This window comes from Myroides sp. LJL116 (assembly GCF_054871685.1).
In genome coordinates, this window is the sequence record NZ_JBTXLR010000004.1 from 1 (window position 1) to 216,985 (window position 216,985).

Genomic DNA, 216,985 nt, shown 5'->3' on the forward strand with positions numbered 1-216,985 from the left:
TGACAACCGATTTAGGGTGGTTATTGCAGCGGGGCTCACCTCTTCCCATTTCGAACAGAGAAGTTAAGCCCGCTTGCGCAGATGGTACTGCTAACCAGTGGGAGAGTATGACACCGCCCTTCTTTTATAAAATCCTCAACATGTTTATGTTGGGGATTTTTTTTTGGAGTAAACTCAAGTAAATACACTCCATAATGAGGATTTTAGTATTACAGTGGGTAGGAGTTTTATAATCGACACTGGGATGAGTTAGAGTATTAGCAAGGATTGTAGTTTGTAATCCTTAATAGGGATAAACAAGTGCTAGCTTTATGTTTGGTACACTAGAGTAAGTATATAGATCACATCGGACTATACTTTAGCTATATAATGGCAGCTCTAAGGGGAATTAAGAACCTTATAAGATGTACTTACTATTTTCTATATAAGATAAAAAAGACGCAGCATTAAAGCTTTAATGCTGCGTCTTATAATTTGGCTAATCTTCTATTTTATAATTTTGAAGAATCTATATGTTGTATTCTAACTGAATTTAGAATCGCTATAATGGAAACACCTACATCGGCGAAAATAGCCTCCCATAAGTTAGCTTGTCCAAAAGCTCCAAGGATTAGTACTAATAGTTTAATACCAATGGCTAAAGAAATGTTTTGTATTACAATTTTTCGTGTTCTTTTAGCGATTTTAATAGATAATGGGATTCTACTAGGTTGATCGTTTTGTATTACGATATCAGCTGTTTCTATGGCTGCGTCACTTCCTAAACCTCCCATAGCAATACCCGCGTCGGAGAGTGCAATTACAGGCGCATCATTAATTCCATCTCCAGTAAAGGCGATCTTATGACCTAACTCTTTTAGCCTTTCTACGTGTCTTACTTTGTCATCCGGTAGTAAGTCTCCGAATGCTTGGTCAATTTGTAGTTCTTTTGCCACCTTATTTACAATGGAGGTTTTATCTCCACTTAGCATTACAGTGAGAATTCCCATCTCTTTTAGCTTTTGTATTGCTTGGAAAGAGTCTGGTTTTATTTTATCAGCAATAGTAATATATCCTGCGTAATTATCCTCTATGGCAACAATAACAATTGTTTCTACAATTTCATGAATTTCCTTAGGGTAGGTAATCGAAAACTTATCTAGTAATTTTGCGTTTCCTACTAATACTCTCTTTCCATTTATATTTCCTTCTAGTCCATGACCTGCTATTTCGGATATATTTTGCGCTTGTAGCTCTTTATTAGGAAAGTTTTCCTTTACATATTGGGTGATTGCGGATGCGATAGGATGGGTGGAGTGCTGTTCAATGGCCGCAGTATACAAAAGAAGATCTTCTTGAGATACCTCATTAGGCTGTATTTGTTGCACACTAAATACTCCTTGAGTTAATGTTCCTGTTTTATCCATTACTACAGTATCTACCGTTGTCATAACATCTAGGTAGTTACTTCCTTTAAATAGTACCCCATTTCTTGAAGCTAGTCCTATTCCACCAAAGTATCCTAAGGGTACAGAGATAACTAGTGCACAAGGGCAAGAAATTACCAAGAATACAAGTCCTCTATATAACCAGTCATTAAAGACATAATCAGCAAAAATAAATTTAGGGATAATTACAATCAGTGCCGCAAGTACCACCACAATAGGGGTATATATTTTAGCAAATCGTGTTATAAAAAGTTGTGTTTTAGATTTTTTAGATGTTGCATCTTGGATCATGTAAAGGATCTGGGATAGCTTGGTATCTTCAAATTTAGCAGTTACTCGTATTTCACATACCGTATTTAAATTAATCATACCCGCTAAAACACTTTGTCCTTCTTGTTTGGTATCTGGTTTACTTTCTCCCGTTAGAGCTGCAGTATTAAAAGACGCATTTTTAGTTAGTAAAATACCATCTAAAGGCACTTTTTCTCCTACTTTAACACGTATAATTTCTCCTACCTCGATTTGTTTAGGATCGATTTCAACGGCCTTTCCCTCTCGAATTACCGTTGCAATATCGGAACGAACATCTAATAGGGCTTGGATGCTTTTTTTAGCTCTATTGGCTGCAGCTTCTTGAAATAGTTCACCTACGTAGTAGAATAACATTACAGCTACACCTTCTGAATATTGGCCTATAGCAAAGGCACCGATGGTAGCGATACTCATTAAGAAGAATTCATTGAAAACCTCTCCTTTTAGAATAAAGTTGTAAGCATTCTTTAGTACACCAAAACCTACAATTAAATAAGCTACTAAATACCATGCAAATTGAAATACACCTGTAAAGAAGCTTAGTTGTAGATGTTCCATCACAACACCGGCGATAATTAGGAGTAAACATACAATAGCAACCGAAAAATCTTTTAGGGTTAAGCTATGGACTTCTTGGCTATTTAAGTCAATGGTATCATGGTCATGGTCATGTCCTGTGTGGTCTTCACTGGAATTTGCATGATCGTGTTTCACATTGCTTTTAGCATTATCTGACTGGCACATAGTATTATTATTTATGTTAATTACTCAAAGTTAAGAAAGTAAATTAGCATTTAATAGTACTTAAGTGTATTTGCAACACTGTTGCAAAGGCTAGTTATTTACATATGTTTTCTTAAATATATAGATCACTGGGAAAGTTCTTAAACACATCCAAACAGCAAAAGCTAGCCAAATACTGTACATCTGAAGCCCAAAGTAATCTGCTATAAGTAAAGTAGGTATATATCCTAAGAAAGTTGCCATCATTAGGTTATTACGCAAGAATTTGGCATCTCCTAAACCTTTGTAGACACCATCGAAAATATAGGCCAATGCGTTAATGGGCTGCATAAGTAAAACAATCCAAAAGACAGAGGTGAAAATAATGTTTACTTGTGGGTCACTATTGAAAATTAGGCCTATGTCTTGGTAGAATACCGCGCAGATTGCTACTAGAATAAGGGATATAATAATGGAGTATTTACTAATGTCTTTAATCATTTTCCACATAGCTGTAAAGTTTCTTTCTCCTAATAAACGTCCTGATATCGCATTTCCTGCACTAGCATAACCGTCGATAAAGAAAGAGAAGAAAAGCCATATGTTCATTAAAATACTTTGTGCAGCTATAAAATCTTTACCATAACCAGTGGCGTATTTACTAGCCATATAAAGAGTAATATTTAAAGTAGCAGTCCTTAGAATGAAATTAAAGCTCATGATAATTAGGGGCTTTAAGGCAGGGTTAAGTTTTTTCCTAACCTTAAGGCTAAAGGGTGTATATTTTAAGAAGTAATATAAGGCCATAGCTAACATAACCCCTTGTGCAATAACACTGGCATAGGCTGCTCCCATAATATGTAAAGCTGGGAAATAGCCTTCTATACCAAAGACAAAAATATAGTCTAAAACGATATTTAATACAGCACCTACTAAACTACATTTCATAGCCCAAATAGTATTTTGTAAACCTCTAAATACCCCGTATAACGCGAAAGTGATTAAAGTAAGTGGGAAACCCCATGCTCTAACCAAATAGTATTGTTTTGCATAGGCAAGAATCAAACCAGTTGCTTTGTAGGCAACGAATATTTCGTGTACAAAGTAGGTAGTAATTATAAATAAAAATACACTTAAGATAAAATTAAATAGGATAGCCTGTGGCACTAGAGTTTTTACGGCAAACAATCTTTTTTTACCTAAATGTTGGGATACAGTTGCTGAAATAGAAGTTTTGGTTTGGGCAACAACCCAAATAATAGCCGATAAAAAGGAACCAACAAGACCAACAGCAGCTAAAGCCTCCACGGAGTTATGCTTTAAATTACCAACCATTGCAATGTCGGTAAGTGATAGAATGGATTCAGAAATCCCTGCAAATATAGCTGGTATAGCTAGTTTATTAATGTCTTTAAAACTAATAGATTTGATCATTTTGGCCTTTTTTTTGCTGGGGCCAAAGGTCGGGCAAATAGCACATAAAAGCAAACTGCCCTAAGAAGGGCATTTTCTTAAGGCAGTTTTTTGATTTATGAGAAAAAATTAAAAGCGCATTCCTACACCAAATCCTATTAACATTGGATCTAGTTTCACTTTGGCTGGTATTGCTAATTCGCTACCAGGGGCAGCCGATGCTGGTAATAAATTTGTAGCATCTACTGTTACGTTTGTTTTTAAGAATAATTTTTTAAAGTCAACGTTGATGAAAAATTTGTCGGTAATGTCAATGTCAAAACCTAGTTGGTATCCCCATCCAAATTTATCTTCATATTTTACTTTTTGTGCAACACCATTTTTAACATCTAAGAACATAGTATAGTTAACTCCCGCTCCTACATAAGGTTTAAAAACCTTAGCAAAGGTATGGTGGTATTGGAACATTAATGTTGGAGGTAGTAAAAGTGCACTTCCAAGATCTACATTTGCAGAAGACGGACCTTCAATTGCACTTAAGTTAGAACCTAATGTTTGAACCGAGTGTCTAGATACTCCTAGGATTAATTCCGCTGCAAAATGTTCTGTGAAGAAGTAGGTAAAGTCTAGTTCAGGGATGAAATTGTTATCTGCATCTATTTGGCCTCCTATAATACCTATGTCCGCTTTATTATGGGGAAATACCCCAACACCTCTTAATCTCATTTGCCATTTGTAATCTTGCTTTTTAAAGTTTTGAGATTCTTGGGCAAATACACCTGTAGTACTTAATAATACTACTGCTAAAAATGAAAGTAGTAATTTCTTCATAGTGTTTAGTTTTTAATTTTATTTAAATTTACGAACTAAATTATCTTAATTAACTTATTTTAACTAAAGATTGTGTGTATATACCTAAATATACTGAGATAATAGTATTTTTAAGTATAATTAATTAAAAAGCCGTAAATTTAGTAGAATCAATACTAAAAAAACAAATCATGAATGTAGTAGTTATAGGAGCTTCTTTGAAACCAGAAAGATATTCCAATCAAGCAATTTGTTTACTTAAACAATATCACCATAATGTATATGCCTATGGTCCAAGATCAGGTAGTGTTTGCCAGGTTAATATAGATACAGAATTAAACAAATACAAAGACATACATACCGTTACAATGTATATTAACCCTAACGCTCAGAAGGAACTCTACCAATATATTATTTCCTTACAGCCCAAACGAGTACTCTTTAATCCTGGAACAGAAAATCCAGAATTTTATGCTTTACTTAAAGAAAATGGAATCCATTACGAAGAGGCTTGTACTTTAGTTTTGCTCAGAACTAATCAATTTTAAAGGTTTGCTTATAGCAAGTAGTAGTAAAACAGTTAGAAGAGCATTAACAATGATAAGCTCTACATCAAAGGTATAGTTTTGTAATAACCAAGAAGAGTTAGCTTGTATCCACCAAGTTAATAATGGGGTGATCATACAAATGTAAGGTACCCATTTGTCTTTTATACTTCTGTTTTTGAACAGTATGGCATAAGAGAAGAGTCCCAATAGCGGTCCATATGTATAAGTGGCAATCTTAAAAATCATACTTACAATAGAGGCGTCATTAATTTGGTTAAATACAATAATCACTATAAACATTAGGAAGCAAAAACCTAGATGAATTAATTTTCTTTGGTTGACTAATTTTTTAGTAGGCTCTTTTTTATCCATGGATAAAAAGTCAATACAAAAAGAGGTAGTTAAAGCAGTTAAAGCGGAATCTGTTGTAGCGAAAGTAGCAGCTGTTAAACCTAATAGGAAAATCACAGCTGGTACAATGGCAAAGTACTCAAAGGCAATTAAAGGAAAAAGAAGATCTGTTCGAGGCGCATTACTAATAGGATCGATAGGTATTTGTATAGAATTAGATGTTGCATAAATATATAGTAAGGCTCCTACACTTAGAAAAAGTAGGTTGATAACTAAGAAGATTGCAGTGAAGCTATACATGTTTTTCTGTGCCAGCTTTATATTAGCACAGCTTAAGTTTTTTTGCATAAGGTCTTGATCAAGTCCTACCATAGCTAAGGTTACAAATATTCCTCCTAAAAATTGCTTTAAGAAATGGAATTTGCTTGTCCAAAAATCCTCCCAGAAAAATATTTTAGAGTAATTACTTTCTTTAATACTCTCAAAGGCTTGTATTGGATTATATCCCATTTGTTTACAAATAAAGTATATAGTAAAGATTACCGAAGCAACTAAAAAGAAAGTTTGTAGAGTGTCGGTTATAATAATGGTTTTTAAACCTCCTTTATAGGTATAGGCATATATTAATAAAAGAGTCAATAAAACCGTTGCAAAAAAAGGAATGTTATAGTGATCAAATACAAACTTTTGCAATACAATTACCACTAAATATAATCGAAATGACGAACCTATTGTTCTACTTATTAAAAAGATCATAGATGCGCTTTTATAACTATAAAAGCCTAGTTTGTCTTGAATAAAAGTATAAATGGATATTAGGTTATATTTATAATATAAGGGCAAAAGAACTTTAGCAACCAGTATAAAACCTACTACGTTACCAAGCACAAATTGAAAGTATTTAAACTGTTCACCGTTTATGGAGCCCACTTCTCCAGGTACAGAAATAAAAGTCACTCCTGATAATGCAGTTCCAATCATCCCGAAGGCTACTAAATACCATTTGGAATTTTTATTGGCAATGAAAAATGCCTTATTTGAGCTATTGTTTTTACTGACTACTTGTGAAATAATTATCAAAATGGAAAAGTAAACCACCATTAGGCAAACAATAGTAAAGGGACTCATAGATAAAGGATTAAAGGGTTAATAACCAAATGTAAAGTATTAAAATAGTATTACAATTAAAAAGGGTGAAATTTTATATCTTCTTGTTAAACTCTTGGTTTTACCACGGGCTTTGTTTTTAAAAACTCTTGCATTTTAGTATATTTGCACCATGGAATTTCCTTCAAAATTATTAGAAAAAGCAGTAGACGAAATGTCGCAATTACCAGGGATTGGTAAAAGAACTGCGCTTCGATTAATGTTACATTTACTTAAGCAACCGAGTGAACAATCTCTTCGGTTAGCTCAAAGTTTGGTTAAAATGCGCACGGATTTAATTTTCTGTGAGAGCTGTCATAATATTTCTGACCAACCAAGGTGTGATATTTGTAATAATGCAAGTAGAGACCACCAAACTATTTGTGTAGTGGAGGACATTAGAGATGTTATGGCTTTAGAAAACACCCAATCCTATAAAGGAGTCTATCATGTATTAGGTGGTAAAATTTCTCCTATTGATGGCATTGGACCAAGTCAACTTAAAATAAGTAGTCTTGTGGATAAAGTAAAACAAGGACAAGTAAAGGAAATCATTTTCGCTTTAAGCTCCACTATGGAAGGGGATACGACGAACTTCTATATTTTTAAACAAATAAAGGACTTTAATATTATTACCAGCACCATAGCTAGAGGTATTTCTGTTGGAGATGAATTACAATATGCCGATGAAGTTACTCTTGGTAGAAGTTTAATTCATAGGGTCCCATTTGAAAGTGCCTTTAAAAACATATAATACTGTCTTTAAAAGATCTTATAATGCCAATATTCACAAGAGTATTGGCATTTTTTTTTAAAGAAGTAATATTTATGGCTAAATTAATTGTTAGACGCATCTAATTTTGTATTTTTGCAACTCTAAAGTGAATAATATGACCTTATTAGATTTACATAAAGGACAACAAGCTACTATTTTAGGGATAAATAAAAGTTGTCCTGTAGAAATTTTTCAGCGATTATTAGATTTGGGATTTGTCAAAGGAGCTACTATAATTATTCATAGTATTAGTCCTTTGAAGGATCCTATTGCTTATAGTATTTTTAATACTATTATTTCTCTAAGAAAACAGGATGCAAAATACATTGAAATACAAACTAAGAATTAATTTCTTTTCAAAATTTTAAATTATGGCTAAAACAGCCTGTGATATATGTGACTTAAACACTTCCTCCTCCTTAAAAAAAATGGGAGAGGATAATGTGAAAGTAGATTTTACCATTGCCTTAGCAGGAAACCCCAATACGGGAAAAAGTACTGTTTTTAATGCTTTAACTGGTTTAAAGCAACACACGGGGAATTGGCCAGGGAAGACAGTAACTAGTCAAATTGGCCATTTTAAATTCGGGGAAGATTATTTTAGCATAGTAGATTTACCTGGAACTTATTCCTTACTTTCTACCTCTGAAGACGAACAAGTGGCTAGGGATTTTATTTTATTTTCTAAGCCCGATGTAACGGTTGTTGTTGTAGATGCTAGTAGATTGGATAGACATTTATCTTTAGCTTTACAAATTAGACAAATCACCTCCAAGGTAGTTGTTTGTGTAAACCTTATGGATGAGGCTAAAAGACATGGTGTAGAAATTGACTTAAGAGGACTTTCTAAAGATTTAGGAGTTCCTGTTGTTGCTACTTCTGCTAGGAGTAAAGTAGGAATTACTGAATTACTTCAAGCCATTCAAAGTGTAGCTCACCAGAGAAATCCACAAGTGGTAAGCAATATAAAATTAGTTGAAGGAAAATCTAATGGGCCAATAGATGTTATTGGTAAGCAACTATTGGATCTAGATCCTAATTTACCTAGTGCTTCTTGGATTGCAATGCGTTTGATTCAACAAGATAAAAGTATAGAGCAAGCACTGCTTTCAAAGGAACTTTCCACAACTATAAACCAAGAGAATTTAGCTCCAATTTTACAACAAGCTAAGAAATACCATGAAGATCTAGCAATGGATTTTGCTCAAACATTAGCAGAAGGTATCTTTTCCCAAGTCAGTAAGATTGTTGGTCAAAGGGTAGATTCTCCAGATAGGGCTAGGGCTTTCAAATTCGATAGAGCCATGGATAGTATTGTTACTAGTAAGCGATTTGGTTTTCCAATTATGCTCTTAATTTTAGGAGTGGTGCTTTGGCTAACTATTATTGGATCTAATTATCCTTCTAGTGCTCTTTCTTTCTTATTGGTGGATAAAGGGTATTTTTGGTTAAAACAATTTGGAGAATTCTTACATTTACCTTGGTGGCTAAGCGGTATTCTAATTGATGGAATTTATTTATCCACTGCTTGGGTGACAGCTGTTATGTTACCACCTATGGCTATATTCTTTCCTTTATTTACTTTATTAGAGGATTTTGGGTATTTACCAAGGGTAGCATTTAACTTAGATCGTTTATTTAAAGGTTCAGGTGCCCATGGAAAACAAGCCCTAACGATGAGTATGGGATTTGGCTGTAATGCAGCAGGTGTGGTGTCAACTCGTATTATAAATTCCCCTAGGGAAAAATTAATCGCTATTATCACCAATAATTTTTCGTTGTGTAATGGTAGGTGGCCTACACAAATTTTAATGGCTACTATTTTTATAGGGGCTTTAGTTCCTACTTATCTAAGTGGAGTAATTTCCACCTTTGCTGTGGTAGGTGTAGTAGTATTGGGGATTTGTTTTACTTTTTTTAGTTCTTGGCTATTATCTAGAACACTATTAAAAGGAGAAGCTTCCTTTTTTACTTTAGAATTACCACCTTACCGTCCGCCATTGTTTTTACAAACCATTTATACTTCCTTAATTGACCGTACCTTAATTGTTTTAGGTAGAGCCCTTTTATTTGCTGCTCCAGCTGGTGCAATTATTTGGCTAATATCCAATGTGAGTATTGAGGGACAAAGTATTGCTTTACATACTATTTTTGCCTTAGAGCCAGTTGGTCTGTTACTTGGATTAAATGGAGTAATTCTATTAGCTTATATTGTTGCAATACCTGCCAACGAAATCGTAATTCCAACTATATTAATGCTAACAGCGATGGTATTAGGGGATAGTGTGGTTGCTCATCAAGCTGGTGTAATGTTCGAAACAGGGGATTCAGAAATTGCTAGTATTTTACAATTAGCAGGATGGACTACTTTAACTGGGGTGAACTTGATGCTTTTTAGCTTATTGCACAATCCATGTAGTACAACCATCTATACGATCTATAAAGAAACAAATAGTATCAAATGGACTTTTGTAGCTTCTGTTCTACCTATTGTTTTTGGAGTTATACTATGTTTGATTACAACCCAAATATGGCATTTGTTTTAAATTTATATAATAAAAAAGAGGTCTATAAGACCTCTTTTTTTTATGGAATAATTATTTTCTCTCCTAGAAACTTTGGTTTTTTTCCAAAGAATTGATCAAGTAGTACCTTTACTTTAGCCAGCTTCTCTCGAAGTATGGTCTTATAGCCAAAGGAAGAGTTAACATCTTTAGCATTATAGCCAATTGCATTTAGGCCTAAGTACTTTGCGATATATACTGCTCGTTGATTGTGAAACTCTTGACTTATAATAGTAAAAGAGCTTTGATCAAAAATAGCATTAGTACGATAAACCGAATCCAGGGTACGGAAACCTGCATAATCTAAAAATATATTTTCTTGAGGTACCCCTAGAGCTACTAAATCATTTTTCATATCCAAAGGTTCGTTATAATTGGAAACACTATTGTCTCCGCTTACAAGGATGTATTGAATTTTCTGGTGCTTAAAAAGTTCATAAGCCGCTGCTATTCGTTTAGTAAAATAAGGATTGTCCATACCATTGGATAGTTTTTTGGACGTACCTAATACAAGGCCTACTTTATTAGAAGGGATTTTATCTACATCATCGTAGATATAGTCAAAGGCATTATATGTGACGTAAAAATTTGCCAACCAAATACTAAGAAAAAGGACAGTAAAGCTTATAATTAAAAAGCGTAAGGTCTGAAAAATTCTCTTTTTTATATGTTTGCTGCATTTCATTACTATAAAGAATACTTTTTATTATTTTAAAACAGGGTTATTAATACCAACGCTTTTTATTCTTTTTAGCGTTGCTTGATTTTCTAGATTTATTTTTACTAGTTGTTTGTTGTGTAGACCCTTGTGGATTTTTAGGCTGTTTTTCCTGTTTTGGTTTTTCTACAAAAGGGTGATCTAAAATTTGTTTTGGCTGTGATCTTGTAAATTTTACAATATCTTGCCAATACGTCTTTTCCGAATTATCGCAAAAAGAGATAGCTAAACCTTCTTGGTTTGCTCTACCTGTTCTACCTATACGGTGTACAAAGGTTTCTGGTATATTAGGTAAATCAAAATTAATTACAATAGGTAAATTATCAATATCGATTCCCCTAGCGGCTATATCAGTGGCAATAAGAACCGGAATTTTCTTTTCCTTAAATAAATCCAATGCCTCTTGACGGGCACTTTGGGATTTATCTCCATGGAAGCTTACTGCTTGTACTCCTTGTTTTTCTAAATAAGTAACAAGTAGATCTGCCCCTTGCTTTGTTCTTGTAAATACAAGTACATCCTTTAATTTTTGGTTTCTAATTAAGTGATATAATAACTTCTTCTTATCGGATTTTGCTGTAAAATAAACCTGCTGTTTTACTGTTTTTGCCAAAGAAGATATTGGATCTACGCTTATATACTCTGGTTTTTGTAAAAACTCATGAGCTAATTCACGTACTTGTAAAGGCATAGTAGCCGAGAACAGTAAAGTTTGTCGGTTAGAAGGAGTCAATGCGATGATTTTTTTTACATCGTCAATAAAGCCCATATCTAACATTAAATCTGCCTCATCTAAAACTAAAAAGTGAAGGTGATCTAAATTAAGATGTTTCTGTTTATATAAATCTAATAATCTTCCAGGTGTACCAATGATAATATCTGCTCCTTTTTGAAGTTGTTCAACTTGAGGCTTAATACTCATTCCACCATAAAGTAAAATAGAAGTGATATTGGTGTATTTTGCGTACTTTTCGAAGTTATCCCCAATTTGCTGAGCTAATTCTCTAGTTGGTGTTACAATCAAAACTTTAGCGTTTTTAGATCTTTTTGTATTGCCAATTTTATGAAGATAGTGTATAATAGGCATAGCAAATGCAGCTGTCTTTCCTGTACCTGTTTGTGCACAAGCTATAACATCTTTTTCCTGTAAAATAAGAGGAATAGCTTTTTGCTGTATAGCAGTAGGCTCTTTATATCCCAGCTCTGTAACAGCTTTTAAGATGTTCTTGTTTAATTGTAAGTCTTCGAAATTCATATTATCTTCTATTTTAATACAAAGGTAGGCCTTTTTGAACAAAACACGTATAGTAATGCCTTGGTTTAAAAAAAAAACCACTCTTTTCAGGGAGTGGTTTTATTGGTATAATCTATTCGTTGTCTAATAATATTTCAAGCATCACACTAGCGGCCTCACTAATTTTAGTTCCTGGGCCAAATACTGCTACTGCACCTGCATCAAATAAAAACTGGTAATCTTGGGCTGGGATAACTCCACCAACAACTACCATAATGTCTTCTCTACCATATTTCTTTAATTCTTCAATTACTTGAGGAACTAAAGTTTTATGACCTGCAGCTAAAGAAGAAACTCCAAGAGCATGTACATCATTTTCAATGGCTTGTTTTGCTGCCTCACTTGGGGTTTGAAATAAAGGACCTATGTCCACATCAAATCCTACATCTGCATATCCTGTTGCTACAACTTTAGCTCCACGGTCATGACCGTCTTGCCCCATTTTAGCAATCATAATACGAGGTCTTCTTCCTTCTTTTTGCGCAAATTCATTTGCTAAACGACAAGCTTTTTCGAAGCTTTTATCTTGTTTTATTTCTTTGCTATACACTCCAGAGATAGATTGGATTTGTGCTTTAAAACGGCCAAACTCTGTTTGTAGCGCATCACTAATCTCCCCTAAGGTAGCTCTGTGTTGTGCTGCAACTACAGCTAGTTCTAAAAGATTTCCTTGTCCCGTTTTAGCACAAAGGGTTAATGCTTGTAGAGCTAAAGATACTGCTTTATTATCTCTTGTAGCTTTTATTTGCTCGATAGATTTAATTTGCTGGTCCCTTACTGTTTGATTATCTACCTCTAAAATATGAAGTGGATCTTCTTTTTCTAAACGGTATTTATTTACTCCAACAATAGTATCTTGACCACTGTCAATTCTTGCTTGTTTTCTAGCAGCAGCTTCTTCAATACGCAATTTTGGTATTCCAGCCTCAATAGCTTTTGTCATACCTCCTAGATCTTCTACCTCTTGGATTAAATCCCAAGCTTTTCGGGCAATGTCCTGAGTTAGGGATTCTACATAGTAACTACCTGCCCAAGGATCTACTGTCTTACAAATTTTTGTTTCTTCTTGTAAATAGATTTGAGTATTACGTGCGATTCTTGCTGAGAAGTCTGTTGGTAAAGCAATTGCCTCATCTAAGGCATTAGTATGTAAAGACTGGGTTCCTCCAAATGCTGCAGCACATGCTTCGATAGCAGTTCTAGCAACATTATTAAAAGGATCTTGCTCGGTTAAACTCCATCCAGAAGTTTGACAGTGGGTACGAAGTGCTAAGGATTTAGCATTCTTTGGTTGGAATTGTTTTAAAAGTTTAGCCCAAAGCATTCTAGCAGCTCTTAATTTAGCAACTTCCATAAAATGGTTCATTCCAATAGCCCAGAAAAAGGAAAGTCTAGGAGCAAAATCATCGATTTTCATTCCTGCATTTAATCCTGTTCTAATGTATTCTAAACCATCAGCTAAGGTATAAGCTAATTCTAAGTCTGCTGTTGCACCTGCTTCTTGCATATGGTAACCACTTATGGAAATAGAATTGAACTTAGGCATTTTCTCACTGGTATAAGAGAAAATGTCCGCTATGATTTTCATAGAAGGAGTAGGGGGATAGATATAGGTATTTCTAACCATAAACTCCTTTAAAATATCGTTTTGTATAGTTCCCGATAGGTCTTTTATATCTACGCCTTGTTCCATTGCAGCAACAATGTAAAAAGCCATAATAGGTAAAACCGCTCCATTCATTGTCATAGATACAGACATTTGATCTAATGGTATTTGATCAAATAATACTTTCATATCCTCAACACTATCAATGGCTACACCTGCTTTTCCAACATCACCAACCACACGTGGGTGATCCGAGTCGTAGCCTCGGTGAGTAGCTAGGTCAAAGGCTACAGATAATCCCTTTTGTCCAGCAGCTAAGTTACGTCTGTAAAAAGCATTACTTTCTGTTGCAGTGGAAAATCCAGCATATTGACGAATAGTCCAAGGACGTATTACATACATAGTGGAATAAGGTCCTCTAAGATTAGGAGCTATTCCTGCTGCAAAACCTATATGTTCAACATTTTCAATGTCCTCTTTAGTATAGGTAGGTTTAATATCAATTCCTTCTGCAGTAGTAAAAACACTTTGTTCTTTATTTTGTACACTCTCTAAAGGAGGTATAACTAAATTTTGTAAGTCTTTTCTTTTCATCTCCTAATTGTTTTTATTTTTCTCTAGCTCTAATCTATCCTTCTCATATTGTTGAGCTAAACGCTTTTCAATAATTGGAATAATTAGAGTTTTTCTAGGATTTTGTTTAACAAAAGGATATAACTCTAAGTCATCACTCATAAAATCATTGGCATTCGGATATTTATTACTACCTAATAAAACCTCTTTGCCTTGTTCAAATAACTCTTGCTCTTTATTGGCATTTTGAGCTATTTCTTTTTGGATAACCCCTTGAATAAGCAAAGTGATTAATCCATCATTTCTTTCCATTTTTTTAAAGTGATCTAATGCTTTTTGCGCAATTTGAGCAGTAAGGTATTCTATATAATAGGCACCTTCACATGGATTGTTTACGGCATTAAAATAACTTTCTTGTTTTAGAATTAAAAGCTGATTGCGAGCAATTCTATCGGAAAATTCATTTTCTTTATGATAAATAGCATCATAGGCAAGGTTGCTAACATAATCAGCACCTCCTAAGATTGCACTCATAGATTCTGTAGTTGTTCGAAGTAAGTTAACATTATAATCGTATAATGTTTTGTTACGCTTACTTGGAATAGCCATTATTTTAAAATCAATGGCACTATTGAATTCTTTACCCACTACATCTAAAAGCATTCTTAAAGCTCTTAGTTTAGCGATTTCAAAAAAGTAATTGGATCCTACGCTTACTTGAATGAAAATAGTAGAGCTATAGGATTTTACGCGGTGTAAATATTCGCTTACTTGTGCTAAGGCGTAACTAACTTGTTGTACAATATTAGCTCCTGCATTTTGGTGTAAAGAAGTATTTACTCCTAGGTAAATATTGTCATTAGAAGCAATAGCTTCATTTAGTTGTTCGAAATCATTAGTTAAATTAGAAAACCAGTTACCCTGCTCTTGTAATTGCTTTAAAGGATCTAAGATAATCTGGATATCGTAGTTGTTTTGCTTAGCAAACTGGGATAAATCTTTTATGTAATCTAACTCTAAGAAGTTAAAGTTAAATAAGTACTTTGCCTCTTTAGGTAAATGCTCTAAAAGGGTTTTAGCCTCAATTTGAGCATTATCAATAGTAAAATGTACTATTTCTGCACCTTTTTCAAGTACTTGTTGCGTTTTTTCAATAGTTTTAGATACATCAAAAACATAAATTTGCTGTACAATAGCAAATTCTGTACTTTGAGTTGGTATTGGAAGTGGATTATTATCTACATCATTTTGGTAAAAAGGGCGAACCTTAATATCCTCTAGGGATTCCCAAACTAAAGTTTGGTTATATTCGGCTCCTTTTAAATCAAATTGAATAAGGTTTTTCCACTCCTTTGAAGATACCTTAGGGAAATCTTCAAAAAGTTCATTATTCATAGTTTTTTGGTTGTTGGGTTATTTTTGGGGTAATGAGTCAAATTCAATGATGAATATATCTTCATTATCTCTTTTCATATAATATTTTTCTCTAGCATATTTCTCCGTTGCATCTCCACTTCTAAGGCCTTTAATAGCTTGCTTGTCTTTTCGAATTTCATTTTCGAAATAAGCTTTATTGCCCTGCAATTTTTTAATTTCCTTGTCGATATGTCTATGCTCTAGTAAGGAATAAGTATCAAAGATTAGTATCCATAGTAAGAACAAAAACAGCGATAAAATCCACAATAGGGTCCATCTGTTTTTTAAAAAACTAAACTTATTTGAAATACCGTTGTTTTGCATCTATTTTTTGTACAAAAGGATTAACTTATTTTTTCATTGATTACAGTTCGAACCACGTCAATTGCTACAGTGTTATAAGTGTCATAAGGAATAATAATATCAGCGTAGGCTTTTGATGGTTCAATGAATTGTTCATGCATTGGTTTTAAAGTGTTTTGGTAACGATCTAAAACCTCTGTCATATCTCTTCCTCTTTCGGCTATATCTCTTTTTAATCGACGAATTAGTCTTTCATCTGAGTCCGCATGTACAAAGATTTTAATATCACACATATCTCTTAACATTGGATTTGTAAGTATCAAAATACCTTCCACAATCATCACTTTTCTAGGATGAGTTAATACATAATCTTGTGTTCTATTATGCTTAACAAAAGAATAAACAGGCTGGTTAACACTATTGCCTTGTTTTAACTCTTGTAAATGTTGTACAAGAAGATCGAAATCAATTGATCTTGGATGGTCAAAATTAATTAATTGTCTTTCTTCCAAAGATAAGTTATCCGTTGCTTTATAGTAAGAGTCTTGAGATATAATTCCTACTTCTGTATGGGGTAACTCTGTCATTATTTGATGAACTACGGTAGTTTTACCACTACCAGTTCCTCCTGCGATTCCGATAATTAGCATATAGTATTTTATTTTTAGCAAAAATAAAGATTAATCTAGCATTGCTTGTTTTTTTTTTCTTAAAATACTCGTTAAACTCTACTTACTAAAGTCTTTGTCAAGTGGTTTTAAGCAAAGCTTGCAATTCTATTTTAATTAAGCAAGATAAAGATTATTTTTTGTTGTGTTCTAATAAATATGCAGGCTAAGCAAAATTGTTTGATATTGTTTTTTTAAAACACCTCTTATATTACCTACCCGTTACAAGTTAGAGGTTATATCCTTTTTCATAGGATTACTACTTGGGGTAAATAATGGGATAGGGGATTGTATACTAAGGCAAAGAGTCCTTACTATAATTCTTATTAAAAGATGGATTATCATAGCTCCTTAGAATTGATGAATTCCGCAAATTACTTTATATAAAAGTGGCTATAAATGAGGTAGGTATAATAGATGTTTATTTTCTTAGAAAAGTACTTCAGTTATTTATTAGGGGCTAATTCCTGTGTGACTATTTTAGTGCAATCACCCTGTATACAAGGAGTGCAATGATTTTCTCCTTCAGGAAGACAGCCATTGTTTTGATTGTTTTGTTTAGAAGTACAACTTATACCCTGGGTTATTAGGACTATATTTTGGGTGTCTTGTGCATATTTTGTTTGTAACCCTGTAGTTGTTACATATCCATCAGAGGTGTATGACCTTAAATAAGGAATGCCACCTATAGTAACTATTTTAGTTTCTATGTAATCCTTATGCTCTAGATTATATTTTCTGGCATGTTCGACAAACATAGTGTTTAACTGTTTTGGGGTAAATAATAATTTTACATTAAGACTAAAGTCTTTACTTAAATCTTGGGTGTCATTAAAACCTAAATACGCTATTTCAAGTCCTACAAAGGAATTGATAATAGGTAAGTCCTTTTTTAAGGTAGTATCTCTTACAAAGGCATAGCTAAAACAAAAAGATAGCAACATCAGAAGTATAATCACTTTTCTCATAAGAAGGAATGTTAAAAGTTGTTAGCTAAAAATAATATATTTTTTGATAAATAAATAATTGTAAATCAATTATTTATGTTGTTTTACCCTTCTTCTTTTTATCGTTTGTATTAAATAAAGCTACAATAGCTAAGTAAAAAGAGCAAAGTAGTCTTCTTTAGTAGTCTACTAGGGGGAGTGTTTTGCCTAAAGCTAATTAGTTGTTTTGAATAAGACTAAATAATTATAATTGCTTATATTTGTCTTTCATGACCATAAAGTAAGTAGTAATGAAAGCAAATACTAGTAGAAAGATATTCACTTTAGTAAATAGACAATATATCACTCCTCATTATATTCGATTAACCTTAACCCATCCGGAGGTAGATCAATTTAAAGAAACAACCATAGGAGTTAACAATAAAATATTTTTAGCTCCAAAGGGATGCTCCACAATAGAGTTTGGCCAGATGGATCCACAGACTAAAAAAGTAGTACACCAAGATCCTTCCAAAGCAGCTATCATGCGAACTTATACTCATAGAGGGATTGACTTAGACAAAAAAGAGATTATAATTGACTTTGTTGCTCATGGTAGTGATTCACCAGCTTCTGATTTTGCTATCAATGCTCCAATTGGTGCACCTTTAGGAGTAGCTATGGGGGTAGTAAAGAAAGAATTATATCCACAAGCAAATTGGTATGTGCTAGCAGGTGATGCAACTGCCATTCCAGTTTTAGGAGCGATTTTAGAGAGTTTACCATCTAATGTGAAAGCAGATGTTATCCTTGAGGTAGAATCTTTAGAGGATATACAGACTTTAAATCACCAATGTCAGGCAGAAATTACTTGGCTTATTAATCCTACACCAGGGGTAAATACTCAATTAATCCAAAAAGTGAAGGATATTGTTGACAATAAAAATCATCAAGAAAGTAAATTTGGCTATTTAGCAAGTGAAATGCAAAGTATAAAAGCTTTAAGGCATTATTTTAGAAAAGAAAAGGGTTGGTCAGCAAATGAGCTTTATGCATACTCTTATTGGAAATATGGTAACGCCGAAACAGATTCTGTTTTGCAACGAAGAGAAGAAAAAAATTCTATAGAATAGATTTTTCACCGATTATTATTTGTAAAAGTGTCGTTATAAAAGGTCGCTTTAGTACTTAAATATTTTAAGTATTTAGGGAAAATGGCCAAAATGGCTTTTGGTGTTTTGCTAAAAAACTGAAGTATCTTTGCTTTTATTTTGTCGAAAATCAATATTAATGGGAGTAATTGTAACAATTATACAATGGCTTGGGATTTTTAAAAATAATTTATTTTAAGAAAAGGTTTGTTTTTTAAAATAAGTAGCTATATTTGTAATCAATAATAATAAGAAAAAAACAATCATGTTTGTATCTATAATGAAGAAGGGGAAGAAGGTGAACTTACGTCAAATGTCGTGAGCAGTTTCTCTATAGATATACGAAAAATATAGTAAGGGACTTGTCATCACGACAAGTCCCTTTTTTATTACACTACTTTTTTATATAGACGCAGGAATGGTTGTAAATAAAAATTAAAAAGAAAAAATAATCAATTAATTAATTTATGAAAGTTTTAAAATTTGGAGGAACTTCCGTAGGAACCCCACAACGCATGGAGCAATTGTTAACTATTATTGAGTCGCAGCCAAGTGATGCACACTTAGTAGTATTATCCGCTGTTTCTGGAACAACGAATGCTTTGGAAGAAATTGCTCAGTTGTATTTAAATCAGCAAAAAAAACAAGCTCACCAAGCTATTGATGTTTTATATGAGAAATATAAGACTTTCATAAAGGAATTATTTACTACAGAAAATGCCTTAGCTCAAGGTCAAGCTATAATTGATAAGCATTTTAACCTATTGTATGAATTAGGTAACGATATCTTTACTAAAATAGAGCAAAGAATTACCTTAGCTCAAGGAGAGTTACTTTCTACTACTTTATTTCATTGCCATTTACAAGAAAAAAATGTAAAGTCTGTTTTATTACCAGCTTTAGACTTTATGAGAATGGATCAGGAAAACGAGCCAGATGTAGATTTTATACAAACTAATGCAAAACTAACATTAGATAAATACCCACAAGACACTCTTTTTATCACACAAGGATACATTTGTAGAAATGCTTTTGGGGAAGTAGATAACCTGCGTAGAGGAGGATCGGATTATACTGCTTCTTTATTAGGAGCTGTTTTACAAGCAGAGGAAATCCAAATCTGGACGGATATTGATGGATTCCATAACAATGACCCTAGATTTGTTCAAAATACAAAACCATTATCTCATTTGAGTTTTGATGAAGCAGCGGAGTTGGCTTATTTTGGAGCTAAAATCTTACACCCTCAAAGTGTTTTCCCAGCTAAAAGATTCAATGTACCAGTGCGTCTATTAGATACTATGGAGCTTACTGCAAAAGGAACCTTAATTTCTTCTAAAAGTCAAAGTGAGGATCAAATCGTTGCTATTGCTGCTAAAGATGGTATTACTGCTATTCGAATTAACTCTTCACGAATGTTACTAGCATACGGATTTTTAAGAAGAGTCTTTGAAGTTTTTGAACGTTATAAAACACCAATTGATATGATTACTACCTCTGAGGTGGCTGTATCTTTAACTATTGATGATACAACTAACTTAGATAAAATAATCAAAGAATTAGAGAATTTTGGAACTGTAGAATTAGATCATGACCAATCCATTGTATGTATTGTTGGGGATTTCAGAAGAAATACACATGGACATGCTACAATAGTTTCTGAGGCAGTTAAACACATTCCAATTCGTATGATCTCTTATGGAGGTAGCGAACACAACATTTCTATCTTAGTACCTACTACTTATAAAGTAGAAGCTTTAAGATCTTTACACAACCGTTTATTTTAAAAAAATGAAAAATAATTTCGATAATTTACAAAACCATTCTACTCCTTTTTACTACTATGATTTGCCTTTATTAAGACAAACAGTAGAAGAGGTAAAAAACCAAGCCGATAAATATAATTACCATGTTCATTATGCAGTTAAGGCCAATAATAATCCTGTTATTTTACAAACTATTGCTTCTTTTGGTTTAGGGGCAGATTGTGTTAGTGGTAAAGAAATTGAATTGGCCATTGAAAATGGCTTTAAAGCCGATGAGGTTGTATTTGCTGGAGTTGGTAAAACAGATAAAGAAATTACTACTGCTTTAAATAATAATATTTTAGCCTTTAACGTAGAATCCGTTGCTGAATTAAAGGTAATTGGAGAGATCGCAAGTAACTTGGGAGTTAAGGCAAATATAGCTTTGCGTATTAATCCTAACGTAGATGCTAAAACTCACCATTATATTACCACTGGGTTAGACGAAAATAAATTTGGGATTATGGCCCATGAACTAGATAATTGTTTAGATATTTTTACTAATAATTCTCAAAGTTTAAATTTTGTGGGATTACATTTTCACGTGGGATCTCAGATTACAGATTTAGATGTGTTTAGAAATTTATGTGTAAAAGTAAACCAGTGGAATGCCTTTTTTATCGATAAAGGAATTACAGTGCCTATTTTGAATTTAGGAGGAGGACTAGGTATTAATTATGCAGAACCGGATAAAGAGCCAATTGTAGACTTTTCTTCTTTCTTTGGTTTATTTAACGAGTTCTTAGAGATAGAGAAAACACAAGAGGTACACTTTGAATTAGGACGTTGTATCGTTGGGAATTGTGGAAGTCTTATCTCAAGAGTACTTTATATTAAAAATGGAGTAAATAAGAATTTCGCTATTTTAGATGCAGGTATGACAGAGCTTTTACGACCTGCTTTATATCAAGCTGTACACAAAGTAGAAAAGATAAGTACTGGTTCTGATGACAAGGAACAAGAACTAGTTCGTTATGATGTAGTTGGACCAATTTGCGAGAGTAGTGATTGTTTTGGTAAGGATATTGCTTTGCCTTTATTACACAGAGGTGATATGCTTGCTATTCGTTCAGCTGGAGCCTACGGAGAGGTAATGTCTTCTCGTTATAATCTAAGAGAGGAATTAAATTTTGTTTTTAAAGATTAAATAACCCCTAGGTAAGACAGAATTTAAAATAGTTTACTATTTTTACAGTAGCTAGTTCAACAATGGTACTAGATGTTGAAAAATAAAAAGATATAAAATGAAATTAGGAGACATTGATATTGCTGGAGAAATAATTGATTTAAATTTCCAATTACTAAGAACACAGATTCTTTTAGAAGAAGTATTAAAACACAATGCAGATACATTGAAATTACCTTCTCAAGAAGCAATGGCAGAAATTAATGAATTCGCTCTAAAGTCGATTCAAAAGAAATTTCCAAATATGAATATTGCTCGTAAAGATGATCAAATTCAAAGTGAGCCTTCTACGGATGTAAACTAAAAAATAAAACGCCAAATAGATTATCTATTTGGCGTTTTATTTTTATTGTATTTAAATGCAGTAATCTGCGCTCCATTCTTGTTGACCTCTATTTAAGCGGCACTGGTAACTTTCTTTTATCTTAGTAACCTTAAAGGCATTGTCCTTTGACTTTACAAGTTCCATGATAATTCTTTTTGCACGAATAGCTGGATGATTAACTTGATCTTCTAATAAAGAGATAGTAATGTTCTCAGGATCTAAGTTTATCTTTTTCCTTAGTACATATAAATACTCACTATTTGGAGTTTTGTCCTCTGGAGAATATTCTTGCATGATTTGAGCTTCCGAAATCAAGTTTTTCTCCTTGATTGCTTTATTCAAAGTAGCTATGCGATTAGAGCCAATTACTCTAAACTCTTTATCTTCTGCTGTCTGGTCGGTATCTAAGATAACATGATAATCTAACTTATTGTCATTTTTAGTACCGCATGAACTTACAAAGCAGCCTAGGACAAGAATAATTATCACTAAAATATTTTTCATAAATTAAAAAGTTATGTACTTGTTGCCAAAGGTACGAAAAGGGAATGTTGGTTTTTTAGTTAAATAGTGAAAGTATTATTAAATCGTAGTTAATTATATTTCGTAATTTAACGTGTAAAAGGGTTTTGGATATTAAATACCAATTTCTACTTGCATGCGGAAATACCAATTGTTTTTGGAAGGTGATGCAATATAGTCTAGTTTATCATAGGTAAGTTCTGCCTGTATTTTAAAGGCATGCTCCCAAATATATTTAGATACCCCAATGGTATATTCTGTAGTGTTTGGCAAGTTAAAATTATCTCTTAATACACTTTTCATATTTTGAGTAGAAACTCTTCCTATTAATGAATAGTGACTAGGGAACATATAACTTAATTCATAGTCTAGTCCATGTCCTGCAAAAACATAGCTATAACTAGTAGTCCCATCTTGGTTCATGATAGAAGAAATAGGATCACTTAATTCTCTATTCATGTATGCAACCATTGCCGCCCATCCATTGTACTTCAAGATAGCATCGGATAAAACAGCCGTGTAGTTTTTAGGTGTGAACAATGGACTTCCTAGTTGCCCTTGATTAAGATGAGATTGGCTTGCGTAAGAAAAAGTAGTCCCTAGCATTAATTTAGGAGTTATTTCTCTGGCTAAATCTCCCTCAAAAAAGGCTCCGTTCTTAGAGAAAGCTCCTAATGGGTATAATTCTCCACGACCTGTTAAGGTATAACTGCTGGTTTTTTGTTTAGCAACAAAGTTTCTTCCTCTACCTGTACTAATGGCAGTTTTAATAGCATAACCAAATTTGTCCTTAGGTGTTCTTACATAATAAGCTTGTAGACCAAAATCACGGTCTAAATTAAATTTAGCATTATTAATCGAACGATCCGTTAATTCCAAAGCTCCAGAAGAGTTGGTTCTTTGTCTGTTACCTGGTAGTTTTGTTTGTCCAAAAATAATACTCCAGTAATTATTGGGCTTATAGGTAACAGCTGCATCACGGATAATATTAGGGTGTTGTCCGATAGTTGGGGTTCCCATATCACCAGGAGCAAAAGATAATTGAATAGCATATAGGAATTTTGGACTTCCAACATAACCATCAAATCGCAATCTTAATCTTTTAATTTGCGCATCATACTGTGCCTTTTCATCCTGATTAAAATAGCCAGTTACTCTATTTTGCATTCTAAAGCGAATGTTTAACTTAAAGATACTGTCTTTTGATGTAATCCCTAAACCACTACCATAGCTATAATAAGGTAAATCTTCTAAATGAGTGTCTGAGATGTGATTAAAGAAAGAGTTAGTAGCCTTTTTTTGCTCATCTAGCTCTTGGGCTTGAAGCTCCATTTGCTTTTTTTGATCTTCAAATTGCTTTTGTAACTCAGTAACTTGTTTAGATAATTCCTGTAATTTGTCTTGCTGCTCTTGTAAAGAGGGCTTTTCTTGAGCAAATACCACTGTAGTGGCTAGTAGTATTAATGCCGTGTAAATATTTTTCATATAAATTAAATGTGTTGCATTGCAAAAATAGCATTAGTTTTGCAAAAAGCTATGAAGCGGCGTTTTATTTTAAAGCAAATTTTTAGTCCCTTTATTGCAGTCATTTATAAAAAAATACACACATGAAATATATAGGTTATCATTTTACAATCCAGCCAAAGGAATTAGGTAGTGAAATATTATTGGCAGAACTAGGTCAAACTGCCTTTGAAAGTTTTCAAGAAACTAGTATAGGATTAAGTGCTTATGTACAAGAGAGTTTGTGGACAAGTGATATCCTAGAGGGTATTTACATTTTAGACAATCCAGAGTTTTCTATTTCATGGGTAAAAGAAGATATTGCTCAAGTAAATTGGAATGCGGAATGGGAAAAGAACTTTGAACCAATTGATGTAGATTCTATTTGTTATGTAAGGGCTCCATTTCACGCTCCAAATAATAGTAAATACGATGTAGTTATCGAGCCAAAAATGAGTTTTGGAACGGGACACCATGAAACTACTTTTATGATGATTCGTCAGATTCTAAAAAATCCGATGCAAGATAAAGTGGTATTAGATATGGGATGTGGAACATCTATTTTGGGAATCTTAGCTAGTATGACAGGAGCAAAGAGTGTAGATGCTATTGATATTGATCCTTGGTGTTGTGAGAACTCTATTGAGAATGCACAACGCAACGGATGTAGCAATATCTTTGTTGCAGAAGGAGATGCTTCTATTTTAAGTAAGATACCAAAATACGATGCTATATTGGCTAACATTAATAGAAATATCCTATTAAATGATATGCATACCTATGTAGATTGTTTAAAGCAAAATGGAGAAATCTATTTTAGTGGATTCTATACCCAAGACATAGAAAGTATTGATCAATGTGCTAAAAGTTTAGGACTTGTTTTACAAGACCAATTAGAAAGAAATAATTGGGTATCTTTGAAGTACATTAAACAGTAATAGAAAATTAATACAAATGAGTACACAGGAGCAAATCCAGTCGGATATAAAAGTAGAGGAATTATTATCTGGTCAAAGTGAAATAATTCTTCACAATGATGATGTGAATACTTTTGATCATGTGATTGAGACTTTGATCAGAGTATGTGATCACACCCCAGAGCAAGCTGAGCAATGTGCTGTCTTAGTTCATTACAAAGGAAAGTGCACGGTTAAAACAGGAGAGTTTTCTGTTTTAAAACCTCAATGCTTACAACTCTTGGATGCTGGTTTAAGTGCAGAAATTCAATAATAACCAGGTCAACGCCTAGAAGTTATTATACTATATAGAGCCAATTCTTTTAAAGGATTGGTTTTTTTTATGGCCTTTGGTTTTTTTATGCTAGCGGATAAAGGATTAAAATAGTATTTTTATAAGAAAAATAATCTTATGAGAAACGTGTTATATGTTTTAAGTGTTTTTGTCTTCAGCCTTTTTATGCAGTCTTGTCAATTAAAAGAGGAGATAAAAGTTAATAAAAAAGGTGAAATCGATTATACTTATCTAGTAGACTTTAGTGCTATGGTGGATATGATGGGAGAAAGTGCGGTAGAGAAAATGATCAGTGAAAGCAAAGATTTTTTTAATCAACCACCAGTTTCATTAGAACAAGTGTTAGCCTCTAAGGGGGCCGATGAGAAATCCAAAGAACAATTAGATAGTATTTATAAAGTACATCCTCAATTAAAAGAATTGGCCAAAAAAGTGAAAATGAGTGCGGTAATGCAGGAAAATAACGGACAAATTTATTTTACTTTTAAAAGTGATAATTATAAACAACTTAATGAAGATATAAGAGATTTACAACAAATTTTTCAAGCCGATAATTCTGGAGATTCCCAAGGTTCAACTAATGATCAAATGTGGGTAACCACATCAAGTGAGTACTTTTATAATCAAAAGGAGTTTACTAGAAAATTACCTACCCAGGCCGATAAGCAATTGAGCCAAGAGCTTTCTACAATGGGAAATATCAATATGATGGAATACCAGATAAAGATGAGTTTTGATCAAGTCATAAAAAGTGTTTCTTATCCTCAGGCTAGAATTAGCTCTGATGGAAAGAGTTTTACCCAGAGTTTTTCTTTACAACAAGTCTTTGAAAATCCAAAAGTGTTGGAGTTTGAAGTGAAGTTTAAGTAAATAGAAAAAATAAGAGATAAAAAAAAACCGATGTATTCTTACATCGGTTTTTTTATTTAGGTTTCTTATAGTTTAACCATATTGCTTGAAAGAGCTTCTATGAATTTACTAATTGGACCTTTTACCATCATAGCCATCATAGGATTAAAGCTACCTTCAAAATCCAATTGAATCTCACAATTGTTATCGTCTAATGCATGGATATTACCAGTTAAAGTAAAGGGAAGTTTATCACTAGCTGCTCCAAGAACTACTTGAGAAAAAGGAGTCTGTGATTTTTTCTTTAATTTAATTTCAGGCATACCTTTTAAAGCAAAAATAAAGGAATCATCCGATGTAACTTCAAATTTAGCGATAGACTCAGGCATTAAAGTTTCAAAGTTTTTAATGTCGTTCAAAGCATTGAAAATCTGCTCAGCTGATTTACCTACTTTTATTTTAGGACTTTGTAAATTCATAGTAATTTGTTTTATAGGTTAATGTATTATTGGTTCCAAACCGATGGATCTTCTCTCCATTGCATTAAAGTTTGCATATCTTGATCTGCAATATAGTTTTGTTCAACCGCTGCCTTTAGTAAAGAGCTATAATTACTTAAAGTAGTTAATTCAATACCTGCATTTGCAAAGTTGTCTTTAGCAATTTGGAACTCATAAGTAAAGATAGCTGCCATTCCTAAAATAATAGCGTCATTTTCTTTTAAAGCTTCTACTGCTTGTAAAGAACTTTTTCCTGTACTAATTAAGTCTTCAATTACTACTACTTTTTTTCCTGGCTCTAAATGTCCTTCAATTTGGTTTTTTCTACCGTGCTTTTTTGGTTCTGGTCTAACGTAAACAAAAGGCAAATTAAGTGCTTCTGCTACTAATAATCCAATTCCAATTGCTCCTGTAGCAACTCCAGCAATTACTTCTACATCTGGATATTTTTGTAAAATATTTTTAGAAAACTCTTCTTGAAGGAATTTTCTAATTGCAGGAAAGGATAATGTGATACGATTATCACAGTAAATTGGCGAATTCCACCCAGAAGCCCATATAAAAGGATTTTTTGGATTTAATTTAATTGCGTTAATTTGCAAAAGCGATTCGGCCGTTTTTTGTGCTGTTTCTTTATTAAAAATCATAATACAAATGTATAAAGTTTTTGTAAACGACAAACCATTGTTCTTAACTGATAAGATCGAGAAAGAAACCGATTTTCAATTGTTTTTATTGAACAGTGTCGATATTGACAAAATTATCATTAAATATTTTCAAAATAAAATAGATAAGGCTTTTTTATACCATCCAGATGAAAAAGAGATTTTAAAACAGATAAAAGCTAAGATTCCGGTGCAAAAAGCTGGAGGTGGAGTAGTGTTTAATCCAAAAGGGGAAGTTTTATTTATTAAACGTGGAGGCAAATGGGATTTGCCAAAAGGTGGTACGGAAAAAAATGAAACCATGGAGCAAACCGCTATGCGTGAAGTAGAGGAGGAAACTGGGGTAGGAAATTTAAAAATTGTAGAAAAACTTCCTAAGACCTACCATATTTTTAAGCGCAATGGGAAATATCGTTTAAAGATTACCTCTTGGTATAAGATGACTTCGGACTTTCAAGGCGAATTAATAGCCCAAAGTGAGGAGGGAATCGAGCAAGTGAAGTGGAAGAGTGTCAAGCAAATTCATAAAGCTATGGATAATACTTATGAAAATATACGCCTGATCATTGATGGATTAGATATTTTACATGAAGAATAACTATAAAAAAAAGGCTGTTTTTAATTAAACAGCCTTTTTTTTATAGTTATATTCTTACAGAACTTGGAACTAACTTAGTATAATCTCCTTTATTTCTTATAACGTCTCTAACGATACTAGAGGAAATAAAAGAAGTACTAGCAGCAGTAAGTAAAAATACTGTCTCCATCTTGGTTAAAAAGCGGTTGGTGTGAGCAATAGCTTTTTCAAATTCGAAATCGGCTGGGTTTCTAAGCCCACGTAAAATGAATTGAGCATCTATTTTTTCACAAAAATCGGTAGTTAATCCTTCATAAGTTACTACTTCAATTTGAGGGTTACCTTTAAAGGCTTGTTCAATAAAATGCTTTCTTTGTTCTAAAGAAAACATGTATTTTTTATCGGAGTTCACTCCAATGGCAACTACAATTTTATCAAATAAAGGTAATGCTCTATTAATAATATCTACATGCCCATTGGTAATTGGGTCAAAAGAACCTGGGAAAACTGCTTTTCTAATCATTTGTTATTGGTGTTTTTCTAGGGCTAATTCAATAGCATTACTAAATAAATCTTTTAAAGATATTCCTCTTGCATTTGCTTGTTGAGGTAATATACTTCCATTGGTTAATCCAGGCACGGTATTCATCTCTAATAAAAAAGCAACATCATCTACTAAAATAAATTCACTTCTAGAGAAACCATCCATATTAAGTATCTTATAGATACGAGTAGCTTCTTCTATGATGTGTTGCTCTACTTTTTCACTTATGTTAGCTGGGGTAATTTCTTGACTTTTTCCTTCGTATTTGGCCTGGTAATCAAAAAAGTCGTTCTCAGAGATAATCTCCGTGATTGGTAATACGGTAATTTCCCCTTTATAATTGATAACACCAACAGAAAATTCTCTACCATCTAAAAAGCTTTCGATGATAATTTCATTGTCTTCTTTATATGCAAGCTCAATTGCTTTGTCTAATTCCTGGGAGCTTCTCACTTTGGAGATACCAAAGGAAGAACCAGATCGGTTAGGTTTAACAAAACAAGGAAGTCCAACTTTATGAATAATAGCCTCAGTGTCGATTACATCTCCTTGATTTAAGTAGTAAGAGATAGCTGTTTTTATACCATAGGGTTTTAAAACAGATAGCATATCTCTCTTATTCATCGTAAGAGCACCTTGGTAAGAATCACAAGAAGTACAAGGCATACCAATTAATTCAAAGTAAGCTTTCATTTTCCCATCCTCACCAGGAGTTCCATGAATTGCATTGAAAACAACATCAAATTGGATTTTTTGGCCTTTATAATTAACAGAGAAATCATTCTTGTCTATTGGAAATTCCAGACCTTGTTGATCTACATAAACCCATTTATCTTTAAATATATGAACACAATAAGGAATGTACTCTTGAGGGTCTAAGGTATCAAAGACCACTTTTCCACTAGCCAAGGAGATCTCAAATTCACTAGAATAGCCTCCCATTATAATCGCTACATGCTTCATTTGGAAATGTTTTTAAATTAAATACCAGCTAAATATATAGCCTTTGTTATTGTAAACAAATTTATAACAAAACCAAGAAACAAAAAATGTTTTCGATTTTATATCTTTGCTAAAAATCAATAACTATGAAATTATTTAAATTTTTGGTAAGCAAAGCTTTTTTTAGGTCGATTATCATTGCCGTAATATTAGCTGTGGTAAGTGTTTTTGTCTTATTAGAGTGGCTTAAGAACACCACTAATCACGATCAAAAAATTGCAGTACCTGAATTAATTCAATTAGATACCGAGCAAGCCCAAGGGGTTTTAGATAGTAGTAAATTGCAGATGGTTGTTTTAGATACTTTAGAGTATGATAAAAACTTACCTCCTTTTACTATTTTAGAGCAAGACCCTAAGGAGCATTCTTTTGTAAAACAAGGGAGAAAAATATATGTGAAGATTAATGCTGGAGGATATGGAAATATTATCCTTCCAAATTTAGAACATTTGACCTATCGTCAAGCTTTAGCAACTATTCATTCTTTGGGATTAATTCCAGGGAGTATTACCTATAAAAGTTTTATTGGGAAAGACGTTGTTTTACAAGTTTCTCAAAAGGGGCAAGTTTTAAAAGAGGGAGATAAAGTAGTTAAGAACTCCGTGATTAACTTTGTATTGGGAGATGGCCGTGCTCCTTTATCGGCTGAAGAACTGGATAGAGCACCAGGGATTGATTAATAAATCATTAGAAATAGATGCAACAACAAGATTTTGATATGTTCGAAGATTTCGAACAAAACACACCGAACTCTGAATTATTCGAACACTATAGGTTTGAAGCAGGAAAGGGACAAGCTCCACTTCGCGTGGATAAGTTTTTAATGAACTTAGTGGAGAATGCCACTAGAAATAAAATTCAACAAGCAGCGGCTAATGGCAATATTTTTGTCAATGAAGTTGCAGTAAAATCTAACCATAAGGTTAAAGCAAATGACGTTGTAAGGGTACTTATGGAGCAACCTCCATTTGAAAACCATATTATACCGGAAAATATTCCTTTGGATATTGTTTATGAAGATGACACTTTACTTGTAATAAATAAACCTGCTGGACTGGTAGTACATCCAGGACATGGAAATTATACAGGTACTTTAGTTAATGCTTTAGCATACCACTTTGAAAACCTACCGCTAAATTCAAGTGAGCGTCCAGGACTTGTACACCGTATTGATAAAGATACAAGTGGTTTATTAGTTATTGCTAAGACCGAAAGTGCTATGGCAGATTTACAAAGACAATTTGCTGAAAAAACTACAGAGAGAAAATACATTGCTATAGTATGGGGTAATGTGGAACAAGAAAATGGAACAGTGGAAAGTTACATTGGTCGTCATGTAAAAGATCGTATGCAAATGGCTGCTTTTGAAGATCCAGAAAAAGGTAAATGGGCAGTAACGCATTACCAAGTATTGGAGAGATTGGGATATGTTACTTTAGTTTCTTGTCAATTAGAAACTGGACGTACCCACCAAATTAGAGTACACATGAAGCATATTGGTCATACTTTATTTAATGATGAGAGATATGGTGGTAATATTATTTTAAAAGGAACAACTTTTACAAAATATAAACAATTTGTAGATAACTGTTTTAGTCTATTACCAAGACAAGCTTTACATGCGCAAACTTTAGGTTTCGAACACCCAGTTACAAAGGAATTCATGCGTTTTGAATCCCAGATACCTACTGAGATGACTCAAGTAATAGAAAAATGGAGAAATTATGCCCATAACTCTATTATCGAGAATGAATAATAATAAAAGCCACAAATTAAAATTGTGGTTTTTTTTTTGTTAAATTGTTTGTTTATGTGAGCTTGTAAAGCTTATTTTTACGCTTTAGTAATTTACATTTATCCATTTTTGTGGAGGTCTTTTTACAATGATCGAAGAATTTAAAAAACACCTAACAACACATTTTGCCCCACTTTTTAACGCAAAATTGCTCTTAGCTATTAGTGCGGGGGTAGATAGTGTGGCTTTATGTCATTTGTGTAAAGCCTTAAACCTTGATATTTCTTTGGCACATTGTAATTTTCATCTAAGAGATTCTTTTAGTAATGAGGACCAAAGGTTCGTAGAGGATCTAGGAAAAGACTTAAACCTAGAGGTTTTTGTTAAAGAATTCGACACAGTGGGCTATGCTAAAGAAAACAAACAATCCATTCAAATTGCCGCAAGAGAATTGCGATATACTTGGTTTGAAAGTCTTGCAAAACAGCATGGGTTTGATTTTGTTTTAACAGCACATCACTTAGATGATAGTATTGAAACTTTCTTTATTCATTTATCAAGAGGAACAGGGATCGAAGGGTTAACTGGTATTCCAAGTAGTAATAAATCCATTGTAAGGCCTTTATTAGCTTTTACAAGAGAAAACATTATGGCCTATATGTTGGCTAATAACTACCCTTGGAGAGAAGATCATACCAATGCACAAAATAAGTATTTAAGAAATAAAATACGCAATCAAATTGTCCCTCTCTTTAGAGAACTACCAGGAGATTTTACCTCTGCGTTTTCTTTGACTCAAGAAAATTTAAAACAAAGTTTTCAATTAAGTCAAGATGCCCAAAAATGGGCTTATGAAAAAGTAGTTCACAAAAAAGGGGATGGCCTTTATTTTAATATAGAGCAAATCAAGCAATTATCTAATGCAAAAGCTTATTTGTATCAGTGGTTACAACCTTATGGTTTTAGTGCTTGGTCAGATATTGTGGATTTATTAGATGCTAGAAGTGGAAAACATATTTTAGCTAAAGAATATATATTACTAAAAGACAGGGAATATTTAATTCTTAAAAAAGCGGATGAATTAAATTTCGAAGCACATAAAGAGTATAGTATTGACAACAATACGTATATTACCGACCCAATTAAATTAGAGATGAAAAGCTGTAGTAAAGATGAGGTGTCCTTTAACAATAATGTTGTTTACCTAGATGCCGATAAGCTTAGTTTACCTTTAAAAATAAGGAAAGTTCAGCCAACAGATCGGTTTATGCCATTGGGAATGAAGGGAACAAAAAAGGTGAGTAAATTTTTTAAGGATCAAAAATTAGATCTTTTTCAAAAAAAGCAAACCTGGGTTGTTACCAGTAAAGACCAAATCGTTTGGGTAATAGCTCATCGATTGGATGATAGATTTAAAGTTACAAGTTCAACACAAAACATTATTAAATTAGAATTAACAGTATGAGAAAATTTATTTTTATTTTCTTTTTAATGATTACTTCTTTGCAAGCATCTGCTCAGATGTTTGAAAATCCATCGGTATGGAAGTCTTCAATTGAAAAGAAAAGTGATACAGAGTATATTATTACTTGGAATGCCACTGTAAAGGAAGGATGGCATATCTACTCACAATACACCCCGGAAGGTGGGCCATTACCTTTAGAATTTATTTATAATAATCAAGAAGGGAATTATACCCCAATTGGAAAAGCTTCAGAGAGTGAAACTGCTACAAGTTTTAATGATATCTTTGGAGTAGATGAAACTTATTTTGTTGGAGACATCACTTTAGTTCAGACAATTTCTTTAGATCATCCAGATGTAACTACTTTACAAATTGAGGTGGCTTACCAAGTTTGTGAAGAAGTATGTATTAACCAAAGTAATTTATTTGTATACGATTTAAAGACATTAACCACCACAGAGGTTCAAAATTTCGAGGATATTGTTGCTACAGATAATACAGTTGTAAAACAAGATACTGCAGATGTTCAAGGAAATAAAACTATTAAAAAAGAGGAGCAAAAAGGATTATTTACTATCTTTTTCTTTTCTTTCTTATCTGGTTTTGCAGCCCTTTTAACTCCTTGTGTATTCCCAATGATTCCAATGACAGTTAGCTTTTTTACTAAACAAAGTAAAACTCGCGCAAAAGGAATTAAGAATGCAATTTTCTATGGACTATCTATCATATTTATTTATGTTATTTTAGGAACGATTGTAACAGCAGTTTTTGGAGCAGACTCTTTAAATGAGTTGTCTACAAGTGTAACTTTTAATATTGTTTTCTTTATTATTTTAATTGTTTTCGCAAGTTCTTTCTTAGGAGCTTTTGAAATCATGTTACCAAACTCTTGGGCAAATAAAGTAGACTCTCAAGCGGATAGAGGAGGACTTATTGGAATCCTATTCATGGCTTTAGCCTTGGCTATTGTTTCTTTCTCTTGTACAGGTCCAATTGTAGGAACTTTACTTGTAGAGGCAGCATCTAAAGGTGGAATTGCACCAATTGTAGGAATGTTTGGTTTCTCATTGGCTTTAGCTTTACCATTTATGTTATTTGCAATGTTCCCAGGTTGGTTAAACTCTATGCCACGTTCTGGAGGATGGTTAAATACAGTGAAGGTATCTTTAGGGTTTTTAGAATTAGCTCTTGCTTTCAAATTCCTATCCAATGCAGATTTAGTGTTACAAACGCATTATTTAGAAAGAGAAATATTCTTGGCAATTTGGATCGCTATCTTTGGTCTATGGGGCTTATATTTACTTGGGAAAATACGTTTACCACATGATAGCCCAACCGATAGTATATCTGTAGGTAGATTGTTCATGGCTATTTTAGTGAGTGTGTTTACCATTTATATGATACCAGGACTTTGGGGTGCCCCATTAAAACTTATCTCTGGATTCCCACCTCCTATGACTTATAGTGAGAGTCCTTATGGAGTAGGAGCTAAGGGTGGTTCAGGTGGAAGTACAACTAGTATTGGAGCATTACCTGATGGTGCTAAATTAGGAGCTCATGATATTATGGCCTTTACCGATTACCAAAAAGGAATGGATTATGCCAAGAGTGTAAACAAGCCTGTACTATTAGATTTCACTGGCTTTGCTTGTGTTAACTGTAGAAAAATGGAAGATTATGTATGGTCAGATGCTAGTGTACAAAGTATCTTGAAAAACGAAGTAGTGTTAATTTCACTATACGTTGATGATAGAAAAGAGCTTCCAGAAAATGAGCAATATATTTCTAAGACAAGTGGAAAAAAGGTAAAGACAATTGGTAATAAATGGAGTGATTTCCAAATGGAAAACTACCAAGCTAATGCTCAACCTTACTACATTATTTTAGATGAGAATGGTAAACGTTTAAGTGAGCCTGTAGGTTATATGCCTGATATTTCTGAATACCAACAATGGTTAAGAAACGGTGTAGATAAAAAATAAAACACAATAAAAGTGGGTATTTGTAACTAACAAATACCCACTTTTTATTTTACAGAATTGCAAGGCTCGAAATTAAGGGTGGTTTATATTTTAATAAAAAGGGAGTTGGTGGCTTAATAGTTTTTCTCTACTTAAAGCGCCCTCTTTTTGTAGGGGGTTTTTACAATGCTAAATAAAACATAAATGCCTTTTATACACTTTAAAGCCCAGGGAAATGAACATTGTTTTTCGTATATTTGATAGGGTAATAACCTGGGGGAAAAAGAAGCTCATTTATGGCACTTTTTTTGTATATACTTCAGGAAATATAGAACAATTTAATTTTAAGTACAGATGATACGCAATATGATGCTTTTTGGGATTTTCTTGTTAAGTATAGTTTCCCAAGCCCAAGTACTTACCCCACAAACTAGCCCTAAAGCTAAAGTGGAGCAAATAGTAGGATTAACCCAAGTGAATGTAGAATATTCTCGCCCAAACGTAAAGGATCGTTTGGTTTTTGGAGATTTAGTCTCTTATGGGAAGTTATGGAGGACAGGGGCTAATAACAATACGGTTATTACCTTTGCAGATGATGTAGAAATTCAAGGGAAGACCTTAGAAAAGGGGTCTTATGCCTTATACAGTATTCCTAAAGTAACCCAATGGGAGATTATTTTTTATAAAGATATTTCTAATTGGGGATTACCAGAGGTATGGGACCAAGACAAAGTTGCCTTATCGGTAAATGTCAAGGTAGAAAATACCCAAAGAAAACAAGAGAGTTTTACCATTGGAATTAATGAGTTATCTATCGATGGTGCCTCTTTAGAATTAATGTGGGATTATGTTGTGGTATCGGTTCCTTTTAAGGTACCAACTAATGCTATTGCTATGCGTTCTATAGAACAAACTATGGAAGGACCTTCGGTAGTAGATTACTATAGTGCTGCGGAATATTATTATGCAACCAATCAAGACCCTAATGTAGCTCTTTTGTGGATAGATAAAGCTATTGAAAAAGAACAAGGACAAACTCCTTTTTATTTTTTACGTTTAAAATCACAACTACTGTCGCGTCTTAACTTAAAACAACAAGCCGTTGAGGTAGCTACTCAGGCTTTAGAATTAGCCAAACAATTAAATAATGCCGATTATATTAAATTAAGCCAAGAGTCCATAAAACTATGGTCTACAGAGATTGGTTCTTAATTTTTTGTCGTATTCTTTTTTAAGATTTTTTTTAAAATACTATCTTTGCTAGTATAACAACACAAACTAAGTCATGCTTACAGAATTAAATGCTATTTCTCCAATTGATGGGAGATACAGAAGTAAAACAAAAAGTTTATCCAATTATTTTTCAGAAGAAGCCTTAATTAAATATAGGGTTTTAGTGGAGGTAGAATACTTTATTGCATTGTGTAATTTAGAATTACCTCAATTGAAAAATGTGGATCCTGCTGTTTTTTCCTCTTTGAGAAAATTATATGAGGACTTCACTAGCCAGGATGCAATTTGGATCAAGGACAAAGAAAGAATTACCAATCACGATGTTAAAGCCGTGGAGTATTTTGTAAAGCAAGCTTTTGATCAATTATCCTTAGAACCTTATAAAGAGTTTATCCACTTTGGATTAACTTCTCAGGATATTAATAATACGGCTATTCCACTTATGCTTAAAGGTGCCTTTTTGCAGGTATACATGCCATTATTAAATAAGTTAATTCTTAAAATAGAGGATCTAGCAAAACTTTGGCAAGATGTTCCAATGCTTGCTAGAACACATGGTCAACCAGCTTCTCCGACTCGTTTAGGAAAGGAGATAAATGTATTTGCAGTTCGTTTAAAAGAACAATTACACTTATTAGAGCAAGTGCCTTTTGCAGGTAAGTTCGGTGGTGCTACTGGGAATTTTAACGCACATAAGGTTGCTTATCCTTCTATGGATTGGAAGCAATTCGGTACTGACTTTGTAGAGTTGAACCTTGGATTAAAACACTCTTATCCAACTACGCAAATTGAGCATTACGACCATATGGCTGCTTTTTTTGATGCATTAAAACGTATTAATACAATTTTAATGGATTTAGATAGAGATATGTGGAGTTATGTTTCTATGGATTATTTCAAACAAAAGATAAAAGAAGGAGAGATTGGTTCTTCTGCTATGCCACATAAAGTTAATCCGATTGATTTTGAAAACTCAGAAGGAAATTTAGGGTTAGCTAATGCAATGTTCGAGCATTTATCGGCTAAATTACCAATATCACGTCTACAAAGAGATTTAACAGATAGTACTGTTTTAAGAAATTTAGGTGTACCAATCGGACATACTATTATTGCTTTTGAATCAAGTATTAAAGGGTTAGATAAATTACTTTTAAACGAAAGTAAATTTGAGCAAGATTTAGAAAATAACTGGGCTGTAGTTGCTGAGGCGATTCAAACTATTTTAAGAAGAGAAGCTTATCCTAATCCGTATGAAGCCTTAAAGGACTTAACTAGAACTAATCAGGTGATTAACAAAGACTCTATTCATGCTTTTATTGAAACCTTAGAGGTAGATCAAGCAATAAAAGAAGAGTTGAAAAATATTTCCCCAAGTAATTATTTAGGGATAAAATAAAAATAATTTCCAATACGTAAAGTAAGTTTACTTTTACTTATTGTTATATACATAAGGTAAATCCTATAGTGCATAGTAGCTATAGGATTTACCTTTTTTTATATCAAAAGGTTAACCGGTATAGTTATCTATTTTAGTGCAATTATAAAGGATACATACACCCATTAGCATCTTAAGGGTATATAAATAATTAACGCTTGTAGAGTGAACTATTCACTTCTAACAAGCGTTTGCTGTGCTTTTAAAGAATATGCCTTTAAAAGACTCTTGCGTTTTAATCTCTTTTTTAGATTCTGATTTTCCCTATTTGCTTTTTTTGGTTAATTCCTAAAATACCAAGTACTATTAAAAAGATAGCTGTTATGGTATTTAGCAAGTCCATTTGTTTTTTAAATAGTAGAAAATCTAGATTTTTAATGAATAAAATCACCCCAACGACCAGAATTAAAAATGATATCACTTTTAATAAACTAACGTAAGACCGACCCATAAAGATTAGTTTAAAGAATTAATAAGGGATAAATGTATGAAAATAAAAAGGTCTATCAAAACTTGATAGACCTTTTATAATTATTTAAAATACTGTATTACATGTGGATAACTTCACCGTAAGCATCTGCTACAGCTTCCATAACCGCTTCACTCATTGTTGGGTGAGGGTGAACTGCTTTTAAGATTTCATATCCTGTTGTTTCTAGTTTACGTGCTACAACTGCCTCAGCAATCATATCTGTAACTCCAGCTCCAATCATATGACATCCTAACCATTCTCCATATTTAGCATCAAAGATTACTTTTACAAATCCATCTGCTGCACCAGAAGCTTGCGCTTTTCCAGAAGCAGAGAATGGGAATTTTCCAACTTTGATATCATAACCAGCTTCTTTAGCTTTAGCCTCTGTCATACCAACAGATGCAATTTCAGGAGAAGCATAAGTACATCCAGGGATGTTTCCATAGTCTAATGGCTCTACGTGTAATCCTGCGATTTTCTCCACACATAAAATACCTTCTGCAGAAGCAACGTGTGCTAAAGCTTGTCCAGGTACTACATCTCCAATAGCATAGTATCCAGGGATATTTGTTTGGTAGAATTGATCTACAACAATTTTATCTCTATCGGTAGCAATTCCAACTTCTTCTAAACCAATGTTTTCGATGTTAGTTTTAATACCTACTGCAGATAAAACAACGTCAGCTTCTAAGATTTGTTCTCCACTGGCTGTTTTAACAAATGCTTTTACTCCTTGGTCCGTGTTTTCTACTCTTTCCACAGAAGCATTAGTCATAATTTTGATACCAGCTTTTTTCAAAGAACGCTCCATTTGCTTAGAAATATCTACGTCTTCTACTGGAACAATGTTTGGCATATATTCTACAATAGTAACATCTGTTCCCATTGAATTGTAGAAATAAGCAAACTCTACACCGATAGCTCCTGAACCTACTACAATCATCTTTTTAGGTTGCTCAGGTAAAGTTAATGCTTGACGGTATCCAATTACCTTTTTACCATCTTGTGGAAGGTTAGGTAATTCTCTAGAACGAGCTCCTGTTGCAATGATAATATGATCAGCGCTTAATTCGCTTACTTTACCATCTTTATCAGTAACTTGTACTTTATTATTTTTTAATACTTTTCCAAATCCGTTAATGATTTCGATTTTGTTCTTTTTCATTAAGAATTGAACTCCTTTACTCATACCTTGAGCAACGTTTCTAGAACGCTCTACAACAGCTTGGAAATCTTTATCCACATTTCCATCGATGGTTAAACCATAATCAGAAGCATGTTTAAGGTATTCGAATACTTGAGCAGATTTTAAAAGTGCCTTTGTTGGGATACATCCCCAGTTTAAGCAAATACCACCTAGACTCTCTTTTTCAACTACAGCTACTTTAAAACCTAATTGTGATGCTCTAATAGCAGTAACGTAACCCCCTGGGCCACTTCCTAAAACAATAATATCGAATTTCATATGTATATATTCTGTATTTAACCCTACGAAAATAATCAATTATTTCCGTTGAAAAAACTTTAGAGGTTAAAACTTGATTTTTGTGGCTTTGTATTATTTTAATTCCCCTTAAGGTTTTTTTGAAATTAATTAGAGAATAATTATAAAGGGTGGGTATATTTTGTTTAAAACCTATTATTAGTAAAAAGATTAGCGCATAATTCGTAGGATGCTTATGATTATTTAGTTTTAAAAAGATCCATACCTTAATGGCTTAAAATGATTTTAAAGGCAATAAAAAAGGAGTATATACCCTTGAAAGATGTATATACTCCTTGATTAAATATAAGAATACTTAGGTGGAATTAGGCTACTTGATTAGCATTAAATTGAGAGTCATATAGTTTTTTATAATAACCATTCTCAATGGTTAATAATTCACTATGTGTTCCTTTCTCTACAATATGTCCTTTTTCCATCACAATAATTTGATCTGCGTTTACTACTGTAGCCAAGCGATGGGCAATAATAATAGAGGTTCTATTTTTAGTTAAAGTCGCTGTCGCTTTTTGTAATAGTTCTTCCGAATGTGTATCTATAGATGAGGTTGCCTCATCTAAGATAAGTATACTAGGGTCACTTATATACGCTCTTAAAAAGGCAATTAATTGTCTTTGCCCAGAGGATAGCATAGCTCCTCTTTCTTTTACATTGTAATTGTACCCCGAAGGAAGAGTCATAATAAAATCATGTATGCCAATTTCTTTAGCAGCAGCTTGTACTTTCTCCAAGGAGATTGTGGAATTATTAAGGCGTATATTATTTAAGATACTATCGCTAAAAAGGAAAACATCTTGCAACACAACGGCAACTTGCTTTCTCAAAGATTCTAGTGTAAAGTCTTTGATATCGGTTTGATCTATTTTGATACTTCCTTTATCTATATCATAAAAGCGGTTAAGTAAGTTGATGATTGTACTTTTACCAGCTCCAGAGGAACCTACAATAGCTACGGTACTTCCAGGCTGTATATGTAAATCAATGCCTTTTAATACTGGTGTATTAGCAATATAGCTAAATTCTACCTTTTCCAGTTGTATGTCTCCTTTGAAAGGTTTGGCAATAATTTTACCTGTATCAGGCATACTATCGTCTGTTTCTAGGATTTCAAATACTCTATCAGCTGCTACAATTCCCATTTGCATCACATTGAATTTATCGGCAATTTGACGCAATGGGTTAAACAACATAGAAATTAGCATTGTATAGGCGAATAAGTCTCCAAAACTAGTAGTGTTATCCCCTTGTACAATAGACATTCCTCCGTACCATATCACAAAACCTAAAGTTAAAGAAGATACTATATCTGCTATAGGGAAGAAGATGGAGTTAAGTAGAATGTTTTTAAGCCATGCTTTATTGTGTTTTTCGTTGATTTCCACAAACTTTTGATATTCAATGTCTTCTCTGGTAAAAAGTTGTACTATTTTCATACCAGTTAATCTTTCTTGTACAAAAGTATTTAAGTTGGAAATTTGTGTCCTAACTTCATTAAAAGCTGTTTTCATTTTCTTTTGGAAAACACGCGTAGCGTAAAAGATAATTGGCATAGCTAGTAAAACAATAACGCTTAATTGCCAGTTCATATACAGCATAATACCAAAGACAACTACCATTTTCAAAAGGTCACTTACAATCATAAAAAGACCTTGTGAAAAAATACTAGCGATGGATTCTATATCTGATACAGAGCGGGTTACTAATTTTCCAACCGGTTCATTATCGAAATAACGCATTTTAAAATGCAGGATCTTCTTAAAGAGGTCTTCGCGAATGTCTTTGACTATATCTTGACCTAACCAAGAGGCCCAGAAGGTGAAAAAATACTGGGAAGCTACCTCTAAAAGTAAAACTATTCCCATAAGACCAACATAAATCAGTAAACCGGGTTTGTCTTGAGGTTGCACGTAATTATCCACTGTTTGCTTAAGCATATAAGGACGAGCGGCAGCAAAAATAGATAAAGAGATGGCAAAGACAATTACCCAATTGAATCTATTTTGATAGGCCTTTGCATATTTTAATACCTTTTTTAAGGAATTAGATTTCTTTTGTTTCATAGATAAGGATAGCTTACTTTGGTTAAGAATAGCGCTTTTCCAGGTACGGAGAATCCCGCCTTGGAACGGTCTTTACTTTCGATAATACTATGGATGTGTTCTACCGGAATTTTTCCTGTGCCCACCTCTAATAAAGTACCAACAATTGCTCTTACCATATTTCGTAAAAAGCGATTAGCTTTTATAGTAAATACAATTTTGTTGTCACTTGTTTTTTCCCAATAAGCCTTTTCAATGGTACAGTTAAAAGTGAATACATCAGAATTGGTTTTTGAAAAACATTCAAAATCTTCATAATCCAACAATAGTTGTGCGGCTTGATTCATTTTATCTATATCTAGCTTTTTATAAAAATAATAGCTAAAAGCATTACAAAATGCATCCTTATGGGTATGTATGTGATATTGGTAAGTTCTTGCTGTGGCATCAAAACGCGCATGAGCTTGGTCTTGTACTTGCGTTATAGAGTAGATTACAATGTCACTTGGTAAAAAGGAATTCATTTTGGAAATGAGTTTTTCTTTATCAAAATCCAAAGGATAATCAAAATGGGCAAACATTTGTTTTGCATGTACTCCACTATCTGTTCTACCAGCTCCCACTAGTTCAATAGGCTGCTTTAAAAGCGTTGAAATAGCATGAGTTAGTGTTTGTTGTACTGTAATAGCATTAGGTTGTATTTGCCAACCGTGGTAAGCAGTACCATCATAAGCGAATTCTAAAAAATATCTCAAAATGATTTGTATTTCTTTATAAAGAGCAAATATACTTCAAAAAGGTGACTACCTTAAAGATGTTATTATAAAATTAGCATGTGCAAGGGGTTGCAAAAGGTCTCTTTAGGGAGGATATGTGTTTCGTAAATACCCAGATAGGTCTTACTTTAACTAAAAAAGTAGGAGTACAAAGTAGGGTAAAAATGGTTTTTAAGAAATAAAACATTTACATTTACTAGCTTAATAACCTAACCAATAATTATTACTTATTTATGAAAAAAATTCTTAGCTCTATAGCCCTTTTGATAGCTATGTGCGCACAGGCGCAGAACTTTCAAGATCACTTTGAGGATAAAACATTACGCTTAGATTATGTTTTTGGAGGTAATGCACAAGGTCAACAAATCCTTCTAGATGAATTATCCTCTTTGCCAAAGTGGGCTGGAAGAACTCATAATTTATCCGAAAACCACTTACAGGGTAACGGACAAGTAAGGGTTTATGACGCTCAAAGTAAAGAGTTAATTTATACCAATAGCTTTAGTACTTTATTTCAAGAGTGGCTATCTACTGATGAGGCGAAAAACCAAACTAGAAGTTATGAAAATACATTCTTAGTACCTTTCCCTAAAAATAAAGTAGAGGTTGAATTAGTTTTATTTGGGGCTCCTGGAGAAGTAGTTACTTCTTTAACCCAACAAATTGATCCCACTGATATCTTAATCCATGCTAAAGGAGAAAAGGACGTTACCGATCATGTGTATTTACGTAAAGCAAAAGACCAATCTAAAGCCATAAATGTAGTATTTGTTGCCGAAGGATATACAAAGGATCAAATGGATAAATTTGTAGAAATGGCTAATTTATCTATAGATGCAATTTTATCTTACCAACCTTTCTCTAACTATGCAGATCGCTTTAACTTTATCGCTGTAAAGAGTCCTTCTGTAGATACTGGAGTAAGTGTTCCTAGAGAAAATAAGTGGATAAAAACTGCAGTGGAATCCAATTTCGATACCTTTTATTCCGAGCGCTATTTAACAACTAACCGCATTAAAAAATTACATGATGCTCTAGCAGGTATTGACTATGAACATATTATTATTTTAGCCAATACAGATGTGTATGGAGGAGGAGGAATCTACAATGGATATACTTTAACTACAACTGGTCATCAAGCTTTTAAACCTGTTATTGTGCATGAATTTGGACATAGTTTTGCAGGATTAGCAGATGAGTATGCTTATACCAATGATGCTTTAAGTGAATTTATTTCAGAAGATACGGAACCTTGGGAGAAAAACATTACCACTTTAAAAGACTTTGATCAAAAGTGGGGTAAATTATTAAAGCCAGGTACTCCTGTTCCAACGGATCTTAAGGATGCTGCAAAATATCCAGTAGGGGTATATGTTGGGCCTAATGAGAAAAAAATCTATAAACCTGCTGCAGATTGTAGAATGAAAACCAATACTTACCATGAGTTTTGCCCAGTATGTCAAGATGCCATAGAACAACTTATTTTATTTTATACCGAATAATAGATTTTCGTTGGCTTATTTATAGTAGGCACAAAGAAAACAAACCATAAAAACGACCCCAAAAAAGATTCCTTTTTGGGGTCGTTTTTTATAACAAAGTCTCCTAGGTTGATCACTAAAGTATAGGTATAGGCCGGGTAGTTTTGTTATTTAATGTATTTTTGTAAATCTAGTTTTTTAAAAAATACAGTATGCGTAAAATACTACTGCTTAGCGATACACATAGTCATATGGATGACTCTATTTTGAAATATGTAAAGATGGCCGATGAGGTTTGGCATGCAGGTGATATTGGAAATATGGAAGTAGCCGAGCAAATACAACAATACAAACCTTTAATTGCAGTTTATGGCAATATAGATGGTAAAGACCTTAGAATGGAATTCCCGCAGGATGTTGTTTTTACTTGTGAAGGGATGAAGGTTTTTATGACACACATTGGAGGGTATCCTGGTAAATACAATCCAAGAGTAAAAGAAATATTAAAGCAGCAAAAACCAGATATCTACATCTGTGGGCATTCCCATATCTTAAAAGTACAATATGATAAGGATCTAGGAATTCTGCATTTGAATCCTGGAGCTTGTGGAATAAGTGGTTTTCACCAAGTAAGAACCATGCTGCGATTTAGTATTGATGCAAATCAAATCAAAGATTTAGAGATTATCGAATGGCCTAAAAACAAAAAAACCGAACAATAAATGTTCGGTTTTTTTAACGCACTAATAACTAAGATGTTAGGTTTATCTTAAACGATCCACAGATTTTACGAGATCTTCATCCTTCTTAATGGCTCTGTTAGCTAAAACTAGTAACAGGATAGAAATAATCGGGAGGAACATTCCAATACCTTTCTCTGATACTTGTGAAAAAGCATCTCCAGATACAGTTAGTGTTCGATAAATTAATAATCCTAATAGTATAACGTTTGATATCATGTTCAATCTGTTTAAAACAAATTGTTTTTTTCTGTTTTTGTAATTTAAAAATGATACTGCACAAAGCGCAGCAGATAATCCAAACAACACTGGAAGAAAGTTAACCATCATAAAATAAATATCTTTATTTTCTGCATTTTTCCAAAGTGGAAAAACAAATGGTAAAACTCCCATCACTACAAATGCTAAAAACAAATATACGGATTGAATTCTTTGTAACATAATTTTAAATTATTGAATGACAAAAATAATGTTTCTTTTCGATAAAAACCTATTGTTTTACAAAATTAATTCGTAATATTGCACTAGTTCTGTCGTAAGTTCTTCATAATACGACGATTCTATTTTAATTTCTATTCTTATTTAAAGAAAAAATCAACTCAATATTTCATAATCTATAAACATTTTTATGTTTGATATTTCCGAATTACAAAAAATGAAGGTCTCAGATCTTCAGGATATTGCTAAAAAGTCCAAGATAGCAGGAACTTCTGGGTTAAAAAAAGAATTACTTATCTCTAAGATTATAGCATTTCAACAGGCAAAACCTTCTTCGGAAGAGCCTAAAGCTAGTAGTGTTAAGGCAAAAAGCAAAAGTACACCTGCTGCACCTAAAGCTACCCAAGAGCCAAGTAAAGATAAAGGGGAACATAAAGCCTCTACTTTATCTCATTCTTCTACACAAGATAAAAAGGAGAATCTTCCAAAAGAGAATTCTTCTAAGGAAAAGACTGCTAAAACAGGAGCTAAGGCTAAAGGTGAACAAGTGCAGAGTGATGCCAAACCAAACGATAGAGCAGATAAACAAAATCGCGCTCCAAGAAAAAGGTTAAATAACCCTGCAAAAGAAAACACAGCTTTAGATAAAGAGCAAGAAGTAAACCAGGAAAAAACTTTAGATACTGCATCACAAGCTGTGGAATCACAGGATAGAGATACGGTTCGATCTAATGAGGGGGGGAAAGTAAATAATAAGGATAATAATAGACGAGAGTTTAATAAGAAGAAACCCGATAACCGCAAAGAGTCCCCTAAGAAAGAACAAAGAAGTTCTTTTAATAGAAAAGATTCTGAGTCTGCTGTATCTAGTACTTCTACCATAGAACAAACTCCTTCTACTACTAGCGGTGAAACTGCTAATTCAGAGGTTGTAGCTAAAAAAGCTCCTTCTAAATCAAATACAAACAATCACTCTAATAATAACACCAATAAGAAAAATACTTTTCGTGAGCCGGATTATGAATTTGATGGTATCATAGAAAGTGAGGGTGTTCTTGAAATGATGCCAGATGGTTATGGTTTTTTACGATCTGCAGATTTCAACTACTTATCTTCTCCAGATGATATTTATTTATCTCAATCTCAAATTAGACTTTTTGGTTTAAAAACAGGGGATACAGTAAAAGGAGTGGTACGTCCTCCAAAAGAAGGAGAGAAGTTCTTCCCACTTGTAAAAGTATTGAAAATCAATGGACATGATCCTCAAGCTATTCGCGATAGAGTTGCATTTGAACATTTAACTCCTTTATTTCCAGATGAGAAATTTAATTTAGATGAGAAAAGAAGCACGATTTCTACGCGAATTATGGATATGTTTTCTCCTATAGGTAAAGGGCAAAGAGGAATGATTGTTGCTCCACCAAAAACAGGTAAAACAGTTTTATTAAAAGAAGTAGCTAATGCTATTTCTGCAAACCACCCAGAGGCTTATTTAATTGTTTTATTAATTGATGAGCGTCCAGAGGAGGTAACCGATATGCAAAGAAGTGTAAATGCAGAGGTAATTGCATCTACATTCGATGAGCCAGCGGATCGTCATGTTAAAGTAGCAAACATTGTTTTAGAAAAAGCAAAGAGACTAGTGGAATGTGGTCATGATGTAGTTATTCTACTAGATTCTATCACTCGTTTAGCTAGAGCTTATAATACTGTACAGCCTGCTTCAGGAAAAGTATTAAGTGGAGGGGTAGATGCCAATGCACTACAAAAGCCTAAGCGTTTCTTCGGAGCAGCTAGAAACATTGAGAATGGTGGGTCTTTAAGTATTATTGCAACAGCCTTAGTAGAGACAGGTTCGAAAATGGATGAGGTGATCTTCGAAGAGTTTAAGGGAACCGGTAATATGGAGTTACAATTGGATAGAAAACTTGCCAATAAGCGTATTTATCCAGCAATTGATATTACTTCTTCTTCTACAAGACGTGATGATTTATTACTATCAGCATCGGCTTTACAAAGGTTATGGGTAGTAAGAAAGTATGTGGATGATATGAACTCTGTGGAAGCAATGACTTCTATTATAGAGAACATTCGAAAGACAGATAATAATGATGATTTTTTAAAGACATTAATGAAGTAATCTACATTAGTGTTACAGGATATAAAACAATAGGGACACTTTTTTAAGTGTCCCTATATTTTTTAGTACCTTTAATCTTAAGCAAATATTTTTGTTGTTTAACTAGTACTATAACTATGGTGTACTTGTATTTATTTTTATTAGTAGTTCTAATTATTGGCTTTATAGTGGTCTTTGTTCCCTTTCCAGAAGAAAGGAATCTTTCTAATAGCAAGAAGAGCTTAAAAAAAATTAGAAAAAAGCAATTAAAGAAAAGTAAAAAGCAAAAAGAAAGACAAGAAAAAGAAATAGACGACTTTTTTGAGGAACATAATATAGATAAACAAACCTATTATTTTTTTATTACAGGAGGTGGCGCTACTTTATTGTTCATTTTCTTTGGACTCTTTAGCTCTAATCCTTTTTATTTTGTCCTTTTGATTTTTATAATTACCGCTGTTTTGTTCTTAATGGCGTTTCCGTTTAATCGATTTTAAAATTAATTATCCTTTGATATCTGCTTTTACTTCTTGTTTTGAAAAAAAAATAAAAAATTTTATTATTTTTTTTCTTGTTTAAATAACTATAAACAAGAAGGTTAAGATTTATAGCGAAAAAACCTTTGAAAAAAACCTTGCAGAAGGTTTGTATTTACAGAATATCGTTCTATATTTGCACTCGCAATGAGCAAGAGGCCACGTGGCGCAACTGAATAGCGCATCTGATTACGGCTCAGAAGGTTGCAGGTTTGAATCCTGCCGTGGTCACAAAGTTTACTTTTTAAAGTAAACTCTCATTGCAAAAAAAACAATCCAATACAGGCCACGTGGCGCAACTGAATAGCGCATCTGATTACGGCTCAGAAGGTTGCAGGTTTGAATCCTGCCGTGGTCACAAAAAAGGTATACATTAGCTGTATACCTTTTTTTATTTTATAGACCTTTTGGTTTTTATCTTAAAAAAACGCAATCTTCAAGCCCATGAATAGATGGAATAGTTATATAAAGTTTTTGTATAAATCCGGAAATCAACACGGATTACATTCTCCATTTGTATATGGATTATTAACCAAGGGGCTTTACCATAAAGAGCCTAAGTATAAAGGCAAGAAAAAAAAGAAAGTCTTTGTTAATCGTATTTTATCCTATTTGAAGGTCCAAACTTTATGTGTTTTAACCACTGAGCACATAAATGTGAAAGGCGTGGATCAAATCCAAAGTCAATTAACTCCTTTAAAGCGTTATGATGCTATTTTAATACAAAGACCCTCTAGTATTGAATCTATTACTGTAAAGGCTTTATTACAGGCCATGCATAATGATTCTGTAGTTATCTTAGACAAAACAAAAGGTAGTAAATCAAATGACTTATGGTATAGAATTAAGAAAGATCCTGGTTTTACAGCTACCATAGACTTCTATTATTTTGGATTAGCTTTTAAAAGAACAGAACAATTAAAACAACATTTCATCCTTAGAATGTAATTTTGCAAACTCCATAATAGGAATAATTTCATTTATCCCAGAAGGGTTTCTTGTATTTATAGCTTTATAATCTTATTTTAGTGTAACAATATTGCTTATTTGTCTACCAATAAGTACTTATGTAATTAATCTACCTTAAGCTATGAAGAATTTAATCATTGATATAAAAGATATAAAGCGAGACTTTAAGTTGGGCTCAGAAACCGTACGTGTTTTAAAAGGAGTGAATTTAGAGATTAAAAAGGGGGATTATGTTGCTTTAATGGGTCCATCAGGTTCAGGTAAGAGTACTTTGATGAATATCCTAGGATGTTTAGATACCCCTAGTTCGGGCTCTTATTTTTTAAATGGGAAGGATGTCAGTGTGTTAAAGCAAGACGACCTTGCTCACATTCGAAATAAGCAAATCGGATTTGTTTTTCAAACCTTTAATTTAATGCCTCGCACCACAGCTTTAGACAATGTGGCTCTACCAATGGTTTATGCCGGTAAAAGTAAGGCCGAAAGAGTTCTAAGGGCTACAGAAGTTCTGACTCAAGTAGGTTTACAAGATAGGATGGACCATCAACCTAATCAATTATCCGGGGGACAAAGGCAAAGAGTTGCCGTAGCTAGAGCTTTAGTAAATAAGCCTTCGATGATTCTTGCTGATGAACCAACTGGAAACCTTGATTCTAAGACTTCAGTAGAAATTATGGCCTTATTTGATGCTATCCATCAGGAGGGGAATACAGTTGTTTTAGTTACCCATGAAGAAGATATTGCAGCTCATGCACATCGAATTATACGTCTAAGAGATGGAGTTATTGAGAGTGATCTACGTATAAAATAAGCCCAAACACAAATACAATACATTATTTTGTTGTACTTTGGTTGTTTAATATTTAAACCAATCATGAAAGTATATACAAAAACGGGAGATAAAGGAACTACTGCTTTATTTGGCGGAACACGCGTTTTAAAGCACCATATTAGAATAGATAGTTATGGAACTGTAGATGAATTAAACGCCTATATAGGTTTAATTCGCGATCAAGATATCAATACTCTTTACAAAGAGGTATTGATTAAAATTCAACATGATTTATTTACAGTAGGTGCTATACTAGCTACTCCACAAGATAAAGAAATATTGAAAAATGGAAAAAGGAGATTAAATATTCCTTTGATTACTCCAGAGGATATTGCCTTTTTAGAAGAGCAAATAGATCAAATGGATGCTTTCCTACCTGCAATGACACATTTTGTTTTACCAGGGGGACACACAACGGTGTCATATTGTCATATAGCGCGTTGTGTTTGTCGTAGAGCAGAGCGTTTAAGCGTAGAGTTAAACCAAAGTGAACCTATTGACCCTAGTACAATTCAGTATTTAAACCGACTTTCTGACTACTTATTTGTCTTGGCACGAAAATTGTCTTTTGACTTACAAGCGCAGGAAGTGAAATGGATTCCGCGTAAAGAAGAATAAGGTAATAAAGTTATCTTTTCCAAAAAAGGTCTTGTTTTAAGACTACGTTCTTCGAATAGTGTGAAATAAAATAAAAAATGCTTGTTAATTTCATAATAAAAATTATTTTTGCATTAATATTAAAAAAAAGAAAGAGATGTATTGGACATTAGAATTAGCATCTTATTTAAGTGATGCGCCGTGGCCTGCTACTAAGGATGAACTTATTGATTATGCAATTAGAACAGGTGCTCCACTAGAGGTGGTTGAAAACCTTCAATCCATCGAAGATGAGGGAGAAATCTACGAATCAATGGAGGAGATTTGGCCTGACTATCCAACCGACGAAGATTATCTTTGGAACGAGGATGAGTACTAAGAAATAAGAAATGAAAAAAAAGCCTCACGTAAGGCTTTTTTTTTGTTTACATTTGAAAGGTAAATAACAAAAAAACGCAAAATATATAATTTATGAGTCTTATAAATAATATATTAAAGGTATTTGTAGGAGATAAATCGGAAAGAGATATCAAAGCTATTAAGCCTTTAATAGAGAAAATTAGATCTCACGAGAGTTCATTAAGTAGCTTGTCTAATGATGAACTTAGAGCTAAGACGATTTATTTCAAGGAAATAATTCAACAATCCAGAGCAGACCAGGATCAAAAAATTGCTTCTTTCCGCTCGGAAATAGAAACAACTCAAGATATTGATGCAAGAGAGAACATCTATGCTAATATCGATTCTTTAGAGAAACAAGCATACGATAACACAGAAAAAGTATTATTAGATATTCTTCCTGAAGCTTTTGCAGTAGTAAAAGAGACAGCTCGTCGTTTTAAAGAAAACCCAATTGTAGAAGTAACTGCAACACCTCAAGATATTGCATTTGCGCAAAATAAGGAATACGTTACTATCCAAGGTGATAAAGCTCTATGGGCTAATACTTGGAATGCTGCAGGTAAGCAAGTGACTTGGGATATGATCCATTACGATGTACAGCTTATTGGTGGGGTAGTATTACACCAAGGTAAGATTGCTGAGATGCATACAGGGGAAGGTAAGACATTAGTGGCTACGGCTCCATTGTATTTAAATGCCTTAACTGGTAAAGGGGTTCACCTTGTAACGGTGAACGACTACTTAGCAAAAAGGGATAGTCAGTGGAAAGCTCCTATTTTTGAGTTCCACGGTATGTTAGTAGACTGTATTGATAATCACCAACCAAACTCAGAGGGAAGACGTGCTGCTTATGCTGCAGATATTACTTATGGAACAAATAACGAATTTGGTTTCGATTATTTGCGTGATAATATGGCTCATACACCTGAGGAGTTAGTACAAAGAGTACATAACTATGCTATTGTGGATGAGGTGGATTCTGTATTAATTGATGATGCAAGAACCCCACTTATTATTTCAGGTCCAGTTCCTCAAGGAGAAAGACATGAGTTCAATGAGTTAAAACCAAAAGTTGCAAACTTAGTAGAGATTCAAAGAAAATTAGCAAATGGATTTTTATCAGATGCTAAAAAATTAATCCGCGAAGGAAACACAAAAGACGGTGGTTTCTTATTATTAAGAGCTTATCGTAGTTTACCTCGAAATAAGGCATTAATCAAATTCTTAAGTGAAGAAGGAGTAAAACAATTACTTCAGAAAACAGAGAATATGTATATGCAAGATAACAATAGAGAAATGCATAAAGTGGATGAAGCTTTATACTTTGTTATCGAGGAGAAAAATAACCAAGTACAATTAACCGATAATGGAATTAAGTTTTTATCTTCTGATACAGACGAAAACTTCTTCGTATTACCAGATATTGGAACGGAAATTACAAAAATTGAAGAGCGTCATTTAGATAAAGATGAGCAAGCAGAAGCCAAAGAGAGATTATTCCAAGATTTCGGGGTGAAAAGCGAGCGTATTCATACCTTAACTCAATTGCTAAAAGCATATACTGTATTTGAAAAAGATACAGAATATGTAGTAATGGATAATAAGATCATGATTGTGGATGAGCAAACAGGTCGTATTATGGATGGTCGTCGTTACTCAGATGGGTTACACCAAGCTCTAGAGGCAAAAGAAAACGTAAAAATTGAAGCTGCAACTCAAACCTTTGCTACTATTACATTACAGAACTATTTCCGTATGTATAAAAAGCTAGGAGGGATGACAGGTACTGCTATTACAGAGGCAGGGGAATTCTTACAGATTTATAAATTAGACGTAGTTGAGATCCCAACCAATAGAGGTATTGCTCGTAAGGATAAAGAGGATAAGATTTATCGTTCTGTTCGTGAGAAATTTAGAGCAGTAATCGAAGATGTTGTAGAATTATCTGAACAAGGAAGACCAGTGTTAATTGGTACAACTTCTGTAGAGATTTCTGAATTATTGAGTAGATCTTTAAAGATGCGTGGAATTAAGCATAATGTTTTAAATGCTAAATTACACAAACAAGAAGCTCAAATTGTAGAGGAAGCTGGTAAACCAGGTATTGTGACTATTGCTACAAACATGGCAGGTCGTGGTACGGATATTAAGTTATCTCAAGAAGTGAAAGATCGTGGAGGTTTAGCCATTATTGGTACAGAAAGACATGATTCTAGACGTGTTGACCGTCAGTTACGTGGACGTGCAGGTCGTCAAGGTGATCCAGGAAGTTCTCAATTCTATGTTTCTTTAGAGGATAACTTAATGCGTTTATTCGGTTCGGATAGAGTAGCTAAGATCATGGACAGAATGGGGCTTGAGGATGGAGAGGTAATCCAACACTCGATGATGACAAAGTCTATTGAGAGAGCTCAGAAGAAAGTAGAAGAGAATAACTTTGGTATTCGTAAGCGTCTTTTAGAATATGACGATGTAATGAATGCGCAACGTGAGGTTATTTATAAGAGAAGAAAACACGCATTATTTGGAGAACGCTTAAAGGTGGATATTGCCAATATGATGTTTGATTTATGTGAGCGTATTATTAACAATCACAAAATGACTCAAGATTACGATAGCCTGAAAATGGATATTATTCGTTATTTCGGTAATGATGCAGTAGTTTCTCAAGATGACTTCGTTAAATTAGATCCTACTACTTTAGCAAATAAACAATACGAAATTATCTTCCAAGGTTACCAAGAGAAATGTAGACGTAGTGCTGCAGAAGCCTTTAAAGTAATTAAGAATGTATATGAGAATAATTCTGGTCAATTTGAACGCATTGTAGTTCCTTTTACAGATGGAATTAAAACCATTAACATTGTTACTAATTTAGAGAAAGCTTACCAAAGTCAAGGAGCAACATTGATTGAAGATTTCGAAAAGAATATTACTTTAACCATTTTAGATGAGGCTTGGAAAAAGCACTTAAGAAAAATGGATGAATTAAAGCAATCGGTTCAATTAGCAGTACACGAGCAAAAAGATCCTTTATTGATCTATAAGTTCGAAGCTTTTGAATTATTCCAAAGATCGTTAGCGGAAATTGATCAAGAAGTAACCGCATTTTTAACAAAAGGAGATATTCCAGTTCCAGCGGAAAATGAGCAAAAAGCTTAAGGAATACCTTTGTTAATGATTAACATAGAAAAAGTGCATAACGTAATAGTTATGCACTTTTTTGCTTTATAATAAGATGAGCTTGTTTTAAGTTATTTGCTGAGGTTTGTAATTTAATTCGTATAGAAGTAGCTAATTAGATAGATATCTCTTTAAAAGGTGTTTATAGGTGATTTTAACTAGATGTAGGTAGGGTAAAACAAAATAGGCCAGGTATAAATGAAAAATGCCCCAAAAGCAAAACTTGCTCTTGGGGCATTTTATTTTCTATTTTGTTAGATTAGTTAGCCTCTACTAGTTCTAATTCAAAAACTAAGTCTGTGTTTGGTGGAATTGGTCCAACACCTGCTTGTCCATAAGCTAAATGTGAAGGAATGAAAATTGTTGCTTTATCTCCCATTTTCATTTGCTCAATACCTTCAATAAACCCAGGGATTAATCCTGTTTTAGCGCCATATTTGAATGGAATTGGTCTATATTGATTGTAATCAGCTCTTCTTTGATCAAACATGTCATATTCTTTAGTGATTTCAGGTATGTTAGAATCAAATAAAAGACCGTTTTCAAAGTAGCCTGCATAATTAACACCTATTGTTTGTCCTATATTAGGAGTTTGGTTGTCCTTTTGTGTTTCTGTAATTACATAAGAAAGACCAGAGGCAGTTGTAGTTGCTTTACTCTTTAAGTCTTTAAAGTCTTGAGCTTTGTTTTGTTTTACTTTATCAAGAGCCTTTGCTTGTTGTTCTTTCTCTTTATTTTGTTGTTCTTTTAGTTTGGCTTGCTCTACCATAGCATTTTTGAACACTTTAGCAGCATTGAATTTTTTAGCTTCTTTACCAACTCTAATGATTTTAATCTCTTTTATAAAATCTGTTCCTTCACTAATTTTATTTACCACATCCATTCCCTTGATTACATAACCAAATACACTATGCATATCATCTAAATGCGGAGTTTCTCTATGGGTGATGAAGAATTGGCTTCCATTAGTATAAGGACCACTATTAGCCATAGAAAGAGTACCTGCTTTATCATGTCTTAATTCAGGAGAAAACTCATCCATAAAAACATAACCTGGACCACCTGCCCCAGTTGCCGTTGGATCTCCAGCTTGAATTACAAAGTTTGGAACAACTCGGTGAAACTTCACATTGTCAAAATATTTTTTCCCCTTGTATTTTTCATCCACATAAGGATTTTCTCCCTCTGCTAAACTTACAAAGTTAGCTACAGTAACTGGAGCTTTTTGGTATTCTAAGTCTGCAAGAATTACTCCTTGGTTAGTTATTATTTCCGCATATAGACCATCGGGAAGGTCTGTCTTTTGTGTAGAAGTACATGCCGTAAATAGGGCTATTATACTAAATAGTAAACCTGTCATTTTTTTCATTTTTAATTAGTTTTGAATTGATTGTAATACTATGGTGAATAATAAAGGTTGATTCTTGCTAATCTTATTGGTATCTCCTAGGTAGGAATAAGCCAATTCGGAAGGTACTAAAACTTTGATGACTTCTTTTTGTTTCATCAGTTTTAGACTCTGGCGTAGAACAGGTAGGATTTCTTCTTTATCCATGATATAGTAGCGTGATCCTATTTCATCAAATGAGTAAATAATACTGTCTTTTAAGTCGCTAACTTGGTAGGAAAATAGAATTCTATCTCCTGGTTTAGCTACTATAGAGTCCTTTATGTGTCTTTGAAGGTAAGTATAATAAAACCCTTTTTGATTATGATTATATTGTTCTTTGCTATGTTTTTGGATATAGTTTAGAAATAGCTCTTGTTGTTCTTGGGTTAAATCGGCATTTCTTTGCATAGATTCGGCTAAGATATGACCCGAGTTTTGTGCAATAATAGGCCTAGGCTGTTGTTTTTCTTTACAACTCGCCAAGGATAACACCCCTAAGAATAATAAACAGTATTTAAACAAACTATCCATAAAATTCATTTTTATGTTTACTTACTACTTCTTTAAAGTAAGCAATTGTGTCTTCTAAAGAGCGAAGGGATTTACCACCTGCTGCATTAATATGTCCTCCTCCTTCAAAGTATGCTCTTGCAAATCTATTCACATCAAAGCTTCCCTGAGATCGAAAAGAAATTTTAATTATTCCCTCTTCTTTTCTTTCAATAAAAAAGGCAGTTAGGTCAATCCCTTTGATAGACAACCCGTAGTTTACAAAGCCATCTGTATCTCCTTTTTGATGCTCAAAAGTACGTAGGTCTTGATCGCTTAAATATAAATAAGAAGTGTGATCTTGTGGTAAAAGAGTTAGGTTTTGTAAAGCTCTTCCCATTAATTGTAAACGGTTATAAGAGCTATTATCAAATAAAGCATTATGAATAGCTGGATTTTCAATATCCCATTTAATTAATTCACCTACTACACGGTGGGTATTTGCAGTGGTTTTAGGAAAACGGAAAGAACCAGAATCTGTTACAATACCTGTGTAGATACAGGTTGCTGCTTGTTTGTCTAAGTAAGAAAGTAGATTTAATTTCTCTAAGATGGTATAAACTAGTTCACAAGTAGATCCATATTGTGGATTAGAAAACATTATTTGTGCATAATCATCTGGCATTTGATGATGATCAATCATGACAAAAGGTTTGTCTAATTCACTTAGGAAGCTACCCATTTGATCCCCTGTTCTATGTAGAACATTAAAGTCTAAAGTGAAGATATAATCACAGTCCAATATAGCTTGGCTGGATTGTTTTCTATTTGTTTCAAAAATTAAAATATCTTCGCTTTGTGGCATCCATGCAAGGAAGTTTGGAAAATCATTAGGAGAAACCACTACAGGATGGTGTCCCATATTTTTTAAAACATGGTAAAGTCCTAAAGTTGAACCAATTGCATCTCCGTCTGGATTACGGTGCGGTATAAGTGCTATTTTTTTGGGCGTCTGTAAAATCTGCTGTAGCGCCTCTAAGCTATTTTCATTTATCATAATGCGAAAATAAGATATTTTATGATTTAAAATAAATCTTACTAGCAATTATGGTTAAAATAAATAGAGTATAATTAAATAGCTAAACTTTTTAAATGTTCTTTATCTAATAGAGTGATTTTCTTACCAGAAATAGCAATTAGTTTCTCTTTTTTAAGTTCAGAAAGTAAACGAATACAACTCTCAGTAGCTGTTCCAACCATACTAGCGATATCTTCTCTAGATAGCTGTAAGTTTAAATGACCATGGTCAGGATCTGTTCCACCGATTTCTTCTAGTTTTAATAAAACTATAGCAAGTCTTTCTTTTACTGTTTTATGAGTATGGTCAGCAATGTCCTTATCTGCATCCTTTAAGTGGTTGCAAATATCACGGGTAATTAGTAAAGAGAATTTATTGTTGTCTGTAAAGTACTCTAAGATTTCTCTTTTAGGAATAAAGCACACATTCATATCCTCCAAAGCAGTAGCTGTTAGGTTAGAGTTCTCTTCATTAATTAAAGAGCGTTGACCTAATAATTCTCCTCTTTTGGCTAATTTAATTACGGTGTCTTTTCCGTTAGAGTTTAATTTAGTTAGTTTACAATAGCCATCCTTAATACAAAAAACACCATTAAGATTATCTCCTTCAGCAAACAAAACATCACCTTTTTTAACGATAAAATGTGTTTTTGTTTCTGTAATATTTTGAAGCTCATCTCTACTTAGTGCTTTAAGTGAACTAAATTCTCGAATAACGCACTGCTCGCATCTGCTCATAAAAACTGTTGTAATTGTTAAAATTCTTGCTCAAAGATAAGGTTTTTTTTATGATAATTATCATATCTTACATGGTAATAATCAGGCAATTTTGTAAAAAACGAAAAAAAGAGCAATATGGAGGCAAAAGGATGTTATCATTGTGGTACTGAGATAACAACTTTTAATAGAATTAAATTCGATTCAAAGGAGTTTTGTTGTAATGGTTGTAAAACGGTATATGAAATTTTTAGTAGTAATGACTTAGAGGATTACTATCAATTACAGTCCCAAGCAGGGGCAAAAGTTTCTGAACTAAAAGGAAAATATGAATTTTTAGATAACCAAGATATTGTAGATAAGTTATTGGACTTTCAAGAGGGGAATACTGCACTAGTGAGCTTGTATGTTCCTCATATTCATTGTAGTTCCTGTATTTGGATCCTAGAGAATTTAAATAAACTTAGCACAGATGTAAACAAAGTAGTGGTGAATTTTCCAAAAAAACAGGCAACCATTACTTTTAACCCTAAGGAGCTATCTTTAAAGGAATTAGTCACCTTATTGCATTCCATCGGATACGAACCTTATATTTCTTTAGAAAATTATGAGAAAAAACCTCCAAGTATTGATAGGAGTTTGATTTATCGTATTGGTGTGGCTTTCTTTGCTTTTGGAAATGTGATGATGCTTTCTTTTCCAGAATATTTCAACATCGATGATATTTGGATGCAGCAGTATAAGGACTTTTTTCGCTGGTTAATCCTTATTATTTCCCTTCCGGTGTTTTTTTATTGTGCCTATCCTTATCATAAGGCTGCTTTAACGGGTATAAAAACGGGGAACTATACCATTGATATCCCTATGTCTTTAGGTATTGTGGTTATGTTTATTCGCAGTACAATTGATATAGTCTTTGATCTAGGTCCTGGATTTTTTGACAGTATGACTATGTTGGTTTTCTTTATGCTACTAGGTAAGTTATTCCAGCAAAGGAGTTATAACTTTTTATCTTTTGAAAGAGATTATAAGTCCTATTTTCCTATTGCTATCACTAAGGTGGATCAAAATATGCAGGAAGAGCCCATTCAAGTTTATCAAATTAAAAAAGGGGATCGCCTTATTATTCGCAACCAAGAATTAATTCCAGTGGATGCAATCTTACTAAGTCCAAGGGCTTTTTTAGATTATAGCTTTGTTAGCGGTGAAGCGATGGCTGTGGAAAAAGTAAGTGGAGATAAATTATTTGCAGGAGGTAGACAAAAAGGGGACTTAATTGAAATACAGGCCATCAATACTGTGTCACAAAGTTATTTAACCCAATTGTGGAGTAATGATGTATTTCAAAAGAAAGTAGATTTTAAATACAGAACAATTACCGATCGTATAAGTCACTTTTTTACGCCAGCATTGCTATTAATCTCCTTGCTAGCTTTAATAGGATGGGCTTTTGTAAGTTGGAGTATCGCCTTTAATGTAGTTACAGCTATTTTAATTGTAGCATGTCCTTGTGCCTTAGCGTTAAGTGCGCCTTTTACTTTGGGAAATGCAATTCGCATATACGGTCGAAACAAATTATACTTAAAAAATGCCACCGTTGTAGAACAAATGGCAAAAGTCGATACTGTAGTTTTTGATAAAACAGGGACTATCACCACTGGAGCCAATAGTGTGATTTCTTATCATGGCCAGGAGTTAAATCAGCAGGAAATTGCAGATATAAAAAGTATTATACGCGGATCTAATCATCCTTTATCTCGAAAGCTGTATACTTTTTTACAAAGTGATGTATTAGAAAAACCACAAGAATTTCAAGAATTAGAAGGAAAAGGTTTAATTGGGGTAATAAACGGACATCGTTACACTATTGGATCAAAAGCCTTATTAACGGATGAAAAAGTACTTTCTACCTCCCAAACTTTAGTGCACATTGAAAAAGATGGACACTATAAAGGGCACTTTATTTTTGAGAATCACTACAGAAAAGGTCTCGTTGAATTATTCCATTCATTAGATAAAAAAGGATATCGTTTGGTGGTCTTATCTGGTGATAATGACGGTGAGTATCAGGTTCTTAGTCAGATGCTTCCCTCGAGCGTTCAATTGATTTTTAACCAGCAACCAGAGCAAAAATTGGAGTTTGTTAAAAAATTGAAAGAACATAAATGTAATGTAATGATGGTGGGAGATGGGTTAAATGATGCTGGTGCCTTGGCAATGAGTGATGTAGGTGTTTCTGTGTCAGAAGATGTTAATGTTTTTACTCCTGCTAGTGATGCGATTTTAGACTCTGTTAACTTTAGTTATTTGGAAAAATATCTTAATTATTCAAAAATTTCTGTTAAAATTATAAAATTTAGTTATATATTAGCTTTAAGCTACAATGTAATAGGGATTACAGTGTCTATCTGTAATAAAATGTCTCCATTAGTGGCTGCTATCTTAATGCCTATAAGTACAGTGACTATCATTAGTTGCGTGAGTATTTTGACTAATTATTACGCAAAAAAAATAATTAGAACAAAGTAAAGATAAATATAGCAAAACTGACGATTATCATGTTTTAGGCCATTATACTGTGTTAATTTTGGACCATAAAGTTTTAGACATGAGTGTTATATATTTCTTAATTTGTATCAGTGTTGTTGTTGCAGGGGTTTTCTTATATCTATTTATAAGGTCTGTAAAGGGTGGGCAGTTCGATGATTCTTATACCCCATCAGTCAGAATGTTGTTTGATGATGAATTAAGGAAAGAAAAACCTTTAGAGTCGAAAAAAAAGGACATTAGTAAAATAGAAATTAAAAAAGAAAATCAAATATAAACAACTATGGAAGTGCAACAATTTTATTATGACAACAAAATTGTAAAGAAATTTATCTATGCTTCGATCCTTTTTGGAGCTGTAGGTATGCTAGTGGGATTAGTGTTAGCAGTCATGTTTATCTTTCCCAATATAACCGATGGAATTCCTTGGTTAAGTTTCGGTAGACTTAGACCTTTACACACCAACGCGGTGATATTCGCCTTTGTTGGAAATGCTATTTTCGCCGGAATTTACTATTCTTTACAACGCTTATGTAAAGCGAGAATGTATAGCGATTTTTTAACTAAACTACATTTCTACGGATGGCAGTTAATTATAGTTGCTGCTGTAATTACCCTTCCTTTAGGTATTACTACTTCAAAGGAGTATGCGGAGTTAGAGTGGCCAATTGACATTGCTATTGCAGTTATTTGGGTTGCTTTTGGAGTTAATATGGTCATGACCATATTAAAGAGAAGAGAGCGCCATATATATGTAGCTATTTGGTTTTACTTAGCAACTTTTGTAACAGTTGGTGTTTTACATATTGTTAACTCATTAGAACTTCCTGTTAGTACTTTCAAATCTTATTCGGTATATGCTGGGGTACAAGATGCTTTAGTACAGTGGTGGTATGGACATAATGCCGTAGCCTTTTTCTTAACTACGCCATTCTTAGGATTGATGTATTACTTCTTACCTAAAGCAGCCAACCGTCCTATTTATTCTTACCGATTATCTATTATTCACTTCTGGTCTTTGATCTTTTTATACATCTGGGCAGGACCTCACCACTTATTATATACTGCTTTACCTGAATGGGCTCAAAACCTAGGAGTTGTATTCTCTGTAATGTTAATTGCACCATCTTGGGGAGGTATGATTAATGGTCTTTTAACCTTGAGAGGAGCTTGGGATAAAGTACGTGTAGATCCAGTGTTGAAGTTTTTCGTAGTAGCAATTACTGGATATGGTATGGCTACATTTGAAGGACCAATGTTATCTTTAAAAAACGTAAACGCTATTGCACACTATACGGACTGGATTATTGCTCACGTTCACGTTGGGGCTTTAGCTTGGAACGGATTCTTTACCTTCGGTATGATATATTGGTTAATCCCTAGAATGGCCAAAACAAAATTATATTCTACTGCAATGGCTAACTTCCATTTCTGGATTGGTACTTTAGGAATTGTTTTATACTGTATTCCAATGTATGTAGCTGGATTCTCTCAACACTTAATGTGGAAAGAGTTCAACCCAGATGGAACCTTAACTTATGGAAACTTCTTAGATACTGTAACTGCAATTATGCCGATGTTCATAATGCGTGCTATTGGGGGAAGTTTGTATTTAATTGGAGTGTTAGCTCTTGTTTACAACATTTATAAAACTATTCGTCAAGGACAAACTATTGAAGATGAACTAGCTGAAGCACCAGCGCTTCAAACCATTTCTGCAGGACGCTTAAAAGGAGAGGCTTGGCACTCTTGGTTGGAAAGACGACCAGTTCAATTTACTGTACTTACTACTATAGCTATTTTAATAGGTGGTGCCATTGAAATACTACCTACCATATTTGTAAAAGGAAACATTCCTACTATAGCTAGTGTTAAACCATATACTCCTTTAGAATTAGAAGGAAGGGATTTATACATTCGAGAAGGATGTGTTGGGTGTCACTCTCAGATGATCCGTCCATTTAGATCTGAAGTAGAGCGTTATGGTGAATATTCTAAGAGCGGTGAGTTTGTATACGACCATCCATTCTTATGGGGATCTAAACGTACAGGACCAGATTTACAACGCGTAGGAGGAAAGTATTCAGACAACTGGCATTACAACCATATGTTTGATCCACAAAGTACTTCTCCTAAGTCTATTATGCCTGGTTACAAATGGTTATTCGCAAATAAAAATGCAGATTACTCCACTATTCAAAAGAAAATGGAAGTAATGAGATCTCTAGGGGTTCCTTATAGCGATCAAGACATTGAAAATGCTTACGAATCAATTAGAGTTCAAAGTGAGCAAATCGCTACTAACTTAGAGAAAGATCCTGAATATGTGAAAAGTATCGAAGCTAGTGAGCAGCGTGCTTTAGCTAATAATCAAGAGTTTGTGCCAATGAGCCAAAGAGAGATTGTTGCTATGATTGCTTATCTACAGCGTTTAGGAACGGATATTAAAGAAAGAGTTGAAGAATAATTTAATAAATGAATCGATATGCTAAAGTTTATTAAACACAATATGGAGACCATTGAAGGAATTGAAATATATCCAATTATTTCTTTAATCATCTTCTTCACTTTTTTTGTAGGTCTTTTTATTTGGGTTGCAACCTATAAAAAGGAAACCATAGAGGAATTGAGTAATATACCTTTAATGGATGATGAAAAATGTAATGTTGATTCTAATTCACCAAAATCATGAAAAAGTATTTTCCAGTATATGTAAGAGTACCCTTATTGTTTGCTATATTTTTTATAGGAATCAATTGGATTATAAAGTCACCTGATGGTAGGCCTGCTTTTATGGCCTATCCTTCAGTACTACTATTAATTGGTTTGTTTGCCTTTGCTCAAATTACCTTTGAGATAGTAAATGCAGCTACCAATAAAGTATTAGATCGCTTGATGACTCCTGAGGAATTAGCTCAAAGAGAAAAGCAACAACAAAAGTCCTTTTTTGACTTGCCATGGGTTAAGAAGTTTATGGTTAAATTAACAGGGGATAAAACTCCTGAGCAAGAAAAGAGTTTGCTTTTAGATCATGATTACGATGGGATTAAAGAGTTGGATAATGACTTACCACCTTGGTGGGTTGGGCTTTTTTATGCCACAGTAATTTTTGCAGTGATTTACCTATTGCGATTTGAGGTTTTTGGAGGAGACAACCAAATAACGGAGTTTGACAAAGAAATGGCAAAAGCAAAAGAGCAAATAGATATTTACAATAGTACAGCAGGGGATAGATTGTCTTGGGATACAGCAGTGTATTTAATGGATGAATCTAATCTAGCTCAAGGTAAAAAACTCTTTGATCAAAATTGTATTGTTTGTCATAAAGCTGACGGAGGTGGGTCTATTGGACCTAACTTAACAGATGATCATTGGATTATAGGTGGAGGAGTGAAAACGATCTTCCATACTATATCAGAAGGGGGAAGGCCTAATATGGGAATGATTCCTTGGAAAACAATGCTTAAACCTACACAAATCGAGCAGTTAACTTCTTATGTTATTAGCTTAAATGGTACTAATCCACCAGATGCAAAAGAAGCAGAAGGAAATATTATTTGGTCTGCTAAAGATTTATTTATCGAGGAGCAAGCTGGAGACTTACCAGAAGAGGTAGATCATCAAGATATAGAACAAGTAATAGAAGATGCTGAACAGGCGCCGCAGGCTGCCAATTAAGGCTATTTGAATGTAAATGATTTGGCTAAAGCGGCAAGTATAAAGGCTGGCTTTAGCTATCAAAAATAAAGGTTAGGTTTTAAGGTTAGTACAAAAAAAGCTATTTTATCTTTTAAAGAGAGGTAGTTTATCTATGAAAAAGAAAAGGACAAACAGTAGAATAAGGTGGCTTATTCTACTGTTTTACTAACCGAAAATCTTTTACTCTTTAGATTTTATAACAACATTACACAGGCTTTCTAAGGGCTATTTAATGTAAAAAAATATAAAGTATGCTACCACACAATGATGAAAGTTTTAGGGATTCTATCCATACTATTGGTGAGGATGGAAAGCGCGTTTGGATCTTTCCAAAAAAGCCATCAGGATGGTTTTATAATAAAAGGAAGATTGTAAGTTATGTACTTATTACTTTGCTTTTTATTTCTCCATTCATTAAAATTAACGGTAATCAACTATTTTTATTCAATGTAATTGATCGTAAGTTTTACATTTTTGGATTTCCATTCTGGCCACAAGACTTTTATTTAGTAGTAATATCCCTTATAATTTGTGTGGTTTTCGTAACCCTATTTACCGTCTCCTTTGGACGGTTGTTCTGTGGCTGGGTTTGTCCACAAACCATTTTTATGGAGATGGTTTTTAGACGAATTGAGTATTGGATAGACGGAGATAGAGGAGCTCAAATTCGATTAGAAAAACAACCATGGAATGCAGAGAAAATAAAGAAGCGACTTTTTAAATGGTTCATCTTTTTTGTTATTTCCTTTTTAATTGCAAATGTTTTTTTAGCCTATATCATTGGGAGTGATGTCATTTTACAAATGATACAAGAGGGCCCAGCTAATCATCTAGGACGCTTTATAGGTTTGCTAATCTTTACTTTAGTATTCTATTTTGTCTTTACTTGGTTTAGAGAACAAGTATGTGTAATAGCATGTCCTTATGGGAGATTACAAGGAGTACTTTTGGATAATAAATCTACCGTAGTGGCTTATGATTATGTAAGAGGAGAGGCAGAAAACGGTAGAGCTAAATTTAAAAAGAATCAAGATAGAACTGCAGAAGGACTAGGAGACTGTATCAATTGTTTTCAATGTGTGAATGTCTGTCCTACAGGAATTGATATTAGAAATGGAACTCAGTTAGAATGCATTAACTGTACAGCGTGTATAGATGAGTGTGATCATATGATGGAGGCAGTAAACTTGCCAAAAGGATTAATTAGATATGCCTCTGAGGATGAGATTTCCAAAGGGGAGAAGTTCAAAATTACTTTAAGACAAAAAGGATATATTGCTATCTTAAGTATTTTGATTGGATTAATGATTGGTATTTTATTTTTAAGAACCGATTTAGAGGCTACTGTTCTAAGGGTTGCTGGACAAGGCTTTACCCATGAAAGAGATTCTATTGGAAATATGTACAGCTTTAAGATTGTAAATAAAACCAATAAAGATTTTAATAATTTACATTTTAATCTAGTGATCCCATCCCAAGGTAAAGTGGAGGTAATTGGAAGTAACACTATTACTGTAGATAAGGATGAGTTTGCTCAAGGAGTATTACTTATTAAAATTCCTCAAGCTTTGATACAAAGCCATAACACCAAAATACGTTTGGATTTATATCAAAACGATACTTTAATACAAAGGACAAAAACGAACTTTTTAGGTCCTAGAGTAATGGATTAATACAATTTAAAAAACAATACAATGAAATTTAATTTTGGTACAGGATTAGTTATTGCAATGGGCCTATTTATGGTTTTTATTTTGCAATATGTTATACGAGTTCAATTTGACTCTAAATATGACAACGAATTAGTAACCAAAGATTACTATCAACAGGAGTTAGAAATCGATGGTAAAGCCCTAAGAGAAACTAAAGCATTAGCTTTACAACATCCTTTAGTAATCAAGCAAGATCCACAGGGGATCACTTTAGATTTTCCTATTGAATTTCAACCAGAACAAGTAAAAGGTAAAATATACTTTTACAGACCATCTAATGAAAAATTAGATTTTAATAGGGACATTGTCGTACTTCCAGATGCTAGTATGCATATTGGTGAACAGGATTTACTTCAAGGTAGATGGGATTTAGTGGTGGAATGGAACTACCAAGGAAACGAGTATAGGAGTGTAGAGAAAATTAATTGGAAACCTTTTTAAAATTGTAAATATTGCTTATTTCTGCCTTACTTCTCGGCCTAATTAGTTCTTTACATTGTATAGGGATGTGTGGGCCAATTGTAATGGTTTTGCCAATCCATACAAACAATCATACCACTAGAGTCTTACAACTTTGTACCTATCATTTAGGTAGGCTTTTAAGTTATAGCTTGATGGGACTTGTTTTTGGATTATTGGGTAAAGGATTTTTCCTAGCTGGTCTGCAACAGCAATTATCTATTCTTGTTGGAATAATGATGATTGTATATGTTTTAGTTCCAGTCCAAAAATTGGGTAAGTTAGGTTTTTTAAAACCAGTATTTCGCCTTGTGCAATACTTAAAAATGAAGTTAGGTGCTCAGTTCAAAAAAAAGAGTTACCGCTCTTTGTTTACCATAGGCTTTTTTAATGGTTTTTTACCTTGCGCAATGGTTTATGTAGCCTTGTTTGGAGCTTTAGCAATGCAGAATCTCTGGCTAGGTGGACTTTATATGTTTGTATATGGTTTGGGAACTATTCCTTTATTGAGTACTATCCTTATTGCAAGGGATTTATTTACTCCTAAACTTAGAAATGCTATTTTAAAGTATTACCCTATTTTAATTGTTCTATTTGGAATGTTGTTTATTGTAAGGGGATTAGGGTTAGATATTAGTTTTTTATCTCCAAAAACAATGAGTTTGTTTGTTCAAGAGAACCCGGTATGTTAATCAAGTCAATTATTTTTATTTTTCTATAAATTCCTTGCTCTACTTTAGGGGTTGTGTTAGAGGCATCTTGCTTAAAAAAAACAGCTTTATATAAAAGTAGATCAAACGTAAAGAAATCAGCTTTAGCCTTTGGGTTTGTAAGCTGATTTTTTTTTAAAAGAATAAATGTGACCTTTTCTACTTTTGTTGTCTAAAGAATAGCAATGAATCCAAAGGTAACCTAGTTTGAGTCAGTGGTAACCTTTGGAAGGTAAATGTTTTTTTTGTTTGTTGGACAATCTTACTTCATTGCTGTAAAGAAAATGATGCCGAGGCATGTTTGTTGGCCGAGGATTTACACTCTTTTTAATTTGGGTCTAGTAAACACTAGACTCATTTTTATTTTAGATATTATTTGGATAGATATCAAAAAAAATAGCACCTTAAAAAATTAAGGTGCTATTTTTTTATATTTAAAAGTCTTATAAAGTCTGATTTTTTAAATATTCAGTAGCTTGTCTAGCTTGGTTAAAAAGTAAATCTAAAATACTTAAATTGTTTAAAAAACCATACTTTTCTTGGAAGACTTGGCTATAACTTTCTAAGGTTGTAGTGTCTTTTTTTCCATCTGCTAAATAGCGAAAATCTTGGATGTTATCCTGTACTTGACTATGGTACTCTAAGGTTTTCTCATAATCTAGATTAACCCCTAAGCAATCACATACAATTTGATGTGTATCTAAGTTTAGATCCAACATATATTTGTATGGTTTGTCAAATACTTGACGAATATCATCTTCAAAATATTCAAAGAAAGGAGAAGTGCGGTAAGCAGCTTCTAATGTCTTAAAGTGCTGTTTCTGCCATCCAAAACTATGTTCGATTTGAGTGTCTTTAAAGGATCTACTTTCCTTAAGGTGTCTTACAGGAATATTAAGCATTTGTAGGCCATTGGCACTATAGATATACATTCTATTACGATTGGTCTGCTTTTGAAAATTATCGTGATTTTCAAAGTAGATTTTATCGGCTTGCATCATGGCTACATAATTGCTAATTGGAGCAAAATAGCACGGTTGAATAAGGATGTTATTCATGGTATTGTTAATCTCTATTGTTTGGTGTTATTTTTATCTTTTCTTTTCTTATAGGTAGTATATCCGAAATATCCTGCTAATAGAAGTAGAAAGTAAGGGAAATATGAAACTTGCTCTCCATTGCCATTAACGGTAGTGAATAAGCGGTTCCAACGTATTTTATCTAAAGGTTTAGACCATGGAACATTATGATCTAGGCTCATCCAAATAAACACTGGCTTGCCTACAATATGATCCTCTGGCACAAAGCCCCATATTCTACTGTCTTCAGAATTATCTCTATTGTCTCCCATCATAAAATAGTAGTCTTGTAAAAAGGTATAACTATTTGCTGGTTGATCATTGATATAAATTTGACCATCTTTTACCTGTAAAGTATTATTTTCATATACTTCTATTACGCGTTTGTAAGTTGGTAAATTTTCTAAGTTAAGAGCAATAGTTTCTCCCTTTGCAGGAATGTGTAAAGGCCCCATATTATTTGCAGTCCAAGTAGTAGAGTTATGTGGGAAAACATAACCAGGGTAAACTTGTTCTGGCAATCTTTGGATATTTTGTACTGCGCTAAATGTCTTTAAGTAATCAACATCCTCTTGGGTCAATGCTCTAAATCCAATTTTAGTTTTATCTGCACTGATATATCCATAAGGATCTGTTATATTAAGCTTTTTAGCTACTGCATTTAAGTCAAAGTTATCCCCGTTGGTGGTAATAAGGTAGCTAAACTGTATTTTGGCTCTATCGTTTAATTCTAATTTTTCTCCATTGATATAAACATAACCATCTTTTACGCTAATATCTTCTCCAGGTAAACCAACTGCTCTTTTTACGTAATTGGTTTTCTTATCAATAGGTTTGATAACTCCTGGTCTTGGATCATAGGTTTGCAATTTATACACCGTATCGGTAGGCCAGTTAAAAACTACAATATCGTTTTTCTGTATCTTTTGAAATCCAGGGATTCTAAAATAAGGTAAAGATGGGCTTTTTAAATAGGAAGGCTTTTGAGTAAATGGCATAGTATCGTGTACCATTGGCAAAGCTACCGTTGTCATTGGGGTTCTAGGACCGTAATGAAACTTACTTACAAATAAGAAATCTCCCACTAATAATGTTTTTTCTAAAGAGGAAGAAGGAATAGTGTAAGGCTGCATTACATAGGTATGTATAATAGTTGCAACAATAACTGCAAAAAGAATAGAACTAACTGTTTCTCCAGTAGATGTTCTAGGTTTTAAGTCTCTGTTTACTACATATTTTACATCCTGTGTGTAATTGATATAATAGATATACAATCCAAGAGTGGCTACTACTAAAACAGTATCTAAAGTAGTATTCTTCCCAAAACTTCTAATTGTTTCCACCCAAATAACTGGGAACATAATTAAATTAACAACAGGAATAAATAGTAGAATAACCCACCACCATGGACGGTTTATTATACGCATTAAAATAACAGCATTATATACTGGAATTAATGCCTGCCAAGGCTTAAAACCAGCTTTCTGATATAATTTCCAAACTCCTAAAAAGTGTATAACTTGCACCAATAGGAAAAATAAAAACCATTGTGTTATAGTCATGATAATAAGGTTTTTAAGAGTTATTTTTGTATGTTAAGCACATCGCTCATTGTGAAAACACCTTTTTTCTGGTAAATCCATTCCGCAGCAACCACAGCTCCTAGGGCAAAACCCTCTCTATTGTGAGCGGTATGTTTGATTTGAATTTGATCAATTTCAGAGTTATAATCCACTATGTGGGTACCTGGAACATTACCTTCTCTAATACTTGTAATAGAGATTTCTCTATCTAAAGGCTCTTGCATTGTCCAATTGTTATATTTGGTATTTGCTATAATTCCCTCTGCTATGGTAATGGCTGTTCCACTTGGTGCATCTAGTTTTTTAGTATGGTGAATTTCTTGTAGATCAACGTTGTATTGGTCTAAATGATCCATCATTTTAGCCAAGTATTGGTTTAATTCGAAAAATATATTTACTCCAATGCTAAAGTTAGAAGCATAGATAAATGCTCCGTTTTTTTGCTCTACATATGCAATAATTTCTTGGTAATGATCTAGCCATCCTGTTGTTCCACATATCACAGGAACGTTGTAATCAAGGGCTGTTTTAATGTTTTCAACCGCTACTTGTGGTAAGCTAAAATCAATGGCTACATCGGCATCTTCTAAACCTTCAAAGGAATTTTTACTGTGTTTTTTAAGCACAATTTGATGACCTCTTTCCAGGGCAATTCTTTCAATAATTTGGCCCATTCTTCCGTAGCCTAATAAAGCAATTTTCATAATAATAGTGGTTAGTTTTTAGAATTTATAGGATATGTTTACAGCATATTGCATTTGATGAACCGGATCAAATTTATTGTTTAATTCAAAAACCGGTTTGATGGTAAGGTTTTCATTGACGTTAAACTGGGATAAATGCGCATCCACATTGGCATCCACAATACTTAGAATATAAAAACCTACGGTAATTACAACAGAGAGGTCTCTGTTTCTTCGATAAAATTTTTGAGCATCTAATAATCTTTGGTTATCTAGCTCTCCAAAAATAGGATCATCTTTATCTACTATACCCTGCAAACGTCGTTTGTACTCGTTGCGGTAAGAGGTATATTGTTTTTGATTATCTGCCCAAAAGTAGGCTGGGATTCCAATACCGGCATAAACTAGTGGAACTTTCCAATAACTTTTGTTGTAAATTTGACCTAGGCCGGGTACAACACTGGTAAGAAAAGCCGCTCTTGCCGGGGCTAAAGCATCAATTTCTTGGCTATCTAATTCTTGTTTTTTTTCTTTTTTACTTTGTCCAAAAGTGTTTAAAGACAATAGAGTACAAAAGAATAAACATATAATAAATCTACTTTTCACTAGTTTCTAAAAGTTTGATGATACGATTTAAATCTTCTTCAGAGCGGAAAGGTATTGAAATTTTTCCTTTTCCATCATTGGAAACCTTGATATCTACTTTAGTACCGAAAAAATTATCAAAAGATTTACAATAATGACTATTAAGGTTAAAAGCATTAGCACTTTGTTTGGTTTTTTCTAAGGAATTTGTTGGATTACTTTGGTAAGATTTAACCAGTTGCTCTGTTTGTCGAACCGATAGATTTTCCTTGATAATTTTATGGTAGATTTGACTTTGAATGTCGGTGTCTTCTATGTTAATAAGCGCTCTCCCATGTCCCATAGAAATGAAACCATCTCTCATACCAGTTTGAATAATTGGATCTAAACGAAGTAAGCGTAAGTAGTTGGCTATGGTAGATCTTTTTTTACCTACTTTTAAACTTACTTGCTCTTGGGTTAAATCAATCTCACTCATCAAACGTTGGTAGGATAAAGCAATTTCAATAGGATCTAAATCATGGCGTTGAATATTTTCTACCAAAGCCATTGTTAATGAATCATTATCATTAGCAATGCGTATATAGGCAGGGATTTTCTCTAAACCAATTAAAGTAGATGCTCTAAGACGTCTTTCTCCAGCAATTAATTGGTATTTATTAAAATCGATTTTTCTAACCGTAATAGGCTGAATAAGACCTAATTCTTTAATACTAGTAGCTAATTCCTGTAGAGACTCTTCGTTGAAGTTTGTTCTTGGTTGAAAAGGATTTACCTCAATAGAAGTTATATCCAATTCAATAATATTGGCCACAACTTTATCCGATCCAAAATCACTTACAGATTTTATATCGTTGTCAGGGTCTTTTAATAGTGCCGATAAACCTCTTCCTAAAGCCTGTTTTTTAAATGCTTTTGCCATAATTAATTTATTTGCCGACTTTTATATTAATGATTCTTTCGTATAACTTCATGAGCTAAGTTAATATAATTAGTTGCCCCTTTACTAGTTGCATCATAATTTATAATACTTTCTCCAAAACTTGGCGCTTCACTTAGTTTGACATTTCTTTGAATAATAGTTTGGAATACCATATCGTGAAAATGTTTTTGAACCTCTTCTACCACTTGGTTAGAGAGTCTTAAACGAGAATCATACATAGTTAATAGCAATCCTTCAATATCTAAATGAGGATTATGTATTTTTTGAACACTTTTTATAGTGTTGAGTAATTTTCCTAATCCTTCTAAAGCAAAGTACTCACACTGAATAGGTATAATAACAGAATCTGCAGCAGTTAATGCATTTAAAGTAAGTAGACCCAAAGATGGAGCGCAATCGATAATAATATAATCGTATTGGTCTTTTATAGATTGTAAAGCTTGTTTAAGCATATACTCTCTATTCTCTCTATCTACTAATTCTATTTCGATGGCTACTAAATCAATATGAGCTGGTATCAAGCTTACATTTGGTGCTGTACATGGTACAACAGCTTGCATTGGAGTATAACTATGGTCTAATACTCCATAGGTTCCAATTTCTACTGTATCTACATCAACTCCTAGTCCAGAGGTTGCATTTGCTTGAGGGTCAGCATCTATAAGTAGAACTTTTTTCTCTAACGCTCCCAAAGATGCTGCAAGATTTACAGAGGTAGTTGTTTTTCCAACTCCACCTTTTTGATTTGCAACGGCAATGATTTTCCCCATTTTATTTAAATGAATTATATAAGTGGTAAAAATACGATTTTTTATGACTTGATAAAATCTTATTTATCAACACTTTGGGTAAAGTATTAACAAGTAGAAGGTTAAGAAAAAAAAATGTCATTTTAAGTAAAATGACATTTTAAGATAAGTATTGTTTTTTTATTTTTTTCGAATAGCCATTTCTAAGGCATCCCACATAGGCTCAGGGATTTGCTCTAACATATTGAACTCTCCAGCACCTTGAAGCCATTCTCCTCCATCTATAGTAACTACTTCACCATTGATGAAACTTGAGAAATCAGAAACAAGATATGCAGCTAAATTGGCTAATTCTTGGTGGTCTCCAACTCTTCTTAGAGGTACTTTTTGGGTTAAGTCAAATTTATCCTTTAAATCTCCTGGTAATAATCTATCCCAAGCACCCTTAGTAGGGAAAGGCCCTGGAGCAATTGCATTGGTTCTAATGCCATATTTTGCCCACTCTACGGCAAGACTTCTAGTTAGGGCTAAAACCCCTGCTTTAGCACAAGCCGATGGTACTACATAACCTGAACCTGTCCAAGCATAAGTGGTGGTGATGTTTAAAACTACATTGTTTTTTTGTTTGGTTTCTATCCAGTGTTTTCCAAAGGCAAGGGTACAGTTTTTACTTCCTTTTAAAACAATGTCAATAATTGTGTCAAAGGCATTAGCGCTAAGTCTCTCTGTTGGGGAGATAAAGTTACCCGCGGCATTATTGACAAGCACGTTTACCTTTCCAAATTTCTCTATTGTCTTTTCTAACATATCACTTACTTGGTCGTAGTGACGTACATCACAAGCAATAGGGTAGCATTGGCCTTTTGTGGCTTGACTTAATTCTTGTGCTGTTGCTTTTAATTTATCTAGATCTCTGGAGGTAATAACTACTTTTGCTCCTAATTCTAAAAAATAAGTAGCCATAGACTTACCTAGACCACTTCCTCCGCCTGTTACTACAATGACTTTGTCTTGTAAAGCGTCTTGTTGAAGCATTTTTTGGGTGAAACTCATAAAAGATTATTTTTGGTTAGACATCTAATATATGCAAAAAAAAAGATATATGCATGCATATATCTTTTATGGTATTTATAAAATAATTAGATCAAAATTGTGGTCTAAAGGATCTAGCTTTTCTATTAATTCTTGAACAAGATTTGGACCGTATTCTATGTAAAAACTACTGAAATTACTGTTTCTCTCTTGCAATGAGCCAGAGGGGAATAGTTCATTTTGAATGCTAGCAATACGCTGTAGTTTATCCTTTTGGGCTTTTTTATCCGCTTTTAAAAGGCGTTTTTGTAAGTTATCTAAACCTTTAAGTTGCTTTTTTTCTTGTGCTAAAACAGCTCCTTTAAAAGATTTATCCGTTTTATCGCATAGGAGTAATAAATCTTGGAATTGTTTTTCTAAAAGTTGCTTTTGCGACTCGAAGTTAAAATCCACATTAGAGTACTCTTTTGCTTTTAAATTAATAAGAGCCTCTTGCTTTAAAAAGATATCTTTCCAATCTAAGTTTAATCGGTCTAATTTTTCTACTTGCTTTTTAGAGGCAATTAATGCAGAGTTTCTTAAACATAAAATAGGGAAGGTTACTTTATTTAAATCAAACACTGGTTTTAATTCTAACCAATAAGCAAGCTCTCCACCACCTCCAATATAACATAGGTTAGGTAAAATTACCTCTTGGTATAAAGGACGCATTATAGCATTTGGACTAAAGTTTTGCGGGTGGGTCTTTAAATGTTCTAATAGCTGTTCTTTTGTAAAAACAATATCGGTATTATTAACATGGTAAACACCATCTTGAAGGATAATACGCTCTCTTAGGTCATCTAAAATATAGAATAAATTGATATCTCTAGGGTTAACCTGTATTTGGTAATCCTTTAAAATAGCAAAAGTAGTTTCTACCTGGGATTTGGTTGTTTGCTCTAAAAGCTCTCTTTCTACATAAGGAGCGAAAAGCTGTTTCAGCTCTGCATCATCCCCATCTACAATAACAAGGCCTTGGTCAGTGAACAATTCATTGGCTAGGTATCTAGTTGCCTGTGCTAAATTCTCATGGTTTAAATATGCATCTTGAAATAAGTCCTTTATTTTTTTCGCATTGTTTCCTAGAGGAAGGTGAGCCGAGAAAACCTCCAAAACCTTGTCTAGTCCCTCTGTAGATAATCTTCCCACAGGACCTGTGCTTGACCTTTGCCAATTGATTTTCTTATCCTGGAAAAAGAAGTGGTTGATTTCATCAAAATCATGGTCTTCTGTAGCCATCCAATAAATGGGCACAAAATTATATTGGGGATATTTTTTCTTTAAAGTGGTACATAGATTTATAACCGAAATAATCTTATACAAAAAATACAAAGGGCCAGTGAATAAATTCAGCTGATGTCCAGTGGTAATTGTAAAGGTATTCTCGTGTTGTAATAAATTTATATTTTCTTGGGTTTTTAAGCCACAAGATACTGTGGAGTATTGTTTTTGTAATGCACTAAAAAGTTGAGCTCTATTTTTAGAAGAGTAATTCTCTTGCTTTTCTAGGATCTGAGCGTGGAAATTCTCTAAGCTTACAGCCCTATTATAAAGAGGTTCTAAAGTGCTTTTCTGGTTAAGGTAATCTACCATTAACTTAGAAAAGTAGCCTGAGTTTTGAAAAGTAATCGTATCGTTAGGCATAAGTATAGTCTATTTTTGTGCTAAATTAAAGAATTAAATCTGCCTACGGCTAGCTTTAACGTTGGGTTAATATATTTTATTGTCAGTTACAATATACTACCTTTGTAGCAAAATTCGAAATTAAAGTGAATACAACAATTACTCTTATTACTCCGGCCTTTACCCAATTAAATACTCCTTATCCTGCTACGGCTTATATAAAGGGGTTTTTAAATACCTTGGACATACCTAGTTATCAAGCCGATTTAGGTATTGAGGTGATCCTAGCGATTTTCTCAAAAAAGGGATTGACAAGGCTTTTTGACTATGTTCATCAAAATACAGAGGAAGTATCTTTAAATGTACATCGAATTTTAGCCTTTGAACAAGATTACATTGAGTCCATCGATGCGGTTATAGCTTTTTTACAAGGAAAAAACCCAACTCTTGCTCATGGTATCGTTCAAGGGGACTTTCTACCTAGAGCCTCAAGATTCGATCAGTTAGAAGACTTGCACTGGGCCTTTGGTGATATGGGAATTCAAGATAAGGCCAAACACCTAGCCACTTTATATTTAGAAGATTTATCGGATTTAATTCAAAGTAGTGTGGATACTAATTTTGGATTTAGCCGTTATGCAGAGCGACTTGGTCGTTCAGCACATAGCTTTGATGAGCTTTATGCATCTTTAGGGGAGCCGCTATCTTATGTGGATCAAATAGCCATAGAGATTTTAGAGCAGATTATTCAAAAGACCTCTCCTAAAATCATTGGTTTCTCTATTCCATTCCCAGGTAACTTATATAGTGGATTTAGATGTGCCCAATACATAAAGGCAAACTATCCTGATATTGCCATTACCATGGGAGGAGGATTTCCCAATACGGAATTAAGGGATTTAAAAGATGTTCGTGTATTTGAGTTTTTTGATTTTATAACCCTAGACGATGGAGAGGCTCCACTTGAGAATCTTATTGCATATGTAGAAGGTAAAATAGAGCTAAATGAGCTAAAAAGAACCTTAGTTTGTGTGGATAATAAAGTACAGTACATTAACAATCCACTTAAACACGATTATAAACAAAATCAGATTGGTACTCCAGATTATAGTGATTTACCTTTAAAAGAATATATCTCTGTTATAGAGATCGTAAATCCAATGCACCGTATGTGGAGCGATGGAAGATGGAATAAATTAACTATGGCACATGGTTGCTATTGGGGTAAATGTACTTTCTGCGATATTAGTTTAGATTATATACGCCTTTATGAACCGGTAACTGCCAAGTTAATTGTGGATCGTATGCAAGAATTAGTGGAACAAACCAGTGAAACTGGGTTTCACTTTGTAGACGAAGCTGCTCCACCTGCCTTAATGCGAGAGGTTGCTTTGGAGATTATTCGAAGAAAATTACACGTGACTTGGTGGACTAATATTCGCTTTGAAAAAAGCTTTACCCAAGATCTTTGTTATTTATTAAAGGCCTCTGGATGTATTGCCGTTTCTGGTGGTTTAGAGGTTGCCTCGGATCGCTTATTGAAATTAATCGACAAAGGAGTTACGGTGGAGCAAGTAGCCAAGGTAAATCGCAACTTTACTCAAGCAGGTATTTTAGTACACGCTTATTTAATGTACGGTTTCCCAACTCAAAGCTCGCAAGAGACCATTGACTCTTTAGAGATGGTTAGACAAATGTTTGAAAACGGGGTAATGCAAAGTGGATTCTGGCATCAATTTGCCATGACTGCTCACTCTCCTGTTGGTATGGATCCTAAGGCATATAAAGTAGAATCTTTATTAGCCAAAGAAGGAACCTTTGCCAATAATGATGTACCACATAGAGAACTTAATGGAAATGAGCATGAGAAATTCTCCTTTGGACTAAGAAAGTCTCTTTATAATTTTATGCACCATATGTGCTTAGATTGGCCTTTACAAGATTGGTTCGATTTCAAAGTTCCTAGAACTTCTATTGCACCAAATTTTATAGAGAACTGTTTAAATGAGCAGACCCTGCCAAACTATAAGCCTAATCAGAAAGTGTTTTATTTAGGAAGCCTGCCTTTTATAGAGGCTTTTGAGAAAAAGAAAAAAGGAAGGGTGTTTGAAATGGCTCATATGGTTTTACATACTAAAAAGAAAACCCTTGGTATAGATATGAACTTAAATCATGCCAATTGGTTCTTACATTTTGTACAGCAATTAGATCAAAGTCCAACTAGAACCTTAACCTATGCTCAAATGAAAGCTAGTTTTGAGGAGTTTACACAGGAGGATTTTGAACCGTTTTTATACAGTAAACCTTTTCAAAATATCAAAGAATTAGGATTGTTAATTCTTTAAAAAGTATGCAATAGAAAACCGATGAGGTTTTCTATTGTTGTTTAAAAGAGTCTTGGTTTTTAATGGGATAATAAATCAAGGCATAGGCCCGAAGAATTTAGGCTAAATCAAAGGGTAATTAGACTTTGTTTTTCTACATTTGTTTTTTTACTTCTTATGGAAATAGATATTTTATTGTATTTGTGTCTGATTGCATTTTGCGCAGGATTTGTAGATGCAATTGCCGGAGGTGGTGGATTAATTCAAACCCCTTTAACTTTAGCTATAATGCCTAATATACCTGTTGCAAGTCTTATTGGGACTCTAAAAATCCCGGCTTTCTCTGGAACTGCTATAGCCGTAAGGCAATACCTAAAGACAACTTCCATTAATTGGGTTTACTTCGGTGTTTTAGCAAGTATTTCTTTTTGTAGTGCATTTTTGGGATCCTTTGTGTTAACCAAAGTGAACAATGAATTTATTAAACCATTATTACTTATCATATTGGTCTTACTGTGGTTTTTTACTTATTTAAGAAAGGATTTTGCCCGTAAAACAATAGTAGCCTTAACCCAAAGAAGACAATACACTTATGGTATTTTAATTTCTATTATAGTTGGATTCTATGACGGTTTTATAGGACCTGCCACTGGAACCTTTTTTATCATGGGATTTGTATTTCTAGTGGGCTTTGATTTTTTCAAGGCTTCGGCTTATGCAAAGATGATTAATCTAGCTACCAACTTTGGTAGTATATGTCTGTTTTTATTAAAAGGCCAAATTATATGGAAAATAGCCTTACCTATGGCTTTATGTAATGGGATAGGGGGGTATTTTGGAGCCAAATTAGCTATTTTAAAAGGACAGGTGTGGGTAAGATATGTTTTTTTATTTATTATGTTTTTGGCTATTTGTAGATTTGGTTACGAGGTGGTAGATTTTGATTTTTTAACCAACTAAGACTTATAAGAGAATTTATTTTTTCCCTATATAAAACAAAAGTCACCTTCTAAAAGGTGACTTTTTTATGTTCTAAACCCAAAGGGGGTAGTGTGTTTTAATAATAGCTCTCTTGCTCACAAAGAGCTTGGTGCTGCTCAAAGTCTACAAATAATTGGCAAGGCGTTATTTGGTTTATTCCTAAGACATTACTCTTTGGATCCTCACGGCGAATTTTAGCCTCTAGGTGATAAAGCAAGGAATTATCGCTTTGAGTAAAGATGCGAAGATCCACTTTGTTTTTATTTTTATTCCATAGATAATACTTAGGTTCTTGCTCCTGAGAAAAAGAATCAAAATCGTATATGTCTTCTACTTTTTTAGAAAGTAGTTTAATTTCTCCTTGTACTAAGGATCCTTTGTTAAAGGTTACCGTTTTCTTAGGTTTACCGTCTTCAAAAAAGACAACATCTCCCTGTAAGAGATCATCTTGCACTTGGTAAGACAATAATTTGTCTTGTTCTTTATACCATGTTCTAGTGAAATGGTTTTCGGATTGAAAAACATCTTGAGCACTAATTTGCGGATCGGAATATGAATCAAATAGGTAGGATTTAGTTGTGATCCTTCCATTTTTATAGTTTGTTGTAACGGTGTAATAATAAAGTGATTCTTGTAAAAAACCATCATAAGGCTCTCCTTGTTTATATTCTATTTCAGAGATAAGAGTAGGTTCAAACAACACATTATAAGAGGTATATAGACCATCTTTTAATCCGTTTTTATAATGGATTTGTTCTTGTAGTTCTCCTTCAAAAAACACTTCTTCTTTAATCAGTTCCCCGTCTTGGTAGTACTCTTGGGAAAGTATACTAATAAAATCTGACACAGATAATTGTTGTTTTTTACCGTGTACTAGACCTTTTTGATATGGGATTTTAGTGAAATTATAAGAATCCATTAACCATACTTCCCCATTATAAGGTAAGCGATTTTTGTATTCTACCACACTAGAGCTTTGGTTGTGATAATCGTAAAATACCCCTTTTTTATTAAAGTCTATTTCCTTTTGTAGGAAGTAAGAATCAGGCGTTTTTTCTATGTCCTCACTCCAGTAATTATTCTCTTTCAAAGCGTAACTTTTTTGATGGGTCAATTGCCCATTTTCATACTCACTAAAGGAAATAGGAATGTTTTCTTTTGAAAATTCGATGATTGTTCCTTGGCCTTTTTCCCCTTCAAACTGTCCCATTAATGTATTGTTTGGGTGATAGTATTTAGCATTAGCTAAACTATCTTGGTAGTTAAAGTTGGTGTAATTGCTAAGCTCTCTAATTACTCCATTTGGATAGAAATAGGTTTTTGTACTTTGTCCCAATGCACTTATAACTTTTGAGGCAGGACGTAATTTTTGTGTAAAATCTTGGTTTGGGTAAAAAGTTATTACTTGGGTGATGTGTCCGTTTTTATAAGTGTCTTGTTGGGTTATACCAGTGGTTTCTAAAGAGAAATATTGTCCGTTATAGGGCTCTAAATAGCTAATGTTTTGAGGATTATATTCCAATGTTCCAATACTATTTTGCTGGAAATCATAGTAAGTACTCTTATGATCTTGGTAGTATTCAAACAGGACTTTAGTGTTTGGGTAATAGGTAGTTTGCTCTACAATTCTTGCATCTTTGTAGGTAGTTATTTGATCTGTATCGTATTTAGTACCATTAAGGGGGCTATAATCCTTATAAGTTAGGGTAGAGCGTAACTTTTGATTTGCGTCAAAATACTGTATAGAATCAAGTTGGCTGTTCGCATCGTAGAAAGAGGTTTCTAAAATAGGATTGAACTCTGAAGTGGTATCGTAATAACTTACACTATATAATTGATCGTCTTTATACTCCATGGTAGAGGCAATTCTATCTTGTGTACCGTTTTGATAGTCAAAACTATAATCTTTTCCATCTTTATAGTAAGAGTTATTGTTTATAAAATATTCTCCCATTATGTCCCCATTTTTATCAAAATAGATACTCTTGGTATATTCTGGTGAAGTAGTGGTAGTATATTTTTTAGCGCCATTGCTATAAAAACCTTCTATATTAACTTGTTGTGCCTTTTCATAGGTAGTTACAAAGTCTATGTCTAAACTTTGGTTAAAGGTCTGAGCTACTGTTCCACTATAGGGAGTACCATCTTGGTAAGTACAAGAATATAGTAAATCACCTTTTTTATTAAAGTAGTTGTTTTGGGTTTGTAGTGAATTTTCGTACTGGAATTCTTGGCGATTTAAAGGGTTTTCTAAATCGCTATATTGTATTAGTTTATACTCGCCTTTGTCTATTTCAATATATATGATTAGTCCCTGTTCTACGGTACTAATTTTACCATCTGTCATATATCCATTTTCAAATGCAACAGTAAACTTTTCCTTTGTAATGGGGTGATAGGAATCTACTTTATCGTATTGACCATCTTGATCAAAGAAAAAAACATTGGTAAGTAAATTTCCATTGTAAAAAGAATTTACTTCTCCAACCCAAACAAAAGTTTGATTATCCTCTATCATGGCTTTTCCCTGTAAGATCATCTGCTGGCTAGATAGATCATAAATACTATAGTAGGATGGAGTAGTTCCATGGTCGTTCTGTATCGCGTACTGGGTAGCATTTACTTTGTCGGTTATTTCTTTAGAAGCATTTAAATAGATGGTGTCCTTACTGACTTGTGCATAGGTAGCGCTGCAAAAAAGGATAAGTGGTAAGATTTTCTTATACATACTCATGGGATTTAATGCAGCTAAATTAGCACCAATAGACTTGGTTAATTTTTAAATTAACATTTTATTAAGGGTGAATCACTGAAAACCATGAGAGGATTATATATAAAAAAAGCTCCTTTTTTAAAAAAGGAGCTCTTTGAAAAATAAGTAAGTAATTTCAAAAAGGAAAGACCAAGGTTGTAAAGCCATCTTTCCTTTATTATTTTAGTTACTGCACTTTTTTTGAACCTAGTAAAATAGAAGAGTTCATTAAAAAGATAGCAGCTAGAATTAACAGTATTCCTACCCATTGCAGCCAAATCACTTGTTCTTGTAGTACAAAGTAAGCTACACTTACCGATACGGGTAATTCTAAAGAAGAAATAATACTTCCAAGACCTACTCCTGTATAAGGAAATCCCATGTTTAAAAATATAGGTGGTAGTATAGTTCCAAATAAAGCCAACAAAATTCCCCAAGAATAAAAGATAGACCAATTGAAATCGTGAATCGAAGTAGTATTGTCGGAGAAATAACCATAAAAATCTTGCATAAAAGAAAAGTTATTAGGTCCTATTTGAGTTATAAATGCGAACAATGAAACGATAATAGTAGCCCCGCAAAGCATAAACAAACTCCTTTTAGGAGCAGCTAACTCATTGGCAATTAAATTCGAACAAAGCATTGTTGTAGCAAAAGATAAAGCAGCTAAAAGTCCAAAAATGACTCCTCTTACATCTAGTTCAATATGGCTCTGCATTACATTAGTGGCTAAGACTGTGCCAAATAAAACCATAAAAACAGCTATTATTTTGGTTAGACTTGGAAATCGTTTAGTTAGAATACTTTCCATAACAACACCAATCCAAACACTTTGCATTAGTAAAACCACAGCAATAGAAGCATTGATATAACTAACCGATAAGTAGTATAAAACCGAGGTAAACCCCATAGAAGTTCCTCCAAGTATTAAATTTCTAATTTCTTTAGAAGTAGCTTTTTTTTCCGCAGTAGCTTTTTTTCTAAAAAAGTTAATCAAAAACACTCCAAGTAATCCCAGTAAAACTTGGGATAAAGTTACTTCAGGAGTAGTATAACCATGTTCATAGGCAAGTTTCACAAAAGAACCTAACATTCCAAAGCTAGATGCTCCTAGTGCAACTAGAAAAACGCCCTTTATTGTATTTTTTTGATCCATATTTAAGTCTTATAAAGTGCCGCAAAATTATCCTTTGCACCGCTATTTAAGAAGGACAAATGTCTTTTTGAAAATAATTTAATTTAAATAATACACTCCTTTGTGCAAAGTAGGGGGAAAGTGTCTTTTTTTGAGCTTATCTAAGGTAGATAAAAAAAACAGGAAAATAAAAAAAGCCTGCAAAACATTGCAGGCTAGGTATTTTACTTAAAATAGAGACTATTTTAAGTTGTTGAAGTTTCTTTTAATAAAAGCAGTTAATTCTTCTCCTTTTAATAGACCTTGAGATAATTTAGCAAGATCTAAAGCTTGGTTGATTTGAACTGTTCTAGCAGCTTCATCTGTATTATTGATAATAGCACTAGCTAAGTCCGAGTTGGTATTTACACTGATGTTGTAAATTTCAGGGAAGTTCCCCATACCAAACATACCACCGCCACCATTTTGGCTCATTTCTTTCATACGACGCATGAACTCTGGTTGAGTGATAATAAACGGCTCATCTTGGCTATCTAAAGACTCTAATTTTACTGTATATCTTTCTTTAGGAACAATTGCCTCTACAATATTCTTTAATGAATCTTGCTCATCTTGAGATAATCTTGAGATTTCTTGCTCGTCCTTTTTAATTAAGTTACTAATGTGATCAGAATCTACACGAGTAAAAGTTAGATCTTGGTTCTCGCTTTCCAATTTTTGGATTAAGTGAGAAACAATTGGTGAATCAAGTAATAAAACTTGGTAACCTTTGTTTTGAGCAGCTGAAATATAGCTGTGTTGTGTTTCTTTGTTAGAAGCATATAAGATAACTAATTTACCATCTTTATCGGTTTGGTTATCTTTAATTTTTTCTTTTAACTCTTCAATTGTGAAGTAAGTATCCTCTACAGTTGGGTACAACATAAAGCCTTTTGCTCTATCGTAGAATTTATCTTCTGAAAGTACTCCATACTCTAAAACAACTTTGATGTCGTTCCATTTTTTCTCGAAATCTTCTCTGTTTTCAGTAAATAATGATTTTAATTTATCAGCTACTTTACGAGTAATATAGCTAGATATTTTTTTCACATTACCGTCAGCTTGTAGGTAAGATCTAGAAACGTTTAAAGGAATATCTGGAGAATCAATTACTCCTTTTAACATCGTTAAGAAATCCGGTACAATCCCCTCTACGTTATCTGTAACGAATACTTGGTTTTGGTAAAGTTGGATTTTGTCCTTTTGCATTTGCATATCTGCATTTAACTTAGGGAAGTATAAAATACCAGTTAAGTTAAAAGGATAGTCCACATTTAAGTGAATATGGAATAACGGATCTTCGAATTGAGTTGGGTATAACTCTTTATAAAACGCTGTATAATCAGCATCTGTTAATTCAGAAGGCTGTTTTGTCCAAGCTGGGTGTGGGTTATTGATGATGTTGTCTTTTATGATTTCAACATCTCCTTCTTTTTCAGTAATAGTACCAAATTTAATTGGCACAGGCATAAACTTATTGTATTTCACTAATAACTCTTCGATCTTAGCATCCTCTAAGAATTCTAAAGAATCTTCCGCTATATGCAATACAATTTCTGTACCTCTATCTGTTTTATCACACTCTTCTAAAGTATAAGTTGGGCTTCCATCACATGTCCAATGTGCAGCAGGCTCATCTTTGAAAGATTTTGTGAATATTTCTACTTTATCAGCAACCATAAAAGCAGAATAGAAACCTAAACCAAAGTGACCAATGATTCCAGTGTCTTTTGCGCTGTCTTTGTATTTTTCTAAGAACTCTTCAGCTCCTGAGAAAGCAACTTGGTTGATATATTTTTCAACTTCCTCTTTTGTCATTCCAAGACCTTGGTCTTTTATGGTAAGAGTTTTATTTTCTTTATCTATTTTAACTTCGATAATTGGATCACCGTACTGTGTGTCTGTTTCTCCAATACTAGTTAGATGTTTTAATTTCAAAGTCGCATCCGTTGCGTTGGAAATTAATTCTCTTAAGAAAATTTCATGGTCGCTATATAAGAACTTTTTGATTAATGGAAAGATATTTTCCACCGTAACGTTAATTTTTCCAGATGTCATAAGAATGATTTTATTTATTTGACAATTAATTTACTAAATTTACAGTAATGAGGTCAAAAAAGGTGCCGAATCAATTTTGGCTGTCATTTTGGCATAGTTTTAGTAAGCAAGGTTACATAATTCGGAAATTATTACATATTTAAAAAATAAGCGGATGAAAAAATTATTTTATTTTGGTGCAATTGCACTATTTGTAGTCTCTTGTAAGCCTACTATGGATACAAAAAGCCAGGTAGGGTTAAAGGGAAGTTGGACTTTAACTAAAGTATCTCATATAGGAGGGGAATTTGTAAAGGTAAATTCTTTCAATATAGCAGATGCAAGTTGTTTTCAAGGTAGTCAGTGGAAGTTTGTTTCAAACAATAATACTGGTTCTTTAGCTTTAAATCAGGGTGGGGACTGTCCTAATTTTGATAGTAACTTTATGTGGAGCATTACTCCAAATGGTCTGTTCGAATTTAAATTTGTAGACCAAGGGGAAAAAGCAAAAAATGTTACTACAGGTTATTCCTTACAACTAACTAATCAAACAGGTTCTAGTTTTGATTTAGTAGACCAATTTTATTCAGGCGGACAAAGTTATAATGTAACCTATCACTTTGTTAGAAATTAATCTATATTAAATAGTAAAGATGAGAAAATTAGCGACAGTAGTATTGGCTTCAACTTTAATGGTAACAAGTGTTAGTTTTACAGGTTGTGAGTCTGTTAAAAATACAAATAAAACCCAACGTGGTGCTGCAATTGGAGCAGCCGGAGGAGCAATTATAGGAGGGATTCTAGGAAACAACCTTGGCAAGGGTGGGAATGGAGCCTTAGGAGCTATTCTTGGTGGAGTAGTCGGTGGAACTGCTGGTGGAATTATCGGTAATAAAATGGATAAACAAGCTCGTGAAATCGAGCAAACCATTCCAGGGGCTCAAGTGGAACGTGTTGGAGAGGGAATCAAATTAGTTTTAGGGGAAAACTCTGTGAACTTTGATTTAAATAAGTCCTCTTTAACTCCAAAGGCCAAAGAGAACTTAGATAAGCTAGCTGCTGTATTCAAACAAGAACCTAATACAGATATAAGTATCTATGGTTATACAGACAATACAGGTAGAGAGGAATATAACTTAAGTCTATCTAAACAAAGGGCTGCTTCTGTGAAACAATATTTAGTTCAACAAGGGGTTGCAGCTAACCGTATGACTACGGATGGTCTTGGTATTGCTGATCCGATTGCATCAAATGATACAGAGGCTGGACGTGCAAAAAACAGAAGAGTAGAGTTTGCTATTCGCGCAAACCAACAAATGATTCAAGATGCTCAAAACCAAGCAGGAGCACAATAATTTAAGAAATAAAACAAATTAAAAGCCGCTTTACTAATTCCTTAATGGGAAAGTAAAGCGGCTTTTTTAATTGACTTGCTTTTTACTTAGTTAATAGCAATAAGTTCATTGTCTTTATTTAAGGTATATCTCTTACCTATTTTGGCATCAGGCAATCCAAGGGCATTAGAAAGTTCTTGTGTCATCTGCACCGTTTTGTCCTGTGGTAGGTAAAGGGTATAATCTAAGATGATATCCTCTCGATCTACTGTGGGTAGAATATCCTTGAAGGCCGATGCTGCTAAAAATAAGGTATCTCCATTTTGCTTGATTACTTTCCAGTCTTTTTGCCAAAGTGAGCTTTTGAAGGCATCTCTTTTTTGCTTCACAATTGCTTTGATATAGATTTGGTCTTGCATAGTTGGACTAATGGAAATAGTAAAACTTTGCAATGGATTTTGTTCTATGGAAGTAGAATCTTCTAAAAAAGAAGGACTCTTAAAGCCAATTATAACATGGTCTGTGTTTGGTAATTCTTGGGTGTAGAAATTACTTTTTTGCTCCTGATTTGTTGTTATTCTATAGCCATAGCCAACTTGCATATTATTAATCCTATAGCTTTTACTATTTATTGTGAAATTAGTGATATTGGCTGCAAGGGGAAGAGAAAAGTAAAAAATACTACCTATCCATAATAGGAATAATAAAAGTATAGTCCAACCTACATATTTTAAATTACTATATATTAGTCGAAGACCTAAGATAAACAATCCAATAATTGGTAAAGCAAAGAAAAAGAAGACCCCAAGAGTAAGTTGATGCATAGATTCAGGCATCAAGCCAAGTTTTTGAGATAGAATTTGACTAGGAATAAAATCATCTTGTAAAAGGGCTAGGGATAGAACTAAAAGGATTGGGATAAACATTAAAGTACTGATTATAATAAAAACAATACCAAAAAATTTACTTAACCACTTACCCGAACTTTCTCCAACTCCTCTAACTCTTTCTTTTATAGGGTCCATATCTAAAGAATCCATTTTTTTTTGGAATTCATCCATGTTTTTCTTCACACTGTTTTGTATAGTGTCAATATTGATGGGTTGACCTTCCATTTGTAGAATTTGAGCTGTAGTTCTAGCTGGTGGAATAATAATCCACAAGATGAAATACAAAAGAACACCAGTTCCAAAAAATAAAACTAGCACCACAAATATAATACGCAGCCATACTGGATCAATTTGGAAATAATGTCCAAGTCCACTTAGTACCCCACCAAATACTTTGTTTTGAGTATCTCTATATAGTCTTCTAGGTGCAGTATAGGTATAATCCTGAGATTGTTCCTTTGGTTCATCTTCTAAGGAGTAATCTCCAGGATTTCCCATTATTTGAATAACCTTTTCTACTTCTTTTAAAGTAATAACTTGATTGCTAGGGGTTAGAAAATCAAAAAATAATTCAGCCACCCTAATTTCAATATCGTGTATAATCTCATCTCTTTCTTCTAAAGGAAAAGTGGATTTTATTGCTTTTAGATAATCATCTAACTTTATATAAGCGTTTTCTTCTATATGAAATACACTTCCTGCAATATTTATGGTTAGCGTTTTATTCATTGGAATTAGTTTTAGAGGTTATTTTTTCAACTGCCATGGATAATTCATTCCAGGTCTTAGCTAATTCACCTAAGAATAATTCTCCTCTTTGCGTTAATTTATAATACTTACGCGGTGGTCCTGAAATAGATTCTTCCCATCTATACGATAAGTAATCATCGTTTTTTAATCTAGTTAATAGAGGATAAACAGTTCCTTCTACTACCACGAGTTTTACGGCTTTTAATTCATCGAGAATCTCTGAGGTATAGCAATCTTTATCCTGTAAAATACTTAAGATACAGAACTCTAATATGCCCTTTCTCATCTGAGCCTTAGTGTTTTCAATATTCATTTGTACTAGATTTATTGTGTAATGCAAATATATAGCTAAAAGAAGGTACTTTGTATTGCATAGTACTCAATATTAACATAATTTTAACCAATATAGATTGGTATGCTATCTTTGATTTTTATTGTATATTTAGTAAAAATACTCGTATTATGAACTTTACTGTCCCAAATGTTAATCGTTTTTTATTTTTCAAGTTACCATCGGCTTATTGGTCTGGGGTACGACTTCGTTTTCTATCTAATGAAAATGCCACTACTAGTGTTCGCTTTAAATGGTTTAATCAAAATCCCTTTAAATCCATGTATTTTGCGGTACAAGCCATGGCAGCAGAATTGTCTACTGGAGTTTTAGTTATGCAAAAGATCCAACAAAGTGATCATAAAATATCTATGTTGGTTTTAAGTAATAAAAGTTCCTTTACCAAAAAGGCTGTAGGTGTAATTACCTTTAAGTGCAACGATGGCTTAAAAGTAGATAAGGCTATTAAACAAGCTATAGAAAGCCAAGAGGCAGTAACCTTTTGGATGCAAAGTATAGGTAGAGATCAAAGTGGGGAACAGGTTAGTCAAATGGAATTTGAATGGACCGTTAAAGTAAAACCAAAGAGAATATGATGGTTTTAATTACTGGAGCTACTGGTTTAATTGGCAAGGCTTTAGTACAGAGTTTATTAGACTTGGATTATAAGGTTAATTATCTAACCACCGATGCCAATAAAGTTAGTGGGGTTTTTACCGATGCCATAGGATACCTTTGGAATCCATATAAGGGTGAAATTGACCTGAAGGCTTTAGATCAAGTAGAAGTAATAATCCATCTTAGTGGTAGTAATATTGCAGGTCCCTGGTCTAAAAGAGGAAAGAAACATATTATGGACTCTAGGGTGATTCCCGGTGAGTTCTTACAAAAGACCTTGGATAGTGTACCCAATAAGGTAAGGCAAGTTATTTGTGCTTCTGCCATTGGAATATATCCAGATACTAAAGATTGGCAAACGGAGGTAACCCAAATCTATGGCCAAGATTTTCTAGCTGAGGTTGTTCAAAAATGGGAAGAGCAAAATTGGAAATTTCAAAAGGATAATAGGATAGTAACTATTTTGCGAATAGGACTTTTTCTAGATAAAAAGGGTGGGGCTCTGCCCAAGATGGCCCAGCCAATCAAAATGGGCGCAGGTGCAATTCTAGGTAGTGGTAACCAAGAGTATAGTTGGATACATCACCAAGATTTAATTCGTCTGTTTATTTTTGTACTTGAGCACAATTGCCAGGGAGTGTATAATGCAGTGTCTCCAAATGTGGTGACAAATATGCAGTTCACTCGCACTTTGGCAGAAGTTCTAAAAAGGCCATTATTGCCTTTTAAAATACCAGCATTTGCAATAAAGCTATTATTGAAACAAAAGTCCATTTTAGTTTTACAAGGCCAAAAGGTAAGTTGCCAAAAGGTTTTAGAGAGTGGATTTGAATTTAAGTATCCTGACTTAAAAATGGCTTTAGAGCAAATATATTACAAGTAATTACCAGTTTTGTCTGTTTTTTTATGCCAAAATTAGAATTAATCCGATACTTTAAAGTGTCATTATGACAGCGCACCTACCTTGGCAAAGGATTTGCTATTAAACAAAGTGATGAAACTTTTAAAATAATTATTCTATAGATATGGATTCTAAAAAAGATATACACACAGAGCAAGATGCTTCTACGAACAATTCTCAAGAGGTGAATAATCAAGAAGTGAATAACCAAGAAGTTAATCCTCAAGAGGAAAATACTGCAACACAAGAAGCAGAAATTGCACAAGAAACAGAATTAACTCCTGAAGAGCAATTAACTGCGAAGTTGACAGAGGAAAAGGATAGATACTTACGTTTGTTTGCTGAGTTTGAAAACTTCAAAAGAAGAACTTCAAAAGAGCGTATTGAGTTATTTAAAACGGCAGGACAAGATGTTATTCAAACCCTATTACCAGTTTTAGATGATTTCGATCGTGCTATTGTTGAGCTTGAAAAAGAAGGAGATAGTGAGCATTTAACTGGTGTTAAATTAATTTCTACTAAACTTAAAGATACTTTATCTACTAAAGGTCTTGAAGAAGTGGAAATTAAAAGTGGAGACGTATTCAATGTAGATATTGCTGAGGCAGTTACACAAATTCCAGCAGGGGATGAGTTAAAAGGAAAAGTTGTGGATGTAATTGAAAGAGGATACAAATTAGGTGATAAGATTATTCGTTTCCCTAAAGTAGTAATTGGACAATAGTTTTCGAAGAAAATAAATTAATAGATCTACAAGATGAAAAAGGATTATTACGAGATACTTGGTGTTGATAAAAGTGCTGATGCGGGAGCTATTAAAAAAGCTTATCGAAAAAAAGCAATTCAATTCCACCCTGATAAGAACCCAGGAGATAAAGAAGCAGAAGAAAAATTCAAAGAAGCAGCTGAAGCCTATGAGGTTTTAAGTGATGCAGATAAAAAAGCTAAGTACGACCAATACGGACATGCTGCTTTCGATGGAAGTGGTGGTTTTGGAGGATTCGGCGGACAAGGCGGACACATGAACATGGACGATATATTCTCTCAATTTGGGGATATTTTCGGAAGTGCTTTCGGTGGTGGAGGCTTCGGTGGTTTTGGTGGACAAAGCCAAGGAAAAAGAGCCGTTAAAGGAACTAGTCTTCGTATAAAAGTAAAATTAACTTTAGAAGACATTGCAACGGGAGTTGAGAAAAAAATAAAGGTAAAACGCAAGGTGCAAGCACCAGGAGTTACCTATAAAACTTGTCCTACTTGTAATGGTACAGGACAAGTGGTAAAAGTAATGAATACTATGCTTGGTAGAATGCAAACAGCTGCTACATGTGATACATGTGGTGGAAGCGGTTCTGTAATCGACCATAAACCTCAAGGAGCTGATAAAGAAGGTATGATTCTTCAAGAAGAAACCGTATCAATCAAAATCCCTGCAGGTGTAGCAGATGGTATGCAATTAAAAGTAAGTGGTAAAGGTAACGAAGCGCCAAGTAAGAACAGTGTACCAGGAGATTTATTGGTTGTAATTGAAGAATTAGACCATGATACTCTAAAAAGAGAAGGAGAAAATATTCACCTTGATCTTTATATTAGTTTTGCTGAAGCAGCTTTAGGAGGATCTAAAGAGATAGAGACAGTTACTGGAAAAGTACGTATTAAATTAGAGGAAGGAATTCAATCTGGAAAAATTTTACGTCTTAAAGGTAAAGGAATTCCAAGCCTAAACGGATATGGAACAGGAGATCTTTTAGTACATGTTAATGTATGGACTCCTAAGAAGTTAACTAAAGAGCAACGTGAGTTCTTCCAAAAGAATTTAGAGGATGCCAACTTCAAACCAGCTCCGTCAAAAAGTGACAAATCTTTTTTTGAAAAAGTAAAAGAAATGTTTTCTTAATTGGAAAATTAGTCCTACTTTTGGCCTACACTTATTAAACAGTGGATTTTCTTTTTCATAGCAATTTTTCCCAACCTTATTTTTAATAAGGTTGGGTTTTTTTATGGCTATTGTGAAAGCTGTAAAAATGTTCTATTTTTGATAGAATTATTCAACTTTATCAATAAATTAATTCGTTATTTATTTATGCAACCCATATTAGAAGTAAAAGACGTTGTTAAAAAATATGCCGATAAAACAGCTTTAGATCATGTATCCTTAACTGTTCCAAAAGGCAGCATTTATGGTTTGCTAGGGCCTAATGGTGCAGGGAAAACTTCCCTTATTCGTATTATAAATCAAATTACATATCCCGATAGTGGCCAGATTATTTTAGATGGTCAAGCTCTTAGTCCTTTTCATATTAAGGATATTGGTTATATGCCTGAAGAAAGAGGGTTATATAAGAGTATGAAAGTAGGGGAGCAGGCCATGTACTTAGCCCAACTAAAGGGAATGAGTAAACAGGATGCTAAAAAGCAATTAACCTATTGGTTTGATAAATTGGAAATCGGACACTGGTGGGATAAAAAAATACAAGAGTTATCTAAAGGGATGGCTCAAAAGATACAGTTCGTAGTAACGGTATTACACGATCCTAAACTACTTATTTTAGATGAGCCTTTTTCAGGTTTTGACCCAGTGAATGCCAATCTTATTAAAGATGAAATTATTGAGTTAAAGAAAAAAGGAACTACTATTATATTCTCTACTCACCGTATGGAAAGTGTAGAGGAGATGTGTGATGACATTGCACTTATCAACAATAGTCATAAACTAATAGAAGGGAAATTAGTAGAGGTGAAAAAGCAATTTAGAACTAACCTTTATCAAGTAGGGCTTTTAACCAAGGATGTTCAAAAAGTAATGCTTGCTTTAAGTCAAGAGTACAACATTGAACCAACTAGCTTTAAAACATTAAACCAAGAATTACAGTTATTAGTAGATTTAAAAGGAAAACTACCTAATGATTTATTGGCTTTATTATTTGAGCATGGACAAGTAACCCACTTCCAAGAACAATTACCGAGTGTAAATGATATTTTTATCCAAAGTGTAAGTAAATAGTTTATGAGCGTTTTATCCTTAATTATAAAAAGAGAATTTATTGCCAAGGTGCGCAATAAAGCTTTTATCGTGATGACCTTTTTGGGTCCTGTATTTTTTATTTTGCTTTCGGGTCTTATTGCTTATTTAAGTAGTATGAATGCAAATGTCAAACAAATTGCCATTTATGATCCAAGCGGTATATTTATAGAGGAATTTGAAAGTAATAAAGAATATAATTATTCTGATGTGTCCTTGATAGATGTGGATATTTTAAAAGAAAATGTACAACAAGAAAAGTACGATGGTCTTTTATATATCCCTTTACAAGATTCCATTGCTAATTACCAAAATACTATTGCCTATATTTCTAATGATAGCCCTAGTTTAAGCTTTGTAAGTAAAGTGGAGTTACTTTTAAACAACAAAATAACCCATATTAACTTAGAGAATAGCGGTTTAGATATACAGAAAATAGATGCTGCAAAGGCGGATGTGAATCTGATTTTGCAAAAAAGCTCTGGTGAGCAAACCATTAAAGGTTTAAATGAAATCAAAGTGATTATAGGTGGGCTTTTTGGCTACTTTATCATGATGTTTATTATCATTTACGGAAATATGGTAATGCGCTCGGTTATTGAAGAGAAAACCAATCGTATTATAGAAATTATTATTTCTTCTGTGAAACCATTCCAATTGATGATGGGGAAAATTGTAGGTACTTCTTTAGCGGGTATATTACAATTTGCTATATGGGGAGTGTTAGCTGTTGGTTTTACTTTTTTAGCTAGTGCTTTATTTGGAATCAATACCATGGGGTCTACCCAAACAATAGGGGATTTGCAAGATGTAGGACAAGGGGTAAACCCAGCTTTAGCCTTAGAATTGCAAAGTTATATCAGTGAAATACTATCTCTGCCTTTATTCTCATTGGCCTTTTATTTTATACTATATTTCATAGGAGGCTACTTCCTTTATAGCTCTTTATATGCAGCAATTGGGGCGGCAGTAGATAATGAAACAGATTCTCAGCAATTTTTATTGCCTATTTTATTACCTTTGATGCTTGGGGTGTATATCGGCTTTTTTACCGTAATGAATGACCCTCATGGAAGTGTTGCTACTATATTTTCAATGATTCCTTTTACCTCACCAATTGTAATGCTAATGCGTATACCATTTGGTGTGCCTGTTTGGCAAGTAATTTTGTCCTTAGCTATTTTGTTTGGTACATTCTTACTAGTGGTTTGGATGGCGGCAAAGATTTACCGCATTGGAATCTTAATGTATGGAAAGAAACCTTCTTGGAAACAATTGTATAAATGGTTACGCCACTAAGGAAATACATGAATCTGTAAAAGATTAATTCCTTATTTTGTAAGTAGAGTGCAAAGGTATTTGCTTCTAAAGAAATGGCTTAAAATAATAGAGTATGAAATTAAAAAAAATAAACCAGCAGTTAATGGAAAACTTAGCAAATCAAGGATTTACTGAGCCAACATTAATGCAAAAGAAAACTTTTGGTAGAATTAAAAGTGGGCAAGACTTTGTTATTTATGCTCCTTCTGACCAAGGTAAAACAATGGCTTTAGCTATTGCGGCTTTACAATGTACCGAAGAGCCAGTACATGATATGTTATCTACTCGTGTTTTAATTGTAGTAAAAGACAGAGCTGAGGTACAACATTTACTAGACGAATTTGAGCGTTTTAGCTATAGAATGGATGTTTCTGTTTATGGTGTGCATGATCACTCGGATTTAGATGAAGATAAAAACCAATTGTCTTTAGGTAATGATATCCTAATTGGTACAGCAAACCGTTTGAATGAAATGTTCTCTTCAGCAGGTTTTGATGTAAATCGATTAAAGATGTATATCATTGATGATTTAGATGTTCAATTAAGAAATCGTCTTGAGCCACGTTTGTTCCGCTTATCAGAAAGTATTGGTAAAACACAACGTGTTTACTTTACAACAACAGATACAGAAAATCTTGAATACTTTGTAGATAAAACAATGAGTGAAGATGTAGAGTTCTTAGACTTCTATCCAGAGGAGGAAGAAGAGCAAGAATTAGATCAATAAGAAATAGAATATATACTATTATAATATAAAAGGTAGCCTACTAATATAGTAAGCTACCTTTTTTAGTTTAAAGCCATTAAAAGCCCTACAATGATATACATAATAAGAATGGATATAAAAGTAGCTGTTCTTTTTTGTAATGCGATTTTAAAGGGGATTTTACGAACCATTGTATCTCTTATGAAGCGGATAAATACAATTAAAAAAGCCACTAAAAAGCAGTATTGCACAATAGTTTCTAAAGACTCTATACTACCTAAAGGAGTATTTTGTGCGATAGAGGAGCTTAAAGATAAAAATGGTATAGACATGCCTTTGGGTTAGTTTTGATTTTTGTTGTATTAAAGTTATTAAATATAAATGGTTTATTCAAAACCAAGTTAACGCAAAGTAAGATACTTTTTGTTTTTATAATTGCAGTAGCTGCTTTTGCTGTATTGCTTTACTATGGAAGTGTTTTGTGTTTTAAAGAGCTGTGCGGCTTTCTAAATTATATATACCAACCTTCTATCGGATTTAATAAAATAGGTTTTATACTCCTCTTTCTTATAAAAAAGATTAGTCTGGAAGTATTTGTAAGAATAGATTGCCTAATAATAGCTATTAGCTTAAGGTTTAATGCAATAGATGGAGATTTTTTTAGAAATAGCTGATTAGGGAAAAATGGCCTGTTTTACTGGGGTTGGCTTATGTATTTTATACCTAAAACTACTAAAAAGTAAGAATATAGTAATCGTATTGTTTTTTAATAGGTATAGGTGTATTTATTGCTTTAAAAATTAACTGATTTTATATTAATTTAACAAGATGTATGGTATTTTGTGATGCATATTCTTTATATCTTTGCTACTCACTTTATTAGAATAATATATATGAAAAAAATCGGATTATTAATTGCTCTTTTTTCTTTAGTAACTTTAAATAGTTTAATGGCTCAAGGTGGAGATACTAAGACAGCTAGTCATACTATTTCAGTAGGTATCCCTTCTGTTTCTTTAGTAGATATTGAAGGCGAAACAGGGGGAGGCATTACACTAGCTTTAACTGCACCTACAGAAGCCGGAGAAGCTTTAGGGAATTCTCTGGAAGATAAGGAGCTATGGCTTAACTATTCCTTCATTCCCACTGCAGCTGACAAACAAGCTACAATAACTGTATCTGCTACAGATATAAGTGCCGGTATGATTTTAACTGTTTCAGCTGGGATGGCTGCACAAGGTGCTGGAGGAGGAAAATTAGGTACAGCTGTTCCTACAGCGATTACTTTGGGTGGTATGGATTCTAGTGATATAATTACTGAAATAGGAGCTTCATATACAGGGAATGGACCTAGTAATGGGCATAACTTAACTTATTCTCTAAAGTATGATACTGATAATTATAGTCAATTAGTAGAAAGTGCGTCAACTGTGACTGTTACTTACACAATTAATGAGGAATAATTCTTAAATTACAATAACTTTAATAGTGTCTTCTTTACTAATAAGGGAGGCACTATTTTATTTTGGAATATATTTAAAGTACAATAAATGAATAAATTTGTCTATTACGTTTTAGCTTTACTGTTGTTTTTTGGGCCAAGCACAATGCTAGCGAGTATAATTGTAACCAATGGTCTTTCTCATGAGTTCAATGTGCTAGAAGGGGTTACCTATAAAGGGGTTATAGAGATACAAAATACAGCCTCTACTACTAAGAATGTTCGTATCTATCAACAGGATTATAGTTATAATTCTCAAGGTACTTCCTTTTATACCGATTTTGGTTCTAATCCTAGAAGTAATATGCCTTGGGTAAAAGTTAGTTCAGATTTAGTTGCAATAGGGCCACAGACAACTATACAGGTTGCTTATGAGATAAATGTTCCTTCAAATATTCCAGCAGGAAGTACTTGGAGTACTATTTTGGTAGAGCCAGCTTTGGAAATTGAACCAGAAGCCGTTCAAGGTGGTATTCAAGTGAGAAGTATTATGCGTTATAGTATTCAAATTATTACAAATAATAGTAAGAATATGGGACAAAATACCCTTGAATTTGAAGGCTTCTCTTTGCAAAAAGATCCAGAAAATCAAGATAGTATTTTGCAAGTAGCATTAGCAAATACAGGAGATGTGTTTGATACGGTGGAGGTTTCCGTAGAATTAATTGACAATAAAACAGGGGAGTCGGCAGGAACTTTTTATGGATCAAAAATTGGGTTATTGCCAGATAACTCCAAGAGTACTTCCGTTGTGTTAAGTGGTGTCCCTGCCTCTAGTTATTCCGCTGTAGTTTTAGCAAGTACAGATAATGAGGAAATTTTTGGGATAAATATAGAACTCGATACTGCCAATGAATAAAATAGTATTATTACTATTCTACTTTATTCCCATGGTTTTCTATGGACAAGAAATTTCTGTTGAATTATTAAATGATTCTACTTTATTAGAACCTGGGAAAGCGCAAACGTTGGTCTTTAGAATCACCAACAGCACTTCTATGCCTTATAGTGTAATTCCTTCTTTGGTATTGCCAAAAGAATGGGGGCTTATTACAAAATCTACCCAAATGGAAATTAAAGGTGGGCAGGCTCAACTTTATATTACGACTCTATATCTTCCTAGTCAAGTACAAGCTAAAGGACATACCATAGAGATTGTTTTAAAATCTCCTATTGGAGAGCTTGTTTTACAGAAAGAATTTCTAGTTAATGTAAAGAAGAAACCATCTATTGCTCTGCAATTAATTACTTCAGAGAATTACGTGAAATCAGGTGATACGATACGCAACAGTTATCTCTTAAAAAACAACGGAAACATTACGGAGCAAATACAGCTTGAACTATCCAATGGAGCCTTTTTAGAGCAAGATAGCATACAAGAGGTTTTACCAGGACAAAGTGTAGAGTTATCTGCTTATCAACTTACTAATCCTTTACAGGGACAAGTGTCAAGAAGCTGGATAAGATTAGGCGCGAAAAGCCTTCAAGATAGCTTACCGGTAGTATATGCAACTAATTCAATAGAGGTTATTCCTTTAATGCCTAGTGAGCTGGATGCTTATCACCGTGTACCTATTCGAATAGCTACCACTTTTTTAAGTAGTGAGCAACAAGGAAGATTTAAAAGTGCTCTTCAAGGGGAGCTTTATATCGAAGGAAGTTTAGATCCACAGCAAAAACGAAGAATACAAATTAAGGCTCTTGGGCCAAAAGCTGTTGGGCTACCCTCTTTTTCGCAGTACCCAGAATATTATGCCAACTATAAAACAGATGATTTTTATGCCCATGTAGGAGATAAAACTTTCTCTTCTTCAATCTTAACGGAATATGCCCGCTATGGAACAGGAGTTGAGGTAGAGAAAAAATTTATCGAAAAGATTTTAGTCAGGGGATTTTACAATAAACCAAGATATTTTACTGGAATAAAACAAGAGGTGAATATATATGGGCAGTATAATTGGAGTAATTCTAAAGAGGTTGGATTTGGATACTTACAAAAATTAGAGCATAAAGATGGCATCGTTAGTAATTTATACTACTTAAGAGCAAAAAGTAATTTATCTAAAAATATTAATCTTCAAGGGGAGTATTCTATTAGTGAGAGAGCCTCTTTAAAAGGCTGGGCCTATTATTTACAAGGTCAGGCTCAATTTACTAAATGGAACTTTTCCACCACTTATTTAAAAGCTTCTAAAGATTATGCAGGGTATTATACCAATACTTCTGTTCTTGTTTCTAATTTGTCGTACCGTATACTACCAAAGCTTCAATTCAATGTAAATTATCAAAAGGATGCCAAAAATCAGAAGCAAGATACTTTGTTTTACGCCGCTCCTTATAGAGAAATAACCAACGCATCTTTGCGTTATACCTATAAGCAAAATACCAATGTTACTTTGTATGTGGGAGAACAAATCTATGAAGATAGAATGCAGGTTAAGCAATTTGATTATAAAGAAAGGTTCTTACAATTGGATATACAAAGGCGCTTATTTGCTTTTAATATAGGAGTGCAAGGGAGATGGGGAGAAACTACCAACTACTTACTTGGAATAAAAGGAAATTCTTATAATTACTCTACCAATATTAGCTATCAATACAAAGGGGCTTATTTTAATGTATTTTCCAGCTATGGAGAGACTAGTCGATACTTGCAGGCAAGGACTGCTCAGTTTGTAATTGGAGCAAATGCAAATGTAGTTTTAAGTAATAGGTGGAATGCTAGATTTTTTTACCAAAACTACCATATAATAGAGGAGTATTTTCAAGATAGAAACCTTTTGGAATTGGGGGTTAATTACAGATTAAATACTATTTCTCAATTAGAGTTGATTTCTAGATACTCTATAGGGCAAGGGCAATTGATGGACAGGGAGTTGAATATGGCCTTACGTTATAGTGTAAATATACTAGCTCCTATAAAGAAAGTGGTAGATTATGGTACTTTAAAAGGAAGCGTGAGTCATGAAGATTTAAGTAAGGTAGAAGGAATTAGGATGTACTTAGGTCAAGATATTGCTATTGTGGATGCTAATGGAAATTTTGAATTTAAAAATATAGTTCCAAGTAGTTATTTTCTGCAAGTAGATAAAGAGTCCTTAGGAGTCAATGATATCACCAATATACCTTTTCCAATGCGACTTGATGTACATCCCAATGAAAATTTCATTAATTTTGAAATAACTAAGGCTTCCAGTGTAAAGGGAAGTTTTAGTATAGAAGATAAAGCTCTTTTGAATCAAGATATAAGTTTTATCGTAGAACTTAAAAACAAAGAGTATACTTTTCGAAAAATATGTTCTCTAGAGGATGGGTTTGACTTTAGTTATCTTCTTCCAGGGGAATGGGACTTAAAAGTCTATAAAAATACAATGAGTAATAAAGTGGATATAGATATGGATCACCAAAGTATTATTCTAGAACCAAACCAAACTTTAGATGTAGAAATAGGAGTCCGCTCTATAAAAAAGAAGGTACAGTATTTACAAAAATCTATGAAAGTAAGTTTTAATAAAGGAAAAAAGTAAACCATGGCAAAATCCACTTTGAAATATATTAGCGTTATTTTTTTCTTTTTTAGCCCTATGGTTATTTGGGGGCAAAATATTGCACAAAACCCCCTAAGTTTTACTCTGAATAGAGTAACCTTATTTGGTTTAGTACCTGAAAATTCTAATATAAAATTAAGCTTTAATCCAGCTTTAGAAGCTGGAAATGCTATAGTTTCTGGTACAGTAGATTCAAGTATTTGGATAAATTATAGTATTGCAGTTTCAAAAGAAGATCCGTTAAAAAATATAAGCGTATCATTGGATAGATTAATACCTGGAGTAGATATAATCTTGGAAGCTCAAAAGGCAAGTGGAGGTGCCAAAGGTGCCTTAGGAAGTCCTGTGTCTAATGTGGCGATAGGAATAACTCCTGTTGTTGTAATCACTGGAATAGGTGGGTCTTCTACAGGAATAAAAGTAAATAATGGCCATCGTTTAGATTATTCATTGAAGGTGAATGATTATTCTAAATTAGTTAAATCCACTAATGAAATAGTTACAGTAACCTATACTATAAGTAATTAAAATAATGAGGAAGTATATAATTTTTAAAATAGCTTTAAGTGGTTTATTAACTTTTTTATTTACCGAGCTCACTTATAGTCAGATCATAAATGGAGCTGGATCTCCTTGGAGCTTTTCTATACCTACTATAGTGACAGCAGGGGCAGACTATCCAAAAGAAATAGAGTCTACCAATTCAAACTTTATACTTTCAGGAGATGTTCCAGGTGGCCTTTTACAACTATTAAGTGGGAAAGCTATACAGATAAAAATGTCTTATAAATATACTGAGCCTTGGGATCCTAATTTTAAATTATTTGCTAAACGTACAGGAGGTAATAAGCCAACGTTTGTTGGTCTATGTCTAGTATGTTCTGCTAAATATGATTCTAACCAAAATTATATTGAAATCCCCAATGTAGGTGAAGCTACTTTATTTACCATAGAGTACAGCATACCTGTTGGGCTATTTCCAACTATTAAGTTTAGCGGTGTAAGCGTAGGAACTAAACTAGAAGGTATTTCTGTTGCTACACCAGTAGATAACTACGCTGCAACAGTATATTTTACTATAGAATCAAAATAATGTCAACTACTTTTTTGGAGGAAGCATAGGTATCTTTACTCCAAATTATACTACTAAGATGAAAGCTTATCAAACAGTTTTAAGAGGTGTAAACTTGATATAAGTTTCTTATTTACATGGAAAAATGAAGTAAAAAAAAAGACCTAAATCTTTTGATTTAAGTCTTTTTACTTGTAGCGAAGACGGGAGTTGAACCCGTGACCTCAGGGTTATGAATCCTGCGCTCTAACCGACTGAGCTACCTCGCCAAGGCATTGCAAAGACAGCTTATTGCTGTATTGCGAGTGCAAATATAGGGCTATTTGTAAGGTTTACAAATCTTTTTTAGAGTATTTTTCAATTAAAATCAATGTATCTATGTAAGTGGTTTTTTATGAGAGACTTACGGCAGGTGTTTTTTTAAAAATAGAAGGATCTTCTTGAAGGATAGAAAGAGTAGTTTTACAGCAAAGGGTAAAATATTTTTGCCTAGGTCTTTTATAGGTATAAAAAAAAAGACTCAAATCAAAAGATTTAAGTCTTTTTACTCGTAGCGAAGACGGGAGTTGAACCCGTGACCTCAGGGTTATGAATCCTGCGCTCTAACCGACTGAGCTACCTCGCCAAGGCATTGCAAAGACAGCTTATTGCTGTATTGCGAGTGCAAATATAAAGCTATTTGTAAGGTTTACAAATATTATTTCGAGTATTTTTTAAAACAAACGTGTTTTTAGTATTAAGTCATTTATTTTGAATTGTTTACTATTTACGTTTTTTTGCATTCTTTTTTATGAAAATACAGATAGTTGCTTTTTCTCTAAAGACAGGCCTTGTGTTTAAATGGTTAAACTAAGTTGCCTTTTCTAGTATAAAGCTAAGGGGGTAAATGTTAAATGTTTGATTAGGCGTCAGTTAAATTCTTCTATTTCAAGTAAAGTTATTATATTAGGGAAACAAACCTAAAACTTTAAAATCAATGGAAAAGACTATCAAATTCCCGGAATTTAAAAAAAAATATGACAACTATATAGGTGGAGAGTTCGTTGCCCCAGTTAAAGGTAAGTACTTCGAATCGATTACTCCAATTACAGGTAAGGCTTTTGCTGAGGTTGCTCACTCTTCTGAAGAGGATTTAACTCTAGCGGTTGATGCAGCTGAAAAAGCATTTGAGACATGGAGTAAAACTTCTGCTGCAGAACGTAGTGCTGTTTTAAATAAGATTGCAGACCGCATGCAAGAGCATTTAGAATATATCGCTACGGTAGAAACTATCGATAATGGAAAGCCAATTAGAGAGACTTTAAATGCGGATATTCCACTAGCTATTGATCACTTTAGATATTTTGCAAGTGTTATTCGCGCTGAAGAAGGATCTTTATCTGAGTTAGATAAAAATACCGTTTCTTTAATTGTATACGAACCAATTGGAGTAGTAGCTCAGATTATTCCATGGAACTTCCCAATTTTGATGGCTGTTTGGAAATTAGCTCCAGCTTTAGCTGCAGGAAATGCAGTGGTTTTAAAGCCAGCTGAAAGTACTCCGGTATCTATTATGATATTAATGGAGTTAATTGCAGATATTGTTCCTAAAGGAGTAATTAACGTTGTAAATGGTTTCGGAAGTGAATTAGGACAAGCACTTGTAACTAATCCTAAAGTTAGAAAAGCCGCTTTTACAGGAAGTACGCCAACAGGAAGATTAGTGATGCAATATGCTACAGAAAATATCATTCCAGTAACATTAGAATTAGGAGGTAAATCACCAAATATCTTCTTTGAATCTGTGATGGATCAAGATGATGCGTTCTTAGATAAGGCAATTGAGGGAGCTGTACTTTTTGCTTTCAACCAAGGAGAGATTTGTACTTGCCCTTCTAGATTATTAATCCAGGAGAGTATTTACGATAAGTTTATCGCTAAGGTGATTGAAAGAGTCAAGGCAATTAAGTTTGGTAACCCACTAGACCCAACTACAATGATGGGGGCTCAGGCTTCTAAGATGCAGTATGATAAGATTTCTTCTTATTTAAAATTAGGTAAAGAAGAAGGAGCAGAGGTTCTAGTAGGAGGTAACGTAAATAAACTTCCTGGAGAACTTGCCGAGGGGTATTATATCGAGCCAACATTATTTAAAGGAAATAATAAGATGAGAATCTTCCAAGAAGAGATTTTCGGACCTGTATTGGCAGTAACTACCTTTAAAGATGAAGCAGAGGCAATTGAAATTGCCAATGATACTTTATATGGTTTAGGAGCTGGAGTATGGACAAGAGATGCTCATCAGCTTTATCAAGTACCTAGAGCTATTCAAGCTGGACGTGTTTGGGTAAACAATTACCATGCTTATCCTGCTGGAGCTCCTTTTGGAGGATATAAGCAATCGGGAATCGGAAGAGAGAACCATAAAATGATGTTAGATTATTATAGACAAGCTAAAAATATGCTTATCTCTTACGACAAAAATAAATTAGGATTTTTTTAAAAGGTAATTCTCTATGAAAAAGGTAAGCCGAATAGATGTAACTCAAAAAGCAAAGGATTTAATTCAAGAGCTAGCCCAAGAGCATGGAGAACTTATGTTTTACCAAGCAGGAGGGTGTTGTGAGGGTACTCAGCCCATGTGTTTCAAAAAAGGAGGGTACTATCTAAGGAGAAAGGATGTGAAAATAGGAAGTATTATGGGATATGATTTTTGGGTAGACAGAGATCTATTTGAATACTGGAAACATGCCCATTTTACCATTGATGTATTTGATGGCTTTGGAACTGGAGGATTTTCTTTAGAAATCCCAAAGGGAAAAACCTTTAAAGTTATTTATCGATTATTCACTCCTGAGGAATTAGAAAATCTAGAGGATCTTGTTATTAATCCTTAAAAAGGCGAAATTTTTTTCAAAGAATATATCTTAAAATAGAAAAGAGCTATTGTATTTAAAATACGATAGCTCTTTTTTTGTAGCGAAGACGGGAGTTGAACCCGTGACCTCAGGGTTATGAATCCTGCGCTCTAACCGACTGAGCTACCTCGCCAAAGGAATGCATTGAGTTGTTCAATGCGGGTGCAAAAGTAATAAAATGTTTTTTAAAAACAAAGGCTTATTGTGGTGAAAAACATTTTTTTATTTGAAATAAATGTCTATATTCGAAAAACTAAAACACAAAAGCTATGAAAGAAAAGTACGAGCTAGAATTTTCTATTAACGCTTCACCGCAATTATTGTATCAATATGTATCGGACCCTTCGGGTTTAAGCGAATGGTTTGCTGATAATGTTAATTCTAGGGGTGAGCTATATTCTTTTGCTTGGGGAGACTCTGTAGAAAAGGCTAAACTAGTGACTAGAAAAACGGATGAACGCGTTCGTTACAGATGGTTAGACGAGGAAGATAACGAAACAGAATACTACTTTGAGATCCGCATCTCTAAAGATGAATTAACCAAAGATGTTACTTTGACTGTAACGGATTTTGCAGAAGAGGATGAGGTTTCCGAGAGTAAGCAATTATGGGAAAATCAAATCAGTGATTTAAAACAAGTATTAGGTTCAGCTTAATATTTAGATAAATAAAACATATATTTGCCGTTAATAGTAATCAGAAAAAAACACTATGATTAATGTTAACGGCAAACTTGTTTCTACAGCAGACATTTCTTTAGAAACCAATAGAGGTTTTTTATATGGGGATGCTGTATTTGAAACAATTAAAGTACTGGATAATAAAGTACTTTTTTTAGAGGACCATTATTTTCGTTTAATGTCTTCTATGCGTATTTTACGTATGTCTATTCCAATGGAGTTCACCATGGAATATTTCCAAGATCAAATTATCGCATTAACTAGCACTTTGGATAAAGAGGTAAAAAGCTATAGAGTGCGTTTTACTTGCTATAGACAACCAGGTGGAACCTATTTGCCTACAACAAGACAAATAGGGTATATCGTTACTGCAGCGCCTTTACAAGACCCTTTATATACCATTGATGAAAAGCGTTACGAGGTAGAATTATATAAAGATTTTTATGTGAGTAAAAACCTTCTTTCTACTTTGAAAACTACTAATCGCTTGATTAACGTAACAGGTAGTATTTTTGCAAGTGAAAACGATTACCAAAACTGTTTATTGCTAAACGAGGAGAAAAGCGTCATTGAAGCTTTAAATGGTAACTTATTTGTGGTGAAAGACAAGGTGGTTAAAACTCCAGATTTAACTCAAGGTTGTATCAAAGGAGTAATGCGTAAGCAAATCATTGAACTATTAGAAAAACACCCAGATTATACTTTAGTGGAAGAGCCTATTTCTGCCTTTGAATTACAAAAGGCCGATGAGATGTTCCTTACAAATGCTATTGTAGGTATTCAGCCTATTACGCAATACCGTAAGAAGACATATGGTAATACACTTAGTAAAGACTTAGTAAATAGATTAAATGCAAAAATCCGACTTCTTTAATTGAAGTTCGGATTTTGTGGTGCATTTTGCCATACATCGTATTTTGAACCAAGAGCTTGAATAGTCTTTTTCCAAAAATCTTTACTGTTTTGATGGAATAGTTCTTCTGGATTGGTGATGTTGGATTTTATCCAAAAGTTATCTTCGAGCTCATTATTTAATTGCTCACAGTCCCAACCAGTGTAGCCAAGGAAGAAACGAAGGTTTTCTTTTGTTATTAATCCTTGGTTTAACAAAGAAAATATTTGTTCATAATCTCCTCCCCAATATAATTGGTCTTGGATTAATTGACTATCGTGGATAAGTTCAGGTACGTTATGGATGCAAAATATTTTATCTTGTTCCACTGGTCCTCCGTCATATACTGTAAAGCTAGCTTGCGCACTTGGAATTAATTGGTCTAAGGTTAAGTCCATTGGTTTATTTAAAATAAAACCAATAGAACCTTCGCTATTTTGATCAGCTATAAGAATAACTGTTCTAGAAAATGGCGCATCTAAAGGATTAGAAGAAGGCAGAGATACAATGATGTCTCCTTTGGTTAATGAGCTTGAAACAGACATAATAACGATATTAAGAATTGATAGCTTAATTAAATATAACAAAAAAGCCTCATTAAACAAATAATGAGGCTTTTAATATTTTATAAAATATGCTTAAGTGTAAGCAATCGTCAATAAAAAATATTATTTATTAACAGCTGATTCTAATTCTGAACCTGCTTTGAATTTTACTACTTTTTTAGCTGCAATTTCGATTGTTTTTCCTGTTTGTGGATTTCTTCCCTCTCTAGCTGCTCTTTCTGAAATAGACCATGATCCAAATCCTACTAAAGAAATCTTATCTCCTTTAGCTAAAGTTGTTTCAATATTCTTTAAAAAAGATTCTAATGCTTTTTTTGCTGCTACTTTGCTTATTTCTGCATCTTTTGCGATTGCATCAATTAATTCTGTTTTGTTCATAATAATTTTTTTAAAAGGTTGATTTCTAAACGTCCTTATTACAAATTTAGGGTTATTCTGTTATAAAGCAAGCTTTTGGCTAAAAAAAAACGTTAAAGTTAGCTTTTCTTTAAAGGGTTAAATTACAATAATGTAATAAAATACAATAAAGTGTTGATTTATAGTTTATTAAAGTGCTTTTGCGTTAGAACTTAACGTAAAGCCATTTAGTAACTCCTTGGTTTCCATTGGTTTTTTACCAGGTAATTGTAAACGTAAAATTTCTAAGAAACCATTGCGAACTGCGATTTTTAATTCTTTCTTAGTAGTGATAATTTGACCTATAGTAAAGGTGTGGTTTTCTTCTATAAAACGAGACTCATAGATTTTTACGCTCCATAATTGGTCTTGGTCTTGGAATTCACACCATGCACTTGGATAAGGAGATAACCCTCTAATGTGATTGAAGATATCCTCACCTGACTTTTGAAAATCTATTTTACAATTATCCTTATTTAATTTATAAGCTGTTTTTGTATCCTCACTTGGTTGCGTAGTTAACTCTACTTTATCTTCTTGAATTAATTCTAAAGTATCTAAAACTGTATCGGCTCCTAATAGCATTAATCTATCGTGTAAAAGACCTGCGCTTTCTAAAGGCATAATAGGAGTTTCCTTTTTAAGGATGATAGCTCCGGTGTCAATTTTTTCATCGATAAAGAAAGTTGTAACTCCTGTTTTTTTCTCTCCATTGATAATCGCCCAGTTAATTGGGGCAGCTCCTCTATAATCAGGTAGAAGGGAAGCGTGTAAGTTAAATGTTCCATACTCTGGCATTTTCCACACCACCTCAGGAAGCATACGAAAAGCAACTACCACTTGTAGGTTTGCCTGGTAAGATTTCAATTCTTCTAAAAAGGCTGGGTCTTTTAAGTTTGTTGGCTGAAGTATTGGAAGATCATGCTCTAAAGCATACTCTTTTACTGCAGAATACTTGATTTTTTGCCCTCTTCCAGCTGGTCTGTCTGGAGCTGTTATTACTCCAACAATGTTGTAGTTGTTTTGGTATATAGCATCTAGGATACCCACTGCAAAATCAGGGGTTCCCATAAATAGAATTCTTAGATCTCTCATGTGTTTATTAGTTTATAACTATAAGTTACAAGTATACATTTTGAATGTGGGTGGATCTTGTAGGTCTTATAGGTGTTTTATTTGTTTTTATTTTTAATACAACTACTACAGATTTGACAATCCTCCATAGTGGGTTGATCAAAATATTCTAAGAGTAGATTGTTTTTACATTTAGTATCGTCTTGTATGTATTTTAAAACCCATTGAAATTGTGCGGTTTTTAAAGCATTGTATTTCTCTAGATAACCAAAAGTACGATATAGGGTTCTTTCTTGCTCATAAGTTTCATTAAAAAGAATAGATAAATCATTATTCACAGGAGTGTAATTCACTAATTCTTCTTGATGCCAAGTTTGTAAAAACTGATTTATTTGCTCTGGGGTTATTTGATTTTCTAGGGCTAATGCTTCAATAGCTATTTCCTGTTCTTGATCATAAACACCAGGATAAGTACTTAGTATCTGTAAAAGGATTTGTTCCTCAATAGGGTCTTGTTGTACAAGGTCAAATAACTCAGCTGTAGAGCCCGTCAGCTGTAGCCTTGGATTTTGGATAAAGTTTTGGGTGAATTTGATAATTCCTTGACGATCTAAAAACTGTAAGGCATTGAATGCTTGTAGGGTGTTGAATTTATTTCGTTTACAAAATGTATTGAAATTAAAACTATAGCGCTGGTTGTATCCTTCTCCGTAAGCAATGTTTAAAAAGTTGTTTAGCTTTTTGTAAATCAACTTTAAAAATTCTTTATCAAACAATGTAGAATCAAAAAATCCTTGGCTGGTTTGTATTTCTTCTTGCTCCACTAAAATGCTACAAAAAGCTCTATTGCCATCTCTTCCTGCTCTTCCTGCTTCTTGGTAATAGTTTTCTAGGTTCTCAGGAAATTGTACGTGAATTACGTTTTTGACATTCTCCTTGTCAATACCCATACCAAAGGCATTCGTAGCCACTATAATTGGTGTGGTTTGATCTAGCCACTGTTTTAAAACTTTTTTCTTTTGTGTTGCTCCTAAACCTCCATGGTAAAAACTGGTCTTAAAACCTAGGCTATTTAGCGCCTGGGCATAGTTTTGGGTTTCTTTCCTATTTCTTACATAGATAATAGTAGGGGCATAATTCTTTTGTAGTATTTTTTGTATGATTTCTACTTTGTCCTTTACCTTATATACCCCATAAATTAAGTTTTCTCTATAGAAACTTTGCTCAAATATATTGGGATTATCCAATTGAAGAATTTGACATATATCCTCTATAACCCTTTTATTGGCCGAACCTGTAAGGGCAATAATAGGGGTGTTTTCAAAATGTGTTTTCAGATTTGTTAGCTTTAAGTAAGCTGGACGGAAATCATGACCCCACTGAGAAATACAGTGCGCCTCATCAATGGCAATAGTTTGAATAGAGAGCTTTTTTAAACGCTCTAAGATCCAATCTTGTTCCAATCGCTCTGGAGAAATATAGATGAATTTGTAGTTGCCATATTGGCAATTATCAAATACTGCATCTATTTCATGCATAGGCATTCCTCCAATTATGGCAGTTGCTTTAATCTGCTTTTGGTTCAAATTTTGAATTTGATCTTGTATCAAAGCAATTAATGGACTTACCACAAGACAAATACCTGGTTGCATTAAAGCAGGAATTTGAAAACAAATACTCTTACCGCCTCCTGTGGGTAGTAGAGCAAAAGTATCTTTTTTGTCCAATACCGATGCAATAATTTGCTCTTGTAGTGGTCTGAAACTTTGGTGTTTCCAATATTTTTTTAAGACATCTAAGGCATTTGCTAGCATAGTAGAATAACAAAAAAAGGGAATAAATATAATTGTAAAAATACGAAATTTTTGACATACTTAAAAAGGCTTATAGTCAGATACTATAAGCCTTTATGTTAAAATATAAATATTTTTTATTATATTCGGTCAATGATAAATTTCATTCGGTTTTCCACCGTGTCTTTAGGTACTTCAATTAAGTCGTAACCATAGGTTTTATAAGTGGAAACTAAATGCTGGTGTATCTGTGATGCTTGGTCAAAGTTTTCATATCTTTGTTCATCACTCACATATATTCCCTCCCAAGGTGGAAGTAAGAATATTTGATGGTATACATGTTTTTTACACGCAGAATCAAAGCTCTCTGGGTAGGAATCTCCTTTGTAATGCATATAAGCTAATACATCTGGAATTCCACGATCGATAAAAACAACCTCTGCCTGCTCTTGGCATGCATCTTGATGTTGTTTGATTCTTCCCTCTAGTAGTAGTTTACTAAAAAGTAATGGTTCAGTAAGAAATAGATTATCAATACCTTGTTCTTGCGCTTGCTTGGTAACGGCCCTAGAAATTTCTGGGAAGCATATATAGCCATGTTTAGATAGCTCGTCAATAAGCGTAGTTTTCCCTGAACCTGGGCCTCCTATTATTAAGATGATTTTTTTATTCATTTCTGCGGTAAATATCAAAGGTGCAAAAGTACAAAATATACTTATTAACGAAAGAGTTTTAACTACATCTTTTGAAAAAACTAACATTAAAATTGATTATATTTGCGTAATAAATACATTATGGACGAAAAAACAAAAGACTTCTACAAGCGTCTACAAGATGAGCTTGAGAAAGATATGACCTGGCCAGGAGCTTATTTATTTAAATTTATTGTACCTGGTGATCCAAAAAACCTTGCATTAATTGAGGAGGTTTTTGATAATACAGATGCTCAAATACAAACCCGTAATTCAAGCAATGGTAAATTTACCAGTGTTTCTATAAAGGTTACTATGGACAGTTCTCAGCAAATTATTGATAAATATATTGCTGTATCTCCTATAGAGGGTTTGATTTCTTTGTAAAATAAGGTACTTACCAATGGATAGATACTCTGTTCATTGGTAAGTGTTTTACCACTCCTTTTGCTTTAAACCCTTTTTGAAATTAACTACCCATGAAATTCAAGTCTCAAGACGCTATCCAAGAACTTAACTATAATACTTTACGAGAACAATTGGTTATTCCCGAATATGGAAGACATATTCAAAGTATGATTAACCATATTTGTACTATTGAAGATAGAGAACAAAGAAATAAAGCTGCACAATATGCCATTGATGTAATGGGAAGCATGAATCCCCATTTGAGAGATGTGCCGGATTTTCAGCATAAACTTTGGGATCAATTATTTATTATCGCTAAGTTCCAATTAGATGTAGATAGTCCCTTTCCTATAGCTACAAAGGAAACAACTACTAATAAACCAGAGTTGTTACCTTATCCTCAAAACCACCCTAAGTATAGGTTTTACGGTAATAATATTACCTACATGATTAATGAGGCCTTGAAGTTTGAGGAGGGTGAAATGAAAGATGCTTTGATTATGGTTATTGCCAATCACATGAAAAAGAGTTTTTTGTCATGGAATAAGGATACAGTAACCGATGAGGTAATTTTCGATCATCTATACGAGTTAAGTAAAGGAAAGATTAATCTGTCTAAAAAAGAGGAGGAGCTTTCTTCTACTAATAATTTGATGCAGGTTAATAAGAAGCAATCCAATAAAATGAATTATGGAACTACTAACCAAAGAAGTAATTCCAATAATAAGAAATACAAAAACAACAATAATAATCACCAGTTTAAAGGTAAAAAATAATGGGTACATTTAAAATTGAGGGAGGATTTCAATTAAAAGGAGAAATTCATGCTCAAGGAGCCAAAAATGAGGCTTTACAAATACTATGTGCTGTTTTGTTAACTCCAGAAAAGGTTGTTATTTCTAACATACCTAATATTATAGACGTTAATAAATTAATTGATTTATTAGAAAAACTAGGGGTTAAGATAGAGCGTTTATCACCAAATAAAATGTCTTTTCAAGCCGATGAGCTAGATTTAGACTTTTTGAGTTCTCAAGAGTTTAAAGATGGAGGTAGATCTATTAGAGGTTCCATTATGATGGTAGGACCTTTATTAGCAAGATTTGGAAAAGGATATATTCCAAAACCAGGAGGAGATAAAATTGGTCGCCGCCGTTTGGACACCCACTTTGAAGGTTTTATAAAATTAGGAGCTACCTTTAGATACAATAAAGAAGAGTATTTTTATGGGGTAGAGGCCAAGGAGTTAATAGGAACAGATATGCTTTTAGATGAAGCATCTGTAACTGGAACGGCCAATATATTAATGGCTAGTGTACTAGCTAAAGGCATAACAACGATTTATAATGCAGCTTGTGAACCATATATTCAACAACTTTGTAAGATGTTAAATAATATGGGGGCAAAAATTAGCGGTATAGGATCAAATCTTTTAACCATTGAAGGAGTTAAGTCTCTACATGGATGTGAGCATAGAATGCTTCCGGATATGATTGAAATCGGTTCTTGGATAGGACTAGCTGCCATGACAAAGAGTGAGATTACCATTAAAAACGTAGGATGGGAGCATTTAGGGGTAATTCCAAGTGTTTTTGCTCGTTTGGGTATTACCATAGAAAAACGTGGAGATGATATTTTTATCCCAGAACACAAAGATGGATATGAAATCCAAAGCTTTATAGATGGATCGATTTTAACTATATCGGACGCTCCATGGCCAGGGTTAACTCCAGACTTACTAAGTGTTATCTTAGTTGTAGCTACTCAGGCAAGAGGAGAGGTTTTAATCCATCAAAAGATGTTTGAAAGCAGATTGTTCTTTGTGGATAAATTAATCGATATGGGAGCAAAGATTATCTTATGTGATCCCCATAGAGCTGTAGTGATTGGACATGATTTTAAGAGCCAATTAAAAGCTACTAATATGAGTTCTCCAGATATTAGAGCTGGTGTTTCATTGTTGATTGCTTCTTTATCTGCTAAAGGAGTAAGTGTTATTCAGAATATTGATCAAATCGATAGAGGATACGAATCAATTGATGAACGTCTACGTGCTATTGGAGCAAAAATTGAAAGAATCTAACCTTACGGGGTATAAGAATACTAAAAAAGCTACTATGTAAATAGTAGCTTTTTTTATTTTTGGATCATATCTAAGATTTTAATACCCAGCACAAATCCATGCTTTTTTGGAGCATCTGGAGAAATAGAGGTAAAGTAATCTATTCTAAATGGGCGAAACTTCTTAATGCCTATATTATTAAACCCTACACTGAATTCTTGGTAAACATCCTTCTCAGGGACTTCTAAAAGGTGAAAACCTACCACGAAAGAAAAGCCAGTTTTATTTAGTAAGGGAATTTTATTTATAAGATATCCTCTAAAGTCGTGTTCCATATGGAATTCTACATAGGAAATATTAGTACTATAGCTATAATAAGGCAAAAGGTTAAACTGTTTATTGTACACAGGAGTACTTCCAATAAAAGTTTGGTTACCATTAAAGTGCTTATAATCGGTAAAGGAAATAGGGTTTTGCTCTAAGTATCGACCTAGGGACAGACCAATAAATAAATCTCCATATATACCAATGTTGTTATTAAAAGTTGTACTAAGGCTTACAAAAGTATAGTTATAGTCCGAAGTAGTGGAGTTTAATGCTTTTCTTAAGTTTAAAGAAATAACAGGATAAGCAGAAACAGGTAAGTATTGCTTTTGATCTGGGTAACTGATAATCTTTTGATCAAAAACTACATCTAGTTGCATATCTAAACTAAAGGCCTTGTTGTTAATAAAAGGCTTGCTTTGGAAATCCTCCGGATCCAAAGGGTTGTTAGACTCAAAACTAAGATGAGGAACAAAGGGTGGATGCTCTAGGTGATTACTAAGAGTTCTTCGATTAGCATACTCTAAATAACCTTTGAACTTTAATCCTGTAAATACATATTGTTCATACTGAAGTTGTATAAAGTCTTTTTGGAAATACTTTGCGTAGTTCTTCCCAAACCAAGCACTAGCAAAGGAGTTGATAGGAGTTTTAATAGGGTCATCCCAATTGAATTGTGAAATACTTGACCCTCCTGAAATAGATATTTTATTGTAATTAATCTCATTGAGTAAATGGGAAGCATAACCAGAGAAGCGGGTTTTGTTCTCCGATACCCCATAATTTAGAATAGCTCCAGCACTTGTTTTGGCTCCACTTTGGTATATTTTAGAAAAGTCAAGACCAGTTGTTACGTTAAAGCCTTGTACTGCGTTAAAAGCAAAAGTGGATAAAAGACCCCTATAGGAATAGGTGGTGCTTTTATTAGAATTGATATAACGGTAGCCTTTAAGGAATTTAAAAAGAGTGATGTTGTTGTTCCTTTTATCAATGGAGTCCAACATAACAATGGTTTGCTCTTTATTTAATATTTTCCTAGCTTGAAAATTTTGGATTTCTTTTTTGGGTAATGCATAAGGACGGATTGTATCCCAAAATTCTTCCGAATTTTGTTTAAAGTTCTCTTGGTAGCTTATCAGTTCATTAGAAAAATCTTTTTTCCCTAATAAATGGTCTCTCTTATAGTTGTAGAAAAACGAATTAAACTGACCTGTGAAATCAAAGACAATAAATTTTCCATCGATATAAAGGTTTTGTTGTTGCTTTATATATCTATTCATCGCCTTATCGTATTGGAAATACTGTGCTACTACTAATTGCTTAGCCAAAGGTAATCCTACGTTGGCTCCTTGCATACTGGCGTAAATACTAGTTAGTTGCCATAAGTGATCACTTATAGTCATTTCCCCTGTTAACACAGGTTCTCTTTCCCTTTTTGGAGTAAAAGAGATGGTGTAAATGGTATAACCTTCTAAATCCTTTTGTATATTAATTACTTTAAAGTTATAGTAGTTTCTAGCATAAGAAACCAAAGGGGAGATTATTCTAAGTTGGTTCGATACCTTTGGAGCATAAAAGTCTAGGTGAGAATCTATACCACTTTGCAGAAATATATCTCTTGAATCACCAGTTTCTCTTTGTGCAATTACTTGTTCATGCACATAGTTTTGGTTTAATACAGTTATATCCGAAATGAATTCTCCTGCATATAAATAAGCATTGGGTAAGGAAAGATCTAGGCGAATGTCTAGGTCTTTACGGTGTTGTCCTAAAAAGGTTTGTCTATCTCCTGCTAATTGGATGTTACCTTTGGAATAATAACCTACTGTGTATTTAGTAGGAGGTTTGTTTTTACCTACTAAGTCTAGTAAGAATAAAGCATAATCATCCTGAGGGTTTTTAAAACTAAATAAACCTTTATTATAGGTATTAAGGGTAAAGTCTTGTTTAAGTTGTTCTTTCTCTTTTAGGTTATACTCCATTTGTCTACTTAAATAACCAGTAGCTTGTACCTGTATAGTACCTCTTTGAGGAATTTGAGTAAAGTAGTAATACCCCAGGGAGTCTGTGGTTGTTTGTAATGCAGTATCTCTAAAAAATACTTTTGCATTTTTTAGAGCAACTTTATCCTCATTGATTACCCGTCCTTTTGCCGTGAAATTTTGGCTAAAGCTGGGTAATTGCCAAGAGAGTAAAAAATAAAGGCAACATAAAAAGGATATAGGTAAGCGCATTGGCAATTACATGGTAAAGTAACTAAGGGCTAAATTATAGCTCTTAAGGCCAAAGCCAACTATAACCCCTTGACAAACTTTAGAAAGATAAGAATGGTGTCTAAATTCTTCCCTAGCAAAAGTATTAGAAATATGTACCTCGATTACTTTTGTAGTAATACCAGAGATTGCATCAGCTAGTGCGATCGAAGTATGGGTGTATGCTCCTGCGTTAAGAATAATACCATCATAAGAAAAACCAACTTGATGGATTTTATCAATAAGTTCGCCTTCAATATTACTTTGGTAATACTCAATATCTAGAGTAGGGAAACTAGCCTTTAGTTGCTCTAAGTAATCTTCAAAACTCAAGCTTCCGTAGATATGAGGCTCTCTTTTACCTAAGAGGTTTAAGTTAGGACCGTTTATAATGATTATTTTCATAGTAATATTAGCGTGGTTTATATAGGCAAAGATAATTATTAATTCATTGTTTAATATAATAAGTTCAACTAATTATGCAGGGCAAAGCCATTTAAAAAAGGTTTTGTATAAATAAGCACACTAAAAAAGTTCTATTATTCACACTTGTTTAACCAAAGTAGCTTTAGTTGAAAAGCTAATTCTTTTTGTACCTTAGCTAAAAAAATGCACAGTAAATATTGGCAGAGTAATATTCGCATGTTTTCTACTTACTTAAAATTAGAAAGAGGGTTGTCGGATAACTCTATACAAAGTTATGTTCTAGATGTACAAAAGTTTATAGGTTTTTTAGAATCCTATCCAGAGGTGGTACAAATAGGGGATATAACCGATGAAATTGTCCAGGAATTTATTTATCAAATACATGATTTTGTTGCACCTACTACCCAAAGTAGGATCATTTCTGGGTTAAAAAGCTTTTTTAATTACTTTGTATTAGAAGGTTATATAGAGCGTTCTCCAGTAGAACATATCGCTAGTCCTAAGCAAGGAAGAAAGCTTCCAATTGTATTAAGTTTAGATCAAATCGATGCCTTAATCGCAGCAATAGATCAAAGTAGCGATCTAGGATATAGAAATAAAGTTATTTTAGAAACGCTGTATAGCTGTGGATTAAGGGTAAGTGAATTAACGCATTTAAAAATATCCGATTTATTTTTCAATGAAGGTTTTATACGAGTAATCGGGAAAGGATCTAAGCACCGTTTTGTGCCTATTGATCCCAATACCATGCAATATATAACCACTTATATAAAGACCATTAGAAGTAAGGTAGAGGTGCAAAAAACAAGTAGTGATATTTTGTTTTTAAATCGAAGAGGCGCTCAATTAACTCGTGCAATGATCTTTACCATTATAAAAGATTTAGTTAGAGAATTAGACTTTAATAAGGAGGTTTCTCCCCATACCTTTCGTCATTCCTTTGCGACTCATTTATTAGATAACGGAGCAGATATTCGTATTATTCAATTGCTTTTAGGTCATGAGAGTATTACAACAACACAGATCTATACCCATGTGTCTTCTCAGAGGTTAAAAGATGTGTTATTGCGCTTTCATCCAAGGGCAAGTAAAGAAGAGTTATAAGGTAAATACAAGCCATAAAAAAAACGTCTAAGAAAGTTCTTAGACGTTTTTTTATAGTATATAAGTAGTAGATTATTTAGCAATGTTAATTGCTCTAGTTTCTCTAATTACTGTAATTTTCACTTGACCTGGATAAGTCATTTCTGTTTGAATTTTCTGTGAAATATCGAAAGACAATGTACTTGCCATTTCATCACTTACTTTTTCACTCTCAACAATAACTCTTAATTCTCTACCAGCTTGAATTGCGTAAGAATTTTTAACTCCATTAAAGTCATTAGCTATGCTTTCTAAGTCTTTCAGACGTTGGATGTAAGAGTCTAATACTTGACGTCTTGCTCCTGGTCTTGCTCCAGAGATAGCATCACATACTTGAACTAAAGGAGAAATAAGTGAAGTCATTTCTATTTCATCGTGGTGAGCTCCAATGGCGTTGCAAACCTCTGGTTTCTCTCCGTATTTCTCTGCCCATTGCATTCCTAAGATTGCGTGAGGTAGTTCACTTTCTGTTTCAGGCACTTTACCAATATCGTGTAGTAATCCTGCTCTTTTTGCTAGTTTAACGTTAAGTCCTAATTCTGCAGCCATTAAACCACATAATTTAGCAACTTCTCTAGAGTGTTGTAATAGGTTTTGACCATAAGAAGAACGGTACTTCATTCTACCAACAACTTTGATTAATTCAGGGTGTAATCCGTGAATACCTAAGTCAATAACAGTTCTTTTACCTATTTCAATGATTTCTTCATCAATTTGTTTAGTTGTTTTAGCAACCACCTCTTCAATTCTTGCAGGGTGGATACGACCATCGGTTACTAAACGGTGTAAAGAAAGACGAGCAATTTCTCTTCTAACTGGATCAAAACAAGATAAAATAATAGCCTCTGGGGTATCATCTACAATTATTTCTACTCCTGTGGCAGCTTCAATGGCGCGGATATTACGTCCTTCACGACCAATAATTCTACCCTTTACATCATCCGATTCAATATTAAATACAGATACACAGTTTTCTACTGCTTCTTCTGTTCCTACTCTTTGAATGGTTTGAATTACAATTTTCTTAGCCTCTTGTTGAGCAGTTAATTTTGCTTCTTCAATAGAGTCTTGTATATAAGCCATTGCATCTGCTTTAGCCTCATTTTTCAAACTCTCAATGATTTGGTTTTTAGCCTCCTCAGCTGTTAATCCCGAAATAGCTTCTAATTGCTCCACTGAAGTGCGGTGTAATTTGTCTATTTCTTCTTGTTTCTTACTGATTACTTCTAATTTGTTATTGTAGTCAGTGATTACTTTTTCGCTCTCTTCTGCCGCTTTTTTGGCCTTAGCTAGCTCACTTGATATCTGAGACTCTTTATCTCTTGTTCTTTTTTCAGCTTCAGCAATTTTTTTATCTCTAGATAAAATAACCTGCTCATGTTCTGACTTAAGCTCAATAAACTTTTCTTTAGCTTGTAATATCTTCTCTTTTTTGATGGCTTCTCCCTCCGTTTTTGCTTCTCGCAATATCGTCTTAGCTTCACCTTGTGTTCTCTGTAGTATAGAAGAAGCGTGATTCTTTTCTAAGTACTTCGCTATGGCAAAGCCTATACCAGCACCTAGTACAACTCCTCCGACGATGAATAATATTCCCATAAATGTTTCAAAATTATATATAAAAAAAGCCCACATTAGTAGAGTTGCATAAACTCTTAAAAAGACAAGTTTTGAGTTAACTTGCTGTTCAAGGATCTGCGCAAGGCAGCATGCTTTAGTAGCAAAGATTCACTCATTTTAATTTGTTAGTGTTGAGTTTATCAAACGGGTTCTAATGTGGGCAGTATCTTTTGTTTAAGAACGTCTTTTGTTATTTTTTCGATAAAATACCTTCTAGTACTTGATCTAATTTAATTAATCGGTCTACCGATTTGTTGTATGACTCTGTAGTGTCTATGGTCTTTTGCTCGCTTTGCGAGGCCAATTGCAAGGCACACATTGCCAAAACATCTTGTTTATCTCTCACAGCATAATTTTGTTCAAACTGATGAATCATCGTTTCGATTTTCTTTGAAGCTGTTCGCAAAGCTTCCTCTTGAGCATAACTAACTGTTAATGGATATACTCTATCTGCTATCGAAATTTTAATTCTTAACTGTTCATCTTTACGCATAAACTAATTATTTAGTGAGCTGAGCGATACATTGATCGATCTCTTTTATTAATGAATTTATCTTGAGTTTTGTCTCTCTTTTTGTTTCTTCACTGCCCAATAAGGAATTCGCAAGTTGCAGGGATTCATACCTCTGGTAAATCTCATCTAATCGCTTTTCATTTTGATGAATTTCCAACTTAGCTTGGTTAAGATTTTCCTTTAACTGATCGTTCTCAGCTTGTAAAACATTCAACCGTTGTACAAGTTTTGCAAACTTAACTTCTAAAGAACTTATTATATCCGTTAGTTCACTCATTATACCTTTTGTTAATCCTTATACTACAAAGTTACAACTTAGTATTTAAATTTAAAAAAGATTTAGCATAAAAAAAAGTCTTTTTCTATAAATAGTATTTTACCTTGTTTTACTAGGGTTGGTTTTGTGGTTAGAATTTAAAAAATAGCTAGACATTATGTATTTTAGCACAAAACAAATATACGATGAAATATAGATTTTTTTGCACTTTGCTGGCAATGAGTGTTTTTGGACTTGGTAATGCCTTGGCCCAAGAGAATTTACAACCTCCTCTAGAAATTCCTTTGCATGCTTCAGGTAATTTTGGAGAATTAAGAGGCACGCATTTTCATGCGGGTCTAGATATTAAAACCCAGCAAAGAACAGGAATAAATGTTTATAGTACACAAAGCGGATATGTCTCACGCATAAAAGTGTCCACTTGGGGGTATGGAAAGGTTATCTACATCACCCATCCCAATGGTCAGACAAGTGTGTATGCTCACTTAGATAAATTTCAAGGAGATATAGCGGATTATGTGTTAAAGAACCATTACGCAAAAAAGGCTTTCGAAATAGAAATGTTTCCCGCTAAAGGAGAATTACCTGTTGAAAAGGGGCAATTAATCGCATTAAGTGGTAATACAGGTGGAAGCGGGGGACCTCATTTGCACTATGAGGTAAGAGATACTAGAACCCAAGAAGTTTTAAATCCTTTTTCCACAGGTTTGGACCAAAGATTAACCGATACAAAGGCTCCTACTGTCAATAGTATTCGCGTGTATCCTTTGCAGGATAAAGCAGCTGTTCAAGGAAAGAGTACTGCCTTTGACCTTGGTTTTAAAGCCAAAGATGCCAACACCATTATTGTGGATACTGTTTTTGCTAAAGGACCAATTAGCTTCGGTATTGATACTCATGATACAGCTGATTTTAATGCCAACAAAAATGGGGTGTACAAACTAAGAGCATATGCAAAGGATCAACTGGTTTTTGGGTATACTTTTGATCGTTTTTCCTTTAGTGAGACCAATTTAGTAAACGCCTTGGTAGATTATCCTTTATATGTAAATAATAGTAGAAGAGTGCAGCGTTTATTTCATCCAAAAGGCTATAATCTGTCGGTTTTAACCAAAGGTCTTGGAAGTGGTATGGTAGAGGTGAAGCCTCAAGATAACTTTGAGTATGTAATTGAATTATGTGACTATCATGGCAATGAACAAAAGGTAATTATTCCTGTTGTTTACAAGGAGCAGACTATTGTCTTGCAAGAGCCTGTAAAAAAGGATTTAAAACCGATTCAAACTCAAAAAGCCTATACTTTCTCTAGTGACTTTGCTACTGTGAATTTAAGGGAAAACTCCTTTTTCGAAGATTTTGATTTGGATTTATCTACTAAAGATGGGGTTCTTTACTTTCACAATCCACAAGTGTATAGTAAGAAAAACATGACAGTGGTTTTTGACACAAGTCAGATGAATATAGAAGATCCTTCTAAAGCCTTTATTGGATTGGTAGGTAAAAACGGTAGTAAATCCTACTATGCAACAACTAAAAAAGGAAGTCAATATTCTATTGAAACAAAGAATTTTGGTCAATATCAAATCATGTATGATACGGTAGCTCCTAGTATTTACGCAGCGAGTTTTAAACCAGGAGATTGGTTGAGTAATGCCACTAAAATTAGCTTTAAAGTGAGTGATGATTTATCGGGGATTTCCTCTATACAGGGCTATATTAATGATAAATGGATTTTATTGGATTACGATTATAAAACAAAGACAATAACCCATTATTTTAGTGATGGTATTGTTGGTTCTTCAAGACAAGATGTTACTATTATAGTAAAGGATAATGTAGGGAATACCAAAGAGTTAAATACTCATTTCTTCAGAAAGTAATCCAGGATTTTTAGCCCTTTAACTAAAGAGTTTATTCCTTTAATAACATAGAGAAATAGAAAACAATAAAGGTATCTAAGAGGTAGAACACTCTTGGGTACCTTTGTTGTTTTAGGTGTTTTTAGAGGGGAATTTTATCTAAAGAATTATAGAAAAATAATGTATCTTTGAGGTAGTAATTTTTTTGAAAAAAATATGAAAAAGGGATACGCCTTATTACTTCTTGCTTTATCTATGGTTGCCTTAGGATGTAAACAAGAACAAACGCCTAAAGTTATCTATAGCGATAAAGTAGTGGAGAAAGAATTAGATCCAAATCAAACAGAGGCCAATGAGGAGGTCAAAGCAGATTTTTTAATCGCTGATTTACCTATTAGTTTCGCTGATTCTAATTATTTAATTCATCCCGTTGGACAGGTAAGAACTTATGGAACAGGCTCCAAATATTCTTCAAAAAAACAATCCTATTCCTTCACTATTTCTAGTTATGTTCCCTTTCAATTAACGGGTAGTTTAGATAACCTAATGTTTCAACATGTGGATTCATTATCCATTTATCCTTTAACCAATGAAGTAGTTAAGATAGAAACAGTAAATTATTTAAAAGAGTTAGCTGATAAGACAAAAAAACATATTTTAGTATATACTCTTAGTGATCAGGATACTAATTTAGATGGTCAAATTGATCGATCGGATATTAAAAGCTTATATATAAGCGATAATCAAGGTAAAAATTTTACTAAACTAAATCCAGAATTACAAGAAGTGTTAGATTGGAGCTTAGTGATTCAAAACAACCGTCTGTACTTTAGATGTATACAAGATGTCAATAAAAATGGGGCTTTTGATAAAATGGATACCATACATTACTACTATGTAGATTTACTAAAAACTCCTTGGGTAACGGTGAGTTATACTCCATTTCAAGATAAACAAAAACAAGAAGAGGTAGAAAATTAATTGTTTCATACCTTCTTTTATCATAAATAACAAAGGGACTATCTAGAAAAGATAGTCCCTTTGTTATTTATATACTCTTTTAGTAGTAGTGAATAAACTACTCTTCAAGAAGTTCTTTATCTAATTGCTTTCTTTCTTGGATGAATTCTGCTAATTGAACTCCATATTTAGAAGCAGCTACTTTTTGATCTAGTGAATTGTAAATGGTGTCTAAAAACTTAGTGTTAGCATCATATAAGTCACTTAAAGCAATATAAGGTGCTACCTCAGAATTTTTATGGTTTAAAGCAAAGTTTACCGCATTTAAGTATTTACGTACCGTTAAGCGCTCACTAACTTTGATTAAAGAGTCTCTTTTAATTGGTTCGTTTAGTTTATCGGCTTGAAAAATATCAATTACCAATTCATTTTGACGGTCGCTTATAATGGAGCGTGTCTTTAAATAATTCTCGTAAACCTCTTGGGTGCTAGATCCTGTAATTTTAGCATCTGCATAAAATTTCTTCAAAGTAGTGTTTATTTGAATTTCCCCAGGCTCTACAAATAAAGGGATTTGATTGTCGGAAGAATTGGTATAACCTCTATCTAGGGTTATATAAAACATCTCAGGAGAATCTACATTGGTAGAGAAAAGGAAGTCAGAATTTCCATCCACTATCAAAGAGTCGATTGCCACAAGGGTAGTATCTTGGACTTTGGCAAGATAAAGTTTTCCTTGTTTGAATCCTTTAACTGTTCCCTTTATAGTTACATTGTTATTTGTGTTTTGGTTATTTTGACAAGAGACAAAGATAACTCCACAGGCAATTAATGCAGTATAAAAAAATTTTCTCATAGTTTACTAAAATAATCTTTAGGCTTAGTATTGGTTATTTTGCTTTTAACCTTGCTCTTTTACTAAAAGCAGATGGAGTACAACCCCTTATAGGGTTAGATTTTAAAGCCCTGCAAATATATATAATAGAAGTTAATAACAATGCTTTATTTCTTAGGATTTCACGGTATTATGTTAAAGTGTTAAAGGCAAACTTTATTTTCTACTGTGTTTGGCTGTATTGCTTTTTGTAGTGTATGAAAACTAGGTGAAGTCTAGCTAAGGCATATCTTTTAATTTGATAAATAGTCTGTTAGGTAAGAATAAATAATGGATTATATCTTTTTTGAAAACAGAGTAGTCATGTATATCTTAAAAAAACACAAGGTGATTTTTTTTGCAAAAGTTAAATTTCAATAGAATAACTTGTATATTAGAGTATTGCAAAATATAATAAAAAACAAATATGAATTATACGGTTTTTTGTGGATCAGGTTCAGGAAGCAGAGCTTCCTTCAAGTCAGAGGCATTTTTATTGGGAACTTTACTAGCTGCTCGAAATATCAACTTAGTTTACGGAGGTTGTAAAGTAGGTTTGATGGGAGCCTTAGCCGATGGAGTTTTATCCAAAAATGGTCATGTAATAGGTGTCTTTCCAGAGTTCCTGGAGAATAGAGAACTTATACATCCTAATCTAAGTGAGTTAATCTTGGTTAAAGATATGGCAGAGAGAAAACGACAATTGCTGGATTTAAGCCAAGGATTCATTGCCTTACCAGGTGGCTTTGGGACTTTAGAGGAGTTTTTCGAAGTTGTTACTTTTGCTCAACTTGGTCTGTTTGAAAAGCCTATTGGCCTTTTGAATTTAGAAGGATTTTACAATCCACTGTTAGATATGATGCAACATATGGTAAAACAAGGTTTTGTGCAAAAAGATACCTTAGATTTGTTTGTAGTTGCTGATAATGTGGTAGACTTATTAGAGAAGTTAAAACATTATAGCCCTTCGTATAGTTCAAAATGGAATCATCTAAATGTTTAAAAAGCCTTTTAAATAGAAAGGATAGAAACAAGAATAGATAGCAAACAAGAAGATGCATCTTTGTTGACCTTCTTGTTTGTTACATCCTTTATATAGGGGGTATCTATTTAAACATGTCCATTCCTGGAATGTTTGGCATACCATCTTTAGCTGCTGCAGCTAATTCTGCTTCGTTGATTTTATCTGCCTGAGAAATAGCGCGATTTAAAACAGTAATTAAGTAATCTTCTAATTGCTCTTTGTCTTGTAATAATTCTTCATTTATATCAAGGCTGCGAATTTCTCTATTAGCAGTAACCGTTACTTTTAATAGTTCATCTGAACTTTGTTGGTCAATTAAAACGGTATCTAATCTCTTTTTAGTTTGCTCTATTTTTTCTTGGGTCTCTTTTAATTTACCCATCATTCCCATTAAGTCTCCGAACATAGTCGTATGTTTTATTTGTTAATAGAGCAAAAATATTAAAAACTTTTGAAGTTTTACTCCACCTTTATGTATCGTGAAAAACTTCTTTTTAATTCCTGTGTTTTCCGAGATTATTATACTTTATGTAGAATAATATTTATCTAATTAAATAGGAAGATTTGTTATAATTTCGTAATTTTAATACATAGGTTTTAGAATTCTTTCTTTTAAGTAAGCAATAATAAGAGCTTTATTAAAAGAATTGTATTTGGAGTTGCAAGGAGTTTTAAATTAATTTAAAAATGGATTAAAGATGAAAAAGATTATCGGATTTGCAGCAAGTACTTCCTCAAAGAGTATTAATAAGTCTCTAGTGAAGTATACACTATCCTTATTAGAGGATGATTTTCAAGTGAAGCTTTTGGATTTAAATGATTTTCCATGTGAGCTTTTCTCAGAAGATCAAGAAAAAATATCTTACCCCGAGGGAGCTTTGCGTTTTTTAGAAGAGATTGCTCAATGTGATGCTATTGTTTGCTCAATGGCTGAGCATAATCGCAACTGGACAGCGGCCTTTAAAAACCTCTTTGATTGGTGTTCAAGAAAAGAATTAAAAGTATTTCAAGATAAAGATATGCTTTTACTTAGTACTTCTGAGGGAAGAAGAGGTGGGCAAAATGCTATGGATGTTTCTCTAAGGGTATTTCCTGAATTTGGCGCTGTTATTTTACAGCATTATAGTCTAGGACAATACAGCGAGAATTTTGATGTAGAAAAAGGTATGACCAATGAGGTGATAAAACATGATTTTTTGACCATAGTAGATCGTTTTAGACAGGAGGTTTTAAAATAATTTTTTTTTTATTCTCCCTTTTTTGTGGCTTAGTACAAGGATAATAATTGAATTAAGCCAATCTTAAAAGGTTTGTTTGACAAACAAAAAGCGTATTTTTGCAGCTTTAATACTACATCATGCAAAAAGATATAAAGGCGCCTTTGGCTAAGAAGATTCCTGTGGAATTGAAAGCTCATAAGGACATTAGAATAGATAATTACTATTGGTTAAACGATAGAGAGAATCCAGAGGTAATAGACTATTTAGAACAAGAAAATCGCTATTACCAAGAGCAAACCAAAGATACTCTTGGTTTTCAAGAAAGCTTGTTTGAAGAGATGAAAAGTCGCATTAAGGAACAAGACAGTTCGGTTCCTTATTTTTATAATGGCTATTATTATATTACCCGCTTTGAACAAGGGCAAGATTACCCTATTTATTCTCGTAAAAAAGGAAGTTTGCAAAGTGAAGAAGAAATTCTTTTCGACTGTAATGAAATGGCTCAGGGGCATGCCTATTTTAATTTAAAAGGTATCAACGTTTCTGAGGATAATAATTGGGTAGCCTTTGCCATAGATACTGTTTCTAGAAGAGAGTACAGTTTGCATATTAAGAATTTACAAACCAATGAAGTTTTAGATTATTGTATTTCTAATACAACAGGAAACTCTACTTGGGCTTCAGATAACAAAACTTTATTTTATTCTAGAAAAGATCCAGAAACTCTAAGAGCAGATAAGATCTTTAAACATAAATTGTCTAGTGATATTACAAAGGATACTTTAGTGTATCATGAAACGGATGATACTTTCGATACTTTTATCGGTAAAGAAAAGTCGCATCGTTTTTTAGTTATTGGAAGTCATAGTACCCTAACTACGGAATACCAAATTTTAGAGGCGGATAATCCCGATGGAGAATTTAGAGTATTTCAAGAAAGAACACATGGATTAGAATATAGTATTTCGCATTTTGGCGAGCATTTCTATATTCTTACCAACTATGATCACGCAGAGAACTTTCAATTAATGAGAACTCCTATTGAACAGACTACTTTAGAGAACTGGACAACTGTTATTGCTCATAGAGAAGATGTTTTGTTAGAAGGTATAGAGTTATTTAAGAAATACTTGGTGGTAAGCGAGCGTTTTGATGGGTTACCTCAAATTAAGATACAACCATGGGATGCTAACCTACCTAGTTATTATTTGCCTTTTGAGAGTCAAACTTATGATGCTTATACAGGGGTGAATATTGATTTTGATACTACTATTCTACGATATGGTTACCAAAGTTTAGCCACACCTGCTTCGATAATTGATTTTGATATGGATACTAAAGAAAAAACCATACAAAAAGAGCAAGAGGTAATAGGGGATTTTGATAAAGATAATTATATAGAGGAGCGCCTTTGGGCTACGGCTAAAGATGGGGTAAAAGTACCTATCTCATTAGTATATAGAAAAGGCATGCAAAGACAAGGAGATAATCCTACTTTATTATATGCTTATGGATCTTATGGATATTCTATGGAACCATATTTCTCTACTACTCGTTTGAGTCTTTTAGATAGAGGATTTATTTATGCTATTGCTCATGTTAGAGGAGGAGAAGAAATGGGTAGAGCTTGGTATGAAGATGGTAAGTTGTTACACAAGAAAAATACTTTTAATGATTTTATTGCTTGTTCAGAGTTTCTAATCGATCAAAAATATACTAATCCAGAGAAATTATATGCTCAAGGAGGTTCTGCTGGAGGTATGTTAATGGGAGTAATAGCAAATCAGGCGGGAAGTTTATATCGTGGGATTATAGCTCAAGTGCCTTTTGTGGATGTAGTAACTACTATGTTAGATGACACTATTCCATTAACTACAGGAGAGTATGATGAATGGGGGAATCCAAACAATAAAGAGTATTATGATTATATGCTTAGTTATTCTCCTTATGACAATGTTACTTGTCAGGATTATCCTCATATGTATGTATCAACGGGATTACACGATTCTCAAGTGCAATACTGGGAGCCTGCAAAGTGGGTGGCAAAATTAAGAGAATTAAAAACCAACGATAAGCAGTTGTTCTTAGATACTAATATGCAAGCAGGTCATGGAGGAGCTTCGGGAAGATTTGAGGCTTTAAAGGAAGTTGCTAAGGAATTTGCATTTATGTTTGCTTTAGAGGGAATAACAAAATAATAAATTTTGTAAATTTGCTAGTAAATAATAAGAGTTTTATAAACTCTGATAAATAATACCATATATATGAAAAAGGAAATCCAAGCTTTTGATAATATATTATCATTAGTAGGAAACACACCGCTTGTTAAATTAGATAGAGTAACACAAAACCTAGAAGGGAACTTCTTTGCAAAAGTGGAGGCGTTTAATGCAGGACATTCGGCTAAGGATAGAATTGCTTTACACATTATTGAAGCAGCTGAGAAAAAAGGTATTTTAAAACCAGGTGACACTATTGTGGAAACTACTTCAGGTAACACTGGATTTAGTATTGCTATGGTAAGTGCAATCAAAGGGTATAAATGTGTTTTATCGGTAAGTGATAAGTCCTCTCCAGATAAGATAGATATGTTACGCGCTATGGGGGCAACTGTATATGTTTGTCCTGCTAATGTAGCTGCAGATGATCCAAGATCTTATTATGAAGTAGCTAAAAGAGTACATAAAGAGTTGCCAGGTTCGATTTATATTAATCAATATTTTAATGAATTAAACACAGCAGCTCATTATAATTCAACTGGACCAGAAATTTGGGAGCAAACAGGTGGTAAGATTACTCATTTTGTTTGTTGTTCAGGTACAGGTGGTACTATCTCAGGTACAGCACAATACTTAAAGGAAATGAATCCAGCTATTCAAATCTTAGGAGTAGATGCTTACGGATCTGTTTTAAAGAAGTATCATGAAACAGGGGAAGTGGATCCAAATGAAATTCACCCTTATAAAATCGAAGGTCTAGGTAAGAATTTAATTCCTACGGCAACTGATTTTACTGTGATTGATAAGTTTATTAAAGTAACGGATAAAGATGCAGCCTTAGCCGCTAGAGAATTAGCTGCTAAAGAAGGATTATTCTTAGGGTATACCTCAGGGGCAGCTTTACAAGCTACTAGACAATATGCTGAGCAAGGAGAGTTTGATAAAGACAGTGTAGTAGTGGTATTGTTCCCAGATCACGGATCTCGTTATATGAGTAAAATTTATAGCGAACAATGGATGAATGAACAAGGATTTTTAGAAGGTCAAGAATCTGCTAATCCAATTCACTATATTAAGTAAGAAATACGTTTTGTACTTTAGTATGAATAAAAAAAGCTATTGAGAAGTCAATAGCTTTTTTTGTATCCTATATTTTAAAGGCAAAAAAAAGAGATTACAATATTTATTGTAATCTCTTTTCTTATTTCTCAGAGAAAGTGAATTATCTTCTTCTTTCTTTGATTTTAGCTTTTTTACCTGTAAGTTCTCTGAAGTAGAAAATACGAGCTCTACGAACTTTACCTCTTTGGTTAACTTCGATTTTCTCTAAAGCTGGCATGTTAACTGGGAAGATACGCTCTACTCCAACGTTACCTGACATTTTACGGATAGTAAAAGTTTCTGTAGATCCAGAACCTCTTCTTTGGATAACTACTCCTTTGAAGAACTGAGTTCTCTTTTTCTCACCCTCTTTAATTTCGTAGTACACAGTGATAGTGTCTCCAGCTCCAAACTCAGGAAAGTCTTTCTTAGCAACTAATTCCTCTTGAACGAATTTTAATAAATCTGCCATTTTTATAATGTATAAATTGTTTTTGTCTAGGGTAACATACACGGACCTCGCCAGAGGTTAGCCCAAATCAGGTGCAAAGATAAAAAATTAAATATAAATACAAACCATAAAAATGAAATACAAAAGAATATTTTTGTGTATTTAACTTGTTGTAAGGTAGTTTGTTAGGGTGTTGCTTAGTCAGGTAATAATAGAAAATAAAGGCAAGTAAAAGCTATTTAACTGCATTTTATTACTATAAGAGGATAGGAAAGCCTATTTTTGCTTGACGGGATTTAAGGGTCGAAAAGTGCTATTTTATAGGTTTTTTTTAAGTGCTTTATTTTCAGGGTTGAATTGTTGTGTAACTATTGTAATTAAAAGGGTTAGCTAACTTTTAGATGAGGTTTTTAATAAAAAAATAAGAAAACTTTATTCTTTTAAATTAGGGTAATTTTATTTTTTTAAGTAATTTAATACTTGCTAATCAATCTATTAGCTAAAAGTGATTCTAGAAGGTATACAAAATAGTAGGTCTAAGCGGATTTTATGGTATATTAGTCAAGATTTGTACTATTTTTGCGTTTGCCTAGATGGTAGTTTTGTCCTGTGTTAAGCCCCCTTTTAAAGGGTGATATATTACACTGCTTTTCAAAAGGCAAAATTCCTTGATACAATAAACACTTTAAAAGCAATACATAGGGTATTAGTAGCCATGTAGTTATCCTCCAGAAAAGTGTGGAAGGTATGCAATATCAAAAAATAAGTTATCCTAAAAATACAAAACTCTTCTTTGTAGTCCACAAAAGATAGAGGTTTTTGGGGCTTTAAATCAAAAATAAAACAGTAAAATAACTAGATAATCCTATTTGTTATGCACGAATTATCCATAGTAAAAGATATTTTTACCACTTTAGAACAGAACTATCAGGCAAAGGTGGAGGATATCGTAAAAATTGAAATCACAGCAGGCTTACTTTCCAATGTTCAGCCTATTTTAATTCAAAATGCTTTTAATGCTTTCTTACAAGACAATGCGCAAAAGTATAAGGAAATGGATTTAGAGGTGGTAGTGCAAGATATTGTGGCCCATTGTCAGGTATGTCAAAAAGATTTTAAAGTGGAGTATCACCGTTTTGTTTGTCCTTGTGGAGAGCCTAGCTCTACTATTGTACAAGGGGACGAACTATTTATATCAAAAGTAATTTTCAAACAATCTTAAATAATTATAACAATGTCAAATCCTAAAAGTCTTGGAAACCGTGTAGGTTCGTTACAGTGTGATAACACTACTTTACATTTATTAAAAGCCAATGATTTTGTGGCTAACGCTATTCGCGAAAAATTAAAGGGAATATGTGTGATTAACGTATGTTCTTCTCCAGGATCTGGGAAAACTACTTTAATGCAAGAAACAGGTAAACGCCTAGGAAAAGAACTAAACATTAGTGTTTTAGTAGGGGATCCTGAAACCGATAGAGACGCTGTGCGTATGAAAGAGGTTGGTCTTAACGCCTTACAGATTGTTACAGGTGGTATGTGTCACATTGAAGCTCAAATGATTTTACAAGCTTTAGATCATATGGACTTAAGTAATATTGACTTATTATTTATTGAAAACGTTGGTAACCTTTTATGTCCTTCTGCTTTTGATTTAGGAGAAGACTATAGAGTTACTTTATTGGCTAGTACAGAAGGAGACGATAAGCCGAAGAAATATCCAAGAATGTTTTTAACTAGTGAATTAATGCTAGTTTCTAAGTCAGACCTTTTACCTTATGTTCCTTTTTCAGTAGAAGCTGTAACTAAAGATGCAAGAGAGGTAAATCCTAATATTGAAGTAATCACTATTAGTACTTTAAAAGGTGAAGGTATGGACCAGTGGTGTGATTGGTTAAAAGAAAGAGTTGCCCTTAAAAAGGAGCAAAGCCAAAACCTATAATATGTCTGGTTTACCTATAAGTATAGATCATATAAACCCTAGCACGTCTAGGGTTTTAGATCCTAGTATTGCAGTATTGCCCATTGAATGGTTTGAGAGTCAAAAAAGCTTTTTTCTTAGAGACGCTTCTAATGGAAGTAGTATCAAATTAGAGAAGAACTTTAAAGGACACTGGCAAAACGGTGATTTGTTATATAGTGGTAATCAATTGATTGCTCAAATTGCTATTCAGCCTTGTTTAACTATTTGTTTTAGTGGGTATACCCCTAGAGAATTAGTGGATTTTTCTTACTATATTGGCAATAGGCATTTGCCCTTGTTTACCAATGCAGCAAAGGATTGTTTATTAGTGGGATATGATGGGAATTTATTTGAACAATTACAAAATAAATTTTCAGATAAAATTACCTTAGTACAAGAGATATTACATCCCCATGCACTTTTGCAAAAGCAATTAAAATAAAATATATGTATAGGAGTATCGTATTGTGTTTGTGTATTGTTGCAACTATGATAAATTATAGTTGTAAGGATAAAGCAAAGGAGTCCCCTTTAGAGATAAAAAACCAGTATAGTGTTATAGATGCTAGTGGCCAAAGGGTTACTTTAGATACAGTAGCTATGCGTGTTGTGGTGCTTTTTGATTCTGTTGTCGATCATGTTTATATGTTAGGGGCACAGGATAAATTAGTAGGTATTCCCTCTACGGTATATCAATACACGGATAAGTTTATGTTTCTATCCTCTATAGATACTCGTATAAAGAATAAAACCATAGCTACCCCTACCTTTAATGGGAGAAGTAGTGATATGGAAATGATTTTAGCCTTAGAGCCAGATCTTGTGGTTTGCTTCAAAGATGATACCCAAAGTATTGAGCAATTAGAGACTCTTGGAGTACCAATTTATAGAGTTTCGTCTCAAAATAAAGAAGATATTCTAGATCAAATTACCGGTCTTGGTGTGTTATTAGGTAAACAACAACGTGCTAAAGAAGTTACCAATTATGTAGAAGCTTCTTTAAAAAATATGCAGGAGTATTCTTCTGATGTAAAGAAAAAGGTGTATTACGCTTGGAGTAATAACAGAGTGTTGTCTACCTCGGGAAAAGGTACCTTAATTGATATGGTTATTGAATTAGCCGGAGCAACTAATGCTTGTCCTTTAGAATTAGAAGCGCCAAATATTGGAGCAGAATCTTTGTATTTATGGAATCCAGATCTTATTGTAGTTTGGAATACTTTACCAAGTGATGTGTATTCTATGAAGGAATTAGCGTCTTTGCCTTGTGTAGAAAATAAACAAGTTTATTCCCTTGAACCTTCCTTTACCTATGATCCTCATACGGTGAAATTTTTATTATTTGCCAAACAGCTTAAACAGTGGTGTTACCAAGTGTGGCAACAAGATGACTTTGACAAGCAGATTAAAGAAGATATGGATTTTTTCTATTTAAAATAAAAGAGTAGATGAAGAAAATACTCCAATACAATGCCTTGTGGATAGTACCACTTGCTATTATGTTTATTTCCATCCTACTTGGATCTACTAAGAACACTACCATTGTAGAGTTTATACATTACACTAAAGAATTATTATTTAGCTCGTCTTCTAAAGCGATGAGCCCAGCAGAAACAATTTTATGGAATGTTCGATTACCAAGGGTGATACTTACTTTTCTAGTAGGAGCTTCTTTGGCTAGTGCTGGAGGAGTTTTACAAGCTATTTTTCGCAATCCTATTGTAGATCCTTTTACATTGGGTATTTCTTCAGGAGCAGCCTTTGGAGCCGCTCTTGCTATGTTATTTCCAATTATTAGTTTGAATATTTCCGCTTTTGTCTTTGGAGTAATCGCTGTGGTGTTAACCTATAGTATTTCTTACGTTGGACAAAAAGCCTCTATTGTAGGTGTGGTTTTATCGGGTATTATCATCTCAGGTATTTTTACTGCCCTATTAACTTTATTGCAGTATATCAGTGATCCTTATAAATTACAGGCCATTATTCAGTGGACAATGGGGAATTTACATACTGCCTCTTGGTCAAAGGTGCAACAATCTATTTTGCCTATTGCATTAGGATTAGGTTGTATTGTAGGGCTAGGGGCAAGATTAAACTTACTTTCTTTGGGAGATCAAGAAGCTAAAGCAGTGGGTATAAATCCTTTTTATTTGAAAATAGCCTTGGTATCAGCAGCTACTTTAATTACAGCAGCTAGTGTTGCCGCAGTTGGAGTAATTAGTCTTTTTGGATTAATTGTACCACATATTTCTAGAATGATTTATGGACCTGATAATCGAGTTGGTGTATGGGCAAATATCTCTATAGGTGGATGCTTTTTACTTGTTATTGACTTATTCTCTCGTACAGTGATGCCTTTTGAATTACCTGTTGGTGTGTTTACCATGATAATCGGGGCACCTATTTTTATTTATTTGATGAAAAAAAGCTTTAATAACTTACAGCAATGATTAATTCGGCGATTATACAACTTTCCAATGTAGAGTTTTCTTATGGAAAGGAACCTATCTTAAAACAAGTAAGTGGCTCTTTTCGTAAAGGAGCTTTTAGCGTTATACTGGGTAGAAATGGCTCAGGTAAGTCTACTTTGTTTAGCGTATTAACTGGTTTGCAAAACAAGTATAAAGGCGATGTTTTTATTGATAATATACAAAGAAGAGATTTGAAAATTGGAGATAAAACCAAAGTTCGCATTGGATTTTTAAACCAATTTCACCAAGCTACCTTTCCTTTTAAAGTGAAAGATGTTCTTCTAACAGGTCGTAGTTCTTTTTTTAAATTCTCTCCCCAAAAAGAGGATTTAGATATGGTAGATCGTATTTTAAAACAGTTCGACTTATATCATTTAAAAGATAAGCCATATACCCAGCTCTCAGGAGGGCAAAGACAATTGGTTCTATTGTGTAGGGTTTTGGTACAACAACCAGATATTTTGCTTTTAGATGAGCCAACTAATCACTTGGATTTAAACTACCAAGTCAAAGTTTTACAAGTTCTAAGAACCCTTGCAGACCAAGGTACAACTGTACTTTGTGTAATGCATGATCCTAATTTAGCTCTGATGTATGGAGATGATTTTTTTGTGATGAGAAAAGGGAATTTAGTGGATTTATCCATTTTAGATCCCCAAGAAATTCATCAGGAATTAGAAAAAACATATAAGATAAAGCTTGATTGTATCCAAAATAAAGAGCATTTACTATACTTCCCTTCTAGATAAGATGATGCAAATGACTAAAATTAATATCCAAAGAGTAGACAATAAGGATTTACCCGCTATTTTGGAGTATGTAAAGCATTTCAGGGCTATTTTATTTCCTATGCTTGATCCATTAATAGTTCCTTTTGATTTAAAAGAATTTAGTAAATATTATGTAGAGTCTACAACAGGAGCTTTTTTGAAAGCTACCTTAGAGGATAATACTATTATAGGTACAATTGGTATGATGCCTTATAAGGATAGGTTTGCTTATTTGGATTATAAAGGTAGAATATGTGTGGAAGTGGCACGGTTATTTATAGAACCTGAATATAGGAGAAACCACTTTGCACAAGAATTGGTTCAATCCCTGATAAAGCTTGCTAAAGAAAAGGGGATAGAAGTACTTTATTTACATACACATCCCTTTTTACCAGGGGCTGTAGAATTCTGGCATAAACAAGGCTTTACTACTATAAAAAAGACCCAAGAAGGAAATTTTACTACTATTCATATGGAGCTAGAATTGTGAATAAGTGTAAATAAAAACCTTTAAAATTGCCAATTTGTTCCTTTAATATACTTTTTTTAAAAGAAAATGTAGTCCTTTTTATTCCTTGTGTAGTAGGGTATTTATTCTTATTATATTGATTTTAAATAAGATATGTCTTTTAAATGCTTGTTTTTTTTAAAATTGCATAATGCGAAAAATAGAAATGGGTTTTTATGCTATTCTAGTCAAGATTTGTGCTAGATTGCACAGTCTTTTATGGCCTATATTTGCCAAAGAAAATAAAACAGAAATAATACAAAATTAATGACACCAAATACTTTTTTAATATCGCCAAAAGCTAAGCTTGTAGACAGTTTGTTTACTGGGGCTTTATCTCAGGTGATGGTGTGTTTAGTATTATTTTTGGAACAAAAATTCCAAAAGCAAAGGCCTTTTAGGGCTTTAAAGCTTTGGAGTTTTGTATCTCTATATAGCAATCTTCGCATATATAGATTAAGGGTGAGCTGTATCACAGATCGCCTAAATTACAAACAGGGGCTTCTTTACTTTAGAGTTCTATCTAGTTTGGTCTAATTGTTTTTTTGCATTTTATAGCCAAGAAAGGATCCTTGGGACTATTTACTTAAAAAATAAATAAATATCTCAGTATCAATTTTTTGCATTTAAATGACAAAAGATGTAAATTAGATGGACAAAAACTGTCCTTTTTTTAAGAACAAAAATTATTTTTTTATTATACAAGAGATACACTCTTCGAAAAGTTCGTGTGATGTTATTTCTTATTGTTTAACTATATTTAAACTATTTCGGTATGCACTTATTACCAAGAGAAACGGAAAAACTTATGTTGCATTTGGCGGGAGAGTTAGCCAAAAAGCGTAGAGCTAGAGGATTAAAATTAAACTATCCTGAATGTATTGCCCTTATTAGTAGTGAATTATTAGAAGGAGCAAGAGACGGAAGATCTGTTGCAGAGCTAATGCAATATGGTGCTACTATTCTAACACGTGAAGACGTTATGGAAGGAGTACCAGAGATGATTCACGATGTGCAAGTAGAGGCTACATTTCCTGATGGAACTAAACTTGTAACAGTACATAATCCAATTAGATAATTAAAAAAAAATCAAAATTATGGTTCCAGGAGAGTACATTTTGAAACAGGAAGATGTGATTTGTAACGAAGGTAGAGAGGTAACTACAATTACTGTAGTAAACACTGGAGATAGACCTATTCAAGTAGGATCTCATTACCACTTTTTCGAAGTTAACAAACAAATGGAGTTTGATAGAGCGAAAGCTTTTGGAAAACGCTTAAATATCATTGCAAGTACTGCGGTTCGTTTCGAACCAGGGGAAGAATTGGTTGTAAACTTAGTTCCTTTTGCAGGTGAGCGTAAAATCTACGGTCACAATGATTTAGTAAATGGAGAAACAATTTCTGAACAAGCTAAAGTAGAGGCTTTGAAAAAAGCTGAGAAAAACTATTTTAAAAATAAGAACGTATGAGTTTAAAGGTTAATAGAGCAAATTATAGTGCGATTTTCGGTCCTACAGTTGGGGATCGCGTTCGCCTTGGAGATACAGAAGTAATCATTGAAATAGAAAAAGATTTCTTAAGCTATGGAGATGAGTGTAAATTCGGTGGTGGAAAGACTATTCGTGACGGTATGTTACAGTCTTCTACAGCTTTAGATGGACCTGAGGTTTTAGATATGGTTATCACTGGAGCAATTATCTTAGATCACTGGGGTATTGTAAAAGGAGATATCGGAATTAAAGATGGTAAAATCGTTGGAGTAGGAAGAGCTGGTAACCCAGATACTATGGATGGTGTTAGTCCTAATATGATTATTGGTGCTGCAACAGAGGTTCATGGAGCTGCTGGAATGATTGTTACTCCTGGAGGAATTGATACCCACATTCACTATATCAGCCCAACTCAAATTGAAACAGCTTTATATAGTGGTTTAACTACTATGATTGGTGGAGGTTCAGGACCTGCTGATGGAAGTTTAGCTACAACAGTTACTTCAGGTAAGTGGAATTTAAAACGTATGTTCCAAGCTACAGATCATTTACCTATGAACTTCGGTTTCTTTGGTAAAGGTAATATTGGTACAGAAGAACCTATCATTGAATCTATTAAAGCAGGTGCTTTAGGAGTTAAAATTCACGAAGACTGGGGTGCAACTCCATCTACTATTGATAGAGCTTTATCTGTTGCAGATAAATATGATGTACAAGTAGCTATTCACTCGGATACATTAAACGAGGCAGGATTCTTAGAAGATACTATGCAAGCTATTAATGGACGTGTAATCCATACTTTCCACACAGAAGGTGCTGGAGGTGGTCACGCTCCTGATATTATTAAGTCTGCTATGTACCCTAACGTACTTCCAGCTTCAACAAACCCAACTCGTCCGTTTACAAAAAACACAATTGACGAGCACTTAGATATGTTAATGGTATGTCACCACTTAAGTAAAGACATTCCTGAGGATGTTGCTTTTGCTGATTCTCGTATTCGTCCAGAAACTATTGCAGCGGAGGATATTTTACAAGATCGCGGAGTATTTAGTATTATGAGCTCGGATTCACAGGCAATGGGCCGCGTGGGTGAGGTTATTACTAGAACTTGGCAGACAGCCGATAAAATGAAAAAACAATTAGGTTTCTTACCAGAGGATAAAGAAAACCAAAATGATAACTTTAGAGCTAAACGCTATGTAGCTAAATACTCTATCAACCCAGCTATTGCTCACGGTATTTCTAACTATGTTGGATCAATTGAGCCTGGAAAGATTGCAGATTTAGTTATTTGGAAACCAGCTTTATTTGGAGTTAAACCAGAGATGATCTTAAAAGGTGGTATGATTGCTGCTTCTAAGATGGGAGACGCTAACGGATCTATTCCTACGCCTCAACCAATCATCTTACGTTCTATGTACGCTACCTTAGGTAAAGCAGCTACTAAAACTAGCTTTACTTTCGTATCTAAAGTTTCTTTAGAAAACGGAATCAAAGATGAATACGGAGTAGACAGAACATTATTACCTGTAGAGAACTGTAGAAATATTTCTAAAAATGATATGGTTCACAATAATGCAACACCAGAGATTATCGTTAATCCAGAAAACTACCAAGTAAGTGTAGATGGAGAGGTATTAACATGTGCTCCTATTGATGAGGTTTCTTTAGGACAAAGATATTTCTTGTTTTAATAAAAAAATAAAGGCCCTGGTGCAGTACTACTGCACCTTGGTTTTTTAAACCAAACCCAAGGTAATTATGATCATTTCCAAAGCACTTTATAACGCACCTGAAAAACTAAACGATCCAAAGGCGGATATTTTAGCTATTGAGTGGTTTTGTGCCAATAAAAGGATTCAACGCTTAATTACACAAAGTGGCAAAGAAGTAGCAATTCGTTTTTTTGGTAAAGGACAAGAGTTAAAACATGGTGATGTTTTAATAGATACTCCAGATTCTCTAGTAGTAGTACAGGTGTTACCTTGTGAAACTATTGTGGTAGAATTAGAAAACTTAATGGATTTAAGCTATGTTGCCTATCAAGTTGGCAATAAACATTTACCTTTGTTTGTTAAAGGCAATGTTTTGTTTATGCCCTATGAAAGACCAATTAATAAGTGGTTATTAGAAAATGGTTTTCAACCAAAGTTAAAGGAGTGTGTCTTAGAAGATAAACTCAATGCTAATGTGGATCCAAGTCATAATAAACGTTTTACTTTTAAAATGAATAAAACTATTATGTCTATTAAACAATCAAACAATGAATAATAAATTTTTAGGACGATTACTACATTTAGCGGATCCTACCTTACCAATTGGTGGATATACCCATTCCAATGGTTTGGAGACTTATGTACAAAATGGATTAGTTAAGGATAAGGATTCTGCCCAAGAATATATCAGTAACAATCTTTGGTACAACATTAAGTACAATGACGCAGCCCTTATGAAATTAGCCTACCAAGCTTGTGAAAAGGGAGATTTTCAAGCACTTTTAGATTTGGATGATGAATGCAATGCATTAAAAGGTCCGATGGAAGTTAGAGTAGGAAGTCAAAAACTGGGATTGCGTTTATTTAAAATATTTTCCCGTTACCAAGAACATGAATTGGTGAAACAATGGGCAGAACAAATTAAACAGAAAAATGTATTTAGCAATTATTGTATAATGTTTGGTATGTTTGCTTGTATAATGGAATTGCCTTTAGTGGAAGCAATGCATGCTTATTATTACAATGCTGCCATTGGTATGGTTACCAATGCGGTTAAATTAGTTCCTCTTGGACAATTAGATGGTCAAGATATTTTGTACGATCTACACGAGGAATTATGGACCTTAGCCAAAGAGTCTTTGGAATTAGATCCAAGTTTAATTGGAATGAGTAATATTGGTTTTGATATACGTTGTATGCAACATGAGCATTTGTATTCAAGATTATACTTATCGTAAAAAAAAAATAAGAAATGGAAGATAGAAAATACGTTAAAATTGGAGTTGGAGGACCTGTTGGTTCTGGAAAAACAGCTTTATTAGAGGCTTTAAGCCGCCGATTATTAAATGAATATGATTTAGCAGTAATCACTAATGATATCTATACAAAAGAGGATGCTAAATACATGGCAAAAAACTCTTTATTACCAGAGGATCGCATCATTGGTGTGGAAACAGGTGGATGTCCACACACTGCTATTCGCGAAGACGCTAGTATGAATTTAGAGGCAGTTGACGAATTAGCTAGTAGATTTCCAAATTTAGAATTGATATTAATTGAAAGTGGAGGAGACAACCTTTCATCAACATATAGTCCTGATTTAGCAGATGTAACTATCTTTGTTATTGATGTTGCAGAAGGAGAAAAAATTCCGCGTAAAGGTGGACCAGCTATTACAAGAAGTGACTTATTGTTAATCAATAAAATTGACTTAGCTCCTTATGTAGGTGCTTCTTTAGAAGTAATGGAAAACGACGCAAGAGCAATGCGTAAAGGTGCTCCTTTTATTTTCTCTAATTTAAAAACTGGAGAAGGTTTAGAGAACATCGTGGGATGGATCAAAAAATATGCTCTTTTAGAGGATATCGAGGAACCAAATTTAGTAAGATAAGGATGGTTTGTTCTTTAGAAATAAAAATTGAAAAACGAATTGGTGGAAGATCCTATATGAAGGATACTTATGTAACTCCACCATTTCGTATTGTTCCTGTTGGACAATATAAAAGGGATGACGCAGCTTATTTAATGATCATGAGTACTTCTCCTGGTTTATTAGACGGGGATGATCATCAGATTAAAATTGATATAGCCAAGGATGCTACATTACAGCTTCAAACCCAGTCTTACCAAAGACTCTTCCAAATGAAAGACAAAGGAACCCAGGTTACCCGCGTTAATATGGAAGAAGGAGCTAATTTTAGTTATGTACCCCATCCGGTTGTTCCTCAAAATTTGTCTACCTTTATAAGCGAAAACATCATTCATATGAGCAAAGGATCTCACTTTTTATTAAGTGATATCATCACATGTGGAAGAAAGGGTTCAGGGGAGGTTTTTGAATACAATCATTTTCAAAACCTTACTAGAATTTATGTGGATGGCAAAATGGTTGTAAAAGACAATATTTTGCTTCAACCAAAACAAATGCCTATTTCAAGCATTGGACTTTTGGAAGGATTCACACACCAAGGTACTTTATTATACTATAATACCAAAGAAGTTGACGTTCTTGCTTATCTAGATTATTTTCATCAGTGTTATAAAGACCTTGAAAATATTGAATTTGGAATAAGCCAATTACAAGGAGATGGATTTATTATTCGTATATTAGGTAATGGTGCTGAGGTATTATTTAGCATTTTCAAGGAAGTTCAACAAAAATTATGGGAGGAGCAATTCTTGTTACCACAGGAGTAAGCTCTTTTTGTATCTACACGCTAAACATAGCATTATGAAACAGTACGTGATACACATTTATAAATCTTTGTTCAAGGGATTTGGGCAAATTATGCTTCAAGCAAATATCTTTACAGGATTATTGTTTTTCGCAGCCATTTTATACGATTCCACCATTATGGCCTTAGGAGGAGTAATAGCCAATTTAGTGGCTATTATGACAGCTAAGATTCTAGGCTATCACAAGCATAATATAGAACAAGGCTTATATGGATTTAACGCTAGTTTAATTGGTATCTCTACTTTGTTTTATTTCGAACCAAGTCCAGGGGTCTGGTTCGTTATAGTTTTTGCATCGATTTTATCCACCCTAATGATGCGGTATTCTTTGGAGAGGGATTTGCCCGCATATACCTTCCCATTTGTACTTGCTAGTTGGGGAATTATATTTTTCTTAAGTATTCCTGCCTTTGGTTTTAAAGCGGTTCCGACTCACTTTGAACAAGTAAAGGAAATGGATGACATTTTAGTTCAAGGCCATGCCTTTGGAAAAGTAGTTTTTAATGGTAGCCCCATGGCCGGACTAATTTTCTTTGTGGGGGTGTTTATTTCTAGCCCAATCAAAGCTTTATATGCCTTTGCAGCCGTAGTTATCAGTATTTATATTTCTCATAGCTTGGATGCTCCAGAGGAGTTAATACAACAAGGTGTATTTAGCTTCAATGCCGTTTTATGTGGTATTGCAATGGGAGGGGATAATATTCGCGATGGAATTTATGTGTTAATTTCCATTTTTATCGCCACAGTAGTAGATATTTATTTAATTGATTGGGGAGTAACTACTCTAACCTTTCCTTTTGTATTATCTATGTGGTTTATGTTTCCGATTAAAAGGATTGATAATTGGTTCGCCAAAACAATTAGATTGTTTACCTAATATTAATCTATTGTATACTATTTGCTCTAGGTTGTATTTACCATGTATCTTTACCCATAAATACAATCTAGTAGTAACTAGGTTAAATTAAGCATACAATGTCAAAGAATTCGATTCAGATTTTAAATAATTTTCAATATAAAAAGATGTTTTTACCTGGAGTAGACAAAGCTACTTTGGACAATAAAAGCATCATACAAATTTATCGTTTAGAAGATTATCTACAAGGTATTGTTATGCCTGTTGTGCCTTATCGTACTACTTTTAACTTCATGATTCTTTTGACAAAAGGAAACATGACCCAGTATTTAGATAGTGGAGCTTATAATTTGAAAGCTGGAGAGGTGATAAACGTTAGAAGTGGTAATATAACTGCCACTTTATCTATTTCTAGTGATATCGAAGGCTTTTTCATTGCTTATGAAAATGAGGTTATTACTGATATTGCCTTAGCTAGTAATGATATAAAATTCTTTACCATGAATCCTTATATCGTTTTAAGTAGTGCAAATGCTAAGTGGATCAAGAAGCTTTTACTTTTATTTGAGCAAGAACTACATAGCGCTCAAAAGGACATTGAGGTATGTATTTCCTTAATGCATACTATTTTATTAAAAATTATTCGTGTGGATATTGAATTAAAAACTCCTATGACAAGGCAATTAGATATTGCTTTTCGCTTTAGAGAGTTTGTTCAACGTTTTCACATCGATCATAAGAATGTTTTGTTCTATGCCAACCTTTTACACATTAGTGAAAACTACTTAAATAAATGTGTGAAAGAGGCTACTAATAAGCCTCCGAAACAGTGGATCAATGAGATTAGTATTTTACATTCTCAAATTCTTTTACAAGATAAAAGTAGAGACATTGCAGGTATTGCTTTTGAACTTAACTATAATTCGGCTTCTTATTTTACGCGTTTGTTTAAAAAAGTAACCGGATATTCTCCAAGTGATTATAGGAAAAATAAATTTTTATCCTAAAACAGTTTATTTTCTTTTTCGTAACTAGTTAATTGTGCTGTCTATTGCTTGTCAATAGGCAGTTTTTTTGTGTCCCCTAACACAAAAGCAATCAAAAAATGCCCCTTAGAATCAATTATTGAGTCTAAGGGGCATTTTATTTCATTACCTACTAGGTTTTATTTATGACGTTCCAATAAATCTGGTCGTCTATCTTGTGTATGGTCGTAAGCTTTTTGCTCTCTCCATTTTTCAATCTCAGGAAAGTTTCCACTTAAAAGTATCTCTGGTACATCCCAACCTTTATAACTAGCAGGTCTAGTATAAATAGGAGGAGCTAGTAAATCATCTTGGAAAGAATCTGTTAGTGCAGAAGTTTCATTGCTTAATACTCCTGGGATTAAACGGATAATAGCATCACAAAGTATTGCAGCCCCTAATTCTCCTCCAGATAATACATAATCTCCTACAGAAATCTCTTTGGTTATAAAATGATCTCTTACTCTTTGGTCTACTCCTTTGTAATGACCACAAAGTATAATGATATTTTTCAGCAAAGACATGCTATTGGCCATTTGCTGGTTTAAGGTTTCTCCATCAGGACTCATGTAAATAACATGGTCGTATTCTCTTTGGGATTTTAAATGGGTAATACAGCGGTCAATTGGCTCTATACTCATTACCATTCCAGCACCTCCACCAAATTGGTAATCATCTACGTTTTTATGTTTATTAGTACTATAATCACGTAAGTTATGGAAGTGTACTTCTACTAAATCCTTAGCAATAGCTCTTTTTAAAATAGAAGCTTCAAAGGGACTACGGATTAACTCAGGTACAACTGAAATGATATCTATGCGCATATTGTTTATTATTTTTACAAAGGTACAATGCTATTTTTTAATGTGCAAAAAAGCCTTGTTTTACTCTAAGGCTTTAGTCTAAAATATTTAAAAGGAGCGACAGATAAAAATTACCTAAAATGGAAGATTTTTCCAAAATAAATACACTTTGTTTTCTTGTCTAGTTTTTATAGAAGCCCTAGGTTTGTACTATGAGTTTAAGTAAGAGTAATGTTTTATTTATGGCCTGTGTAACAGGTCTTATTGTTGCCAATCTATACTATTGTCAACCCCTTGTTCCGCTGATCGCTGAAGAATTTGGTATCTCTCAAGCAAGGGCTGGATCCTTAACCTATCTAACCCAAGGGGGATATGCATTGGGAATTTTATTAATGATTCCTTTAGGAGATAAATTAGAACGAAAAAGCCAAATCAGTATTACTGCCATTTTAGCAGCTATTTGTTTATTTCTAAGCGCTTTTGTGTCTGATTTTTTAGTCTTGCAAATTGTTAGTTTCGCCCTTGGAATGTTTTCTATTGTACCTCAGTTGCTTTTGCCTATGGCAGCTAGTTTATCTAATGAACAGCAAAGGGGCAAGGTCATAGGTACAGTAGTTTCTGGACTTTTAATAGGGATTTTATTTTCTAGAACCTTAAGTGGATTTATAGGTCAATGGATTGGTTATAGGGGAATGTTTTTCACAGCTGGTTGTATAGGTGTAGTTTTAGTGGTTTTTATCGCACTTTTATTACCAAAAGATAGACCGGATTTCAAAGGAAATATTTCCTCTTTATATACTTCTTTATATACTTTGATAAAACAAGAACCAGTTCTTAGACATGCTACAATAATTTCTAGTTTAGCTTTTGCTCAATTTGGGGCATTTTGGACTACTATGGTTTTACTATTAGCCAATAGTCCTTTTAATTATGATTCTGCCATTATTGGTTCCTTTGGACTAATTGGTGCCGTTGGTGCTTTTGCTGCTCCTTTAGTTGGAAAGATTGGTCATAGTGGCTCAGCTAGTACTTTAATTCAATACGGTATTGTATTAACCCTTTTGAGTTTTATCGTTTTTTCCTTGTCTTCTAGTAGTTTATGGGGGGTGATTATAGGTATTATTCTTATTGACTTGGGACTTCAAACGGTGCATGTGTCTAATCAAACTAGAATTTATGCTTTGTCTGCTATGGCACGTAATAGAATTAATACTGTCTATATGTCATTTAGTTTCCTTGGAACAGCTTTTGGCTCAGCTTTTGGATTAGGGTTATATAATCATTTTGGATGGATAGGATTGTGTATGGGAGGGATTAGCTTATCGCTAATTTCTTATATATTCTTTCTATATTCCAAAAAGAATAATTAAATTTAAATAAAATTAAAGAAGTAAAAATTTAAAATAGATAATAATGGAAAACGGTATTTACGCAAAATTTAATACATCTAAAGGAGAAGTTTTAGTAAAACTTACAGAGGATAAAACCCCTGGAACAGTAGGAAACTTTGTTGCTTTAGCAGAAGGAAACTTAGAGAATACAGCTCGTAAACAAGGAGAACCTTACTATGATGGATTAAAATTCCACCGTGTGATTCCTGACTTTATGATCCAAGGAGGTTGTCCTCAAGGAAGTGGTTCAGGTGGTCCTGGATACAACTTTGATGATGAATTTCACCCAGAATTAACGCATGATGGTCCTGGAGTTTTATCTATGGCTAATGCTGGACCTGGAACAAACGGATCTCAATTCTTCATCACTCACGTTGCTACACCTTGGTTAGATGGTAAACACACTGTATTTGGTAAAGTAGTAGAAGGACAAGATATTGTAGATGCAATTGCACAAGGAGATTCTATTGAGTCTATCGAGATTGTAAGAGTTGGAGAAGAAGCTCAAAACTGGAATGCAGTAGAGGCTTTTCGTAACTTTGAAGGAGATAGAGCTAAGAGATTAGAGGGAGCAAGAAAAGAAGCAGATGCAGCTGTAGATGCAATTGCTGAAGGTTTCCAAAAAACACCAAGTGGATTACGTTACCAAATGATCGTAGAGGGAACTGGTAAGGCTGCTGAAAAAGGAAAAACAGTTTCTGTACACTATAAAGGTGCTTTAGCTGATGGAACAGAGTTTGACAATTCTTACTCAAGAAAAAAACCAATTGAATTCCCATTAGGACAAGGATATGTGATTGAAGGATGGGATGAAGGTATCTCTTTATTAAGAGTAGGAGATAAAGCTAGATTTGTAATTCCTTCTTATTTAGGATATGGAGAAAACGGAGCTGGAGGAGTTATTCCACCAAATGCAACTTTAGTTTTCGACGTAGAATTAATGGATGTAAAATAAACTACAAATAATAGAAACTCTCAACTTTTAGTTGGGAGTTTTTTTTAGAATATTATTATCTATGAGACAAGAATTAGAGCGGGTTTATGCCCAAATCGCTCCTTATATTCATCATACTCCGATTATGGAGAGTGGTCATATTGAAAATTTTCTAGGAAATGATTTGTATTTTAAATGTGAAAATTTTCAAAGAGCAGGTTCTGTTAAACTAAGAGGTGCTATTAATGCTCTATTGCAATTAAGTGAAGAGCAAAGGAAAAAAGGGGTAGTAACACATTCTTCGGGTAACTTTGCCCAAGCTTTGGCTTTAGCATCTAAGGTGCTAAATATAGAGTGTTCTCTTGTTATGCCTTCTGAGGCTCCTTTAGTTAAACGCAATGCTGTTTTAATGTACGGTGGTAAGATTATAGATTCTTTAGCCACAATGGAATCTAGAGAGAGAATTTGCAATAGTATTATCGCAGAAACAGGCGCAACCTTTATAGACCCAGCCAATAATAAGGATGTTGTCTTAGGAGAAAGCTCTGCTACTGCTGAATTATTAGCTATGCATCCTGATCTAGATGCTATTATAGTTCCTGTGGGAGGTGGAAGCCTACTTTCTAGTGCTATTTTAGCGTGTAAAGCTTTTGGTAAGGAGTCTATTGAGGTTTATGGAGGTGAACCCCAAGAAGTAGACGATGCATATCGTTCTTTACAAATGGGCTGTATCCAAAGTAACTTAACGATAGATACCATGGCTGATGCTCTGTGTGGTGAATTAGGTGAGTTGACTTTTGATATTATCAAAGATGGAGTGAAAGAAATTATTTGTATTCGAGAGAATGAAATAATTTCCTCTATGCGCCTGATTTGGGAACGCATGAAAATTATTGTTGAGCCAAGTAGTGCTGTAGCTCTAGCAGCCTTAATAAAGGAAAGGCCAATGTTTCAAGGAAAAAAAATAGGCATTATTCTCTCTGGAGGAAATGTTGATTTAGATAATTTACCTTTCGAAGATCAGTAAATATCTTGGTAATAGGTATAGAAAAACCCCTGTAGATAAATAATTTACAGGGGTTTTTATGTTTAATCCTATAAGGAGGTTATTTTGATTTTTTAAAGGATATTTTCTTTTCTCCAAAGTATAATCCAGCGATAATAAGTATTGCTCCTACAATTTGTATAGCCCCTAGTATTTCTCCATCAAATATTCCCCATATAAAAGCTACTAAAGGCATTAATAAAGAAACAGAAGAGGCAAAGGTTGCATTGGTTTGATGAATTAATTTATAATAGAAAATATTGGCTAATGCACTACCAAAAAATGCCAGTAGAAATACATATCCTACTCCTTGAAGAGCATCAGGCTGGGTGAATAAAGTTTGGAAAAAGCCTGTGGATATAAGTACAATTAAGCCAGGTATTAAAAGGATTAATTCAATAAATGCAGTCCAAAGAATAGGGGAGATATTTCCCATATACTTTTGAGTTAATAAGCCGCTATAAGCATACATTAAAGTTGCTATAATAAGTAAAAGGTAGTACAACCATTCATTTGGGACAGCATGATGAGATCCCGGACTTTGCAAAAGTAAAATTACCCCAATAAAGGACAATACTACTCCAATTATATGACCTGTTTGGGTTTTATATCTGAAAAATATTGCCCCCAAAATAATAACAAAGATACTCATTAGAGCATTTAATATCCCAGCAATAGAACTATGTAAATGGGTCTCGGCTATTGGAAATAAAAACATTGGTATAAAGCTTCCTGTGACAGCCGTTAAGACTAACCAACCAAAGTTCTTTCTAGGAAGTGACTTTACCTTTGGAAGGGAAATGGGAAGCAAGAAAATTCCAGCTAAAGTTATACGTAATGCTCCCACTTGTAAAGGAGTGAAATAATCTAAGCCTCTTTTTATTAATATAAATGAGGACCCCCAGATAATGGATAAGAAAATAAGGGTAAACCAGTGTTTTGCTTTAATTGGCACGTTGTATAAAAAGTAAAGGTTAATACTAGAAGGTAAGTTGCAAGTATACTAAAAAATGGACTTCAAATAAAGAAGTTTTTCAGGTCAATATTGTATTATATAACAAATTTTATAAAGTCTTACTCTTGTGTAAGAGGGCTTTACTAATTTAAAAGTTATTGTTTAAAAGTTATACTTCAAAAAAAAGGCCGTACTATAAAAATAGACGGCCTTTATTATGTGTAAAGATAGTTTAGTTATCTTTTTTTCTTGTATCTAATTCTCCGAAGTACATTTCTTGGAAACTTTTGTTCACACCGTGATCTACTCGTTTATGGAAAGTTTTTGGATCAATTTGGGATGGTTTTTCATAACCACAAGCACTAATAAATTCTCCTAATGCTTTCATTGTATTACCGTGGAAAGCAGCAACACGTTTTCTTTTATCTGTAACATCAATTGCTTTGTATAATGACTCATCTTGAGTAGCAATTCCTACAGGACAGTGTCCACTATCACATTGTAATGCTTGAATACAACCTAATGCAAACATCATTCCACGAGCACTATAACAAGCATCTGCACCTAAAGAAAGTGTTTTTGCGATATCGAAAGCAGAAATAATACGACCAGAAGCAAGAATCTTCACTTTGTCTCTTAATCCGTTTTCAATTAATGTTTTATTAGCAAATACTAAAGCATCGTTTAAAGCCATACCCATGTAGTCGATAAACTCTAATGGTGCAGCTCCAGTTCCACCTTCAGCTCCATCAATAGTGATAAAGTCAGGGTAGATTCCTGTTTCTACCATAGCTGTAATAATGCTGATGAATTCATCTTTTCTACCAATACAGATTTTAAATCCAACTGGTTTACCATCAGAAAGCTCACGTAATTTTGCAATAAAGTGAACCAATTCAGTTGGGTTAGAAAACGCAGAGTGACCCGATGGAGAGTGTACTGTTGTATGAGGTACAATACTTCTAATCTTAGCAATCTCTACAGTATTCTTTTCCGCTGGTAATAAACCTCCGTGACCAGGTTTGGCACCTTGAGATAATTTCAGCTCAATCATTTTAACCTCTGGGTATAATGCACGTTCTCTGAATAACTCCCCGTCAAATTGACCTTGTTCGTTACGACAACCAAAATATCCAGTACCAATTTGCCAGATTAAATCTCCTCCAGAACGGTGGTATGAACTAATTCCACCTTCTCCTGTGTTATGAGCAAATCCTCCGATTTTAGCACCTTCGTTTAAAGCAGTAATAGCTCTTTTACTTAAGGCACCATAACTCATTGCACTAATATTGTAGATACTAGCACTATATGGTTGAGAACATAAATCACTTCCAATAGTTGTTCTAAAGTTAGTGTCTTTTACTGTTTTAGGGTAAACAGAGTGAGAAGCCCATTCGTATCCAATACGGTTAGCATCATCTTGCATACCAAAAGAAACAGTTTGTTTCTCATTTTTAGCTCTTTGATAAACAATAGAACGCTCGCGTCTATTGAATGGTTTTCCATCTAATTCACCTTCCCAGAAATACTGTCTCATCTCAGGACGAATTGCTTCGAACATATATCTGAAACGTGCAAATAGGGGGTAGTTTTTACGGATTGTATGCTTTGTTTGGCCTAAATCTTGTAGGATTAGGATCATAATAAATCCTGAGATTACTAGGTTTACAATACTTGCTATAGATTGGTATAATACCAAAGAAGTAATAGAGTAAACTAAGTATACTACAGATAAAGCAATAGTTACTTGTCCAAAGGTAAATCGATTAAGAAATTTTTTGTGAAACATAAAATAAAATTTAATGTAATCTTTTGTTGTTTGTTGTAATTTTTTACAATTTTTTTTCGACTTGATTTTCCCCCTTGCACCCCTTGAAACACAAATTAATTCATCTGTTATTGAAAGGCCGGTTCTTAGGGCTAAAATCGAGGCAAAGGTAGTAAACATTTTGAATTTACCCAGTTTTTGTAGCTAATATTTTGGTCTATATTAGTTGGGTTATTGAGGAATTGTTAATTTTAATAAAATAAAACGCTAAATATTTGAAAATATGGCTTTTATGTTGCCATATTTATTTTTTTATGCTATTTTATTGTAGCATTTTCAAGATCAAATTGTTGATTTTTATAAATGCTATGTCTGCCAGAAACTATAAATGCTATACTACAGCCTAAAGCAATGTATAAAGCATTATGCCAGCCAAATAATTCTATTCCCATAGCAATACACGCAAGAGGGGTTTTGGTACAGGCGCAAAACACAGCAACAAAGCCTATACTAGCTATAGCATCAAGAGGTAAGCCTAGGTGATAAGCCAAGGCGCTTCCAAGAGTAGCTCCAATAAAAAATAAAGGTGTAACCTCTCCGCCTTTAAAACCACTAGATAGGACTAAGGCAGTAAGAAGTAATTTTATAGCAAAAACCCATAAGGGCATTGGACTTAAAAAGGCCTCTTGTATGGTTTTAATCCCTAAACCATTATAGATATCGGTTTGTAAAACAACAATAATAAGCACAAAAAGGGCTCCTCCTACAAATGGACGCCAGTAACTTATGGTTATATATTTAGTAAATAAACCACTTAAGAACTCACTTAATTTAACAAAGGCAATACCTGTTAGTCCGAAGGCTATAGCACAAAGACTAATAAGGAGGATGTTTTTTGGATTAAAGCCTACTTCAGAAAAGCTTTGGTAATGGCTATGTGGTATTTTTAATGCAGCTACTACCCAATTGGCGATAAAACTAGATAGTATAATTGGATATAATTGTTTGTATTGCAGTTTTCCCACCACCATTATTTCAAGGGCAAATAAACTAGCGGCAAAGGGGGTGCCAAATACTCCGGAGAATCCAGCGCTAATCCCTATTAAAATTAGGGTTCTCTTTTCAGTAGTGGTAAAAGTAAAAAAACGTTGTAATTGGCTTGATAACGATGCTCCCATTTGTAAGGCTGTACCCTCTCTTCCTACTGAGGCCCCAAAAAGATGGGAGACTAATGTACCAAATAATACCATGACACTCATTCGAAAAGGAATCATCTGAGTAGGCTTATGGTATTGTTCTATTAAAAGGTTGTTTCCTTTATTGGCTTGCTTTGCCCAGTAATGATATATTACCCCTACTAATAGACCAGCTAAGGGTAAAAAGAAAATAAGCCAAGGGGTGTATTCTCGTAATTGGGTAGCTTTATCTAAGTAGAATAAAAAAAATGCACAGGCCAGACCTACCACTACTCCAACAATACTACTAAAGGCAGTCCATTGTAGGATATATTGTAATAGACCAGACTGTTTTTGTTTCATAACCTAGATATTTTGTTAAGGACTTTTTGTCCCATCGCAATATACAAAAAAGTAAAGTTCCGTAAACTTAAACAATCGTTCAAAAAAGATACCGATGCAAAATTTGAGCAGTGGAAAATTATGGAATTGTCAAAATAAAAAGAATCATTTTATAAGTAACAATCTTATTTATAAGTACATTTACCTAGTAACAAAAACAAAATGAAGCTAGATAATATTATTACAGATCGTCTTTATCTTTTTCCTTTGACAATAGAATTGTGTGAAGAGTTACTCCATGGGGATTCTAGCTTATTGGAAAAAAATAGTTTAAAAAGGTCTTTTAATTGGCCTGACGCAGATATGTTAGAAACATTAGAGCGAATCATTATTAATTTACAAAAGGTAGTACAGCCAAGTGGTTTCGAATCTTGGTTAATTGTAAAAAAAGACACTTCTACTATAATTGGAGATATTGGTTTTAAAGGTCAGCCTAATAAAAAAGGTGAAATAGATATAGGATATGGCATTACAAAGCAAGAACGACAAAAGGGTTATGCAAGTGAAGCTGCTCGTGGATTAATTCAATGGGCTTTTTCTAAGGACTCTGTAAAAGTGATTACAGCCAAAACCCTAATTAGTAATCTAGCCTCTGCAAGAACTTTAGAAAGTCTTGGATTTAAAGAAAATGGAGTACAAGATGATTTTATTCTGTGGAGCTTGGAAAGAAAATAATAAAAGATGTAAAATGAAAAAGAGACTGTCTTTTAAAAACAGTCTCTCTTTTTGTATGTTTTAATTAAATATCATCAAAACTAATGTCTGTAAATGAATTTAATTCCTCTTTTGGATATTCTTTTTTGAAATCTTTTTGATGTCTTTCAGAAATTACTTCTTCTCCTTTATTGTCTACAACAAAATTTGTCATCTCGTCTAGAATTTCTCTAAAGGCTGTAAAGTCTTCTTTGTATAAATAGATTTTATGCTTTTTGAAATGAAATGACCCGTCGTCTTCTGTAAATTTTTTGCTCTCTGTAATGGTAATGTAATAGTCATCTGCTTTGGTTGATCTCACATCAAAGAAATACGTTCTTCTACCAGCTCTCAATACTTTAGAAAAAATCTCCTCTTTTTCTAACATTTCGTTATCTCTCATAATTCCTTCTTATCAATTAATTGATTCGTTCATATAGCTTTCAAAATTCTAAAAAAAAACTTAATAAACCAACTTTTTACACTAATTCTTTTTCAGTGAGTTGTTTTTGATATAAATCACTATAATAGCCTTTTGTGCCCATTAGTTCTTGGTGTGTACCTCTTTGAATAATCTGTCCTTGATCCAAAACTAAGATGTAATCCGCATTTTTAGCAGACGATACTCTATGGGTTACAATTAAGGTTGTAATACCTTGGCTATGGGTTTTTAAACTCTGTAAGATGTTCTCTTCTGTTTGTGTATCTACTGCAGATAAAGAGTCATCTAAAATCAAAATAGGCGCATCTTTAATAAGGGCTCTAGCAATGGACACCCTTTGCTTTTGACCACCAGATAAAGTTAATCCTCTTTCTCCTAAAATAGTTTGGTATCCTTTCTCAAAGGCTTCAATATTATGGTGTACAGATGCCTTTTTAGCCACTTCAATGATTTGTTCTTGAGTAGCATCATGTTTTCCAAATTTGATATTATTGGCAATAGTGTCACTAAATAAAAACGAATCTTGTGGTACAAAGGCTATTGACTCTCTAAGATTACTTAGATTTAAATCCTCAATAGGGGTGTTGTCAATATAGATTTGTCCACTAGTGGCATCATGAAGACGAGATATTAAAGACAATAAGGTACTTTTACCTGAACCAGTTTTACCTAGAATTGCTAAAGTTTTACCTTTTTCAAGGGAAAAGCTAATTTGATTAAGAGCTGTTATTCCTGTATCGGGGTAGGTATAACTCACTTTATCAAAGCGTATACTTCCTTGAATTGGAATCACAGGTGCGTTGTTGTTAATTATCTCTGGTTTTATGTCTAAAAATTCGTTGATTCTTTTTTGAGAAGCCTCCGCTTCTTGTACCATCATAGCCACCCATCCTAAAGAGGCAATTGGCCAGGTAAGCATGTTGATGTATAAAATAAACTGAGCGATAATCCCGATATCTGGAATACTCCCGTTAAAATACATTAAAGAACCTACTAGAATAACCACTAAGTTACTTAGTCCAATTAAGAAAATTAGTACAGGACCTAGTAAGGCATTGGTTTTAGCTAATGCTAAATTTTTAGTTTTACTTTCCTTGGTTAAATCTGCAAAGTCCGCTTCTTTTTCTTTTTCTAAAGAATATGCCTTTAAAACACGAATTCCGGAGAACATCTCTTGGGTGAAAGAAGATAGGTGAGATAAGTTTTCTTGGAAAGCTTTACTACGGTGATTGATCTGAATACTTAATTTAAAAATAAAGTATCCTAGAAAAGGTACTGGTAGTAGGGAGTAAAAGGTTAGTTCAGGCGATATGATATACATCTGGGTTAAAACTACAGCAAAGCGTATCACAGTATTAATGGAGTACATTAAAGCTGGACCTGCATATTGCCTTACTTTACCAACATCTTCACTAATGCGGTTCATTAAGTCTCCTGTTCTAAAGCGTTTGAAAAAGCTTTGCGTTAGGACTTGATAGTGAGCATAAATCTCATTTTTTAAATCAAACTCTATATGACGTGACATTACAATTAAGGTCTGTCTCATAATAAAGGTTAGAAAACCTGCTATTAGGGTAGTAATTAAGATATAGAAAATATTTTGGGTTAAAATTCCAATTACTTTATCATGATCCTCTGGAGTTAAGCCCTCTAAAGTACGAATAGAGTCCCCAACTAACTTAGGGGTGAAAAGGGTAAATATCTGAGCAATTATGGTAATAAGAACCCCAACTATAAAGCGGGTTTTATATTTATAGAAATATTTATTTAAATGACTAAGTGCACTCATAATCAAATTTGACGGACAATAGGGTTAAATAAAATACAAACCATTTTGGGTGTATTTGCTACAAAGATACTCTATTCTAGGTAGAACGGAATTTTGTAGAGTTTAATTATTTACTAAAAATATCGTTAAAAAAGATTGGATTACTATTTTTTGTCTTTGTTTAAAATTATATTTTCTTACCTTTGCCCCGTTATATAAACGTCAATCATTTATCTAAAAAGTTCTTAAGTAGCATGTTAAACAGAAGACACATTCGTATAAAAGTTATGCAAACTCTTTATATGATGCAACAAAGTAACTCTGACAATATCCAAACCGGAGAGAAGTTTCTAATTCATAGTCTTGAAAATCTACAGGATTTATACCTGTTGGTAATCAGTACATTGACTGAAATTAGAAAGAAAGAAGAGGAGTTAATTACCCTAAGCCAGAAAAAACATTTAGCTACAGATCAAGAACGAAATCCCAATAATAGATTTATCCACAATAAGGTATTGAAGGTTTTAGAAGAATCCGTTTCTATTGAATCTAAAGTACAAGAAAGCAAATTAAACCATTGGCAGGTAAACTACACTTATATTCAATTGCTTTTAGAGCAAATCAAACAAAGTGAGTACTACCAAACCTATATGGCTTTAGAGCAGTGCGATTTTGAGCAAGATCGTCAATTTGTAGTAGATATCTTTACCCATATTATTGCACCGGATGAAAAAATTTATTCGTTTTTCGAAGATTCTCAACTAACATGGTTAGATGACCTACCTGTGGTAAATACCATTATCCAGAAGCAGTTAAAACAAATCAAAGAGCACGATAGTCAAATTTTTGTTCCTCGATTATATAAAGACAGTACCGATAGAGAATTCGCTATTGATTTATATAGAAAAACAATCTTGAACTACCAGGAATTAACAAAAGAGTTTGAAGACAAGACTCCAAACTGGGATCCAGAGCGTATCGCTGAATTAGATACCATTATTTTAAGAATGGCTATCTGTGAAATGCTTCGTTTTAGTTCTATTCCTGTAAAAGTTACAATAAATGAATATTTAGAGGTAGCAAAAGAGTATTCTACGCCAAAAAGTAGTATTTTTATCAACGGAGTTTTAGATAATATTTCTAAAGCATACTCTCAAGATGGAAAAATTACAAAAATTGGTAAAGGATTACTTTAATTAATTATGAAGAAAAGTTTATTAGTAGGTTGTTTATTTACAATGGCTTTGGTTTCCTGTAAGGACAATCAAGGAGCATCTAGTAAAATAGACCTAGACAATGCAAAGAAGGTAGAACAGGAATCCACTCAAGCTAGAAAATATCCAAAGATTTCTTTTGATAGATCTATGCATGATTTTGGAAATGTTGCCAATAATGAAGCTGTTTTTACAGAATTTGTACTAACCAATACAGGAGATAGTGAGCTTATCATTATAGGAGCTACTGCTTCTTGTGGTTGTACAGTACCAGAATACCAAAAGACACCAATCCTACCAGGAGAGTCTTCTGTGTTAAAAGTACGTTTTCAACAGGCCCAACAAGGGATGCAACAAAAAACCGTTAATTTAACAACAAATACAGAAAAAGGGGAGGAGATATTAGTGATCAAAGCTAATGTACTTCCTAGAAACAATTAAAACTAAAATAATTTCAATATGGAAGGTTTACAACAATTTTTACCAATTATTTTAATGTTTGCGGTTATTTATTTCTTAATGATCCGCCCGCAACAAAAAAGAGCTAAAAAAGAAAAAGAGTTTGAAGCGAATATCGCAGTTGGTGATCGTATTATCACTAAAAGTGGTCTTCACGGAAGAATTGCTGAATTAAATGATACAACTATCGTTTTAGAGACAATGGCTGGAAAACTTTTAATGGAGCGTTCTGCAGTTTCTATGGAAATGAGCCAGAAATTAAACGAAAAGAAATAATTAATTTTTCTTTAGGGAAAATTAATCCATAAAAAAAGGATACCATTTAAAATGGTATCCTTTTTTTATTTTATAAAAGTCGAAACTAATTATCTTTAGCTATTGTGTTGAAATATAAAATCAAATCAATAATACGGTTGGAATAGCCAATTTCATTGTCATACCAACCAACTACTTTTACCATTTTATCTAAAACCGAAGTAAGTTGTGAATCAAATAAACAAGATGCAGGATTCCCAAGTACATCTACAGATACAATTGGGTCTGTGGTATAGCTTAAGATGCCCTTTAACTCACCTTGAGAGGCTTTTTGAAAAGCTTCATTAATTTGTTCTATACTAACTTGTTTTTTTACATAAGCGGTTATATCTGTTAAAGAACCGTCCGGTACTGGAACACGTATACCACCTCCACCTAATTTTCCTTCGTATTGAGGAAATATCTTAGTTAGTGCTTTAGCCGCACCTGTTGTTGTGGGTACAATACTTTGGGCAGCTCCTCTAGCTCTTCTTAAGTCTTTGTGGGGTTGATCATGTAAACTTTGATCGGTAGTATAGGAGTGTACTGTGGTGATGTAAGCCTGTTCAATACCACATAACTCTTGGATTACTTTAATCATTGGAGCGGCATTGTTTGTGGTGCAGCTTGCATTAGAAATAATGGTTTCTTCTCCTGTTAAAGTATCTTCATTTACACCTAAGACAATGGTTTTGATTTCTGTATCCTCTGGAGGAACAGATAGGATAACTCTTTTGGCACCATTTTGTAAATGGGGTTGTAAAGCAGTGAAGGTTTTTCTTTTACCTGTGCATTCTATTACGTAATCTACCTGTAAAGCTTTCCAGTCTAATTGCTGTATGTCACTTTCTCTAGTAAAAGGTATCTTATGATTATCTACTATTAAATGATCAATAGTAGAGTCAACAGGATAGTTTAAAATTCCGTGAATACTATCGTATTTTAATAAGTGAGCCATAGTTTTGGCATCTGCCAAATCGTTTATAGCTACTACCTCTATACTTGGATGGTTAATTAATAGTTTGAAAAGATTTCGGCCAATCCTACCAAACCCGTTAATAGCAACGCGTGTTTTTTTCATAAGCTTATCCAAAAAAGAAATTCGCCAGATTTACTGGCGAAATATATACTACAATAAATGTTTTTGTGCTCTATAAGAGGAACGAACTAAGGCTCCACTTTCCACATGTCTAAAACCAAGTTCTAGACCTAATTTTTCATATTTTTCAAATTGTTCCGGTGTGATAAACTCCTTTACCGGTAAATGTTTTTTACTTGGTTGTAGGTATTGTCCTATGGTTAGAACATCTAAATTAACCTCTCTTAAATCGTGCATGGTTTGGATAACTTCAGCTTCTGTTTCTCCTAAACCTAACATAATACCCGATTTTGTACGGTTAATACCTTGCTCTTTTAGGTACCTTAACACCTCTAGACTTCTTTCGTATTTTGCTTGAATTCTAACCTCTCTAGTTAATCGTTTAACTGTTTCCATATTGTGGGAAACAATCTCTGGTTTAACTTCAATGATACGGTCGATATTTCTAGTCATCCCTTGAAAGTCTGGTATCAATGTTTCCATGGTTGTTCCAGGACTAATACGGCGAACAGCTTGAACTGTTTCTGCCCATATAATGGAACCACCATCTTTTAAATCATCTCTATCTACACTGGTAATTACAGCATGTTTAATCTGCATTAGCTTAATAGATCGAGCAACTTTCTCTGGTTCGTCCCAATCCACAGTTTCTGGTCTTCCGGTTTTTACACCACAAAACCCACATGAGCGGGTACAGATATTACCTAAGATCATAAAGGTTGCTGTACCTTCTCCCCAACATTCTCCCATATTAGGACAACTTCCTGAGGTACAAATAGTGTGAAGTTTGTATTTATCTACTAAACCTCTTAATTCGGTGTATTTCTTTCCTGTAGGAAGCTTTACCCTTAACCACTTTGGTTTTGCAAGTGGCTTTATATTTGAGTCTAAAACAGTATCCATATTTTTGATTTTCAAAATACAAATATACTTATTCTATTAACTTATCGCCCTTTTTTGAAAACAATTACTTTAAAGCCTTGGCTTAAAGAAGGTTTGTCGTGGTTTTTCAGCTTGCATTAGTTTAAAGGCTTTATTCCCTTTTTATAATCCTAAAGTATAAATATAAAAAAAAAATGCTTTGTTATAACCTTTATGAAAATAAGTTTTTTTAATAAATAATTGGTGCTTTTGTCAAATATCATTGGGTATTATGGTTCTTTTTTGCTAAAATTCCTTAAATAAGGCGACGTATCTTTGAATACTTGTTATACAAAAATTTGTCTAAAAGCCCTAGAAAAGCTATATTCGCCTCAAATTTATTTTTACGATGGAAAACAAAATTAAACTAACTATTGCCGATAAGTGGATTGCTGATCCTGCAAAAAGGTTCATGGATAACTCTACTTCTGGAGGAATAGTTTTATTTATTGCAGCTATGGTGGCTATTTTTATGGCTAATTCACCTTGGGCAGAGCAATACATGAATTTTTGGGATAATAATTCAATTGGATTTTCTTTCAATGACTTTACTTTAAATCACTCTTTTAAACATTGGGTGAATGATGGTTTAATGGCTATCTTCTTTTTTGTGGTAGGTCTTGAATTAAAAAGAGAATTAACTACTGGGGAATTGTCTTCACCTAAAAAAGCTATGTTGCCAATTATTGCCGCTATTGGTGGTATGGTGGTACCAGCTAGTGTGTTTTTATTTTTCAATGGAGGAACAGATGCATCTCATGGATGGGGTATTCCAATGGCAACAGATATTGCTTTTGCTTTAGGAGTGTTATATTTATTAGGGGATAGAATTCCACTTTCTTTGAAAGTATTCTTAACCGCTTTAGCTATTACAGATGACTTAGGTGCTGTAATTGTGATTGCTTTATTCTATACCAATGATCTTTCAATGATGAACTTAGGTCTAGGATTTGGATTCTTTGGAGTTTTACTTTTCAGTAACTTTATTGGAATTAGAAATACAATTTACTACGCAATTATTGGTATTGGAGGGATTTGGTTCTTCTTCTTACTTTCTGGGGTTCACGCAACTATAGCAGCGGTTTTAGCAGCTTTTGCTATTCCTTCTACAATGCGCGTACCAGGGGCTTACTTTAGCTCTAAAATGAGTAAGTATTTAGATCGTTTCAAATCTGGAAAACCAGAGGATAACTCTCAAATATTAACTGACCCACAAATGCAAAGCGTGGAGAAAATGAGAAATCTTGCTACAGATGCTTTACCGCCATCAGTGCGTTTAGAGAATAGTATGCATGGTTTTGTAGCTTTCTTTGTAATGCCTGTGTTTGCTTTGGCTAATGCTGCTATTCCATTTACAATGGGAGGTGCTGAAGGAGTTAGTGATGTTACTCTAGGGGTTGCTTTAGGATTATTAGTAGGTAAAGTAATTGGAGTTTCTGGAATTACTGCTTTATTAATTAAATTAAAAGTAGCATCTATGCCTCAAGGAATGACCTATACTAATTTATTTGGATTAGGATTCTTAGCAGCTATCGGGTTTACAATGTCTTTATTTGTAACGGAACTTGCTTTTGATGTACAGGCTCACCCTGAGTTCCCTGGTCAAGCAAAAATCGGTATTTTAATAGCATCAGGAGTTGGAGGATTAATCGGATTTTTAATTCTTCGTTTTTCCAAAGCTAAAAAGTAAGCTGTTCAGTTTACGTTAATATATGGCATAAAGGGCTGTCTTATCTAGTTAAGACAGCCCTTTGTTTTTTATAGCACATTTGTTTTTTAGCTAGTAAATATTTTTTGTTTTCCCCTAGTTTTTACTCTTGAACCAATACAAAGTAATAGTATATTTGCAGGGTTAATATTGAAAACAAAATATATGATTACAGTTAATGATATTTCTGTGCAATTTGGTGGAACTACACTGTTTAGTGGGGTGAACTTTTCGATCAACGAAAATGACAAAATTGCCTTAATGGGTAAAAATGGAGCAGGTAAATCTACCTTGCTTAAAATTGTGGCAGGGGAAAATAAACCTAGTACAGGGAGCATCTCTGCACCTAAGGATGCTGTTATAGCTTATCTTCCACAGCATTTACTTACTCATGATGATTGTACTGTTATGCAAGAGGCTAGTAAAAGTTTTGCTAGTGTGTTTTCAATGAAAGAAGAAATAGACCAAATCAACGAACAGCTTACTATACGTACAGATTACGAAAGTGACGAGTATATGAAGCTTATTGAGCGTGTTTCTGAATTAAGTGAGAAGTACTATGCTATTGAGGAGGTTAACTATGAAGCAGAGGTAGAAAAAATATTAAAAGGTTTAGGTTTTTCTCGAGAGGATTTCTCCCGTAAGACATCTGAGTTCTCTGGAGGATGGAGAATGCGTATTGAGCTTGCCAAAATCTTATTGCAAAAGCCAGATTTGATTCTACTTGATGAGCCTACTAACCATATGGATATTGAGAGTATCGAATGGTTAGAAGACTTTTTATTAAATCAAGCAAAAGCGGTAATGGTTATTTCCCATGATAGAGCCTTTGTAGATAATATTACCAATCGTACTATTGAGGTAACGATGGGGAAAATTTACGATTATAAGGCTAAGTATTCGGATTACTTAGTACTTCGTGCAGATCGTCGTGAGCATCAATTAAAAGCCTACCAAGAGCAGCAAAAGATGATTGCTGAAAACATGGAGTTTATTGAAAGGTTTAAAGGAACTTATTCTAAGACTCTTCAAGTACAGTCTAGAGTAAAGATGTTAGAGAAATTAGATATCATCCAAGTAGATGAAGTAGATAATTCAGCCCTTCGATTGAAGTTTCCCCCTGCACCTCGTTCAGGGCAATATCCTGTAGTTGTAAAAGAGCTTACTAAAACCTATGGGGATCACACGGTTTTTAACAAGGCAGATATTGTTGTAGAAAGAGGACAGAAGGTTGCTTTTGTTGGAAAAAATGGACAAGGTAAATCTACTATGATCAAGGCTATTATGTCTGAGATTGATTTCCAAGGTGACCTTGAAATTGGTCATAATATTCAAATTGGATACTTTGCTCAAAACCAAGCTTCTTTACTAGATGAGAACTTAACTATTTTTGATACAGTAGATCGCATTGCCCAAGGAGATATCCGTACACAGATTAAAAATATTCTAGGAGCTTTTATGTTCCAAGGAGATGATATCCAAAAGAAAGTAAAAGTTCTTTCAGGAGGTGAAAAGACAAGATTAGCTATGGTTAAGCTTTTATTAGAGCCTTATAACCTACTTATTTTGGATGAGCCGACTAACCACTTAGATATGAAAACGAAGGATATTATTAAAGCAGCCTTAAAAGAATTTGAGGGTACTATTATCTTAGTTTCTCACGATAGGGATTTCTTAGATGGGTTAGCAGAAAAGGTATTTGAATTTTCTAACAAAAGAGTAATCGAGCATTTCGAAGATATTAAAGGCTTTTTAGCTACCAAGAAAATGGAAAGCTTAAAAGAAATCGAAAAATAAATATCCTTCTTAAGGTATATGTAAAGTAAAAGCTTACATGGATAGTTGCTATTCATGTAAGCTTTTTTGTTTTTATAGCTTTTTGTAGGGATAGGTTATTTTATTTTAAAAAAGTTTCTTGTTACTTTTTTTACAAGTCTTATTTTCTTAAATTGTAGTGTAGCAACTATTTAAGTTTGTATAGTATGAAATTAGACCAAAAATACAAAGTAGAACAGCCGATTGTTTTAGATCAAATACCTACTCAAAGTACCTATAACTATTCATCCTCTAAGGCAGAGCGTAAACTAAAGAAAGTAGCCAGGAAATTGGCCAAATTTCAAGATACTATGTATGCCCATGGGAAGTATAGCGTTCTGATTTGTATTCAAGGTATGGATACTGCAGGAAAGGATAGTTTAATTAGAGAAGTTTTTAAAACTTTTAATGCCAGAGGGGTAGTAGTGCAAAGCTTTAAAAAGCCTACTTCTTCTGAATTAGAACACGATTACCTATGGAGACATTATATTGCTTTACCTGAAAGAGGAAAGTTTAGTGTGTTTAATCGCAGTCACTATGAAAATGTTTTAGTAGCTAGGGTTCATCCACAGATTGTTCTAAAGGAAAATCTTCCTCATTTACAATCCGAGGATCAGATTACTTCTTCACTTTGGGAAGAACGTTATAGCGATATAGCCAGTTTTGAAAAGCACCTATCTAATAATGGAACAATTATTTTGAAGTTTTTCCTCCATTTAAGTAGAGGGGAGCAGAAAAAAAGGATCTTACGTAGATTAGAGAATATAAAACACCAATGGAAGTTTGCCCCAGAGGATGTTAAAGAAAGACAGTATTGGTCCGAGTATCAAAAATACTACCAGATAGCTATTAATAAAACCTCTAAGCCTTGGGCTCCATGGTTTATTATTCCGGCCGATAACAAAGAAATTTGTAGATTAATTTTCGCTCAAATTCTCTTAGAGGAGTTGCAAAAGTATACTGATGTACAATTGCCTGTTCTCTCTAGTGAATTACAAGAACAATTAGCCCAGTATAGAGAGGTTTTACTACAAGAATCTTAAATTTTTGTTCAAAGATCCAAACAAGGAAACTTTCCACAGATTCTTGTCTATCATTATAAGGTGTTTTGTAAACAAGGGTGTATATTTGCACCAAAATGAATGAAAAATGAATCTTTCGATCTACTTTAAAGAGTTTAGGTATAATATACAATTGGCTTATCCCATTATTTTGGCTATGCTTGGCCATACCATAGTTGGGGTAATTGATAATATCATGGTTGGGAAAATAGGGGCAACTGAATTAGCCGCTGCTTCTTTGGCCAATAGTTTTGTGTTTATTGCTATCGCTTTAGGAGTGGGGTTTTCAACGGCAATAACCCCTTTGACAGCTCATAGTGATGCCGAGAAAAACGTAGAAGAGGGTAGGCGTATTTTTATCAATGGTCTATTCTTATGTTGTGTTTTAGGCTTGTTTTTGTTTGGAGTTATTTTCTTTGCTAAGCCTTTGCTAATTTATATGAAACAACCCCAAGAGGTGATTGTTCTGGCAAAACCCTTTTTGGATATTGTAGCCCTTAGCTTAGTGCCTTTGATTATATACCAAGCTTACAAACAGTTTTCTGATGGTAAAAGTCGTACTAAAAATTCCATGTATGCAACCATTATCTCTAACGTAACTAACGTTTTCTTTAACTATGTACTGATTTATGGTGTTTGGTTTTTTCCAGAAATGGGAATGATTGGAGCGGCCTATGGTACCCTTATTTCAAGGATAGTTATGCTAGTATATATGCACTTTTCTTTACATAGCCAAGAGGACTTTAAACCATTTTTAAAGAATATTTCTTTTAGAGAAATTAAAAAAGAGATGAGTTTAAAGATTAGTAAGATTGGTTTGCCTTCAGGCTTAATGAGCTTCTTTGAAGTTGCGTTATTTGTTGGGGCGGTATGGCTTTCAGGAATGATCGATATTGTTTCTCAGGCAGCCAATCAAATCGCTTTAAGTATGACCTCTATGACCTTTATGCTTGCTAGCGGATTAGGAGTAGCTGCTATGATACGCGTTGGAAATCAAAGAGGATTAAAAGATTATGTCAAGTTAAGAGTAGTGGCTTCTTCCATTGTTTTAATGGGAATTATCACCTATACTATACTTGCTCTTATCTTTGTTTTATTAAGAAACTATATCCCAATGTTATTTGTGGATAATCACGATATAGCTGCGGCACAAATCAATCACGAGGTAATTAAAATCGGTGGACAGTTACTTTTAGTAGCTGCTATCTTCCAGATTTCAGATGCTATCCAAGTTATTATTCTTGGAGCTTTAAGGGGATTACAAGATGTAAACGTACCTATGGTACTTACCTTTATTTCTTATTGGTTGATTGGGTTTCCCGTTTCGATTTACTTAGGTTTATATACCGATTTAAAAGCAGTGGGTATATGGATAGGACTTTTAGCTGGACTCACCACAGCTGCTATTTGTTTATCCATTCGATTCCATGTGCTTTCTAAAAAATTAATAGAAAACAATTAAATACCATATTATTATGCAATTACCTAAATTCGTTTTAGCAGACAATAGTGATAACCCAGAGGCTATCTATATTGTGCACTTAGAATTCCCTCGCTTTATCATTGATTTAAATGAAGAAGACATGGAGTTTTTGGAAACTATAGAAGAATCCGAAGAAGCTGAAGTAGAAGCAGAAATCGAAGATTTAATCGCTCAAGCTGGTGAATTCTATGAAAGAGAAATGGAACGTTATGTAGAAGATGAGGATTTAGAGGATTAATTCTTTTTTTCTATATTTTGAAAATACATATCTAATATTTGTTGAGCAGCTGCAAAAGGGGAAACTTCACTTTTTTGCACTGCTTCTTTGTTTATACCAATTTGTTGTTGGACTCTTGGCGAATCAAAAAAGTGCTGTAAAAGCTGTTCTTGAATAGTTTCCATCATCCAATACTGATTTTGTTGGGCTCTTCTTTGCTCAAAGTAGCCATTTTCATTAGTAAGTTGGTAATACTCTAAAATATAATCCCATATTCTTTGAATACCTGTATGTTCTAAAGCACTACAAGTACGCACCTTTGGCGTCCAGCCTGATGGTTTTTTTGGGAATAAATGCAAGGCTCTATTATATTGTAATTTAGCAATTCTAGCCCTATCGATGTTTTGTCCATCGGATTTGTTAATCACCACCATATCGGCCATTTCCATAATACCTCTTTTTATACCTTGAAGTTCGTCTCCGGCCCCAGGTAAGTTTAAAAGTAAAAAGAAATCTACCATACTTTGTACTGCAGTTTCACTTTGACCTACTCCAACGGTCTCCACTAAAATAGTATCAAAGCCACTAGCTTCACATAGAATAATACTTTCTCTAGTCTTTTTTGCTACTCCGCCTAGGGAATCTCCAGAGGCAGAAGGTCGAATAAAAGCGTTGGGATCTTTTACTAATTCTTCCATTCTAGTTTTATCCCCAAGTATGCTTCCTTTAGTTATACTACTACTAGGGTCAATGGCTAACACCGCTACTTTTCTTCCCAATTTGGTAAGTAAACTACCAAAAGCCTCAATAAAGGTACTTTTACCCACTCCAGGTACTCCTGTAATTCCAATTCGTATGGATTTATTACTATAAGGTAATACAGCTTTAATTACTTCTTGGGCCTTTAATTGATGCTCAGCATTACTACTCTCAATTAATGTAATTCCCTGGCTTAAAAAAACTTTATCCCTAGCTAAGATTCCCTCTATGATCGTTGCCGTAGAAGGTATTTGCTTACGCTTAGCTCTTAGTTTAGCGATAGCTAAAGCATTGGTGGTATTGGGCTGTTCTATGCCTTTGTTTTCTTTCAAAGCTGATTTATGTTCATTTAAGGAGTGGTGCTTTTCCAAAGTATTTGTTTTTGATAGTAAAAAGTAAATGTACTAAAAAAGCATATAGATAAAAATTTTGAGCTTTAATTTAATGCTCAACAGGGTATTAACCCTTATATTTGTTGCTTCAATATAATTATCTATTATGACCAAAGTATTTTCTTTTGCCCAGCGTTTAAAAAGCAAGGTGCAAGAGCAAACCAGTGCACAAACCACCGTTTATCCTATTTTATTATTGATTAGTATTGGGCATTTGTTCAACGACTTTATTCAAGCAATTGTACCGGCAATCTATCCTTTATTGAAAGATAATTACGGATTGGATTTTGCTCAAATCGGTATGATTACCTTTTGTTTTCAGATTTCCTCCTCTTTACTTCAACCAATTGTTGGAAATTATACCGATGCTAATCCTAAACCTTATTCCCAAATCTATGGGATGATTTGTTCTATTATAGGGATTATTATCTTAGCCTACGCACCTAGTTATGCTTGGATTTTGGTGGCTGTTGTTTTAATAGGTATTGGATCTTCCATCTTTCACCCAGAATCCTCTAGAGTATCCTTTGTTGCCTCAGGAGGGAAGCGCTCATTGGCTCAAAGTATCTTCCAAATTGGAGGAAATACAGGTACAGCCTTAGCTCCGCTACTTGTGGCCTGGATAGTTTTACCTCGTTCTCAAGTATATCTTTTATGGTTTTTAGTAATTGGGGTAGTAGCTCAAATTGTGTATTACTACATTGGAACCTGGTATAAAGGAATTTTAGCGCATAAGACGGCTAAAAAACACAAAGAGATTTATATGCCAGTTTTAAGTAAATTAAAAATAAACACTTCTATAGTAATACTTTTAGTATTGATTTTCTCTAAGTATTTTTACGTAGCGAGTATTTCAAGTTACTTTCAATTCTACGTAATGGATAAATTCTCCATTACTTATACCCATGCTCAGATTTATCTATTTTTGTTCCTTCTAGCTACTGCATTAGGTACTTTAATTGGTGGTTTTTTTGGAGATAAATTCGGAAGAAAGTACATTATTTGGTTCTCGGTTTTAGGAGTTGCTCCTTTAACTTTATTACTGCCTTATGTAGGTCTTTTTTGGACAGGGGTGTTAATTGTATTAATTGGACTAATTATCTCCTCTGCTTTCCCTTCTATATTGGTATACGCTCAGGAATTATTACCTAAGAAAATCGGTATGGTATCTGGACTATTTTATGGATTTGCCTTCGGTATGGGTGGAGTAGGTTCAGCTGTACTTGGATGGTTAGCCGATAAAACTTCTATAGAATATATTTATCACCTATGCGCCTTTTTACCTCTTTTAGGGATCGTTGCATGGTTTTTACCAGACATGAAAAAAGTGAAATTCATTTTAGAAAAATAGATGCTATAATCTAGAAACGACATATAAAAAAAAGCACATAAAGTAAATTTATGTGCTTTTTTTGTATTTCAAATTTTAAGGTATCTTAAAGAAGCTTTCCACTTAAAAGTAAGGCAGCAATACTAAAGTAGATTATAAGTCCGGAAACGTCCACTAAAGTGGCTACAAATGGAGCTGAGGCTGTTGCAGGGTCCAATCCAAACTTTCTTAGTACAAAGGGAATTAAAGATCCTGATAAGGTTCCCCAAAGTACAATTACCACTAGGGATATAGATACGCTTAATCCCACGTATAGCCAGTGTTCTCCATAATCGTAAATACCAGCTTGTTGCCAAATAAGAATTCGGATAAATCCAATAACTCCTAATAGACCTCCTAGCATTACTCCAGAGGCAATTTCTTTTCTCATTACATACCACCAGTCTGTAAGCTTTAATTCCCCTAAAGCCATTGCTCTAATGATTAAAGAAGCAGCCTGGCTACCAGAGTTTCCTCCACTGGAAATGATAAGGGGAACAAATAAGGCTAATACAACTGCCTTTTCGATTTCTCCATCAAAATAACCCATGGCAGAGGCAGTTAACATTTCCCCTAAAAACAGGATAATTAGCCAACCAGCTCTTTTGCGTACTAATTCAAAAAGCGGGGTATGAGTATAGGAAAGATCTAACTCTTCCATCCCCCCGAACTTTTGAATATCTTCTGTATCTCTTTCTTTTATTTTGTCTAATATATCATCGAAAGTTACAATACCTACTAAAACACCTTTCTCTGTGGTAATAGGTAGGGCAGATCTGTCGTATTTTTCAAAGATGTCAAAGGCATCTTCCATTTTTGTAGTAGTGGTAATAGACACAAAATTGTGGTCGATTAACTGAGAAATTAAAGTATCCTCATCGGCTAGGAGTAATTGCCCAATTTTTAAGTCATCTATTAAGCAGTTATGACTATCAACTACATAGATATAGTTTAGGGTTTCTGCTTTTTTACCATATTTTTTAATATGTTGTAGTACTTGCTTTACTGTTTTGTCTTTTTTAGTTTGTATATATAAAGGGGTCATTAAGCGCGCAATGCTATCCTCTTTATAACCAATTAAATTCAAAGCAATTTGCTTTTCTACATCATTGAGTAGATTGATGGAATACTTGATTAATTCATCAGGGAAATTCTCTAGTATTTCCGTTCTATCATCGGGTTCTAAGTTATTAAGTACCTCGGCATAGTCTTCTTGTGTCATACTACGCACGATTTCTTCTTGTACATTTATTTCCAAAAAAGAAAAGACCTCGACCTTTACATCCGCAGGTAATTTTAGAAATTCAAGATTTCTGTCTTTTCTTTTCATTGTGGATAGTAATTCTGCTATATCAGCAGGGTGTATGTCTTTAAATATCATAAAACAAGAGTTATTGCACAGGTGGTTATGCCTGTATTTTCTTTAGTAAATGTACTGCTTCTTGTTTGAATAAAAAAAAGCTTGGAAAACTTGATTCCGTTAAAATTAATCCTCCTTGTCTTGGGTATCTATGAAATTTTGGGATTGTAAACTTTTTTTGGCTTTTGCTCCCATGTCTTTCAATTTTTGCACCGAAGTAATTAAGTTCCCTTTCCCTAAGCTGAGTTTGTTATAGGCTTGCTCTTGGGCTTGTTTGGCTTCGTTTAATTTAGTGGTTACTTTGTCTAAATCCTGTACAAAACCAACAAATTTATCATATAGTAGACCAGCGCTTTTTGCTATCTCAAAGGCATTTTGAGTTTGTTTCCTTTGGCTCCACATGGACTCAATAGTACGAAGTGTAGCTAGTAGAGTAGAAGGGGTAACAATGACAATGTTTTTTTCAAAGGCTTTAGTGTATAGATGTGGATCCTTTGCGATGGCACAAGAAAAAGCTGTTTCAATAGGAATAAACAATAGAACGAAATCCGGTGAGCTTCCCTTATAAAGTTCGTGATAGTTTTTAGAGCAAAGCGAATCTATATGGCGTTGTATAGAAATAAGATGGTGGGTTAAAAACTTTTCTTTGTCTGCTTGGTCATCGGTATTTACAAGTTGCTCATAGGCCACTAAAGAAACTTTAGAGTCAATAACCATATGTCTGTCTCCTGGTAGTTTTACCACCACATCTGGACGAAGCTGCTTGCCTTTATCATCCGTATAGCTTTGTTGGGTAAAGTACTCTCTATCTTTTTCCAGACCAGATTTCTCTAAGACATTTTCCAAAATCATCTCCCCCCAATTCCCTTGCATTTTATTATCCCCTTTTAAAGCTTTGGTTAAATTAAGGGTCTGTTCACTCATGGTTGAGTTGATTTGCTGAAGTCCAAAAATTTGTTGGCGCAGCGCAGCATGATGATCAATACTTTCTTTATGAGTTTGTTCTACTTTATGCTCAAAGTTTTTTATTTTCTCTTGTAAAGGAAGTAAGATGCGCTCGATGTTTTGGTTGTTTACCTGAGTAAATTGCTCGCTTTTTTGATGTAGTATCTTATTGGCTAATAATTCAAATTCTTGAGCAAACTTTTCTTGGTATTGGCCACTTTGGTGTTTTTCCTGATTAAGGAGCTCCTGCAAATGTTGGATTTGGATTTGCATTTTAGCATTAGTGGCTATTAGGTCTTGATTGTCTATTCGCTGTATTTGTTCGTTTTCTAATAGGTGGCTTTTCTGATTTTGTAAATCAGTGATTTGTTCTTGTAAATAAGTGTTATTAGCCCTAAGAGTGAATACCTCTTGTGGGGTGTTATTTTTTTTTGAAAATAACTTAACCAAAAGAAATAATATAATTGCTGCTAGGGTACACAGAATTATGGTGAATTGCATAGTCATAGAAAAGAATTTACTACTGTTTTTTATTTACTCAAAAATAGAAAAAATAAGTAGACTTAAGGAGTTATTCTTGCTAGGGTTTATAGCAAAAAAAAGAGGTTAGCTAAAAAGCTAACCTCTTTTGGTGTTTATTCTAAGATAAATGCTTATTTACTTAAATACATTTTTCTACGTGCGTAAATGTCATAGAAAGTATCGTCTTTTAAGCTATCGATAAACAAGATGCTTTCTCCTGTTGATTTCATCTCTGGGCCTAAAGCTTTGTTTACATTCTTGAATTTGTTAAAAGAGAATACTGGTGTTTTGATAGCATACCCGTTTAAGTGTGGATTGAAATTGAAATCCGTTACTTTATTGTGTCCTAACATAACTTTTGTAGCATAGTTTACATATGGTTCACCATAAGCTTTTGCTATAAAAGGAACTGTTCTAGATGCTCTTGGGTTAGCTTCAATAATATATACAATATCGTCTTTGATTGCGAATTGGATATTGATTAGTCCAACTGTTTTTAAAGCTACTGCAATTTTCTTAGTGTGGTCTTTAATTTGTTGTAAAACAAACTCACCTAAGTTAAATGGAGGTAACATAGCGTGGCTATCTCCTGAGTGTACTCCACATGGCTCTATGTGTTCCATAATACCAATGATGTGTACATTTTCTCCATCACAAATTGCATCTGCTTCTGCTTCGATAGCTCCATCTAAATAATGGTCTAATAAAAGCGTGTTTCCTGGAATAGAATTTAAAAGTTCAATTACATGCTCTTCTAATTCTTTTTTATTGATTACAATTTTCATTCCCTGACCTCCTAATACATAAGAAGGACGAACTAATAATGGGAAGTCTAATTCATCTGCAAGTTCTAGTGCTTTTTCAGCTGTTTTTGCTACTCCAAAACGAGGGAAAGGAATTTCCAATTCTTCTAATAAAGTAGAGAAACGTCCACGATCTTCCGCAAGGTCTAATGCATCATAGCTAGTTCCGATGATTTTAATACCATGACGGTCTAATTTTTCAGCAAGTTTTAAAGCAGTTTGTCCTCCTAATTGAACAATAACTCCTTCTGGTTTTTCGTGTTGAATAATATCGTAGATATGCTCCCAGAATACTGGTTCGAAATATAATTTATTTGCTGTATCAAAGTCTGTTGAAACAGTCTCTGGGTTACAGTTAATCATAATTGTTTCATAACCACACTCTTCTGCAGCCATAACTCCGTGCACACAAGAGTAGTCAAATTCGATTCCTTGACCAATACGGTTAGGTCCTGAACCTAAAACAATGATTTTCTTTTTGTCCGATACAATGCTTTCGTTTGCTACATAAGTAGTTCCATCTGCATTTTGTATTTCTGGTTCAAAAGTAGAGTAGTAGTAAGGTGTTTTAGCTTCAAATTCAGCCGCACACGTATCTACTAATTTAAATACACGTTGTATATTTAACTCCTCACGTTTTTTGTATACTTTACTCTCTAAAGTATTAAGCATGTGAGCGATTTGTCTATCTGCAAATCCTTTTTGCTTAGCCTCTAAAAGTAAATCTTTTGGAAGTGTGTCAATTTCATAAGTAGAAATCTCTTTCTCTAACATTGCAAGTTCTTCGTATTGTTTTAAGAACCACATGTCGATTTTAGTGATTTCATGAATTCTGCTTAATGGAATACCATGTTGAATAGCATCATAAATGGTAAATACTCTATCCCAAGATGCATTGGTTAATTTTTCAATGATTTGGTCATAGTTAGTATACCCTTTTCCATCAGCACCTAATCCATTTCGTTTAATCTCTAAGGATTGGGTAGCTTTATGTAAAGCTTCTTGGAAAGAACGTCCAATTCCCATTACCTCACCTACAGATTTCATTTGTAATCCTAAAGTACGGTCTGCACCTTGGAATTTATCAAAGTCCCAACGAGGTATTTTTACAATTACATAGTCTAAAGTAGGCTCGAATAAAGCTGAAGTATTCTTAGTAATTTGGTTTTGTAATTCATCTAATGTGTATCCTAAAGCCAATTTTGTAGCTACTTTAGCAATAGGGTATCCTGTCGCTTTAGATGCTAAGGCAGAAGAACGAGAAACACGAGGGTTGATTTCAATTGCAACGATATCTTCTTTTTCATCTGGTGAAACTGCAAACTGAACGTTACATCCACCTGCGAAGTTACCAATAGCGCGAATCATACGGATAGATAAGTCACGCATTTTTTGGAAAGTAGTATCTGATAAAGTCATAGCTGGTGCTACTGTGATACTATCTCCTGTGTGAATACCCATTGGGTCCATATTTTCGATAGTACAGACAACAACAACATTGTCATTCTTATCGCGAATAATTTCTAATTCATATTCTTTCCATCCAAGTAAAGCCTTGTCAATAAGTACTTCATGGATTGGAGAAGCTTCTAAACCATAAGTTAATAGGTCATCAAATTCCTCCTCTGTGTGTACAAAAGCTGCTCCTGTACCTCCTAAAGTAAAGGATGGACGGATTACTAGCGGGAAACCAAATTCCTGTGCAATTTCTTTTCCTTCTAAGAAAGAAGTAGCTGTTTTTGCTGGTGCAACAGGAACGTCAATTTTTTGAAGTAATTGTTTGAATTGCTCACGGTCTTCGGTAACATTAATGGCATTAATGTCAACTCCGATTAGGCGTACTCCAAAATCAGACCAGATTCCTTTTTCATCACACTCTAAACATAAATTTAAAGCTGTTTGTCCTCCCATAGTAGGTAAAACGGCATCAATTTCTGGATGTGCAACTAGGATTTCAATGATTGATCTTGCAGTTAATGGTTTTAAGTAGATATGATCTGCCATGGAAGGGTCAGTCATAATGGTAGCAGGGTTAGAGTTAATTAAAATAACTTTTACTCCCTCTTCTTTTAATGATCTAGCTGATTGTGATCCTGAATAATCGAATTCACATGCTTGTCCAATAACAATTGGTCCTGAACCAATAATTAAAACCGTTTTAATAGAGTTGTCTTTAGGCATCTTGTGTTGTTGTTATGTTAAATACTTTTTTTAGGAAAAAAAGTAAGTTTAGTGCTGTGTTTGTGGTCTTTTGTTGTGTTTTTGTTGTTAATCCTTTTGGATTGAGTATAAAAAAAGGCGTTACCCATTAATAGTAACACCTTTAGCCATGTTTTATAAAAACATTATTTTTTATGTCTAGTTTCACAAGAAACAGTTAATTTGTGTCTTCCTTTAGCTCTTCTTGCTGCTAATACTTTTCTACCGTTAGGTGTAGACATTCTGTCCATGAAACCGTGTTTGTTTCTTCTTTTTCTATTCGATGGTTGAAACGTTCTCTTGCTCATTGCTTTTATCTTTAAATCTTAAATTTTACTTCTTCTACTCAGCTTTGAAATGTCAGGCTTCAAAACCGAGTGCAAATATATAAAGTCTTTTTTCTCTTACAAAACCTTTTTGAAAAATATTTTCAGTTTTATTGAATTTTATTGTTTCTCGGGTTTAAGTAGCATTTACATTTACCTAAGGTATTGTTTAAAAAAAATAGAATTTACTTGTTGCAAGATACAAAAAAAAATGGATTAATAGCTATAAGAAGAATTGATTACATAATTTTCAATTTAATTGGCTTAGAAGAGAAGATAAAAGAGTGATGCATTCCTTTATGCTTTTTTTCTATTAAAGGGCTTTTCCCCTTAAAATTGATGAAAAGCTCTACTTATTTGCTTGTAAAACTTTTTTTTACCCCAAGCCCGAGAATATTTTATGTAAGGTTTTTTGGGTATTGTATACAATAGTAAAATAGTCCTTATCTAAAAGAAACGCAAAAATGATCTTTATACCTTTGGTATATCTAATTAATTACTATCTTGGCCTTATGTTAAAAGGAGATTCCGTTGGGATCTTAATCAATGAATAAGAAAAAAATGGGGAATCGTGTGTAAATCACGAACTGTCGCGCAACTGTAAGTGCTATATCACTTTGTAAATAAAGTAAACTAGTATAAGTCAGAACACCTTTTTCTAATTCAAAAGATATTGCTTTCGCGTATAAAAGGCCAATTATCTAACAACTACACTACCACTACTAATGAAATGTACTATTGCTACTTTAAGCAAGAGGATATTTATCTTTTAGGTATACTTGTTTTAGAATACACTTTTTCGCCCTTAAGCTAATTTATTTTATTGCATTTTTAAATAAGATGAGGTTTCATTTATCCTCTTCTTAGGTATACATTAATAGGCTATGCTCTTCTTGGAGACAGGCCATCGGATAAATCTTGTAAGTAATTTACATTATTTAGTTTTTTGGTAGGGGGATGTTTTTTAAAAAAGTATCCCCTTTTTTGTACTATGGACTTACTTTTTTGTCAAAAGATAGTAGATGACATAAAACCAGCCAAAGAAAAAATGTAAGATAGCCCAAAGGACCGAATGATTTCTTTGCCAAGATAAATATACCGCTAAAAGTGAACCAATTGTAATCCCTCCCCCATATAAGGAAATGGAAGGTCCTCCTGCATAAATGGCTGAACTAGATAAAAGTGCAGCAAAGGCTAATAGTGTGTTTTCCTTTTTCATCTTTATTGATTTTTACTTGGGTTGTTTTGTCTAATAAAGATAATGAAAAATTGGCAATAAATTGATTTTTAATAGGGTAGGGTATTATTTGTAAGTGAATTTTTAGCTCCTTTTACCAAAAAAAACAAGTGTATAAAAAAAGGAGAAGAACTTTGGCTTAGTCAAGTAAGGAGCCAAAAAAAGCGATACCTTATGGATATCGCCTCTATTTTTAGTGATTATGTAAAAACGCTTGTCTATCTAGAAGTGTTTTTTCATCCTCTACATGATTGTCATCCGGTACACAACAGTCTACTGGACAAACTGCAGCACATTGAGGCTCATCGTGGAAACCTTTACATTCTGTACATTTAGAAGGTACAATATAATAGAATTCATCTGAAACAGGTTCTTGAGCTGCATCAGCTTCTACTTCTGTGCCATCGGATAAAACAACTGTACCTGTTAAAGCAGTACCGTCTTTATATCTCCAGTCATCTGCACCTTCATATATAGCTGTATTAGGGCATTCTGGTTCGCAAGCTCCACAATTAATGCATTCGTCTGTTATAATGATTGCCATAGCTTATATTTTTATATTATATGTATTAACTTTGCTACAAATTTACACCCAAAACAATTCACAAACAAATCAATATGGATTTAGATGTTAAAAAAAATGCTTTTGTTAAATTAGGAAGTTTTTTGAGCCAATTTACCCATGAGCAGCCAATTATAGATACTCAAAGCCCACAAGAGCAAGAGTTATTTCACCAATTCAAGGAGTTAATTAATACGGCAGTACACCACAATGGATGGTTTACTAAAGAACAAGTGTTAATTTGTGTGGAATCTTGGGCGAGTGCACTGACCCAAGAAAATTTGGATTTGTGGTGTTCAGCCTATGATTTCTCTAAGGAACCTTTAAAGAAAGTAGGATTGATTCTAGCAGGTAATATTCCACTTGTTGGTTTTCATGATGTAATTTGTGTATTATTATCTGGGAATATAGCTATGGTTAAACTTTCTAGTAACGATAAGAAGTTTTTACCTTTTATTGCTCATTTCTTAGAATTACAAGCTCCGGAGTTTAAACAGCGCATCGTTTTTGTAGAGGATAAATTAGATGGCTTTGATGCAGTTATTGCAACAGGAAGTGATAATACAGCACGTTATTTTGAGTATTACTTCTCTAAAGTACCTAATATTATTCGCAAGAACAGAAATTCTGTAGCAGTATTAAATCAACAAGAAACTCCAGAAGAGCTGATCGCTTTAGGAAAAGATATCTTTACTTATTTTGGTTTAGGTTGTCGTAACGTTTCTAAATTATACCTTCCAAAAGGATATGATTTTGATTTGTTTTTCCAAGGAATGTACCCTTATAATGAAGTAATCAATTACGATAGATATGCCAATAACTATGATTACAATAAAGCGGTGTTTTTAATGAGTGAATTTAAACTTCTAGACAATGGATTTTTAACCATAAAAGAAGATACAGCTTATAGTTCTCCTATTTCTAGTGTGTTTTATGAGTATTATGATTCCTTAGAGCAATTGCAAGAACAGTTCAAAGAAGATGAGCAAAAAATACAATGCATTGTCTCTAATGATTTAATTCCTGGAAGTATAGGTTTTGGACAAACTCAAATGCCTCAGCTTTGGGATTATGCGGATAATGTTGATACTTTGAAGTTTTTATTGAATCTTTAAAATTATATCCCAATGACAACTAAGGTACATAATTTTAGTGCGGGGCCTTGTTTGTTGCCTCAAAGCGTTTATCAAAAAAGTGCTCAAGCAATTTTGGATTACAACCATACAGGAGTTTCTATTTTATCGATGTCTCATCGAAGCAAGGAGTTTATTGCGATTTTAGAAGAGGCTCAAAGTCTTGCTTTGTCTTTGTTGGGACTTAGTGATAAGAAGTACTCTGTATTGTTTTTGCAAGGAGGCGCAAGCATGGAATTCTTACGTGTACCTTATAATTTTCTAAAAACAAAGGCATGTTACTTAGATACTGGAGTATGGGCTAATAAAGCCATGCAACAAGCTAAGTTATTTGGCCAAGTAGACATTGGACTAGATGGGAAACAAAGCCAGTATACTTCTATACCTTCTAAGGTTTATGTGGATCAACAGGTAGACTATGTGCACTGGACTTCTAATAATACTATTTATGGAACCCAATTTAAGGCTCCTCCAATAATAAAAGGGGATATTCCAAGTATTTGCGATATGAGTTCGGATATTTACTCTAGGGAATTCCCTTACCAAGAAATTGATTTAATTTATGCTGGTGCTCAGAAAAATATAGGACCTGCTGGAGTCAGTGTAGTTATTATTTCCAAGGATTTAATGCAAAGAGCCAAAAGTGATATACCTGCAATGCTTGATTATGCAGCCCATATCGAGCATAAAAGCTTATATCATACTGCTAATGTGTTTGGAATTTATACCTGTTTGTTAAACTTGCAATGGCTAGAAAGTCAAAATGGAGTAAAACAAATGCATAAACGAAACCTTTTAAAGTCGGATCTTTTATATAACACTATAGACGAGCTAGATTTCTTGCAAGGTATTGCTCAAAAAGATTCTCGCTCTATGATGAATGTTACATGGAAGTTTGCCAATGCAAAGCAAGAGGAGTTATTTGATCAATTAGCCAAAGAAAATAGTATTGTAAATATTAAAGGACACCGTGCCTTAGGTGGGTATCGAGCTTCTTTATACAATGCTTTAGATATAGAAAGTGTAGAGGTATTAACCCAAGTTTTATACCATATGAAAACATTGGTCTAATATTGCTTAAGATTAAAATAAGAACTATTTTTATACATAGTAACGAGAAAAAAACGAGTATTTCTATGAAGATATTACTAAATGATGGCACTAGCCAGCAAGTGATTGAGCACTTAACCCAAATGGGTTTTGAGCTTTTACAGGTGAGAGTAGCCTTAGAACAATTACCTACTTACACCAAAAACAAAGAAGTAGACGTTTTATGGGTGGAAAATGGTACTTATTTGGATAAACAAACCCTAGATGAGCTAGGACATATAAAGGCCATAGTGTGGGCTACAACTAATATTGATTTAGAGCTTGTGGATTATGCTAAAAGCAATGGGATTAAGGTAATATGGCCAGAGGAGTCCTTGAGTAATGCGACAGCTGAAATGGTGTTTGCTCATCTTTTTAGTGGCGCAAGGCTTTTGCAAGAATCCAATAGAAATATGCCTTTAGAGGGAGATACAAGTTTTAAGTTTTTACACGACTCCTATAAAAATGGTTTTGAATTAGCAGGTAAAACTTTAGGAATTATTGGTATGAATAGTGCAGGGGAGTTAGTAGCTCAAAAGGCTTTAGCCCTTGGAATGCATGTGGTATACCACGACCCTCAAGTAAGTACACTTTTCAATGAGTATATACTTCCTAATTCTGTACATTTTAAAGTAGAACTAGAGTCTATGACAAAGAAAGAGGTTTTACAACAGAGTCATTTCATTAGTGTACACCCCCGTTTTTACCAGCACTATCTTGTAGATACAGAGGATTTCCAAGAATGTGAGAACTTATTGGGTATTGTTAATTGTGCTTATCCTACAGCCATTAATGAAGTTGCTTTAGTAGATTTGGTAAACGAAGAAAAGGTATTTTTCGCTGGTTTGGATCGCTTTGAAGAGGAACCTAAACCTGCAATCACTGTATTGATGCAGCCTAATTTTAGCTTATCTGCCAATACTAATTCCTCTACAGATTCAAGTGAGGCTTTATTTATGGAAGAAGTACTAGAGAAAGTAAAGGGATTACTTCCTTAAAAAAGAAATTTTATCCATTAAAGTAAAGGGGAAATCACCTGTAAAAAAGACAAATATTACTGTGTTTTTAGGACTTCGGTCTTTATAAAAGCAGTATCTTTGGTGTAAAACTCTATAATACTATGAATAATATTCACTGGCATACCAAGTCTTTTGAAGAATTAACCAATGAGGAACTTTACGGTATATTACAACTAAGAAGTGATGTGTTTATCGTAGAGCAGCAATGTCCTTACCCGGATTTAGATGCAAAAGATTTACGTTGTTTACACGTGTTTGCTACCTTCGGCCCAAAGATTATTGCATGTTCACGTATAGTCCCTCCAGGCTTGAGTTATCCTCAAATGTCCATTGGAAGAGTGGCTGTTTGTAAAGAATTTAGGCAAAAGAAACTAGGTAAAGTTTTAATGGATTTTACCCTTGAGAAAATAGATCAGGAATTTGGCGCTCAAGATATTCAAATTGGTGCCCAGGTTTATTTGAAGAAATTTTATGGAAGCTTTGGTTTTGAACCTGTTTCCTTAGATTATGATGAAGATGGTATCATGCATGTTGATATGCTTAGAAAACTAAACTGTACTATATAGTAACTATATATAATATACCTTATACAAGACTCCTTTAATAGCTATTATTTTAGGGGTCTTTTTTTATATCTTTGCCTAATGTTAGAGATTCTTTATCAAGACCAGTATATAGTAGCAATCAATAAACCTAGAGATTTATTGGTACACAAGAGTTTTATTGCCAGTGATATTAAAGAATTTGCAGTGCAAATTCTAAGAGATCAAATAGGACAGAAGGTATATCCAGTACATCGTTTGGATAGGAAAACTTCCGGGGTTCTTTTGTTTGCTTTGGATAAAGAGACTTTAAAAATAGTAAATGAGAACTTTGCCACTAGAGAGGTGAACAAGACTTATTTGGCTATTGTTAGAGGGTTTACTCCAAAAGAGGGAGAAATCGATTATGCACTAACTAATGATAGTGGTAAAAAACAAGATGCTCTAACAACTTTTACTACCTTACAGCAAGTAGAGATACCCTTAGAGAGTAAAACCCATCCTACCTCTCGTTATTCTTTGGTACAAGCTCATCCCATTACAGGAAGGCAACACCAACTACGCAAACATTTTAAGCATATTTTTCATCCTATTTTAGGTAGTAGACCACATGGATGTAATAAGCAAAACAAACTTTGGTTAGATACCTATGGACTAAAAAGCATGTTTCTTCATGGATTGGAATTAGAATTTACCCATCCTTATTCCAAAGAAAGAATTTTATTAAGAGCGCCATTGGATCAAGAGTATACCAAGTTTAATGCTATTTTAGGCTTTGATTTATCTGCTTATTACTAAGGGAGTTATTCGTAACGTAAAGCTTCTACAGGATCTAACTTAGATGCTTTTAAAGCTGGGTATAATCCAGAGATAATCGCTACAATAAAAGTTGTGATAAAGGCCGCGATGATGGCTTGGTAAGGCACAGTAAAGGAGAAAGACATTACTTTTGCTAGTCCTAAAGCAGTTAGTATTCCAAGAGCTGTTCCTAATATACCTCCTAATTGACCAATGATAATAGTCTCTGTAAAGAATTGCCAAGCAATTACTCTTCTTGTTGCTCCTAAGGCTTTTCTAATACCTATTTCTTTGGTTCTTTCCGTTACAGATACCAACATTATATTCATAAGGGCAATAGAGGAGCCTAAGATGGTAATTAGGCCAATTAGCCATGCAGCCATATTTAAAGTTTCGGTTCCCTTTAACATAGAGCGCATCATATCGTCACTTCTTTCAATACCAAAATTATCTTCTACACTTGGGGAAAGACCTCTAATATTCCTAAATTCAGCTAAAGCACTATCCTCAGCGAGGTTTAAGAAACCGTCTTTAGCCACAGAAATTTTAATAGTATAGTTGATATCTCCACGGTTAAAAACAGATCTAGCAATGCCAAGAGGAATGTATATCTGTTGGTCCTCATTATTGCCAAAGGAGTTACCTTGAGGTTTCAATACTCCAATGATTTTGAATTTATATCCTCTTACGGAAATGGTTTTATCCAAAGGATTTTGGTTTTTAAATAAACCAGTGGCAAAGTCAGCTCCAACAACACATACATAGTGATTGGAGGAAATATCGGTATAACTAAATGCCCTTCCTTCTTGTACTATTAATCCACTATTGGAAAGATAATTCTCATCCACTCCGGTAACGCCAACTTGGGGATCTGTTTTATCCGTTAAGCTTTTTACCTCCAAATTGGATCCAGCATTAAAAGATAAAGACACTAAAGAGGACATAAAGTGATAATTTTTTTTGAAATCCATCGCTTGTTGATAGCTGATAATGGGATTAATTACCTTTTTAGTATCATTATTTCTCATTCTCTGCTTGGCACTGTATTGTTCTATGGTTAAGGTATTGGCTCCCATAGAGGAATAATCCTCTATCAAAGTGTTTTTTAAAGCACTAACCATAGCTAGAATTCCAACTAATGCCCATATACCAATGGCTATAATAAATACAGTGATTAAGGTTCGCGTTAATTGTCCGCGAATACTACCTAGGGCGATGTTAATATTTTCAAATGCAATTTTCCACATACTTATATGTAGTTGTTTTTATAAAAAAGTTACACCTAAATGTAAGGAAATTATTCAATTATATTAAAAAGAGTATTTGTCCTTTTGTTATAAGTAGCCTCTATGGTGCATTTATCTGTATATAGGAGCAGTGGGGTTATAAAAAAAAGGTGTATTTTTGCCAAAAGAATCAATAATTTAAGGATATAAAAATGGCAAAAAAACCTGGGATTCCAAAAGGAACAAGAGACTTTTCTCCAACGGAAGTGGCAAAAAGACAATACATTATGCAAACTATTCGACATGGATTTGAGAAATTTGGTTTCCATCCCATTGAAACTCCTTCCTTTGAGAACTTAGATACCCTTTTAGGTAAGTATGGGGAAGAAGGTGATCGTTTGATTTTTAAAATTCTAAATTCAGGTGATTACCTATCTAAAGCAGATACAGAATATTTAGAGCAAAAAAACAGTGCTAAACTAACTAATCAAATTAGTGAGAAAGCATTGCGTTATGATTTAACGGTGCCTTTTGCACGTTACGTTGTAATGCACCAAAATGAAATTGACTTTCCTTTTAAGCGTTATCAGATCCAACCTGTTTGGAGAGCAGATAGACCTCAAAAAGGTAGATATAGAGAGTTTTTCCAATGTGATGCTGATGTAATTGGTAGTACTTCACTTTGGCAAGAAGTTGAATTTGTTAGTCTTTACGATAGAGTTTTTACAAGCTTAGGAGTAAAAGGAGTAACAATCAAATTAAATAACCGTAAAATCCTATCTGGAATTGCTGAGGTAATTGGTGCAAGTGATAAATTAATTGACTTCACTGTAGCTTTAGATAAATTAGATAAGATAGGTCAAGACGGAGTGAAAAAGGAAATGATTGAAAAGGGAATTGATCCAAATGCAATCGAAAAAGTACAAGTTTTATTCCATTTCACAGGAAGTTTTGAACAAAAAATAGAACAATTAAAAGAGCTTTTAAGCACTTCAGAAATAGGATTAAAAGGAGTGGAAGAATTGGAATTTGTAGGTAAACAAATCCAACAAATTGGACTTCAAAGTGCTATTTTAAACTTAGATGTTACTCTAGCTAGAGGTTTAAATTACTATACTGGAGCCATTTATGAAGTACAAGCACCTGAGGGAGTGAAATTAGGATCTATCGGTGGTGGTGGACGTTATGACGACTTAACAGGTATTTTTGGTTTAAAAGATATGAGTGGGGTTGGAATTTCTTTTGGTCTAGACCGTATTTACTTAGTAATGGAGGAATTAGGTCTTTTCCCTGAGCAAGTTAGCGCTTCAAGTAAAGTTCTTTTCTTAAACATGGGAGAACAAGAGATGAGTTATGCCATGAAAGCTGCAATGGCTTTAAGAGATAAAGGAATTAAAGTAGAACTTTACCCTGATAAAGCAAAAGTTGGGAAGCAGTTCCAATTTGCTGATAAAAAAGGAATTGGCTTTGCTGTTTTAGTGGGAAGCCAAGAAATGCAACAAAACACCTATACATTGAAAAACTTAGCTACTTCAGAACAAGTAGAACTAGATTTAGAAGGTTTGATTGCACACCTTGAGTAAAAAAGCATTTACATAGAATAAAAAAAAAACAGTTGTTTAATACAACTGTTTTTTTTTCTATTCTTTCTTTTTCAGATATTTACTATTTATAAGTAAAGTATATCTACTTATTTTGAACCTTATATATTGCCACACCTTACAACAACTATGTCTATACCTAGAGCCAATCTTCAAGAGTTTATCCACAATTACAATACCCAAGATGCGCCTTATTTGGACTTAGATTGGAATGGGAAGTTTGGATCGAAATTTAAGGATACCAATTTGTTTTTCCGCATGCAAATTGCCGAACAAGTCTACTTTGAGATCCAAAGTGTTGACTTAGAATTGTTGAAGGATTTATTTATAGCCTTGGGTAGGACTACACAACTTAACTTTAAAGTACATCCTTATTTCCATCTTTTTATTCAAGAGCTCTTACAAAGAGGAGGTAAGCAATATTTATTTGAATACATCTGTGCAGCACATATTTCCTATGATACCTTTGTGGCCACCTCTAGTGTTAATTTGAGTAAGGATAGGAAAATAGAGCTTTTAGAATATTTCGATTACCTAAAGGCTACTCAACCCAATGTGAGTAAATTGTTTATTCAAGCCATCAGAGACCGCTTTTTGGTATAGTAAACTCCTTTAGGTTTAAAGAATAAGAGTAGTTATAATAAAGATAAGTAATCCCACTAGTCCTCCGACTAATGTTCCATTGATTCGGATAAATTGTAGGTCTTTACCCACTTCTAACTCTAATTTATCACTAAGTTCTCTACCATCCCATTTATCTACTGTATTTCGAATTAATTCACCTACTTCTTTGGTGTTTTTCAAAGCAAGACGATACACCGTTTGTTGTACCCATGCATTAATTTTAGTTTGTAATTCTACTTGGTTTTGTAAATCTAAGGCTACTTTATTTAAGCTAGTTTTGATATAGGTACGCAAAGCCCCATTTTTATTGTCTAATTGTTTTAAAATTAAATCTTTGGCAGAATAATAAAAGTCTTGTATATAGCCGTCTAAAGTAGCTGGGGAGATAAATTGAGCAACAATTTGATCTAGTTTATCCTTCCATTTCTCACTAGTTTCTATTTCGTGGGCTAAAAGCTCTAGTCGCAAAGTTATTTCTTGGCGAATTTTATGCTCTGGTGTGTCTTTTACATCTTGCAAGAAAGTTATGATTCCCTCAATAAGTTGATTAGTCACAGCTTTTCCTCCAATTAAGCCTAGTATAGGTTTTCTTTGAATTACAGCTTGGTAGATTTGATCTCTATTTTGTTGTACATATACCTGTACTTTAGGTAAAATAACATCTAAAAGACGGTCGTGCTCTTGGTTTTCTATGGCATAAAGCAAGCCCTGGCTAAGCATAGATTGAAAATCAATCTTTTCAAGGGCATTTTGGGCCTTTACATATAAAAAGTCTGTAACTTTTTGCTTGTCTAGATCTATTACAATCTTACGTGCTAATAGGCACATCTCCTTTTCTACTAAGTCTTGGTTTTTTTCTACAGCTAGCCAATTTCCAATCAAACTTGCTAGGTCTATTTTTTTAATATAGGGACGTATATTTTCCGAGGTCAAAAAGTTATCCGTCACAAAGTCCCCAAGATTATCACCAATGGTATTTTTACTGTTCTCAATTAAATTAGTATGTGGTATTTTAAGGCCCATTGGGTGTTTAAAAAGAGCAGTAACTGCAAACCAGTCTGCTAATGCTCCTACCATGGCCGCTTCTGCAAATGCTTTCACATAGCCCATCCATGGAGAAGGGGCATACTTAATAGAAAATACCATAGCTAGGTAGACTATTGCCATGGCAATAAACAGTCCTGTTGCAATTCTTTTATGTTTGGATAGTTGTCTTTTCTTATCGGGCATAATGGGGGATTTTGAGTTAAAGTTACAAAAATTAGCTTTAAAAATCTTCTTCTATCTCAAAGCTTACTACTTCTTTGGTAGTTGGGTGTATAAAAGTAATCTTTTTTGCGTGTAGATAAAGTCTATTATCTTTGGTTCCATATAAGTCATCACCAACTATAGGACAGTTTAATCCTAAGGGATGACTAGCATGCATTCTCAATTGATGAGTTCTACCTGTGATAGGGTAAAATAACACCTTTGTATTGGTTGGGTTTTTTGCCACTATTTCCCATTTTGTAAGACTTGGCTTTCCATGGGTATAACATACTTTTTGTCGGGGTCTATCCTCTATGTCTAAAATTAATGGTAAGTCTATAAGAGATTCTTGGTAAGTTGGATGACCTTCCACAAGAGCAACATAGGTTTTTTCTACTGTTTTTTCTAAAAATTGTTTTTGTAAAGCTTTATGGGCTTTCTTGGTTTTGGCAATAATTAAAATACCAGAAGTTGCCATATCCAAGCGATGTACAATAAGGGGACTATCGGTTTTTCCAAATAGCTTTTGCATACGTGTAAAAACAGAATCCTTTATATAGATACCAGGGACAGATAAGAATTCATGAGGTTTATTTACTATGGCAATATCCTGATCTTGGTAAACAATCTCTAATTCAGCCTCTATATTGGCTACCTCTAGTAAAGGATTATCCTCTACACTTAATCCCTGTAGCATATGGTTTAAGATAGGTTCGCATTTTCCTTTGCAAGCAGGATAGTAATTAAGGTGTTTTCTAATCTCGCTCTTAGGAGATTCTCCCCACCAAAATTCCGCCATAGCAATGGGGTGCATTTGATGAGCATAGGCGTATTGTAAAAGGCGTGGTGCTGCGCAATCTCCCGCTGCTGCTGGAGGTTTTTTAAAAGCAGTATCCTTAAAGATATCCAAGAGATCTTTAGTTTGTCCTAAATTATTTAAAAATTGGTATTGTTTGAATAATTTTTGTTGAAGGGCATTGGATTTGTTTTTTCTTGACTCCTTTAAGGCTTCAATAGGTGCTTTTTGCTGTGCAATTATCGCCTCTAAATCTTGTATTTGCTTTTGACAATCTTGGGTTAAAACTCTTAATTGATGTTTATCTCTAAGGCTTTGTTTCACTAAATCCTCTTCTAAATAGGCAAATTGTTCCTGTGTTAAAAGCGGTCTTTGTGAAAGGCGTAGTTGCTTTCTTTGTTGTTTTAATTGCTTTAATTCCTGTTTTTTATCTTCTATTATTCTAGCGTTTTTTTCCACAGAAAGCTGTAGCTCTTGTTCTAAGGTGTCTAAATTAGATTGTTTCTCAAGTAAGCTAATTTGCTGGTTGATTTGATTTAATACAAGTTCTTCTTGAAGGAAGAACCCTTCCTTATTATAGAGATCAAAAATACTCGGTACAAAACCTTCTACGTGAGTAAAAGGACCTAGTTTACCAGAAAACCCTGCTAGGTAGCCAATTTTTCCTTGAGGGTCTTTTACCACTAATATTCCAAACATTTTTCCACAAGGCAAAGCCTTTGCAGACTCTGGGTCGAACAAAGCATTTATTTGTGGATCGTTTTTTAATTCCTGCATTAGCTCTTGGCTAGCTAAAACACTTATTGGATCAGGTTGGTAAAAGAAGGGATAAGTAAACTTTTCAGGTAGTTCAAAACTAGAAATATCGGCTTTGAAAGACCTAAATAGGGGTAAAGTACAAGACATATTTACATGAATTAAAGGGCAAAAATACACAATTAATAAAAAGCATTAGGCTTTTTGTATTCCATATAAGCGCAATTAAGATATTACTAAGGGGGTTTAGCTTTAAGATAATGGACAGAAAAACCCTCTTTTTACTACATATTAGTCCTAGGAAAACACCTAAAAAGAATAATTCTTGTAAAAAAGTTTATTTTGTTGGCTAGGCTCTTTGTGTCTTATCTACTTATATAGTATCTTTGGCCTTTTGAAAAGTATTAAATCAATACCGATATGTTTGATAATTTAAGTGATAAATTAGATAAAGCCTTTCATATCCTTAAGGGACATGGTAAAATTACAGAAGTTAACGTAGCTGATACTCTTAAAGAGGTAAGAAGAGCACTATTAGATGCCGATGTTAACTTTAAAATTGCCAAAGAATTTACCAACAGGGTAAAAGAGAAAGCCTTAGGACAGGATGTTTTAACCACTTTGCAACCAGGACAATTGATGATTAAGATCGTTAAAGACGAATTAACTCAATTAATGGGGGGTGAAGTTGCAGGTATTAACCTATCGGGGACTCCTTCTATTATATTAATGTCTGGATTACAAGGATCTGGTAAAACTACTTTTTCCGGAAAACTTGCTAATTTTTTAAAGACTAAGAAGAATAAAAAACCTTTATTAGTAGCATGTGACGTTTACCGTCCTGCAGCTATTGATCAGTTACACGTAGTGGGAGATCAATTAGGTATAGAGGTTTACTCAGAAAAGGATAATAATGATCCTGTAGCAATTGCAAACAACGCTATCTCTTACGCTAAAAGCAATGGGTTTAACGTAGTTATTGTGGATACTGCTGGGCGTTTAGCCGTAGATGAGCAAATGATGACCGAGATTGCAAATATTCACGCAAGCATTAAACCACACGAAACTTTATTTGTGGTGGATTCTATGACAGGACAAGATGCTGTGAATACTGCTAAAGCTTTTAACGATAGATTAAACTTTGACGGGGTTATCTTAACCAAATTAGATGGAGATACTCGTGGAGGTGCTGCTATTTCTATTAAATCTGTTGTAAATAAACCAATTAAATTTATTGGTACAGGAGAGAAAATGGATGCTATTGATTTGTTCTATCCAGAACGTATGGCAGACCGTATCTTAGGAATGGGAGACGTTATTTCCTTAGTAGAACGTGCTCAGGCGCAATACGACGAGGAAGAAGCGCGTAAAATCCAAAAGAAGATTGCTAAAAACGAATTTGGTTTCGACGATTTCTTATCCCAAATCCAACAGGTTAAGAAAATGGGAAGCATGAAAGACTTAGTAGGTATGTTACCTGGAGTTGGAAAAGCTTTGAAAGATGTAGAAATTGAAGACGATGCCTTCAAACATATAGAGGCAATCATCCACTCGATGACACCTAGTGAAAGAAGCAAGCCTTCTATTTTAGATGCAAAACGTAAATCCCGTATTGCTAAAGGATCCGGAACGGACATTCAGCAAGTGAATCAATTGCTTAAGCAATTTGATCAAATGAGCAAAATGATGAAAATGATGCAGGGATCAAAGGGTAAAAACTTAATGAGAATGATGGGCAACCTTAAGGGGATGCAATAAAAATACCAGTGGGAAGGTTTAAAATTCGAAGGAAATTTAAACCTTTTCGCTTTTATACCTTTTAAAGGTAATAAATAACCGTACATATACACACTTAACATACACACACTAATTATTATTCACATGCAACTACTAGATGGTAAAAAGGTATCCTCGGATATTAAAGAAGAAATTGCACACGAGGTTCAACAAATGAAGCAAAGAGGAGAAAAAGTTCCTCATTTAGCTGCTGTTATTGTTGGTAATGATGGGGCAAGTCTTACTTATGTTGGAAGTAAAGTTAAATCTTGTCAACAAATTGGTTTTGAATCTACTTTAGTGGCTTTAGACAAAGATATTACCCAAGAGGAATTAATGGCTAAAATCCAAGAATTGAACCAAGACCCAAATATTGACGGATATATTGTTCAGTTACCTTTACCAAAACATCTTTGTGAACAGGAAGTTTTAATGGCTATTGACCCAGATAAAGATGTAGATGGATTCCATCCAACTAACTTTGGAAAGATGGCTTTAGATATGGAAACTTTCCTTCCTGCGACTCCTTATGGAATCATGGAGCTTTTAAAAAGGTATAATGTACCTACAAGCGGAAAAAATGTAGTTGTTATTGGTCGTAGCCATATTGTTGGACGTCCAATTAGTATCCTTTTATCTGGAAAAGGAAATCCTGGAGATGCAACTGTTACTCTAACGCATAGTCGTACAGAGAACTTAGCAAGTATCACTAAAGAAGCTGATATTATTGTATCTGCTTTAGGTGTTCCTAATTTCTTAAAGGCAGATATGGTAAAAGAAGGAGTAACTGTTGTTGATGTAGGAATCACTAGAGTTGCTGACCCAAGCCTTCCAAAGGGATATGCTATTGTTGGAGATGTAGATTTTGAAGCAGTGAGCAAAAAAGCATCGTTTATTACACCAGTTCCTGGTGGAGTAGGACCAATGACTATTGCTATGCTACTTAAAAATACTCTTTTAGCAAGAGAAAGAAAAGCAGCTTTGGCAAAATAAATTATGCCAACTGGTTAAAAAAGCGGTAATACAGAAGTAAACTTTTGTATTACCGCTTTTTTTTTACTTTATGTTTACCATAACGATACTTAAAGCTCCCTTTTTATAATAAAATAGTTTACCCTTTTTAGCTTTGTTTTGTTTTTAGGTTATATTTGTTAGAGCTTATGTACTTATATAAGTGCTAATACCAAAAAATATTATGGGAATTTATAGTAAGAATATTGAATTATTTGAAAAAAAATACGATAAAATACGAAAGAAATATAAAGTTGTAGCTAGTTGCCGTTTAGTGGTTTTTCTTGCTATACTTTATTTCTTCTATTTAGCCCTGGCTAGAGAAGACTTCTATTATATGTACTTTAGTCTTGGTTTTATAGTAGTTTTTGTCGTTTTTCTAAAGCTCCATCTTCAATACAAATGGAAAATGCAGTACGCCCATGCTCTTTTACAAGTCAATCAAAAGGAATTAGATTTTGTAAAAAATGGAATAGCTGATTTTGATGATGGTAAAGAGTTTATAGATCCTAGCCATGCCTTTAGTTACGACTTAGATCTATTTGGCTCTAAGAGCTTGTTTGAGTACCTCAATAGAACGGCTTCTTATATTGGTAAGGTAGAATTAAGCAAGCTGCTTAAAAATGGAGTAGCTGCTAAAGAAATTGAACAAAATCAAAAAGCCATTAAAGAACTAAGTCAAAAAATTGAATGGAGACAGCAAATCAATGCCTTTAGCTCCATGTGTGATTTAGATCAAAATGCCTATGAGAAGATTGTAAAATGGAAAAATATTCCAGTTGTACTACAAAATAAGACTACTATGGCTCTAGCCTATATATGTCCTATTTTATTATGGTCTTGTATAGGGATATACTTTTTTGTAGAATCTATAGCCCTAGGGTATATCATATCTACTTTATTTAGTATAAACTTATTACTTTCTATATCTAAGACTAGGGAAATTCAAAAACAATTAGGAGGAAGTGATGACTTATCTAAAACCATTAATAGTTATAGTGCTATTTTGGATTTAGTGGAAAGACAATCCTTCACCACCCCAAAAATGCAAGGCTATTTACAAGAATTCACCAAAGGAGGTAGTAAGGCCAGTAAAAAGATTAAAACCCTTTATCATTTGTTTGAACGCTTAGAAACGGTAAATAATTTGTTTGTAATGGTGCTCTTTAATGGATTTGGGCAATACCATATACACGTATTACAAAAGTTGTTACATTTCAAAAAGGATAATGCGGATATTTTATTATCTAGTATAAATAGTGTGGGGCAAATTGAAGCCTTAAACTCTTTGGCTAACTTCTCTTATAATAATAGGGATTTTTGTTTTCCTACTTTAAGTAAAGACAAACAGATGTTTTTTACTGATTTGGGCCATCCACTATTAAATCCTTCAAAAAGGGTTTGTAACGATATTAGTTTTGATAAAGAGCGTTTTGTAATCTTAACTGGTAGTAATATGTCGGGTAAGAGTACTTTTTTACGTACCATTGGTGTGAACTTAGTATTGGCTAAAATGGGAGCTCCAATTTGTGCTAGTTCTGCTAGTTTTATGGATCTGCCTTTATATGTATCTATGGGGGTAAGCGATTCTTTAAAAGATAGTGAATCCTATTTTTATGCTGAGGTAAAACGCCTAGAATTAATCATCAAAGCTTGTCAAAAGCAGCCAACTTTTGTTTTACTGGATGAAATTTTAAGAGGTACCAATTCCGAGGATAAGCAAAGCGGGACGATTGGGGTTATTTTAAAGCTAATTTCCCAAAAGACCTACGGTATTATAGCTACCCATGATTTAGAGGTATGTAATATAACTTACAACTACCCGCAGATTCTTACTAATAAATGTTTTGAGGTAGAGATAAAACAGGAAGATTTGTTTTTCGATTACAAAATTCGAGAAGGAGTTTGCCAAAATAAGAATGCTACCTTTATCATGAAAAAAATGCAAATTATCGATTAGTATTTTACTAAACAGTCTTTACAGTTAAGGCTCTGTAGATATAAGGTATATAAAAAAGTGGCTATAGGAAATCATTTGATTTTCTATAGCCACTTTTGGTTTTATAACTAAGCTTTATAAACTTATTTGTTTAAATAGCAGATACTAATTCTGTAATTAATTTACGAGCAATTGGCTCTGCTGCCTGTACGGCTTTTAATACCTCTTCATGGTTTACATCTGCTATTCCTTCTTCGTCTCCCATATCAGAGATTACAGAAATACCAAATACATCCATAGACATATGTCTAGCAACAATTACCTCTGGTACAGTTGACATTCCTACACAGTCTGCACCAACGGCTTTCACCATTTTGTATTCTGCTAAAGTTTCAAAGGTAGGTCCTTGTAAACCGTAGTAAATACCTTGTTTCAAATCTATGTTTAACTCTGAGGCAATATCTTTGGCTTTATCAATTAAATAAGGAGTATACACTTGGTTCATGTTTACAAAACGAGGTCCAAAGCGCTCATCATTTGCTCCTCTTAAAGGATGTTCAGGGAAGGCGTTAATATGATCGGTAATAATCATAATATCTCCAATTTTGAAAGAAGGATTAACACCTCCTGAAGCATTAGAAACAATTAAAGTTTGTACTCCTAAAAACTTCATCACTCGAATTGGAAATACAGTTGTTTTAATATCATATCCTTCATAATAATGAAAGCGTCCTTGCATTGCAACTACTTTTTTATCTCCAATGGTTCCAAAGATTAAAGCTCCTTTATGTCCTTCAACAGTAGAAACTGGGAAATTTGGAATTTGTTCATATGGAATTTCATGCTCGATTTTAATATCAGCAGTTAAATTTCCTAATCCAGACCCTAGGACAATTCCTATTTCAGGTTGAAAATTTGTTCTTTCACTTAAATACTTAACCGTTTGTTGTACTTGTTCCCACATAGTTTAAAATGGATTTGTCAAAGTCTTGTTGCTGGGCAATAAAAGAACTTTGAATTGGTAAATAATACAATTGCTCACAGGGAATTAAATCCTTTAATCGGACATAATCCTTCTCTGTGGTGATAATCTTTTTATCTTTTGCTTGATGTAAAATTTGCTCAATGTCTTTTGGAGTAAAATTATGGTGATCGGCAAAACTCATACAAATAGTATTTTGATCTTTTAAGTGATCAAAGAAACTTTTGGGCTTTGCAATACCTGCAACCATAATAAAGTCTGATTTTTTAAATTCCTCCAGGGAAATTGAACCTCTTTTATTCTTTGCAATTTTACTAAATTCAATATACGTAAAAAAAGACAATTGTCCCGGAAGCAAGTTTAATTTTTTTCGGATATGTCTCTGATTCTCTTGACTTAAATCTTTTGGACATTTTGTTACCACAATAATATCTGCTCTTTTATATCCGTTTCTTACCTCCCTTAATTTACCACAGGGAAGAATATGATCGTCATAGAAAAAATCATTATACTGGGTAAGCATAATATATAACCCAGCCTTTAGGGCTAAATGTTGAAAAGCATCATCTAGTACAACTACTTGGGTAGAGGGTTGGAGTTTTAAAATATTTTGGATCCCTTCTACTCGCTTATTGTCTACTGCAACAAAGATATCTTTGAACTTTTGGTGGTATTGAAAAGGCTCATCGCCAATTTGCTCCATGGTGGTATGCTCATTGGCAAGTACAAAACCTTTACTTTTTCGTTTATACCCTCTAGATAGTGTAGCTACCTTATAATGGTCCTTCAAAAGTTGAATTAAATATTCCACCATAGGAGTCTTACCTGTACCTCCTACACTTAAGTTGCCCACCACAATAGTTGGAACCTTAAAGCTATGTCGTTTAAAAACACCTTTTTGATATAAGAAAGTACGCAAAGAAGTAATCAAAGCGTAAATAAGGGCAAATGGGAAAAGTAATTTTAATAAAAAAGACATAGAGTTAATATTTTTAAACTGTAATACATACTAAGGCTAAGCTATACTTAAAAGGGTTTGCTTATATATTTAAGCTACCCCGTCATGGATAAAGTAGACTGCTAAATCAAATGCAAATATAGAGTTGTTTTAGCGATTTTTTGATGTGTACTACTTAGTTTTCCCTACTTAAATTCCCTAATGCTTTAAGACTGACCACTTCTAAGATAAGGTTAAAGTAGATGTAAGAAAGTTCTAGTTTTGTTTTTAAACTAGGCTTATAAAGTAGATTATAAAAAAGTTTTTACTTATTTTAGTACATACAAATCCTATAATACAAAGCAATCAATCTAGATTTGAAAATAGGTTGTTTTTAAAACAAGTAGGCAAAAGAGCTAGTTTTGTAATTTTAAGGCTGCTTTATTTTTAGCTACCTTTGTAGGTGATTTGATTAACACAAATAAGATTTATATTTTTTTACCATGAAGATTCAAGAGTTTATTGGTGTCTTAGAAGAATTAGCGCCTTTAGGTTATGCAGAAGGTTTTGATAATGTAGGGCTTTTAGTAGGGGATTACGATCAAGAAATCACTTCTGTTTTAGTGGCGCATGATGCCTTAGAAACAGTGGTAGAGGAAGCTATAGAAAAGGGATGTAACCTTATTGTATGCTTTCACCCTATTTGGTTCTCTAGTATAAAGAAGCTAACTGGAAAGGATTATGTGCAAAGAGCACTAATAAAGGCTATAAAAAACGATATTGCTATCTATGCTATTCATACAGCCTTAGATAATCACCACCTTGGAGTAAATAAAGTTTTATGTGATGTTTTAGGGGTTAAAAACACTCGTATTTTATTACCTAAGCAAAATTATATCAAAAAATTAGTTACCTACGTTCCCTTAAAGGATATCGATAAAGTAAGACAGGCACTCTTTGATAAAGGTGCAGGTAATATAGATGGATATGAAAGTTGTAGTTTTACCTCTCAAGGTATGGGCAGCTTTTTACCTAAACAAGGAAGTAATCCAACAATAGGAACAGTAGGGGTACTACAGCAAGAACAAGAAGTTAAATTAGAGGTTGTTTTTGAAAAACATTTACAAAGCGCTATTTTAAAGGCTTTATTTACCACCCATAGTTATGAACAAGTAGCCTATGAGTTGTATACTTTAGAGAATTCTCTTCAAAATGTAGGAATGGGAATGATTGGAGAGTTAGACCAACCTGTAGATGAAATGGCTTTTTTAGAATTAGTCAAACAAGAATTAACCTGCGGTGGTATACGCTATAGCAAGCTTTTAAATAAGCCAATTAAAACAGTAGCTGTACTTGGCGGCTCGGGAAGTTTTGCAATAAAGGATGCCATTGGGCAAAATGCCGATATATTTATTACTGCAGATTTAAAATATCACGATTATTATCAGGCTGATAACCAGCTTGTTTTAGCGGATATAGGTCATTTTGAGAGTGAAAGGTTTACAAAAAATTATATAGTTGAATATCTTTCAAAAAAAATCACTACTTTTGCAGTTATTTTATCAACAGTAAATACGAATCCAGTTAACTACTTATAAGATGACAAAGAAAAAAGAATTAACCGTTGAAGAGAAATTAAGAGCTCTATATGATTTGCAATTAATTGACTCTAGAATTGACGAAATTAGAAATATGAGAGGAGAATTGCCTCTTGAAGTGGAAGATTTACAAGATGAAGTTGCTGGACTAAACAAACGCTTAGAAAAGTTAAACACTGATTTAAGTGGAATTGAAACAGGAATCAAAGAGAAAAAAGGTTCTATCGAAGAGTTCAAAGAAGCCATTAAGAAATATACTGAGCAACAAAATCAAGTAAAGAACAATAGAGAGTTTAATTCTTTAGAAAAAGAAATTGAATTCCAAAATCTTGAAATTGAACTAGCAGAAAAGCACATTAAAGAAATGAAAGCTAGCATTGAGTTCAAAAAAAGTAATATTTCTGAAACACAAACTCGTTTATCTGCTAGAGAAGAGCACTTATCACATAAACAAAAAGAGTTAAGTGATATTATGGCTGAGACAGAACGCGAAGAGAATTTGCTTTTGCAAAAATCAGAAGAGTTCAAATTAGACGTAGAAGAGCGTTTACTTGTAGCTTATAATAGAATTAGAAATGGTGTTAAAAATGGTTTAGCAGTTGTTTCTGTTGAGCGTGGTGCATCTGTAGGATCGTACTTTACTATCCCTCCACAAACACAAGTGGAAATTGCAGCACGTAAAAAAATCATTACCGATGAGCACAGTGGACGTATTTTAGTAGACAGTGCATTAGCGGAAGAAGAAAAAGAAAAAATCGATGCGATTATTGCAAGTATATAATAAATTAAAAAGCCTCTACTTAAAGAGGCTTTTTTTACTTTGTAACCTATGAAGAAGCTAATTGGTACTTTGTTAAATATATGCAGTGTATTTAATAGTAAGGCAAGTATAAAGATAGCTTATAGATTATTTTCAACTCCTTTAAAGGGACAATTGCAAGGGGAATTACCCGATTTTTTACAAAGGGCAACTTTGCAAAATATTACCTTTGATAAGCTATCCATCCAATGTTATATTTGGGATATCACAAAAAAGCCTATTCATACTATTGTCTTAATCCACGGTTGGCAAAGTAATTCTAGTAGGTGGGAAGCTTTGGTAAATTATTTGCCTAATAATTATAGAATTATTGCCATAGATGCTATGGGGCAAGGAAAAAGTGAAGGTAAAGAATTATCCGTATACCAGTATTCCCAATTAATTTCACAGGTTCTAACACAATACAATCCAAGTGCAGTAGTTTCTCATTCTTTGGGGTCTTTTGCTTTATTGGAGGCATTATCTAGCACTAGTAATCCAGCTTTGAAAAAAGTGGTAATTATGGGGTGTTTGGATAATTTTAAAGATATTGTGGATAATTATTATCAGATGATGGGCTATAGCATTAGTTTTCAAAAAGACTTTACTGCTTATTTAGAAAACATCATAGGTAGAAATATGTCTCAATATGCAGGCCATGTATTTGCACAGAGCATTACCCAAGATACCCTTATTATTCACGATAAGGAAGATGAAGTAATTCCCTTGGAATCTTGTAAAGCATTACATGAAACATTAGAGCAAAATAAGGCAAAGCTTATTTATACAAAAAACTTAGACCATTCTTTACAAGATCCTAAAGTATACCAAAGTATAAAGGAATTTATTGTAGTATCTTAAGAGAATCATTTTGGTTAACTAAAATAGTATTTTTACTATGGAAAACAAAGACAACGAAAAAACTAGATTGAACAAATACTTATCCGAAGTAGGATATTGTTCAAGAAGAGAAGCAGATCGCTTGATAGAACAAGGCCTAATCACTGTTAATGGGGAATTACCTGTTATGGGATTAAAGGTAAGTGAACAAGACCAGATTCATGTTAGAGGAGAGCTTATTCAAAATAGTGGAGAAGAACCTGTTTATTTAGCCTTTAATAAACCAAGAGGTATTGAATGTACCACTAACCAAAGTGTTAGAGATAATATTGTAGATTATATCAATTATCCAAAACGTATATTTCCAATTGGTCGATTAGACAAAGACAGTGAAGGATTGATTTTGATGACTAATGATGGGGATATAGTAAACAAGATTTTACGTCAGAAAAACAATCATGAAAAGGAATATATTGTAACGGTTAACCGCGCTATTACAGATCGTTTCTTAGAGGGAATGCGTGGGGGTGTTCCTATTTTAGATACCATTACTAAGCCTTGTCGTGTTGAGCCTATTAGTAAATTTGTATTTCGTTTATTCCTAACTCAAGGATTAAACCGTCAAATTAGAAGAATGTGTGAGTATTTTGACTATGATGTTATTGCTTTAAAGAGAATTAGAATTATCAATATTTCTTTAGATGTAAACGTAGGAGAATACAGAGATTTAACTAAGGCAGAATTAGAGGAATTAAATAAATTAATTGCTCCTAGTTTAAAAACCCAAGAAGCAAGTGTGGATCTGCAGGATTCCCAAGAAGATATGCCAGTTTCAAGAAGAAGTGTTACTAGTTCTAAAGCTGTTGGTAGAATCGGTAGAGACGGTAAGATGAATTTCGAACGTGAGAAAAAGTCTAGCCAAACTAAAGCTACACCACTTCGCAATGAGCGTTTAACTACGCGTAGAAGAAGAGAACAATAAGATACTTATCAAAGTATTTTAAGTGAGGAAATAAAAAAAACAGGACTGTAAAAATACAGTCCTGTTTTTTTATATAACTATTTTAAAAATAGTTGTTCTATTGCTGATCTGGTGCGCTAGTTAATACACTAAATTCAGCTCCTGAACCATAGTCTTGTCCGTTTTGAGAACTAAGAGCTGTAAAGCGAATATATTTGGCTTTTTTAGCGGAGTCAAAAAACACTTTTTGTAATTTTTTACTGTTTTCAAACTCTGACTTTATAATTGGTTGGGACCAATTGTCTAAATCATCACTTAGTTGAATTTGATAAGCTTTCACATCACCTGTTACTCCTTCTTGACGAGGTAAATAAGTAAAACCAGTGATTGGTTTATCTTCTAAGATTTCAAATACAATCCAGTGTGGAAATTGAGCAACTGTTACCGAATACATAGAATGCCAAATCGTCGATGGGTCATTGTCTAGTAAATTGATAGGATCTCCATAACCTTGTTCTACACTTGAACTAGCCACTACCTCTAGAGCAATATGGTCGATAGCTGGGAATTCAGCCGTATTGACAATTTTTTTGTTGTCTTTATACCACGTCTTTACCTTTGCTTTATTCTTTAGCTCAAACTCTTTGGTATACAAAAATGGTTTAGCATCATCGATTTGAACCATCATAGGGGCGTAGGAGGCATTAAATAAATTTACCATCCCTTTGTTGTCCCTTTGTATTAAAATTGGACTAGCTCCTTTTAAATCCACTTTAGTTTTACTTTGTTGGTCATTGTGGTAAACAGGACGAATCATAAAACCAAATAATTGTGCATCAGCCTTTACTCTGTGCCAAGCCAGTGGTGGACCTTGTCCACAACTATTGCCTCCTAATCCAGTAGAGGAATGTAATAGATGTACATGAGTTAGGTGGCTTTTTGGAAGCTCATAACTATGGGCAGCTAAGGTAAGTTCTAATTCACTGAACTCTAAAGCAGAAGCGCTAAAGCCATCTTTACTTATAAAGACAATACCATCTCCATTGTCATTCGTTAAGGAAGACCATCTAACTTGTTCTCTATTACCAGTAGATTGTGGCTTTGCCCAAGGTACATATAAGTCTTTTACCTTACTGTTATATAGTCCAATATTGGCAGCACTTTGTCTGTCAACATAGTTGTTAAAAGGACCTTTTCCATAGTAGGTATAGTTATCTAACAAAGGCGATACCCCAAGAGAGAAACCAAGATGAGGTAAAGGTAGATTAGCATTATTGGAATGCATACTACTTTGTAATTCTATAGAGCCATCTGGGTAAATGGTGTAGATGTAGCTACTATTGAAATGGAAATCTTCTTGGGTGAATTTCTGGTCTTCTAGGTCTTTTATTTTGTATTTTCCAGAAGAACCACCTGTGATTTCACTTGGAAAATCTGCTTGGGAAATTACTTGGAATATTAATACAATTTCTCCTTTATCTGTGTTATAGTGCTCGCTAGAAACTACCTTGTGTTTTAATTGATGTAATCCATTGCTGAACCACTGTTTATAGGCCCAGTTGTCATTGTCCATTGGAGCTCTAAAGGCATCTAATACAGGACCATTTCCAGGGGCTATTACTTGATTTTTACCATAATCTAAGGAGTAGATACTTCCTGTTTTTTGGTCAAAACTTACCTTAAATAGGTTGTTTTGTATCGTAGTGAAATTCCCCTGTTGCTGTAAATGTAGTTTGTTTGCTTTGTCTGTTGCTATTGCAATAGGCGCTTTGTTAGCTTGTTTTAATGCAAGTTGTTCTTGCATTTGAACAAATCCTTTTTTTGCCCAAAAACTATCGTTTTTAGTAATAAACTCAATATCAACAAAGTACTCACTTTGATTTTCTAAAGTTTTATTATCAATAGGTAACTGTAAGACTGTACGTTGTCTTGGGCCTAAGTTTTCCATAGAACCTTTAAAGTTATATCCCGAGTCAATAGCTACTCCATCTTTTATAAGTAGCCACTTTAGACGGTAATCATCTAGGGTTGTAAAGTAGTTTTTATTGAAAATTTCAATTTCCCCCTTTTCCATATTCACTGGGGTAACACCTACATTTTGATACACTTTCTTTACTTCGTAATATTGAGGTTTTGGAGTTAAATCCCCAAATAGTAAACCATTCATAACAAACATTCCGTCATTTGGAGTATCTCCAAAATCTCCTCCATAGGCTAAGTATTTTTCATTGGTATCTTTGTCATAACTATAAATGGACTGATCTACCCAATCCCAAATAGCTCCTCCAATAAAGAAGTTAGTAGATTCTATAGCATTCCAATAATCAATAAGATTTCCGGCTGCATTACCCATCGAGTGAGCATATTCAGAGATATGGAAAGGGTATTTAATAGGGTAATCTCCTTTAACTGCCTCTTGTACCCATGCAATAGAAGGGTATTGGTTAGAACCAATATCTACAATTGAATTGTTTCTTTCGTATTGTACAGGACGAGAAGTATCTAATTGTTTAATTGCTTTATAAGCCTGTACGAAGTTATCTCCAGGACCAGCCTCATTACCAAGTGACCAAATTACAATACTTGGGTGGTTAATGGTTGCTTGTACCATTTCAATATTTCGTGCCACATGTGCATCTTCCCATTCTTTAGGGTGAGATAGAGAAGCTTTTCCATAGTAGTATTGATGGCTTTCTATATTGGCTTCATCCTCTAGGTAGATACCATACTTATCACATAGATAATACCAATATGGATCATCTGGATAATGTGCATTTCTTACGTGATTGATATTGGCTTGTTTTAAAAGTACAATCTCTTTCTCCATTTGCTCTTTACTTAACACGTGACCTGTGTTAGGGTTTGTCTCATGGCGGTTAACTCCTTTTAATTTTACTGGTTTTCCATTGATGTAAAAATAGTTTCCTGCCAAATTGAATTCATCCTCACTAGCTGGAGTTTGTTTTAATTCAATCTTTCTAAAACCAGTATAAGTAGAAACTATTTCTACCACTTTATTGTTTTTGTCTACTAAAGAAGTCACTAATGTATAGCGGTATGGGGTCTCTGCATTCCAAAGTTTAGGATGCATTACCTCAATGTCTTCTTGGGCGTAATAGGTAGTATTTGGTGCAATACTAGGCAAGTCAGTAGTTTTTTCTACATTCTTTACCACTGTACTATTATCGCTATATAGCTCATTTAAGTATAGGTCATACTTTAATTTAAAACCTTTTTTAGCTTTTTTATCCAAGTTCTGTATCTCGGAGCTCACCTTTAAACTTCCATTGGTGTAATTTTGGTCTAAATCTGGTACAGCTACTAGATTTCTGATTTGTAATTTTGGTTTTGCTACCAAAGAAACTTCTCTGAAAATTCCTGGTAAACGAAACATATCTTGGGCTTCTAAAAAGGAAGCATCTGAGTTTCTATATACCTCTACACTAACAGTGTTGGCTTTATCGGTATGTAGGTAATCGGTGATATTAAAGCTTGCTTGATTTCGGGAGTTTTTAGAAAATCCAACATAATGCCCATTGATCCATAGGTAAAAAAAGGAATCTACTCCATCGAATTGTATATACACCTCCTTAGCCTGCCAATTAGAAGGAATGCTAAACTCTCTTTTATAAGAGCCCACCTCATTTCTGTCTTGGTAAGTAGTCCAATGCTCTGGAGGAGTACGCATTACTCCGCCTTTATAGTCATCTACTTGAACACTATGCTGAAAGATAACTGGTTGGTTGACATAAATAGGTTTTCCATACTTTAGTTTACCAAAGTCTTGTATACCTGCCACGTTCCAGTTCATAGGTACCTGAACAACATCCCAAATGGAGGTGTCAAAATCATCCTTATAAAAGTCTACGGGCCTTTTATCGGGGTGATTTACCCAATTAAATTGCCAACTACCATTAAGGCTTAAATAGTTGTCAGAATACTCTTTGTGTACTTTTAATGCTTGATTTAAATTATCAAAAGAGAATTGGTAGGCCTTTGGGAGTTCTTTGTTTAAAGCAATTTCCTGCGGTGATTCCCATGTTTTTTTAACTTCTCTTGGATGTTTTTCATAGGCATAGCCTGGCACTTTTTCTACAAAAGGCAATTGTTGAGCAAAACTTATTTTACCAAAGCTTAGTAAGCTTAAAAGTAGTAGTAGTTTTGTGTTAAACGTACTATTCATTGTTAAGGTTGGTTTTAGTGTAAAGCAAAAATAGAATTATATACATTAAAACAAAATCTATTGCCTTTTTAAAAAGTGTTTTTTCTTAAAATTAACCAAATATTTATTTGTGTTAATTGGATAAAAACATCCTTTTGTTCGCTTGTTTTTTTCTACCTTTATAGGAGTAAAGGTTTATTACAGGTTTAGAGGGTTATTTACCACTGTTTTTTTTACCCTAGTAAATAACTTTTTTTCTATTGTTATAGCATAAAGTGTTTTATGTAAGAAAAATGGTGTTTTGTGCTAATATGTGTTGTTTTAAATGATTTAATTTGCTTTTAAAAATTAAAACTATGGGTTTTTTTAGAAAAATAGTAAAAGTGTTTTTAGTTATTACACTTTTTATCAGTGGTGCCGCCATGGCACAAGGTTTATCTGGAAAAGAGCTTCCAGATGAGAATAACTCCTTAGAAGAGTTACAGCAAGAACCATTAGTAAAAGACCAAGAAAAACCACTTCCTCCTAAGGTTTTACACGCAGAGCCATTGTTTTTCGATTTAATGCGTGATTTAGGTGCCCATAAAGGAGAAAAAGAGTGGAATGCTGGTTTTGGTGTAGCCGATCATAGAAATTACAACGAATATTTTGGTTTTATTGAGTATGAATTTGCTATTGCAAATAGATTAGGTTTAGAGGTAGAGATTCCTTTTTCTTTTAATAAAGAAACTGGTATTGGTAATGCAAGTATTCCCAATAACCGTATAGAGGGGATTAAATTAGCCTCTCAATATACTTTTTATGTAAACGAGAGAACCCAAACTTCTTTAGCCGTGGCATATATCCACGAGTTTGAGATGAATTATTTCAAAAAGCTAGATGGGAATGGACCATTTTTTACAGGAATGAGAATGAATCCTGTTTTGATCGCTGCCCAGAATTTTGGAAATTTTAATACGATGATTTTTGGAGGACCGGTAATTGAGAATCACTTTTCTGATGGTAGAACAAAGGTTTTAGGAACCATAAACTATAGTGCATTTTATGTACTACCTGGTACTAGAAACTTCATTGGTTTAGAGAATAACTTAGATTTTGATAAGGAAAAATTTCATTATATGTTGCGTCCGCAAATAAAAGTAGCTTTATTACATAACCTAGCAGTAGGTTTTGTAACAGGTATTCCTATATCGGCAAATGAAGACGTGAAAATGGACTTTATGACTCGTATTATTTGGGAGCCATAAAATAAGTTAGTATTAATTCTTAATAAAACAGCCAAGATGATTCATTTTGGCTGTTTTTTGTTTGTAAAACAATGTATTTTATATGTAAAATGAGGTTGTAATAAGTAGTAAGGTTTAAAATTTGCAAACTATGTATTTTTTTGTGTTAATGTATAAAGAAAATATTAACAAAATTTATACTTTTGTACTGTTATATTTCCCTACATATGTTACGCTTATTTTCCCCTCTCTTTTGTATGCTCTTCTTTGTCTTTGGTTGTGTTATAACTCTAAGGGCACAAAGCGTGGATAAGGAAAGTCTTTTTGAACAGATTCACACATTAAATACCGATGGGCAATACGAAGATTCTATTATAATCTTAGAAGAAATAATTTCTTCTCCTACTAGTGATTACTATGATAAGTATTTAAGCTATTACCTTAAGTACTTAACCTATAAGAGGCTTTATAGCTATGATAAGGCTGCACTTAATCTTGACCTTGCTCTTGAAAATGGCCTTAAAAGCCCACAGTATGCTCAAGAGATTGCATCTCAAATAAAGTTTGAGAAAGTTTTTGTTGCCTTTGATCTACTACAATTTCATACCGTAAGAGAGCTTATTAGCCATATTCAAGATAAGGATTTTGCTTTTATTCCCGATTATACCCATGCTATGTACCTCTCTGTTGTTGGTACCCTTTATAGTAAAGAAGGGGATAACCAAAAGGCAATTGATTATTTAGATCAAGGAATTGAAATTCTTGAAAAAGGGACTCAGGTAGATTTACCGTTACTTTATAGGAAGAAAATCGATCTTTATCGTCAGATGGGATTATACGACAAGGCCATTGAAAGCTTTGAAAAGGGGATGTATTATGCTAAAAAGTATAATATGGATATGTATATAGCCAATCTTTATATGGATATTACCTACTACTACAATCAAATCCAAGATTTTGAAAAAGCAGCAATTGCCCAGCAAATCACCAATGAGTTAACCTATAAATACGATGAGAAAGGTGCTTTAGGTAGGCTAAATGTTTTAGAAAGTAGTTTACAAAAGAAAATGTATGAACAAAAGTCTAAACAAAACCAATATATTCTTCTTGGTCTTAGTGGTGTTTTTATTCTTTTAGTAATGGTTAGTATACTAATCTATTTTAAAAATAAAAAGTCTAAACGTGTAGCTTTAGAAGTCTTAGAAAAGAATCAAATTTTAGGGGAAAACTTATCTTTGTTAAAGACCTATGTTAGTGGGCGTTCCTTTACAAAGGAACAGATGAGTTTATTGAATCCCAGACAAATGGAAATTGTGCAATTAGTCAAAAAGGGAAAATCCAACAAAGAAATTGCTGAACTATTGTTTGTCACCGAGAATACGATAAAATATCACTTAAAAAATATTTATAGGATATTAGATATTTCCACAAGAGAAGAACTTTAATTTGTAGTATGAAAAAGTATAGATCTATGCGTAAGCTGTATTTTTTTTTATGTTTATTATGCGTTAGTGTATGTTTTTCCAAAGATATGGATTTTGATATTTTATCTACTAAAATTCAGGAAAACAACAAAAATGGAGAGTATAAACAGTCCATATTATCCTTATACGAAATCATCTATAGCCCTAAAGCTACCTATAGGGATAAGAGTAATGCTTATTTTTTAAAAGCTAAGATGTTACGTCAATTGGGGATATATCCTGAGGCTATTGCCAATATGGAATTAGCTTATGAAAAAGCAGTTAAAACCAAAGAAACCCAGAATTTAGATAAAGTATTTCTCTTTGAAATAGCCATGATACATTGCGAACAAGCTAAGTATGACAAAGCAGTAGAACTATTTAACCAAGTAGATGCTAATGCTAGTAATTTGCCTGTGGACAGTAGAGCTAATGCTATTTGGTTGTATTTAAAGGGAATTGTGGCTAGTGAATCTAACGAGCATGAAAAGGCTATAGAGTATTTAAACCAGGCTATCGGAATTTTTGAAAAAGCCGAGCCTATGTACTTAGTAGTGGCTTATAAAGAATTATTGCGCAATTATATTGCATTGGGGCAAAGTGAGCAAATACTGAAGACATACGATAAGACCATAGAGCTAGCTACTTTTTATCATTGGAAAAGTGAAATATTACAGACCCATCGTATTATGGCTGTTTACTATACAGATATAGGAGAATATGAAAAAAGTTCAGCCCTTAGTAAGGTAGTGTTAACTAAAGCTACTGCGTTTAATACGGTAAATATTAGCAGTAATTTAAACCTATTAGAAAAGCAGTTACTACAAGCCCAAGCCCAAGTTCAGCGGACAAAGGAGATTCGTTTATTAGTCTTTGCCTTAGTGGCTCTTATAGGAATAGTTATAATGGTTTATTTTTTACTTAAAGGTAAAAGGAAAAATACAGCCAATAAAAATTACTTAGTAGAAAAGAATATAGCCTTAAAAACTACACTAGATCAATTAAAACAAAAAAATATACAAGATAGTATTACTCCTACTAAGCTTAGTGTGCGTCAAAAATCGATAATAGATTTAGTGAAAAAAGGCAAAACAAATAAAGAGATAGCTCAGAAATTAAATATCTCCGAAAATACCGTTAAGTATCATCTAAAGACCATTTATGGAATATTGGGGATTAAAAACCGAAGGGAGATATAAGTACTTTTGGGTATTGAATTTTATAGGTTAACAATGTGAAATAGTCTTGGAATGGCTAGGATTTAGCCTTTATATTGTTAAAAATAGTTATAATTGAGATACATCTACGTTAATTAAGGTTGAATTTTTGGGTATAGACACAATAAGTAGTAGTTTGAAACAAATAAAATTTCAATGCTATGAAAAAATATGTATTTATTATTGCTCTTTTTGCCGGCCTTAGCGCAATGGCTCAGAGTAAAGATTACCAAGAGAATCCAGTAGAAATAGATGAATTAGTAGAAAAAAGTGCCTACTATGGATTGAGCGATCAGCAAAGAGAGAAATTAATCCAGAGAAAACGAAGCATAGGAAGAGAATATGCAGCTATTGGAAAGGATAGAAGTTTATCCGGTTACGAAAAAGGAGTTAGAAAAAGGGAATTATCTATACAAATAGACAAAGATATTCGCTTAATATTAGGGGATACCCAATATAATAATTGGAGGGGAAAATCTAAAGGCTACCACAAAGATTACTATGAAGATCGTCGCGATTACTATGAAGATCGTAAGGATCGTTATAAAGATAGAATTGAGGATGAGATTGATCGTTTAGAGGATCAGTATGAAAGAGATATTGATCGTATTGAAAGAAAATACAAATACGACAAATCTGCTATGAAAAGAGAAAAAGAAGTTCGAAAAGCTATTTATAAAAGAGATAAAGAAGCTCTAAAGAGAATGAAAAAGAGATACTAAAATTCAAATGAATTTCATTAAAAACAAAGAAAACCACCTTATATCAGGTGGTTTTTTTATTTGGAATTCATTCTCCTCAGGCATTTGTGGGAGTTATTGGTCCTTTAGTGGAGGTTCCAGTACTAATTTTATTGGTAAGAGTTAGCCTTTGGTTAAAAACTAAATACGCAGTTAAGAAGTAGAATTTTTAAGCTAATCTATTCATAACAATAGTTTTATTGCTTATTTTAGTAGCATTAAAATGCTCTTGGAATGAAAAGTGGTATTGTATTGGTGACTTTATTTTTCTTTCTGTGTTTTTCAGTAAAAAGTTTTGCTGACAAGCCCCTGATTTCTTTGAAAGTTAAAAAGCAGAATAATTCTTTATCTTATAAAAGTAATCTAGATAGTCTGGGGTTTAAATCACTTACAAATAAAGTAGATAGTTTAGCAAAAAACACTTTAGAACAAGGAAATATTAATTCATTAGCCATTGCTATTTATAGTGATGGGTTTGTTTATCAGCAATATTACCCTGTAATAGATATGGATAATAAAACCTTGGCAACCAAGAGTCCTTTGTATGAAATAGCTTCTATTTCTAAAGTGTTTTTAGGTTCCTTAACGGCTAAAGCTGTTTTGGAGGGTAAAATCAAATTGAGTGATGATATTACTACCTATCTATCAGGGCAATACACTAATTTAGTCTTTCAAGGCAAACCAGTTACTATAGAAAATTTAGTAACCCATAGTATGGGAATGGACAGTAAGGCGCCTAAGAAATTAGCTCAAATATACCAAGATGTAGCACAAGGTTATTACCAAGATAAAGCCTTTGATTATTCTATGGAGGATTTTCTACAAGAGCTTAAAGATATAAAGCTAGATAAACCACCTGGTGAAGTTTATCAGTATAATTCTGTAGGACCTGAAGTAATGGCATATATCCTAGAAAAGGTATACGATAAACCTTATAGAGAATTGTTAGAAGAATTCTTAATCCAGTTGGATTTAAAGCAGACTTTTTTATTAGACGATAACTACCATCAAAAACCAATAGCAGTGAGCTTTGATTCTAGTGGTAACATAGCTTCCTTACTTAGAAACCCCTTACTTGGAGGTTCATATGGTATGATTTCTACTTTAGAGGATCTTACTAAATTTATGGTATTTCAATTACAAGCCAACCCTTTATGGATCAAAGAATCCTCCCGCTTACTTTTTGTGGACCAAGAACATGGAGATGATAAAGGATATTTTTGGGATGTAGGATATGGTAAAACAGAAGGAGCTTATTATGGTAAGACAGGAACCTCTAATGGGGTACAAAGTGGTATCTTGATTTGTCCAGACTCTCATTACGGTATGATTATAATTATGAATAATACCAGTGAAATTGCTCAAGACAACTGGGAGGAGTTATATAATAAAGTGGAGACAGAGCTGATAAGGTATAGTCTAAACTTATAAGGAATGGAAGTAGATTTTATGATTTGTATAAAACAGGAATAATACTTAACAAAAGCAGTATATTATAATACATTAAGCAAATAGATTAATAATCAAAAAAGCATGAAATTGGAGGATTGATCTGGCATAGCAATGTAATTAAGAATCGGAGAAGTGAAAATGATTTATACCAAAATAAAGGATACTAATAGAGATATTATTTAATTTATAAGAAACAATATGGCATTATTAGAGGATGAAAAATATGAGTTAGTCCTTATAGAGGCTCGACAAGCAATGACAGCTGTAAAGCAAGAAAGAATAAAGGATTATTTAAATTTAGCAGAATTGGGCTGGAGTAAATTTCCTGAACCAAAACAGAAGTGGATTCAAGGATATAATTATGCTAAAAATTTCTTTAACTGGAGTTTAAAACTCAATGATTTAGAACAAGCCAACAAATGGTTGGAAAGGATGATTGCCAATAATGAGCATTTAGCTCATTCAGATGAGGAAGTATTATTTAATAAAGCAAAGTATTTATTCGAGGTAGATCAGCATGATCAAGCATTGCAATGCTGGAAAGAAGTAGTCAAAGAAGCAGGTTATAGGTACTTCGAAAGAGAGGATTCTAAATATTTAAACTTTTACTTGAGCCAGACTAAATAAAAGAATTATCCACTACTAAAAGAGATGCTTGTTTAGGATAGTGAGTTTAAAAGCAAGAGGACCTCTAAAGTAAAGCTGCTATTTAAATTGGCTTACTACGAATCTTTCAGAGATATATTAAAAATAAAAAACCCGCAAACTCAATGAATTTACGGGTTTATCATTTCACTTAGTTGAAGTGTTGTCGGGGTGGCAGGATTCGAATAGATTATTGTAAGTATCTTTAAAACAATCAGTTGTCTTGTGTGTAAAAAACTAACTCACCTGATAGCTCACGTCTTAGAAAGGTGAGTAAGTCAAAAGTAGTAAAATTGTTTATATTAATAGTAATAAGAAAGGTTAGCGAATTGCTAACCTTTCTTTATGTGGTGAGCCCCGGTATCGAACCAGGTTTCCTATTTTACTCTTTAAATATATTCATCCTTTCAGATTATTTCGGTCAACTCACCTTCGATACCGAAACTCAATGAAACTAGTAGATTTCCTAAAAGACTCAGCATATAACCTATTGATAGGTTAGTTATAATTGATTTTATTGTTTCCATACATTGTAGTTTTTTATTATTCAACCATCTGTCGATGACAATTACCAAGATATCTTTTAGATGAATCATACCAAAGAACGCAATAAGAATTTCCAGCTTTTCATATTTTGAGATTAAATATTTCGAACTATTCTTTACTAAATTACATTAAATATATTTAATTTAGGTGTATTATCGTATGATGGTGTGACAATTTTTTGTTTTTATAAATCCTAAATCGATATTTTGTTTTTTGTAAATGGTTGATTAGTAGTGTTTTTTCTTTTTAATAGTGATGTTTTTTTTAAAAAAAGTGACGCTTGATTTTAAGTAATTTTATTAAATGGAAAGTTTTGAAAAAATAAATTATAAAGTATGAAAAATATTTTGTCAGTTTAAATAATCATCGTAATATTGCGATATGTATTTAAGTATAAAACAATGGGAGTAACAAAATCAGAATTATTTAGTGATAAGAAGAATAAGTTATCAGTTATGTTTAAGGTTTTAGGGCATCCAGCCAGACTCGCAATTCTTCAGTATATTATCAATCAAGATGCTTGTATTTGTAATGATTTGGTAGAAGAACTTGGATTGGCTCAAGCTACTATTTCGCAGCACTTAAAAGAGCTTAAGAATAGTGGACTTATAAAAGGAACAATTGATGGTAAGTCAGTTTGTTATTGTATTGACGATGCAGTTTGGAATGAGTTTTTTGAGGAATTTAAAATGTTTTTCACTCAAAGAATACTTTCAGAGGGGTGCTGTTAATATTTTTTATTCAAAATCATCGTAATATTACGATTATAATAAAACAAAATGGAAATATAATATGAAATTATCAGAAGTAAAAGCAGTCTTAGGAAATTTAGATCGAGTAGATTTTCAATTTGAAGATGGAACGTTTGTGGCAGAACACTTCCATGTAACAGAAGTAGGTCAAGTAATCAGAAAGTTTATTGATTGTGGAGGAACAATAAGAGAAGAGGTTAAAGTAAGCTTTCAATTGTGGAATGCGGATGATTATGAGCATCGTTTAAAAGCAGGTAAATTGCTTAATATTATTCAATTGTCAGAAACAAAATTAGGTATTGGTGACGCAGAGATTGAAGTAGAGGTTCAAGGTAAAGAAACAATAGGAAAATATTTCTTAGAATTTAATGGAACTCATTTTCTATTAAAAAACACATTGACTGCTTGTTTAGCTGAAGATGCTTGTGGGATTACACCAAGTAATCAGGTAGCTCCAACTAGTTGTTGCGATCCTAACTCTGGATGTTGTTAATCTTAAAAAAGTAAAAGATGTATAAAACATTATCAACTACAATTAGCACTATACTTGAATCACAAATGATAAGTGATAGTAGAAAAGAAGTTTTGGCTCCTTTGGTGGCTTATATTCAATCTAAGGTTGATTCGAAATCTCCAATTCGAATCAATTTTATCTGTACACATAATTCAAGAAGAAGTCATTTGACTCAGATTTGGATGCAAGTAGCGGCTAGTTACTATGGCATTGCAAATGTTACTTGTTATTCAGGAGGAACCGAGCAAACAGCTATGTATCCAATGGTTGCTACAGTTCTGAAAGAACAAGGACTTGATGTATTTAAAATTGCAGAAGGAGAGAATCCTATTTATGCTATAAAGTATGGTGATAATGAAGTTCCTATTATTGGTTTTTCTAAGAAGTACGATGCTGCTTTTAATCCAAGTGGTGATTTTGCAGCGGTAATGACTTGTTCACAGGCTGATGGAGGTTGTCCTTTTATAGCAGGTGCTGAGCGAAGAATCCCTATTACATTCGAGGATCCTAAGGCATTTGATGGAACAGCAAATCAACAAACAGGATATTTTAATCGAAGTATTGAAATTGCAAGTGAAATGTTTTACATCGTATCACAAATTAAAAAGTAAGTTATGCAAGTTAGAATGAAATTTTTAGATAGATACTTAACCCTTTGGATATTCTTGGCTATGGGGATTGGTGTTTTGATAGGAAATGTATTTCCAAGTGTTTCTAATATAATGGATAAACTATCTATTGGAGCTACCAATATTCCGCTGGCTATAGGGCTAATCATCATGATGTATCCTCCACTGGCTAAGGTTGATTATAATCTATTACCAATGGCTTTTAAGGATAAGAAAGTACTAAGCTTATCTCTTTTCTTAAACTGGATTGTAGGACCTGTTTTAATGTTTGTGTTAGCTATTATTTTCATGCGTGATGAACCAGATTATATGGTAGGTTTGATCCTCATTGGTTTAGCAAGATGTATCGCTATGGTGATTGTATGGAATGATTTAGCAAAAGGAAATAGAGAATATGCTGCCTTACTGATCGCATTAAACAGTGTGTTCCAAGTGCTGTTTTATAGCTTTTTTGTATGGCTTTTTATCAACGTATTACCTTCTTATTTTGGATTTGCGGATTATGCTATTTCTATTAAGATGAGTGATGTTGTACAGAGTGTACTTATTTATTTAGGTATTCCATTTTTAGCTGGATTTTTAAGCCATAAGTATTTAATTAAAGTAAAAGGAGAAGATTGGTTTAAGCGTAAGTTTATCCCTTTTATTTCACCCTTTACTTTATATGCTTTACTGTTTACTATTGTGCTTATGTTTAGTTTAAAAGGAGAACAAATTGTTCAGTTACCTATGCAGGTAGTTAAGGTGGCTATTCCACTTGTTATCTATTTTGTATTAATGTTCTTTGTTAGTTTTTTCGTAAATAAGTCAATGAATGTGGATTATGATAAAAATGCTGCTATTTCTTTTACTGCATCAGGTAATAATTTTGAATTAGCGATTGCGGTGGCGATTGCTGTATTTGGGATACATTCTCCTCAAGCTTTTGTTGGGGTTATCGGGCCTTTAGTAGAAGTTCCTGTATTGATTTTACTGGTTCGTGTGAGTTTATGGATGAAAAAGAAATATTATACAAAGTAAAATATAGCCTTTATGAGAAGTTTTGTAAATGATAATAAAGTTGATCAAAATGATTATGATTTAATCATTATTGGTGGTGGTCAAAGTGCTTTGGCTTGTGGGTTCTATTTAAGAAGAACACAAATAAAGTATTTGATTTTAGATCAGCAATCTCAACCAGGAGGAGCTTGGATTCACGGATGGGATTCATTGTCTTTGTTTTCTCCTGCTGAGTATAGCTCTTTACCAGGCTTTCTGTTTCCTAAATCAGAAAACTATTATCCTGTTCGAGATGAGGTTATTTCCTATATGGAAGATTATCAGTCTAAATATGAACTACCTGTAAAAAGATCTGTTCAGGTTACAGCAGTTTTAAAGCAAGAGGGAGGATTTACTTTAAAAACTTCGATTGGCGATTTCAAAGCAAAAGCAGTAATATCTGCTACAGGAACATGGGCTAGTCCTTTTGTTCCTGTATTTAAAGGTTTAGATCAGTTTAAAAATGAACAATTACATTCTGCTTATTATAAAAATGCTTCAGATTTTATAGAAAAAAAAGTATTGGTCATTGGTGGAGGTAACTCTGGAGCACAAATTTTAGCAGAAGTTTCAAAGTATACGGCTGTTACTTGGTCAACAATAGGAGCACCAGCTTTTTTGCCTGATGATGTTGATGGTAGAGTTCTTTTCGATGTAGCAACGCAAAAATATAATGAGCAAAAGGCGGGCAATGATCAGGTACAAGCAAAATATAATGTAAGAAGTATTGTTATGGTTCCTCCTGTTGTGGATGCTAGAGGTAGAGGTGTGTTAAATAGCAAAGGAGAGATCGAACGTTTTACTGAAACTGGTGTTGTCTGGAAAAGTGGAGAAGAAGAAAACTTTGACGTTGTAATTTGGTGCACAGGATTTAAACCAGCATTAAAGCATTTAGAACCTTTAGGAATACTTCAACCAGATGGCAGAGTGAATACCAATGGTAACAGCAAAGTTGAAGGAATTAATGGTTTGTGGCTTGTAGGCTATGGTGATTGGACTGGTTTTGCTTCTGCAACATTGATAGGAGTTGGTAGGTCTGCTAGGAGTACAGTGGAAGAAGTTGGAGATTTTTTAAAGTTGTAAGAAGAACTTTAGATAAATTGTTCGTATATTTACGAACAGATTAATTTGATAAGTGATAAGGGTATGTTGAAAAGAGACTTAACAGAAAAACAAATAGAGATAGCAAGAATAACGAAGGCTTTATCTCATCCTATACGAGTTGCCATTTTAGAAATGCTTGCTTCTCAGGAGTGTTGTTTTCATGGAGATATGTCAGAGGTATTACCTGTAGCAAAAAGTACATTGTCTCAACATTTAAAAGAATTAAGAGAAGCTGGCTTGATTCAAGGAACGATTAATTTACCTACAGTAAAGTATTGTATTAATAAGGAGAATTGGCGAATTGCTAAGCAACTATTAAATGAGTTTTTTGAAGATATTAAAAAGCCTTCTGAGTGCTCATAAAAAAAAATTACTTTCAATGTTCGTAGTTTTACGAATTACGAACATTAACAATTAGTGAAACTAAAAATTTAATAACATCAAAATTATTACTTATGAAAATAACTTTTTTAAGCCTTATCTGTATGTTGGCTTTAGTTACTAGTTCATGTTCAGACAAGAAAAAAACACAAGAACATGATGCGTTAGTCGAGTCGAGTATAGAAGCATTAGATCAAGAGCAGACTATACAAGAGAAATCGGATAACACGATGGTTTATGTTTATTATTTCCATGGAAAGCAACGTTGTAAAACTTGTTTAGCAGTTGGAGACTTAACTAAGAAAACTGTAGAAGGGCCTTTTGCTAGTAATGAGTTAGTGAAGTTTATAGAAGTAGATACAAGTGAAAAGCAGTATAGTGATTTAGTAGAGAAATATGAGGTGACTTGGAATGCACTTATTATTGCAAAGGGAGATGATTCAATTAATCTAACAGAAGATGCTTTTGCAACAGCACTAACAACACCAAAGGTATTAGAAGAGCTTATAGTTGAACAAGTAAACAAAAAACTTTAATGTTAGATGGAATTACTACAACAATTAGTAGACAGTTCTGATATTCCAATAGTAACTGCGTTTTTGTTGGGACTGATGACTGCTATTAGTCCTTGTCCTTTAGCTACTAACATTACAGCTACAGCTTATTTAAGTAAAGATATTACAGTTAAGCGTAAAGTACTATTTAATGGACTGTTTTACACCTTAGGTCGTGCATTTACTTATACTGTATTAGGTGTTATTTTCTATTTTGGAGCAAGTAAGTTTCAAGTAGCAAAACTATTGCAAAATGTAAGTGGTGTTTATTTAGGAATTGGATTAATCCTTATCGGTATTTTAATGCTCGATATTATTAAATTAAATATACCAGGAGTAGGATCACTAAGTCAGAAGGTAAATCAAAAGAACTTTAAGAAGAATTACTTCAATGCTTTTTTACTTGGTGTTTTATTTGCTTTAGCGTTTTGTCCTTACAGTGGAGTATTGTTTTTTGGAGTGATGATTCCTTTAATTATGGCGAGTACTTCAGGATTATTATTAGCACCAGTTTTTGCATTAGCAACGGGGTTACCTGTTATCATCATAGCTATTTTACTTGCTTATAGTATATCTAATGTAGGGCATTTTTACAATAAGATGAAGAGTTTTGAAATATGGTTCAGACGTATTATATCTGTTGTTTTTATTGTTGTAGGTGTTTATTATATATATGTGAATTTATAAAAAAATAGATATGGAAATAATAGTTTTAGGTACAGGTTGTGCCAAGTGTAAAGTAACCTTAGAAACCGTAGAATCTGTAGTAAAAGAATTAGGTTCTGACATCAAAGTTACAAAGCAGGATGATATTATAGAGATTGTAAAATATAACATTATGTCTTTACCTGCTTTGGTTATTAATGGAGAAGTTACTGTTAAGGGGTATGTTCCATCAAAAGAAGAGGTAAAGGAATTAATTAAAAAACATCAGATATGAAAAATGAAGTAAAGATTTACGATCCAGCTTTATGTTGTCCAACAGGGCTTTGTGGGGTTAATATTGATCCTGAATTAATGCGTATTGCTGTTGTAATAGAAAGCCTAAAGAAAAAAGGCATTTTAGTTGAGCGATTTAACTTACGTGACAATCCTCAAGTTTATGTAGACACTAAAGTAGTTAATGACTTTATCCAAAAAGAGTCTATCGATAATTTTCCTATTACTACCTTAAATGGTGTAATTGTTCTTACCAAATCATATCCAAGTAATAAGCAAATTTCAGAATGGCTTGAAGTGTCAGAATTTGATTTGATTGTTACAAAATAACCTAACCAATTTTCAATTTCAATTTAGTTCGACATACCTAAATGTATGTCGAACAGGAATTGTATTGAATAAAAAAAATAGTAGTTATGAGTAATTTTAAACTATATAATCCCTCTAATGAAGGGTTTACAAAATATATTTTCTTTACAGGTAAAGGAGGAGTAGGAAAAACATCAATTGCATGTGCTACTTCTTTAAACTTAGCAGACAGTGGGAAAAATGTATTACTTATTAGTACAGACCCTGCATCAAATTTGCAAGATGTATTTGATATACCTTTGAGTAATAAGGTAACTAAGTTAAAAGATATTCCCAATCTTTCTATTTTGAATTTAAACCCAGAGCAAGCAGCTTTAGAATATAAAGAATCCATAATAGGACCTTATCGAGGAAAGTTACCTGAGGCTGTTTTATTTAATATGGAAGAGCAACTATCAGGATCATGTACAGTGGAGATTGCTTCTTTCAATGAATTTGCAGATGTAATTACCAATAAAGAGAAACACGATTTATATGACCATATTGTTTTTGATACTGCACCAACAGGACATACACTTAGAATGTTACAACTACCAGCAGCATGGAATACATTCATTGATGAAAATACAACAGGTGTTTCTTGTCTTGGGCAATTGTCTGGATTAGGTGATCGTAAAGAGGTATATGAGCAGGCAGTAAAAACATTGAGTGATAAAAATAATACAACTTTATTTTTGGTGAGTCGTCCAGATGAAACACCGTTAAAAGAAGTGGAGCGTTCATATAAGGAGTTACTTGAGTTAGATATACAATCTCAGCGTTTAATTATCAATGGAGTGCTAGAGAATTTTGATCAGGATGATTCTATTTCAAGTAAGTTGTATAAATGCCAGCAAAGTGCCTTAGAAAATAGAAGTAAAAGGCTTCTTGATATTCCAACCTATTATGTTCCATTAAGATCGTATAATATGACTGGAATTGATAATATTAGAAATATGCTTATTTCTAATACAAGTGCAATTTTGACTGAGAATAGCTTAGACAAAAGCGAGTTACAAGATATTGATATATTAATAGAAGACCTTTTCATTTCTAAGAAAAAAGTGATTTTCACGATGGGTAAAGGAGGTGTAGGGAAAACAACAATAGCTGCTCGAATCGCTAGAGGACTGGTTAAAAAAGGAGTTAAGGTTCACCTAAGTACAACAGATCCAGCCAATCACTTAGAGTATGTAAATACAAAGGTAGAAGGACTTACTGTTAGTCATATTGATGAGAAGAAGGTGTTAGAAGCTTATAAGGAGAAAGTTTTAACTAAGGCAAGACTAACTATGGGAAACAGTGATTTAAGTTATATTGAGGAAGATTTACGCTCTCCTTGTACACAGGAAATAGCTGTTTTTAATGCTTTTGCTGAGATTGTAGCTATAGCAGATCATGAAGTAATTGTTATCGATACAGCACCAACAGGTCATACTTTATTGTTATTAGATTCAACTCAAAGCTATCACAAAGAAGTAGAGCGTACACAAGGAGATATTAGTGAGGCTGTTCAGAATTTATTACCACGTTTAAGAAATGAACAAGAAACAGAAGTAGTCATTGTTACGTTACCAGAAACAACGCCTGTATTTGAAGCACAACGCTTACAAGAAGATCTTGTAAGAGCAGGTATACACAATAAATGGTGGGTAATAAACTCAAGTTTATATCTCACAGATACAACAAGTACTTTCCTGAAGGATAAAGCAAAAACAGAAGTACAATGGATTAATAAAGTCAATGAACTTTCTAAAGGTAATTTTGTTGTAATACCTTGGATGGCAAATGTTTATTAAGTGATTGAAATGAAAAGATATCTATACTCTAGAATAAAATCGATTGTGAAAATCTATAAGTCAATTGATTAATAAAAAAAAGTTAATTCTTTTCTAAGCACAGTATATTTATTTTTATTATCGTAATATTGCGATGTTATTTGTCGGTAATAATTAATTTGACTCAAGATAAAAATTGATTATTACAAATATCTCTTCTTATCCATCGTAATATTGCGATACATAAGAAAGGGTTAAATTTTTTTATATTAATTAAAAAATAAGAATTATATGAATACAATGTTAAAAACTATTGAATATTTTATTTTAATTTCAGTAGAGTTATTAGTGCTTTTTCTAATAATTAGTATGATAGTAGAATTATTGTTAATGTATATTCCAGCTGAAAAGCTTCAAAAAAAGCTTTCAGGAAAGGGCATAAAGGGAAATATTATAGGTGCCTTTTTTGGTTCAATAACACCGTTTTGTGCATGTTCTACTATTCCAATGACTCTTGGTTTTTTAAATGCAAGAGTACCTTTTGGGTCAACAATGTCTTTCCTTATTGCTTCTCCTTTATTAAATCCTATTATAATAGGTATGTTGGGAGTAATGGTGGGTATTAAGGCTGCTCTTTTATATTTTATAGTAGCGTTTACTTGTGCAGTATTATTTGGCTATGTTTTAGAAAAGTCAGGTGGTATAAAATATCTTAAGAATGTCAGTTTTAAGGATAAAGAAAATAATTTTAGTCAAGAACAATTGCTAAAGGAATTGTCTTTTTGGCAAAAAGTAAAACTATCTTTTTTAAACTCTTGGAATGGAATGAAACCAATACTAATTTATCTTTTTATAGGAGTTGGGATAGGAGCTCTTATCTACGGTTATCTTCCTGAAAGTTTTATTATGAGTGTTGCTGGACCAGATACTTATTTATCAATTCCTATAGCTGCTCTAGTAGGTGTTCCTTTATATATCAGAGCAGAAACAGCAATTCCTATTGGAATGGCTTTGATGGATAAGGGGATGAGTTTAGGAACAGTAGTAGCTTTAATTATAGGTGGAGCTGGAATGGCTATTCCAGAAATGTCAATGTTAGCAGCAATATTTAAAAGAAAAATGGTAGTAATGATAGTAACAGTTATTTTTTTAACAGCTATAATATCAGGTTATGTATTTAATTTATTAATTTAAAAATGAAAACAATGAAAACAAATCAAAAAAAGAATATTCTCCGCAATCTATTTAATTTTAAAAACAAAAAATGCGATTGTGCAATTGAAATTATAGAAAATACTAATATAGAAAGTTCTGAAGAAAGTATAGAAGTTTGTGAAAAGAGCAAGTCAATCGATAATTCAGAGAAAACGACATCTTCATGTTGTAAGTAAACAAAGAACTATTAATAGGCTTCCGGTTTTTGGTACACCTCTAAATTTGAAGAAGAGGACACTTACCATAAACTGTGTAAGTATAAAAATCTGCTTGGGTAACTAAGTAGATTTTTTTATATTTAGACATCTAGGGATACAAAGAAGATTTTCTCCAATGAAGTTTTCAAGCAGTTAAAAGCTTAAGAAGACTTAATTAGATATTCTGCTCTATTCTATACTGAATCCTAAAAATGTCTAACTTTTAGGATTCAGTATAGAATCTTTAACCAACTTTTGTTGGAATGTCTACTTAACTTCCTTTTTTATAGAATTATAAAAACTTGTAATCGAAAGTATATTAGAAGGAGAGTTAAACACTTCTCATAGACAATGAAAGACATGGGCGTAGAAAGGATCAAAACGTAAATAATGGTTATACTAGAAAGCCCATAAAAAAGTAATTTTGCAGAAGATATAATTAAAGTACCACATGATAAAGATGTTACTTTTAATTCAATGATTGTTTCTAAAAGAAAGAACAAGATAGACGAATTGGAGAAGATAATCATTTCTTTATATACTAATAAGAGGGGAAGAAGTAGGGGGCCAAATGCATTAAAAAACCTTGACTATTATCGTTTTCTTTTTTATTCCACAATTTTACTAGTTACTTCCATATTCATAATTTTCAATTACAAATAAAGTGGTTCTGTCAATGTCAAAGATATATATAATGAAAGAATGTAATAGTTCAATATCTGTTTGATTCGAATCATGTTGTCACTTTTTATTTTGATCCAATTTGAAGAAAGCAAAGAAGTTTTTAATTATTAAAAAAACTTCTTTGAGTTGGAATTCATACTGATTCTTATGTAAATAAGAGGTGGGATTATGATTGAATTAAAAAACAGAATAAAGGATATTCCGAATTCATATTATTTGAATATATCTATTTTTATGTTAATTCAACTTTTTGCATACTCACTAAGTTTGTACTTAAGCTATTATTATGATTTGAAATGAAAATTAAAAACCCGCAAACTCAATGAATTTGCGGGTTTATCATTATATTAGCCCCTAAATAAGCTGGAGTGAAATTAATAAATTAATTACATAACTTTGGACTTATGAAATATAAGAAATGGAGCTTATCTGATAAGCTATCAATTTTACAGGAAGCAGAAGAATACGGGGCAATAGAAACTTGTCGTAAACACAGTTTAAGTACAGGTACTTTCTACTCATGGAAGAAGAAATTCGATTCTCAGGGAGAATCGGGATTAAAGCCTGCTGTATCTGATAAATCAAAAGAACTTA

General features: G+C 33.5%; 199 protein-coding genes, 5 tRNA genes, 1 rRNA gene, 1 other RNA gene, 1 pseudogene and 1 riboswitch. Of the genes and pseudogenes, 130 read left to right on the forward strand and 77 right to left on the reverse strand.

Annotated features, from left to right (window positions below):
- Nucleotides 1-12 precede the first annotated feature (12 nt).
- Nucleotides 13-122: ribosomal RNA gene (gene rrf, locus ACYSNM_RS04565) — 5S ribosomal RNA — on the forward strand.
- A 369-nt stretch (nt 123-491) separates the two neighbouring features.
- Here the strand turns inward: rrf and ACYSNM_RS04570 are convergent.
- The 3 genes from ACYSNM_RS04570 to ACYSNM_RS04580 all read right to left on the reverse strand — a co-directional run bounded on the left by ACYSNM_RS04570 (nt 492) and on the right by ACYSNM_RS04580 (nt 4,706).
- Entirely contained in the window at nt 492-2,483 is a 1,992-nt protein-coding gene (locus tag ACYSNM_RS04570) for a heavy metal translocating P-type ATPase (RefSeq protein WP_461755817.1), read from the reverse strand.
- A 90-nt stretch (nt 2,484-2,573) separates the two neighbouring features.
- Complete coding sequence (locus tag ACYSNM_RS04575) at nt 2,574-3,896, reverse strand: MATE family efflux transporter (RefSeq protein WP_461755818.1); 1,323 nt, start codon at nt 3,894-3,896, stop codon at nt 2,574-2,576.
- A 108-nt stretch (nt 3,897-4,004) separates the two neighbouring features.
- Nucleotides 4,005-4,706 (reverse strand): OmpW/AlkL family protein, encoded by a 702-nt coding sequence (locus ACYSNM_RS04580; protein ID WP_461755819.1) that lies wholly within the window; start codon nt 4,704-4,706, stop codon nt 4,005-4,007.
- Nucleotides 4,707-4,876: 170 nt separating this feature from the next.
- Between ACYSNM_RS04580 and ACYSNM_RS04585 the strand changes: the two genes are divergently transcribed.
- On the forward strand, nt 4,877-5,233 hold the full coding sequence (locus ACYSNM_RS04585; RefSeq protein WP_461755820.1) for a CoA-binding protein: 357 nt from the start codon (nt 4,877-4,879) through the stop codon (nt 5,231-5,233).
- Here the strand turns inward: ACYSNM_RS04585 and ACYSNM_RS04590 are convergent.
- Complete coding sequence (locus ACYSNM_RS04590; RefSeq protein ID WP_461755821.1) at nt 5,204-6,712, reverse strand: sodium:solute symporter; 1,509 nt, start codon at nt 6,710-6,712, stop codon at nt 5,204-5,206. The genes ACYSNM_RS04585 and ACYSNM_RS04590 overlap by 30 nt on opposite strands.
- A gap of 151 nt (nt 6,713-6,863) precedes the next feature.
- On the opposite strand from ACYSNM_RS04590, the gene recR reads away from it, so the two are divergent.
- The 3 genes from recR to feoB all read left to right on the forward strand — a co-directional run bounded on the left by recR (nt 6,864) and on the right by feoB (nt 10,051).
- On the forward strand, nt 6,864-7,484 hold the full coding sequence (gene recR / locus ACYSNM_RS04595; protein WP_461755822.1) for a recombination mediator RecR: 621 nt from the start codon (nt 6,864-6,866) through the stop codon (nt 7,482-7,484).
- Nucleotides 7,485-7,620: 136 nt separating this feature from the next.
- Nucleotides 7,621-7,854 carry a FeoA family protein gene (locus ACYSNM_RS04600; RefSeq protein ID WP_461755823.1) on the forward strand — a complete coding sequence of 78 codons (234 nt, stop codon included), beginning with the start codon at nt 7,621-7,623 and terminating at the stop codon, nt 7,852-7,854.
- A gap of 22 nt (nt 7,855-7,876) precedes the next feature.
- The gene (feoB, locus tag ACYSNM_RS04605; RefSeq protein WP_461755824.1) at nt 7,877-10,051 is read left to right on the forward strand and encodes a ferrous iron transport protein B; all 2,175 of its coding nucleotides are present in this window, start codon (nt 7,877-7,879) and stop codon (nt 10,049-10,051) included.
- Between the two features lie 40 nt (nt 10,052-10,091).
- Here feoB and ACYSNM_RS04610 read toward each other — a convergent pair whose 3' ends face one another.
- From ACYSNM_RS04610 to ACYSNM_RS04640, 7 genes are all read right to left on the reverse strand, one after another.
- A complete protein-coding gene (locus ACYSNM_RS04610; RefSeq protein ID WP_461755825.1) occupies nt 10,092-10,754 on the reverse strand; it encodes a SanA/YdcF family protein in 663 nt (220 codons plus the stop codon).
- Nucleotides 10,755-10,794: 40 nt separating this feature from the next.
- The gene (locus tag ACYSNM_RS04615; protein WP_461755826.1) at nt 10,795-12,042 is read right to left on the reverse strand and encodes a DEAD/DEAH box helicase; all 1,248 of its coding nucleotides are present in this window, start codon (nt 12,040-12,042) and stop codon (nt 10,795-10,797) included.
- Nucleotides 12,043-12,154: 112 nt separating this feature from the next.
- Entirely contained in the window at nt 12,155-14,281 is a 2,127-nt protein-coding gene (scpA, locus tag ACYSNM_RS04620; RefSeq protein WP_461755827.1) for a methylmalonyl-CoA mutase, read from the reverse strand.
- 3 nt (nt 14,282-14,284) lie between these two features.
- Nucleotides 14,285-15,655 (reverse strand): methylmalonyl-CoA mutase subunit beta, encoded by a 1,371-nt coding sequence (locus ACYSNM_RS04625; protein WP_461755828.1) that lies wholly within the window; start codon nt 15,653-15,655, stop codon nt 14,285-14,287.
- Nucleotides 15,656-15,673: 18 nt separating this feature from the next.
- Nucleotides 15,674-16,000, reverse strand: coding sequence for an FtsB family cell division protein (locus tag ACYSNM_RS04630; RefSeq protein WP_461754053.1), 327 nt, complete (start codon nt 15,998-16,000; stop codon nt 15,674-15,676).
- A gap of 20 nt (nt 16,001-16,020) precedes the next feature.
- Nucleotides 16,021-16,629 carry a uridine kinase gene (udk, locus tag ACYSNM_RS04635; protein WP_461754054.1) on the reverse strand — a complete coding sequence of 203 codons (609 nt, stop codon included), beginning with the start codon at nt 16,627-16,629 and terminating at the stop codon, nt 16,021-16,023.
- 464 nt (nt 16,630-17,093) lie between these two features.
- Complete coding sequence (locus ACYSNM_RS04640; protein ID WP_461755829.1) at nt 17,094-17,615, reverse strand: hypothetical protein; 522 nt, start codon at nt 17,613-17,615, stop codon at nt 17,094-17,096.
- 269 nt (nt 17,616-17,884) lie between these two features.
- Here ACYSNM_RS04640 and ACYSNM_RS04645 point away from each other — a divergent pair, with 269 nt between their 5' ends.
- The 4 genes from ACYSNM_RS04645 to ACYSNM_RS04660 all read left to right on the forward strand — a co-directional run bounded on the left by ACYSNM_RS04645 (nt 17,885) and on the right by ACYSNM_RS04660 (nt 22,019).
- Nucleotides 17,885-18,706: a siderophore-interacting protein gene (locus ACYSNM_RS04645; RefSeq protein ID WP_461755830.1), complete on the forward strand. Its 822-nt coding sequence runs from the start codon at nt 17,885-17,887 to the stop codon at nt 18,704-18,706.
- A gap of 485 nt (nt 18,707-19,191) precedes the next feature.
- The gene (locus ACYSNM_RS04650; RefSeq protein ID WP_461755831.1) at nt 19,192-20,511 is read left to right on the forward strand and encodes an aspartate kinase; all 1,320 of its coding nucleotides are present in this window, start codon (nt 19,192-19,194) and stop codon (nt 20,509-20,511) included.
- 4 nt (nt 20,512-20,515) lie between these two features.
- Nucleotides 20,516-21,676 carry a diaminopimelate decarboxylase gene (gene lysA / locus ACYSNM_RS04655; RefSeq protein WP_461755832.1) on the forward strand — a complete coding sequence of 387 codons (1,161 nt, stop codon included), beginning with the start codon at nt 20,516-20,518 and terminating at the stop codon, nt 21,674-21,676.
- 97 nt (nt 21,677-21,773) lie between these two features.
- Nucleotides 21,774-22,019, forward strand: a complete 246-nt coding sequence (locus ACYSNM_RS04660; RefSeq protein WP_461754059.1) for a hypothetical protein — start codon at nt 21,774-21,776, stop codon at nt 22,017-22,019.
- Between the two features lie 51 nt (nt 22,020-22,070).
- Here the strand turns inward: ACYSNM_RS04660 and ACYSNM_RS04665 are convergent, their stop codons facing one another.
- Both ACYSNM_RS04665 and ACYSNM_RS04670 read right to left on the reverse strand, forming a co-directional pair.
- Entirely contained in the window at nt 22,071-22,544 is a 474-nt protein-coding gene (locus ACYSNM_RS04665) for a hypothetical protein (protein WP_461755833.1), read from the reverse strand.
- A 132-nt stretch (nt 22,545-22,676) separates the two neighbouring features.
- Nucleotides 22,677-24,047, reverse strand: a complete 1,371-nt coding sequence (locus ACYSNM_RS04670) for a porin (protein WP_461755834.1) — start codon at nt 24,045-24,047, stop codon at nt 22,677-22,679.
- Nucleotides 24,048-24,169: 122 nt separating this feature from the next.
- On the opposite strand from ACYSNM_RS04670, the gene prmA reads away from it, so the two are divergent.
- From prmA to ACYSNM_RS04685, 3 genes are all read left to right on the forward strand, one after another.
- Complete coding sequence (gene prmA / locus ACYSNM_RS04675; RefSeq protein WP_461755835.1) at nt 24,170-25,003, forward strand: 50S ribosomal protein L11 methyltransferase; 834 nt, start codon at nt 24,170-24,172, stop codon at nt 25,001-25,003.
- Nucleotides 25,004-25,019: 16 nt separating this feature from the next.
- Nucleotides 25,020-25,295, forward strand: a complete 276-nt coding sequence (locus ACYSNM_RS04680; RefSeq protein WP_461755836.1) for an ATP-dependent Clp protease adaptor ClpS — start codon at nt 25,020-25,022, stop codon at nt 25,293-25,295.
- Between the two features lie 138 nt (nt 25,296-25,433).
- On the forward strand, nt 25,434-26,186 hold the full coding sequence (locus ACYSNM_RS04685) for a hypothetical protein (protein WP_461755837.1): 753 nt from the start codon (nt 25,434-25,436) through the stop codon (nt 26,184-26,186).
- 65 nt (nt 26,187-26,251) lie between these two features.
- Here the strand turns inward: ACYSNM_RS04685 and ACYSNM_RS04690 are convergent, their stop codons facing one another.
- Together ACYSNM_RS04690 and pyrE are read right to left on the reverse strand one after the other, a co-directional pair.
- The gene (locus ACYSNM_RS04690) at nt 26,252-26,644 is read right to left on the reverse strand and encodes an SRPBCC family protein (RefSeq protein WP_461754065.1); all 393 of its coding nucleotides are present in this window, start codon (nt 26,642-26,644) and stop codon (nt 26,252-26,254) included.
- A 26-nt stretch (nt 26,645-26,670) separates the two neighbouring features.
- The gene (gene pyrE / locus ACYSNM_RS04695; RefSeq protein WP_461755838.1) at nt 26,671-27,312 is read right to left on the reverse strand and encodes an orotate phosphoribosyltransferase; all 642 of its coding nucleotides are present in this window, start codon (nt 27,310-27,312) and stop codon (nt 26,671-26,673) included.
- A gap of 7 nt (nt 27,313-27,319) precedes the next feature.
- On the opposite strand from pyrE, the gene ACYSNM_RS04700 reads away from it, so the two are divergent.
- Nucleotides 27,320-27,928, forward strand: a complete 609-nt coding sequence (locus ACYSNM_RS04700; RefSeq protein WP_461755839.1) for an NUDIX hydrolase — start codon at nt 27,320-27,322, stop codon at nt 27,926-27,928.
- Nucleotides 27,929-27,974: 46 nt separating this feature from the next.
- On the opposite strand, the gene coaD is transcribed toward ACYSNM_RS04700, so the two are convergent.
- Entirely contained in the window at nt 27,975-28,427 is a 453-nt protein-coding gene (coaD, locus tag ACYSNM_RS04705; RefSeq protein WP_461754078.1) for a pantetheine-phosphate adenylyltransferase, read from the reverse strand.
- Between the two features lie 6 nt (nt 28,428-28,433).
- Nucleotides 28,434-29,414, reverse strand: a complete 981-nt coding sequence (locus ACYSNM_RS04710) for a D-alanine--D-alanine ligase (protein WP_461755840.1) — start codon at nt 29,412-29,414, stop codon at nt 28,434-28,436.
- A gap of 125 nt (nt 29,415-29,539) precedes the next feature.
- On the opposite strand from ACYSNM_RS04710, the gene ACYSNM_RS04715 reads away from it, so the two are divergent.
- The 6 genes from ACYSNM_RS04715 (at nt 29,540) to purB (ending at nt 37,243) form a co-directional block, all read left to right on the forward strand.
- On the forward strand, nt 29,540-30,133 hold the full coding sequence (locus ACYSNM_RS04715; RefSeq protein ID WP_461755841.1) for a PASTA domain-containing protein: 594 nt from the start codon (nt 29,540-29,542) through the stop codon (nt 30,131-30,133).
- Nucleotides 30,134-30,150: 17 nt separating this feature from the next.
- Nucleotides 30,151-31,209 (forward strand): RluA family pseudouridine synthase, encoded by a 1,059-nt coding sequence (locus ACYSNM_RS04720; protein WP_461755842.1) that lies wholly within the window; start codon nt 30,151-30,153, stop codon nt 31,207-31,209.
- A 127-nt stretch (nt 31,210-31,336) separates the two neighbouring features.
- The gene (gene tilS, locus ACYSNM_RS04725) at nt 31,337-32,653 is read left to right on the forward strand and encodes a tRNA lysidine(34) synthetase TilS (RefSeq protein WP_461755843.1); all 1,317 of its coding nucleotides are present in this window, start codon (nt 31,337-31,339) and stop codon (nt 32,651-32,653) included.
- A gap of 26 nt (nt 32,654-32,679) precedes the next feature.
- Complete coding sequence (locus ACYSNM_RS04730) at nt 32,680-34,635, forward strand: protein-disulfide reductase DsbD family protein (protein WP_461755985.1); 1,956 nt, start codon at nt 32,680-32,682, stop codon at nt 34,633-34,635.
- 333 nt (nt 34,636-34,968) lie between these two features.
- Nucleotides 34,969-35,826 carry a DUF2911 domain-containing protein gene (locus ACYSNM_RS04735; protein ID WP_461755844.1) on the forward strand — a complete coding sequence of 286 codons (858 nt, stop codon included), beginning with the start codon at nt 34,969-34,971 and terminating at the stop codon, nt 35,824-35,826.
- A 73-nt stretch (nt 35,827-35,899) separates the two neighbouring features.
- Nucleotides 35,900-37,243 carry an adenylosuccinate lyase gene (gene purB / locus ACYSNM_RS04740; protein ID WP_461755845.1) on the forward strand — a complete coding sequence of 448 codons (1,344 nt, stop codon included), beginning with the start codon at nt 35,900-35,902 and terminating at the stop codon, nt 37,241-37,243.
- 587 nt (nt 37,244-37,830) lie between these two features.
- Here purB and lpdA read toward each other — a convergent pair.
- The 3 genes from lpdA to truA form a co-directional block, all read right to left on the reverse strand.
- Entirely contained in the window at nt 37,831-39,222 is a 1,392-nt protein-coding gene (lpdA, locus tag ACYSNM_RS04745; protein WP_461755846.1) for a dihydrolipoyl dehydrogenase, read from the reverse strand.
- 344 nt (nt 39,223-39,566) lie between these two features.
- Entirely contained in the window at nt 39,567-41,321 is a 1,755-nt protein-coding gene (locus ACYSNM_RS04750; protein WP_461755847.1) for an ABC transporter ATP-binding protein, read from the reverse strand.
- Entirely contained in the window at nt 41,318-42,055 is a 738-nt protein-coding gene (truA, locus tag ACYSNM_RS04755; protein WP_461755848.1) for a tRNA pseudouridine(38-40) synthase TruA, read from the reverse strand. The genes ACYSNM_RS04750 and truA overlap by 4 nt, the downstream gene beginning before the upstream one ends.
- A 254-nt stretch (nt 42,056-42,309) precedes the next feature.
- Between truA and ACYSNM_RS04760 the strand changes: the two genes are divergently transcribed.
- A complete protein-coding gene (locus tag ACYSNM_RS04760; RefSeq protein WP_461755849.1) occupies nt 42,310-43,578 on the forward strand; it encodes a M64 family metallopeptidase in 1,269 nt (422 codons plus the stop codon).
- 191 nt (nt 43,579-43,769) lie between these two features.
- Nucleotides 43,770-44,279, forward strand: a complete 510-nt coding sequence (locus tag ACYSNM_RS04765; RefSeq protein WP_461755850.1) for a metallophosphoesterase family protein — start codon at nt 43,770-43,772, stop codon at nt 44,277-44,279.
- A 42-nt stretch (nt 44,280-44,321) separates the two neighbouring features.
- Here ACYSNM_RS04765 and ACYSNM_RS04770 read toward each other — a convergent pair whose 3' ends face one another.
- The gene (locus ACYSNM_RS04770) at nt 44,322-44,738 is read right to left on the reverse strand and encodes a DUF4293 domain-containing protein (protein ID WP_461755851.1); all 417 of its coding nucleotides are present in this window, start codon (nt 44,736-44,738) and stop codon (nt 44,322-44,324) included.
- Between the two features lie 187 nt (nt 44,739-44,925).
- On the opposite strand from ACYSNM_RS04770, the gene rho reads away from it, so the two are divergent.
- The 8 genes from rho to secA all read left to right on the forward strand — a co-directional run bounded on the left by rho (nt 44,926) and on the right by secA (nt 53,352).
- Nucleotides 44,926-46,875 carry a transcription termination factor Rho gene (gene rho / locus ACYSNM_RS04775; protein ID WP_461755852.1) on the forward strand — a complete coding sequence of 650 codons (1,950 nt, stop codon included), beginning with the start codon at nt 44,926-44,928 and terminating at the stop codon, nt 46,873-46,875.
- 672 nt (nt 46,876-47,547) lie between these two features.
- Nucleotides 47,548-47,621 (forward strand) — tRNA-Arg (locus ACYSNM_RS04780).
- A gap of 53 nt (nt 47,622-47,674) precedes the next feature.
- A tRNA-Arg gene (locus ACYSNM_RS04785) sits at nt 47,675-47,748 on the forward strand.
- A gap of 86 nt (nt 47,749-47,834) precedes the next feature.
- Nucleotides 47,835-48,338 (forward strand): hypothetical protein, encoded by a 504-nt coding sequence (locus tag ACYSNM_RS04790; protein WP_461755853.1) that lies wholly within the window; start codon nt 47,835-47,837, stop codon nt 48,336-48,338.
- Nucleotides 48,339-48,480: 142 nt separating this feature from the next.
- On the forward strand, nt 48,481-49,170 hold the full coding sequence (locus tag ACYSNM_RS04795; RefSeq protein ID WP_461755854.1) for an ABC transporter ATP-binding protein: 690 nt from the start codon (nt 48,481-48,483) through the stop codon (nt 49,168-49,170).
- Nucleotides 49,171-49,233: 63 nt separating this feature from the next.
- A complete protein-coding gene (locus ACYSNM_RS04800) occupies nt 49,234-49,809 on the forward strand; it encodes a cob(I)yrinic acid a,c-diamide adenosyltransferase (RefSeq protein ID WP_461755855.1) in 576 nt (191 codons plus the stop codon).
- A gap of 136 nt (nt 49,810-49,945) precedes the next feature.
- Nucleotides 49,946-50,167 carry a DUF2795 domain-containing protein gene (locus ACYSNM_RS04805; protein ID WP_002986941.1) on the forward strand — a complete coding sequence of 74 codons (222 nt, stop codon included), beginning with the start codon at nt 49,946-49,948 and terminating at the stop codon, nt 50,165-50,167.
- A gap of 92 nt (nt 50,168-50,259) precedes the next feature.
- A complete protein-coding gene (gene secA, locus ACYSNM_RS04810) occupies nt 50,260-53,352 on the forward strand; it encodes a preprotein translocase subunit SecA (protein ID WP_461755856.1) in 3,093 nt (1,030 codons plus the stop codon).
- A gap of 280 nt (nt 53,353-53,632) precedes the next feature.
- Here the strand turns inward: secA and ACYSNM_RS04815 are convergent, their stop codons facing one another.
- The 4 genes from ACYSNM_RS04815 to ACYSNM_RS04830 all read right to left on the reverse strand — a co-directional run bounded on the left by ACYSNM_RS04815 (nt 53,633) and on the right by ACYSNM_RS04830 (nt 57,067).
- Nucleotides 53,633-54,742, reverse strand: a complete 1,110-nt coding sequence (locus tag ACYSNM_RS04815; RefSeq protein WP_461755857.1) for a peptidylprolyl isomerase — start codon at nt 54,740-54,742, stop codon at nt 53,633-53,635.
- A gap of 6 nt (nt 54,743-54,748) precedes the next feature.
- On the reverse strand, nt 54,749-55,294 hold the full coding sequence (locus tag ACYSNM_RS04820) for an FKBP-type peptidyl-prolyl cis-trans isomerase (RefSeq protein ID WP_461755858.1): 546 nt from the start codon (nt 55,292-55,294) through the stop codon (nt 54,749-54,751).
- Complete coding sequence (locus ACYSNM_RS04825; protein WP_461755859.1) at nt 55,287-56,309, reverse strand: DHH family phosphoesterase; 1,023 nt, start codon at nt 56,307-56,309, stop codon at nt 55,287-55,289. Before ACYSNM_RS04825 ends, ACYSNM_RS04820 begins: the two co-directional genes overlap by 8 nt.
- 74 nt (nt 56,310-56,383) lie before the next feature.
- A complete protein-coding gene (locus ACYSNM_RS04830) occupies nt 56,384-57,067 on the reverse strand; it encodes a Crp/Fnr family transcriptional regulator (protein ID WP_461755860.1) in 684 nt (227 codons plus the stop codon).
- Between the two features lie 117 nt (nt 57,068-57,184).
- Here ACYSNM_RS04830 and ACYSNM_RS04835 point away from each other — a divergent pair, with 117 nt between their 5' ends.
- From ACYSNM_RS04835 to ACYSNM_RS04870, 8 genes are all read left to right on the forward strand, one after another.
- Complete coding sequence (locus ACYSNM_RS04835; RefSeq protein WP_461755861.1) at nt 57,185-59,575, forward strand: heavy metal translocating P-type ATPase; 2,391 nt, start codon at nt 57,185-57,187, stop codon at nt 59,573-59,575.
- A gap of 79 nt (nt 59,576-59,654) precedes the next feature.
- Nucleotides 59,655-59,870, forward strand: coding sequence for a cbb3-type cytochrome oxidase assembly protein CcoS (gene ccoS / locus ACYSNM_RS04840; RefSeq protein WP_461755862.1), 216 nt, complete (start codon nt 59,655-59,657; stop codon nt 59,868-59,870).
- Nucleotides 59,871-59,876: 6 nt separating this feature from the next.
- A complete protein-coding gene (gene ccoN / locus ACYSNM_RS04845) occupies nt 59,877-62,060 on the forward strand; it encodes a cytochrome-c oxidase, cbb3-type subunit I (RefSeq protein WP_461755863.1) in 2,184 nt (727 codons plus the stop codon).
- An 18-nt stretch (nt 62,061-62,078) separates the two neighbouring features.
- Nucleotides 62,079-62,285 (forward strand): CcoQ/FixQ family Cbb3-type cytochrome c oxidase assembly chaperone, encoded by a 207-nt coding sequence (locus tag ACYSNM_RS04850; RefSeq protein ID WP_461754714.1) that lies wholly within the window; start codon nt 62,079-62,081, stop codon nt 62,283-62,285.
- A complete protein-coding gene (locus ACYSNM_RS04855) occupies nt 62,282-63,271 on the forward strand; it encodes a cbb3-type cytochrome c oxidase N-terminal domain-containing protein (protein ID WP_461755864.1) in 990 nt (329 codons plus the stop codon). The genes ACYSNM_RS04850 and ACYSNM_RS04855 overlap by 4 nt, the downstream gene beginning before the upstream one ends.
- 272 nt (nt 63,272-63,543) lie before the next feature.
- On the forward strand, nt 63,544-64,965 hold the full coding sequence (gene ccoG, locus ACYSNM_RS04860; RefSeq protein ID WP_461755865.1) for a cytochrome c oxidase accessory protein CcoG: 1,422 nt from the start codon (nt 63,544-63,546) through the stop codon (nt 64,963-64,965).
- 21 nt (nt 64,966-64,986) lie between these two features.
- A complete protein-coding gene (locus tag ACYSNM_RS04865; protein WP_461755866.1) occupies nt 64,987-65,445 on the forward strand; it encodes a FixH family protein in 459 nt (152 codons plus the stop codon).
- A gap of 11 nt (nt 65,446-65,456) precedes the next feature.
- Nucleotides 65,457-66,155 carry a sulfite exporter TauE/SafE family protein gene (locus tag ACYSNM_RS04870; protein ID WP_461755867.1) on the forward strand — a complete coding sequence of 233 codons (699 nt, stop codon included), beginning with the start codon at nt 65,457-65,459 and terminating at the stop codon, nt 66,153-66,155.
- A 461-nt stretch (nt 66,156-66,616) separates the two neighbouring features.
- Here the strand turns inward: ACYSNM_RS04870 and ACYSNM_RS04875 are convergent, their stop codons facing one another.
- From ACYSNM_RS04875 to bshC, 8 genes are all read right to left on the reverse strand, one after another.
- The gene (locus ACYSNM_RS04875; RefSeq protein ID WP_461755868.1) at nt 66,617-67,231 is read right to left on the reverse strand and encodes a WbqC family protein; all 615 of its coding nucleotides are present in this window, start codon (nt 67,229-67,231) and stop codon (nt 66,617-66,619) included.
- Between the two features lie 14 nt (nt 67,232-67,245).
- The gene (lepB, locus tag ACYSNM_RS04880; protein WP_461755869.1) at nt 67,246-68,814 is read right to left on the reverse strand and encodes a signal peptidase I; all 1,569 of its coding nucleotides are present in this window, start codon (nt 68,812-68,814) and stop codon (nt 67,246-67,248) included.
- Nucleotides 68,815-68,834: 20 nt separating this feature from the next.
- Nucleotides 68,835-69,539 carry a 4-hydroxy-tetrahydrodipicolinate reductase gene (gene dapB / locus ACYSNM_RS04885; RefSeq protein WP_461755870.1) on the reverse strand — a complete coding sequence of 235 codons (705 nt, stop codon included), beginning with the start codon at nt 69,537-69,539 and terminating at the stop codon, nt 68,835-68,837.
- Nucleotides 69,540-69,557: 18 nt separating this feature from the next.
- Nucleotides 69,558-70,124, reverse strand: coding sequence for a DUF5683 domain-containing protein (locus ACYSNM_RS04890; protein ID WP_461755871.1), 567 nt, complete (start codon nt 70,122-70,124; stop codon nt 69,558-69,560).
- Nucleotides 70,114-71,025, reverse strand: a complete 912-nt coding sequence (locus ACYSNM_RS04895; protein WP_461755872.1) for a ParB/RepB/Spo0J family partition protein — start codon at nt 71,023-71,025, stop codon at nt 70,114-70,116. The genes ACYSNM_RS04890 and ACYSNM_RS04895 overlap by 11 nt, the downstream gene beginning before the upstream one ends.
- A 26-nt stretch (nt 71,026-71,051) precedes the next feature.
- Nucleotides 71,052-71,816 (reverse strand): ParA family protein, encoded by a 765-nt coding sequence (locus ACYSNM_RS04900; protein ID WP_461753523.1) that lies wholly within the window; start codon nt 71,814-71,816, stop codon nt 71,052-71,054.
- A gap of 159 nt (nt 71,817-71,975) precedes the next feature.
- The gene (locus ACYSNM_RS04905) at nt 71,976-72,848 is read right to left on the reverse strand and encodes an SDR family oxidoreductase (RefSeq protein ID WP_461753524.1); all 873 of its coding nucleotides are present in this window, start codon (nt 72,846-72,848) and stop codon (nt 71,976-71,978) included.
- Between the two features lie 75 nt (nt 72,849-72,923).
- Entirely contained in the window at nt 72,924-74,513 is a 1,590-nt protein-coding gene (bshC, locus tag ACYSNM_RS04910) for a bacillithiol biosynthesis cysteine-adding enzyme BshC (protein ID WP_461755873.1), read from the reverse strand.
- A 125-nt stretch (nt 74,514-74,638) separates the two neighbouring features.
- Here bshC and ACYSNM_RS04915 point away from each other — a divergent pair, with 125 nt between their 5' ends.
- Nucleotides 74,639-76,837 (forward strand): B12-binding domain-containing radical SAM protein, encoded by a 2,199-nt coding sequence (locus ACYSNM_RS04915; protein ID WP_461755874.1) that lies wholly within the window; start codon nt 74,639-74,641, stop codon nt 76,835-76,837.
- A gap of 156 nt (nt 76,838-76,993) precedes the next feature.
- Nucleotides 76,994-77,776, forward strand: a complete 783-nt coding sequence (locus ACYSNM_RS04920; protein WP_461755875.1) for a sulfite exporter TauE/SafE family protein — start codon at nt 76,994-76,996, stop codon at nt 77,774-77,776.
- Nucleotides 77,777-77,873: 97 nt separating this feature from the next.
- Here ACYSNM_RS04920 and ACYSNM_RS04925 read toward each other — a convergent pair whose 3' ends face one another.
- The 3 genes from ACYSNM_RS04925 to htpG form a co-directional block, all read right to left on the reverse strand.
- A complete protein-coding gene (locus ACYSNM_RS04925) occupies nt 77,874-80,525 on the reverse strand; it encodes a hypothetical protein (RefSeq protein WP_461755876.1) in 2,652 nt (883 codons plus the stop codon).
- Nucleotides 80,526-80,736: 211 nt separating this feature from the next.
- On the reverse strand, nt 80,737-81,705 hold the full coding sequence (locus tag ACYSNM_RS04930; RefSeq protein WP_461755877.1) for an EamA family transporter: 969 nt from the start codon (nt 81,703-81,705) through the stop codon (nt 80,737-80,739).
- Between the two features lie 219 nt (nt 81,706-81,924).
- Nucleotides 81,925-83,781 carry a molecular chaperone HtpG gene (gene htpG, locus ACYSNM_RS04935; RefSeq protein WP_461755878.1) on the reverse strand — a complete coding sequence of 619 codons (1,857 nt, stop codon included), beginning with the start codon at nt 83,779-83,781 and terminating at the stop codon, nt 81,925-81,927.
- A gap of 154 nt (nt 83,782-83,935) precedes the next feature.
- On the opposite strand from htpG, the gene ACYSNM_RS04940 reads away from it, so the two are divergent.
- Both ACYSNM_RS04940 and ACYSNM_RS04945 read left to right on the forward strand, forming a co-directional pair.
- A complete protein-coding gene (locus ACYSNM_RS04940) occupies nt 83,936-84,394 on the forward strand; it encodes a lipocalin family protein (protein ID WP_461753531.1) in 459 nt (152 codons plus the stop codon).
- 19 nt (nt 84,395-84,413) lie between these two features.
- Nucleotides 84,414-85,115 (forward strand): OmpA family protein, encoded by a 702-nt coding sequence (locus tag ACYSNM_RS04945; RefSeq protein ID WP_461755879.1) that lies wholly within the window; start codon nt 84,414-84,416, stop codon nt 85,113-85,115.
- A gap of 86 nt (nt 85,116-85,201) precedes the next feature.
- Here the strand turns inward: ACYSNM_RS04945 and ACYSNM_RS04950 are convergent, their stop codons facing one another.
- Nucleotides 85,202-86,713, reverse strand: coding sequence for a PspC domain-containing protein (locus tag ACYSNM_RS04950; RefSeq protein WP_461755880.1), 1,512 nt, complete (start codon nt 86,711-86,713; stop codon nt 85,202-85,204).
- On the reverse strand, nt 86,706-87,047 hold the full coding sequence (locus ACYSNM_RS04955; RefSeq protein WP_461753534.1) for a PadR family transcriptional regulator: 342 nt from the start codon (nt 87,045-87,047) through the stop codon (nt 86,706-86,708). The genes ACYSNM_RS04950 and ACYSNM_RS04955 overlap by 8 nt, the downstream gene beginning before the upstream one ends.
- Before the next feature lie 149 nt (nt 87,048-87,196).
- On the opposite strand from ACYSNM_RS04955, the gene ACYSNM_RS04960 reads away from it, so the two are divergent.
- From ACYSNM_RS04960 to ACYSNM_RS04990, 7 genes are all read left to right on the forward strand, one after another.
- Nucleotides 87,197-87,661: a DUF4442 domain-containing protein gene (locus ACYSNM_RS04960; protein ID WP_461755881.1), complete on the forward strand. Its 465-nt coding sequence runs from the start codon at nt 87,197-87,199 to the stop codon at nt 87,659-87,661.
- Nucleotides 87,658-88,566 (forward strand): TIGR01777 family oxidoreductase, encoded by a 909-nt coding sequence (locus tag ACYSNM_RS04965; RefSeq protein ID WP_461755882.1) that lies wholly within the window; start codon nt 87,658-87,660, stop codon nt 88,564-88,566. The genes ACYSNM_RS04960 and ACYSNM_RS04965 overlap by 4 nt, the downstream gene beginning before the upstream one ends.
- Before the next feature lie 142 nt (nt 88,567-88,708).
- Complete coding sequence (locus tag ACYSNM_RS04970; RefSeq protein ID WP_461755883.1) at nt 88,709-89,308, forward strand: nucleotide exchange factor GrpE; 600 nt, start codon at nt 88,709-88,711, stop codon at nt 89,306-89,308.
- A gap of 33 nt (nt 89,309-89,341) precedes the next feature.
- Complete coding sequence (gene dnaJ, locus ACYSNM_RS04975) at nt 89,342-90,478, forward strand: molecular chaperone DnaJ (RefSeq protein WP_461755884.1); 1,137 nt, start codon at nt 89,342-89,344, stop codon at nt 90,476-90,478.
- 186 nt (nt 90,479-90,664) lie between these two features.
- On the forward strand, nt 90,665-91,585 hold the full coding sequence (locus tag ACYSNM_RS04980) for an ABC transporter ATP-binding protein (protein ID WP_461755986.1): 921 nt from the start codon (nt 90,665-90,667) through the stop codon (nt 91,583-91,585).
- Nucleotides 91,586-91,588: 3 nt separating this feature from the next.
- Entirely contained in the window at nt 91,589-92,902 is a 1,314-nt protein-coding gene (locus tag ACYSNM_RS04985) for an ABC transporter permease (RefSeq protein WP_461755885.1), read from the forward strand.
- Between the two features lie 94 nt (nt 92,903-92,996).
- The gene (locus ACYSNM_RS04990) at nt 92,997-93,650 is read left to right on the forward strand and encodes a DEAD/DEAH box helicase (protein WP_461755886.1); all 654 of its coding nucleotides are present in this window, start codon (nt 92,997-92,999) and stop codon (nt 93,648-93,650) included.
- 62 nt (nt 93,651-93,712) lie between these two features.
- Here ACYSNM_RS04990 and ACYSNM_RS04995 read toward each other — a convergent pair whose 3' ends face one another.
- On the reverse strand, nt 93,713-93,961 hold the full coding sequence (locus ACYSNM_RS04995; protein WP_461755887.1) for a hypothetical protein: 249 nt from the start codon (nt 93,959-93,961) through the stop codon (nt 93,713-93,715).
- A gap of 561 nt (nt 93,962-94,522) precedes the next feature.
- On the opposite strand from ACYSNM_RS04995, the gene ACYSNM_RS05000 reads away from it, so the two are divergent.
- The 5 genes from ACYSNM_RS05000 to ACYSNM_RS05020 all read left to right on the forward strand — a co-directional run bounded on the left by ACYSNM_RS05000 (nt 94,523) and on the right by ACYSNM_RS05020 (nt 99,771).
- On the forward strand, nt 94,523-95,092 hold the full coding sequence (locus ACYSNM_RS05000) for a hypothetical protein (protein ID WP_461755888.1): 570 nt from the start codon (nt 94,523-94,525) through the stop codon (nt 95,090-95,092).
- Nucleotides 95,093-95,179: 87 nt separating this feature from the next.
- Entirely contained in the window at nt 95,180-95,989 is an 810-nt protein-coding gene (locus tag ACYSNM_RS05005; protein WP_461755889.1) for a hypothetical protein, read from the forward strand.
- On the forward strand, nt 95,982-98,657 hold the full coding sequence (locus ACYSNM_RS05010; protein WP_461755890.1) for a COG1470 family protein: 2,676 nt from the start codon (nt 95,982-95,984) through the stop codon (nt 98,655-98,657). Before ACYSNM_RS05005 ends, ACYSNM_RS05010 begins: the two co-directional genes overlap by 8 nt.
- A gap of 3 nt (nt 98,658-98,660) precedes the next feature.
- Nucleotides 98,661-99,206 (forward strand): hypothetical protein, encoded by a 546-nt coding sequence (locus tag ACYSNM_RS05015; protein WP_461755891.1) that lies wholly within the window; start codon nt 98,661-98,663, stop codon nt 99,204-99,206.
- A 4-nt stretch (nt 99,207-99,210) separates the two neighbouring features.
- Nucleotides 99,211-99,771: a hypothetical protein gene (locus ACYSNM_RS05020; protein WP_461755892.1), complete on the forward strand. Its 561-nt coding sequence runs from the start codon at nt 99,211-99,213 to the stop codon at nt 99,769-99,771.
- Nucleotides 99,772-99,945: 174 nt separating this feature from the next.
- On the opposite strand, the gene ACYSNM_RS05025 is transcribed toward ACYSNM_RS05020, so the two are convergent.
- A tRNA-Met gene (locus ACYSNM_RS05025) sits at nt 99,946-100,019 on the reverse strand.
- Nucleotides 100,020-100,301: 282 nt separating this feature from the next.
- A tRNA-Met gene (locus tag ACYSNM_RS05030) sits at nt 100,302-100,375 on the reverse strand.
- Between the two features lie 351 nt (nt 100,376-100,726).
- On the opposite strand from ACYSNM_RS05030, the gene ACYSNM_RS05035 reads away from it, so the two are divergent.
- Nucleotides 100,727-102,232, forward strand: coding sequence for an aldehyde dehydrogenase family protein (locus ACYSNM_RS05035; protein ID WP_461755893.1), 1,506 nt, complete (start codon nt 100,727-100,729; stop codon nt 102,230-102,232).
- A 13-nt stretch (nt 102,233-102,245) separates the two neighbouring features.
- A complete protein-coding gene (locus ACYSNM_RS05040) occupies nt 102,246-102,626 on the forward strand; it encodes a DUF779 domain-containing protein (RefSeq protein WP_461755894.1) in 381 nt (126 codons plus the stop codon).
- An 80-nt stretch (nt 102,627-102,706) separates the two neighbouring features.
- On the opposite strand, the gene ACYSNM_RS05045 is transcribed toward ACYSNM_RS05040, so the two are convergent.
- Nucleotides 102,707-102,780 (reverse strand) — tRNA-Met (locus ACYSNM_RS05045).
- A 136-nt stretch (nt 102,781-102,916) separates the two neighbouring features.
- Here ACYSNM_RS05045 and ACYSNM_RS05050 point away from each other — a divergent pair.
- Both ACYSNM_RS05050 and ACYSNM_RS05055 read left to right on the forward strand, forming a co-directional pair.
- Nucleotides 102,917-103,303 carry an START-like domain-containing protein gene (locus tag ACYSNM_RS05050; protein WP_461755895.1) on the forward strand — a complete coding sequence of 129 codons (387 nt, stop codon included), beginning with the start codon at nt 102,917-102,919 and terminating at the stop codon, nt 103,301-103,303.
- A gap of 55 nt (nt 103,304-103,358) precedes the next feature.
- Nucleotides 103,359-104,201 carry an aminotransferase class IV gene (locus ACYSNM_RS05055; RefSeq protein WP_461755896.1) on the forward strand — a complete coding sequence of 281 codons (843 nt, stop codon included), beginning with the start codon at nt 103,359-103,361 and terminating at the stop codon, nt 104,199-104,201.
- Here the strand turns inward: ACYSNM_RS05055 and ACYSNM_RS05060 are convergent.
- The 5 genes from ACYSNM_RS05060 to ACYSNM_RS05080 all read right to left on the reverse strand — a co-directional run bounded on the left by ACYSNM_RS05060 (nt 104,198) and on the right by ACYSNM_RS05080 (nt 108,722).
- Nucleotides 104,198-104,764: a YqgE/AlgH family protein gene (locus tag ACYSNM_RS05060; protein WP_461755897.1), complete on the reverse strand. Its 567-nt coding sequence runs from the start codon at nt 104,762-104,764 to the stop codon at nt 104,198-104,200. The two genes, ACYSNM_RS05055 and ACYSNM_RS05060, sit on opposite strands and share 4 nt — an antisense overlap.
- A 123-nt stretch (nt 104,765-104,887) precedes the next feature.
- Nucleotides 104,888-105,202: an HU family DNA-binding protein gene (locus ACYSNM_RS05065; RefSeq protein WP_461755987.1), complete on the reverse strand. Its 315-nt coding sequence runs from the start codon at nt 105,200-105,202 to the stop codon at nt 104,888-104,890.
- A gap of 129 nt (nt 105,203-105,331) precedes the next feature.
- Nucleotides 105,332-106,276: a methionyl-tRNA formyltransferase gene (gene fmt / locus ACYSNM_RS05070; protein ID WP_461755898.1), complete on the reverse strand. Its 945-nt coding sequence runs from the start codon at nt 106,274-106,276 to the stop codon at nt 105,332-105,334.
- Between the two features lie 77 nt (nt 106,277-106,353).
- Nucleotides 106,354-108,069, reverse strand: coding sequence for a RecQ family ATP-dependent DNA helicase (locus ACYSNM_RS05075; protein ID WP_461755899.1), 1,716 nt, complete (start codon nt 108,067-108,069; stop codon nt 106,354-106,356).
- 119 nt (nt 108,070-108,188) lie between these two features.
- Nucleotides 108,189-108,722 (reverse strand): AAA family ATPase, encoded by a 534-nt coding sequence (locus ACYSNM_RS05080; RefSeq protein ID WP_461755900.1) that lies wholly within the window; start codon nt 108,720-108,722, stop codon nt 108,189-108,191.
- Nucleotides 108,723-108,842: 120 nt separating this feature from the next.
- Between ACYSNM_RS05080 and ACYSNM_RS05085 the strand changes: the two genes are divergently transcribed.
- From ACYSNM_RS05085 to murA, 3 genes are all read left to right on the forward strand, one after another.
- Nucleotides 108,843-109,127: a DUF493 family protein gene (locus tag ACYSNM_RS05085; RefSeq protein WP_461753550.1), complete on the forward strand. Its 285-nt coding sequence runs from the start codon at nt 108,843-108,845 to the stop codon at nt 109,125-109,127.
- 92 nt (nt 109,128-109,219) lie between these two features.
- A complete protein-coding gene (locus ACYSNM_RS05090) occupies nt 109,220-109,924 on the forward strand; it encodes a DUF4290 domain-containing protein (RefSeq protein ID WP_461755901.1) in 705 nt (234 codons plus the stop codon).
- Entirely contained in the window at nt 109,924-111,231 is a 1,308-nt protein-coding gene (gene murA / locus ACYSNM_RS05095) for a UDP-N-acetylglucosamine 1-carboxyvinyltransferase (protein WP_461755902.1), read from the forward strand. Before ACYSNM_RS05090 ends, murA begins: the two co-directional genes overlap by 1 nt.
- 53 nt (nt 111,232-111,284) lie before the next feature.
- Here murA and ACYSNM_RS05100 read toward each other — a convergent pair whose 3' ends face one another.
- Nucleotides 111,285-113,768: a DUF5686 family protein gene (locus ACYSNM_RS05100; protein WP_461755903.1), complete on the reverse strand. Its 2,484-nt coding sequence runs from the start codon at nt 113,766-113,768 to the stop codon at nt 111,285-111,287.
- Between the two features lie 6 nt (nt 113,769-113,774).
- Entirely contained in the window at nt 113,775-114,191 is a 417-nt protein-coding gene (aroQ, locus tag ACYSNM_RS05105) for a type II 3-dehydroquinate dehydratase (RefSeq protein ID WP_461755904.1), read from the reverse strand.
- 204 nt (nt 114,192-114,395) lie between these two features.
- On the opposite strand from aroQ, the gene xerA reads away from it, so the two are divergent.
- The gene (gene xerA / locus ACYSNM_RS05110) at nt 114,396-115,316 is read left to right on the forward strand and encodes a site-specific tyrosine recombinase/integron integrase (protein WP_461755905.1); all 921 of its coding nucleotides are present in this window, start codon (nt 114,396-114,398) and stop codon (nt 115,314-115,316) included.
- Nucleotides 115,317-115,388: 72 nt separating this feature from the next.
- Here xerA and rny read toward each other — a convergent pair whose 3' ends face one another.
- From rny to ACYSNM_RS05130, 4 genes are all read right to left on the reverse strand, one after another.
- Nucleotides 115,389-116,951: a ribonuclease Y gene (gene rny, locus ACYSNM_RS05115; RefSeq protein WP_461753556.1), complete on the reverse strand. Its 1,563-nt coding sequence runs from the start codon at nt 116,949-116,951 to the stop codon at nt 115,389-115,391.
- Nucleotides 116,952-117,001: 50 nt separating this feature from the next.
- A non-coding RNA gene (gene ssrS / locus ACYSNM_RS05120) (6S RNA) lies at nt 117,002-117,109 on the reverse strand.
- A 53-nt stretch (nt 117,110-117,162) separates the two neighbouring features.
- On the reverse strand, nt 117,163-117,465 hold the full coding sequence (locus tag ACYSNM_RS05125; protein WP_461755906.1) for a cell division protein ZapA: 303 nt from the start codon (nt 117,463-117,465) through the stop codon (nt 117,163-117,165).
- Between the two features lie 7 nt (nt 117,466-117,472).
- Nucleotides 117,473-117,763: a hypothetical protein gene (locus ACYSNM_RS05130; protein ID WP_461753558.1), complete on the reverse strand. Its 291-nt coding sequence runs from the start codon at nt 117,761-117,763 to the stop codon at nt 117,473-117,475.
- Nucleotides 117,764-117,948: 185 nt separating this feature from the next.
- Between ACYSNM_RS05130 and ACYSNM_RS05135 the strand changes: the two genes are divergently transcribed.
- Both ACYSNM_RS05135 and ACYSNM_RS05140 read left to right on the forward strand, forming a co-directional pair.
- The gene (locus ACYSNM_RS05135) at nt 117,949-119,643 is read left to right on the forward strand and encodes a M23 family metallopeptidase (protein WP_461755907.1); all 1,695 of its coding nucleotides are present in this window, start codon (nt 117,949-117,951) and stop codon (nt 119,641-119,643) included.
- A gap of 195 nt (nt 119,644-119,838) precedes the next feature.
- Nucleotides 119,839-120,603 (forward strand): hypothetical protein, encoded by a 765-nt coding sequence (locus ACYSNM_RS05140; protein ID WP_461755908.1) that lies wholly within the window; start codon nt 119,839-119,841, stop codon nt 120,601-120,603.
- 97 nt (nt 120,604-120,700) lie between these two features.
- On the opposite strand, the gene ACYSNM_RS05145 is transcribed toward ACYSNM_RS05140, so the two are convergent.
- Nucleotides 120,701-121,438 (reverse strand): DUF4369 domain-containing protein, encoded by a 738-nt coding sequence (locus ACYSNM_RS05145; RefSeq protein WP_461755909.1) that lies wholly within the window; start codon nt 121,436-121,438, stop codon nt 120,701-120,703.
- Nucleotides 121,439-121,883: 445 nt separating this feature from the next.
- On the opposite strand from ACYSNM_RS05145, the gene ACYSNM_RS05150 reads away from it, so the two are divergent.
- Nucleotides 121,884-122,459 (forward strand): LOG family protein, encoded by a 576-nt coding sequence (locus ACYSNM_RS05150; protein WP_461755910.1) that lies wholly within the window; start codon nt 121,884-121,886, stop codon nt 122,457-122,459.
- Nucleotides 122,460-122,562: 103 nt separating this feature from the next.
- Here the strand turns inward: ACYSNM_RS05150 and ACYSNM_RS05155 are convergent, their stop codons facing one another.
- Nucleotides 122,563-122,886, reverse strand: a complete 324-nt coding sequence (locus ACYSNM_RS05155; RefSeq protein WP_461755911.1) for a YbaB/EbfC family nucleoid-associated protein — start codon at nt 122,884-122,886, stop codon at nt 122,563-122,565.
- Between the two features lie 292 nt (nt 122,887-123,178).
- Here ACYSNM_RS05155 and ACYSNM_RS05160 point away from each other — a divergent pair, with 292 nt between their 5' ends.
- The 3 genes from ACYSNM_RS05160 (at nt 123,179) to ACYSNM_RS05170 (ending at nt 126,999) form a co-directional block, all read left to right on the forward strand.
- The gene (locus ACYSNM_RS05160) at nt 123,179-123,718 is read left to right on the forward strand and encodes an NADPH-dependent FMN reductase (protein ID WP_461755912.1); all 540 of its coding nucleotides are present in this window, start codon (nt 123,179-123,181) and stop codon (nt 123,716-123,718) included.
- 119 nt (nt 123,719-123,837) lie between these two features.
- A complete protein-coding gene (locus tag ACYSNM_RS05165) occupies nt 123,838-125,898 on the forward strand; it encodes a S9 family peptidase (protein ID WP_461755913.1) in 2,061 nt (686 codons plus the stop codon).
- A 66-nt stretch (nt 125,899-125,964) separates the two neighbouring features.
- Nucleotides 125,965-126,999 carry a PLP-dependent cysteine synthase family protein gene (locus ACYSNM_RS05170; protein ID WP_461753571.1) on the forward strand — a complete coding sequence of 345 codons (1,035 nt, stop codon included), beginning with the start codon at nt 125,965-125,967 and terminating at the stop codon, nt 126,997-126,999.
- 142 nt (nt 127,000-127,141) lie between these two features.
- Here ACYSNM_RS05170 and rplS read toward each other — a convergent pair whose 3' ends face one another.
- A complete protein-coding gene (gene rplS, locus ACYSNM_RS05175; protein ID WP_461755914.1) occupies nt 127,142-127,492 on the reverse strand; it encodes a 50S ribosomal protein L19 in 351 nt (116 codons plus the stop codon).
- Between the two features lie 853 nt (nt 127,493-128,345).
- Here rplS and ACYSNM_RS05180 point away from each other — a divergent pair.
- The 16 genes from ACYSNM_RS05180 to ACYSNM_RS05255 all read left to right on the forward strand — a co-directional run bounded on the left by ACYSNM_RS05180 (nt 128,346) and on the right by ACYSNM_RS05255 (nt 140,993).
- On the forward strand, nt 128,346-128,693 hold the full coding sequence (locus tag ACYSNM_RS05180; protein ID WP_461755915.1) for a hydrogenase maturation nickel metallochaperone HypA/HybF: 348 nt from the start codon (nt 128,346-128,348) through the stop codon (nt 128,691-128,693).
- 12 nt (nt 128,694-128,705) lie between these two features.
- Entirely contained in the window at nt 128,706-129,413 is a 708-nt protein-coding gene (gene hypB / locus ACYSNM_RS05185; protein WP_461755916.1) for a hydrogenase nickel incorporation protein HypB, read from the forward strand.
- Nucleotide 129,414: 1 nt separating this feature from the next.
- Nucleotides 129,415-129,876: an urease accessory protein UreE gene (locus ACYSNM_RS05190; RefSeq protein WP_461755917.1), complete on the forward strand. Its 462-nt coding sequence runs from the start codon at nt 129,415-129,417 to the stop codon at nt 129,874-129,876.
- 47 nt (nt 129,877-129,923) lie between these two features.
- Nucleotides 129,924-130,874, forward strand: coding sequence for an ABC transporter substrate-binding protein (locus ACYSNM_RS05195; RefSeq protein ID WP_461755918.1), 951 nt, complete (start codon nt 129,924-129,926; stop codon nt 130,872-130,874).
- An 8-nt stretch (nt 130,875-130,882) separates the two neighbouring features.
- Nucleotides 130,883-131,884 (forward strand): FecCD family ABC transporter permease, encoded by a 1,002-nt coding sequence (locus tag ACYSNM_RS05200; protein WP_461755919.1) that lies wholly within the window; start codon nt 130,883-130,885, stop codon nt 131,882-131,884.
- Nucleotides 131,881-132,654, forward strand: coding sequence for an ABC transporter ATP-binding protein (locus ACYSNM_RS05205; protein ID WP_461755920.1), 774 nt, complete (start codon nt 131,881-131,883; stop codon nt 132,652-132,654). Before ACYSNM_RS05200 ends, ACYSNM_RS05205 begins: the two co-directional genes overlap by 4 nt.
- 10 nt (nt 132,655-132,664) lie before the next feature.
- Complete coding sequence (locus tag ACYSNM_RS05210) at nt 132,665-133,165, forward strand: GNAT family N-acetyltransferase (protein WP_461755921.1); 501 nt, start codon at nt 132,665-132,667, stop codon at nt 133,163-133,165.
- A gap of 793 nt (nt 133,166-133,958) precedes the next feature.
- The gene (gene ureA, locus ACYSNM_RS05215) at nt 133,959-134,261 is read left to right on the forward strand and encodes an urease subunit gamma (RefSeq protein ID WP_461753583.1); all 303 of its coding nucleotides are present in this window, start codon (nt 133,959-133,961) and stop codon (nt 134,259-134,261) included.
- Between the two features lie 19 nt (nt 134,262-134,280).
- Entirely contained in the window at nt 134,281-134,655 is a 375-nt protein-coding gene (locus tag ACYSNM_RS05220) for an urease subunit beta (RefSeq protein ID WP_461755922.1), read from the forward strand.
- Nucleotides 134,652-136,373, forward strand: a complete 1,722-nt coding sequence (ureC, locus tag ACYSNM_RS05225; protein WP_461755923.1) for an urease subunit alpha — start codon at nt 134,652-134,654, stop codon at nt 136,371-136,373. Before ACYSNM_RS05220 ends, ureC begins: the two co-directional genes overlap by 4 nt.
- A gap of 67 nt (nt 136,374-136,440) precedes the next feature.
- Nucleotides 136,441-136,950, forward strand: coding sequence for an urease accessory protein UreE (locus ACYSNM_RS05230; RefSeq protein ID WP_461755924.1), 510 nt, complete (start codon nt 136,441-136,443; stop codon nt 136,948-136,950).
- Nucleotides 136,943-137,632, forward strand: a complete 690-nt coding sequence (locus ACYSNM_RS05235; protein WP_461755925.1) for an urease accessory protein UreF — start codon at nt 136,943-136,945, stop codon at nt 137,630-137,632. Before ACYSNM_RS05230 ends, ACYSNM_RS05235 begins: the two co-directional genes overlap by 8 nt.
- Nucleotides 137,633-137,646: 14 nt before the next feature.
- A complete protein-coding gene (gene ureG / locus ACYSNM_RS05240; RefSeq protein ID WP_461755926.1) occupies nt 137,647-138,285 on the forward strand; it encodes an urease accessory protein UreG in 639 nt (212 codons plus the stop codon).
- 2 nt (nt 138,286-138,287) lie between these two features.
- Nucleotides 138,288-139,091 carry an urease accessory protein UreD gene (locus ACYSNM_RS05245; RefSeq protein WP_461755927.1) on the forward strand — a complete coding sequence of 268 codons (804 nt, stop codon included), beginning with the start codon at nt 138,288-138,290 and terminating at the stop codon, nt 139,089-139,091.
- A gap of 34 nt (nt 139,092-139,125) precedes the next feature.
- Nucleotides 139,126-140,007 carry an urea transporter gene (locus tag ACYSNM_RS05250; RefSeq protein ID WP_461755928.1) on the forward strand — a complete coding sequence of 294 codons (882 nt, stop codon included), beginning with the start codon at nt 139,126-139,128 and terminating at the stop codon, nt 140,005-140,007.
- Between the two features lie 98 nt (nt 140,008-140,105).
- Nucleotides 140,106-140,993, forward strand: coding sequence for a helix-turn-helix domain-containing protein (locus tag ACYSNM_RS05255; RefSeq protein WP_461755929.1), 888 nt, complete (start codon nt 140,106-140,108; stop codon nt 140,991-140,993).
- Between the two features lie 158 nt (nt 140,994-141,151).
- Here ACYSNM_RS05255 and trmD read toward each other — a convergent pair whose 3' ends face one another.
- Nucleotides 141,152-141,835 carry a tRNA (guanosine(37)-N1)-methyltransferase TrmD gene (gene trmD, locus ACYSNM_RS05260; RefSeq protein ID WP_461755930.1) on the reverse strand — a complete coding sequence of 228 codons (684 nt, stop codon included), beginning with the start codon at nt 141,833-141,835 and terminating at the stop codon, nt 141,152-141,154.
- A 191-nt stretch (nt 141,836-142,026) separates the two neighbouring features.
- Between trmD and ACYSNM_RS05265 the strand changes: the two genes are divergently transcribed.
- The 3 genes from ACYSNM_RS05265 (at nt 142,027) to ACYSNM_RS05275 (ending at nt 145,166) form a co-directional block, all read left to right on the forward strand.
- Nucleotides 142,027-143,184, forward strand: coding sequence for an MFS transporter (locus ACYSNM_RS05265; protein ID WP_461755931.1), 1,158 nt, complete (start codon nt 142,027-142,029; stop codon nt 143,182-143,184).
- A gap of 43 nt (nt 143,185-143,227) precedes the next feature.
- Nucleotides 143,228-144,160 (forward strand): peptidylprolyl isomerase, encoded by a 933-nt coding sequence (locus ACYSNM_RS05270; protein ID WP_461755932.1) that lies wholly within the window; start codon nt 143,228-143,230, stop codon nt 144,158-144,160.
- Between the two features lie 61 nt (nt 144,161-144,221).
- Nucleotides 144,222-145,166: a pyridoxal-phosphate dependent enzyme gene (locus ACYSNM_RS05275; RefSeq protein ID WP_461755933.1), complete on the forward strand. Its 945-nt coding sequence runs from the start codon at nt 144,222-144,224 to the stop codon at nt 145,164-145,166.
- A gap of 79 nt (nt 145,167-145,245) precedes the next feature.
- On the opposite strand, the gene ACYSNM_RS05280 is transcribed toward ACYSNM_RS05275, so the two are convergent.
- From ACYSNM_RS05280 to ACYSNM_RS05290, 3 genes are all read right to left on the reverse strand, one after another.
- Nucleotides 145,246-146,139 (reverse strand): DMT family transporter, encoded by an 894-nt coding sequence (locus tag ACYSNM_RS05280; protein ID WP_461755934.1) that lies wholly within the window; start codon nt 146,137-146,139, stop codon nt 145,246-145,248.
- Between the two features lie 232 nt (nt 146,140-146,371).
- Nucleotides 146,372-147,928 (reverse strand): FMN-binding glutamate synthase family protein, encoded by a 1,557-nt coding sequence (locus ACYSNM_RS05285; RefSeq protein ID WP_461755935.1) that lies wholly within the window; start codon nt 147,926-147,928, stop codon nt 146,372-146,374.
- A gap of 296 nt (nt 147,929-148,224) precedes the next feature.
- Nucleotides 148,225-149,445: a chloride channel protein gene (locus ACYSNM_RS05290; RefSeq protein ID WP_461755936.1), complete on the reverse strand. Its 1,221-nt coding sequence runs from the start codon at nt 149,443-149,445 to the stop codon at nt 148,225-148,227.
- Nucleotides 149,446-149,646: 201 nt separating this feature from the next.
- On the opposite strand from ACYSNM_RS05290, the gene ACYSNM_RS05295 reads away from it, so the two are divergent.
- Complete coding sequence (locus ACYSNM_RS05295) at nt 149,647-150,159, forward strand: GNAT family N-acetyltransferase (RefSeq protein ID WP_461755937.1); 513 nt, start codon at nt 149,647-149,649, stop codon at nt 150,157-150,159.
- 64 nt (nt 150,160-150,223) lie between these two features.
- Here ACYSNM_RS05295 and ACYSNM_RS05300 read toward each other — a convergent pair whose 3' ends face one another.
- Complete coding sequence (locus ACYSNM_RS05300) at nt 150,224-150,580, reverse strand: PUR family DNA/RNA-binding protein (protein WP_461753600.1); 357 nt, start codon at nt 150,578-150,580, stop codon at nt 150,224-150,226.
- A 76-nt stretch (nt 150,581-150,656) separates the two neighbouring features.
- Nucleotides 150,657-152,408 (reverse strand): ABC transporter ATP-binding protein, encoded by a 1,752-nt coding sequence (locus tag ACYSNM_RS05305; RefSeq protein WP_461755938.1) that lies wholly within the window; start codon nt 152,406-152,408, stop codon nt 150,657-150,659.
- A gap of 233 nt (nt 152,409-152,641) precedes the next feature.
- On the opposite strand from ACYSNM_RS05305, the gene nusB reads away from it, so the two are divergent.
- The 3 genes from nusB to yajC are packed head-to-tail and all read left to right on the forward strand — an operon-like array spanning nt 152,642 to nt 154,336.
- Nucleotides 152,642-153,583 (forward strand): transcription antitermination factor NusB, encoded by a 942-nt coding sequence (nusB, locus tag ACYSNM_RS05310; protein WP_461755939.1) that lies wholly within the window; start codon nt 152,642-152,644, stop codon nt 153,581-153,583.
- A 6-nt stretch (nt 153,584-153,589) separates the two neighbouring features.
- A complete protein-coding gene (locus ACYSNM_RS05315; protein ID WP_461753603.1) occupies nt 153,590-154,042 on the forward strand; it encodes a DUF1573 domain-containing protein in 453 nt (150 codons plus the stop codon).
- 18 nt (nt 154,043-154,060) lie between these two features.
- Nucleotides 154,061-154,336 carry a preprotein translocase subunit YajC gene (gene yajC / locus ACYSNM_RS05320; protein ID WP_461753604.1) on the forward strand — a complete coding sequence of 92 codons (276 nt, stop codon included), beginning with the start codon at nt 154,061-154,063 and terminating at the stop codon, nt 154,334-154,336.
- An 85-nt stretch (nt 154,337-154,421) separates the two neighbouring features.
- On the opposite strand, the gene gap is transcribed toward yajC, so the two are convergent.
- Both gap and lipA read right to left on the reverse strand, forming a co-directional pair.
- A complete protein-coding gene (gap, locus tag ACYSNM_RS05325; protein WP_461755940.1) occupies nt 154,422-155,435 on the reverse strand; it encodes a type I glyceraldehyde-3-phosphate dehydrogenase in 1,014 nt (337 codons plus the stop codon).
- Nucleotides 155,436-155,483: 48 nt separating this feature from the next.
- Nucleotides 155,484-156,356: a lipoyl synthase gene (gene lipA / locus ACYSNM_RS05330; protein WP_461753606.1), complete on the reverse strand. Its 873-nt coding sequence runs from the start codon at nt 156,354-156,356 to the stop codon at nt 155,484-155,486.
- A gap of 367 nt (nt 156,357-156,723) precedes the next feature.
- Here lipA and nhaA point away from each other — a divergent pair, with 367 nt between their 5' ends.
- The 5 genes from nhaA to ACYSNM_RS05355 all read left to right on the forward strand — a co-directional run bounded on the left by nhaA (nt 156,724) and on the right by ACYSNM_RS05355 (nt 162,679).
- Entirely contained in the window at nt 156,724-158,064 is a 1,341-nt protein-coding gene (gene nhaA / locus ACYSNM_RS05335) for a Na+/H+ antiporter NhaA (protein WP_461755941.1), read from the forward strand.
- A gap of 183 nt (nt 158,065-158,247) precedes the next feature.
- Nucleotides 158,248-159,879 carry an ABC-F family ATP-binding cassette domain-containing protein gene (locus ACYSNM_RS05340; protein ID WP_461755942.1) on the forward strand — a complete coding sequence of 544 codons (1,632 nt, stop codon included), beginning with the start codon at nt 158,248-158,250 and terminating at the stop codon, nt 159,877-159,879.
- Nucleotides 159,880-160,064: 185 nt separating this feature from the next.
- Nucleotides 160,065-160,940 carry a PPK2 family polyphosphate kinase gene (locus ACYSNM_RS05345; RefSeq protein ID WP_461755943.1) on the forward strand — a complete coding sequence of 292 codons (876 nt, stop codon included), beginning with the start codon at nt 160,065-160,067 and terminating at the stop codon, nt 160,938-160,940.
- A 106-nt stretch (nt 160,941-161,046) separates the two neighbouring features.
- Nucleotides 161,047-162,420 carry an MATE family efflux transporter gene (locus ACYSNM_RS05350; protein ID WP_461755944.1) on the forward strand — a complete coding sequence of 458 codons (1,374 nt, stop codon included), beginning with the start codon at nt 161,047-161,049 and terminating at the stop codon, nt 162,418-162,420.
- A 13-nt stretch (nt 162,421-162,433) separates the two neighbouring features.
- Nucleotides 162,434-162,679, forward strand: a complete 246-nt coding sequence (locus ACYSNM_RS05355) for a hypothetical protein (RefSeq protein WP_461753611.1) — start codon at nt 162,434-162,436, stop codon at nt 162,677-162,679.
- Here the strand turns inward: ACYSNM_RS05355 and meaB are convergent.
- Nucleotides 162,676-163,788: a methylmalonyl Co-A mutase-associated GTPase MeaB gene (meaB, locus tag ACYSNM_RS05360; protein ID WP_461755945.1), complete on the reverse strand. Its 1,113-nt coding sequence runs from the start codon at nt 163,786-163,788 to the stop codon at nt 162,676-162,678. The two genes, ACYSNM_RS05355 and meaB, sit on opposite strands and share 4 nt — an antisense overlap.
- Nucleotides 163,789-163,915: 127 nt before the next feature.
- Between meaB and ACYSNM_RS05365 the strand changes: the two genes are divergently transcribed.
- Nucleotides 163,916-165,160 (forward strand): MFS transporter, encoded by a 1,245-nt coding sequence (locus ACYSNM_RS05365; RefSeq protein WP_461755946.1) that lies wholly within the window; start codon nt 163,916-163,918, stop codon nt 165,158-165,160.
- Between the two features lie 85 nt (nt 165,161-165,245).
- On the opposite strand, the gene mgtE is transcribed toward ACYSNM_RS05365, so the two are convergent.
- The 6 genes from mgtE to ACYSNM_RS05395 all read right to left on the reverse strand — a co-directional run bounded on the left by mgtE (nt 165,246) and on the right by ACYSNM_RS05395 (nt 173,114).
- Complete coding sequence (gene mgtE / locus ACYSNM_RS05370) at nt 165,246-166,559, reverse strand: magnesium transporter (RefSeq protein ID WP_461755947.1); 1,314 nt, start codon at nt 166,557-166,559, stop codon at nt 165,246-165,248.
- Nucleotides 166,560-166,664: 105 nt separating this feature from the next.
- A complete protein-coding gene (locus ACYSNM_RS05375; protein WP_461755948.1) occupies nt 166,665-167,990 on the reverse strand; it encodes a DNA recombination protein RmuC in 1,326 nt (441 codons plus the stop codon).
- 146 nt (nt 167,991-168,136) lie between these two features.
- On the reverse strand, nt 168,137-170,989 hold the full coding sequence (gene carB, locus ACYSNM_RS05380; RefSeq protein WP_461755949.1) for a carbamoyl-phosphate synthase large subunit: 2,853 nt from the start codon (nt 170,987-170,989) through the stop codon (nt 168,137-168,139).
- A gap of 164 nt (nt 170,990-171,153) precedes the next feature.
- Nucleotides 171,154-171,315 (reverse strand): 50S ribosomal protein L34, encoded by a 162-nt coding sequence (gene rpmH, locus ACYSNM_RS05385; protein WP_006256972.1) that lies wholly within the window; start codon nt 171,313-171,315, stop codon nt 171,154-171,156.
- A gap of 541 nt (nt 171,316-171,856) precedes the next feature.
- Nucleotides 171,857-172,007, forward strand: a riboswitch (cobalamin riboswitch).
- A 323-nt stretch (nt 172,008-172,330) separates the two neighbouring features.
- A complete protein-coding gene (locus tag ACYSNM_RS05390; RefSeq protein ID WP_461753617.1) occupies nt 172,331-172,552 on the reverse strand; it encodes a hypothetical protein in 222 nt (73 codons plus the stop codon).
- Nucleotides 172,553-172,763: 211 nt separating this feature from the next.
- Nucleotides 172,764-173,114 (reverse strand): 4Fe-4S dicluster domain-containing protein, encoded by a 351-nt coding sequence (locus ACYSNM_RS05395; RefSeq protein ID WP_461753618.1) that lies wholly within the window; start codon nt 173,112-173,114, stop codon nt 172,764-172,766.
- Between the two features lie 74 nt (nt 173,115-173,188).
- Here ACYSNM_RS05395 and ACYSNM_RS05400 point away from each other — a divergent pair, with 74 nt between their 5' ends.
- The 5 genes from ACYSNM_RS05400 to ACYSNM_RS05420 all read left to right on the forward strand — a co-directional run bounded on the left by ACYSNM_RS05400 (nt 173,189) and on the right by ACYSNM_RS05420 (nt 177,713).
- Nucleotides 173,189-174,247: an acyl-CoA reductase gene (locus ACYSNM_RS05400; protein WP_461755950.1), complete on the forward strand. Its 1,059-nt coding sequence runs from the start codon at nt 173,189-173,191 to the stop codon at nt 174,245-174,247.
- 12 nt (nt 174,248-174,259) lie between these two features.
- The gene (gene serC, locus ACYSNM_RS05405) at nt 174,260-175,336 is read left to right on the forward strand and encodes a 3-phosphoserine/phosphohydroxythreonine transaminase (protein WP_461755951.1); all 1,077 of its coding nucleotides are present in this window, start codon (nt 174,260-174,262) and stop codon (nt 175,334-175,336) included.
- Nucleotides 175,337-175,401: 65 nt separating this feature from the next.
- The gene (locus ACYSNM_RS05410) at nt 175,402-176,352 is read left to right on the forward strand and encodes an NAD(P)-dependent oxidoreductase (RefSeq protein WP_461755952.1); all 951 of its coding nucleotides are present in this window, start codon (nt 175,402-175,404) and stop codon (nt 176,350-176,352) included.
- Nucleotides 176,353-176,474: 122 nt separating this feature from the next.
- Nucleotides 176,475-176,939, forward strand: a complete 465-nt coding sequence (locus ACYSNM_RS05415; RefSeq protein ID WP_461755953.1) for a GNAT family N-acetyltransferase — start codon at nt 176,475-176,477, stop codon at nt 176,937-176,939.
- Nucleotides 176,940-177,017: 78 nt separating this feature from the next.
- Nucleotides 177,018-177,713, forward strand: a complete 696-nt coding sequence (locus ACYSNM_RS05420) for a pseudouridine synthase (RefSeq protein ID WP_461755954.1) — start codon at nt 177,018-177,020, stop codon at nt 177,711-177,713.
- Between the two features lie 5 nt (nt 177,714-177,718).
- Here ACYSNM_RS05420 and ACYSNM_RS05425 read toward each other — a convergent pair whose 3' ends face one another.
- On the reverse strand, nt 177,719-178,960 hold the full coding sequence (locus ACYSNM_RS05425; protein ID WP_461755955.1) for an ABC transporter permease: 1,242 nt from the start codon (nt 178,958-178,960) through the stop codon (nt 177,719-177,721).
- Nucleotides 178,961-179,151: 191 nt separating this feature from the next.
- Between ACYSNM_RS05425 and hisS the strand changes: the two genes are divergently transcribed.
- Nucleotides 179,152-180,522 carry a histidine--tRNA ligase gene (gene hisS, locus ACYSNM_RS05430; protein ID WP_461755956.1) on the forward strand — a complete coding sequence of 457 codons (1,371 nt, stop codon included), beginning with the start codon at nt 179,152-179,154 and terminating at the stop codon, nt 180,520-180,522.
- Nucleotides 180,523-180,669: 147 nt separating this feature from the next.
- Entirely contained in the window at nt 180,670-181,143 is a 474-nt protein-coding gene (locus tag ACYSNM_RS05435; protein ID WP_461755957.1) for a hypothetical protein, read from the forward strand.
- 15 nt (nt 181,144-181,158) lie between these two features.
- Here the strand turns inward: ACYSNM_RS05435 and ACYSNM_RS05440 are convergent, their stop codons facing one another.
- Together ACYSNM_RS05440 and ACYSNM_RS05445 are read right to left on the reverse strand one after the other, a co-directional pair.
- Nucleotides 181,159-182,394 (reverse strand): DUF445 domain-containing protein, encoded by a 1,236-nt coding sequence (locus tag ACYSNM_RS05440; protein ID WP_461755958.1) that lies wholly within the window; start codon nt 182,392-182,394, stop codon nt 181,159-181,161.
- A gap of 37 nt (nt 182,395-182,431) precedes the next feature.
- On the reverse strand, nt 182,432-184,114 hold the full coding sequence (locus ACYSNM_RS05445; protein ID WP_461755959.1) for an RluA family pseudouridine synthase: 1,683 nt from the start codon (nt 184,112-184,114) through the stop codon (nt 182,432-182,434).
- A 270-nt stretch (nt 184,115-184,384) separates the two neighbouring features.
- Between ACYSNM_RS05445 and ffh the strand changes: the two genes are divergently transcribed.
- The 3 genes from ffh to ACYSNM_RS05460 all read left to right on the forward strand — a co-directional run bounded on the left by ffh (nt 184,385) and on the right by ACYSNM_RS05460 (nt 188,711).
- Nucleotides 184,385-185,722, forward strand: coding sequence for a signal recognition particle protein (gene ffh, locus ACYSNM_RS05450; RefSeq protein ID WP_461753629.1), 1,338 nt, complete (start codon nt 184,385-184,387; stop codon nt 185,720-185,722).
- Nucleotides 185,723-185,845: 123 nt separating this feature from the next.
- On the forward strand, nt 185,846-186,733 hold the full coding sequence (locus ACYSNM_RS05455) for a bifunctional 5,10-methylenetetrahydrofolate dehydrogenase/5,10-methenyltetrahydrofolate cyclohydrolase (protein WP_461753630.1): 888 nt from the start codon (nt 185,846-185,848) through the stop codon (nt 186,731-186,733).
- A gap of 202 nt (nt 186,734-186,935) precedes the next feature.
- The gene (locus ACYSNM_RS05460) at nt 186,936-188,711 is read left to right on the forward strand and encodes a MutS-related protein (RefSeq protein WP_461755960.1); all 1,776 of its coding nucleotides are present in this window, start codon (nt 186,936-186,938) and stop codon (nt 188,709-188,711) included.
- A 130-nt stretch (nt 188,712-188,841) separates the two neighbouring features.
- Here the strand turns inward: ACYSNM_RS05460 and ACYSNM_RS05465 are convergent, their stop codons facing one another.
- Nucleotides 188,842-189,654 (reverse strand): purine-nucleoside phosphorylase, encoded by an 813-nt coding sequence (locus ACYSNM_RS05465; RefSeq protein ID WP_461755961.1) that lies wholly within the window; start codon nt 189,652-189,654, stop codon nt 188,842-188,844.
- Nucleotides 189,626-190,651, reverse strand: a complete 1,026-nt coding sequence (gene lpxK / locus ACYSNM_RS05470; RefSeq protein ID WP_461755962.1) for a tetraacyldisaccharide 4'-kinase — start codon at nt 190,649-190,651, stop codon at nt 189,626-189,628. Before lpxK ends, ACYSNM_RS05465 begins: the two co-directional genes overlap by 29 nt.
- A gap of 461 nt (nt 190,652-191,112) precedes the next feature.
- On the opposite strand from lpxK, the gene ACYSNM_RS05475 reads away from it, so the two are divergent.
- The 4 genes from ACYSNM_RS05475 to rluF are packed head-to-tail and all read left to right on the forward strand — an operon-like array spanning nt 191,113 to nt 194,828.
- Complete coding sequence (locus ACYSNM_RS05475) at nt 191,113-192,207, forward strand: Nif3-like dinuclear metal center hexameric protein (RefSeq protein ID WP_461755963.1); 1,095 nt, start codon at nt 191,113-191,115, stop codon at nt 192,205-192,207.
- Between the two features lies 1 nt (nt 192,208).
- Complete coding sequence (locus ACYSNM_RS05480; RefSeq protein ID WP_461755964.1) at nt 192,209-192,988, forward strand: zinc ribbon domain-containing protein; 780 nt, start codon at nt 192,209-192,211, stop codon at nt 192,986-192,988.
- Nucleotides 192,989-193,036: 48 nt separating this feature from the next.
- Entirely contained in the window at nt 193,037-193,867 is an 831-nt protein-coding gene (locus tag ACYSNM_RS05485) for an alpha/beta fold hydrolase (RefSeq protein WP_461755965.1), read from the forward strand.
- Nucleotides 193,868-193,904: 37 nt separating this feature from the next.
- On the forward strand, nt 193,905-194,828 hold the full coding sequence (gene rluF, locus ACYSNM_RS05490; RefSeq protein WP_461755966.1) for a 23S rRNA pseudouridine(2604) synthase RluF: 924 nt from the start codon (nt 193,905-193,907) through the stop codon (nt 194,826-194,828).
- Between the two features lie 97 nt (nt 194,829-194,925).
- Here rluF and ACYSNM_RS05495 read toward each other — a convergent pair whose 3' ends face one another.
- Nucleotides 194,926-198,990, reverse strand: a complete 4,065-nt coding sequence (locus ACYSNM_RS05495; RefSeq protein ID WP_461755967.1) for a glycoside hydrolase family 2 TIM barrel-domain containing protein — start codon at nt 198,988-198,990, stop codon at nt 194,926-194,928.
- A gap of 335 nt (nt 198,991-199,325) precedes the next feature.
- Here ACYSNM_RS05495 and ACYSNM_RS05500 point away from each other — a divergent pair, with 335 nt between their 5' ends.
- The 20 genes and pseudogenes from ACYSNM_RS05500 to ACYSNM_RS05595 all read left to right on the forward strand — a co-directional run.
- Entirely contained in the window at nt 199,326-200,216 is an 891-nt protein-coding gene (locus ACYSNM_RS05500) for an HAEPLYID family protein (RefSeq protein ID WP_461755968.1), read from the forward strand.
- Nucleotides 200,217-200,500: 284 nt separating this feature from the next.
- Nucleotides 200,501-201,640, forward strand: a complete 1,140-nt coding sequence (locus ACYSNM_RS05505; protein ID WP_461755969.1) for a LuxR C-terminal-related transcriptional regulator — start codon at nt 200,501-200,503, stop codon at nt 201,638-201,640.
- 86 nt (nt 201,641-201,726) lie between these two features.
- Complete coding sequence (locus tag ACYSNM_RS05510) at nt 201,727-202,857, forward strand: tetratricopeptide repeat protein (protein WP_461755970.1); 1,131 nt, start codon at nt 201,727-201,729, stop codon at nt 202,855-202,857.
- A 179-nt stretch (nt 202,858-203,036) separates the two neighbouring features.
- Nucleotides 203,037-203,597, forward strand: coding sequence for a hypothetical protein (locus tag ACYSNM_RS05515; RefSeq protein ID WP_461755971.1), 561 nt, complete (start codon nt 203,037-203,039; stop codon nt 203,595-203,597).
- 50 nt (nt 203,598-203,647) lie between these two features.
- A pseudogene (locus ACYSNM_RS05520) lies at nt 203,648-203,779 on the forward strand (arsenical-resistance protein); the annotation flags it as partial.
- A gap of 70 nt (nt 203,780-203,849) precedes the next feature.
- Nucleotides 203,850-205,046, forward strand: a complete 1,197-nt coding sequence (locus ACYSNM_RS05525; protein ID WP_461755972.1) for a serine hydrolase domain-containing protein — start codon at nt 203,850-203,852, stop codon at nt 205,044-205,046.
- Nucleotides 205,047-205,265: 219 nt separating this feature from the next.
- Nucleotides 205,266-205,694, forward strand: a complete 429-nt coding sequence (locus tag ACYSNM_RS05530) for a hypothetical protein (RefSeq protein ID WP_461755973.1) — start codon at nt 205,266-205,268, stop codon at nt 205,692-205,694.
- 965 nt (nt 205,695-206,659) lie between these two features.
- On the forward strand, nt 206,660-206,989 hold the full coding sequence (locus ACYSNM_RS05535) for an ArsR/SmtB family transcription factor (RefSeq protein ID WP_461755988.1): 330 nt from the start codon (nt 206,660-206,662) through the stop codon (nt 206,987-206,989).
- A 61-nt stretch (nt 206,990-207,050) separates the two neighbouring features.
- On the forward strand, nt 207,051-207,503 hold the full coding sequence (locus ACYSNM_RS05540; RefSeq protein ID WP_461755974.1) for a DUF6428 family protein: 453 nt from the start codon (nt 207,051-207,053) through the stop codon (nt 207,501-207,503).
- A gap of 17 nt (nt 207,504-207,520) precedes the next feature.
- A complete protein-coding gene (locus ACYSNM_RS05545; protein WP_461755975.1) occupies nt 207,521-208,135 on the forward strand; it encodes an arsenate-mycothiol transferase ArsC in 615 nt (204 codons plus the stop codon).
- A 3-nt stretch (nt 208,136-208,138) separates the two neighbouring features.
- Complete coding sequence (gene arsB / locus ACYSNM_RS05550) at nt 208,139-209,173, forward strand: ACR3 family arsenite efflux transporter (RefSeq protein WP_461755976.1); 1,035 nt, start codon at nt 208,139-208,141, stop codon at nt 209,171-209,173.
- Nucleotides 209,174-209,185: 12 nt separating this feature from the next.
- Entirely contained in the window at nt 209,186-210,274 is a 1,089-nt protein-coding gene (locus tag ACYSNM_RS05555) for an ArsO family NAD(P)H-dependent flavin-containing monooxygenase (protein ID WP_461755977.1), read from the forward strand.
- A 63-nt stretch (nt 210,275-210,337) separates the two neighbouring features.
- Nucleotides 210,338-210,658, forward strand: a complete 321-nt coding sequence (locus ACYSNM_RS05560; RefSeq protein WP_461755978.1) for an ArsR/SmtB family transcription factor — start codon at nt 210,338-210,340, stop codon at nt 210,656-210,658.
- Between the two features lie 92 nt (nt 210,659-210,750).
- Nucleotides 210,751-211,212, forward strand: a complete 462-nt coding sequence (locus ACYSNM_RS05565; protein WP_461755979.1) for a nitrophenyl compound nitroreductase subunit ArsF family protein — start codon at nt 210,751-210,753, stop codon at nt 211,210-211,212.
- A 6-nt stretch (nt 211,213-211,218) separates the two neighbouring features.
- Entirely contained in the window at nt 211,219-211,917 is a 699-nt protein-coding gene (locus tag ACYSNM_RS05570) for an aromatic aminobenezylarsenical efflux permease ArsG family transporter (RefSeq protein WP_461755980.1), read from the forward strand.
- Between the two features lie 10 nt (nt 211,918-211,927).
- Nucleotides 211,928-212,170, forward strand: a complete 243-nt coding sequence (locus ACYSNM_RS05575; protein ID WP_006260102.1) for a thioredoxin family protein — start codon at nt 211,928-211,930, stop codon at nt 212,168-212,170.
- The gene (arsD, locus tag ACYSNM_RS05580; protein ID WP_461755981.1) at nt 212,167-212,499 is read left to right on the forward strand and encodes an arsenite efflux transporter metallochaperone ArsD; all 333 of its coding nucleotides are present in this window, start codon (nt 212,167-212,169) and stop codon (nt 212,497-212,499) included. Before ACYSNM_RS05575 ends, arsD begins: the two co-directional genes overlap by 4 nt.
- Nucleotides 212,500-212,585: 86 nt before the next feature.
- Nucleotides 212,586-214,316, forward strand: coding sequence for an arsenical pump-driving ATPase (gene arsA / locus ACYSNM_RS05585; RefSeq protein WP_461755982.1), 1,731 nt, complete (start codon nt 212,586-212,588; stop codon nt 214,314-214,316).
- Nucleotides 214,317-214,586: 270 nt separating this feature from the next.
- Nucleotides 214,587-215,489 carry a permease gene (locus ACYSNM_RS05590; protein ID WP_461755983.1) on the forward strand — a complete coding sequence of 301 codons (903 nt, stop codon included), beginning with the start codon at nt 214,587-214,589 and terminating at the stop codon, nt 215,487-215,489.
- A gap of 1,306 nt (nt 215,490-216,795) precedes the next feature.
- A partial coding sequence (locus ACYSNM_RS05595; protein WP_461755984.1) for a transposase occupies nt 216,796-216,985 on the forward strand: 190 nt, incomplete at its 3' end.

Bases quoted from the DNA above. Each gene is read 5' to 3' on its own strand.
- ACYSNM_RS04570 (WP_461755817.1), bottom strand. From the start codon at position 2,483: ATGTGCCAGTCAGATAATGCTAAAAGCAATGTGAAACACGATCATGCA.
- ACYSNM_RS04575 (WP_461755818.1), bottom strand. From the start codon at position 3,896: ATGATCAAATCTATTAGTTTTAAAGACATTAATAAACTAGCTATACCA.
- ACYSNM_RS04580 (WP_461755819.1), bottom strand. From the start codon at position 4,706: ATGAAGAAATTACTACTTTCATTTTTAGCAGTAGTATTATTAAGTACT.
- ACYSNM_RS04585 (WP_461755820.1), top strand. From the start codon at position 4,877: ATGAATGTAGTAGTTATAGGAGCTTCTTTGAAACCAGAAAGATATTCC.
- ACYSNM_RS04590 (WP_461755821.1), bottom strand. From the start codon at position 6,712: ATGAGTCCCTTTACTATTGTTTGCCTAATGGTGGTTTACTTTTCCATT.
- recR (WP_461755822.1), top strand. From the start codon at position 6,864: ATGGAATTTCCTTCAAAATTATTAGAAAAAGCAGTAGACGAAATGTCG.
- ACYSNM_RS04600 (WP_461755823.1), top strand. From the start codon at position 7,621: ATGACCTTATTAGATTTACATAAAGGACAACAAGCTACTATTTTAGGG.
- feoB (WP_461755824.1), top strand. From the start codon at position 7,877: ATGGCTAAAACAGCCTGTGATATATGTGACTTAAACACTTCCTCCTCC.
- ACYSNM_RS04610 (WP_461755825.1), bottom strand. From the start codon at position 10,754: ATGAAATGCAGCAAACATATAAAAAAGAGAATTTTTCAGACCTTACGC.
- ACYSNM_RS04615 (WP_461755826.1), bottom strand. From the start codon at position 12,042: ATGAATTTCGAAGACTTACAATTAAACAAGAACATCTTAAAAGCTGTT.
- scpA (WP_461755827.1), bottom strand. From the start codon at position 14,281: ATGAAAAGAAAAGACTTACAAAATTTAGTTATACCTCCTTTAGAGAGT.
- ACYSNM_RS04625 (WP_461755828.1), bottom strand. From the start codon at position 15,655: ATGAATAATGAACTTTTTGAAGATTTCCCTAAGGTATCTTCAAAGGAG.
- ACYSNM_RS04630 (WP_461754053.1), bottom strand. From the start codon at position 16,000: ATGCAAAACAACGGTATTTCAAATAAGTTTAGTTTTTTAAAAAACAGA.
- udk (WP_461754054.1), bottom strand. From the start codon at position 16,629: ATGCTAATTATCGGAATCGCAGGAGGAACTGGTAGTGGTAAAACTACC.
- ACYSNM_RS04640 (WP_461755829.1), bottom strand. From the start codon at position 17,615: ATGAGAAAAGTGATTATACTTCTGATGTTGCTATCTTTTTGTTTTAGC.
- ACYSNM_RS04645 (WP_461755830.1), top strand. From the start codon at position 17,885: ATGAAAGCAAATACTAGTAGAAAGATATTCACTTTAGTAAATAGACAA.
- ACYSNM_RS04650 (WP_461755831.1), top strand. From the start codon at position 19,192: ATGAAAGTTTTAAAATTTGGAGGAACTTCCGTAGGAACCCCACAACGC.
- lysA (WP_461755832.1), top strand. From the start codon at position 20,516: ATGAAAAATAATTTCGATAATTTACAAAACCATTCTACTCCTTTTTAC.
- ACYSNM_RS04660 (WP_461754059.1), top strand. From the start codon at position 21,774: ATGAAATTAGGAGACATTGATATTGCTGGAGAAATAATTGATTTAAAT.
- ACYSNM_RS04665 (WP_461755833.1), bottom strand. From the start codon at position 22,544: ATGAAAAATATTTTAGTGATAATTATTCTTGTCCTAGGCTGCTTTGTA.
- ACYSNM_RS04670 (WP_461755834.1), bottom strand. From the start codon at position 24,047: ATGAAAAATATTTACACGGCATTAATACTACTAGCCACTACAGTGGTA.
- prmA (WP_461755835.1), top strand. From the start codon at position 24,170: ATGAAATATATAGGTTATCATTTTACAATCCAGCCAAAGGAATTAGGT.
- ACYSNM_RS04680 (WP_461755836.1), top strand. From the start codon at position 25,020: ATGAGTACACAGGAGCAAATCCAGTCGGATATAAAAGTAGAGGAATTA.
- ACYSNM_RS04685 (WP_461755837.1), top strand. From the start codon at position 25,434: ATGAGAAACGTGTTATATGTTTTAAGTGTTTTTGTCTTCAGCCTTTTT.
- ACYSNM_RS04690 (WP_461754065.1), bottom strand. From the start codon at position 26,644: ATGAATTTACAAAGTCCTAAAATAAAAGTAGGTAAATCAGCTGAGCAG.
- pyrE (WP_461755838.1), bottom strand. From the start codon at position 27,312: ATGATTTTTAATAAAGAAACAGCACAAAAAACGGCCGAATCGCTTTTG.
- ACYSNM_RS04700 (WP_461755839.1), top strand. From the start codon at position 27,320: ATGTATAAAGTTTTTGTAAACGACAAACCATTGTTCTTAACTGATAAG.
- ACYSNM_RS04710 (WP_461755840.1), bottom strand. From the start codon at position 29,414: ATGAAGCATGTAGCGATTATAATGGGAGGCTATTCTAGTGAATTTGAG.
- ACYSNM_RS04715 (WP_461755841.1), top strand. From the start codon at position 29,540: ATGAAATTATTTAAATTTTTGGTAAGCAAAGCTTTTTTTAGGTCGATT.
- ACYSNM_RS04720 (WP_461755842.1), top strand. From the start codon at position 30,151: ATGCAACAACAAGATTTTGATATGTTCGAAGATTTCGAACAAAACACA.
- tilS (WP_461755843.1), top strand. From the start codon at position 31,337: ATGATCGAAGAATTTAAAAAACACCTAACAACACATTTTGCCCCACTT.
- ACYSNM_RS04730 (WP_461755985.1), top strand. From the start codon at position 32,680: ATGATTACTTCTTTGCAAGCATCTGCTCAGATGTTTGAAAATCCATCG.
- ACYSNM_RS04735 (WP_461755844.1), top strand. From the start codon at position 34,969: ATGATACGCAATATGATGCTTTTTGGGATTTTCTTGTTAAGTATAGTT.
- purB (WP_461755845.1), top strand. From the start codon at position 35,900: ATGCTTACAGAATTAAATGCTATTTCTCCAATTGATGGGAGATACAGA.
- lpdA (WP_461755846.1), bottom strand. From the start codon at position 39,222: ATGAAATTCGATATTATTGTTTTAGGAAGTGGCCCAGGGGGTTACGTT.
- ACYSNM_RS04750 (WP_461755847.1), bottom strand. From the start codon at position 41,321: ATGAAACAAAAGAAATCTAATTCCTTAAAAAAGGTATTAAAATATGCA.
- ACYSNM_RS04760 (WP_461755849.1), top strand. From the start codon at position 42,310: ATGAAAAAAATTCTTAGCTCTATAGCCCTTTTGATAGCTATGTGCGCA.
- ACYSNM_RS04765 (WP_461755850.1), top strand. From the start codon at position 43,770: ATGCGTAAAATACTACTGCTTAGCGATACACATAGTCATATGGATGAC.
- ACYSNM_RS04770 (WP_461755851.1), bottom strand. From the start codon at position 44,738: ATGTTACAAAGAATTCAATCCGTATATTTGTTTTTAGCATTTGTAGTG.
- rho (WP_461755852.1), top strand. From the start codon at position 44,926: ATGTTTGATATTTCCGAATTACAAAAAATGAAGGTCTCAGATCTTCAG.
- ACYSNM_RS04790 (WP_461755853.1), top strand. From the start codon at position 47,835: ATGAATAGATGGAATAGTTATATAAAGTTTTTGTATAAATCCGGAAAT.
- ACYSNM_RS04795 (WP_461755854.1), top strand. From the start codon at position 48,481: ATGAAGAATTTAATCATTGATATAAAAGATATAAAGCGAGACTTTAAG.
- ACYSNM_RS04800 (WP_461755855.1), top strand. From the start codon at position 49,234: ATGAAAGTATATACAAAAACGGGAGATAAAGGAACTACTGCTTTATTT.
- ACYSNM_RS04805 (WP_002986941.1), top strand. From the start codon at position 49,946: ATGTATTGGACATTAGAATTAGCATCTTATTTAAGTGATGCGCCGTGG.
- secA (WP_461755856.1), top strand. From the start codon at position 50,260: ATGAGTCTTATAAATAATATATTAAAGGTATTTGTAGGAGATAAATCG.
- ACYSNM_RS04815 (WP_461755857.1), bottom strand. From the start codon at position 54,742: ATGAAAAAAATGACAGGTTTACTATTTAGTATAATAGCCCTATTTACG.
- ACYSNM_RS04820 (WP_461755858.1), bottom strand. From the start codon at position 55,294: ATGGATAGTTTGTTTAAATACTGTTTATTATTCTTAGGGGTGTTATCC.
- ACYSNM_RS04825 (WP_461755859.1), bottom strand. From the start codon at position 56,309: ATGATAAATGAAAATAGCTTAGAGGCGCTACAGCAGATTTTACAGACG.
- ACYSNM_RS04830 (WP_461755860.1), bottom strand. From the start codon at position 57,067: ATGAGCAGATGCGAGCAGTGCGTTATTCGAGAATTTAGTTCACTTAAA.
- ACYSNM_RS04835 (WP_461755861.1), top strand. From the start codon at position 57,185: ATGGAGGCAAAAGGATGTTATCATTGTGGTACTGAGATAACAACTTTT.
- ccoS (WP_461755862.1), top strand. From the start codon at position 59,655: ATGAGTGTTATATATTTCTTAATTTGTATCAGTGTTGTTGTTGCAGGG.
- ccoN (WP_461755863.1), top strand. From the start codon at position 59,877: ATGGAAGTGCAACAATTTTATTATGACAACAAAATTGTAAAGAAATTT.
- ACYSNM_RS04850 (WP_461754714.1), top strand. From the start codon at position 62,079: ATGCTAAAGTTTATTAAACACAATATGGAGACCATTGAAGGAATTGAA.
- ACYSNM_RS04855 (WP_461755864.1), top strand. From the start codon at position 62,282: ATGAAAAAGTATTTTCCAGTATATGTAAGAGTACCCTTATTGTTTGCT.
- ccoG (WP_461755865.1), top strand. From the start codon at position 63,544: ATGCTACCACACAATGATGAAAGTTTTAGGGATTCTATCCATACTATT.
- ACYSNM_RS04865 (WP_461755866.1), top strand. From the start codon at position 64,987: ATGAAATTTAATTTTGGTACAGGATTAGTTATTGCAATGGGCCTATTT.
- ACYSNM_RS04875 (WP_461755868.1), bottom strand. From the start codon at position 67,231: ATGAATAACATCCTTATTCAACCGTGCTATTTTGCTCCAATTAGCAAT.
- lepB (WP_461755869.1), bottom strand. From the start codon at position 68,814: ATGACTATAACACAATGGTTTTTATTTTTCCTATTGGTGCAAGTTATA.
- dapB (WP_461755870.1), bottom strand. From the start codon at position 69,539: ATGAAAATTGCTTTATTAGGCTACGGAAGAATGGGCCAAATTATTGAA.
- ACYSNM_RS04895 (WP_461755872.1), bottom strand. From the start codon at position 71,025: ATGGCAAAAGCATTTAAAAAACAGGCTTTAGGAAGAGGTTTATCGGCA.
- ACYSNM_RS04900 (WP_461753523.1), bottom strand. From the start codon at position 71,816: ATGGGGAAAATCATTGCCGTTGCAAATCAAAAAGGTGGAGTTGGAAAA.
- ACYSNM_RS04905 (WP_461753524.1), bottom strand. From the start codon at position 72,848: ATGAGTTTCACCCAAAAAATGCTTCAACAAGACGCTTTACAAGACAAA.
- bshC (WP_461755873.1), bottom strand. From the start codon at position 74,513: ATGCCTAACGATACGATTACTTTTCAAAACTCAGGCTACTTTTCTAAG.
- ACYSNM_RS04920 (WP_461755875.1), top strand. From the start codon at position 76,994: ATGGAAATAGATATTTTATTGTATTTGTGTCTGATTGCATTTTGCGCA.
- ACYSNM_RS04925 (WP_461755876.1), bottom strand. From the start codon at position 80,525: ATGTATAAGAAAATCTTACCACTTATCCTTTTTTGCAGCGCTACCTAT.
- ACYSNM_RS04930 (WP_461755877.1), bottom strand. From the start codon at position 81,705: ATGGATCAAAAAAATACAATAAAGGGCGTTTTTCTAGTTGCACTAGGA.
- htpG (WP_461755878.1), bottom strand. From the start codon at position 83,781: ATGACATCTGGAAAAATTAACGTTACGGTGGAAAATATCTTTCCATTA.
- ACYSNM_RS04940 (WP_461753531.1), top strand. From the start codon at position 83,936: ATGAAAAAATTATTTTATTTTGGTGCAATTGCACTATTTGTAGTCTCT.
- ACYSNM_RS04945 (WP_461755879.1), top strand. From the start codon at position 84,414: ATGAGAAAATTAGCGACAGTAGTATTGGCTTCAACTTTAATGGTAACA.
- ACYSNM_RS04950 (WP_461755880.1), bottom strand. From the start codon at position 86,713: ATGAATAAAACGCTAACCATAAATATTGCAGGAAGTGTATTTCATATA.
- ACYSNM_RS04955 (WP_461753534.1), bottom strand. From the start codon at position 87,047: ATGAATATTGAAAACACTAAGGCTCAGATGAGAAAGGGCATATTAGAG.
- ACYSNM_RS04960 (WP_461755881.1), top strand. From the start codon at position 87,197: ATGAACTTTACTGTCCCAAATGTTAATCGTTTTTTATTTTTCAAGTTA.
- ACYSNM_RS04965 (WP_461755882.1), top strand. From the start codon at position 87,658: ATGATGGTTTTAATTACTGGAGCTACTGGTTTAATTGGCAAGGCTTTA.
- ACYSNM_RS04970 (WP_461755883.1), top strand. From the start codon at position 88,709: ATGGATTCTAAAAAAGATATACACACAGAGCAAGATGCTTCTACGAAC.
- dnaJ (WP_461755884.1), top strand. From the start codon at position 89,342: ATGAAAAAGGATTATTACGAGATACTTGGTGTTGATAAAAGTGCTGAT.
- ACYSNM_RS04980 (WP_461755986.1), top strand. From the start codon at position 90,665: ATGCAACCCATATTAGAAGTAAAAGACGTTGTTAAAAAATATGCCGAT.
- ACYSNM_RS04985 (WP_461755885.1), top strand. From the start codon at position 91,589: ATGAGCGTTTTATCCTTAATTATAAAAAGAGAATTTATTGCCAAGGTG.
- ACYSNM_RS04990 (WP_461755886.1), top strand. From the start codon at position 92,997: ATGAAATTAAAAAAAATAAACCAGCAGTTAATGGAAAACTTAGCAAAT.
- ACYSNM_RS04995 (WP_461755887.1), bottom strand. From the start codon at position 93,961: ATGTCTATACCATTTTTATCTTTAAGCTCCTCTATCGCACAAAATACT.
- ACYSNM_RS05000 (WP_461755888.1), top strand. From the start codon at position 94,523: ATGAAAAAAATCGGATTATTAATTGCTCTTTTTTCTTTAGTAACTTTA.
- ACYSNM_RS05005 (WP_461755889.1), top strand. From the start codon at position 95,180: ATGAATAAATTTGTCTATTACGTTTTAGCTTTACTGTTGTTTTTTGGG.
- ACYSNM_RS05010 (WP_461755890.1), top strand. From the start codon at position 95,982: ATGAATAAAATAGTATTATTACTATTCTACTTTATTCCCATGGTTTTC.
- ACYSNM_RS05015 (WP_461755891.1), top strand. From the start codon at position 98,661: ATGGCAAAATCCACTTTGAAATATATTAGCGTTATTTTTTTCTTTTTT.
- ACYSNM_RS05020 (WP_461755892.1), top strand. From the start codon at position 99,211: ATGAGGAAGTATATAATTTTTAAAATAGCTTTAAGTGGTTTATTAACT.
- ACYSNM_RS05035 (WP_461755893.1), top strand. From the start codon at position 100,727: ATGGAAAAGACTATCAAATTCCCGGAATTTAAAAAAAAATATGACAAC.
- ACYSNM_RS05040 (WP_461755894.1), top strand. From the start codon at position 102,246: ATGAAAAAGGTAAGCCGAATAGATGTAACTCAAAAAGCAAAGGATTTA.
- ACYSNM_RS05050 (WP_461755895.1), top strand. From the start codon at position 102,917: ATGAAAGAAAAGTACGAGCTAGAATTTTCTATTAACGCTTCACCGCAA.
- ACYSNM_RS05055 (WP_461755896.1), top strand. From the start codon at position 103,359: ATGATTAATGTTAACGGCAAACTTGTTTCTACAGCAGACATTTCTTTA.
- ACYSNM_RS05060 (WP_461755897.1), bottom strand. From the start codon at position 104,764: ATGTCTGTTTCAAGCTCATTAACCAAAGGAGACATCATTGTATCTCTG.
- fmt (WP_461755898.1), bottom strand. From the start codon at position 106,276: ATGAGAGATCTAAGAATTCTATTTATGGGAACCCCTGATTTTGCAGTG.
- ACYSNM_RS05075 (WP_461755899.1), bottom strand. From the start codon at position 108,069: ATGCTAGCAAATGCCTTAGATGTCTTAAAAAAATATTGGAAACACCAA.
- ACYSNM_RS05080 (WP_461755900.1), bottom strand. From the start codon at position 108,722: ATGAATAAAAAAATCATCTTAATAATAGGAGGCCCAGGTTCAGGGAAA.
- ACYSNM_RS05085 (WP_461753550.1), top strand. From the start codon at position 108,843: ATGGACGAAAAAACAAAAGACTTCTACAAGCGTCTACAAGATGAGCTT.
- ACYSNM_RS05090 (WP_461755901.1), top strand. From the start codon at position 109,220: ATGAAATTCAAGTCTCAAGACGCTATCCAAGAACTTAACTATAATACT.
- murA (WP_461755902.1), top strand. From the start codon at position 109,924: ATGGGTACATTTAAAATTGAGGGAGGATTTCAATTAAAAGGAGAAATT.
- ACYSNM_RS05100 (WP_461755903.1), bottom strand. From the start codon at position 113,768: ATGCGCTTACCTATATCCTTTTTATGTTGCCTTTATTTTTTACTCTCT.
- aroQ (WP_461755904.1), bottom strand. From the start codon at position 114,191: ATGAAAATAATCATTATAAACGGTCCTAACTTAAACCTCTTAGGTAAA.
- xerA (WP_461755905.1), top strand. From the start codon at position 114,396: ATGCACAGTAAATATTGGCAGAGTAATATTCGCATGTTTTCTACTTAC.
- rny (WP_461753556.1), bottom strand. From the start codon at position 116,951: ATGGGAATATTATTCATCGTCGGAGGAGTTGTACTAGGTGCTGGTATA.
- ACYSNM_RS05125 (WP_461755906.1), bottom strand. From the start codon at position 117,465: ATGCGTAAAGATGAACAGTTAAGAATTAAAATTTCGATAGCAGATAGA.
- ACYSNM_RS05130 (WP_461753558.1), bottom strand. From the start codon at position 117,763: ATGAGTGAACTAACGGATATAATAAGTTCTTTAGAAGTTAAGTTTGCA.
- ACYSNM_RS05135 (WP_461755907.1), top strand. From the start codon at position 117,949: ATGAAATATAGATTTTTTTGCACTTTGCTGGCAATGAGTGTTTTTGGA.
- ACYSNM_RS05140 (WP_461755908.1), top strand. From the start codon at position 119,839: ATGAAAAAGGGATACGCCTTATTACTTCTTGCTTTATCTATGGTTGCC.
- ACYSNM_RS05145 (WP_461755909.1), bottom strand. From the start codon at position 121,438: ATGAGAAAATTTTTTTATACTGCATTAATTGCCTGTGGAGTTATCTTT.
- ACYSNM_RS05150 (WP_461755910.1), top strand. From the start codon at position 121,884: ATGAATTATACGGTTTTTTGTGGATCAGGTTCAGGAAGCAGAGCTTCC.
- ACYSNM_RS05155 (WP_461755911.1), bottom strand. From the start codon at position 122,886: ATGTTCGGAGACTTAATGGGAATGATGGGTAAATTAAAAGAGACCCAA.
- ACYSNM_RS05160 (WP_461755912.1), top strand. From the start codon at position 123,179: ATGAAAAAGATTATCGGATTTGCAGCAAGTACTTCCTCAAAGAGTATT.
- ACYSNM_RS05165 (WP_461755913.1), top strand. From the start codon at position 123,838: ATGCAAAAAGATATAAAGGCGCCTTTGGCTAAGAAGATTCCTGTGGAA.
- ACYSNM_RS05170 (WP_461753571.1), top strand. From the start codon at position 125,965: ATGAAAAAGGAAATCCAAGCTTTTGATAATATATTATCATTAGTAGGA.
- rplS (WP_461755914.1), bottom strand. From the start codon at position 127,492: ATGGCAGATTTATTAAAATTCGTTCAAGAGGAATTAGTTGCTAAGAAA.
- ACYSNM_RS05180 (WP_461755915.1), top strand. From the start codon at position 128,346: ATGCACGAATTATCCATAGTAAAAGATATTTTTACCACTTTAGAACAG.
- hypB (WP_461755916.1), top strand. From the start codon at position 128,706: ATGTCAAATCCTAAAAGTCTTGGAAACCGTGTAGGTTCGTTACAGTGT.
- ACYSNM_RS05190 (WP_461755917.1), top strand. From the start codon at position 129,415: ATGTCTGGTTTACCTATAAGTATAGATCATATAAACCCTAGCACGTCT.
- ACYSNM_RS05195 (WP_461755918.1), top strand. From the start codon at position 129,924: ATGATAAATTATAGTTGTAAGGATAAAGCAAAGGAGTCCCCTTTAGAG.
- ACYSNM_RS05200 (WP_461755919.1), top strand. From the start codon at position 130,883: ATGAAGAAAATACTCCAATACAATGCCTTGTGGATAGTACCACTTGCT.
- ACYSNM_RS05205 (WP_461755920.1), top strand. From the start codon at position 131,881: ATGATTAATTCGGCGATTATACAACTTTCCAATGTAGAGTTTTCTTAT.
- ACYSNM_RS05210 (WP_461755921.1), top strand. From the start codon at position 132,665: ATGACTAAAATTAATATCCAAAGAGTAGACAATAAGGATTTACCCGCT.
- ureA (WP_461753583.1), top strand. From the start codon at position 133,959: ATGCACTTATTACCAAGAGAAACGGAAAAACTTATGTTGCATTTGGCG.
- ACYSNM_RS05220 (WP_461755922.1), top strand. From the start codon at position 134,281: ATGGTTCCAGGAGAGTACATTTTGAAACAGGAAGATGTGATTTGTAAC.
- ureC (WP_461755923.1), top strand. From the start codon at position 134,652: ATGAGTTTAAAGGTTAATAGAGCAAATTATAGTGCGATTTTCGGTCCT.
- ACYSNM_RS05230 (WP_461755924.1), top strand. From the start codon at position 136,441: ATGATCATTTCCAAAGCACTTTATAACGCACCTGAAAAACTAAACGAT.
- ACYSNM_RS05235 (WP_461755925.1), top strand. From the start codon at position 136,943: ATGAATAATAAATTTTTAGGACGATTACTACATTTAGCGGATCCTACC.
- ureG (WP_461755926.1), top strand. From the start codon at position 137,647: ATGGAAGATAGAAAATACGTTAAAATTGGAGTTGGAGGACCTGTTGGT.
- ACYSNM_RS05245 (WP_461755927.1), top strand. From the start codon at position 138,288: ATGGTTTGTTCTTTAGAAATAAAAATTGAAAAACGAATTGGTGGAAGA.
- ACYSNM_RS05250 (WP_461755928.1), top strand. From the start codon at position 139,126: ATGAAACAGTACGTGATACACATTTATAAATCTTTGTTCAAGGGATTT.
- ACYSNM_RS05255 (WP_461755929.1), top strand. From the start codon at position 140,106: ATGTCAAAGAATTCGATTCAGATTTTAAATAATTTTCAATATAAAAAG.
- trmD (WP_461755930.1), bottom strand. From the start codon at position 141,835: ATGCGCATAGATATCATTTCAGTTGTACCTGAGTTAATCCGTAGTCCC.
- ACYSNM_RS05265 (WP_461755931.1), top strand. From the start codon at position 142,027: ATGAGTTTAAGTAAGAGTAATGTTTTATTTATGGCCTGTGTAACAGGT.
- ACYSNM_RS05270 (WP_461755932.1), top strand. From the start codon at position 143,228: ATGGAAAACGGTATTTACGCAAAATTTAATACATCTAAAGGAGAAGTT.
- ACYSNM_RS05275 (WP_461755933.1), top strand. From the start codon at position 144,222: ATGAGACAAGAATTAGAGCGGGTTTATGCCCAAATCGCTCCTTATATT.
- ACYSNM_RS05285 (WP_461755935.1), bottom strand. From the start codon at position 147,928: ATGTTTCACAAAAAATTTCTTAATCGATTTACCTTTGGACAAGTAACT.
- ACYSNM_RS05290 (WP_461755936.1), bottom strand. From the start codon at position 149,445: ATGAAACAAAAACAGTCTGGTCTATTACAATATATCCTACAATGGACT.
- ACYSNM_RS05295 (WP_461755937.1), top strand. From the start codon at position 149,647: ATGAAGCTAGATAATATTATTACAGATCGTCTTTATCTTTTTCCTTTG.
- ACYSNM_RS05300 (WP_461753600.1), bottom strand. From the start codon at position 150,580: ATGAGAGATAACGAAATGTTAGAAAAAGAGGAGATTTTTTCTAAAGTA.
- ACYSNM_RS05305 (WP_461755938.1), bottom strand. From the start codon at position 152,408: ATGAGTGCACTTAGTCATTTAAATAAATATTTCTATAAATATAAAACC.
- nusB (WP_461755939.1), top strand. From the start codon at position 152,642: ATGTTAAACAGAAGACACATTCGTATAAAAGTTATGCAAACTCTTTAT.
- ACYSNM_RS05315 (WP_461753603.1), top strand. From the start codon at position 153,590: ATGAAGAAAAGTTTATTAGTAGGTTGTTTATTTACAATGGCTTTGGTT.
- yajC (WP_461753604.1), top strand. From the start codon at position 154,061: ATGGAAGGTTTACAACAATTTTTACCAATTATTTTAATGTTTGCGGTT.
- gap (WP_461755940.1), bottom strand. From the start codon at position 155,435: ATGAAAAAAACACGCGTTGCTATTAACGGGTTTGGTAGGATTGGCCGA.
- lipA (WP_461753606.1), bottom strand. From the start codon at position 156,356: ATGGATACTGTTTTAGACTCAAATATAAAGCCACTTGCAAAACCAAAG.
- nhaA (WP_461755941.1), top strand. From the start codon at position 156,724: ATGGAAAACAAAATTAAACTAACTATTGCCGATAAGTGGATTGCTGAT.
- ACYSNM_RS05340 (WP_461755942.1), top strand. From the start codon at position 158,248: ATGATTACAGTTAATGATATTTCTGTGCAATTTGGTGGAACTACACTG.
- ACYSNM_RS05345 (WP_461755943.1), top strand. From the start codon at position 160,065: ATGAAATTAGACCAAAAATACAAAGTAGAACAGCCGATTGTTTTAGAT.
- ACYSNM_RS05350 (WP_461755944.1), top strand. From the start codon at position 161,047: ATGAATCTTTCGATCTACTTTAAAGAGTTTAGGTATAATATACAATTG.
- ACYSNM_RS05355 (WP_461753611.1), top strand. From the start codon at position 162,434: ATGCAATTACCTAAATTCGTTTTAGCAGACAATAGTGATAACCCAGAG.
- ACYSNM_RS05365 (WP_461755946.1), top strand. From the start codon at position 163,916: ATGACCAAAGTATTTTCTTTTGCCCAGCGTTTAAAAAGCAAGGTGCAA.
- mgtE (WP_461755947.1), bottom strand. From the start codon at position 166,559: ATGATATTTAAAGACATACACCCTGCTGATATAGCAGAATTACTATCC.
- ACYSNM_RS05375 (WP_461755948.1), bottom strand. From the start codon at position 167,990: ATGACTATGCAATTCACCATAATTCTGTGTACCCTAGCAGCAATTATA.
- carB (WP_461755949.1), bottom strand. From the start codon at position 170,989: ATGCCTAAAGACAACTCTATTAAAACGGTTTTAATTATTGGTTCAGGA.
- rpmH (WP_006256972.1), bottom strand. From the start codon at position 171,315: ATGAGCAAGAGAACGTTTCAACCATCGAATAGAAAAAGAAGAAACAAA.
- ACYSNM_RS05390 (WP_461753617.1), bottom strand. From the start codon at position 172,552: ATGAAAAAGGAAAACACACTATTAGCCTTTGCTGCACTTTTATCTAGT.
- ACYSNM_RS05395 (WP_461753618.1), bottom strand. From the start codon at position 173,114: ATGGCAATCATTATAACAGACGAATGCATTAATTGTGGAGCTTGCGAA.
- ACYSNM_RS05400 (WP_461755950.1), top strand. From the start codon at position 173,189: ATGGATTTAGATGTTAAAAAAAATGCTTTTGTTAAATTAGGAAGTTTT.
- serC (WP_461755951.1), top strand. From the start codon at position 174,260: ATGACAACTAAGGTACATAATTTTAGTGCGGGGCCTTGTTTGTTGCCT.
- ACYSNM_RS05410 (WP_461755952.1), top strand. From the start codon at position 175,402: ATGAAGATATTACTAAATGATGGCACTAGCCAGCAAGTGATTGAGCAC.
- ACYSNM_RS05415 (WP_461755953.1), top strand. From the start codon at position 176,475: ATGAATAATATTCACTGGCATACCAAGTCTTTTGAAGAATTAACCAAT.
- ACYSNM_RS05420 (WP_461755954.1), top strand. From the start codon at position 177,018: ATGTTAGAGATTCTTTATCAAGACCAGTATATAGTAGCAATCAATAAA.
- ACYSNM_RS05425 (WP_461755955.1), bottom strand. From the start codon at position 178,960: ATGTGGAAAATTGCATTTGAAAATATTAACATCGCCCTAGGTAGTATT.
- hisS (WP_461755956.1), top strand. From the start codon at position 179,152: ATGGCAAAAAAACCTGGGATTCCAAAAGGAACAAGAGACTTTTCTCCA.
- ACYSNM_RS05435 (WP_461755957.1), top strand. From the start codon at position 180,670: ATGTCTATACCTAGAGCCAATCTTCAAGAGTTTATCCACAATTACAAT.
- ACYSNM_RS05440 (WP_461755958.1), bottom strand. From the start codon at position 182,394: ATGCCCGATAAGAAAAGACAACTATCCAAACATAAAAGAATTGCAACA.
- ACYSNM_RS05445 (WP_461755959.1), bottom strand. From the start codon at position 184,114: ATGTCTTGTACTTTACCCCTATTTAGGTCTTTCAAAGCCGATATTTCT.
- ffh (WP_461753629.1), top strand. From the start codon at position 184,385: ATGTTTGATAATTTAAGTGATAAATTAGATAAAGCCTTTCATATCCTT.
- ACYSNM_RS05455 (WP_461753630.1), top strand. From the start codon at position 185,846: ATGCAACTACTAGATGGTAAAAAGGTATCCTCGGATATTAAAGAAGAA.
- ACYSNM_RS05460 (WP_461755960.1), top strand. From the start codon at position 186,936: ATGGGAATTTATAGTAAGAATATTGAATTATTTGAAAAAAAATACGAT.
- ACYSNM_RS05465 (WP_461755961.1), bottom strand. From the start codon at position 189,654: ATGTGGGAACAAGTACAACAAACGGTTAAGTATTTAAGTGAAAGAACA.
- lpxK (WP_461755962.1), bottom strand. From the start codon at position 190,651: ATGTCTTTTTTATTAAAATTACTTTTCCCATTTGCCCTTATTTACGCT.
- ACYSNM_RS05475 (WP_461755963.1), top strand. From the start codon at position 191,113: ATGAAGATTCAAGAGTTTATTGGTGTCTTAGAAGAATTAGCGCCTTTA.
- ACYSNM_RS05480 (WP_461755964.1), top strand. From the start codon at position 192,209: ATGACAAAGAAAAAAGAATTAACCGTTGAAGAGAAATTAAGAGCTCTA.
- ACYSNM_RS05485 (WP_461755965.1), top strand. From the start codon at position 193,037: ATGAAGAAGCTAATTGGTACTTTGTTAAATATATGCAGTGTATTTAAT.
- rluF (WP_461755966.1), top strand. From the start codon at position 193,905: ATGGAAAACAAAGACAACGAAAAAACTAGATTGAACAAATACTTATCC.
- ACYSNM_RS05495 (WP_461755967.1), bottom strand. From the start codon at position 198,990: ATGAATAGTACGTTTAACACAAAACTACTACTACTTTTAAGCTTACTA.
- ACYSNM_RS05500 (WP_461755968.1), top strand. From the start codon at position 199,326: ATGGGTTTTTTTAGAAAAATAGTAAAAGTGTTTTTAGTTATTACACTT.
- ACYSNM_RS05510 (WP_461755970.1), top strand. From the start codon at position 201,727: ATGGATTTTGATATTTTATCTACTAAAATTCAGGAAAACAACAAAAAT.
- ACYSNM_RS05515 (WP_461755971.1), top strand. From the start codon at position 203,037: ATGAAAAAATATGTATTTATTATTGCTCTTTTTGCCGGCCTTAGCGCA.
- ACYSNM_RS05525 (WP_461755972.1), top strand. From the start codon at position 203,850: ATGAAAAGTGGTATTGTATTGGTGACTTTATTTTTCTTTCTGTGTTTT.
- ACYSNM_RS05530 (WP_461755973.1), top strand. From the start codon at position 205,266: ATGGCATTATTAGAGGATGAAAAATATGAGTTAGTCCTTATAGAGGCT.
- ACYSNM_RS05535 (WP_461755988.1), top strand. From the start codon at position 206,660: ATGGGAGTAACAAAATCAGAATTATTTAGTGATAAGAAGAATAAGTTA.
- ACYSNM_RS05540 (WP_461755974.1), top strand. From the start codon at position 207,051: ATGAAATTATCAGAAGTAAAAGCAGTCTTAGGAAATTTAGATCGAGTA.
- ACYSNM_RS05545 (WP_461755975.1), top strand. From the start codon at position 207,521: ATGTATAAAACATTATCAACTACAATTAGCACTATACTTGAATCACAA.
- arsB (WP_461755976.1), top strand. From the start codon at position 208,139: ATGCAAGTTAGAATGAAATTTTTAGATAGATACTTAACCCTTTGGATA.
- ACYSNM_RS05555 (WP_461755977.1), top strand. From the start codon at position 209,186: ATGAGAAGTTTTGTAAATGATAATAAAGTTGATCAAAATGATTATGAT.
- ACYSNM_RS05560 (WP_461755978.1), top strand. From the start codon at position 210,338: ATGTTGAAAAGAGACTTAACAGAAAAACAAATAGAGATAGCAAGAATA.
- ACYSNM_RS05565 (WP_461755979.1), top strand. From the start codon at position 210,751: ATGAAAATAACTTTTTTAAGCCTTATCTGTATGTTGGCTTTAGTTACT.
- ACYSNM_RS05570 (WP_461755980.1), top strand. From the start codon at position 211,219: ATGGAATTACTACAACAATTAGTAGACAGTTCTGATATTCCAATAGTA.
- ACYSNM_RS05575 (WP_006260102.1), top strand. From the start codon at position 211,928: ATGGAAATAATAGTTTTAGGTACAGGTTGTGCCAAGTGTAAAGTAACC.
- arsD (WP_461755981.1), top strand. From the start codon at position 212,167: ATGAAAAATGAAGTAAAGATTTACGATCCAGCTTTATGTTGTCCAACA.
- arsA (WP_461755982.1), top strand. From the start codon at position 212,586: ATGAGTAATTTTAAACTATATAATCCCTCTAATGAAGGGTTTACAAAA.
- ACYSNM_RS05590 (WP_461755983.1), top strand. From the start codon at position 214,587: ATGAATACAATGTTAAAAACTATTGAATATTTTATTTTAATTTCAGTA.